The organism is Paraburkholderia bryophila (genome assembly GCF_013409255.1).
In the GTDB taxonomy this organism is placed as follows: domain Bacteria; phylum Pseudomonadota; class Gammaproteobacteria; order Burkholderiales; family Burkholderiaceae; genus Paraburkholderia.
In genome coordinates, this window is the sequence record NZ_JACCAS010000001.1 from 3222382 (window position 1) to 3453067 (window position 230686).

Annotated in this window: 211 protein-coding genes, 4 tRNA genes, 3 rRNA genes and 3 pseudogenes (2 of these 221 running past the window's edge); 128 read left to right on the forward strand and 93 right to left on the reverse strand. The window is 62.8% G+C overall.

The features are described 5' to 3' along the window. The 16 genes from mlaE to hisA all read left to right on the forward strand — a co-directional run. Positions 1–610 carry the 3' portion of a lipid asymmetry maintenance ABC transporter permease subunit MlaE gene (gene mlaE, locus GGD40_RS14380; RefSeq protein ID WP_179708053.1) on the forward strand. It extends 158 nt beyond the left edge of the window, so 610 of the gene's 768 nt are visible here — the last part of the coding sequence; its start codon lies beyond the left edge, outside the window; the stop codon is at positions 608–610. A gap of 92 nt (positions 611–702) precedes the next feature. Then, a complete protein-coding gene (gene mlaD / locus GGD40_RS14385; RefSeq protein WP_035562635.1) occupies positions 703–1254 on the forward strand; it encodes an outer membrane lipid asymmetry maintenance protein MlaD in 552 nt (183 codons plus the stop codon). 12 nt (positions 1255–1266) lie between these two features. After that, positions 1267–2298: an MlaA family lipoprotein gene (locus GGD40_RS14390; RefSeq protein WP_179744048.1), complete on the forward strand. Its 1032-nt coding sequence runs from the start codon at positions 1267–1269 to the stop codon at positions 2296–2298. 114 nt (positions 2299–2412) lie between these two features. Continuing rightward, the gene (locus GGD40_RS14395; protein ID WP_179744049.1) at positions 2413–3045 is read left to right on the forward strand and encodes an MlaC/ttg2D family ABC transporter substrate-binding protein; all 633 of its coding nucleotides are present in this window, start codon (positions 2413–2415) and stop codon (positions 3043–3045) included. Next, the gene (locus tag GGD40_RS14400; protein WP_035554852.1) at positions 3042–3335 is read left to right on the forward strand and encodes an STAS domain-containing protein; all 294 of its coding nucleotides are present in this window, start codon (positions 3042–3044) and stop codon (positions 3333–3335) included. The genes GGD40_RS14395 and GGD40_RS14400 overlap by 4 nt, the downstream gene beginning before the upstream one ends. Positions 3336–3504: 169 nt before the next feature. Beyond that, a complete protein-coding gene (locus tag GGD40_RS14405; protein ID WP_179744050.1) occupies positions 3505–4437 on the forward strand; it encodes an ABC transporter ATP-binding protein in 933 nt (310 codons plus the stop codon). Next, complete coding sequence (locus GGD40_RS14410; RefSeq protein WP_035554858.1) at positions 4434–5189, forward strand: ABC transporter permease; 756 nt, start codon at positions 4434–4436, stop codon at positions 5187–5189. The genes GGD40_RS14405 and GGD40_RS14410 overlap by 4 nt, the downstream gene beginning before the upstream one ends. 14 nt (positions 5190–5203) lie before the next feature. Then, on the forward strand, positions 5204–5443 hold the full coding sequence (locus tag GGD40_RS14415) for a BolA family protein (RefSeq protein WP_035554861.1): 240 nt from the start codon (positions 5204–5206) through the stop codon (positions 5441–5443). A gap of 111 nt (positions 5444–5554) precedes the next feature. Further along, positions 5555–6817 (forward strand): UDP-N-acetylglucosamine 1-carboxyvinyltransferase, encoded by a 1263-nt coding sequence (gene murA, locus GGD40_RS14420; protein ID WP_179744051.1) that lies wholly within the window; start codon positions 5555–5557, stop codon positions 6815–6817. Beyond that, positions 6814–7500 (forward strand): ATP phosphoribosyltransferase, encoded by a 687-nt coding sequence (gene hisG, locus GGD40_RS14425; protein WP_179708062.1) that lies wholly within the window; start codon positions 6814–6816, stop codon positions 7498–7500. The genes murA and hisG overlap by 4 nt, the downstream gene beginning before the upstream one ends. A gap of 73 nt (positions 7501–7573) precedes the next feature. Beyond that, positions 7574–8905 (forward strand): histidinol dehydrogenase, encoded by a 1332-nt coding sequence (gene hisD / locus GGD40_RS14430; RefSeq protein WP_179744052.1) that lies wholly within the window; start codon positions 7574–7576, stop codon positions 8903–8905. Between the two features lie 213 nt (positions 8906–9118). Continuing rightward, positions 9119–10189, forward strand: coding sequence for a histidinol-phosphate transaminase (gene hisC / locus GGD40_RS14435; protein ID WP_179744053.1), 1071 nt, complete (start codon positions 9119–9121; stop codon positions 10187–10189). 114 nt (positions 10190–10303) lie between these two features. Continuing rightward, positions 10304–10891, forward strand: coding sequence for an imidazoleglycerol-phosphate dehydratase HisB (hisB, locus tag GGD40_RS14440; RefSeq protein WP_035554877.1), 588 nt, complete (start codon positions 10304–10306; stop codon positions 10889–10891). Positions 10892–10978: 87 nt separating this feature from the next. Beyond that, positions 10979–11599 carry a MarC family protein gene (locus GGD40_RS14445; RefSeq protein ID WP_179708067.1) on the forward strand — a complete coding sequence of 207 codons (621 nt, stop codon included), beginning with the start codon at positions 10979–10981 and terminating at the stop codon, positions 11597–11599. Beyond that, positions 11596–12237 carry an imidazole glycerol phosphate synthase subunit HisH gene (gene hisH / locus GGD40_RS14450; RefSeq protein ID WP_179744054.1) on the forward strand — a complete coding sequence of 214 codons (642 nt, stop codon included), beginning with the start codon at positions 11596–11598 and terminating at the stop codon, positions 12235–12237. Before GGD40_RS14445 ends, hisH begins: the two co-directional genes overlap by 4 nt. 214 nt (positions 12238–12451) lie before the next feature. After that, a complete protein-coding gene (hisA, locus tag GGD40_RS14455) occupies positions 12452–13204 on the forward strand; it encodes a 1-(5-phosphoribosyl)-5-[(5-phosphoribosylamino)methylideneamino]imidazole-4-carboxamide isomerase (protein WP_035554885.1) in 753 nt (250 codons plus the stop codon). 34 nt (positions 13205–13238) lie between these two features. Here hisA and GGD40_RS14460 read toward each other — a convergent pair whose 3' ends face one another. Continuing rightward, positions 13239–13439, reverse strand: coding sequence for a hypothetical protein (locus GGD40_RS14460; RefSeq protein WP_179708070.1), 201 nt, complete (start codon positions 13437–13439; stop codon positions 13239–13241). A 27-nt stretch (positions 13440–13466) separates the two neighbouring features. Here GGD40_RS14460 and hisF point away from each other — a divergent pair, with 27 nt between their 5' ends. The 8 genes from hisF to tatC all read left to right on the forward strand — a co-directional run bounded on the left by hisF (position 13467) and on the right by tatC (position 17806). Beyond that, positions 13467–14240 carry an imidazole glycerol phosphate synthase subunit HisF gene (hisF, locus tag GGD40_RS14465; RefSeq protein WP_179708072.1) on the forward strand — a complete coding sequence of 258 codons (774 nt, stop codon included), beginning with the start codon at positions 13467–13469 and terminating at the stop codon, positions 14238–14240. A 1-nt stretch (position 14241) separates the two neighbouring features. Further along, the gene (gene hisI, locus GGD40_RS14470) at positions 14242–14652 is read left to right on the forward strand and encodes a phosphoribosyl-AMP cyclohydrolase (RefSeq protein ID WP_179708074.1); all 411 of its coding nucleotides are present in this window, start codon (positions 14242–14244) and stop codon (positions 14650–14652) included. Beyond that, complete coding sequence (locus GGD40_RS14475; protein ID WP_179744055.1) at positions 14649–15041, forward strand: phosphoribosyl-ATP diphosphatase; 393 nt, start codon at positions 14649–14651, stop codon at positions 15039–15041. Before hisI ends, GGD40_RS14475 begins: the two co-directional genes overlap by 4 nt. A gap of 91 nt (positions 15042–15132) precedes the next feature. Then, positions 15133–15528, forward strand: coding sequence for a DUF4870 family protein (locus GGD40_RS14480; RefSeq protein ID WP_179708078.1), 396 nt, complete (start codon positions 15133–15135; stop codon positions 15526–15528). 85 nt (positions 15529–15613) lie between these two features. Further along, positions 15614–15979 (forward strand): histidine triad nucleotide-binding protein, encoded by a 366-nt coding sequence (locus GGD40_RS14485; RefSeq protein WP_179744056.1) that lies wholly within the window; start codon positions 15614–15616, stop codon positions 15977–15979. 215 nt (positions 15980–16194) lie between these two features. Continuing rightward, positions 16195–16434 carry a Sec-independent protein translocase subunit TatA gene (gene tatA / locus GGD40_RS14490; RefSeq protein WP_179744057.1) on the forward strand — a complete coding sequence of 80 codons (240 nt, stop codon included), beginning with the start codon at positions 16195–16197 and terminating at the stop codon, positions 16432–16434. A gap of 39 nt (positions 16435–16473) precedes the next feature. Continuing rightward, positions 16474–16992: a Sec-independent protein translocase protein TatB gene (gene tatB / locus GGD40_RS14495; RefSeq protein WP_179744058.1), complete on the forward strand. Its 519-nt coding sequence runs from the start codon at positions 16474–16476 to the stop codon at positions 16990–16992. 34 nt (positions 16993–17026) lie between these two features. Continuing rightward, a complete protein-coding gene (tatC, locus tag GGD40_RS14500) occupies positions 17027–17806 on the forward strand; it encodes a twin-arginine translocase subunit TatC (RefSeq protein ID WP_179744059.1) in 780 nt (259 codons plus the stop codon). Positions 17807–17957: 151 nt separating this feature from the next. On the opposite strand, the gene GGD40_RS14505 is transcribed toward tatC, so the two are convergent. After that, positions 17958–19187 (reverse strand): Do family serine endopeptidase, encoded by a 1230-nt coding sequence (locus tag GGD40_RS14505; RefSeq protein ID WP_035554907.1) that lies wholly within the window; start codon positions 19185–19187, stop codon positions 17958–17960. 19 nt (positions 19188–19206) lie between these two features. Between GGD40_RS14505 and GGD40_RS14510 the strand changes: the two genes are divergently transcribed. The 9 genes from GGD40_RS14510 (at position 19207) to GGD40_RS14550 (ending at position 26732) form a co-directional block, all read left to right on the forward strand. After that, a complete protein-coding gene (locus GGD40_RS14510; RefSeq protein ID WP_105511148.1) occupies positions 19207–19953 on the forward strand; it encodes a Nif3-like dinuclear metal center hexameric protein in 747 nt (248 codons plus the stop codon). Between the two features lie 268 nt (positions 19954–20221). After that, positions 20222–20842, forward strand: a complete 621-nt coding sequence (gene petA / locus GGD40_RS14515; protein WP_179708968.1) for a ubiquinol-cytochrome c reductase iron-sulfur subunit — start codon at positions 20222–20224, stop codon at positions 20840–20842. Continuing rightward, positions 20842–22221 carry a cytochrome b gene (locus GGD40_RS14520; protein ID WP_179708089.1) on the forward strand — a complete coding sequence of 460 codons (1380 nt, stop codon included), beginning with the start codon at positions 20842–20844 and terminating at the stop codon, positions 22219–22221. Before petA ends, GGD40_RS14520 begins: the two co-directional genes overlap by 1 nt. A gap of 22 nt (positions 22222–22243) precedes the next feature. Continuing rightward, entirely contained in the window at positions 22244–22999 is a 756-nt protein-coding gene (locus tag GGD40_RS14525; protein ID WP_179708091.1) for a cytochrome c1, read from the forward strand. A gap of 95 nt (positions 23000–23094) precedes the next feature. Continuing rightward, the gene (locus GGD40_RS14530; RefSeq protein ID WP_111933005.1) at positions 23095–23706 is read left to right on the forward strand and encodes a glutathione S-transferase N-terminal domain-containing protein; all 612 of its coding nucleotides are present in this window, start codon (positions 23095–23097) and stop codon (positions 23704–23706) included. A 70-nt stretch (positions 23707–23776) separates the two neighbouring features. Next, entirely contained in the window at positions 23777–24283 is a 507-nt protein-coding gene (locus tag GGD40_RS14535; RefSeq protein WP_179708093.1) for a ClpXP protease specificity-enhancing factor, read from the forward strand. Positions 24284–24302: 19 nt separating this feature from the next. Beyond that, a tRNA-Thr gene (locus GGD40_RS14540) sits at positions 24303–24378 on the forward strand. 368 nt (positions 24379–24746) lie between these two features. Next, complete coding sequence (locus GGD40_RS14545; RefSeq protein ID WP_179744060.1) at positions 24747–25316, forward strand: TetR/AcrR family transcriptional regulator; 570 nt, start codon at positions 24747–24749, stop codon at positions 25314–25316. 294 nt (positions 25317–25610) lie between these two features. Next, positions 25611–26732, forward strand: a complete 1122-nt coding sequence (locus GGD40_RS14550; RefSeq protein ID WP_179744061.1) for a methyltransferase — start codon at positions 25611–25613, stop codon at positions 26730–26732. A gap of 35 nt (positions 26733–26767) precedes the next feature. Here GGD40_RS14550 and GGD40_RS14555 read toward each other — a convergent pair whose 3' ends face one another. Beyond that, positions 26768–28129 carry a TIGR03862 family flavoprotein gene (locus GGD40_RS14555; RefSeq protein ID WP_179744062.1) on the reverse strand — a complete coding sequence of 454 codons (1362 nt, stop codon included), beginning with the start codon at positions 28127–28129 and terminating at the stop codon, positions 26768–26770. 367 nt (positions 28130–28496) lie between these two features. Between GGD40_RS14555 and GGD40_RS14560 the strand changes: the two genes are divergently transcribed. Beyond that, entirely contained in the window at positions 28497–28706 is a 210-nt protein-coding gene (locus GGD40_RS14560) for a DUF1059 domain-containing protein (RefSeq protein ID WP_179708097.1), read from the forward strand. Positions 28707–28790: 84 nt separating this feature from the next. Here GGD40_RS14560 and GGD40_RS14565 read toward each other — a convergent pair whose 3' ends face one another. Then, positions 28791–29111 (reverse strand): DNA-binding protein, encoded by a 321-nt coding sequence (locus tag GGD40_RS14565; RefSeq protein ID WP_111933010.1) that lies wholly within the window; start codon positions 29109–29111, stop codon positions 28791–28793. Positions 29112–29511: 400 nt separating this feature from the next. Here GGD40_RS14565 and GGD40_RS14570 point away from each other — a divergent pair, with 400 nt between their 5' ends. Then, a complete protein-coding gene (locus GGD40_RS14570; protein ID WP_179744063.1) occupies positions 29512–30354 on the forward strand; it encodes a class I SAM-dependent methyltransferase in 843 nt (280 codons plus the stop codon). Between the two features lie 35 nt (positions 30355–30389). Here the strand turns inward: GGD40_RS14570 and GGD40_RS14575 are convergent, their stop codons facing one another. After that, positions 30390–30944, reverse strand: coding sequence for a DUF1415 domain-containing protein (locus GGD40_RS14575; RefSeq protein WP_179744064.1), 555 nt, complete (start codon positions 30942–30944; stop codon positions 30390–30392). Between the two features lie 75 nt (positions 30945–31019). Then, positions 31020–31661: a TetR/AcrR family transcriptional regulator gene (locus GGD40_RS14580; protein ID WP_179744065.1), complete on the reverse strand. Its 642-nt coding sequence runs from the start codon at positions 31659–31661 to the stop codon at positions 31020–31022. Positions 31662–31816: 155 nt separating this feature from the next. Between GGD40_RS14580 and GGD40_RS14585 the strand changes: the two genes are divergently transcribed. Further along, positions 31817–33100, forward strand: a complete 1284-nt coding sequence (locus GGD40_RS14585; RefSeq protein ID WP_179744066.1) for an MFS transporter — start codon at positions 31817–31819, stop codon at positions 33098–33100. Positions 33101–33310: 210 nt separating this feature from the next. Beyond that, the gene (locus GGD40_RS14590) at positions 33311–33904 is read left to right on the forward strand and encodes a nitroreductase family protein (protein ID WP_179708103.1); all 594 of its coding nucleotides are present in this window, start codon (positions 33311–33313) and stop codon (positions 33902–33904) included. Between the two features lie 79 nt (positions 33905–33983). Here GGD40_RS14590 and GGD40_RS14595 read toward each other — a convergent pair whose 3' ends face one another. After that, complete coding sequence (locus GGD40_RS14595) at positions 33984–35477, reverse strand: MFS transporter (RefSeq protein ID WP_179744067.1); 1494 nt, start codon at positions 35475–35477, stop codon at positions 33984–33986. A 189-nt stretch (positions 35478–35666) separates the two neighbouring features. Between GGD40_RS14595 and GGD40_RS14600 the strand changes: the two genes are divergently transcribed. Beyond that, the gene (locus GGD40_RS14600; protein ID WP_179708106.1) at positions 35667–36917 is read left to right on the forward strand and encodes an Hsp70 family protein; all 1251 of its coding nucleotides are present in this window, start codon (positions 35667–35669) and stop codon (positions 36915–36917) included. Positions 36918–37028: 111 nt separating this feature from the next. Here GGD40_RS14600 and GGD40_RS14605 read toward each other — a convergent pair whose 3' ends face one another. Beyond that, positions 37029–37232: a cold-shock protein gene (locus GGD40_RS14605; protein WP_035554962.1), complete on the reverse strand. Its 204-nt coding sequence runs from the start codon at positions 37230–37232 to the stop codon at positions 37029–37031. Positions 37233–37713: 481 nt separating this feature from the next. Between GGD40_RS14605 and GGD40_RS14610 the strand changes: the two genes are divergently transcribed. Next, on the forward strand, positions 37714–39309 hold the full coding sequence (locus tag GGD40_RS14610; RefSeq protein ID WP_179744068.1) for an APC family permease: 1596 nt from the start codon (positions 37714–37716) through the stop codon (positions 39307–39309). A 178-nt stretch (positions 39310–39487) separates the two neighbouring features. On the opposite strand, the gene GGD40_RS14615 is transcribed toward GGD40_RS14610, so the two are convergent. The 7 genes from GGD40_RS14615 to GGD40_RS14645 form a co-directional block, all read right to left on the reverse strand. Further along, positions 39488–40273: a DODA-type extradiol aromatic ring-opening family dioxygenase gene (locus GGD40_RS14615; protein WP_179744069.1), complete on the reverse strand. Its 786-nt coding sequence runs from the start codon at positions 40271–40273 to the stop codon at positions 39488–39490. Between the two features lie 132 nt (positions 40274–40405). Beyond that, a complete protein-coding gene (locus GGD40_RS14620; protein WP_134961676.1) occupies positions 40406–41005 on the reverse strand; it encodes a UbiX family flavin prenyltransferase in 600 nt (199 codons plus the stop codon). A gap of 61 nt (positions 41006–41066) precedes the next feature. Further along, entirely contained in the window at positions 41067–41378 is a 312-nt protein-coding gene (gene grxD, locus GGD40_RS14625) for a Grx4 family monothiol glutaredoxin (protein ID WP_035554969.1), read from the reverse strand. A gap of 138 nt (positions 41379–41516) precedes the next feature. Next, the gene (gene prmC, locus GGD40_RS14630) at positions 41517–42365 is read right to left on the reverse strand and encodes a peptide chain release factor N(5)-glutamine methyltransferase (protein ID WP_179744070.1); all 849 of its coding nucleotides are present in this window, start codon (positions 42363–42365) and stop codon (positions 41517–41519) included. Positions 42366–42375: 10 nt separating this feature from the next. Then, entirely contained in the window at positions 42376–43458 is a 1083-nt protein-coding gene (gene prfA, locus GGD40_RS14635; protein ID WP_134961679.1) for a peptide chain release factor 1, read from the reverse strand. A 122-nt stretch (positions 43459–43580) separates the two neighbouring features. Beyond that, entirely contained in the window at positions 43581–44867 is a 1287-nt protein-coding gene (gene hemA, locus GGD40_RS14640; protein ID WP_179744071.1) for a glutamyl-tRNA reductase, read from the reverse strand. 63 nt (positions 44868–44930) lie between these two features. Then, positions 44931–45653, reverse strand: coding sequence for a response regulator transcription factor (locus GGD40_RS14645; RefSeq protein WP_179744072.1), 723 nt, complete (start codon positions 45651–45653; stop codon positions 44931–44933). A gap of 204 nt (positions 45654–45857) precedes the next feature. Between GGD40_RS14645 and GGD40_RS14650 the strand changes: the two genes are divergently transcribed. From GGD40_RS14650 to GGD40_RS14660, 3 genes are read left to right on the forward strand one after another with little or no spacing between them, the layout of a single operon-like run. Further along, positions 45858–46112, forward strand: coding sequence for a hypothetical protein (locus GGD40_RS14650; protein WP_035554981.1), 255 nt, complete (start codon positions 45858–45860; stop codon positions 46110–46112). A gap of 19 nt (positions 46113–46131) precedes the next feature. Next, the gene (locus GGD40_RS14655) at positions 46132–47949 is read left to right on the forward strand and encodes an aminopeptidase P family protein (protein WP_179744073.1); all 1818 of its coding nucleotides are present in this window, start codon (positions 46132–46134) and stop codon (positions 47947–47949) included. Positions 47950–47988: 39 nt separating this feature from the next. Then, complete coding sequence (locus GGD40_RS14660) at positions 47989–48612, forward strand: HAD family hydrolase (protein WP_179744074.1); 624 nt, start codon at positions 47989–47991, stop codon at positions 48610–48612. 119 nt (positions 48613–48731) lie between these two features. Here the strand turns inward: GGD40_RS14660 and GGD40_RS14665 are convergent, their stop codons facing one another. The 7 genes and pseudogenes from GGD40_RS14665 to ugpB all read right to left on the reverse strand — a co-directional run bounded on the left by GGD40_RS14665 (position 48732) and on the right by ugpB (position 56388). Beyond that, a complete protein-coding gene (locus GGD40_RS14665) occupies positions 48732–49856 on the reverse strand; it encodes a DUF748 domain-containing protein (protein WP_179744075.1) in 1125 nt (374 codons plus the stop codon). 177 nt (positions 49857–50033) lie between these two features. Then, positions 50034–51698, reverse strand: coding sequence for an energy-dependent translational throttle protein EttA (gene ettA, locus GGD40_RS14670; protein ID WP_035554993.1), 1665 nt, complete (start codon positions 51696–51698; stop codon positions 50034–50036). A 232-nt stretch (positions 51699–51930) separates the two neighbouring features. Next, positions 51931–52038, reverse strand: a pseudogene (locus GGD40_RS14675) (DUF3761 domain-containing protein); the annotation flags it as partial. Between the two features lie 26 nt (positions 52039–52064). Beyond that, a complete protein-coding gene (locus GGD40_RS14680) occupies positions 52065–53153 on the reverse strand; it encodes a sn-glycerol-3-phosphate import ATP-binding protein UgpC (RefSeq protein ID WP_179708128.1) in 1089 nt (362 codons plus the stop codon). Between the two features lie 82 nt (positions 53154–53235). Then, positions 53236–54081 (reverse strand): sn-glycerol-3-phosphate ABC transporter permease UgpE, encoded by an 846-nt coding sequence (gene ugpE, locus GGD40_RS14685; RefSeq protein ID WP_179708130.1) that lies wholly within the window; start codon positions 54079–54081, stop codon positions 53236–53238. After that, the gene (gene ugpA / locus GGD40_RS14690; RefSeq protein WP_035555005.1) at positions 54078–54962 is read right to left on the reverse strand and encodes a sn-glycerol-3-phosphate ABC transporter permease UgpA; all 885 of its coding nucleotides are present in this window, start codon (positions 54960–54962) and stop codon (positions 54078–54080) included. Before ugpA ends, ugpE begins: the two co-directional genes overlap by 4 nt. Positions 54963–55062: 100 nt before the next feature. After that, positions 55063–56388, reverse strand: coding sequence for a sn-glycerol-3-phosphate ABC transporter substrate-binding protein UgpB (gene ugpB, locus GGD40_RS14695; RefSeq protein WP_179708132.1), 1326 nt, complete (start codon positions 56386–56388; stop codon positions 55063–55065). 363 nt (positions 56389–56751) lie between these two features. Between ugpB and GGD40_RS14700 the strand changes: the two genes are divergently transcribed. Continuing rightward, entirely contained in the window at positions 56752–57726 is a 975-nt protein-coding gene (locus tag GGD40_RS14700) for a glycerophosphodiester phosphodiesterase family protein (RefSeq protein WP_179744076.1), read from the forward strand. 17 nt (positions 57727–57743) lie between these two features. Here GGD40_RS14700 and GGD40_RS14705 read toward each other — a convergent pair whose 3' ends face one another. Continuing rightward, entirely contained in the window at positions 57744–58094 is a 351-nt protein-coding gene (locus GGD40_RS14705) for a nucleotide pyrophosphohydrolase (protein ID WP_179744077.1), read from the reverse strand. A gap of 117 nt (positions 58095–58211) precedes the next feature. Next, positions 58212–59306, reverse strand: coding sequence for a redox-regulated ATPase YchF (gene ychF, locus GGD40_RS14710; RefSeq protein ID WP_179708138.1), 1095 nt, complete (start codon positions 59304–59306; stop codon positions 58212–58214). A 341-nt stretch (positions 59307–59647) separates the two neighbouring features. Between ychF and GGD40_RS14715 the strand changes: the two genes are divergently transcribed. The 5 genes from GGD40_RS14715 (at position 59648) to GGD40_RS14735 (ending at position 64767) form a co-directional block, all read left to right on the forward strand. Further along, positions 59648–60010 carry a hypothetical protein gene (locus tag GGD40_RS14715; RefSeq protein ID WP_257030410.1) on the forward strand — a complete coding sequence of 121 codons (363 nt, stop codon included), beginning with the start codon at positions 59648–59650 and terminating at the stop codon, positions 60008–60010. An 87-nt stretch (positions 60011–60097) separates the two neighbouring features. Then, entirely contained in the window at positions 60098–61270 is a 1173-nt protein-coding gene (locus GGD40_RS14720) for a UbiH/UbiF family hydroxylase (RefSeq protein WP_179744078.1), read from the forward strand. 122 nt (positions 61271–61392) lie between these two features. After that, positions 61393–62118 carry a DsbC family protein gene (locus GGD40_RS14725; RefSeq protein WP_035562643.1) on the forward strand — a complete coding sequence of 242 codons (726 nt, stop codon included), beginning with the start codon at positions 61393–61395 and terminating at the stop codon, positions 62116–62118. Positions 62119–62223: 105 nt separating this feature from the next. Next, a complete protein-coding gene (locus GGD40_RS14730) occupies positions 62224–64014 on the forward strand; it encodes a M61 family metallopeptidase (protein ID WP_179744079.1) in 1791 nt (596 codons plus the stop codon). Between the two features lie 156 nt (positions 64015–64170). Then, complete coding sequence (locus GGD40_RS14735) at positions 64171–64767, forward strand: FMN-dependent NADH-azoreductase (RefSeq protein ID WP_179744080.1); 597 nt, start codon at positions 64171–64173, stop codon at positions 64765–64767. Positions 64768–64948: 181 nt separating this feature from the next. On the opposite strand, the gene GGD40_RS14740 is transcribed toward GGD40_RS14735, so the two are convergent. The 8 genes from GGD40_RS14740 to rpe all read right to left on the reverse strand — a co-directional run bounded on the left by GGD40_RS14740 (position 64949) and on the right by rpe (position 72362). Further along, positions 64949–65785 carry a uracil-DNA glycosylase gene (locus tag GGD40_RS14740; protein ID WP_179744081.1) on the reverse strand — a complete coding sequence of 279 codons (837 nt, stop codon included), beginning with the start codon at positions 65783–65785 and terminating at the stop codon, positions 64949–64951. Between the two features lie 149 nt (positions 65786–65934). Then, a complete protein-coding gene (locus tag GGD40_RS14745) occupies positions 65935–66561 on the reverse strand; it encodes a CYTH domain-containing protein (protein ID WP_179744082.1) in 627 nt (208 codons plus the stop codon). A gap of 48 nt (positions 66562–66609) precedes the next feature. Then, a complete protein-coding gene (gene trpC, locus GGD40_RS14750) occupies positions 66610–67395 on the reverse strand; it encodes an indole-3-glycerol phosphate synthase TrpC (protein ID WP_179744083.1) in 786 nt (261 codons plus the stop codon). Between the two features lie 18 nt (positions 67396–67413). After that, a complete protein-coding gene (gene trpD, locus GGD40_RS14755; protein WP_134961701.1) occupies positions 67414–68445 on the reverse strand; it encodes an anthranilate phosphoribosyltransferase in 1032 nt (343 codons plus the stop codon). A gap of 17 nt (positions 68446–68462) precedes the next feature. Continuing rightward, a complete protein-coding gene (locus GGD40_RS14760; protein ID WP_105511190.1) occupies positions 68463–69053 on the reverse strand; it encodes an aminodeoxychorismate/anthranilate synthase component II in 591 nt (196 codons plus the stop codon). A 13-nt stretch (positions 69054–69066) separates the two neighbouring features. Continuing rightward, entirely contained in the window at positions 69067–70560 is a 1494-nt protein-coding gene (gene trpE, locus GGD40_RS14765; RefSeq protein ID WP_179744084.1) for an anthranilate synthase component I, read from the reverse strand. 375 nt (positions 70561–70935) lie between these two features. After that, positions 70936–71664 (reverse strand): phosphoglycolate phosphatase, encoded by a 729-nt coding sequence (locus GGD40_RS14770; RefSeq protein WP_179708148.1) that lies wholly within the window; start codon positions 71662–71664, stop codon positions 70936–70938. Between the two features lie 14 nt (positions 71665–71678). Beyond that, entirely contained in the window at positions 71679–72362 is a 684-nt protein-coding gene (rpe, locus tag GGD40_RS14775; protein WP_179744085.1) for a ribulose-phosphate 3-epimerase, read from the reverse strand. 277 nt (positions 72363–72639) lie between these two features. On the opposite strand from rpe, the gene apaG reads away from it, so the two are divergent. Then, positions 72640–73014 (forward strand): Co2+/Mg2+ efflux protein ApaG, encoded by a 375-nt coding sequence (apaG, locus tag GGD40_RS14780; protein ID WP_035555052.1) that lies wholly within the window; start codon positions 72640–72642, stop codon positions 73012–73014. A 75-nt stretch (positions 73015–73089) separates the two neighbouring features. Here apaG and GGD40_RS14785 read toward each other — a convergent pair whose 3' ends face one another. Beyond that, positions 73090–73251 (reverse strand): hypothetical protein, encoded by a 162-nt coding sequence (locus GGD40_RS14785; protein WP_179744086.1) that lies wholly within the window; start codon positions 73249–73251, stop codon positions 73090–73092. A gap of 28 nt (positions 73252–73279) precedes the next feature. Between GGD40_RS14785 and mltA the strand changes: the two genes are divergently transcribed. Continuing rightward, complete coding sequence (gene mltA, locus GGD40_RS14790; RefSeq protein WP_218900899.1) at positions 73280–74404, forward strand: murein transglycosylase A; 1125 nt, start codon at positions 73280–73282, stop codon at positions 74402–74404. A gap of 165 nt (positions 74405–74569) precedes the next feature. Here the strand turns inward: mltA and paaK are convergent, their stop codons facing one another. The 5 genes from paaK to paaN form a co-directional block, all read right to left on the reverse strand. Next, positions 74570–75874: a phenylacetate--CoA ligase PaaK gene (gene paaK / locus GGD40_RS14795; RefSeq protein WP_179708152.1), complete on the reverse strand. Its 1305-nt coding sequence runs from the start codon at positions 75872–75874 to the stop codon at positions 74570–74572. Positions 75875–76088: 214 nt separating this feature from the next. Next, on the reverse strand, positions 76089–76550 hold the full coding sequence (paaI, locus tag GGD40_RS14800) for a hydroxyphenylacetyl-CoA thioesterase PaaI (protein ID WP_179744087.1): 462 nt from the start codon (positions 76548–76550) through the stop codon (positions 76089–76091). Between the two features lies 1 nt (position 76551). Continuing rightward, positions 76552–77343, reverse strand: a complete 792-nt coding sequence (gene paaG / locus GGD40_RS14805) for a 2-(1,2-epoxy-1,2-dihydrophenyl)acetyl-CoA isomerase PaaG (protein ID WP_179744088.1) — start codon at positions 77341–77343, stop codon at positions 76552–76554. Positions 77344–77393: 50 nt separating this feature from the next. Next, positions 77394–78596, reverse strand: a complete 1203-nt coding sequence (gene pcaF, locus GGD40_RS14810) for a 3-oxoadipyl-CoA thiolase (RefSeq protein WP_179708158.1) — start codon at positions 78594–78596, stop codon at positions 77394–77396. A 126-nt stretch (positions 78597–78722) separates the two neighbouring features. After that, the gene (gene paaN, locus GGD40_RS14815; RefSeq protein WP_179744089.1) at positions 78723–80423 is read right to left on the reverse strand and encodes a phenylacetic acid degradation protein PaaN; all 1701 of its coding nucleotides are present in this window, start codon (positions 80421–80423) and stop codon (positions 78723–78725) included. A gap of 133 nt (positions 80424–80556) precedes the next feature. On the opposite strand from paaN, the gene GGD40_RS14820 reads away from it, so the two are divergent. The 6 genes from GGD40_RS14820 to rrf all read left to right on the forward strand — a co-directional run bounded on the left by GGD40_RS14820 (position 80557) and on the right by rrf (position 87090). Continuing rightward, positions 80557–81333: an enoyl-CoA hydratase gene (locus tag GGD40_RS14820; RefSeq protein ID WP_179744090.1), complete on the forward strand. Its 777-nt coding sequence runs from the start codon at positions 80557–80559 to the stop codon at positions 81331–81333. 486 nt (positions 81334–81819) lie between these two features. Further along, positions 81820–83350: ribosomal RNA gene (locus GGD40_RS14825) — 16S ribosomal RNA — on the forward strand. A gap of 65 nt (positions 83351–83415) precedes the next feature. Continuing rightward, positions 83416–83492 (forward strand) — tRNA-Ile (locus GGD40_RS14830). A 59-nt stretch (positions 83493–83551) separates the two neighbouring features. Continuing rightward, positions 83552–83627: transfer RNA gene (locus tag GGD40_RS14835), tRNA-Ala, on the forward strand. Positions 83628–83949: 322 nt separating this feature from the next. Next, positions 83950–86830 (forward strand): 23S ribosomal RNA (locus tag GGD40_RS14840). Between the two features lie 146 nt (positions 86831–86976). Then, positions 86977–87090, forward strand: a 5S ribosomal RNA gene (rrf, locus tag GGD40_RS14845). Together the 16S, 23S and 5S rRNA genes with 2 tRNA genes alongside form the textbook arrangement of a ribosomal RNA operon. A 487-nt stretch (positions 87091–87577) precedes the next feature. Here rrf and GGD40_RS14850 read toward each other — a convergent pair. Continuing rightward, positions 87578–88774, reverse strand: coding sequence for a M20 aminoacylase family protein (locus GGD40_RS14850; RefSeq protein WP_179744091.1), 1197 nt, complete (start codon positions 88772–88774; stop codon positions 87578–87580). 179 nt (positions 88775–88953) lie between these two features. Here GGD40_RS14850 and GGD40_RS14855 point away from each other — a divergent pair, with 179 nt between their 5' ends. Both GGD40_RS14855 and GGD40_RS14860 read left to right on the forward strand, forming a co-directional pair. Next, the gene (locus tag GGD40_RS14855; protein WP_179744092.1) at positions 88954–91032 is read left to right on the forward strand and encodes a molybdopterin-containing oxidoreductase family protein; all 2079 of its coding nucleotides are present in this window, start codon (positions 88954–88956) and stop codon (positions 91030–91032) included. 146 nt (positions 91033–91178) lie between these two features. After that, positions 91179–92852 carry a long-chain fatty acid--CoA ligase gene (locus GGD40_RS14860; protein ID WP_179744093.1) on the forward strand — a complete coding sequence of 558 codons (1674 nt, stop codon included), beginning with the start codon at positions 91179–91181 and terminating at the stop codon, positions 92850–92852. 269 nt (positions 92853–93121) lie between these two features. Here the strand turns inward: GGD40_RS14860 and GGD40_RS14865 are convergent, their stop codons facing one another. Continuing rightward, positions 93122–94330, reverse strand: coding sequence for a porin (locus tag GGD40_RS14865; protein WP_179744094.1), 1209 nt, complete (start codon positions 94328–94330; stop codon positions 93122–93124). 302 nt (positions 94331–94632) lie between these two features. On the opposite strand from GGD40_RS14865, the gene coq7 reads away from it, so the two are divergent. From coq7 to lpxC, 18 genes are all read left to right on the forward strand, one after another. Beyond that, positions 94633–95271: a 2-polyprenyl-3-methyl-6-methoxy-1,4-benzoquinone monooxygenase gene (gene coq7 / locus GGD40_RS14870; protein ID WP_179708168.1), complete on the forward strand. Its 639-nt coding sequence runs from the start codon at positions 94633–94635 to the stop codon at positions 95269–95271. Positions 95272–95761: 490 nt separating this feature from the next. Then, positions 95762–96190 (forward strand): division/cell wall cluster transcriptional repressor MraZ, encoded by a 429-nt coding sequence (mraZ, locus tag GGD40_RS14875; RefSeq protein WP_035548869.1) that lies wholly within the window; start codon positions 95762–95764, stop codon positions 96188–96190. A gap of 15 nt (positions 96191–96205) precedes the next feature. Continuing rightward, entirely contained in the window at positions 96206–97159 is a 954-nt protein-coding gene (gene rsmH, locus GGD40_RS14880) for a 16S rRNA (cytosine(1402)-N(4))-methyltransferase RsmH (protein ID WP_035548866.1), read from the forward strand. Further along, the gene (gene ftsL / locus GGD40_RS14885) at positions 97156–97506 is read left to right on the forward strand and encodes a cell division protein FtsL (protein ID WP_179708172.1); all 351 of its coding nucleotides are present in this window, start codon (positions 97156–97158) and stop codon (positions 97504–97506) included. Before rsmH ends, ftsL begins: the two co-directional genes overlap by 4 nt. Further along, entirely contained in the window at positions 97503–99368 is a 1866-nt protein-coding gene (locus tag GGD40_RS14890; protein ID WP_179708174.1) for a peptidoglycan D,D-transpeptidase FtsI family protein, read from the forward strand. The genes ftsL and GGD40_RS14890 overlap by 4 nt, the downstream gene beginning before the upstream one ends. Next, positions 99365–100912: a UDP-N-acetylmuramoyl-L-alanyl-D-glutamate--2,6-diaminopimelate ligase gene (locus tag GGD40_RS14895; protein ID WP_179744095.1), complete on the forward strand. Its 1548-nt coding sequence runs from the start codon at positions 99365–99367 to the stop codon at positions 100910–100912. The genes GGD40_RS14890 and GGD40_RS14895 overlap by 4 nt, the downstream gene beginning before the upstream one ends. After that, the gene (locus GGD40_RS14900) at positions 100909–102339 is read left to right on the forward strand and encodes a UDP-N-acetylmuramoyl-tripeptide--D-alanyl-D-alanine ligase (RefSeq protein ID WP_179744096.1); all 1431 of its coding nucleotides are present in this window, start codon (positions 100909–100911) and stop codon (positions 102337–102339) included. Before GGD40_RS14895 ends, GGD40_RS14900 begins: the two co-directional genes overlap by 4 nt. Positions 102340–102356: 17 nt before the next feature. Next, positions 102357–103526 carry a phospho-N-acetylmuramoyl-pentapeptide-transferase gene (gene mraY, locus GGD40_RS14905; protein ID WP_035548854.1) on the forward strand — a complete coding sequence of 390 codons (1170 nt, stop codon included), beginning with the start codon at positions 102357–102359 and terminating at the stop codon, positions 103524–103526. A gap of 23 nt (positions 103527–103549) precedes the next feature. Further along, positions 103550–105064, forward strand: coding sequence for a UDP-N-acetylmuramoyl-L-alanine--D-glutamate ligase (gene murD, locus GGD40_RS14910; protein ID WP_179744097.1), 1515 nt, complete (start codon positions 103550–103552; stop codon positions 105062–105064). Beyond that, positions 105061–106335 carry a putative lipid II flippase FtsW gene (gene ftsW, locus GGD40_RS14915; protein ID WP_179708183.1) on the forward strand — a complete coding sequence of 425 codons (1275 nt, stop codon included), beginning with the start codon at positions 105061–105063 and terminating at the stop codon, positions 106333–106335. The genes murD and ftsW overlap by 4 nt, the downstream gene beginning before the upstream one ends. Further along, positions 106332–107462: an undecaprenyldiphospho-muramoylpentapeptide beta-N-acetylglucosaminyltransferase gene (murG, locus tag GGD40_RS14920; RefSeq protein ID WP_179708185.1), complete on the forward strand. Its 1131-nt coding sequence runs from the start codon at positions 106332–106334 to the stop codon at positions 107460–107462. The genes ftsW and murG overlap by 4 nt, the downstream gene beginning before the upstream one ends. Beyond that, positions 107459–108862: a UDP-N-acetylmuramate--L-alanine ligase gene (gene murC, locus GGD40_RS14925; protein WP_179744098.1), complete on the forward strand. Its 1404-nt coding sequence runs from the start codon at positions 107459–107461 to the stop codon at positions 108860–108862. The genes murG and murC overlap by 4 nt, the downstream gene beginning before the upstream one ends. 1 nt (position 108863) lies before the next feature. Continuing rightward, on the forward strand, positions 108864–109805 hold the full coding sequence (locus GGD40_RS14930; RefSeq protein ID WP_179708187.1) for a D-alanine--D-alanine ligase: 942 nt from the start codon (positions 108864–108866) through the stop codon (positions 109803–109805). A 24-nt stretch (positions 109806–109829) separates the two neighbouring features. After that, positions 109830–110582, forward strand: a complete 753-nt coding sequence (locus GGD40_RS14935; protein ID WP_179744099.1) for a cell division protein FtsQ/DivIB — start codon at positions 109830–109832, stop codon at positions 110580–110582. Between the two features lie 27 nt (positions 110583–110609). Beyond that, positions 110610–111842 (forward strand): cell division protein FtsA, encoded by a 1233-nt coding sequence (gene ftsA / locus GGD40_RS14940; RefSeq protein ID WP_007180311.1) that lies wholly within the window; start codon positions 110610–110612, stop codon positions 111840–111842. Positions 111843–111961: 119 nt separating this feature from the next. Beyond that, the gene (gene ftsZ / locus GGD40_RS14945; protein WP_035548835.1) at positions 111962–113164 is read left to right on the forward strand and encodes a cell division protein FtsZ; all 1203 of its coding nucleotides are present in this window, start codon (positions 111962–111964) and stop codon (positions 113162–113164) included. 253 nt (positions 113165–113417) lie between these two features. Then, entirely contained in the window at positions 113418–113921 is a 504-nt protein-coding gene (locus tag GGD40_RS14950) for a peroxiredoxin (RefSeq protein WP_035548832.1), read from the forward strand. A 277-nt stretch (positions 113922–114198) separates the two neighbouring features. Continuing rightward, positions 114199–115116 carry a UDP-3-O-acyl-N-acetylglucosamine deacetylase gene (lpxC, locus tag GGD40_RS14955; protein WP_179708191.1) on the forward strand — a complete coding sequence of 306 codons (918 nt, stop codon included), beginning with the start codon at positions 114199–114201 and terminating at the stop codon, positions 115114–115116. A gap of 74 nt (positions 115117–115190) precedes the next feature. Here lpxC and GGD40_RS14960 read toward each other — a convergent pair whose 3' ends face one another. Further along, on the reverse strand, positions 115191–115676 hold the full coding sequence (locus tag GGD40_RS14960) for a DciA family protein (RefSeq protein WP_179708193.1): 486 nt from the start codon (positions 115674–115676) through the stop codon (positions 115191–115193). Between the two features lie 292 nt (positions 115677–115968). On the opposite strand from GGD40_RS14960, the gene secA reads away from it, so the two are divergent. The 4 genes from secA (at position 115969) to mutT (ending at position 121590) form a co-directional block, all read left to right on the forward strand. Then, entirely contained in the window at positions 115969–118779 is a 2811-nt protein-coding gene (gene secA / locus GGD40_RS14965; protein ID WP_179744952.1) for a preprotein translocase subunit SecA, read from the forward strand. A gap of 228 nt (positions 118780–119007) precedes the next feature. Beyond that, positions 119008–120249: a bifunctional glutamate N-acetyltransferase/amino-acid acetyltransferase ArgJ gene (gene argJ / locus GGD40_RS14970; RefSeq protein WP_179744100.1), complete on the forward strand. Its 1242-nt coding sequence runs from the start codon at positions 119008–119010 to the stop codon at positions 120247–120249. Positions 120250–120301: 52 nt separating this feature from the next. Beyond that, a complete protein-coding gene (locus GGD40_RS14975) occupies positions 120302–121171 on the forward strand; it encodes an ATP-binding protein (RefSeq protein WP_179708196.1) in 870 nt (289 codons plus the stop codon). Further along, positions 121168–121590: an 8-oxo-dGTP diphosphatase MutT gene (mutT, locus tag GGD40_RS14980; protein ID WP_179744101.1), complete on the forward strand. Its 423-nt coding sequence runs from the start codon at positions 121168–121170 to the stop codon at positions 121588–121590. Before GGD40_RS14975 ends, mutT begins: the two co-directional genes overlap by 4 nt. 118 nt (positions 121591–121708) lie before the next feature. On the opposite strand, the gene GGD40_RS14985 is transcribed toward mutT, so the two are convergent. From GGD40_RS14985 to GGD40_RS15110, 26 genes are all read right to left on the reverse strand, one after another. Beyond that, positions 121709–121906, reverse strand: a complete 198-nt coding sequence (locus GGD40_RS14985; RefSeq protein WP_179744102.1) for a DNA gyrase inhibitor YacG — start codon at positions 121904–121906, stop codon at positions 121709–121711. Positions 121907–122019: 113 nt separating this feature from the next. Further along, positions 122020–122775: a cell division protein ZapD gene (gene zapD / locus GGD40_RS14990; protein WP_035548814.1), complete on the reverse strand. Its 756-nt coding sequence runs from the start codon at positions 122773–122775 to the stop codon at positions 122020–122022. Between the two features lie 182 nt (positions 122776–122957). Next, positions 122958–123569: a dephospho-CoA kinase gene (coaE, locus tag GGD40_RS14995; RefSeq protein ID WP_179708203.1), complete on the reverse strand. Its 612-nt coding sequence runs from the start codon at positions 123567–123569 to the stop codon at positions 122958–122960. Between the two features lie 3 nt (positions 123570–123572). Continuing rightward, a complete protein-coding gene (locus GGD40_RS15000) occupies positions 123573–124514 on the reverse strand; it encodes a prepilin peptidase (protein ID WP_179744103.1) in 942 nt (313 codons plus the stop codon). A gap of 27 nt (positions 124515–124541) precedes the next feature. After that, the gene (locus GGD40_RS15005; protein ID WP_373565289.1) at positions 124542–125774 is read right to left on the reverse strand and encodes a type II secretion system F family protein; all 1233 of its coding nucleotides are present in this window, start codon (positions 125772–125774) and stop codon (positions 124542–124544) included. Beyond that, on the reverse strand, positions 125771–127063 hold the full coding sequence (locus GGD40_RS15010) for a GspE/PulE family protein (RefSeq protein ID WP_179744104.1): 1293 nt from the start codon (positions 127061–127063) through the stop codon (positions 125771–125773). The genes GGD40_RS15005 and GGD40_RS15010 overlap by 4 nt, the downstream gene beginning before the upstream one ends. Positions 127064–127191: 128 nt before the next feature. After that, the gene (locus tag GGD40_RS15015; protein WP_179708209.1) at positions 127192–128496 is read right to left on the reverse strand and encodes an HlyC/CorC family transporter; all 1305 of its coding nucleotides are present in this window, start codon (positions 128494–128496) and stop codon (positions 127192–127194) included. Between the two features lie 162 nt (positions 128497–128658). Further along, positions 128659–129750 (reverse strand): FHA domain-containing protein, encoded by a 1092-nt coding sequence (locus GGD40_RS15020; RefSeq protein WP_179744105.1) that lies wholly within the window; start codon positions 129748–129750, stop codon positions 128659–128661. Between the two features lie 33 nt (positions 129751–129783). After that, a complete protein-coding gene (tssM, locus tag GGD40_RS15025) occupies positions 129784–133410 on the reverse strand; it encodes a type VI secretion system membrane subunit TssM (RefSeq protein WP_179744106.1) in 3627 nt (1208 codons plus the stop codon). Beyond that, positions 133407–134603 (reverse strand): type VI secretion system protein TssL, long form, encoded by a 1197-nt coding sequence (tssL, locus tag GGD40_RS15030; protein ID WP_179744107.1) that lies wholly within the window; start codon positions 134601–134603, stop codon positions 133407–133409. The genes tssM and tssL overlap by 4 nt, the downstream gene beginning before the upstream one ends. Beyond that, positions 134603–135982 (reverse strand): type VI secretion system baseplate subunit TssK, encoded by a 1380-nt coding sequence (tssK, locus tag GGD40_RS15035; protein WP_179744108.1) that lies wholly within the window; start codon positions 135980–135982, stop codon positions 134603–134605. The genes tssL and tssK overlap by 1 nt, the downstream gene beginning before the upstream one ends. Next, positions 135982–136509, reverse strand: coding sequence for a type VI secretion system lipoprotein TssJ (gene tssJ / locus GGD40_RS15040; protein ID WP_179744109.1), 528 nt, complete (start codon positions 136507–136509; stop codon positions 135982–135984). Before tssJ ends, tssK begins: the two co-directional genes overlap by 1 nt. Positions 136510–136576: 67 nt before the next feature. After that, positions 136577–136966 (reverse strand): DUF4150 domain-containing protein, encoded by a 390-nt coding sequence (locus GGD40_RS15045; protein WP_179744110.1) that lies wholly within the window; start codon positions 136964–136966, stop codon positions 136577–136579. Positions 136967–136974: 8 nt separating this feature from the next. Then, positions 136975–137634, reverse strand: a complete 660-nt coding sequence (locus GGD40_RS15050) for a DUF3540 domain-containing protein (protein ID WP_179744111.1) — start codon at positions 137632–137634, stop codon at positions 136975–136977. Then, on the reverse strand, positions 137631–138764 hold the full coding sequence (locus tag GGD40_RS15055) for a pentapeptide repeat-containing protein (RefSeq protein ID WP_179744112.1): 1134 nt from the start codon (positions 138762–138764) through the stop codon (positions 137631–137633). The genes GGD40_RS15050 and GGD40_RS15055 overlap by 4 nt, the downstream gene beginning before the upstream one ends. Next, positions 138761–141373, reverse strand: a complete 2613-nt coding sequence (locus GGD40_RS15060) for a DUF2169 family type VI secretion system accessory protein (RefSeq protein WP_179744113.1) — start codon at positions 141371–141373, stop codon at positions 138761–138763. The genes GGD40_RS15055 and GGD40_RS15060 overlap by 4 nt, the downstream gene beginning before the upstream one ends. Positions 141374–141398: 25 nt before the next feature. Next, positions 141399–143312 carry a type VI secretion system Vgr family protein gene (locus GGD40_RS15065; RefSeq protein ID WP_179744114.1) on the reverse strand — a complete coding sequence of 638 codons (1914 nt, stop codon included), beginning with the start codon at positions 143310–143312 and terminating at the stop codon, positions 141399–141401. A gap of 72 nt (positions 143313–143384) precedes the next feature. Further along, positions 143385–144458, reverse strand: coding sequence for a type VI secretion system baseplate subunit TssG (gene tssG, locus GGD40_RS15070; protein WP_179744115.1), 1074 nt, complete (start codon positions 144456–144458; stop codon positions 143385–143387). Beyond that, positions 144455–146335, reverse strand: a complete 1881-nt coding sequence (gene tssF / locus GGD40_RS15075; protein ID WP_179744116.1) for a type VI secretion system baseplate subunit TssF — start codon at positions 146333–146335, stop codon at positions 144455–144457. Before tssF ends, tssG begins: the two co-directional genes overlap by 4 nt. Next, positions 146335–146898: a type VI secretion system baseplate subunit TssE gene (gene tssE / locus GGD40_RS15080; protein ID WP_179744117.1), complete on the reverse strand. Its 564-nt coding sequence runs from the start codon at positions 146896–146898 to the stop codon at positions 146335–146337. The genes tssF and tssE overlap by 1 nt, the downstream gene beginning before the upstream one ends. 78 nt (positions 146899–146976) lie before the next feature. Next, the gene (locus tag GGD40_RS15085; protein WP_179744118.1) at positions 146977–147459 is read right to left on the reverse strand and encodes an Hcp family type VI secretion system effector; all 483 of its coding nucleotides are present in this window, start codon (positions 147457–147459) and stop codon (positions 146977–146979) included. Positions 147460–147503: 44 nt separating this feature from the next. After that, positions 147504–149000, reverse strand: a complete 1497-nt coding sequence (gene tssC, locus GGD40_RS15090; RefSeq protein WP_373565334.1) for a type VI secretion system contractile sheath large subunit — start codon at positions 148998–149000, stop codon at positions 147504–147506. 49 nt (positions 149001–149049) lie between these two features. After that, complete coding sequence (tssB, locus tag GGD40_RS15095; RefSeq protein WP_179708242.1) at positions 149050–149637, reverse strand: type VI secretion system contractile sheath small subunit; 588 nt, start codon at positions 149635–149637, stop codon at positions 149050–149052. Positions 149638–149688: 51 nt separating this feature from the next. Next, the gene (tssA, locus tag GGD40_RS15100) at positions 149689–150876 is read right to left on the reverse strand and encodes a type VI secretion system protein TssA (protein ID WP_179744119.1); all 1188 of its coding nucleotides are present in this window, start codon (positions 150874–150876) and stop codon (positions 149689–149691) included. A gap of 756 nt (positions 150877–151632) precedes the next feature. Beyond that, positions 151633–151709: transfer RNA gene (locus GGD40_RS15105), tRNA-Pro, on the reverse strand. A 39-nt stretch (positions 151710–151748) separates the two neighbouring features. After that, positions 151749–152741, reverse strand: a complete 993-nt coding sequence (locus GGD40_RS15110; RefSeq protein WP_105509497.1) for a polyprenyl synthetase family protein — start codon at positions 152739–152741, stop codon at positions 151749–151751. A gap of 237 nt (positions 152742–152978) precedes the next feature. Between GGD40_RS15110 and rplU the strand changes: the two genes are divergently transcribed. The 4 genes from rplU (at position 152979) to proB (ending at position 156134) form a co-directional block, all read left to right on the forward strand. After that, a complete protein-coding gene (rplU, locus tag GGD40_RS15115; RefSeq protein ID WP_007747161.1) occupies positions 152979–153290 on the forward strand; it encodes a 50S ribosomal protein L21 in 312 nt (103 codons plus the stop codon). A 25-nt stretch (positions 153291–153315) separates the two neighbouring features. Continuing rightward, complete coding sequence (gene rpmA / locus GGD40_RS15120; protein WP_134961752.1) at positions 153316–153579, forward strand: 50S ribosomal protein L27; 264 nt, start codon at positions 153316–153318, stop codon at positions 153577–153579. A gap of 242 nt (positions 153580–153821) precedes the next feature. Beyond that, entirely contained in the window at positions 153822–154943 is a 1122-nt protein-coding gene (gene cgtA / locus GGD40_RS15125) for an Obg family GTPase CgtA (RefSeq protein WP_179744120.1), read from the forward strand. A gap of 72 nt (positions 154944–155015) precedes the next feature. After that, positions 155016–156134 (forward strand): glutamate 5-kinase, encoded by a 1119-nt coding sequence (gene proB, locus GGD40_RS15130; protein WP_035548763.1) that lies wholly within the window; start codon positions 155016–155018, stop codon positions 156132–156134. 165 nt (positions 156135–156299) lie between these two features. Here proB and GGD40_RS15135 read toward each other — a convergent pair whose 3' ends face one another. Both GGD40_RS15135 and GGD40_RS15140 read right to left on the reverse strand, forming a co-directional pair. Continuing rightward, positions 156300–156857 carry a CNP1-like family protein gene (locus GGD40_RS15135; protein ID WP_035548761.1) on the reverse strand — a complete coding sequence of 186 codons (558 nt, stop codon included), beginning with the start codon at positions 156855–156857 and terminating at the stop codon, positions 156300–156302. Positions 156858–156933: 76 nt separating this feature from the next. Beyond that, the gene (locus GGD40_RS15140) at positions 156934–157689 is read right to left on the reverse strand and encodes an RNA pyrophosphohydrolase (protein ID WP_179708250.1); all 756 of its coding nucleotides are present in this window, start codon (positions 157687–157689) and stop codon (positions 156934–156936) included. A gap of 344 nt (positions 157690–158033) precedes the next feature. Between GGD40_RS15140 and GGD40_RS15145 the strand changes: the two genes are divergently transcribed. Together GGD40_RS15145 and GGD40_RS15150 are read left to right on the forward strand one after the other, a co-directional pair. Further along, positions 158034–159770, forward strand: coding sequence for a proline--tRNA ligase (locus tag GGD40_RS15145; protein ID WP_179744121.1), 1737 nt, complete (start codon positions 158034–158036; stop codon positions 159768–159770). A gap of 11 nt (positions 159771–159781) precedes the next feature. Continuing rightward, positions 159782–160381, forward strand: a complete 600-nt coding sequence (locus GGD40_RS15150; RefSeq protein WP_179744122.1) for a MarC family protein — start codon at positions 159782–159784, stop codon at positions 160379–160381. Positions 160382–160504: 123 nt separating this feature from the next. Here GGD40_RS15150 and GGD40_RS15155 read toward each other — a convergent pair whose 3' ends face one another. After that, positions 160505–161056 carry a hypoxanthine-guanine phosphoribosyltransferase gene (locus tag GGD40_RS15155; protein WP_179744123.1) on the reverse strand — a complete coding sequence of 184 codons (552 nt, stop codon included), beginning with the start codon at positions 161054–161056 and terminating at the stop codon, positions 160505–160507. Between the two features lie 140 nt (positions 161057–161196). Further along, positions 161197–162564, reverse strand: a complete 1368-nt coding sequence (gene ffh / locus GGD40_RS15160; protein WP_176061384.1) for a signal recognition particle protein — start codon at positions 162562–162564, stop codon at positions 161197–161199. A gap of 81 nt (positions 162565–162645) precedes the next feature. On the opposite strand from ffh, the gene GGD40_RS15165 reads away from it, so the two are divergent. From GGD40_RS15165 to GGD40_RS15195, 7 genes are all read left to right on the forward strand, one after another. Then, complete coding sequence (locus tag GGD40_RS15165; RefSeq protein WP_179744124.1) at positions 162646–163566, forward strand: cytochrome C assembly family protein; 921 nt, start codon at positions 162646–162648, stop codon at positions 163564–163566. Positions 163567–163575: 9 nt separating this feature from the next. Then, positions 163576–163911 carry a PP0621 family protein gene (locus GGD40_RS15170; protein ID WP_035548744.1) on the forward strand — a complete coding sequence of 112 codons (336 nt, stop codon included), beginning with the start codon at positions 163576–163578 and terminating at the stop codon, positions 163909–163911. Further along, entirely contained in the window at positions 163908–164504 is a 597-nt protein-coding gene (gene ampD / locus GGD40_RS15175; protein ID WP_179744125.1) for a 1,6-anhydro-N-acetylmuramyl-L-alanine amidase AmpD, read from the forward strand. Before GGD40_RS15170 ends, ampD begins: the two co-directional genes overlap by 4 nt. A 528-nt stretch (positions 164505–165032) precedes the next feature. Further along, a complete protein-coding gene (locus GGD40_RS15180) occupies positions 165033–168029 on the forward strand; it encodes a ribonucleoside-diphosphate reductase subunit alpha (protein ID WP_179744126.1) in 2997 nt (998 codons plus the stop codon). An 860-nt stretch (positions 168030–168889) separates the two neighbouring features. Then, positions 168890–170122: a ribonucleotide-diphosphate reductase subunit beta gene (locus GGD40_RS15185; protein WP_081935765.1), complete on the forward strand. Its 1233-nt coding sequence runs from the start codon at positions 168890–168892 to the stop codon at positions 170120–170122. 86 nt (positions 170123–170208) lie between these two features. After that, positions 170209–170535 (forward strand): hypothetical protein, encoded by a 327-nt coding sequence (locus GGD40_RS15190; protein WP_035548732.1) that lies wholly within the window; start codon positions 170209–170211, stop codon positions 170533–170535. Positions 170536–170565: 30 nt separating this feature from the next. Further along, positions 170566–171252 carry a histone H1-like DNA-binding protein gene (locus tag GGD40_RS15195; protein ID WP_035548731.1) on the forward strand — a complete coding sequence of 229 codons (687 nt, stop codon included), beginning with the start codon at positions 170566–170568 and terminating at the stop codon, positions 171250–171252. Positions 171253–171552: 300 nt separating this feature from the next. Here the strand turns inward: GGD40_RS15195 and GGD40_RS15200 are convergent, their stop codons facing one another. From GGD40_RS15200 to GGD40_RS15245, 10 genes are all read right to left on the reverse strand, one after another. Beyond that, positions 171553–172029: an outer membrane lipoprotein gene (locus GGD40_RS15200; RefSeq protein ID WP_035548728.1), complete on the reverse strand. Its 477-nt coding sequence runs from the start codon at positions 172027–172029 to the stop codon at positions 171553–171555. 25 nt (positions 172030–172054) lie between these two features. Then, complete coding sequence (locus tag GGD40_RS15205) at positions 172055–172993, reverse strand: carbohydrate kinase family protein (RefSeq protein WP_179744127.1); 939 nt, start codon at positions 172991–172993, stop codon at positions 172055–172057. A gap of 93 nt (positions 172994–173086) precedes the next feature. Then, positions 173087–173587 carry a thiol peroxidase gene (gene tpx / locus GGD40_RS15210; protein WP_179744128.1) on the reverse strand — a complete coding sequence of 167 codons (501 nt, stop codon included), beginning with the start codon at positions 173585–173587 and terminating at the stop codon, positions 173087–173089. Between the two features lie 85 nt (positions 173588–173672). Continuing rightward, entirely contained in the window at positions 173673–175025 is a 1353-nt protein-coding gene (locus tag GGD40_RS15215; protein ID WP_179744129.1) for a zinc-ribbon and DUF3426 domain-containing protein, read from the reverse strand. Positions 175026–175073: 48 nt separating this feature from the next. Beyond that, positions 175074–175976 carry a 50S ribosomal protein L11 methyltransferase gene (prmA, locus tag GGD40_RS15220; protein WP_179744130.1) on the reverse strand — a complete coding sequence of 301 codons (903 nt, stop codon included), beginning with the start codon at positions 175974–175976 and terminating at the stop codon, positions 175074–175076. Positions 175977–175979: 3 nt separating this feature from the next. Continuing rightward, entirely contained in the window at positions 175980–177347 is a 1368-nt protein-coding gene (gene accC, locus GGD40_RS15225) for an acetyl-CoA carboxylase biotin carboxylase subunit (protein WP_035548712.1), read from the reverse strand. 127 nt (positions 177348–177474) lie between these two features. Further along, entirely contained in the window at positions 177475–177948 is a 474-nt protein-coding gene (gene accB, locus GGD40_RS15230) for an acetyl-CoA carboxylase biotin carboxyl carrier protein (RefSeq protein WP_179744131.1), read from the reverse strand. 69 nt (positions 177949–178017) lie between these two features. Beyond that, positions 178018–178473, reverse strand: coding sequence for a type II 3-dehydroquinate dehydratase (gene aroQ, locus GGD40_RS15235; RefSeq protein ID WP_176058847.1), 456 nt, complete (start codon positions 178471–178473; stop codon positions 178018–178020). 194 nt (positions 178474–178667) lie between these two features. Continuing rightward, the gene (locus GGD40_RS15240) at positions 178668–179216 is read right to left on the reverse strand and encodes a TlpA family protein disulfide reductase (RefSeq protein ID WP_179744132.1); all 549 of its coding nucleotides are present in this window, start codon (positions 179214–179216) and stop codon (positions 178668–178670) included. Positions 179217–179226: 10 nt separating this feature from the next. Continuing rightward, positions 179227–179880 carry a UDP-N-acetylmuramate--alanine ligase gene (locus tag GGD40_RS15245; RefSeq protein ID WP_179744133.1) on the reverse strand — a complete coding sequence of 218 codons (654 nt, stop codon included), beginning with the start codon at positions 179878–179880 and terminating at the stop codon, positions 179227–179229. Between the two features lie 207 nt (positions 179881–180087). Between GGD40_RS15245 and mpl the strand changes: the two genes are divergently transcribed. The 5 genes from mpl (at position 180088) to mtgA (ending at position 186156) form a co-directional block, all read left to right on the forward strand. Next, complete coding sequence (mpl, locus tag GGD40_RS15250; RefSeq protein ID WP_179744134.1) at positions 180088–181482, forward strand: UDP-N-acetylmuramate:L-alanyl-gamma-D-glutamyl-meso-diaminopimelate ligase; 1395 nt, start codon at positions 180088–180090, stop codon at positions 181480–181482. Further along, positions 181479–182081 (forward strand): YqiA/YcfP family alpha/beta fold hydrolase, encoded by a 603-nt coding sequence (locus GGD40_RS15255; protein WP_179744135.1) that lies wholly within the window; start codon positions 181479–181481, stop codon positions 182079–182081. The genes mpl and GGD40_RS15255 overlap by 4 nt, the downstream gene beginning before the upstream one ends. Positions 182082–182369: 288 nt before the next feature. Next, positions 182370–184523, forward strand: coding sequence for a ribonuclease catalytic domain-containing protein (locus GGD40_RS15260; RefSeq protein WP_179744136.1), 2154 nt, complete (start codon positions 182370–182372; stop codon positions 184521–184523). Continuing rightward, positions 184520–185383, forward strand: a complete 864-nt coding sequence (gene aroE / locus GGD40_RS15265) for a shikimate dehydrogenase (RefSeq protein ID WP_179744137.1) — start codon at positions 184520–184522, stop codon at positions 185381–185383. The genes GGD40_RS15260 and aroE overlap by 4 nt, the downstream gene beginning before the upstream one ends. 50 nt (positions 185384–185433) lie before the next feature. Beyond that, on the forward strand, positions 185434–186156 hold the full coding sequence (mtgA, locus tag GGD40_RS15270; RefSeq protein WP_179744138.1) for a monofunctional biosynthetic peptidoglycan transglycosylase: 723 nt from the start codon (positions 185434–185436) through the stop codon (positions 186154–186156). 762 nt (positions 186157–186918) lie between these two features. Here the strand turns inward: mtgA and GGD40_RS15275 are convergent. Continuing rightward, complete coding sequence (locus GGD40_RS15275; RefSeq protein ID WP_179744139.1) at positions 186919–187371, reverse strand: hypothetical protein; 453 nt, start codon at positions 187369–187371, stop codon at positions 186919–186921. A gap of 1277 nt (positions 187372–188648) precedes the next feature. On the opposite strand from GGD40_RS15275, the gene GGD40_RS15280 reads away from it, so the two are divergent. The 11 genes from GGD40_RS15280 (at position 188649) to pyrF (ending at position 200133) form a co-directional block, all read left to right on the forward strand. Beyond that, positions 188649–189677, forward strand: coding sequence for an IclR family transcriptional regulator (locus GGD40_RS15280; protein ID WP_179744140.1), 1029 nt, complete (start codon positions 188649–188651; stop codon positions 189675–189677). Further along, positions 189674–190765, forward strand: a complete 1092-nt coding sequence (locus GGD40_RS15285) for a 2-dehydro-3-deoxygalactonokinase (RefSeq protein ID WP_179744141.1) — start codon at positions 189674–189676, stop codon at positions 190763–190765. The genes GGD40_RS15280 and GGD40_RS15285 overlap by 4 nt, the downstream gene beginning before the upstream one ends. Before the next feature lie 36 nt (positions 190766–190801). After that, the gene (locus tag GGD40_RS15290) at positions 190802–191482 is read left to right on the forward strand and encodes a 2-dehydro-3-deoxy-6-phosphogalactonate aldolase (protein WP_179744142.1); all 681 of its coding nucleotides are present in this window, start codon (positions 190802–190804) and stop codon (positions 191480–191482) included. Beyond that, positions 191479–192258, forward strand: a complete 780-nt coding sequence (locus GGD40_RS15295) for an SDR family oxidoreductase (RefSeq protein ID WP_179744143.1) — start codon at positions 191479–191481, stop codon at positions 192256–192258. Before GGD40_RS15290 ends, GGD40_RS15295 begins: the two co-directional genes overlap by 4 nt. 159 nt (positions 192259–192417) lie before the next feature. Further along, positions 192418–193416: an arabinose ABC transporter substrate-binding protein gene (locus GGD40_RS15300; protein ID WP_179744144.1), complete on the forward strand. Its 999-nt coding sequence runs from the start codon at positions 192418–192420 to the stop codon at positions 193414–193416. 137 nt (positions 193417–193553) lie between these two features. Beyond that, complete coding sequence (araG, locus tag GGD40_RS15305) at positions 193554–195092, forward strand: L-arabinose ABC transporter ATP-binding protein AraG (protein ID WP_179744145.1); 1539 nt, start codon at positions 193554–193556, stop codon at positions 195090–195092. A 54-nt stretch (positions 195093–195146) separates the two neighbouring features. After that, entirely contained in the window at positions 195147–196163 is a 1017-nt protein-coding gene (araH, locus tag GGD40_RS15310; protein WP_035548669.1) for an L-arabinose ABC transporter permease AraH, read from the forward strand. A gap of 28 nt (positions 196164–196191) precedes the next feature. After that, the gene (locus GGD40_RS15315) at positions 196192–196992 is read left to right on the forward strand and encodes an SDR family NAD(P)-dependent oxidoreductase (protein WP_179708296.1); all 801 of its coding nucleotides are present in this window, start codon (positions 196192–196194) and stop codon (positions 196990–196992) included. Next, positions 196989–197918: an SMP-30/gluconolactonase/LRE family protein gene (locus tag GGD40_RS15320; protein ID WP_179744146.1), complete on the forward strand. Its 930-nt coding sequence runs from the start codon at positions 196989–196991 to the stop codon at positions 197916–197918. The genes GGD40_RS15315 and GGD40_RS15320 overlap by 4 nt, the downstream gene beginning before the upstream one ends. A 262-nt stretch (positions 197919–198180) precedes the next feature. Next, entirely contained in the window at positions 198181–199242 is a 1062-nt protein-coding gene (locus tag GGD40_RS15325) for an aldose 1-epimerase (protein ID WP_179708300.1), read from the forward strand. A 75-nt stretch (positions 199243–199317) separates the two neighbouring features. Then, on the forward strand, positions 199318–200133 hold the full coding sequence (pyrF, locus tag GGD40_RS15330; RefSeq protein ID WP_035548658.1) for an orotidine-5'-phosphate decarboxylase: 816 nt from the start codon (positions 199318–199320) through the stop codon (positions 200131–200133). A 134-nt stretch (positions 200134–200267) separates the two neighbouring features. Here pyrF and GGD40_RS15335 read toward each other — a convergent pair whose 3' ends face one another. From GGD40_RS15335 to thiL, 4 genes are all read right to left on the reverse strand, one after another. Beyond that, positions 200268–200786, reverse strand: coding sequence for a cupin domain-containing protein (locus tag GGD40_RS15335; protein WP_179744147.1), 519 nt, complete (start codon positions 200784–200786; stop codon positions 200268–200270). 38 nt (positions 200787–200824) lie between these two features. Further along, positions 200825–201325 carry a CinA family protein gene (locus GGD40_RS15340; RefSeq protein ID WP_035548656.1) on the reverse strand — a complete coding sequence of 167 codons (501 nt, stop codon included), beginning with the start codon at positions 201323–201325 and terminating at the stop codon, positions 200825–200827. 68 nt (positions 201326–201393) lie between these two features. Further along, positions 201394–201966, reverse strand: a complete 573-nt coding sequence (locus GGD40_RS15345) for a phosphatidylglycerophosphatase A family protein (RefSeq protein ID WP_179744148.1) — start codon at positions 201964–201966, stop codon at positions 201394–201396. Continuing rightward, a complete protein-coding gene (gene thiL / locus GGD40_RS15350) occupies positions 201956–202954 on the reverse strand; it encodes a thiamine-phosphate kinase (protein ID WP_179744149.1) in 999 nt (332 codons plus the stop codon). Before thiL ends, GGD40_RS15345 begins: the two co-directional genes overlap by 11 nt. A gap of 294 nt (positions 202955–203248) precedes the next feature. On the opposite strand from thiL, the gene GGD40_RS15355 reads away from it, so the two are divergent. From GGD40_RS15355 to GGD40_RS15365, 3 genes are all read left to right on the forward strand, one after another. Then, a complete protein-coding gene (locus GGD40_RS15355; protein ID WP_179744150.1) occupies positions 203249–205588 on the forward strand; it encodes an NADP-dependent malic enzyme in 2340 nt (779 codons plus the stop codon). Positions 205589–206034: 446 nt separating this feature from the next. Next, on the forward strand, positions 206035–206451 hold the full coding sequence (locus GGD40_RS15360) for a ribonuclease (protein ID WP_035548646.1): 417 nt from the start codon (positions 206035–206037) through the stop codon (positions 206449–206451). 16 nt (positions 206452–206467) lie between these two features. Further along, positions 206468–207028, forward strand: a complete 561-nt coding sequence (locus GGD40_RS15365) for a barstar family protein (protein ID WP_035549518.1) — start codon at positions 206468–206470, stop codon at positions 207026–207028. A gap of 111 nt (positions 207029–207139) precedes the next feature. Here the strand turns inward: GGD40_RS15365 and GGD40_RS15370 are convergent, their stop codons facing one another. From GGD40_RS15370 to speE, 3 genes are all read right to left on the reverse strand, one after another. Then, a complete protein-coding gene (locus tag GGD40_RS15370) occupies positions 207140–207880 on the reverse strand; it encodes a 16S rRNA (uracil(1498)-N(3))-methyltransferase (RefSeq protein ID WP_179708313.1) in 741 nt (246 codons plus the stop codon). Positions 207881–207899: 19 nt separating this feature from the next. Continuing rightward, on the reverse strand, positions 207900–208313 hold the full coding sequence (locus tag GGD40_RS15375; protein ID WP_035548641.1) for a VOC family protein: 414 nt from the start codon (positions 208311–208313) through the stop codon (positions 207900–207902). Positions 208314–208429: 116 nt separating this feature from the next. Beyond that, complete coding sequence (speE, locus tag GGD40_RS15380) at positions 208430–209317, reverse strand: polyamine aminopropyltransferase (protein ID WP_179744151.1); 888 nt, start codon at positions 209315–209317, stop codon at positions 208430–208432. Between the two features lie 307 nt (positions 209318–209624). Here speE and tkt point away from each other — a divergent pair, with 307 nt between their 5' ends. Both tkt and gap read left to right on the forward strand, forming a co-directional pair. Next, entirely contained in the window at positions 209625–211646 is a 2022-nt protein-coding gene (gene tkt, locus GGD40_RS15385; RefSeq protein ID WP_179708316.1) for a transketolase, read from the forward strand. 91 nt (positions 211647–211737) lie between these two features. Further along, positions 211738–212748, forward strand: a complete 1011-nt coding sequence (gap, locus tag GGD40_RS15390) for a type I glyceraldehyde-3-phosphate dehydrogenase (RefSeq protein WP_035548635.1) — start codon at positions 211738–211740, stop codon at positions 212746–212748. 168 nt (positions 212749–212916) lie between these two features. Here gap and GGD40_RS15395 read toward each other — a convergent pair whose 3' ends face one another. Next, the gene (locus GGD40_RS15395; RefSeq protein WP_179744152.1) at positions 212917–213603 is read right to left on the reverse strand and encodes a FadR/GntR family transcriptional regulator; all 687 of its coding nucleotides are present in this window, start codon (positions 213601–213603) and stop codon (positions 212917–212919) included. A gap of 227 nt (positions 213604–213830) precedes the next feature. Between GGD40_RS15395 and GGD40_RS15400 the strand changes: the two genes are divergently transcribed. From GGD40_RS15400 to GGD40_RS15410, 3 genes are all read left to right on the forward strand, one after another. After that, complete coding sequence (locus GGD40_RS15400) at positions 213831–215159, forward strand: C4-dicarboxylate transporter DctA (RefSeq protein ID WP_179744153.1); 1329 nt, start codon at positions 213831–213833, stop codon at positions 215157–215159. A gap of 115 nt (positions 215160–215274) precedes the next feature. Further along, positions 215275–216285: an allantoicase gene (gene alc / locus GGD40_RS15405; protein WP_179744154.1), complete on the forward strand. Its 1011-nt coding sequence runs from the start codon at positions 215275–215277 to the stop codon at positions 216283–216285. A gap of 12 nt (positions 216286–216297) precedes the next feature. After that, on the forward strand, positions 216298–216810 hold the full coding sequence (locus GGD40_RS15410) for an ureidoglycolate lyase (RefSeq protein ID WP_179744155.1): 513 nt from the start codon (positions 216298–216300) through the stop codon (positions 216808–216810). A gap of 154 nt (positions 216811–216964) precedes the next feature. On the opposite strand, the gene fur is transcribed toward GGD40_RS15410, so the two are convergent. Continuing rightward, positions 216965–217393 (reverse strand): ferric iron uptake transcriptional regulator, encoded by a 429-nt coding sequence (gene fur / locus GGD40_RS15415; RefSeq protein ID WP_035548620.1) that lies wholly within the window; start codon positions 217391–217393, stop codon positions 216965–216967. 158 nt (positions 217394–217551) lie between these two features. Between fur and GGD40_RS15420 the strand changes: the two genes are divergently transcribed. From GGD40_RS15420 to GGD40_RS15460, 9 genes are all read left to right on the forward strand, one after another. After that, a complete protein-coding gene (locus GGD40_RS15420) occupies positions 217552–218370 on the forward strand; it encodes an outer membrane protein assembly factor BamE (protein ID WP_179744156.1) in 819 nt (272 codons plus the stop codon). 182 nt (positions 218371–218552) lie between these two features. Continuing rightward, positions 218553–219359: a 4-hydroxy-tetrahydrodipicolinate reductase gene (dapB, locus tag GGD40_RS15425; RefSeq protein WP_179744157.1), complete on the forward strand. Its 807-nt coding sequence runs from the start codon at positions 218553–218555 to the stop codon at positions 219357–219359. Between the two features lie 83 nt (positions 219360–219442). Then, complete coding sequence (locus GGD40_RS15430; RefSeq protein WP_179744158.1) at positions 219443–220153, forward strand: MotA/TolQ/ExbB proton channel family protein; 711 nt, start codon at positions 219443–219445, stop codon at positions 220151–220153. Positions 220154–220197: 44 nt separating this feature from the next. Next, complete coding sequence (locus tag GGD40_RS15435) at positions 220198–220644, forward strand: ExbD/TolR family protein (protein WP_179744159.1); 447 nt, start codon at positions 220198–220200, stop codon at positions 220642–220644. Positions 220645–220860: 216 nt separating this feature from the next. Beyond that, the gene (gene leuS / locus GGD40_RS15440) at positions 220861–223452 is read left to right on the forward strand and encodes a leucine--tRNA ligase (protein ID WP_179744160.1); all 2592 of its coding nucleotides are present in this window, start codon (positions 220861–220863) and stop codon (positions 223450–223452) included. A 91-nt stretch (positions 223453–223543) separates the two neighbouring features. Further along, complete coding sequence (locus GGD40_RS15445) at positions 223544–224095, forward strand: LPS-assembly lipoprotein LptE (RefSeq protein WP_179708336.1); 552 nt, start codon at positions 223544–223546, stop codon at positions 224093–224095. A 36-nt stretch (positions 224096–224131) separates the two neighbouring features. Then, positions 224132–225253, forward strand: a complete 1122-nt coding sequence (gene holA, locus GGD40_RS15450; RefSeq protein ID WP_179708338.1) for a DNA polymerase III subunit delta — start codon at positions 224132–224134, stop codon at positions 225251–225253. Positions 225254–225388: 135 nt separating this feature from the next. Then, the gene (locus tag GGD40_RS15455; RefSeq protein WP_179708340.1) at positions 225389–226660 is read left to right on the forward strand and encodes a glutamate-5-semialdehyde dehydrogenase; all 1272 of its coding nucleotides are present in this window, start codon (positions 225389–225391) and stop codon (positions 226658–226660) included. Positions 226661–226768: 108 nt separating this feature from the next. Further along, on the forward strand, positions 226769–227185 hold the full coding sequence (locus GGD40_RS15460) for a CopD family protein (RefSeq protein WP_179744161.1): 417 nt from the start codon (positions 226769–226771) through the stop codon (positions 227183–227185). Between the two features lie 31 nt (positions 227186–227216). Here GGD40_RS15460 and GGD40_RS15465 read toward each other — a convergent pair whose 3' ends face one another. After that, complete coding sequence (locus GGD40_RS15465; RefSeq protein WP_179744162.1) at positions 227217–227657, reverse strand: nuclear transport factor 2 family protein; 441 nt, start codon at positions 227655–227657, stop codon at positions 227217–227219. Between the two features lie 160 nt (positions 227658–227817). After that, positions 227818–228243, reverse strand: a complete 426-nt coding sequence (locus tag GGD40_RS15470) for a nuclear transport factor 2 family protein (RefSeq protein WP_179744163.1) — start codon at positions 228241–228243, stop codon at positions 227818–227820. Positions 228244–228843: 600 nt separating this feature from the next. On the opposite strand from GGD40_RS15470, the pseudogene GGD40_RS37340 reads away from it, so the two are divergent. Next, positions 228844–228972: pseudogene (locus GGD40_RS37340) on the forward strand (ESPR domain-containing protein); the annotation flags it as partial. 324 nt (positions 228973–229296) lie between these two features. Further along, positions 229297–230686 (forward strand): annotated as a pseudogene (locus tag GGD40_RS15475) (YadA-like family protein); its annotated part runs 4553 nt beyond the window's last position; the annotation flags it as partial.

Sequence of the window (230686 nt, forward strand, 5' to 3'; positions counted from 1 at the left end):
GATCATCGCGGTGTCGGGGTTGTTCGTCGGCTTCGTGCTTGGCTTGCAGGGTTATTACACGCTCAACCGCTACGGCTCCGAGCAGGCGCTTGGGCTGCTGGTCGCGCTGTCGCTGGTGCGCGAACTCGGGCCGGTGGTCACGGCGCTGCTGTTCGCAGGCCGCGCGGGGACGTCGCTGACGGCCGAAATCGGCCTGATGAAGGCGGGCGAGCAACTCACGGCCATGGAAATGATGGCCGTCGACCCGGTCAAGGTCGTGGTGGCGCCGCGCCTGTGGGCCGGCATCATCGCCATGCCGGTGCTCGCGGCAATCTTCAGCGCGGTCGGTATTCTGGGTGGTTATGTGGTGGGTGTGTTGCTGATCGGCGTCGATTCCGGCGCGTTCTGGTCGCAAATGCAAGGCGGCGTCGATGTCTGGCGCGACGTTGGCGCCGGAGTCATCAAGAGCGTGGTGTTCGGCCTCGCGGTGACCTTCGTCGCGCTGTATCAAGGCTACGAAGCCAAGGCGACGCCGGAAGGCGTATCGCGCGCCACGACCAAGACGGTCGTCTATGCGTCGCTGGCGGTGCTCGGCCTCGACTTTCTGCTGACCGCACTGATGTTCAGCTAAGACTGCGTTCGCGCGTTTCCGGCCTGCGTTGCGTCATGAGGCGCGCGCGGCGGGCAGCGTTGACGGCGTGGCGGATTCACTTTGGGATGACGATGAAAAAGACTGCTCTCGACTTCTGGGTCGGCCTGTTCGTGGTGTTGGGGTTCGTGGCGTTGCTGTTTCTCGCGCTGAAGGCCGGCAACATGAGCTCGTTGTCGTTTCAGGCAACGTACCCGGTCAAGCTCAAGTTCGACAATATCGGCGGACTGAAAGCGCGCGCGCCTGTGAAGAGCGCGGGCGTGACGGTCGGCCGGGTCGCGTCGATCGGCTTCGACAGCAATGCGTACCAGGCTGTCGTCACGATCGATATCGACAAGCAATACCCGTTTCCGAAAGATACGTCGGCGAAGATCCTGACCTCGGGCCTGCTCGGCGAGCAGTACATCGGCCTTGAGCCCGGCGGCGACAGCGAAATGCTTAAAGCGGGCGACACGATCTCGATGACGCAATCGGCCATCGTGCTCGAAAACCTCATCGGACAGTTTCTGTATAGCAAGGCCGCGGATTCGGGTGCGTCCAAGCCGGGCGCGTCGCCGGCCGCACCGGCGCCCGCGCCGGCGGCTCCGGCAGCGAGCTTGCCTGCGTCCGGCGCCGCCGGCCAATAAGGAGAATAAAAAATGCAGACCTCACATACCGAGGGCGCGCGCGCCTTCCAGATCGGCAAGCTGGCGGTCGCGGCCATGCTGCTGGCCGGCTGTACCACGGTGCAGACGCCGACCAAGGGCGATCCGCTCGAAGGCTTCAACCGCACCATCTTCACCGTCAACGACAAGCTCGACCAGTACGCGTTGAAGCCGGTCGCCAAGGGCTACGTGTTCATCACGCCGCAGCCGGTGCGCGACAGCGTGACGAACTTCTTCTCGAATATCGGCGACGTCTACATCGCGGCGAACAACCTGCTGCAGTTGAAGATCACCGACGGTGTCGAAGACATCATGCGGATCGTGATCAACACGGTGTTCGGCGTGGGCGGCCTGTTCGACGTGGCGACGCTCGCGAAGCTGCCCAAGCACGACAACGACCTCGGCCTGACGCTCGGTCACTACGGCGTGCCGGCGGGGCCGTACCTGGTGCTGCCGCTGTTCGGACCGAGCACGGTGCGCGACGCGGTCGGCTCGATCGGCAATTACTATGTGAACCCGCTTAGCTACATTCATCCGGATGGGTTGAGCTGGGCGCTGTACGGCATCAACGTGGTCAACACGCGCGCGAATCTGCTGAACGCGAGCGACGTGCTGGAAGGCGCCGCGCTCGACAAGTATTCGTTCGTGCGTAACGCGTACCTGCAACGCCGCCAGTACCTGCTGTCGGACGGCAAGCAGTCGTCGTCGCTGCCGAACTACGGCGACGAAGCCCCGCTGCCCAAGTACGACGACGTCGACGGCAGCGCGGCTGCAGCCCCGGCGGGCGCACCGGGCACACAGGGTGCTGCTGCGAAAGCGGCGACGCCGCAAGCGGCTTCGGCGGCAGGCGCGGCCACGAGCACGACTACGGGCACGGCGAACAACGCGGCTGCACCTGCAGCCGCCTCTGGCACGTCCGACACGCCGCCGCTGGACTTGAACGGCGGCCCGGAAACGACGCAGATTCCGGCCGGCCAACTGGTCCCGCCGTCGCGTTTCAACTTCCCGTCATTCAAATTGCGCTGATCGTGCGGCCGTAACAGTTCGACACGACTCTCGCAGTTTGCGCGTGGATTGCCGCTGAACTCGCGTGTTAATGTCGGCTCAAACGGTTGCACTATTTATAAGGCTAGGCTCGATATGAAAAAATTCTTCCTCATTCCGTTGTTCGCTGCGTTGTTCTCCTTCGCCAGCGCCGGTGCATCGGCACAAACGGTAGATAGCAGCTCGCCAGACGGCATGATCAAGACGATCACGCAGCAAGTGATCGACGCGGTGCGCTCCGACAAGTCGATCCAGCAAGGCGACATTTCGCACATCACCAGGCTGGTCAACGAAAAGATCCTGCCTTACACGGATTTCCATCGCACCACGCAACTGGCCATGGGCCGCAACTGGCGCACGGCTACGCCCGAGCAGCAGGCGCAGATCGTCGAGCAGTTCAAGATGCTGCTGATCCGCACGTACTCGGGTGCGCTCGCACAAGTGCGCGACCAGCAGATCCAGTACAAGCCGTTCCGCATGAGCCCGGACGACACCGACACGGTGGTGCGCTCGGTCGTGATGAACAACGGCTCGCCGATCGAACTCGACTACCGTCTGTACAAGACGCCGCAAGGCTGGCGCGTGTATGACATCAACGTGCTCGGCGCTTGGCTGATCCAGGCCTATCAGCAGCAGTTCAGCGAGCAGATCCAGCAGAAGGGCGTGGATGGGCTGATCCAGTTCCTCACGCAGCGCAACCAGCAACTCGCCGCGGGCAAGCAGTCGTGAGCGAAGTGCTGAGCCCTGTCGCCAACCGCTTCGACTGCGGCGCGACCCTGACCCACGCGAGCGCGAAAGCCGCGCTCGCGGCGGGTTTGCAGCGTATCGCCGCCGGCGCGACCGGCGTGGATTGCGCGCCGCTCGCGCAGTTCGACTCGTCCGCGCTGGCTGTTTTGCTCGCATGGGAACGTGCGGCGCAAGCGCGCGGCACGCCGTTCGAGATCGTCAATCTGCCGGCTGGCCTCGCCAGCCTTGCGCACGCCTACGGCGTCGATACCCTGATATCGTCGCGACATTGACGCTCTTATAGCGTCGCGGCCAATCCCCTTGGCCGTCATGGGGCTGCTAATTTTTGCCCTATAATCAACCGTTTTTTGGGGCAAATCCGGCGACTTTGCCGGCCCCAATTCCGTCCCCCCAGCACTTTGCGCCCCCATTCAGGCGCCGCGACGCACGCGGCCCACAGTCATGTCAGCCATAGAAATTCGTAACGTCAAGAAGCGCTACAAGGACTTGCAAGCGCTCAAGGGCGTCAGCCTCACGGTGGAAGAAGGCGAGTTCTTCGGACTGCTCGGTCCGAACGGCGCGGGCAAGACGACGCTGATCAGCATACTCGCCGGTCTCGCGCGTGCCGATGAAGGCAGCATCGCGGTGCGCGGCCATGACGTCGTCAGCGATTTCCGCGACGCGCGCCGTGCGCTCGGCGTGGTGCCGCAGGAACTCGTGTTCGATCCGTTCTTCACGGTCCGCGAAACGCTGCGCATTCAGTCCGGCTACTACGGGCTGCGCAACAACGACGCGTGGATTGACGAGATCATGGCCAATCTCGATCTCACCGAGAAAGCCGACGTCAACATGCGCGCGTTGTCGGGCGGCATGAAGCGCCGTGTGCTGGTCGCGCAGGCGCTGGTGCACCGGCCGCCGGTGATCGTGCTCGACGAGCCGACCGCGGGTGTCGACGTCGAATTACGTCAGACGCTGTGGAAATTCATCTCGCGCCTGAATCGCGAAGGCCACACTATCGTGCTGACCACGCACTATCTGGAAGAGGCCGAATCGCTGTGCGACCGCATCGCGATGCTGCGGCGCGGCGAGGTGGTCGCGCTCGAGCGCACCAGCGCGCTGCTGCAGCGCTTCGCCGGTATGCAACTGTTCCTGCGTTTCGCGCAAGGCGTGCTGCCGGCTGAACTGCGCCCGCTCGAGGTGGAAAGCGGCGCGGGCAACGGCAATGGCCGTCAGCATCTGCTGCGCCTCGCGAGCTATGACGACGTCGAGCGGATTCTCGCGCAGTGCCGCGCGGCCGGCTGCACGTTCGAAGAAATCGAGGTCCGCAAGGCCGACCTGGAAGATGTGTTCGTTCAGGTAATGAACGGTCCGGAAGTGATCGAGGGGCTGGCATGAGCGGTTTCCGCACGCTGTTTTACAAAGAGCTTCTGCGGTTCTGGAAGGTGTCGTTTCAGACCGTGCTCGCGCCGGTCATTACCGCGCTGCTGTATCTGACCATCTTCGGCCATGCGTTGCGCGGTCACGTCGAGGTCTATCCGGGCGTCGAATACACGAGTTTTCTGATTCCGGGTCTCGTGATGATGAGCGTGTTGCAAAATGCGTTCGCGAACAGTTCGTCGTCGCTGATCCAGTCGAAGATCACCGGCAACCTGGTGTTCGTGCTGCTGCCGCCGCTGTCGCACTACGAGATGTTCGGCGCCTATGTGCTGGCGGCCGTGGCGCGCGGGCTCGCGGTCGGCTTCGGCGTGTTCATCGTGACGATCTGGTTCGTGCCGGTCAGCTTCAGCGCACCGCTTTACATCATCGGCTTCGCGATTTTCGGCGCGGCGATTCTCGGCACGCTTGGTCTGATCGCCGGCATCTGGGCCGAGAAATTCGACCAGTTGGCGGCGTTCCAGAACTTCCTGATCATGCCGCTCACGTTCCTGTCGGGCGTGTTTTATTCGACGCATACGCTGCCGCCGCTGTGGCGCGAAGTGTCGCGGCTGAATCCCTTTTTCTACATGATCGACGGCTTTCGCTACGGTTTCTTCGGGATGTCGGATATCAATCCGCTCGAAAGCCTCGCGATCGTTGCCGGTTTCTTTGTGGTGCTGGCCGTGATTGCGATGCGCATGCTCGCTTCCGGCTACAAACTGCGCCACTGACAGGAGCTTCTCTCATGTTGCCGACTCCCGAACAGGTCAAGCAATACATCGCGGCTGGGCTCACTTGCCAGCATCTCGAAGTCGAAGGCGACGGCCAGCATTTCTTTGCGACCATCGTTTCGCCGAGCTTCGAAGGCAAGCGTCTGATCCAGCGCCATCAACTCGTGTATGCGGCGCTCGGCGACCGCATGCGCGAAGAAATCCACGCGCTCAGCATGAAGACGCTGACGCCCGCCGAATGGCAGACCGCGTAATCTGGAAATTTAGTGCGAATTACTCAAGAAGGGCGCGACGCCGGCAGCGGCGCGTCGAACACAGTCAAAGCAGCCCCGGCCAAAGTCCAGGGCAATCAGGAAGTGACAGGCATGGATAAACTCGTCATTGAAGGCGGCTACCCGCTGTCGGGTGAGGTCGTCGTCTCGGGTGCGAAGAATGCGGCGTTGCCGATTCTGTGCGCGGCGTTGCTGACCGCTGAGCCGGTGCATCTGGAGAACGTGCCCGACCTGCAGGACGTGAGCACCATGCTCAAGTTGCTCGGCCAGATGGGCGTGCGCATCGAGAGCAGTGAAGGGCGTGTGACGCTGGACGCGTCGCAGGTCGACAACCTCGTCGCGCCCTACGAAATGGTCAAGACCATGCGTGCATCGATTCTCGTGCTCGGTCCGCTGGTGGCGCGCTTCGGCCACGCCCGCGTGTCGTTGCCGGGCGGCTGCGCCATTGGCGCGCGTCCGGTGGATCAGCACATCAAGGGTCTGCAGGCCATGGGCGCCGAGATCGCGATCGAGCACGGCTTCATCGAAGCGCGCGCAACGCGCCTGAAGGGTGCGCGGATCGTCACCGACATGATCACCGTGACCGGTACCGAGAATCTGCTGATGGCAGCGGTGCTGGCCGACGGCGAAACGGTGATCGAGAACGCGGCGCGCGAGCCGGAAGTGGTCGACCTCACGAACCTGCTGGTCGCGATGGGCGCGAAGATCGACGGCGTCGGCACCGATCGCCTCGTGATTCAGGGCGTCGAGAAGCTGCACGGCGCGAATCACACGGTGATTCCGGACCGTATCGAAGCCGGCACGTTCCTGTGCGCGGTGGCGGCCGCCGGTGGCGACGTCACGTTGCGCAAGGTGCGTCCGCTGATTCTGGAAGCCGTGACCGAAAAGCTGCGCGAAGCGGGCGTCACGATCGACGAAGGCGACGACTGGATGCGCGTGCGTATGGACAAGCGTCCGAGCGCGGTCACGTTCCGCACCTCCGAATACCCGGCGTTCCCGACCGACATGCAAGCGCAGTTCATGGCGCTGAACACGATCGCGGACGGCACCTCGCAGGTCGTCGAAACGATCTTCGAGAACCGCTTCATGCACGTGCAGGAATTGAACCGCCTCGGCGCCAGCATCACGATCGACGGTAATACCGCGCTCGTGACCGGCGTCGACAAGCTGTCCGGCGCGAAGGTCATGGCCACCGACCTGCGCGCGTCCGCGAGTCTCGTGATCGCCGCGTTGCGCGCCGAGGGTGAGACGCTGATCGATCGCATCTATCACCTCGACCGCGGTTACGACCGGATGGAAACCAAACTCACCGCCATCGGCGCGAAGGTGCGCCGTATTTCCGGGAGCCAGGCATGAGCTCGATGCCGCAAACGTCGTCGTCGCCGGCGGTGAGCGTACCGCTCACGCTGGCCTTGTCGAAAGGGCGTATCTTCGAAGAGACGCTGCCGCTGCTCGCCGCAGCCGGCATTGAAGTGACCGAAGACCCGGAAACGTCGCGCAAGCTGATTCTGCCGACTACCGACGCGAACCTGCGCGTGATCGTCGTGCGCGCTACCGACGTGCCGACCTACGTCGAATACGGCGCAGCCGACTTCGGCGTCGCGGGCAAAGACGTGCTGCTCGAACACGGCGGCAGCGGCCTGTATCAGCCGATCGACCTGGATATTGCGCGCTGCCGCATGTCGGTCGCGGTCGCGGCGGGCTTCGATTATGCGAACGCGGTGCGTCAGGGCGCACGCTTGCGCGTGGCGACCAAGTACGTGGAAACCGCCCGTGAGCATTTTGCCGCCAAGGGTGTGCACGTCGATCTGATCAAGCTGTACGGTTCGATGGAGCTGGCGCCGCTGGTGGGTCTCGCCGATGCGATCGTCGACCTGGTGAGCTCGGGCAATACGTTGCGCGCCAACAATCTTGTCGAGGTGGAGGAAATCATGGAGATTTCGTCACGCCTCGTGGTGAACCAGGCCGCGCTGAAGTTGAAGCGCGCCGCGTTGCGGCCGATTCTCGACGCGTTCGAACGCGCGACGAAAGCCGGCTGAGCAGCGCTGATAGTGCCCGATAGTGCCAGTGTGACCACGCCCTAAAGCGCGCCTTACCGAAACGGATACCCGTATGTCTATCAAGATTCGCAAACTCGATTCCACCGCACCCGACTTCCAGAAGTCGTTGCACGCGGTGCTCGCGTTCGAGGCGAGCGAAGACGAAGCAATCGAGCGCTCGGTCGCGCAAATTCTGAACGACGTGAAGGCGCGCGGCGACGCGGCGGTGCTCGAGTACACGCAGCGCTTCGACCGACTCGAAGCGAAGAGCGTCGCCGCGCTCGAATTGCCGATGTCCGAACTCGAAGCTGCGCTCGAAAGTCTCGAGCCGAAGCGCCGCGCGGCGCTCGAAGCGGCGGCGGCGCGCGTGCGCGGCTACCACGAGAAGCAGAAGATCGAATGCGGCAGCCATAGCTGGCAGTACACGGAAGCCGACGGCACGGTGCTCGGCCAGAGGGTCACACCGCTCGATCGCGCGGGTATTTATGTGCCGGGCGGCAAGGCGGCGTATCCGTCATCGGTGTTGATGAACGCGATTCCGGCGCGGGTGGCCGGCGTGCGTGAAATCGTCATGGTCGTGCCCACGCCGGACGGCGTGAAGAATCCGCTGGTGCTGGCGGCCGCGTTGCTGGGCGGCGTGGACCGTGTGTTCACGATCGGCGGCGCGCAGGCCGTGGGCGCGTTGGCCTACGGCACGGAAACGGTGCCCGCGGTCGACAAGATCTGCGGTCCGGGCAATGCGTATGTCGCGTCGGCCAAGCGTCGCGTGTTCGGCACGGTCGGCATCGACATGATCGCCGGGCCGTCGGAAATTCTCGTGCTGTGCGACGGCACCACCGACCCGCGCTGGGTCGCCATGGACCTGTTCTCGCAAGCTGAGCACGACGAACTCGCGCAATCCATTTTGCTGTGTCCGGACGACGCGTTTATCAACCGCGTGCACGACGCGATCAACGAACTGCTGCCGACCATGCCGCGCCGCGACGTGATTCTCGCGTCGCTCGAAGGACGCGGCGCGCTGATCAAGGTGCGCGACATGGCCGAAGCCTGCGCGATCGCCAACGACATCGCGCCGGAGCACCTCGAAATTTCGGCGTTGGAGCCGCATCAGTGGGGCCAACTGATCCGCCATGCCGGCGCGATCTTCCTCGGCCGCTACACGAGCGAAAGTCTCGGCGACTACTGCGCGGGCCCGAATCACGTGCTGCCTACGTCGCGCACCGCACGGTTCTCGTCGCCGCTGGGCGTCTATGATTTCTTCAAGCGTTCGAGCGTGATCGAAGTCAGCGCGGAAGGTGCGCAGACGCTCGGTGAGATCGCCGCCGAACTCGCTTACGGCGAAGGCCTGCAGGCGCATGCCCGCAGCGCCGAATACCGGATGCGGCAAAACAACGACCGCGGCTGAGTCAGGCAGAGCAGGGCAGCACGCGGCGAATCGGCCGCGCACAGCAAGGAAGCGGGCATTGCATTGCATCGAGCGGATGCCCGCGAACTTCGGCGACAGATTTCACCTGTTTTCCCGTTCAATCAAGACAACCCAGACCGGCCTGAGGCAGCCCGCGTGCCGCCGACGCCAGGCCGGAGACCTTCCCGCGACCGGTCCACTGTCCACAGATCTATGACGACACCTCAAGACATCATCCGCCGCGACGTGCTCGCCATGACGAGCTATCCGGTTCCGGACGCCACGGGCTACATCAAGCTCGACGCGATGGAAAACCCGTTCCTGCTGCCGCCGGCGCTGGCTGCGAAGCTGGGCGAGCATCTGGCGGCGGTGGCGCTGAACCGTTATCCGGCGCCGCGTCCGGAAGCGTTGATCGACAAGATCAAGCGCGTGATGGGCGTGCCGGCCGGTTGCGACGTGTTGCTCGGCAATGGTTCGGACGAGATCATCGCGATGGTGTCGATCGCGTGCGCGCAGCCGGGCGCCAAGGTGCTCGCGCCGATGCCGGGTTTCGTGATGTATCAGATGTCGGCGAAGCTGGCGAATCTGGAGTTCGTCGGCGTGCCGTTGAACGCGGATTTCACGCTCGACACTGAAGCGATGCTCGCGGCGATCGCCGAGCATCAGCCGGCGATCGTCTATCTGGCGTACCCGAACAACCCGACCGGCACAATGTTCGACGATGCCGACATGGAGCGCATCATCGCCGCAGCGAATAAGAGCCTCGTGGTGATCGACGAGGCGTACCAGCCGTTCGCGCAGCAAAGCTGGCTGCCGCGCGCCGGTGCGTACGACAACGTCGTCGTGATGCGCACGGTGTCCAAGCTCGGTCTGGCCGGCATCCGCCTCGGCTATCTGGTCGGCAAGGCGGCATGGCTGACCGAATTCGACAAAGTGCGGCCGCCGTACAACACCAACGTGCTCACGCAGGCCGCCGCCGATTTCCTGCTCGACCATATCGAGGTACTCGACGCGCAAGCCGCGCTGCTGCGCGAAGAACGCACGAAACTCGCACAGGCCGTAGCGGCACTGCCGGGCGCCGAAGTGTTCCCGAGCGCCGGCAACTTCCTGCTGGTGCGCGTGCCCGACGCGTCGGTTCTGTTCGAAACGCTGCTGACAGCGCGGGTTTTGATCAAAAACGTGAGTAAAATGCATCCATTGCTGGCGAATTGCGTGCGTTTGACCGTCGGTTCCGCGGAAGAAAATGCGCAATTGATCGCCGCACTGAAACTCGTGCTGCACTGAACGGCGTGCTGAATGACCGCGCAAGCGCTTCCTCCGTGACGGAAAAGCGCGCGCGGCCGGCCGCTTCCCCCTCCCACCTACCCATCGCTTTCTAGCTCGATTCGAGGAATTACCATGCGCCTTGCGGAAGTCGTTCGCAACACTAGCGAAACGCAGATCCGTGTGAAGATCAATCTGGACGGCACCGGTCAGCAAAAGCTGGCCACCGGTGTGCCGTTTCTGGACCACATGCTCGACCAGATCGCACGGCATGGATTGTTCGACCTCGACATCGAAGCGCATGGCGACCTGCAGATCGACGACCACCACACGGTGGAAGACGTCGGCATCACGCTCGGCCAGGCCGTCGCCAAGGCGATCGGCGATCGCAAGGGCATCGTCCGCTACGGTCATTCTTACGTGCCGCTCGACGAAGCGTTGTCGCGCGTCGTGATCGATTTTTCCGGCCGTCCGGGCCTCGAATTCCACGTGCCGTTCACGCGCGCGCGGATCGGTACGTTCGACGTCGATCTGTCGATCGAGTTTTTCCGCGGCTTCGTGAATCATGCGGGTGTCACGCTGCATATCGACAATCTGCGCGGCTTGAACGCCCACCATCAGATGGAGACGGTGTTCAAGGCGTTTGGACGTGCATTGCGCATGGCCACCGAAATGGACGCACGTGCGGCGGGGCAGATTCCGTCGACCAAGGGCAGCCTTTAAGCCCTTTAAGCGCTTGCGAACCTCCGTTAGCCGGCTTTTTTACCAGGACCGGGAGCCGCGCCGCATGGCGCTTGCGCCCCGTGTGCAATGGACATTCTGAAGTCGTTTATCTCGCTGCTGGCGCTGATCAATCCGGTCGGCGCCATCCCGTTCTTTCTGAGCCTGACGGCGCATCAAGGCGACGTCGAGCGGCGTAGAACCATCCGCATTGCGTCGATTTCGGTGTTCTGCGTGATTGCGGTGACCACGCTGCTCGGGCAGCAGATCATCAGCTTCTTCGGTATTTCGGTCGGCTCGCTCGAAGTGGGCGGCGGGATCATCATGTTGCTGATGGCGATCAACATGCTGAACGCGCAGATCGGCAACAGCCGGTCGACGCCGGAAGAGCGACACGAAGCCGAGCAGAAGGACAACATCGCGGTCGTGCCGTTGGCGATTCCGCTGTTGACCGGGCCGGGCGCGATCAGCACCACGATCATTTACGCGGCCGGTTCGGCGCACTGGTACGACCGGCTCAGCCTCATCGCGATCGGCGCGGTATTGGCGACGATCTGCTTTTTTTCGCTGCGTTTGGCCGAACCGATTGCCCGCTGGGTCGGTCGCACGGGTATCAATATCGGCACGCGGCTTATGGGTTTGATGTTATCGGCGCTGGCGGTGGAATTCATCGTCGATGGATTGAAGGCATTGCTGCCTAACTTGAAATGAAAACTTCGATAGCGATTGTGGATTACGGCATGGGCAACCTGCGTTCGGTGGCTCAGGCATTGCGCAAAGCGGCGCCGGAAGCGGACGTGGCGATCGTCGACCAGCCGGACGCGATTCGTGCGGCTGACCGTGTCGTGCTGCCCGGGCAGGGCGCGATGCCTGACTGCATGCGCAGCCTCGGCGAGTCCGGGCTGCAGGAAGCGGTGCTTGAAGCCTCGCGCAGCAAGCCGCTGATGGGCGTGTGCATCGGCGAGCAGATGCTGTTCGACTGGAGCGCCGAGGGCGATACGCCCGGTCTCGGTCTGTTGCCGGGCAAGGTGCTGCGTTTCGACCTGGCCGGCCAGGTGCAGGACGACGGCTCGCGCTTCAAGGTCCCGCAAATGGGCTGGAACCGTGTGCGCCAGGCGCAGCCGCATCCGCTGTGGGACGGTGTGGCCGACAACGCCTTTTTCTATTTCGTGCATAGCTACTATGTTGTGCCCGACAATGCCGCCCATACAACCGGCGAAACGGTGTACGGTGTGCCCTTTACCTCGGCGGTGGCGCGGGATAACATCTTCGCGACCCAATTCCACCCGGAAAAGAGCGCCGAAGCGGGGCTGCGTGTGTATCGCAACTTCGTGCACTGGAACCCGTGAGCGCCTTTCTTCATCCTGTTGCCGTGTGCCGTTCCGCCACAAGCGGAGCGTGCGCCGCGCGCCACGACCGTAACACCCAGACCTTGCTGCCGGATGGCGCTCGGCTGGGGAGTCGAAAAAGTTGTACTAAACTAGCGAAACGGCGTTCCGGCGGGCTGGCTCACCAGCCGCTGCCGCCGACCATCAACCCCTTCCCAGACAACACCCGATTGCTATGCTGCTGATTCCCGCCATCGACCTGAAAGATGGTCACTGTGTACGCCTCAAGCAGGGCGATATGGACCAGGCGACAATTTTTTCCGAGGAACCGGCGGCAATGGCCCGACATTGGGTCGACCGCGGCGCCCGGCGTCTGCACCTCGTCGACCTGAACGGCGCGTTCGCCGGCAAGCCGAAGAATGAAGACGCGATCCGCGCGATCATCGAGGAAGTGGGCGGCGCGATTCCCGTGCAACTGGGCGGCGGCATCCGCGACCTGAACACGATCGAACGCTATCTCGACGACGGCTTGTCGTACGTGATCATCGGCACGGCGGCGGTGAAGAATCCGGGCTTTCTGCAGGACGCCTGCACGGCGTTCGGCGGTCATATCATCGTCGGCCTGGACGCGAAAGACGGCAAGGTCGCAACCGACGGCTGGAGCAAGCTGACCGGCCACGAAGTCGCCGATCTCGCGCGCAAGTTCGAGGATTACGGCTGCGAATCGATCATCTATACCGACATCGGCCGCGACGGCATGCTGCAAGGCATCAACATCGAAGCGACGGTGCGCCTCGCGCGCGCGGTGAAGATTCCGGTGATCGCGAGCGGCGGCTTGTCGAACCTCGCGGACATCGAGTCGCTGTGCGAAGTCGAGGACGAAGGCATTGAAGGCGTGATCTGCGGCCGGGCGATCTACTCGGGCGATCTCGACTTCACGGCCGCGCAGACGCTCGCGGACCGACTGCGCGAATCGGACGACGCTTAAGGCGGCTTTGGGACTTCGGGCACGCGCCCTTGGTTCACGCTTCTTCGGGCGCGAGTTTCGGATTGGCGCCTCGGTCAGGCATTGCCGGCAACGGATCGTCGGCGTCTGACGCTATCGCGGCGGCGCCGTCCACAGCAGGCGTGCTCATGCTGTCCGCGTACGACACACCGGCGGCGTAGCTCGCCGCTACCGGCCGCGCCGGCCCTGCGCCGCTCGCCCACGCGAGCGGCCTCATCAGCGGTATTGGCAGAATTGCACGATCATGGCTCTAGCTAAACGCATCATCCCCTGTCTCGACGTCACGGCTGGCCGCGTGGTCAAGGGCGTCAACTTCGTCGAACTGCGCGATGCCGGCGATCCCGTCGAAATCGCCCGCCGCTACGACGATCAGGGCGCCGACGAACTCACCTTCCTCGACATCACCGCGACCTCCGATCAGCGCGATCTGATCCTGCCGATCATCGAAGCGGTCGCTTCGCAAGTGTTCATTCCGCTGACGGTCGGCGGCGGCGTGCGCGCCGTCGAAGACGTGCGGCGCCTGCTGAACGCGGGCGCGGACAAGATCAGCATGAACTCGTCGGCGGTGGCGAATCCGCAGCTCGTTAAAGACGCTACGGATAAGTACGGCTCGCAATGCATCGTCGTCGCGATCGACGCGAAGCGCGTGTCCGCGGACGGCGAAACGCCGCGCTGGGAAGTCTTCACGCATGGCGGGCGCAAGGCCACCGGCCTCGAAGCGGTCGAATGGGCGCGCAAGATGGCCGAACTCGGCGCCGGCGAAATCCTGCTGACCAGCATGGACCGCGATGGCACCAAAAGCGGCTTCGATCTCGCGCTCACGCGCGCGGTGTCGGACGCGGTGTCGATTCCCGTGATCGCTTCGGGCGGCGTGGGCAACCTGCAGCATCTGGCCGACGGCATTAAAGACGGTCACGCGGATGCGGTGCTGGCCGCCAGCATCTTCCACTACGGCGAGCACACGGTCGGCGAGGCCAAGCGCTTCATGGCCGAGCAAGGCATTTCGGTGAGGTTGTAACGTGGTGAATCCAACGGCCGTGACCTGGCTCGACAAGGTCAAGTGGGACGCGAACGGCCTCGTGCCGGTGATCGCGCAGGAAGCGTCGACGAACGACGTGCTGATGTTCGCGTGGATGAACCGCGAAGCGCTGGCCAAAACCATCGAACTGAATCGCGCGGTGTATTTCTCGCGCTCGCGTCAGCGGCTGTGGTTCAAGGGCGAAGAGTCCGGCCACGTGCAGCACGTGCATGAAGTGCGGCTCGATTGCGACGAAGACGTCGTGCTGCTGAAGGTGGAGCAGGTGTCGGGCATTGCCTGCCACACCGGCCGTCACTCGTGCTTTTTCCAGAAATTCGAAGGCTCGGTGGACGATGGCGACTGGGTTGCCGTCGATCCCGTGCTGAAAGACCCCGAACACATCTACAAATGACGCAATCCACGCCCACCACGGAATCCGCTTCGTCCACCACCGACACGCTGATGCGCCTCGCGGCGATCATCGACAGCCGCAAGGGCGGCGATCCGGATGTCTCGTACGTGTCGCGCCTGTTCCACAAGGGCGACGACGCGATCCTCAAGAAGATCGGCGAAGAAGCTACTGAAGTGGTGCTGGCCGCCAAAGACACGCGCCACGGCGGCGCGCCGAAGGCGCTGGTCGGTGAAGTCGCGGATCTGTGGTTTCACTGTCTCGTGATGCTGTCGCACTTCGAGTTGAGCCCGGCGGACGTGCTCGCCGAACTTGAACGACGCGAAGGCCTGTCGGGCATCGAGGAAAAGGCGCTGCGCAAAAGCCGCGAGCGCGAGCAGAACGGCGACTGAATGCCGCGAGCGTTGCCTCGCCTTGAATTGGCGGGGGGCGGCGCTCATATAGCGGTGAGTACATCGATCGCATCCACGGGAGGACGCCAGCATGGAACAGTCGCACGAAAGCTACCCGCCGCCGGTCTATCGCAACGCCATCGAGCCGGAACGCGAACGCAGCCTGCGCACGCTCACGCACATTCTGTACGCGCTGTACGCGGTGCATTGGCTCACGGGCGGCGTGTCGATCCTGGTCGCGATCATCATCAATTACATCAAGCGGCCCGACGTGGCGGGCACGCCGTACGAAGCCCACTTCGAATGGCAGATCCGTTCGTTCTGGGTGGCGCTGGTGGGTTATGCGATCGGCGGCGTGCTGCTGTTCGTGCTGGTCGGCATACCGATCCTGTGGGCCGTCAGCATCTGGATGTTGTACCGTATTATCAAGGGCTGGCTGTATCTGTACGATAACAAGCCGTTCGCGAATCCGCGTAGCTGGGTTTGAGCGTCGTCCGATCATGGGTCGGACCTGAGTTCAGCATCCCGCCGCGTGGCACTTCGCGCTCCAGCCCTACTGCGTCAGGAATACGATGAGTCACGACCCGAACTGCCTTTTCTGCAAGATCGCCGCCGGCGAAATTCCGTCGACCAAAGTCCACGAAGACGAAGAGTTCCTGGCCTTCCGCGACATCCGTCCGGCGGCCGAAACGCATGTGCTGGTGATTCCGCGCAAGCACCTGCCGACCCTGTCGAATTGCACCGAAAACGATGCACCGCTGCTTGGTAGAATGCTTGTCTTGGTGGCGCGTCTAGCCGACCAGTTGGGCGTGGCGTACACCGGTGGCGAGACGGGTTTTCGCACGGTGATCAACACCGGGCCGGGCGGTGGGCAAGAGGTGTATCACCTGCACGCGCACATTCTTGCGGGGCCGCGTCCGTGGCAACGCATGGGCTGATAGCGCGGCCGCGGGTTTTTACGGCATTGTAATAACGCCGACGCGGTCGGCCGGACACAATGCCGTTCGCTGGTTGCGGCAGTGCTGTGGTGCCGTCGGTTGCATCGGAACAGCTCGCGGTAACGTATAGATGAAGCGGCAGCGCTTCGAGTCACGCCGCAAGGCGCAAGAGTTTTGCCGCTCACTGGGCGGCGTCGGGGTTAAGGAGAGTAGTCATGGGTTCGTTTAGCATTTGGCATTGGCTGATCGTGTTGCTGATCGTGGCGCTCGTGTTCGGCACGAAGAAGCTGCGCAATATCGGCGGCGATCTGGGCGGCGCGGTGAAGGGCTTCAAGGAAGGCATGAAAGAAGCCGAAACGCCCGCAGGCGAAGCGCAGCAGCGTGAACTGCCGCGCAACGGCGCCGTGGATGTGGAAGCGAAGGAAAAGACGCCGCGTTCCGGCGATTACCGCTAAGCCGCGGCTTACCCGCGTTACTGACGGACATTCCACTTCATGCTGGACCTCGGTCTAACCAAGATGGCGCTGATCGGCGTCGTCGCGCTGGTCGTACTCGGGCCTGAGCGCCTGCCACGCGTCGCCCGTACGGCCGGCGCGCTGTTCGGCCGCGCGCAGCGGTATATCAACGACGTCAAGGCCGAAGTTACTCGCGAAATCGAACTCGACGAACTACGTCGTATGAAAACCGAGTTCGAAGCGGCGGCGAGCAATGTCGAAACGTCCGTTCAGGACAATCTGCGCAAGCACGAAACCGAACTGAACGACGCGTGGAACAGCGGCACGTCGGTGTCGCCGAGCATTGCCGGCGGCTCGCTCGAAGACGTCGGCACGACGTCGTGGCCCAGCAGTACGCCGGCCGCCGGTCCGAAGCGCAAGAACTGGCGCGTCAAGCAGGGGGCCATGCCCACCTGGTACAAGCGCGCCACCGTGCGCCGCACGCGCGTGCAGTCGGGTGCGGCGCGCGTCGCGCGTCATACGCCGGTCACCATGCGTCGTCCGACGCGGTTCTTCTGATGATCAGAACGACAATCTCTAACCGAGGGCCGGCGTGAGCGACCCCCAGCAAACCCAGGACGAAGGCACTGAAGAGACCTTCATTTCCCACCTCGTTGAATTGCGCGATCGCATCATTCGCGCCGGCCTCGCCGTCATCGTGGTGTTCGTCGGGCTCGTGTATTGGGCGCCGGATATTTTCCGGCTGCTGGCGCGCCCGCTGATGCAGAACTTGCCGAAGGACGGCAAGATGATCGTCACGGATGTGACCGGCTCGTTCTTCGTGCCGATGAAGGTGACCATGCTGGTCGCTTTCGTGATCGCGCTGCCTATCGTGCTGTACCAGATCTGGGCATTCGTCGCGCCGGGTCTTTACCAGCACGAGAAGAAGCTGGTCGGGCCGCTGGTAGGCAGCAGCTACACGCTGTTCCTGTGCGGCATGGCGTTCGCGTACTTCGTGGTGTTCCCGACCATCTTTCGCGTGATGGCGCACTACAACGCGCCGCTCGGCGCGGAGATGACGACCGACATCGACAATTACCTGAGCTTCGTGCTGACCATGTTCCTCGCGTTCGGCGTGACGTTCGAAGTGCCGATCATCGTGGTGCTGCTGGTCCGCATGAATGTGCTGACCATCAAGAAGCTCAGGGAGATTCGCCCGTACGTGATCGTCGGCGCGTTCATCATTTCCGCCGTGGTGACGCCGCCGGACGTGTTCTCGCAACTGATTCTGGCGATTCCGCTGATCGTGCTGTACGAGGCTGGGATCATCGCGGCGCGGCTGATTGTCGGCAAACAGACGGCTGTGACCGACGAGGCAAGTGCGTCGGATTGATGTTGATATCGTTTCGCTGGCGAGAGGTGCTAGTTAAAGCGAGGCGGTGAGTCAAAAAGGTCAAGGGCCAAGGTCAAGGCAAACAAAAAGGGCAGTCCATTGCGGACTGCCCTTTTTGCTTTTACTGCGGTGTTCGTCCAGCCGCCGTCGTTCAACCGCCGTCGTCGTCCTGCTGATCGCCGCCGCCGTTGTCGTTATCTTCAGCCGGCTGCTTGGGCGGCGCGGGGCGCTTGCCGATCGTCACATCCAGATCCATTTCGCGGCTCTTACGCACGAGGTGCACCTTCGCGGCTGTGCCCGGCTTGATCTGCGCAATCACGTTCAACAGCCGCGTGGTGTCGGTAATCTCCTGACCGTTCACGCTGACCAGGATGTCGCCCGGCTTGATGCCCGCGCGGTCGGCAGGACCATTTTTCAACACCCCGGCGACGATCGCCCCCGACTTCTGCTCGAGCCCGAACGACTCGGCGATCTCCGGCGTCACGTCCTGCGGCTCGACGCCGATCCAGCCGCGCGTGACCGATCCGGTCGTGATGATGCTCTCCAGTACGCTACGCGCCGTCGACACCGGGATCGCGAAGCCGATGCCCAACGACCCGCCCGAACGCGAATAAATCGCCGTGTTGATACCGAGAAGATTGCCGTTCACGTCGACCAGTGCGCCGCCCGAGTTACCCGGATTGATTGCCGCGTCGGTCTGAATGAAGTTCTCGAACGTGTTAATGCCGAGGTGGCTGCGCCCGAGCGCGCTGACAATGCCCATGGTCACCGTCTGGCCGACGCCGAACGGATTGCCGATCGCCAGCACGACATCGCCCACGCGCGTCTGGTCCATACGGCCGAGCGTGATGGTGGGCAGGTTGGTCATGTTGACCTTCAGCACGGCCAGGTCCGTTTCCGGATCGACGCCGATCACCTTCGCGGTCGTGGTGCGACCATCGGCCAGCGCGATTTCGATCTGATCGGCGCCGTCCACGACGTGCTGGTTCGTTAGAATGTAACCTTCCGAACTCACTATCACACCCGAGCCCAGGTTGGATGCGGGCTCCTGCTGCTGCTTACGGTTGTTCTTGTCACCGAAGAAGTAGCGGAACAGCGGATCTTTCGCGCGCGGGTCGGGTGGCAGTGAGCCATCCTTGCTGGAGAACACGTTGACGACCGCGGGCATCGCCTTCTGGGCGGCGTCTGCATAAGACGCCTGAGCGGGGCCGCCGCCGATGCCAGGCGCTACTTCCCGGAGGGCGACGATCGGTTCGGCGAGTTGCTTGCCGAATTGCCCTTGACGCTGGAGCCACTGCGGTTTGAGCGTCGCAATGATGAACATCAGCGCCAACAGCACAGTCACCGCTTGGGCAAAGAACAGCCAAAAGCGTCTAAGCATCTGAAGACTAGAGGTTTATATGGATCGGATCGAACTTGAATTGTACTTGAACAATCTCCTTGAAACCGCGCGCTTCAAGGACTATTGCCCCAATGGATTGCAGGTCGAAGGGCGACGTCGGATAAATAAGCTCGCGACCGGCGTGACCGCGTCGGTGGCCTTTCTGGAGGCCGCGCTCGATTGGGGCGCGGACGCCGTGCTGGTCCATCACGGCTACTTCTGGCGCAACGAAGCGCCGCAGATCACGGGTCGCAAACACGCGCGCCTGAAGCTGCTGATCGCCAACGACCTGAACCTGTTCGCCTACCACCTGCCGCTCGACGACCATCCGCTGTTCGGCAACAACGCGCAGATCGGCGAGAAGATGGGTTGGATCAGCGACGCGCGTTTCGGCGACAACGACCTCGGCTGGCTTGCCACGTTTCCGATGCCGATCACGCTCTCGCACCTCACCGCCGAAATCGAGCAGACGCTCGGCCGCACGCCGCTCGTGTTCGGCGACCCGGATCGCGAGCTGCGTCGCGTGGGCTGGTGCACGGGCGCCGCGCAAGGCATGTTCGAGGCCGCCATCAACGCGGGCGCCGACGTCTATCTGACCGGCGAAGTCTCGGAGTCGGTCATGCACACGTCGGCGGAAAGCGGCGTGGCGTTTCTCGCGGCCGGCCATCACGCCACTGAGCGCTTCGGCGTGCAGGCCGTGGGCAAGCATCTGTCCGAGCAATTCGATATCGAGCACGTGTTTATCGATATCCCTAATCCGGTTTGAATTGCCCGATAGGTCAACGAGGCAAAAGCGAGGCAAAAGCGGCGAAATGCCGCACCACGCGTATTAGCGAAGAAAAAGGTACGAATAACGCATAAGACGCTTAAAAGAAGACGCAAAAAAGTTTGCGATTTGTACGGAGAAACCCTGAGTTATCAAGGGCTTCGCACGGTTTTTGGCAATCGGCCCTTGTAAATGGCGACTCCATTCGCGCAAACTAGCGGCGGTAGAAGACGTGAAGGAAAAATCCAACTCAGAAGTGGGGCGTGTGATGCGAGACAAGGAAGATGAACGCGTCGACGGCGGCCGCCGTACCTGGCTGATTGCGACGACCGTAGCAGGTGGCATAGGAGGCGTTGCCACTGTCGTACCCTTTGTTAGTTCGTTTGCACCATCTGAAAAGGCCAAGGCAGCAGGTGCCCCGGTCGAAGTCGATATCAGTAATCTCAAGCCCGGCGACATGATGACCGTTGCCTGGCGCGGTAAGCCGGTGTGGATCATCAACCGCACCGACAGAATGCTCGCCGATGTCCAGAAAGCCGATAACGAAGTAGCGGATCCCCATACCAAGAATCCCTTTTCGATGCCGTTGCCGGAATACTGCAACAACGAATTCCGTTCACGCACCGATCACAAGAACCTTTTTGTCGCCGTCGCCGTGTGCACCCATCTGGGCTGCACGCCGACACCGCGCTTCCAGGAGGGCGCGCAGCCCAATCTGCCGGACGACTGGCCAGGCGGCTTTCTGTGCCCTTGCCATGGCTCGACCTATGACATGGCCGGCCGCGTCTTCAAGAACAAACCTGCGCCACAGAACCTCGATATCCCGCCCTACGTGTTCACAACGGCCACCAGCCTCGTGATCGGCAAGGACGAGAAAGGAGAAGCGTAATGGCGATCGAACACGAAGTAGAGACGACCGGGCTGGTCGGCTGGATCGACCGGCGCTTTCCGCTGACCTCCACCTGGAAAAAGCACGTTTCCGAGTACTACGCGCCGAAGAACTTCAATTTCTGGTACTTCTTCGGTTCGCTCGCGTTGTTGGTGCTGGTCAATCAGATCGTCACCGGCATCTTCCTCACCATGAACTACAAGCCCGACGCGACGCTCGCGTTCTCGTCGGTCGAGTACATCATGCGCGAGGTGCCGTGGGGCTGGCTGATTCGCTATATGCACTCGACGGGCGCGTCGATGTTCTTCGTCGTCGTGTATCTGCATATGTTCCGCGGGCTGATGTACGGCTCGTACCGCAAGCCACGCGAACTGGTGTGGGTGTTCGGCTGCGCGATCTTTCTGTGCCTGATGGCCGAGGCGTTCTTCGGCTACCTGCTGCCGTGGGGGCAAATGTCGTTCTGGGGCGCGCAGGTGATCGTGAACCTGTTCTCGGCGATTCCGTTCATCGGGCCGGATCTGTCGCTGTGGATCCGCGGCGACTATGTGGTTTCGGACGTCACGCTGAACCGCTTCTTCGCGTTTCACGTGATCGCGATTCCGCTGGTGCTGATCGGGCTGGTGGTCGCGCATCTGGTGGCGCTGCACGAAGTGGGGTCGAACAACCCGGACGGTATCGAGATCAAGGCGAAGAAGGATCCGGACGGCATTCCGCTCGACGGTATTCCGTTCCACCCGTACTACTCGGTGCACGATTTCATGGGCGTGTCGGTGTTCCTGTTTATTTTCGCCGCGATCATTTTCTTCGCGCCGGAAATGGGCGGGTACTTCCTGGAAGCGAATAACTTCATTCCGGCTAATCCGCTGCAAACGCCACAGGAAATTGCGCCAGTGTGGTACTTCACCGCGTTCTATGCGATGTTGCGCGCCACGACCGACCCGTTCAAGATCGTGCTGATGATCGTGATCGCGTTGCTCGGCCTGCTCGCGCTGGTGCGTGCGCGCGGCAAGTGGAAGCTCGGCTTGCCGGCGCTCGCGGTGCTGGTGATTCTGGCCATGGCTTTCACCGAATCGAAGTTCTGGGGCGTGGTGGTGATGGGCGGCGCGGTGATTTCGCTGTTCTTCCTGCCGTGGCTCGACCGTTCGCCGGTGAAGTCGATCCGCTACCGGCCGTTCTTTCACAAGGTGTTCTACGGGATCTTCGTGGTCGCTTTCCTGACGCTCGGTTTCCTCGGTACGAAGCCGCCGTCGCCGGTTTCCACGCTGATCGCGCAGATCTGCGCACTGATCTATTTCGCGTTTTTCCTCGGTATGCCCTTCTGGACGCGGCTTGGCACGTTCAAGCAGCCACCCGAACGGGTGCGGTTCAAGCCTCACTAATCGCAAGCCAGGAGAACACGAAATGAAAAAACTGCTGACGAAGTGCGCGCTGATCGGCGCGACACTGCTTGCGGTGCTGGGTACACCGGCGCACGCGGACGAGAATTTCCCTCTCGACCGCGCGCCCGATAACGCGGAGAATTTCGCTTCTTTGCAGCACGGCGCGCAATTGTTTGTAAACTACTGCCTGAATTGTCACAGCGCGAACCTGATGCGCTACAACCGGCTGACCGACCTCGGCATCACGCCGGCGGAAATTCAGTCGAACCTGCTGTTCAGTACCGACAAGGTCGGCAACACCATGACCGTGGCGATGCGCCCGGACGACGCGAAAGCGTGGTTCGGCGCGGCTCCGCCGGATTTGTCGGTGGAAGCGCGGGCGCGCGGCAAAGACTGGCTGTACACGTATCTGCGCAGTTTTTATCGCGACGATACGCGGCCGACCGGCTGGAACAATCTGGTGTATGAAAACGTGAGCATGCCGCATGTGCTGTGGCAGCTTCAGGGGCAACGTACCGCGAAGTTCGGTGACGAAACCGACGAAAAAACGGGCGAGACGGTACACAAATTTGTCGGCTACCAGCAGGTCACTCCGGGGACGATGTCGCCGGTAGATTATGATTCTGCTGTGGCCGACCTCGTGTCGTACCTGTCATGGATGTCCGAACCGACGCAGAAAACCCGCAAACAGCTTGGCGTGTGGGTACTGATGTTCCTCGGCGTCCTGAGCTTTTTCGCCTGGCGACTGAACGCCGCGTACTGGAAACATATCAAATAAACACGCCGTCACGCGGCGTGGGGCCGGCGCCAGGAAAAACCTGCTGAACGGTTTTTCCGTGCGCTGGCCTTTCAGCTTTTTGAGGAAACGTAAACATGATGGTTCTGTATTCCGGCACAACTAGCCCGTTCTGCCAGCGCTGCCGGCTGGTGTTGTTCGAAAAGGGCATGGACTTCGAAATCCGCGACGTCGACCTGTTTAACAAGCCGGAAGACATCGCCGTGATGAATCCGTATGGTCAAGTGCCGATTCTCGTCGAACGGGACCTGATTCTGTACGAATCGAACATCATCAACGAGTACATCGACGAGCGCTTCCCGCACCCGCAACTGATGCCGGCCGATCCGGTTCAGCGCGCGCGCGCCCGTCTGTTCCTGCTGAACTTCGAAAAGGAACTGTTCGTTCACGTCGGCACGCTCGAAAACGAAAAGGGCAAGGCCGCCGAAAAGAATCACGAGAAGGCCCGTCTCGCGATCCGCGATCGCCTGACGCAGCTCGCGCCGATCTTCCTGAAGAACAAGTACATGCTCGGCGAAGATTTCTCGATGCTCGACGTCGCGATCGCGCCGTTGCTGTGGCGTCTGGATCACTACGGCATCGAACTGTCGAAGAACGCAGCACCGCTGATGAAGTACGCCGAGCGCATTTTCAGCCGCCCGGCTTATATCGAAGCGCTGACGCCGTCGGAAAAGGTGATGCGTCGTTGAGTTTGGCTTTAGGGTGAGGGCGTCGCGCGGCTGTCGTAGCGCGGCCCCGCATCCGGTAAGAGGACTGTTGATGCAAGAGATTTCCACCAAGCCCTATCTGCTGCGCGCGTTGTACGAGTGGTGCACGGATAACGGCTATACGCCGCACATCGCGGTCCGGGTCGACAATCAGACGCGCGTGCCGCGTCAGTTCGTGCGTGACAACGAAATCGTGTTGAACATCAGCTTCGAGGCGACCAGCCAGCTGCAGATGGGCAACGAGTGGATCGAGTTCAGCGCGCGCTTTTCCGGCAAGTCGCACAAGATCGAGGTGCCGATCGCCAATATTCTCGCGATCTACGCGCGCGAAAACGGCCAAGGCATGGCGTTTCCGGTCGAGTCGGCGGGCGGTGAAGCACAGGATTCGGGTGCGGACGCGGAACTGGCGGACGAAACCGAAGCGCCGGCCGCACCGCGCGCGGTCGAGACTTCGGCCGCCGACGTGGCCGCCAAAGCTGAGGCCGCGACGGACGGCCCGCAGCCGGACGACGATGGTTCAAAAGGTGGCGGAAGGGCTCGCCTCAAGATCGTAAAATGAAGTAGAATCACGCCCTCATGCCGGCTTAGCTCATCAGGTAGAGCGCTTGACTTGTAATCATGAGGTGGCGGGTTCGAGTCCTGCAGCCGGCACCAGAAGTACAAAACGGGGTTTCTGTTCATTCAGAAACCCCGTTTTTTTATTGGCGTTTTCGTAAACAGCGTCTGGCGCGGACGCGTAAACGAAACGAGTGGCGGGCACGCAATGCATGTCCGCCACTCGAGGGCAATTCAAAAGCTTTATTTTTAATTGGCGCTTTGGAGGCGGTGGTGCGGCGCCTCAGTGCACGATCTCTCAGGTCCTAGTGGGTACGGCCTTTCCCACAGGTTGAGAACGACTATAGCTGGGCGATACGGATCTGTCTATTGTTTGGCGGGAAAGCCCTGGTTACCCCCAAACGACGGAGATAGACAAGTTACTGCACTTGTATAATCAATACGCATAATTTATTACCAAGGTCGCCGTGTCAGATAAGCGTCAACAGATTCTCGATACCGCAACGCTGCTGTTCAGCAAGCATGGTTACCACGCCGTGGGGGTGGACTGGATCATCGCCGAATCCGGGGTGGCGAAAATGACCATGTACCGGCATTTCCCGTCCAAGACCGACCTGGTGATCGCCGTATTGCGGCAGCGTCAGGAGCAATGCGCGGTGTCGCTCAAAGCTTTTGTCGAGGAGGCCGATGCACCGCTCGTTCGTCTCGAACGGGTGTTCGACTGGCATCAGGACTGGTTTAGCAGCGAGACCTTCACGGGCTGCATGTTCACGCACGCTGCAGCCGAGTTTGCCGACAAAGGCAGCAGCATCCACGAAATTAGCGTCGAACAGAAAGCAGATCTCACGCAATTCATCGAGCAACTGCTGGGGGATCTTGTGTCGTCCGCAAAGGCCAAAATCCTCGCGCCCGTCATGGTGATGCTGCTCGACGGCGCCACGTTGGCGGTGCAGATCTCCAGTCGAAAAGGCGCGGCCGGCGAGGCCTGGAATGCCGCGCGCGCCTTGCTGGCTGTGCATTCTGAGGTAATGGCCTGACTCCACGACAGGTGAAAGAGACGGGCCTGCCAAGCGTAGCGGTGAGGCGCCGAGCGGTCGAAAATCCCCCTGTCTCCTTCACCTTGTCGATTGTGGACTATTTTGTCTATTTTCCGTTCGCCGGTAATGGCGACAAGCCTGTTCACCAACGAATAGCGCACCGCTTACCCGGATGACAGAGGTACTATTCGGGCGTCAGTCAGTCGGCATCACTATCCAGTACTCCGGCGGGCAACGCCCCCGACGACGCGAGTTTTCACCGCGTCCCTCCCGCAACACCGATCTCACCTCACCATGACCAGCCCCGCACTCATTACCTGGCCCGAAGCCGAAGGCCCTCGCACTGCGCGTTGGCGCTCCGAAGCGGCCGTGCCGCCGCCCAAACGCGTTGTCGTCGCCGACGACCGCACGACCGCCGACTCGGCTTACCGCCTTGCATGCGAAGGCACGGCGCTGCTATGGAACGGCGACTTCCAGAACGCCCGCCAATTGCTGCAGGCCGTCACGCGACGGCTCGAGCGCAAACCGCGCAAACAAGGCGAAACGCCGGTCGACGCATTCAACCTGCATCGGCAGGCGCAGTCGCAACGCGCGCGCACGCTCGGCATGATCCTGATTCCGCTCGACGCCGCGTACGCCATTCCGCTGCGTCGCGCGCCCGAAGTGCAGCAGGCCTGCGTCGAAACCTACGGGCCGACCGATGAGGCATCGGTCGTCTCGTTGCGCGAATTGCTCGGTCTGATCGGCGCGCACGAGTGGCGCAAGAAGGGTGTCGAGATTCCCGCGCTCAGCGAGCGCATTCATCCGCATTACGGTGTGTTCTCGCCGGTGCGTGGCGAATATGTGGATCTCGTCGCACGCACGCCGCTGCCGTCGTTGAACAAGGCGTTCGATATCGGCACCGGCACCGGCGTGTTGGCCGCGTTGCTCGCCAAGCGCGGTGTGAAGAAAATCGTCGCGACCGATCAGGATCCGCGCGCGCTCGACTGCGCGCGCGAGAACCTCACGCGCCTCGGTTATGACCAGCAGGTCGACGTGGTGAAGGCCGATCTGTTTCCGGAGGGGCGCGCTCCGCTGGTGGTCTGCAATCCGCCGTGGGTGCCGGCGCGGCCCGCGTCGCCGCTCGAACATGCCGTCTACGATGCGGACAGCCGTATGCTGCTCGGTTTCCTGAATGGGCTGGCCGGGCATCTGTCGCCGGGCGGCGAAGGCTGGCTGATCCTGTCGGATTTTGCCGAGCATCTCGGGCTGCGTTCGCGCGAATGGTTGCTCGAAGCAATCGACAAGGCGGGGCTGACGGTGGTGGGACGTGAGGATATTCGTCCGCGGCATCCGAAATCGACCGATGAGACCGACGCGCTTCATGCGGCGCGTGTGGCTGAGTTGACGTCGTTGTGGCGGTTGAAGGCGCGCTAAGCGCTGTGTGATGGGTTGGAGCGCCGCGTGTTGGTTTAGTCTGACGCGCGGCGTTTTCGTTTGAGCGTTACGCAGTTGGCGTTTGCGGTGCGTTCGATGCATCCGTCGCGCGACCCAGCGAGCCCCGCAAGGTAAGCGAGCGCGCCGCGCCCCGCCACCCGTCCGCTGGCAAAGCACGCCGTCAAAAGATAACCACCGGTCGGCGCTTCCCAGTCAAGCATCTCGCCCGCGCAAAACGCGCCGGGCAACTGCTCGACCATCAGATGCGCGTCGAGCGTTTCGAAGGGAATCCCCCCCGCTGTACTGATCGCTTCAGCGATCGGCCGAGCGCGCGTGAGCCGCACGGGCAGCGCCTTGATTGCGTGCGCCAACCGGTTCGAATCCGCGAATGTCTCCTTCGACAGAACTTCGTGCAACAGCGCGAGTTTGACCCCGCTAATCCCGATTCGCCCTTGCAGATGGCTCGACATCGAACGCGAGCCGCGCGGCCGTGTGACTTCGGCGATCACCCGCTCCAAAGTCAAGCCCGGCGCCAGATCCAGCGCGATCGTCACGTCGCCGTCAGCGAGAATTCGCTCGCGAATCGCCGACGACAACGCGTAAATCAGGCTCCCTTCAAGGCCCGTTTCGGTCAGAAGTATTTCACCTTGTCGATAGTGGACAATTTTGTCTACGTCGGTGAGCGAAATGGCGACTGACTTGATCGGTTGTCCCGCGAAACGCTCGCGCAGATAGGGGCTCCAGTCGGCGTCGAAGCCGCAGTTCGCGGCGCGCAGCGGCGCCACCGGCACGTTGCGGGCGCTCATCAGCGGCACCCAGGCGGCGTCGGACCCGAGGCGCGGCCAGCTTGCGCCGCCGAGCGCGAAGACGACCGCATTGCAGGTTACGAGTTGCTCGCCGTTGGGCGTCGTGAACCGTAGCGTGTGTGCGGCGGGGCGGCCGGAAGCGTCATTTAAAGCGCCGTTTTCGGTATCCCAACCCACCCACTTATGGCGCATGTGAAAACGCACCCCCGTCTCTCTCAGCCGATGCAGCCAGGCGCGCAGCATTGGCGCGGCTTTCATGTCGGTGGGAAAAACGCGTCCAGAACTGCCGACAAACGTCTCGACGCCCAGCGCCTTCAGCCAGGCCCGCAGCGCGTCGGGACCGAACGCATCCAGCAGCGGCGCGATCTCCTGACGGCGCGCGCCATAGCGGCCGAGAAACGGCTCGAGCGCCTCGGAATGCGTGATGTTCATGCCGCCTTTGCCCGCCATCAGGAATTTGCGGCCGACTGACGGCATCGCGTCGTAGACGTCGACTTGCACGCCATGGCTGACGAGCGCCTCGGCGGCCATCAAGCCGGCGGGGCCGCCGCCGATCACGGCGACGCGGGCGGAATCAAGGGAAAAGGGCATGCAGTCCTGCGGATGAGCGGAAAGGCGGCGCGTGGCCCGGCAGTGAAAAGCGGGTGGCGCGGAGGGCGCTATTTTCACACCACGGGCAGCGTTGGGCAAACACGCGGGCAAGCGGGCGGGCCGAAAAAGCTGGGTTCAGGCGTGCCCGGATCGGCTCGATTGGTACCCGTCGCTTTGCTATTCGACCGCACGACCTATACTTTTCAAACACCTTCCATTGGGCGCCGTTCGCGCCTTTCCCGCGTCAAACAAGGCCCTTCCCACTTGCCGCCCAACGCCGCGCTTGCCGCCGCGTAGCGGCGAGAGACATGGTTCGCGCGGGCGCCGCGCAGGCGGATAGGTGAACGTCTGGATCAAGGAGACTGCCATGACCCGCAAATACATCGACTGCCGGGAGTTCCCGAGTGAAATGAATTGCACCGTTGCCCTGTCCGCCGACTCCGAGAGCGAATTGCTCGACGCCGCCGTGCAGCACGCGGTCACTGTCCATCAACACACGGATTCGCCGGAGTTGCGTACGCAACTGAAGACGCTGTTTCATGAAGGCACGCCACCGGTCGAAGCGCCGCGCGCTTGAATTGCCGGCGTCCGGACCGACCCGCACGAGCGAGCGGCGCATTCCTGCCCACTCGCTCGCGCGGGTCGCTGCATTTTTATTCTCTTAGCCGGGATACGCCTCGTCCACCTTCAACCCCGCCAGCTTGAAAATGACCCGCAGCGTCTGCGGTTTGATATCGCGGCGCGACGCGAGCGTCGTCATCACGAAGTCGAGCACTTTTGCGTACTTGAGCATGATCAGGCAGGTTTCCATGTCGACGCTGCCGTCGCGCATGACTTCGGCCAGGCGCAGCATTTCCGTGGAGATGTCGCGGGCCATCTCCAGTTCGAGCTGCTGTTTTTCGGACCAGGCCGGGGTGGCGATCAGCTTCGCCAGCATTTCCTGAAACTTCTGTTCGACGTTTCCGTTGGGTACCGTATCCATTGCTGCCTCTTCTATTATCCGAGCGCGCATCCAGTCGAGATCCCGGCGCGCTGCTGGTTACGTAACGTTCGGCCCGTGTTCCGGGACCGTCCTCCCCACATGCATTCGGTTCGCGTGATCGAAGCCACGTCCGGCAGCTTGTTGTTATCGGCGATACGGCCTTGCCTGCTTGGTCGAGACGCCATGACAGCCGGCTTTTGCGTCACGCTGGAAACGTCCTGCGCGGTGTAAATCGAGCAGGAAACGTTCCAGCTTTTTGCCTTTTCTTGCATGATTTGCGCCACCCTTCGGTGAGTAAGCGGCACTTTGGGTAAACTGGCAGCAACTTTTCCCTTTTTCCGTCATCTGTCGCACGTTCGCCGTGCAATCGATGGCGGTTCCCCGTAAGCGGTCCCCCAAGATGTCCAGCAAAACCCACGAAATCCGTCCCAATCAGTCCGTCGAGCTGCTGAAGGAGCTCCACATCCTCACGCGCGACGGCAAGATGAATCAGGACAGCCGCCGCAAGCTCAAGCAGGTCTACCACCTGTTCCAGTTCATCGAGCCGTTGCTCAAGGAACGCAAGGACGATCAGGGGGCGGTGACGCTGGTCGACCACGGCGCCGGCAAGTCATACCTAGGTTTTATTCTGTACGACCTTTTCTTCAAGGAGTTTCAGGATGCCGCGGGTGGGGCTTCGCACATATACGGCATTGAAACGCGCGAGGATCTGGTCACCAAGTCCGAGGAGCTGGCCACCCGGCTGGGCTTCACGGGCATGTCGTTCCTGAACCTGTCGGTGGCGGAGTCGATCACGTCCGATCGCTTGCCTGAGCGGATCGACATCGTGACGGCGCTGCACGCCTGCAACACCGCCACCGACGACGCGATCCGCTTCGCGCTGCAGAAACAGGCGAAGAACATCGTGGTGGTGCCGTGCTGTCAGGCCGAAGTGGCCGGGGTGTTGAAGCAGAACAAGGGTAAGTCGCTGGGGAACGCGCTGACGGAAATCTGGCGGCATCCGCTGCATACGCGAGAGTTCGGCAGTCAGATCACGAATGTGCTGCGCTGTTTGCAGCTCGAAGCGCACGGGTATCAGGTCAGCGTGACCGAACTGGTCGGCTGGGAGCATTCGATGAAAAACGAACTCATCGTCGCCCAATACAAGGATCTGCCGAGACGGCGTCCGGCCGAGCGGCTCAACGAGGTGATGGAAACGCTGGGGATCGAGGAACTGAAAGAGCGGTTTTTTGTTTCCGGCTGATTTCGCAGCGGTTTGCGAGTGAACCGCTGCATCGATTAACGCTTCAGAAGGGCGTTCCAGCCGGCCAGGCCGATTCGCCGGAGCGTTTCCTGATTGCGTTCGTAGATGGCTTCCGCGTCGGGAAAAGCCTGAACCGCCCGCTCGATGCTGTCTTCACGTAGCAGGTGAAAGATCGGATACGGCGCCCGGTTCGTATAGTTCTCGATCTCGTCCGGCTCGCTGCCTTCGAACTGATAAAACGGATGGAAGCTGGCGATCTGAATCACGCCTTCCAGACGAAGCTGCTTGATCATCCGTTCGGCGAAGAACAGGCAGTCGTTGTAGTCGAGAAAATCGCCGAGCGCGTTGGGAACGATCAGCAGCGTGGTATCCACGGCGTTCGGATCGGCGGCGATCAGGGTTTGAAGCTCGGTTTCCAGATCGGCCAAAACCGCTTCCATGTCCGTAGCGTCGCTAACGGCGTAGCGAATCTGGCCTTTCACATGCACCGCCTTCGCAAACGGACAGAGATTCAGTCCGATCACCGCCTCGGTCAACCAATGGCGAGTAGCGGCGATGATGGCGTCGTGGGATTCGGCGGGCAACGGCATGGCAAATAAGAGCGGGAGAGCGTGAGAAGAAAGCGCCATTCTAACGGCACCGATCGGCACGGATGCCGATCCACCTCAACCCGCGGACGCCGCGCCGCAAGCCGCCGCAATCAACTGCGCCGCCGCCTTCGGGGCGGCCAGAATCGGCCCGCACCCCGGCCCATAAGTCTGGCTGGCTGCGTACACGCCTTCGATCATCAACCCGAGCGCGTTGGCCAGCGCCACCGGATCATCGGCGCCGGCGTCGGTCGCGAGGCCGGTGAGCCGCGCCATCAGCCGGGCCTTGTTGTCATACACGAACTGCCGCGCCGGATGCGCGACGTCCGGAAACTCCACCGACACGTTGACGAACGGACAGCCGCGATAGTCGTCGACTGATGCACGCACCGCGAGGTCGTCGAAATACTGCTGCAATTGTCTGGCCGGCTCGCCGGGATGTTTGGCGAAACTCTTCTCCACATAGCCGAAGAACTGCTCGTCCTTGCGCTCCAGATAAGCCATCACCAGATCGTCCTTCGACGAAAACTGGCGATATAAGCTCATCTTGTTGACGCCCGCCCGCTCGACCACCGCGTCCACGCCGACCGTGCGCACGCCTTCGCGATAGAACAGTTCGTCCGCGGCGCGCAGCAGATGCTGCTGCGCTTGCGGTCCGGCCGTCTGCGCACTGCGCGCGCGTCGTGTGCCGGCCGCTTTGGGCGTTTCGCTATCGGACATGAATGATCACCTCGATGTATTTGACGCCTTGACATGTTACCGGTCAGTAACTAATATCGCAACACTCATTGTGACAGATCTGTCACAAGTCCTTTACCGAAGTCGTAACAATGCGAGCGGTGCGGCCTGCGGTGCCGGCATCGACTGGAGAACCGATGAACTGGGCAGCGAGACTGATTGGCGGGCGTTTCCACTACGGCTGGTTGACGGTCGCAGTGGTGTTTCTGGTACTGCTGGCGGCGGCCGGCACGCGCGCCACGCCGAGCGTGATGATGTTGCCGCTCGAGCATCAGTTCGGCTGGAGCCGCGCGACGATCTCGCTCGCGATCTCGGTGAATATCGCGCTGTACGGGCTGATGGGCCCGTTCGCGGCGGCCGCGATGCAGCGTTTCGGCGTGCGTCCCACGCTGCTGGCCGCGCTCGGCACGATGGCGGCGGGCGTGGCGCTGTCGTCGCTGATGACGCATCCGTGGCAGATGGTGCTGATCTGGGGCGTGATGGTCGGCGGCTCGACGGGCGTCGCGGCGTTGTCGCTGTCGGCGACGGTGGTGACGCGCTGGTTCACCACGCGCCGCGGCCTGGTGATGGGCATTCTCACGGCCAGTTCGGCGACCGGCCAACTGGTGTTTCTGCCGATGCTCGCGGCCATTGCCGAGCATCACGGCTGGCGTAACGTCGTGTGGGTCGTGGCGATCGCGGCGGCGATCGTGATTCCGCTGGTCGCGTTTCTGCTGCCGGAACGTCCGGCCGACATGAAGCTGCGCCCGTACGGCGAAGCGCACGACGCGCCGATCGCCGCCGTCGGCAGCAAACAGAATCCGCTCGCCATCGCGTTCGGCACGCTCGCCATGGCGAGCAAGCGGCGCGACTTCTGGCTGCTGTTCTTCAGTTTTTTCATCTGCGGCGCGAGCACCAACGGCTATGTCGGCACACACCTGATCGCCATGTGCGGCGACTACGGCATGACGGAAGTGCAGGGCGCGTCGCTGCTCGCCGCGATGGGCATCTTCGATCTGTTCGGCACGACGTTGTCGGGCTGGCTGTCGGACCGCTTCAATAGCCGGGTGCTGCTGTTCTGGTATTACGGTCTACGCGGTTTGTCGCTGATCTATCTGCCGCACGCGTTTGGTATCGACTTCTTCGGCCTGCCGCTGTTCGCCGTGTTCTACGGGCTCGACTGGATCGCGACCGTGCCGCCGACCGTGCGTCTCGCCACGGACATTTTCGGCAAGGAGTCGGCGCCGGTGGTGTTCGGCTGGGTCGTGGCCGGCCATCAGCTCGGCGCGGCCTTCGCGGCGCTCGGCGCGGGCATGCTGCGCGCGAGCCTCGGGACTTACACGGTGGCGTCGATGATTTCGGGCGGGCTGTGTCTCGTGGCCGCGCTGATCGTGCTGCGTATCAACCGGCCGGCCAAGGTGCCGGAACCGCAGGTGGCGTGAGGCTGGGCAGTGCGGCAAGCCGGCAGCGAACCGCGCTTGGCAATGCTTGTCGGCACAGCTCACCGCAACGGCCCCACGGGGCCGTTTTTGCATTGCAGCCAGCGTGAAAACTAACTGCGTACAGGTTGGAGCACGCGCGTCGAAGCCCGGTTATGCTATGTGGCCCCGGGCAGTTGCCCGTCGATCATGAATTTCGACCGAGAGAAGCGCATGGCCAACAAACCCGCCCCTACCGAAGTTGCCATCCACGAGCTGATTGCAGGCCGCTGGAGCCCGCGCGCGTATTCGAGCGAGCCGGTGAGCCGCGAGCATCTGCACGCCGTGCTGGAGGCGGCTCGCTGGGCCCCTTCGTCGTATAACGCACAACCGTGGCGTTTTCTCGTCTTCGATCGCAGCGTCGACGAAGTCTCGTTCAAGAAGGCTTTCGCCACGCTGGTGCCGTTCAACCAGGGCTGGAATGCGCCGGCGCCGGTGCTGATCGCGGTGACCACGCACACGCTGACCAACAAGGGCGAAGTGAATCGCTGCGCGCCGTACGACGCGGGCGCGGCCGCCATGGCGCTGGTGTTGCAGGCGCATGCGCTCGGCCTCGCCGCGCATCAGATGAGCGGTTTCGATCCGAGCGCGTTCCGTACGGCATTCGAATTGCCGAACGACGTCGACGTGATCGCGATCATTTCGCTCGGCCATTACGGTGAAGTCGACAAGCTCGACCCGGTGCTGCGCGAACGCGAAAAGTCGGTGCGTCAGCGCTTGCCGTTGGCGGATATCGCCTATGGCGGCGCGTGGAAGAAGGCGTTCTGAGCGGCGGCACGATTTGGGATCACGTCTTTCGTAGAAGATAGAAGGCAGTTAGGAACGCGCGGCGCTGACCGCGCGTTTTTCATTCCGCGTTGTTCCAATCGTCCTGCTCGTCAACCACGCTCGATAGCGGCGCGGCAATGCTCTCGAGCGACTTGCGCTCGGCGTCCACGCCCCAGATCGCAGCAATCACCGCGGCCGCAAGCATCAGCGCCGAGCCCACCAGATAGCCCGAGAACACTTCGCTACGCTGATGCGTATCGATCAGGCGGCCGAAGAACGCCGGCCCCGCGATACCGCCCAGCGCCGTGCCGCAGGCGTAAAACACGGCGATGGCCAGCGCCCGGATTTCAAGCGGAAACGATTCGCTGACCGTTAGATAAGCCGAACTCGCCGCCGCCGACGCGAAGAAGAAAATCACCATCCACGCGATCGTCTGCGTGACGACGGTTAGCAGATGCTGCTCGAACAGATAGCCGCTGATCGTCAGCAGGATCGCGGACAGGCCGTAAGTCGCGGCGATCATCTTGCGTCGTCCGATCACGTCGAACAGGCGGCCGAGGAGCAGCGGCCCGAGGAAGTTGCCGAGTGCGAAGGGCAGCAGATACCAGCCGATGTGGTCGCCCGGCACCTGATAGAAATCGGTGAGCACCAGCGCGTAGGTGAAGAAGATCGCGTTGTAGAAGAACGCCTGCGCGGTCATCAAGGAGAGGCCGACCAGCGCCCGCCGTCGGTGGACGTTGAAGAGGGTATGGAATACCTCGCGCAGTGGCGTGTGGTCCCGCGCTCGCAGCTTCAGGCGCGTCAGATCGTGGTCGGCGAGCTCATGCCCCTCGTGGCGAAAGCGCGCTTCGATGCCTTCGACGATCGAGCGTGCGTCGGGCTCGTCGCCGTGCGTCAGCAGCCAGCGCGGACTTTCGGGCACCCAGATGCGCATCGGCAAAATGGCCAGCGCCAACACCGCGCCGATAAAGAAGCACGCGCGCCAACCCCAGTCCGCCGGCAGCAGATGCGGATCGAGCAGCACCAGCGAGCCGGCCGCGCCGAGCCCCGCGCCCACCCAGAACGTGCCGTTGATGCCGAGATCGGTCCAGCCGCGCACGCGGGCCGGCGTGAATTCCTGGATCGTCGAATTGATCGCCGTATATTCGCCGCCAATCCCGGCGCCGGTGAGAAAACGAAACAGCAGAAAACTGGCCAGATTCCACGACAGCGCGGTCGCGGCCGTGGCCGCCAGATACAGCGCCAACGTGATGAAAAACAACTTGCGACGGCCGAGCCGGTCGGTCAGCCAGCCGAAGCCAAGCGCGCCGAGCACCGCGCCGGCGATATAGGCGCTGCCGGCCAGCCCCACGTCAGCGTTGGAAAAGTGCAACGACGGACTCGACTTCAACGCACTCGCCACCGCGCCTGCCAGCGTTACCTCCAATCCGTCGAGCAGCCACGTCACGCCTAGCGCGACGACGATCAGCGAATGAAAACGTCCCCACGGCAAGCGGTCGAGCCGCGACGGCAAATCCGTCTCGACGACGGCGGCGGGTTTTTCGTGGACAGCAGCGGTAGGCGGCGCGCTCATTGCTCGAAGTCTCCTCAAGTCCGAAAATTGGCGGCGTATCCTGTCGAATTCAGCAATATTCGTTCCGTCGGGCGGCCCTTACGCGTGAATGCGAGCGGTCCTCAAGCGTCAGTTGATGCTGGTTGGGCTTTCGTGTTACAAAGCCGCTCCCCTTTCTGTCCGCGCCAGCCGTGAGCGGCGATTCCTGCCATGAACTATTGCGCGATTGACTTCGGTACTTCCAACTCGGCCGTTGCCGTTCCTGACGGCGGCGCGCTCAGGCTTGCGCCGGTCGAGGGCGCCTATACGACGCTGCCCACTTCGGTGTTTTTCAACACCGATGAAAACACCCGCGAGTTCGGGCGGGCGGCGCTGGCCGCCTACATCGACGGTTTCGACGGCCGGTTGATGCGTTCCATGAAAAGCATTCTCGGCTCGCCGCTCGCCGAGAATTCGACCGATCTCGGCGATGGCTCCGCGATCAAGTACACGGATGTGATCGCGATTTTCGTCGACCATCTGAAGCGCTCGGCCGAAAAGACCACCGGCGCTCCGATCAGCCGCGCCGTGCTGGGCCGCCCGGTATTTTTCGTCGACGACGATCCGCGCGCCGACCAGATGGCGCAGCAGCAGCTCGAAGCGGCCGCGCGTTCGGTCGGTTTGCGCGAGATCCACTTCCAGTATGAGCCGATCGCGGCCGCGTTCGACTACGAGTCGCATCTGACGGAAGAGGGGCTCGTGCTGGTGGCCGACATTGGCGGCGGTACGTCGGACTTCTCGCTGGTACGCGTCGGTCCGCAGCGCATGACCCGCGTGGAGCGCAAAGACGACGTGCTCGCGCACCACGGCGTGCACGTCGCGGGGACGGACTTCGACCGCCGCGTCGAACTGGTGACGATTCTGCGCGAGCTCGGTTATCAGGCGCTCGATCCGGAAGGCCGCGAGATCCCGAACCGGGTCTATTTCGACCTGGCGACCTGGCACCTGATCAACACCGTCTACGCACCGAAGCGCGTCAGCGAACTCTCGCTGATGCGGCACCTTTTCACCGAGGTCAAGCATCACGACCGTTTGATGCGCGTGGTGGAACAACGCTTCGGCCACGCGCTGGCGGCGCACGCGGAAGAAGCCAAGATCGGCGTGGCGGCGGGCGGCGAGACCGTAATCGATCTGGACGAAGTGGAAGACGATCTGCGCCTCGCGTTCGACGAAGCACAACTGATCAAAGCCGGCCAGGACGAAACGCAGCGCATCGTGCAGGCGGCGCGCGACACGGTGCAGGCCGCCGGCATTGCGACGCGCGACGTCGACGCGATTTACTTCACCGGCGGTTCGACGGGCTTGGCGTTTCTATCGGGCGCATTGGCGGCGGCATTTCCCGACGCTAAGCCGGTATTCGGCGATCGTCTCGCCAGTGTCGCGACAGGTCTCGGTATTCACGCGCGACGTCTCTTCGGATAAACCGACTAATCAATCGCATACCGCGAAGATAATCACCGCGAGTAGTTGGGATAGATATAAAAAAACCCCGCCGAGGCGGGGTTTTTTTGCGTCCAGAAGGAAGCGTGAAGCTTACGCCGGCTTGATGTCGGCAGCTTGCTTGCCCTTCGGGCCCGTCTTCACTTCAAACGTAACCTTTTGGTTTTCTTGCAGCGTCTTGAAGCCTTCCGTGCGGATTTCCGAGAAATGCGCGAACAGATCTTCGCCACCGCCGTCCGGCGTGATGAAGCCAAAGCCCTTTGCGTCATTGAACCACTTGACGGTACCGGTTTCCATATTACTTGTTCCTAAAGATGGTAAATAAGGCCGAAGCCCAGAAAGTGCATGAAAATCAAGGAAGGGGTAATAGGACCAACCGGAGTACCGTTGATGGGCGAACTACGAAAGACCAATTCACTCGCCGCTTGAATTCCTGCCCCGACTTTATACGGCCATTTTGAGAGAAGGTCAACACTCTCCTGGCAACTTTCCACACATTCGGGCAACGGGCGTAAAAGTTGCTTACAAAGCTTGCTGTACGTCTGATTTTTTTGCCAGGGAGAACCCTTAGTTGGGCTGCAGCGCGAGGGTGCAACCGTTAAACTACGCGCCGCGCGTCGGTTGCACCTGACTAGAATGGACCGTCGCCGCATCGACATGCGTATCACCCCGTCCCGCTGCAAGCGACGTCACGTGGTGCCGGTATGGTTCGGATGCAAATTTGCATAGGTCCGAAGTCAGTGCTCAAGCACTCACTCCGGCCGACACAGGAGAAGACGTGAAAAGTTCTATACAACGGAACATCGGCCCTGTCGCGCTGCTGCTGACCGGCTTGGGTTCGATCATCGGATCGGGCTGGCTGTTCGGCGCGTGGAAGGCTGCAAAAATTGCCGGCCCGGCTGCCATTTGTGCATGGGTGATCGGTGCGGTCGTGATTCTCGCGATTGCGTTGACTTACGCCGAACTCGGCGCAATGTTCCCGGAGTCCGGCGGCATGGTGCGTTACGCGCGCTACTCGCATGGCGCGCTGGTCGGTTTCATCAGCGCGTGGGCCAACTGGATCGCCATTGTCTCGGTGATTCCAATCGAGGCGGAAGCCTCCATTCAATATATGAGTACCTGGCCGTATCCATGGGCGCATGCGCTATTCGTGGACGGGTCATTAACTCACAACGGGTTATTCCTGTCCGCGGCGCTCGTGATCATTTACTTCATGCTGAACTACTGGGGCGTGAAACTCTTCGCGCGCGCCAATTCGGCGATCACGGTCTTCAAGTTCCTGATTCCCGGTGCGACGATTCTCGGTTTGATGTTCACGGGCTTCCATCGTGAAAACTTCGGTGAAGCGAGCAGCTTTGCGCCGTACGGCTGGTCGGCGGTGCTGACCGCGGTGTCGACGAGCGGTATCGTGTTTGCGTTCAACGGTTTCCAGAGCCCGATCAACCTCGCGGGTGAAGCGCGCAATCCTGCCAAGAGCGTGCCGTTCGCGGTGATCGGTTCGATCCTGCTGGCGCTGGTGATCTACGTGCTGCTGCAGATCGCTTACATCGGCGCGGTGAACCCGGCCGACGTGATGAAGGGCTGGAGCCACTTCAACTTCGCTTCGCCGTTCGCGGAACTGGCGATCGCGCTGAACCTGAACTGGCTGGCAATCCTGCTGTACGTCGACGCGTTCGTCAGCCCGAGCGGCACCGGCACGACCTACATGGCGACCACCAGCCGCATGATCTACGCAATGGAACGCAATAACACGATGCCGAAGATGTTCGGCAACGTGCATCCGTTCTACGGCGTGCCGCGTCAGGCAATGTGGTTCAACCTGCTGGTCTCGTTCATCTTCATGTTCTTCTTCCGCGGCTGGAGCTCGCTCGCGGCGGTGATTTCGGTCGCGACCGTGATCTCGTACCTGACCGGCCCGATCAGCCTGATGGCGCTGCGCCGGGCGGCGACGGATCTGGAGCGTCCGCTGCATATCCCGGGCATGAAGGTGATCGCGCCGTTCGCGTTCGTTTGCGCGTCGCTGATCCTCTACTGGGCCAAGTGGCCGCTGACCGGCGAAATCATTCTGCTGATGGTCGTGGCGCTGCCGGTGTACTTCTACTTCCAGGCGAAGTCGGGCTTCGGCGGCTGGGGCCGTGACCTGAAGGCGGCCTGGTGGCTGGTGGCCTACCTGCCGGTGATGGCGATCCTGTCGCTGATCGGCAGCAAGGAGTTCGGCGGTCGCGGCGTCTTGCCGTACGGCTGGGACATGCTGGTCGTCATCGCGTTCTCGCTGGTGTTCTACTACTGGGGCGTGAACAGCGGCTACCGTTCGGAATATCTGGACGAGCGCGACGAGCATGACGAAGTGCTCGAAGGCATGGGCGCGCATTAAGTTGCGGCGGCTGGCCTGAAGGATGTTTGCCGGACGGTGGTTGGTTAGGTTTGGTTAGGTCCGGTACGAAACAAAGCCCGCCTGAGGTGACTCAGGCGGGCTTTTCATTTGGCGTAATGATTTGGCGCGACGGTTGGGCGTTTGGCTACGTTGCGCCGCTGTCGCGCCCGTTGCCCGATCAGGCGTTGCCGAACACGTAATTCGTCATTGCAAGCGAACGCTGGTAGGTCCCGAGCGATTGAATCGCCAGCGAATAGTCGTCGTCGGCCGCGCCCAGCGCCGCGAACACGGGCAGCAGATGCTCGTCGGTCGGATGCATCAGCACCGCGTGCGGCGCCTGGCGGCGATAGTCGAGCAGCGCGTCGATGTCGTGCGCGGCCAGTCTGTCTTCGAACCAGTCGGTGAATTCGGCGACGCGCGGATCGGCATCTTCCGGACGCGCGGAGAAATCCGCCGCACGCAGGTTGTGCGTGATCTGGCCGGAGCCGATCACCATCACGCCATCGTCCTTCAGCGAGCGCAGCGCGCGGCCGACGCGGAAATGGTGCGCAGCGTCCTGATGCGGCTGGATCGACAACTGTGCGACGGGCACGTCGGCGTCGGGGAACATCAGCAGCATCGGCACCCAGGCGCCGTGATCGAGCCCGTGCGGCTGGGTGTCGGCAAGCACGCCATGTTCGCCGAGCAGCACAGCCGCGCGCCGCGCCACCTCGGGCGCGCCCGGCGCCGGGTACTGGATTTCGTACAACTGACGCGGAAAGCCGTAGAAATCGTGGATGGTTTCCGGCGCGGCAGACGTGCTCGCCACCGGCTGTGCCGTGCCCCAGTGAGCCGACAGCATCAGCACGGCTTGCGGACGCGGCAACTGCGCGCTCAGCACACCGAATTCGGCGGACGGTAGGGAAGGGTCGATCGGAAGCGTAGGCGCGCCGTGGGAAAGGAAAAGCGAAGGCAAGCGGTTCATGTCAGCAACGCAGCCGGGAGGGCGGGCGAAAAGGTTGGGTTGCTATCAATATAGGTCCGCACCGCGGTTTGATAAACGGGTGAAAACGGAATTGATTGTGTCGCTGGTGTTGTTAATGAGGGGCGCTTGACGTCAGTCCTGCGCGTCCCGCAAACCCTGCCACACGGGCGACATAGCCGGCCCCAGCGCGAACAGATCCAGCACGCGCGCTACCGTGTGATCGACCATTTCGTCGATCGACGCAGGCTGGTTGTAGAACGCCGGCAGCGGCGGGAAGATCACCCCGCCCATCTCCGTGACCGCGGTCATGTTGCGCAGGTGCGCGAGATTGAACGGCGTTTCGCGCACCAGCAGCACGAGCCGGCGGCGTTCCTTCAGGGTGACGTCGGCGGCGCGGGTGATCAGGTTGTCGGAGAAACCGTGCGCGACGCTCGCGAGCGTCTTCATCGAACAAGGCGCGACGACCATGCCGTCGGTCGCGAACGAGCCGGACGCGATACTTGCGCCGACGTCGCGCACCGAATGGACGACATCCGCGAGCGGATGCACGTCTTCTTTGCTCAACTGGAGTTCGTGCTGGATGTTGAGCCAGCCCGCGCTCGAAATCAGCAGATGGCTCTCGACGCCGCCCAGCCGGCGCAACGTCTCGAGCAACCGGATACCGTAGATGGCGCCGGTTGCGCCGGTGATCGCAACGATCAGCCGGCGGGGCGCCGCAGCGCGTGTTTCCATGGCTCGCGGCGCCTTAGATGAACTCGTGAAGTTCGTGAACGAACAGTCGAACCGGGGCCGTTCAGGCCGCGGCGAACAGTTGCTGCAGTTCGCCCGATTCGTACATTTCCATCATGATGTCCGAGCCGCCGACGAATTCGCCCTTCACGTAGAGCTGCGGAATGGTCGGCCAGTTCGAGAACTGCTTGATGCCCTGGCGGACTTCGTCGTCTTCGAGCACGTTGACGGTTTTGATTTCCGCGACGCCGCACGCCTTCAGAATCTGGATGGCGCGGCCGGAAAAACCGCACATCGGGAACTGGGCGGTGCCCTTCATGAAGAGGACGACGCCGTTTTCGTCGACGATTTGCTTGATGCGTTGTTGCGTATCCATGACTGACCTTGCGGTTCCGTGATGTGTAGGGAATAGGCTGAAATGATAGCGGATTTCGGTATAGCCGGCCGAGCACCGCTTCGACCTTGGGATGACTTCTGTGTGAATCGTGGTCCGAGGGCGGGTTTGACGTCTGATTCAGCCGGGCAACCGCCCGCCGCTGATTCGTTCGATGCCCGCCAGATCGCGCTCCGAGCGCACTTGTGCGAACCCTTGCGCCGTCAGCAGCGCGCGGACGGCGTCGGCCTGATCGTAGCCGTGTTCGATCCACAAGACGCCGTGGGCGGCGAGGCGCGCGGGCGCGCCGGCGACGATCGCGCGGATCGCGCTGAGGCCGTCGGCTTCGTCGGTGAGTGCGCCGCGCGGTTCGAAGCGCAGATCGCCTTCCGCCAGATGCGGATCGCCGCTCGCGATATACGGCGGGTTGCTGACGATCACGTCAAAACGCAGCGCGGCGTCGAGCGCCGCGTACCAGTCGCTTTGGCTTAAAACCGTGGCGCCGCCGGGGCGTTTTGCGTCCAGGAGACGCGCGGCGTTGCGCGTTGCCACCGCCAGCGCTTCGGCGGAGCGATCCAGCGCGTGGACTTGCGCGTCCGGCCGCGTCGACGCGATCGCGACCGCAATTGCGCCGGTGCCGGTGCCGAGATCGAGCACGCGCGGCCGCGACAGGCCTTCCATTGCCGCCAGGGCGGTTTCGACCAGCAATTCGGTTTCAGGCCGCGGAATCAGCACGTCCGGCGTGACTTCGAAATCGAGGCCGAAAAATTCCCGCGCGCCGACCAGTTGCGCGATCGGCTCACCGGCCACCCGCCGCGCTTCCAATGCGCGATAACGCTCGACTGCAGCGCTCTCGAGCGTTTCATCGCTCCGCGTGATCAACTGCGTATGACGCCAGCCGAGCACGTGCGTGAGCAGAATCCGCGCTTCGAGCGGCGGCAGCGGCGACGCGCGCAACAACGCGGTGGGCGTGACGGGCGTGGCATTCATCGTCGGCGCTTTAGTCCGAATCGCCTAGCGACGCCAGCAACTCGGCCTGATGTTCGCTGACGAGCGCTGCGATCAACTCGTCGAGATCGCCGTCCATCAGCGCGTCAAGGCGATACAGCGTCAGGTTGATCCGGTGATCGGTCATGCGCCCTTGCGGGAAGTTATACGTGCGAATCCGCTCCGAGCGGTCGCCCGAGCCGATCAGGCTCTTGCGCGTGGCGGCTTCCTTCGCGTGCTGTTCTTGCGACTGCTTGTCCTTGATGCGCGCGGCCAGCACCTTCAGCGCGCGATCCTTGTTCTTGTGCTGCGAACGGTCGTCCTGACATTCGACGACGATGCCGGTCGGCAAGTGCGTGACACGCACGGCCGAATCGGTCTTGTTGATGTGCTGCCCGCCCGCGCCCGACGCCCGGAACGTGTCGATCCGCAGATCGGCCGGGTTGATTTCGACTTCGCCGATTTCATCCGCTTCCGGCATGACCGCGACCGTGCACGCCGACGTGTGGATGCGCCCTTGCGTTTCGGTGGCCGGCACGCGCTGCACGCGGTGACCGCCCGACTCGAACTTGAGCTTTGAATACGCGGCTTCGCCGGCGATCCGCACGATCACTTCCTTATAGCCGCCCAGATCCGATTCGCTGGCCGACATCATCTCGACCTGCCAGCGGTTGCGCTCGGCATAGCGCAGGTACATACGCAGCAGATCGCCCGCGAACAACGCGGATTCGTCGCCGCCGGTGCCCGCACGGATTTCGACGTAGATATTGCGGTCGTCGTTCGGATCCTTCGGCAGCAGCATTTTTTGCAGCTCCGCGCCGAGCTTCTCCATCCGCTCGCGCGCCGCGCGGATTTCTTCTTCGGCGAAGTCGCGCATCGACGCGTCCGTCAGCAGTTCCTGCGCGGTCTCCGCGTCGTTCATGGCCTGCCGCCACAGCGCGTAATGCTCGACCAAGGGGCCCAGCTCCGCGTGCTCGCGTGTGAGCTTGCGGTATTGATCGAGATTCGAGGTGATGTCCTCGCGGCTCAACAGGTCGTTCAGTTCGGCCAGTCGGGTAGTGAGCTGGTCGAGCTTGCGTTGCATGCTCGTTTTCATCGGACGGGGTTCGGAGCGGGCTCCGGAAAAGACGGCGACTAGGGAAATGGGCTGATGCCCTGGTCAGAAGCACGTCGCGGGCCACCGTGGGTGGCGCGGACCGCGCGGCGGAGGCTGCGCCGCTAACGCTCCGTGGAACCGGAGTGTTTGTAGAAACCGCTCATCAATTCGATGAGCGTGTCACGGTTTTCGCTGCTCGCGCGATTGAGCGCGTGCGTGGGCCCGTGGATCAGCTTGTTGGTGAGCGCCTGCGACAGCGCTTCGAGCACCGCAGCCGGATCGTCGCCGCGCGCGAGCATTTTCTGCGCACGTTCGACTTCGGCACGGCGCAGCACGTCGGCCTGCGTGTGCATATGGCGGATCACCGGCACGATGCTGCGCGCGTCGAGCCACTGCATGAAGTTCTGCACGCGCGTTTCGATGATGGCTTCGGCTTGCGCGACCGCGGCCTGACGCGAGGCATTGCCTTCGCGGACGATCGCGCCGAGGTCGTCGACGGTGTACAGAAACACGTCTTCGAGCTTGCCGACTTCGGGTTCGATGTCGCGCGGAACCGCCAGATCGACCATGAAAATCGGCCGGTGACGACGCGCTTTCACCGCCCGCTCAACCGCGCCCAGACCGATGATCGGCAAGGTGGACGCCGTGCACGACACGATGATGTCGAATTCGTGCATGCGAGTGGGCAGTTCCGACAGCGGAATAGCGCGGCCGTTAAAGCGCTCGGCGAGCCGCGTACCGCGTTCGGCCGTACGGTTCGCGACCACCAGTTCACGCGGCTGCTGCGCGGCGAAGTGCGTGGCGCACAGCTCGATCATTTCGCCCGCGCCGATGAACAGCACGCGCTGGTTCGAAACCTTGTCGAAAATGCGTTGCGCGAGCCGCACGGCGGCCGCGGCCATCGAAACCGACTGCGCGCCGATTTCGGTGGTGCTGCGCACTTCTTTCGCGACGGCGAAGGTGCGCTGGAACAACTGGTTCAGATACGTGCCGAGTGCGCCGGCTTCGGAGGCGGTGCGCACCGCGTCCTTCATTTGTCCGACGATTTGCGTTTCGCCCAACACCATCGAATCGAGACCCGACGCGACGCGGAACGCGTGGCGCACGGCCTCCGACTGCGGCAACGCGTAGACGTGCGGCGCGAGTTCGTCGATGGGCAGGTTATGGTATTTCGACAGCCATTGGATCGCGGCTTCGCGCGCGGCCTGGTCGTCGGTGACGCAATAAAGCTCGGTGCGATTACAGGTGGACAGAATCGCCGCTTCCGGCGCTGTACGGGCCGTACGGCCGAGCCAGGCGCTCTTGAAGGTGTCCAGTGCGGGCTTGATCTGTTCGAGCGGAAACGCCACGCGTTCGCGCAAGGCGACAGGCGCAGTGTGGTGATTGATTCCGATCGCTAGAAGCTGCATTTGGGGGAGCTAAGGTTTAGCCCAATATTATAGCGTTTCCAAGATTCTTACATTGGACGCGTGTCAACCCACTTTTACGGCGGCCTCTACGGCAGTCTCCAGCGGGATCGCGTCGAGTTGGTAGCCGTATCCGTAAAGCGGCGTCAGACAATAGCCGAGCTCCGGGCGCAACTGCAATTTACTGCGTACGCGCGACGCATGTGTGTCGACCGTCCGCGACTTCAGGTCGCGGCGGCGCGACCAGACGGTTTCGAGAATATGCGCCCGCGACACCGGGCGAGACAGATTGTTGAACAGCAGCAGCGCAAAGCGGAATTCTTTCGGCGTCAGCGTGACTGTTAGATTACGAAATGTGACGGCTAGCGCGGCGGTGTCGAACGCATAACCGCCGATTACGTCGCGCCGCCGGTTGAGCGGCCGCCGCAGTCCGGCGCGACGCAGTACGGCGTCGACCCGCGCAAGCATTTCGGGGCCGCGAACCGGTTTGCTGAGGCAGTCGTCGGCGCCGGCGTGCAGCGCCGCGACGATCTGGCTTTCGCGCGGCGCAGACATCAGCACGATCACCGGCAGGCCCGGCAGGACAGTGCGGGCGCGCGGAATCACGTCTTCGGCGGAGTGGTCGCCGGCCCAGCTTTCGGTGATAAGTAGATCGAAAAAGTCGTCCGCGGCGCGCTGCAGGAACGCGGCGCTCGCGGTGAAGTGATAGCAGACGTGGCCGCCGGCGAAAATTAGCCGGCCAACCAGTTTGGCGTGCGGTAGATCCGGCTCAATCAGGGCGATTCGCATAGCGCGCTTTCAGCGTGGCAATGACCGAGAACCAGGCATATCCGTAAGGCTTACAGCTTGCCTAACATCACACCGACCCCTAAACTCAACCGCTATGCGGAAAGCGCCGTGCTGAACTTCTATAGTTAATGAGACAAAAATGTTAGCTGTCCTGGCCCCTTGCGCCCATGAGACAAATCTGAAATCGCGCGGGGTCGGCTGCTAATGGGGTGGCCCGGTGTCGTCGTCCTGGGATTGGCGATCGGCCTGGCGGGCTGGTGGCTGCATCCGTTGCGCCGCTCGAGCCGCGCTCGTTGGTGGATGGCACTACTGGCTGGGGTGGTAGGCGCCGCAGTCGCGCTCATGGCCGGCAATGTGACCGGTCTCTTTCATGATGGCGACACGCTCGAATGGCCGGTTTGCACCGCCGTTGCGTTGATCGCCGTTGCCGTGACGGTCGGCTCGCTTTCCCGTCGATGAATATTTGCAGGTGACTCTGATGAACGCCCGACTTCCCGAAACATCCTCTATTCCCGAACGGCTCGCCACTTTGCGTGACGCAATGGCGCGCGAAGGCGTTGCTGCTTATCTCGTGCCGTCCGCGGATCCGCATCTTTCCGAATATCTACCGGGGCGCTGGCAAGGCCGGCAATGGCTATCGGGTTTCACCGGCTCGGCGGGCACGCTGATCGTCACGGCGGATTTTGCCGGTGTCTGGACCGATAGCCGCTATTGGGAACAGGCCAATGCGCAACTAGCCGGCACGACCGTTCAGTTGATGAAGATGACCGGCGGCCAGCAGACCGCGCCGCATTTCGAATGGCTCGCGCAGAACGTTGCGAGCGGCGGTACGGTCGGCGTGGACGGCGCGGTGCTCGGCGTGGCGGCCGCGCGCTCGCTGACGCTCGCGCTCGGCGCGCGTGGCGTGAAGCTGCGCACCGACGTCGATCTGTTCGACACGATCTGGCCGCAGCGTCCGTCGCTGCCGGCCGCCGCCGTGTTTGAACATGCCGCGCCGCATGCCGGCGTCGCGCGTGCTGACAAGCTTGCGCAGATTCGTCGTGCGATGGCGGAGAAGGGCGCGCAGTGGCACTTCATTTCCACGCTCGACGACCTCGCATGGCTGCTGAATCTGCGTGGCGCCGACGTCAGCTACAACCCGGTGTTCGTCGCGCATGCGCTGATCGGTGTGGACCGCGCGTCGCTGTTCGTGTCGGACGGCAAGGTGCCGCAAGCGCTGGCCGACGCGTTGGCGCGCGACGGCATCAGCGTCGAGCCCTATGCGAAGGCGGCCGAGGCGCTGGCAGCGCTGCCAGCCGCCAGCGCGCTGCTGATCGACCCGCGCCGGATTACCTACGGTTCGCTGCAATCGGTGCCGTCCTCGGTCAAGGTGGTCGAGGCGGTCAATCCGTCCACGTTCTTCAAGTCACGCAAGACGGAAGCTGAAGCCGAGCATGTGCGCGAGACCATGGAGCAGGACGGCGCGGCGCTCGCCGAATTTTTCGCGTGGCTGGAAAGCGCGCTGGACAGCGGCGAATCCCTCACCGAAATGACCATCGACGAACGTCTGACGGCGGCGCGTGAGCGTCGTCCGGGGTTCGTGTCGCTGAGCTTTGCGACGATCGCGGGCTTCAACGGGAACGGCGCGATGCCGCACTATCGCGCGACCGAGTCTTCGCATGCGGTGATCGAAGGCAACGGTTTGCTGCTGATCGATTCGGGCGCGCAGTATCTGAGCGGCACGACAGACATCACCCGCGTCGTGCCGATCGGCACGCTCAGCGAGGCGCAACGGCGCGATTTCACGATCGTGCTGAAAGGCACGATGGCGTTGTCGCGCGCGCAATTTCCGCGCGGCATCCGTTCGCCGATGCTCGACGCGATCGCCCGTGCGCCGATCTGGGAAGCCGGCGCCGATTACGGTCACGGCACCGGCCACGGCGTGGGCTACTTCCTGAATGTGCACGAAGGCCCGCAAGTGATTTCGCACTACGCGCCGGCCGAACCGTGGACCGCCATGGAAGAGGGCATGATCACCTCGGTCGAGCCGGGCATTTACCGGCCGGGCAAGTGGGGTGTGCGGATCGAAAACCTCGTGCTGAACGTGCCGGCGGAAAAAACCGAGTTCGGCGATTTCCTCAAGTTCGAGACCTTGACGCTGTGCCCGATCGACACGCGCTGCCTCGACCTGTCGCTGCTGCGCGACGACGAACGCGCGTGGCTCAACGCGTATCACGAGACGGTGCGCACGCGCCTGTCGCCGCATGTTTCCGGCGACGCCCTGGCGTGGCTCGATCTGCGCACGCAACCCATCTAAGCGCCGCAGCAGATCGGCGTTCGTACGGAGAAAGAGTGCATGGCGATCAAGGCGGTGGTGTTCGATTTCGGCGGCGTGTTGATCGACTGGAGCCCCGAGTATCTGTATCGCAAGCTGATTCCTGACGAAACCGAGCGCCGCTGGTTTCTGACGCATGTCTGTTCGATGGAATGGGTGATCCGGCAGGACGGCGGCCAGCCGATCGCCGAGGCCACGGACGAACTGATCGCGAAGTTTCCCGACCACGAAGCGCTGATCCGCGCGTTCTACGAGCGCTGGCATGAGATGGTGGCCGGCGTGCTGGAACAGGGCGTGGCGCTAATGGAAAAGCTCGAAGCCGCCGAGGTGCCGCTGTTCGGGCTGACCAACTGGTCGGCTGAGACGTTTCCGTATGCGTGGGAGCATTACCCGGTGCTGCGGCGGTTTCGCGACGTCGTCGTGTCGGGGCGGGTGGGGCTGGCGAAGCCGGATCCGGCGATCTTTGCGGCCATGCTCGAGCGGATTCATGTGCAGATGCCGGGCATCGAGCCCGGTGAGCTGGTTTTCATCGACGACAATCAGAAGAACGCCGACGCCGCGACGGCGCTCGGCTGGCATGGTGTGCATCACACCAGCGCCGAGCAGACGGAAGCGAAATTGCGCGAACTGGGTTTGCCGGTTTAAGCGTGGTTTCTTTTAGAGCGGAGCAGGCGTGCCGGTTTCCAGATGAGGCCAGATAGGCCCAAGCAAAGCTCGGGCAAGTCCAGGCAAGCCGTCTCGCCTCCGCTCTACATCGCTAGCTGCTACTGCCCCAGCAGACTCTTCAGCGCATTCCCCAAACCTTTCACGGTTTCCCCGGCACCTTTCGCCACGCCCTCGACGCTCACCCCCAGCGTCTTCGCAAAGTCCGCGCCGATCCGCTTGACGATGCCTTCCCGCACCGAGAACTTCGGATCGCGCAAATTTCCGTCCAATACGAAATGCAGCGTGATGTCGCCGTTGTGCGCTTTGAGCGCGGCAATGGCGACCTTGGTTGGAATCGACATGAAGGTGTCGAGCGGGTCGCCGTTGTCGGCGAGTTGCAGGTTGTGGACCGTCACCGTGCCGGGCGCATGCAACTGATAGTTGCGCACCGTCGACTCCACCGTCAGATCGACCGTACCGCCCGTGACTTGTGCTTTAGCACCTGCTTTTTTCAGCAGATAGGGATCGAGCATCGTGACATCGACACCGCGTAGCGCGCTGGTGGTCTGCGAATCCTTGCTGGCGATCTTGATCCAGCCGTTAAACGACACGGTGCCGGTATGCGCCGGCCCTTTGATCGAGCCGGTGAGGTTCACGTTGGTCGGCTCGCTGAGCGCGGGCAGATGCAAATGGTCGACGGTTGCGTTGGCGTTGCTGACCGTCACTTTGAAGGCCGGCGGCCCGACCGTCATGTCGTAGAAGTGGAAGTTGCCCTGTTCGAAGCTGATGTGATCGATCAGCTTTTCGCGCGGTGTCGCGGGCGCGGCCGCACCGCTGGCCTGATCGTCCGCCTGGTTTATCGATTGCCGCAGATTCGGCAGCAGACCGATCGTGCCGTCTTTCGCGCGCAGCACGGCTATGTCGAAACCGCGCACCACCACGCTGCGCAAATGCATGCGCCGCGCGATCAGATCGCGAATGTCCGGTGTGAGCGTGATTTCGTCCGCTCGGAGCGGGTCGCCGGCGGGCCAGCCGGGCGGTGCCTTGAGGACGACGTTGGTCAGATGAACCGAGGTGAGGCCGACGTCGATACTGTCGGCGCTACCTAAAGGGCCAAGCGCCGCGACCACTCGCGCCTTCACTTCGCGCTGCGCGAATTGCAACGCGCCGATCGCGACGACGATCAGCACCAGCAGCACGCCGCCCACGGCAACGATCCAGCGCTTGCCCTTCGACATTGCCATGCTAATTGCCTCCTCGTCACCGCGCTGCGCGGTGTGGCTATGGCCGGCTTTTGAACGCGTTGGCCTCGCGCTGCTGGTGGCACGCAATGCGTGTGCCTTGCGGCCCCGTGCTCGACAAAACAAGAGGATCAACCAGGCGGACCGTCTGCTCAACGAACCGCCCGCCAACCCAACGCCTTATCGTGCGATCGGCTTGTAACGCAGACGCCTCGGTCGAGCGGCTTCTTCGCCGAGACGCGCGCGCTTGTCCGCTTCGTATTCCTGGTAGTTACCGTCGAAGAACGTGATTTGCGAATCGCCTTCGAACGCGAGAATGTGCGTCGCGATCCGGTCGAGGAACCAGCGATCGTGCGAGATCACCATTACCGAGCCCGCGAACTCGAGCAACGCGTCTTCCAGCGCGCGCAGCGTTTCGACGTCCAGGTCGTTCGACGGCTCGTCCAGCAGCAGCACGTTGCCGCCCGCGATCAGCGTCTTGGCCAGATGCAGACGACCGCGCTCACCGCCCGACAGGTTGCCGACCAGCTTCTGCTGGTCGCCGCCCTTAAAGTTGAAGCGGCCGATATAAGCACGCGACGGCGTTTCGTACTTGCCCACCGTCAGCACGTCCGCACCGCCGGCGATTTCGTCGAACACGGTCTTCGAGCCGTCCAGCGCGTCGCGGCTCTGGTCCACGTACGCCAGCTTGACGGTCGGGCCTTGCACGATCTCGCCCGAATCCGGCTGTTCGCGGCCGGTCAGCATGCGGAACAACGTCGACTTGCCGGCGCCGTTCGGGCCGATGATGCCGACAATCGCGCCCGCCGGAATCTTGAAGCTGACGTTATCGAGCAGCAGACGGTCGCCGTACGACTTGCTGACGCCCTTGAACTCGATCACTTCATTGCCGAGGCGATCGCCGACCGGGATGAAGATTTCCGAGGTTTCATTGCGCTTCTGGTAGTCCTGGCTGTTCAGTTCCTCGAAGCGGGCGATACGCGCCTTCGACTTGGCCTGACGGCCCTTCGGGTTCTGACGGACCCACTCCAGTTCCTTCTTGATCGCCTTCTGGCGCGCCGATTCCGACGACTCTTCCTGCTTCAGGCGTTCTTCCTTCTGGTCGAGCCAACTGCTGTAGTTGCCCTTCCACGGAATGCCGTGACCGCGGTCGAGTTCGAGAATCCACTCGGCGGCGTTATCCAGGAAGTAGCGGTCGTGGGTAACGGCGACCACGGTGCCCGGGAAGCGCGTCAGGAACTGTTCGAGCCAGTCGACCGATTCCGCGTCCAGGTGGTTGGTCGGCTCATCGAGCAGCAGCATGTCCGGCTTTTCGAGCAGCAGCTTGCACAGTGCGACGCGGCGCTTTTCACCGCCCGACAGATGCTCGATTTTGGCGTCCCACGCCGGCAGCCGCAGTGCGTCGGCGGCGATTTCGATCTGCTGTTCCGCGTTGCCGTCTGACGTGGCGAGGATCGCTTCGTACTTGGCCTGTTCGGCGGCGAGCGCGTCGAAGTCGGCGTCTTCTTCCGCGTAGGCCGCGTAGATTTCGTCGAGCTTCTTCTGCGCGTTGAACACGTCGCCGAGGCCTTCCTCGACGGCTTCACGCACCGTCTTGTTCGGGTCCAGTTGCGGTTCCTGCGGCAGATAGCCGATGTTCAGGTTCGGCATGGGCGTGGCTTCGCCCTCGATGTCCTTATCCACACCGGCCATGATGCGGATCAGCGTCGACTTGCCCGAGCCGTTCAGGCCGAGCAGGCCGATCTTCGCGCCGGGGAAAAACGACAGCGAGATGTCCTTCAGGATTTGACGCTTGGGCGGCACGATCTTGCCGACCCGGTTCATGGTGAAGACGTATTGGGCCATTTGTTCGCAATTGACGTTGACGACGCCGGCCGCAGAGGGGCGGGCGGTCGTGGGGTGGATGGGTAATCGGTGTTGTGGCCGGGCAGAGCGCCCGGCGCCGGCCGGCGCGGCATCGAACGCGATGTCAACGCGCGACGCCCCGTGCACGGGCGGGTTCTTCAGGTGGCATTGTACTTCGGCGGATGGGCGGGACGGCAGGGGCTGTCCGTTCGGCCAGGGTCGCTTCGGACGCTTAGAGCCAGTCGGCCACGCCGCCGTGCCGCGAACAGGTGCCGCTGCGATGCCGGCTGAAACTGTAGGTGCCGTCGCGGCAACGTACGCTCGCGCCTTCGGGCACGACCGTGCTTGCAGCAAACCGAGGTTTGCTCAGTTCGCGCGCCGTCCCGTCGCCGGATCGAAGAAATGCAGATGCTGCGCGGGCAGCGCCACTTGCAGCGCTTCGCCCGCCCCGGGCCGATGCGCATGCGGCAAGCGCACCGTGACATCGTGCTTGCCCCAGCGGCCGTGCGCGAGATTGTCCGCGCCGAGCAGTTCGCAGGAATCGACCGTGAGCGTGGCGTGCGCGGCATTCGCGGCGCCCGGCGTCATGTGCTCCGGCCGGATGCCCAGCGTCCATTCGCGTCCCGCCGCGACTTCGCGGCCGATCGACGGCACGTCCGTCAGCGGCAGCGTCGAGCCATTGCCGGCCACTTCGAAACTTGAGCCGTCGTCCGACACCCGGCCGTCGAGCAGATTCATCCCCGGCGAACCGATAAAGCTCGCGACGAACACCGTGGCCGGCCGCTCGTAGACTTCGGTCGGCGCGCCGATCTGTTCGGCGTGGCCCTTGTTCATCACGATCACGCGTTGCGCCAGCGTCATCGCTTCGATCTGATCGTGCGTCACGTACAGGCTTGTCGTGGCGAGGCGCGCATGCAGCCGCTGGATTTCGAGCCGCATCTGCACGCGCAAACGCGCGTCGAGGTTCGACAGCGGTTCGTCGAACAGAAACACCGCGGGTTCGCGCACGATCGCGCGGCCCATCGCCACCCGTTGACGCTGGCCGCCCGACAGTTCGCGCGGCTTGCGTTGCAGCAAGGGTTCGAGTTCGAGAATCTGCGCGGCGGCCTGCACGCGCTTCGCGATCTGCGCCCGCTCGACACCCGCGATCTTCAGCGCGTAGCCCATGTTTTCGGCCACGCTCATATGCGGGTACAGCGCGTAGTTCTGGAACACCATCGCGATGTTGCGGTCTTTCGGCTCCAGTTTGTTGACCACCTTGCCGGCGATCGAAATGCTGCCGTCGGAGATGCCTTCCAGTCCCGCGACCATCCGCAGCAAGGTGGATTTGCCGCAGCCGGACGGGCCGACCATCACGACGAATTCGCCGTCGGCGACGTCCACGTCGATGCCGTGCAGCACGAACTGTTTGCCGTCGTAGGTTTTTTTAACGCCTTGCAGAGTCAGTGCAGCCATGCCGTTTTAACCTTTCGTTGCTTGCCGCGTCGCGCGCGGCGTTGTTCGGTGTTGTCAGTTTCGATGCTCGGAGCAGCGCGAATTACTTCTCCGTATCCACGAGCCCGCGCACGAACCAGCGTTGCATCGTCAGCACGACCGCGAGCGGCGGCAGGATCGCGAGCAGCGTCGCGGTCATCACGAGATGCCATTCGGTCGCGGTGTCGCCGGACGCGATCATGCTCTTGATGCCGACCACCGCCGTCGTCAGCGATTGCTGGCTGGAGATCAGGATCGGCCACAGATACTGATTCCAGCCGTAAATGAAGGTGATCACGAAGAGCGCCGCCATGTTCGTCTTCGACAGCGGCAGGACCACGTCCCAGAAGAAGCGCATGGCGCCCGCGCCGTCGATGCGCGCCGCTTCCATCAACTCGTCCGGCAGCGTCATGAAAAACTGGCGGAACAGGAACGTCGCGGTGGCCGACGCGATCAGCGGCAGCGTCAAGCCGCTATACGTGTTGCCCAGATGCATCGACGTGACGACCTGCACGGTCGGGAAGATCCGCACCTCGACCGGCAGCATCAGCGTGATGAAGATCAGCCAGAACGCGAGATTGCGAAACGGAAAGCGGAAGAACACGATCGCGTACGCGGAGATCATCGACACGGAAATCTTGCCGATCGCAATCACCAGCGCCATGACGAGGCTGTTCAGCAGCATGCGGCCGAACGGTGCGGCCGCATTGCCGCTGCCGTGCGACCAGACGGTCGCGATGTTCTCGAACAGATGCGTGCTCGGGATCAGCGAGAGCGGCACGCTGAACACTTCGTGTTCGCTCATGGTCGCCGCGCAGAACGCGATGTACACGGGAAACACCACCAGCACGACGCCCACGAGCAGCACCGCATGGCAGAAGAGGTCGAAACCGCGGCGGTTCTCGATCATGAGTATTGAACCTTGCGTTCGATAAAGCGGAATTGCACGACCGTCAGCGCGACGACGATCACCATCAGAATCACTGATTGCGCGCCGGAACTGCCGATGTCGAGTCCCTGGAAGCCTTCGGCGAAGATCTTGTAGATCAGCGTGCGGGTAGCTTGCGCGGGGCCGCCGCCGGTGGCCGCATCGATCACCGGGAAGGTGTCGAAGAACGCGTAGGTGATGTTGATCACCAGCAGGAAGAAGCTGGTCGGCGACAGCAGCGGCAGCGCAATGCCGAAGAAGCGCCGCACCGGACCGGCGCCGTCGATCGCCGCCGCTTCGATCAGCGAACGCGGAATCGCCTGCAGGCCGGCGTAGAAGAACAGGAAGTTATAACTGACCTGCTGCCAGACGGAAGCCAGCACGACCAGAAACATGGCCTGGCCTGCGTTCAACGCGTGATTCCAGACAATGCCGTATTTAGCGAGCGCGTAAGTGACGAGGCCGATGCTCGGATTGAACAGGAACGACCACAGCACGGCGGCGATCGCGGGCGCGACCGCATACGGCCAGATCAGCAGCGTTCGATAGACTTTCGCGCCACGCACCACGCGATCCGCGCAGACCGCCAGCAGCAGCGAGATCACGAGCCCCGACACGGTGACGAGCGCGCAAAAAATCAGCGTCGTATAGAACGACGACAGGTAAAGCGGATCGGCGAACAGTTGCTTGAAGTTCGCGAGCCCGACGAATTCGCTCGAGGTGCCGAACGCGTCCTGACTCTGCGTGGACTGCCACAGCGCCTCGCCGGCCGGCCACAAAAAGAACAGCAGCGTGATCGCGAGTTGCGGCGCGACGAGCAGATAGGGCAGCAGGCTGGTGCCGAAGCTGGAGCGCTTTTCCATCGAATCTTCCCAAGGTTCCGCGGTGACTGCGGGTTCCGGTGCGGTCGCACCGGAACCCGACTCGCGCGTGCTATGTGGCGAGCGCGAGCCCGTTGCTCACTTAGTTGCCGGCTTTCTCGAAGCGGCGCAGCAGGTCATCGCCACGCGACACGGACGAATCGAGCGCCTGTTGCGGCGTCTTCTTGTCAGCCCAGACCTGTTCGAGTTCTTCGTCGATCACGGTGCGGATCTGCGGCATGTTGCCCAGACGCAGGCCCTTCGTGTACGGCAGCGGCGGCTTGTTGAGCATCTGCTTGATCGCGGTGTCGCTGCCCGGGTTCTTCTCGTAGAAGCCTTGCTTCTGCGTCAACTGATACGCGGCGGTGGTCACCGGCAGGTAGCCGGTATCCTGGTGCCACTTCGCGGCAACCGGCGCCGACGACAGATACGCGAGGAACTTCGCCACGCCCTTGTAGGTTGCCGGATCCTTGCCCGACAACACCCACAGGCTCGCTCCGCCGATGATCGCATTCTGCGGCGCGCCCTTCACGCTCGCGTCGTACGGCATCATGCCGGTGCCGAAATTGAACTTCGCGTACTTCTTGATGGTGGCGAGCGACCCCGACGAATTCGTGATGATCCCGCAGTCGCCGCTATAGAACTTCGACACCGGTTCGTCCTTGCGGCCGACATAGGTGAAGGTGCCTTCCTTCTGCATGTTCTGCAGGAACTGGATGTGCGCGACCTGCAGCGGCTTGTTGAATTCGAGCTGCGCATCCGCGCCGTCGAAGCCGTTGTTCTTCGTCGCGAACGGCGCGCCATGCCACGCGCTGTAGTTTTCGAGTTGAATCCAGCTCTGCCAGCCCGACGAGTAACCGCACGCCATGCCCGACGCTTTCAGCTTCTGCGCGTCGGTTTGCAGTTCGGCCCAGGTTTTCGGCGGCTGGTTCGGATCGAGGCCCGCTTTCTTGAAGGCGTCTTTGTTGTAGTACAACACTGGCGTCGAGCTGTTGAACGGCATCGAGATCAGCTCGCCGGTCTTCGCGTCGCTGTAATAGCTGGCGATGGTCGGCACGAAGGCCTTCACGTCGAGCGGCACGCCGGCCTGCTTGAACACGTCCGAGACCGGGATCACGGCCTTCTTGGCCTGCATCATCGTGGCGGTACCGACTTCGTAGACCTGCAGGATCGCGGGCGCACTGCCGGCGCGATACGCGGCGATGCCGGCGGCGAGCGTCTGGTCGTAGGAGCCCTTGTACACCGGCACGATCTTGTAGTCGCTTTGCGACGCGTTGAATGCGTTGGCGATATCGTTCAGACGTTCGCCCAATGCGGCTTCCATGCCGTGCCAGAACTGGATTTCAGTCGCGGCCTGGGCCGCCTGGCTGACGCCGACGCTCAACACGGCGGCTACGGAAAGCGTACGGAACAGCGGCTTGAAACTCATCGATGTGTCTCCTGTCGACCAGCGTTGGCGCTTTAGCGCTGACTCTGGTCCCATGCAAGATCCTTGCGGATCGGATAGGGCGCGATTGCGAATCGCGCGATTCTAGTTGTGTTCGATGACAGTCCGGCGTCGGTGGCCGGCAGCGTGGCGCGCTTTTGGCGGGCGCCGACTGCGGCAATTTAACATCGGCTGTCACGAAACGGAAACATGAGCGTCTGAATGCCGCTTTGCGTGAAGTCAACGCGGAGTCACGGTCGCTGGACCTGGCCGCCGATGCGTTGGCATGATGGATGGCGAAATGGGAGCGTGCGTTGCGCGATGGGCGGCACGCATGCGTCATGTGACTTTTAATCAGGATTCCAGATGCTTGATTGGGTGCGGCGGGTGGTGGGTGGTTCGATCCTGGGTCTCATGTTGGCGGGATGTGCGTTTGCGCCGGGTACTGCTGGGAGCAGCGCGAAGCCCTTTACGACTTTGCCAAAAATCATCGCGCATCGCGGCGGCACCGGCGACGCGCCGGAAAATACGCTGGAGGCGATCCGGCTGTCGGTCGAGCATCGCGCCGACGTGATGTGGCTGTCGGTGCAGTTGAGCAAAGACGGCGTGCCGGTTCTGTATCGGCCGGCGGATCTGTCGGCGCTGACGGACGCGAAGGGGCCGGTGTCGGCTTACACCGCGGCTGAACTTGCGCGTGTGAACGCCGCTTGGAGCTTCCGTCAGGGCGACGCGTATCCGTATCGCGCTCGTCCTGTCGGCGTGCCGACGCTGCGTGACGCATTGCACGCCGTGCCGCGAACCATGCCGGTGATCCTCGATATGAAGGCATTGCCTGCCGGCACGCAGACGCAAGCGGTGGCACGCGTGCTCGATGAGGAGCAGGCGTGGTCGCGGGTGTCGATCTATTCGACCGAAGCGGATTATCAACAGACTTTCGCGGCGTATCCGCAGGCAAAACTATTCGAATCGCGCGATGCAACGCGTGGGCGCCTGGTGCGCGTGCTGTTGAATGAAGGCTGCGTGGACGCGCCGGCCGACCATGCCATGAGCGCGTTCGAACTGCATCGCGCGTTGACCGTGGTGGAGAAGTTTACGTTGGGAGAGGGGCGGTCGGACGTGCAGGCTACCTTGTGGACGCCGGCCACCGTCGCGTGTTTCCGGCAGAAGGCCGATGGTCGAATCGTCGCGATCGCGGTGAACGACGCGGATGATTATCGGACGGCCGCATGTCTCGGGATCGATGCGGTGTTGGCGGATTCGCCTTTGAAAATGGTGGGAGTGCGTGATGGCATGACGTTGCCGCTGCGCTGTGAGCAGGCTGGGGCGGCGGGCGGCCGTTAAGGCTTTGGGGCTCGTAGTCAGAGATCCGAATACTTCGTCGCCGTCCCCTTGGACTTCTCCACCGGATAACGTTCTTCATTCAGCGCCACTTTCTCCATGGCGGCTTCGACCAGATCGAAGCCCGCCGTGTGAGCGACCAGCATCAGGTAAATGAACACGTCCGCGCATTCATGCTCCAGATGCTTTTTGCGCTTCGGATCGAGCAACAACGCGTCCACTTCGGAATCGGTCTTCCATTGGATCGTCTCCAGCAACTCGCCGGCTTCGATGCTGGTCGACACGATCAGGTTGCGTAGCGTGTGAAACTGCTTCCAGTCGCGGGCCTCGCGGAACGCAAGCACCCGTTCGAGCAGATCGCTGGTGGTCATGGTTGGACTCTCCGTTGCTGAAAAAGAAAAAAGCCCGCTATTAACGGGCTTTGACGAACTTGCGCGGGCTTTAGCGAGGCGGTGAGATCGCGGTGGATCTGCCAGGCGTGCCGAACCTTAAACGTTGAACAGGAAGTTCATCACGTCGCCGTCGTGCACCACGTATTCCTTGCCTTCAGCGCGCATCTTGCCGGCTTCTTTCGCACCTTGCTCGCCCTTGAAGGCGATGAAGTCATTGAACGCGATGGTCTGCGCGCGAATGAAGCCGCGCTCGAAGTCCGTGTGGATCGCGCCCGCTGCCTGCGGCGCGGTGTCGCCGATATGAATCGTCCATGCGCGCACTTCCTTCACGCCGGCCGTGAAGTACGTCTGCAGACCTAGCAGCTTGAACGCCGCGCGGGCCACGCGGTTCAGGCCCGGCTCTTCCATGCCCATGTCGGCGAGGAACACGGTCATGTCGGCTTCGTCGAGGTCGGCGATTTCCGCTTCGATCGCGGCGCACACCGCCACGACCGGCGCGTTTTCCGCTGCCGCGAACTTCGTGACCGCGTCCAGATGCGGGTTGTTCTCGAAACCGTCGTCCTTCACGTTCGCCACGTACATGGTCGGCTTCGCGGTGATCAGGCAGAACGGCTTGATGGTGGCTTTTTCTTCGTCCGACAGATCGAGCGCGCGGACCGGCTTGGCCTGGTCGAGCTGCGCGCGGACTTTTTCGAGCACCGCGGCGTTCTTGATCGCTTCCTTGTCATTCCCCGACTTGGCGGCCTTCGAATAGCGCGACAGCGCTTTTTCGACGGTGGCGAGGTCGGCCAGCGCCAGTTCGGTGTTGATCACTTCGATGTCCGACAGCGGGTCGACCTTGTTCGCGACGTGAATCACGTTGTCGTCTTCGAAGCAGCGCACCACGTGCGTGATCGCGTCGGTTTCGCGGATGTTCGCGAGAAACTGGTTGCCGAGGCCCTCGCCCTTGCTCGCACCGGCCACCAGACCGGCGATGTCGACGAACTCCACCACCGCCGGCAGGATGCGCTCCGGCTTGACGATTTCAGCCAGCGCCTTCAGACGCGCATCCGGCACTTCGACAATGCCGACGTTCGGCTCGATCGTGCAGAACGGATAGTTTTCGGCGGCGATGCCCGCCTTGGTCAGCGCGTTGAACAGGGTGGACTTGCCAACGTTAGGCAGGCCGACGATGCCGCATTTGAGGCTCATGGAAATCCTTCAGTGATTCAGTAAGTTGCGTGATGCGCTCGACGCTGGGTGCGGGATTCGACAAGCCTTCGCGATGAGCGTGGCGGCGGAGCACTGCGGAGCGGGACAAGACACCGGATCGGGGCAGGGCCTCGACGATCCCGGGCGAGTCTCGTCACGGAAAGCGCAATTGTAACCCGTTCGGATCGGCTTCCTAAGACGGGCGCGGCAAACCTGGGCCGCCAGGAAACGTCAGGAAGTGCACGGAAACAGCCGCCAACCCATGGAAACCCCGCGAAGTCCATTCGTCGGAACATTGTAAGATGACCGTCCGGGGCCGCTAGAGCCCTTTCCGAGAGAGCATGATGAAAATAACAACAGGGCTGAGATGGGGCGCGGGCATTGCACTGGCGGCTGGCGTCGTCGTTTGGATGCTGCCTAATTATGATGAGGCGCAGGCCGCAACCGACCGTCAAACGGTCAACTGTATGACGAGCGCACTCACCCTCGACGATAAGCGCCGTATTGCCGGCTTTGCCGATACCAACGACTTCGATTCGCTGTGGCGTGTCTATGACCGGGTGTTCCCAGACTGCATGGTGCGGGGCGACCAGCGTGACCATAAGCGCGAGTTGGTGTCGAACGCATGGCGGGTGCTGTCGTCCGACCGCGACTTCGTGCTGTTGCGCGAATCCCATGCGGCACACGCCGCGCAAGGGCACTAGCGCACTAATCGGCAGGGACCTTGTTCCGCGCCAACATGCCGCGCGCCTCGATCCGTCCCCCGCAACCCCCGCGGCTATAATGCGCGCATGAACGCACACCACCAGACCTTTGATGTCGCCGTGATCGGCGGCGGGCTCGTCGGCAAGACCGCGGCGTTGGCGCTGACGCAAGGCGGACTGCGCGTGGCGCTGCTCGCGCAGCCCTGCGCGGCGCTGCCGGCCGGCGCCGTATTCGACTCGCGGGTCTACGCGTTGTCGTCGAGTTCGCAGGCGCTGCTGGAGCGTTTGCGAGTCTGGCAGGCGCTCGATCTGGCCCGCCTCGGGCCGGTCTACGACATGCGCGTTTATGGCGACGCGCACGCCGAACTGCATTTCTCCGCATTCCAGGCGTCGGTGCCGCAACTGGCGTGGATCGTCGAGTCGTCGGTGATCGAACGCGCGTTGGATGCGGCGCTGCGCTTCCAGCCGAATCTCACCTGGATCGACACGCGCGCGCAGGCGTTGGACTTTACCGTCGACGGCGCCAGCGTCGGTCTCGCCAACGGCAATGTGCTCGAAGCCGATCTGGTGGTGGGCGCGGACGGTGCGCATTCGTGGGTGCGCGCGCAGATCAACTCGAAGATGGACCGCCGCGACTACAAACAGACCGGCGTCGTCGCGAACTTCAAGGCCGAAAAGCCGCACGGCGAAACGGCCTACCAATGGTTCAAGGACGGCGAGATCGTCGCGCTGCTGCCCATGCCGGACGGCCATGTGTCGCTGGTCTGGTCGGCGCGCACCGAACACGCTGAAAAGCTGGTCGGGCTCGATCCGGCGCAACTCGCCGCCGAAGTGGAACGCGTAACAGGCGGCCAGTTCGGCGCGCTCGAATGCGTGACGCCCGCGCAAGGCTTCCCGCTCGCGCTGCAAACGGTCGACCGGCTGGTTGCGCCGCGCGTCGCGCTGGTTGGCGACGCCGCGCATCTGATTCATCCGCTGGCGGGCCAGGGCATGAACCTCGGCTTGCGCGACGTCGCGGCGCTCGCCGATACCGTCGCCGGCAAGGAATCGTTCCGCGATCTCGGCGACATGGTGCTGTTGCGCCGCTACGAACGCGCTCGCCGCGAAGACATTCGCGCACTGATGATCGCCACCGACGGCCTGCAAAAACTCTTCTCCGCGCCCGGCCCGTTCGCCAAGGTGCTGCGTAATACCGGCATGGCGTTCGTCGGCGCGCAACCGTTTATCAAGCGCTGGCTGGTGTCGGCCGCGCTGGGTTGAAGCATCCCGCCCGGCGCGCCGCGGCTGGCGAGACGGGTATCATGAACGGATGGGCGCCGTTCCGGTCAGACCCGAACCGTCGCAAAACGCGCACTAAGCGCGAATGAAACCAGGAATTCAGCATGAAAAAGACCTTCCGCGTGGCGGCCGCTGCGCTTGCCATCGCCGCGATCACGCTGGGCTGCTCCGCGCAGGCTGACCAGACCACCGACAAACTCAAAGCCACGCTGCAAACGCGCCTGGCCGACGTGACGATCAAGAGCGTGACGAAGTCGCCGATCGCCGGCATCTACGAAATCAACCTCGGCACGCAGATCGTCTATAGCGACGCGAACGGCGACTACCTGCTGCTCGGCGATATGGTCGACGCGAAGACCCGCAAGAATCTGACCGAAGCGCGTCTGTCGGAAACCAACCGGATCGATTTCGCGAGCCTGCCGTTCGCGAACGCGGTGAAGGTCGTGAAGGGCAACGGCTCGCGTAAGATCGCCGTGTTCTCCGATCCGAACTGCCCGTACTGCAAGCAGCTCGAAACCACGCTCAAATCGATCGATAACGTGACCGTGTACACGTTCCTGTACCCGGTGCTGTCGCCGGATTCGACCGCCAAGTCGAAGTCGATCTGGTGCTCGACGGATCGCGCCAAGGCGTGGGAATCGTGGATGCAGGATCATCAGGCGCCCACCGCCGCCGGCACCTGCGACACCGCCGCGATCGACAAGAACCTCGCGCTCGGCCACGCCATGAACGTGGACGGCACGCCGACCGTGTTCCTCGCCGACGGCCGCCGTCTGCCCGGCGCCGTGCCGGCCGACCGGCTCGACAAGGAAATGTCCGCGGTGCACTGAGCCGTACGCAGTTCGGAACATATAGAGAAGCAAGGAGGCGCGTAGTGCGCCTCCTTTCACATTCAGCCCCAACATCTCCGCCTCACACTCTCCTAATCGCCGCCGATGAAGCCGATCCGCTACACCATCGTTCCCAAGCAACCCGCCGCCCACCTGTTCGAAGTCACCGTGACCGTCGCCGATCCCGATCCGGCCGGCCAGCGTTTCATGCTGCCGGTGTGGATTCCGGGCAGCTACATGGTGCGCGAGTTCGCGCGCAACATCGTCACGCTGCGCGCCGTCAACGACGCCGGCCGCAAGGTGCGCGTCGAGAAGACCGACAAGCACACGTGGCAGGCCGCGCCGGTCAAAGGCGCGCTGACGCTGCGCTACGAGGTGTATGCATGGGATCTGTCGGTGCGCGCCGCGCATCTGGACGACACGACGGGTTTCTTCAACGGCACCAGCGTGTTTTTGTCGCCGCTCGGTCATGAAGAAGCGCAATGCGTGGTCGACATCCAGAAGCCGGACGGCGCCGCGTATCGCAACTGGCGCGTCGCGACCGCGTTGCCGGAGGCGCGCGGCACGAAGCGCTACGGCTTCGGCGAGTATCGCGCGCAAAACTACGACGAGCTGATCGATCATCCGGTGACGCTGGGTCAATTCGAGTTGGCGACCTTCGACGCGCATGGCGTGCCGCACGACATCGTGATCGCCGGCCGCGTGATCGGGCTGGACATGGCGCGACTGTCCGCCGACCTGAAGCGCATCTGCGAAGCGCAGATCGCGTTGTTTGAGCCGAAGTCGAAGAAAGCGCCGATGGACCGCTACGTGTTCATGACCCAGGCCGTCACCGATGGTTATGGTGGGCTGGAGCATCGCGCTTCGACCGCGCTGATCTGCAATCGTGGCGATCTGCCGGTGCAAGGACGCGACGCGCTCAGCGAAGGCTACCGAACCTACCTCGGCCTGTGCAGCCACGAGTATTTCCACACCTGGAACGTGAAGCGCATCAAGCCGGCGGTGTTCGCACCGTACGACCTGAACGAGGAGAACACCACGTCGTTGCTGTGGCTGTTCGAGGGCTTCACGTCTTACTACGACGATCTGATCCTCGTGCGCAGCGGGCTGATTTCGCCGGACGACTATTTCGGCCTGCTCGGCAAGGTGGTTGGCGGTGTGCTGCGCGGCAGCGGCCGCCTGAAGCAGACCGTCGCTGAGAGCTCGTTCGACGCGTGGGTCAAGTACTACCGTCAGGACGAGAATGCGCCGAACGCGATCGTCAGCTATTACACCAAGGGCTCGCTGGTCGCGCTCGCGTTCGATCTGACGATCCGCGCGCAGACCAACAACCGCAAATCGCTCGACGACGTGATGCGTCTGCTGTGGCAACGTTTCGGCCGCGATTTTTATCGCGGCAAGCCTGTCGGCGTGGAAGAAAGCGAGGTCGAAGCGCTGTTCGCGGAAGCAACCGGCGCGCAACTCGGCGAGCTGTTCGCCGAGGCCGTGCATGGCACGCGCGATTTGCCGCTCGAAACGCTGCTCGCGCCGTTCGGCGTCACGCTTGCGCCTGAATTCGACAAGAGCTCCCGGCCGTCGCTCGGCGCGCGTTTGCGCGGCGGCGCGGATTGCACGCTGGCGGCCGTGCATGAAGGCAGCGCCGCGCAGAAAGCAGGGCTCTCGGCCGGCGACGTGCTGATCGCGCTCGACGGCCTGCGCGTGACCGGCTCGAATCTTGACGGCCTGCTGGCACGCTATCAGTCGGGCGCGAAAGTCGAGATCCATGCGTTCCGCCGCGACGAACTGCGCACCACGCAAGTCAAGCTGGACGGGCCTGAGCCGGCACGCTACAAGCTCGCGGTCAGCGACAAGGGGACCGCCGCGCGCAAGGCCCGCGAGCGCTGGCTTGCAAGCTGATCGTAATCGTCGGCGCTATTAATCGACGGTCGAGAGCGGCGGATTGTTCTACCAATGCAACAATCCGTCGCTGCTGGATGGCTTTTTCTCGGGACGGTAAAAAAACACAATGACTCCACTCGCGCAAAACTGCGCGCCCCTACTGGAGTCACCCACATGACCACGATCCTGCAAATCAACTCGGCAGCCCGTTCGCAAGGCGCGAACTCGACGCTTCTCGTCAACGAACTGACCGCCAAGCTGCAACAATCGAATCCGGGCGCGCAAGTCGTCGTCCGCAATCTGCAAGCTGAGCCGCTGCCGCACCTGGACGACGCCGTCCTCGGCGCGTTCTTCACGCCGGCTGACCAACGCAACGCCGAGCAGGCCGAAATCGCCGCACGCAGCGAAGCGCTGATCGCCGAACTGCAAGCCGCCGACATCGTCGTGATCGGCGCACCGATGTACAACTTCGGTATCTCGTCGCAGCTCAAGACGTACTTCGACTTCATCGCACGCGCCGGCATCACGTTCCAGTACACGGCGAACGGTCCGGAAGGTCTCGTGAAGGGCAAGAAGGTCCACGTCGTGTCGGCCCGCGGCGGCAAGTATCTGGGCACGCCGAACGACAGCCAGACGCCGTATCTGAAGGCTTTCCTGGGTTTCCTCGGCATGACCGACGTGAACTTCATCTACGCCGAAGGCCTGAACATGGGCCCGGACGCAGCGACCGCCGCGCTGGTTTCGGCGCGCGAAGCGATTGCCGCTGCGTAAGAAGGTCGATGGAAGGATTGACGCGCCGGTTTGAACATGCGCGCATCGCGGTGCAGTGCGCGATGTAACGATGCAACGAGAAACGCCACGGGTTTGAAACCCGTGGCGTTTTTGCTTTTCTGGTTCGTGCGCCGATGCGCCGATGCACTGACTCGCCGATGCGCGCCTGGACGTATTGCGCTTACGCCAGCATCTGCGCTTCGTCCGGCAAGCGCCAGTCGATCGTTGCGCGGCCGTGTTGCGCGAGATACTCATTCGCCTTCGCAAAATGCCCGCAGCCGAGAAAGCCGCGATGCGCCGATAGCGGCGACGGATGCGGCGCTTCCAGCACATAGTGCGACTTGCCGCCAAGCAGCGCGCGCTTCGCTTGCGCGTGCGCGCCCCACAGCATGAACACCAGGCCGTCATGACGCATGGCGAGTTCGTGGATCAGCGTGTCCGTACACTTTTCCCAGCCGCGTTTCGCGTGGCTCGCCGCGGCGTCGCGCTCGACCGTCAGCACCGTGTTCAGCAGCAGCACGCCCTGTTTGGCCCACGTGTCGAGACAGCCGTGGCGCGGCGTGTCGTGGCCAAGGCTCGCGGCAATTTCCTTGAAGATGTTGCGCAGCGACGGCGGCGTACGCACGTTCGGCGCTACCGAAAACGCCAGCCCATGCGCTTGCGGCGTGCCGCGGTCTTCGCCGTGATACGGGTCCTGGCCGAGGATCACGACTTTCACTTCGTCGGGGCTCGTCAGGCGCAACGCGCGGAATACGTCGGCGGGATACACGGTCTTGCCGGCCGCGCGTTCACCGTCGACGAAACGGCACAGCGGTGCGTAAGCGTCGCTTTCGACGAACGGCTTGAGATGTGTGCGCCATGCCGGGGGCAGCGCGGCGAATTGGGCTTCAAGGGCCGGCGGTGCGCTAGCCGTTGAAGGCGAAACCGGGTTGGTCAGTGCGTCGGCGGGAGAGGGCGCGGCGTCGCCGAAAAGCGAAGCCTGCGACGAATCGGAGCGGGTACGGGAAGCGGAGGTCATGGCGGGGAAGTGTCGCAGCAAACGCGGTGTTGCTCAAGGTGCGGCGGTGAAGCGCGGACGGCGCGTGCCAGGCGCTGAGGTGTGCGCGACGTCGCGCGTTCATCAATCCGTATGGTTAGTGCGTGCCGCGTTGCTGCGCTTGCCGCCATTCAACCCGCTCGCAGTTGATACCCGCGCTGCGCTTTGCTGACGTTATCCGGCGCCAGCCCCGCGACGGCTGTCCCAAGTTCCGCCGCTAGCGCATGCAAAGCGGCTTCGTCGCCGGACTTCAGTTCGAGTTCGACCTCGGAAATCGGCGCGCGACGTGCTTCACCGTTCACTTCGGCGATCACGTCGCCTTGATCGATCGCGGCTTCGACCGTCGCATCGTTCAGCTCGATATTCCACAGCGTGCGCGTGAAGTCCGTGCGGAACAGTTCGACCAGCTCCGGCGCGGCCTGACGCAAAGCTTCAGCCGCGCTCGGCTCATCGCACTCGCGCAGTAACGTGTCGATCTCGAGCTTTTCGCCCGCCACCGGCATTTCCCACTCGTGCCGGCTATGCAAACCGTCCTTCGCTTCGCCCACTGTCTTGAAGGTTTGCAGCCAGCCGTCCGGCGTGTGACGCAAACGCAGCGCGCTTTTCGACTTCGCCAACGTCAGCGCCGGCGTATCGAAGTAAATATTCGCCAGCCTGACATCGCGCCCTTCCGCACCTGTACGTGCGACAAACCACTGCGTCGCCGCCCGCACCTGGTCAGCCGGCAGCGCCAGCTTGATTTCGCGTTCCATGCCCATGATCTGCTTTGCTCCGTGTACCGCCTTGCCGCGTGTCGACGTTGGCGCTCAGAAAAACATCCGCGCCAGTTCGACGCCCGGCTCTTCCGCGCGCATGAACGCCTCGCCGACGAGGAACGTGTGCACGTCCATCGCGCGCAGCCGTTCGACGTCGACGCGCGACAGAATGCCCGACTCGGTGACGACGATCCGGTCGTCCGGAATCGCTTCGAGCATGCCGATGGTCGTCTCGATCGACGTTTCGAACGTGCGCAGATTGCGGTTGTTGATACCGATCAGCGGCGTTTTCAGCGTGAGTGCTTCCATCAGTTCACGGCTGTCGTGCACTTCGACCAGCACGGCCAGATTCAGCGAATGCGCGAGCGCTTCGAGGTCTTGCATCTGCGACGTTTCGAGCGCGGCGGCGATCAGCAGGATCGCGTCGGCACCCATCGCGCGGGCCTCGACGATCTGATACGGATCGACGATGAAGTCTTTGCGCAACACCGGGAGTTTGCAGGCCGCGCGCGCTTCTTCCAGATACGCGACGCTGCCCTTGAAGAACTGCACGTCGGTCAGCACCGACAGACACGCCGCGCCGTGCTGTTCGTAAGAACGCGCGATCTCGGCGGGCACGAAGTGTTCGCGCAGCACGCCTTTCGACGGGCTCGCCTTCTTCACTTCGGCGATCACTGCGGCGAGGCCCGCCGTGTGTTTCGCGCGCAATGCGCCGACGAAATCGCGAATATCGCGCGACGCCGCTTCGAGGCGCAGTTCTTCGAGCGACGCGCTTTGCTGCGCCGCGCGGACTTCTTCGCGTTTGATCGCGATGATCTGGTCGAGAATGTCGCTCATCTGTGTCTCGCTACGTGATTAGTGCTTGAATTGCTGGGTAAAGCGGATCAGATCGTCGACCTTCGCACGAGCCTTGCCGCTCGCGATCGCTTCGCGTGCCAACTGAATGCCGTCTGCGATCGACGCCGCCACGTTCGCCGCATACAGCGCCGTGCCCGCGTTCAGCGTGACGATTTCGCGCGCGACGCCCGGCGTGTTGTCGAGCGCTTCGAGCAGCATCGCTTTCGATTCGGTCGCGTCCGCCACTTTCAGCGTGCGGTTCGACACCATCTGCAGGCCGAAGTCTTCCGGATGAATCTCGTACTCGTGGATCTGGCCGTCGCGCAACTCGCCGACCTGCGTCGCCGCGCCGAGCGAGACCTCGTCCATGCCGTCCATGCCGTACACCACCAGCACGTGCTTCGCGCCGAGGCGCTGCATCACTCGCACCTGAATCCCGACCAGGTCGCCGTGGAACACGCCCATCAACTGATTCGGCGCGCCGGCCGGATTGGTCAGCGGGCCGAGAATGTTGAACAGCGTGCGCACGCCGAGTTCACGGCGCACCGGCGCGATGTTCTTCATGGCCGGATGATGGTTCGGCGCGAACATGAAGCCCATGCCGGTTTCCGCGATCGACGCCGCCACCTGTTCCGGCTGCAGATCGATATTCACGCCGAGCGCTTCGAGCACGTCTGCGCTGCCCGACTTGCTCGACACGCCGCGTCCGCCGTGCTTCGCGACCTTCGCACCGGCCGCGGCCGTCACGAACATGGTCGCCGTGGAAATATTGAAGGTTTGCGAGCCGTCGCCGCCGGTCCCGACGATATCGACGAAGTTCGAGTTGTCCGGCACGTCGACGTGCCGGGCAAATTCACGCATCACCGTAGCGGCCGCGGTGATTTCGCCGATGGTCTCTTTTTTGACGCGCAAGCCGGTAATGATTGCCGCCGACATCACTGGCGACAGCTCGCCGCGCATGATGAGGCGCATCAGGTGCAGCATTTCGTCGTGGAAAATCTCGCGGTGCTCGATGGTTCGTTGCAGCGCTTCCTGGGGCGTAATCGACATGATTTCGTCTCTCTTCATCAGGCGCGTTGAGCGGACGCGAGTTTCGACTGCTTCACGAAGTTCTCGAGCAGTGCGTGGCCGTGTTCGGACAGGATCGATTCCGGATGGAATTGCACGCCTTCCACCGCCAGTTCCTTGTGACGCACGCCCATGATCTCGCCGTCTTCGGTCCATGCCGACACTTCGAGGCAGTCGGGCAGCGATTCGCGTTCGATCGCGAGCGAGTGGTAGCGGGTCACCACGAAGTGCTTCGGCAGGTCGGCGAACACGCCTTTGCAATCGGTTTCGATCGTGCTGACCTTGCCGTGCATGATGGTCTGCGCGCGCACCACGCGACCGCCGAACGCTTCGCCGATCGCCTGGTGGCCGAGGCACACACCGAGAATCGGCGTCTTGCCGGCGAATTCGCGCAGCACGTCGAGCGTAATGCCGGCGTGTTGCGGATTGCTCGGGCCGGGCGACAGGCAGATGCGCTCAGGGTTGAGCTTCGCGATTTCGTCCAGCGTGATTTCGTCGTTGCGGTAGGTGCGCACGTCTTCGCCGAGTTCGCCGAAGTACTGCACCAGGTTGTAGGTGAACGAGTCGTAGTTGTCGATCATTAGCAGCATGGTGTGTCTCCGGTCAGAAGTCGCTATCGAGGCCGTCTTGAACCTGCTCGGCGGCGCGCAACACGGCGCGTGCCTTGTTCTCGGTCTCTTGCCATTCGGATTCGGGCACCGAATCCGCGACGACACCCGCTGCCGCCTGCACATACAGATTGCCGTTCGCGATCACGCCGGTGCGGATCGTGATGGCGAGATCCATTTCGCCGGTGAACGACAGGTAGCCGACCGCTCCGCCGTACAGGCCGCGTTTGACGGGCTCCAGCTCGTCGATCAGTTCCATCGCGCGCACCTTCGGCGCGCCCGACAACGTGCCGGCCGGGAAGGTGGCGCGCAACACGTCGAAATTGGTGATGCCGGGCTTCAGCTTGCCTTCGACCGAACTCACGATGTGCTGCACGTGCGAGTATTTCTCGATCGCCATCTTGTCGGTCACGACCACCGAGCCGATCTGCGCGATGCGGCCCACGTCGTTACGCGCGAGGTCGATCAACATGACGTGCTCGGCGACTTCCTTCGGGTCGTTCAGCAGTTCGGTGGCGAGTTCCGCGTCGCGTTCAGGCGTGTTGCCGCGCGGACGCGTGCCGGCGAGCGGCCGGATCGTGACGATACGGTCCTCGCCGCGCTTTTCCTGGCGCACCAGAATTTCCGGCGATGCCCCCACGACATGGAAGTCGCCGAAGTTGTAGTAATACATATACGGCGACGGATTCAGCGAACGTAGCGCGCGGTACAGCGAGAGCGGGTTGTCGCGGAACGGCTTGGTCAGACGTTGGCCGACCTGCACTTGCATCAATTCACCGGCCGCGATGTATTCCTTCGCCTTGCGCACGGCGGCGAGGTAATCGTCTTTGGCGAATTCGCGGTAAGTCTCGGTGCGCACGCTGGCCGAGGTGACCGGCGGCTGCACGGTCGTGCGCAAACGCTGACGCAGTTCACGCAGACGCTGTTTGGCCTTCGTGTAAGCCTCGGGCTGCGTCGGGTCGGCGTAGACCACCAGATAGAGCTTGCCCGCGAGGTTGTCGATCACCGCGACTTCTTCGGTCAGCAGCAACTGGATATCGGGCAGATTCAGATCGTCTGGCGGCACGGTGTGCGCTAGCTTTTTCTCGATGTAACGCACCGCGTCATAGCCGAAATAACCGGCCAGACCGCCCGCGAAACGCGGCAGCCCAGGGCGTTGCGCCACTTTGAAACGGCCCTGGAATTGCTGGATGAATTCGAGCGGATCGCCTTCGTGCGTTTCGACGACCTTGCCGTCGCGCACCACTTCGGAGACGCCGTTCCGGGTACGCAGCAGCGTACGCGCCGGCAAGCCGATGAACGAATAGCGGCCGAAGCGTTCGCCACCCACCACCGATTCCAGCAGGAACGAGTTGGCGCCGTTACGCTCGCTCTGCGCGAGCTTCAGGTACAGCGATAGCGGCGTTTCGAGGTCGGCGAGCGCTTCGGCGATCAGCGGAATGCGATTGAAACCCTCGTTGGCGAGGGACTGGAATTCGAGTTCGGTCATGTTCCGATCCTGTACGGTGATCCGGCGGCAGCATGCGTCGGACAAAGCGGGGCGTTGCGCGGCCGGTCAGGGCGTTCGTTCGACAGTTTCGACACGATGATGATACCGACCGGCGCGAGTTTCCCATCGACGCGTGCAAGCAGTGTCAGCGCAGGACGGTACCTTGTGGGTACACGCAGGCCGATTCAACCGATGCAGCGAAACAAGACGATGGAAAAAACGCGTGAGCGCAGCGAAGCAAAAAACGGTTGCCGAAGACGAACTTCAGCGTACCTCAGGCGAGGTTAGCGCGACCAGCGACGCCAGGGCCAGGCTCCCCGGTCGATGCTAATCAGACTCCGTTTTTTGTTCAGAAACATGAGAATGGTGGACTTTTCAAGTCGTTGAATGGTGCGCTGCGATCGCCTTGGCGGCGTCGAGCAGCGAGGCAACTATACCATCGGATTTTATTTCTTGTATAGCGCGACCATGGTTGTAGCCATAGGGCACGGTCAGCGTCGCCATGCCCGCCGCACGGCCGGCCAGCGCGTCGTTTTCCGAATCGCCGATCGCCACCGTGGCTTGCGGCTCGACGCCTAACTGCGCCGCGGCGGTCAGCATGGGCAGCGGGTCCGGCTTCTTTTTCGCGAGGCTGTCGCCGCCGAGCACGACGCTGAAATATTGGGCAAGCCCGTATTGCTGCAACAGCTCGACCGCGAACCGGTGCGGCTTGTTGGTCACGCAGGCGAGCTTGATGCCGGCCTCGCGCATGGCGCTCAGACCGGCTTCCACGTCGGGATAGAGCCGCGTGTGCATGCCGTTGATCTTGGCGTACTCTTCCTGATAGATCGCGAGCGCTTCGTCGAAACGGTCTTGCGCATGCTCCGCTTCGAAACGCGGCGCCAGCACGCTGCGGATCAGATGCTCCGAACCTTTGCCGACATAGCCGACCACTTCTTCACGCGAGGTTTCGATCGCGTCGAGTTGCGCGAGCATGCCGTTCAGGCCGGCGGTGAAATCGTCGGCGGTATCGATCATCGTGCCGTCGAGGTCGATGATCGCGGCTTGCAGGCGCGGACCAGTGAATGCCGGCGAGGGAAGCAGGGCGTGAAGCGGGGCAGTCATAGGGTGTGCAGTTTTTAGTGCTGGATGTTGGCGAGCGCCGCGCGCATCTTGTCGATCACGACCTTGTGATCGGGCTGGCCGAAGATCGCCGAGCCGGCCACGAAAGTGTCCGCGCCGGCCGCCGCGATTTCGGCGATGTTGTCGACCTTCACGCCGCCGTCCACTTCCAGATGAATCTCGCGGCCGGTGCGCTCCTTGTACGCGTTGATACGCGCGCGCGCTTCGCGCAGCTTGTTGAGCGCTTCAGGAATAAACGACTGACCGCCGAACCCCGGATTCACCGACATGATCAACACGAGGTCGACTTTGTCCATCACGTGATCGAGGTAGTTCAGCGACGTGGCCGGGTTGAACACCAGACCAGCCTTGCAGCCGTGGTCGTGAATCAGCGACAGCGTGCGGTCGATATGGTCCGAGCCTTCAGGATGAAAGCTGATCAGATTCGCGCCGGCCTTGGCGAAATCCGGCACGATCCGGTCGACCGGGCGCACCATCAGATGCACGTCGATCGGCACGTTCACGTGCGGGCGGATCGCCTCGCACACGAGTGGCCCGATGGTCAGGTTCGGCACGTAATGGTTGTCCATCACGTCGAAGTGAATCCAGTCGGCGCCGGCGGCGACGACGTTGCGCACTTCCTCACCCAGACGGGCGAAGTCGGCGGACAGAATGCTGGGGGCAATGCGGAATTGCGTCATGGCGGGGAAGGATGCAAGCGGGAAAGCGTCATTTTACCGTTTTGTGCGCTCGGAAACCGGCTCGCGGACGGCGCGCGTCACTTTCGCGATGCGCGCCGTGAAGATGACAAAACGTCTGAATGGCCCTTGGCCAGAGGGATTTGTCCGGTTGCGGCCCTGCCGCGCATCAAGCAGAATGCCAATCCATAAGCACCGCGTCGCCAGTGTGCCCGCAAACCATTGGCATACGGGCTTTCCCGCGATTTTTCACAGCCCGTTTCACCAGATCGGAATCAGGATGAGCCAGTACGAATTCAGCGTCTCGGCGCAGGTGCAGTTTCTGCCCGAAGAGTCGGACCCGGAGCGCCGCCAGTATGCGTTCGCATACACGCTGACCATCCGCAACACGGGCCAGGTGCCGGCTCAATTGATTGCTCGGCATTGGGTGATTACCGACAGCGACAATAACGAGCAGGAAGTGAAGGGGCTGGGCGTGGTCGGCCACCAGCCGCTGCTCAAACCGGGCGAGCACTTCGAATATACGAGTTGGGCCGTGATCGGCACGCCGGTCGGCACAATGCGTGGCGAATATTTTTGTGTGGCGGAAGACGGCGAGCGCTTCGAAGCGCCGGTGCCGGAATTCATCCTGCGGATGCCGCGTACTTTGCATTGAACCGAGGCCGCTGACGGCGGTCTCTTAAACACTCCAACGCGCTTGGGCTTTTGCTCCGGGTGTTACGCAGAAGGCCTACTGCGGTTTCTGTTTTTTATGCTGTTCGGTCGAGTGGGCGCGCGTTATTTTCTTCTTGCCGGACGACGTCCACACCACGATAAAAACCAGCAGGAAAAGCGCGAGGAGCGACTCCAGCGCGAAGATGAGCATTGGGTATTCGTCGAACAGATCAGACATGGCGGTTTCCATCAAGAACGAACATTGTATGCGGTTTGTCCGCACGGCCGGAGCATGGCTCGGCGCGCTTTCGGTTGCGGTGATGCTGGCGTCCTGCGGAGGTGGCGGCGCGGTCCGGCCTTCGTTGTCGCCACCCACGGGCGCTGCGATCATACCCGGACAGATTGCCTCGACGCGGCTCACGGCGGTTGCGTGGCAACAGGTGCCGGGTTGGCAGGACGATTCGCTGATCGGCGCGACCGCCGCGCTGCGGCAAAACTGCGTGAGACTCGCGCGTCAGCCGAACTGGGCGCGCGCATGTGCCGCGGCCTCACAAATCGACGATCTCGACGTCACCAGCGCACGGGCTTTTTTCGAGGCCTATTTCACGCCGTTCCAGCTAGCGAATAACGACGGCACGCTCGACGGTCTCGTCACCGGTTACTACGAGCCTTTGCTGCGCGGTTCGCGCACGCGTCACGGCGTGTATCAGACCGCGCTGTATCGCTGGCCGTCCGGCTATCGCGCGGGCGCACCGCTGCCGGTGCGTGCGCAGCTCGAGCGCGCGGGCGTGCTTAACGGCAATGAACTGGTTTGGGTCGACGATCCGATCGAAGCGTTCTTCCTGCAGGTTCAAGGCTCCGGGCGAATCGTGATGGAAGACGGCAGCGTGATGAGACTTGGTTTTGGCGGGACGAATAATCAGCCGTACAAGTCGATTGGGCGCTGGCTGCTGGATCGTGGTGAGCTCACGCCGTCGCAGGCGACCATGCAAGGTATCAAGGCGTGGGCGCGCGCGAATCCGAATCGGGTCGATGCGCTGCTGGATACAAACCCGCGTTTCGTGTTCTTCCGCGAAATGCCTTCCGGCGAAAGCGTGCCGGGCGGCGGGGCGGATGGTCCGATTGGCGCGCTTGGCGTGCCGCTCACGCCGGAGCGTTCGATCGCGGTCGACCCGTCCTCGATTCCGCTGGGCACGCCGGTGTTTTTGCAGACCACGCGGCCATTGACTAACTCGCCGATGAATCGCCTCGTCTTCGCGCAGGACACCGGTTCCGCGATCAAGGGCGGGGTACGCGCGGATTACTTCTGGGGGCTCGGCGATGACGCCGGCGACCTGGCCGGGAAGATGAAGCAGGGTGGCCGGATGTGGTTGTTGTTGCCGAATTCGTGAGGTTGGGGCTGAGGTTGGGCTTGAGCTTGAGCTTGAGGGCTTAGGCTGTCGCAGGGCCTCGGCTGTCGGCAAGCTTCGGCTGCCGGTGAAGCGGCGGATTTCGTTTTGAAAACCGCCGCCTTCAACAGCCGCCTTTGGCCGACTTTCGTCAGAGGGAGCCCTTCCTCAAAGCCCCGACTTGCGTTTGTCCACCACGCGCCGTGCTTTACCCACCGAACGTTCAATCCCGTTCACCGCCAGCACATTCACCACGGCACTAACGCCGATCAATGCCTTGATGTCGTAAGTCAACGCCTGCTTTGCCGTAGACAGCGCAGCGGTGTCCGGCGCCGTCTCCGGACACGGTTCGACATTCAGCGTCAATACGTCGAGCGGCCCTTCCTTGGTCAGTACGATCTGATAATGCGGCGCGAGGGCATGCTGCTTGAGCAGCAGTTCTTCGATCTGCGTCGGGAAAACGTTTACGCCGCGCACGATCATCATGTCGTCCGAACGCCCCGTTATTTTCTCCATGCGACGCATGGTGCGAGCCGTGCCCGGCAGAAGTCGCGTCAGATCGCGTGTCCGATAGCGGACGATCGGCAGCGCTTCCTTGGTCAGCGACGTGAACACCAGTTCGCCGAGTTCGCCGTCCGGCAGCACTTCGCCGGTTTCGGGATCGATGATCTCGGGGTAGAAATAATCTTCCCAGATGGTCGGGCCGTCTTTCGTTTCCACGCATTCCGATGCCACGCCCGGCCCCATCACTTCGGACAGCCCGTAAATGTCGACCGCGTCGATGCCCATGCGTTTTTCAATGGCCTGACGCATGTCATTGGTCCACGGCTCCGCGCCGAAGATGCCGAGGCGCAGGGAGCAGGTGACCGGGTCAATGCCCTGACGCTCCAGTTCGTCCGCGATCGAGAGCATGTAGCTCGGCGTCACCATGATGATGTCCGGCCGGAAATCCTGAATCAGTTGCACCTGTTTTTCGGTCTGGCCGCCGCCGAACGGGATCACGGTAAGCCCCGCGCGTTCCGCGCCGTAATGAGCGCCGAGGCCGCCGGTAAAGAGACCGTAGCCGTAGCTCACATGAACCTTGTCGCCGCGCCGCGCGCCGGCCGCACGAATGGAACGTGCGACGAGATTCGCCCACGTGTCGATGTCGCGTGCGGTATAGCCCACCACGGTCGGCTTGCCGGTCGTACCGGACGACGCGTGAATCCGCGAAATCTGTTCCTGCGGCACGGCGAACATGCCGAAGGGGTAGCTATCGCGCAGATCCTTCTTGGTGGTGAAGGGAAAGCGCGCCAGATCTGCGAGGCTTTTCACTTCGCTCGGATGCACGCCGGCTTCGTCGAACTTGCGCCGATAGACCGGTGAATTTTCATAGGCGTGGTTCAACGACCATTTGAGCCGTTCAAGTTGAAGCGCGGCGAGTTCGTCGCGGCTGGCGGTCTCGATGGGATCGAGCGGAAGGGCGGTGGTCATCGAATGTCTCCTTGCTGCCTCAATGCTTGGGTCTGATGTTCGGTGCGCTTGCGCACAAAAACTGGGGCGGCCTGCTGTTGATGAATGTCGTGTTCGCTAGTTCTAGTTCGTCGACTAGTCGCCACGCTGTGCTTCGGAACTTGCCGCCGGATTGCTGCGGTTACCACCGCGATCTCGCGAGTGGTGTGTCGCGACGTCTCCGTGCGTCCTTCTTTCAATCGCCCACGGGAATCAGGTTGCCTTTAATCTGCGCCGATTTACCGCGAAACATCGCGACGGTTTCCTCAGCGCGATTCGTGACACGAATGTCGTAGATGCCAGTGCGTCCGCTCAACGTCTGTTCGACGGCTTCCGCCGTCAGTACGTCGCCGCCATGCACCGGACGCAGGAACTCGATCGAGCAACCGGCTGCGACCGTATTGATGTTGTACGTATTGCAGGCGAACGCGAACGTGGAATCGGCCAGCGTGAAAATCAGGCCACCGTGACAAATCTGATGACCGTTCAGAAAGTCTTCGCGCACAGCCATACGCAGGCGCGCGTAGCCGGGGCGGACTTCCAGGATTTCGAGGCCGAGCGCCTTGCTGCAGGCGTCGTTTTCGTACATCGCGGCGGCGGTTGCGCGGGCGAGTTCGTCTGGCGTCATCTGGCTGGTTTGACTGGGTTGTGCGGACATCTCAGCGGCCCTCAAAAAGTGGTGCACGCTTTTCTACGAAAGCCTGAACGCCTTCCGCGTAATCGTGGGAAGCGCCGAGCTCACGCTGCAGATCGCGTTCGAGGTCGAGTTGCTGATCCAGGGTTTGCGTCGCGCCTGCCCGCATGGCCTGTTTGATCGCGGCGATCGCGCGCGTGGGTTGCTGCGCGAGCTGGCTCGCGAGTTTGGCGGCGGCGCCGGCGAGTTCTGCGTCGTCGACCGCTTGCCAGATCAAGCCCCAGCTCTCGGCTTTTTCCGCGCCGAGTTTGTCGCCGGTCATGGCAAGCCCGATGGCGCGCGCCATGCCGATGCGTTGCGGCAGGAACCACGTGCCGCCGGAATCAGGCACGAGACCGATCTTCACGAACGCCTGGATGAAGCTCGCGGAACGGGCTGCGAGTACGAGGTCGCAGGCCAGCGCGAGGTTCGCGCCGGCGCCGGCGGCCGTACCGTTAACTGCGGCGATCACCGGCATTGGCAGCGCTTGCAGGCGGCGAATCAGCGGATTGAAATACGTGTCGATCAACTCGCCTAGATCGGTCATGGCGCCTGGCGTGAAGTCGAGATCGGCGAGATCCTGGCCGGCGCAGAAGCCACGCCCCGCACCAGTGAGCACGAGGGCGCGGGCCGTTGACGCTTCGACCTGGTCGAGCGCGGCGCTCAATTCCTGATGCATTGCGCGCGTGAAGCTGTTCAGCTTGTCCGGGCGGTTCAGCGTAATGGTCGCTACACGGCTCGATGCATCTATATCCAGGCGAATCGCTTCATACGACATTGGGTGTCTCCTCAAAGTCTCTTTGACCGATGGATGCTCCGGCGTTTGTGTCAGAGCCGCTCGATGACCAACGCGATGCCTTGGCCCACACCGATACACATCGTGCAAAGCGCAAAGCGGCCGTTGATCCGTTCCAACTGGTACAGGGCCGTTGTGATCAGACGCGCGCCCGATGCGCCGAGCGGATGGCCGAGCGCAATGGCGCCGCCGTTCGGATTGACACGTGGGTCGTCGTCGCGCAAACCGAGCGTGCGCAGCACGGCCAGGCCTTGCGATGCGAAAGCTTCGTTCAACTCGATCACGTCGAATTGCTCGAGCGTCATGCCGAGTTGCTTCAACAGTTTCTGGGTGGCCGGCGCGGGGCCGATGCCCATGATGCGCGGTTCGACGCCCGCCGTTGCCATACCTACCACGCGAGCGCGGCGACGCAGGCCGTACTGATCGGCGGCCTCTTGATTCGCGAGCAGCAGCGCACAGGCGCCGTCGTTCACCCCGGACGCATTGCCGGCTGTCACGCTGCCGTCAGGACGAACCACGCCTTTGAGCTTGCCCAGACTTTCGAGCGAGGTTGCCCGCGGATGCTCGTCGAGCATGACGCGCACCGGGTCGCCTTTCTTCAGCGGGATGTCGACGCCAACGATTTCCTGGGCCAACGTGCCGTCTTCTTGCGCGCGAGCCGCCTTCTGCTGGCTCGCTAGCGCAAACATGTCCTGATCCGCGCGGCTGATACTGAATTCGACCGCGACGTTTTCCGCCGTTTCCGGCATCGAATCGACGCCGTATTGACGTTTCATCAGCGGGTTGATGAAGCGCCAGCCAATGGTGGTGTCGTAAATGTCGGCTTGCCGTGCGAAGGCGCTAGCGGCCTTGCCCATGACGAACGGCGCTCGCGTCATGCTTTCTACGCCGCCCGCGATCATCAAACGCGCTTCGCCCGCCTTGATGGCGCGTGCGGCTGTGCCGACTGCGTCCATGCCCGAGCCGCACAAGCGGTTGATGGTGGCGCCGGGAGCATCCGTCGGCAAACCTGCCAGCAGCGCAGACATGCGCGCGACGTTGCGGTTGTCTTCGCCGGCCTGGTTGGCACAGCCATAGATCACGTCGTCGAGCGCGCGCCAGTCGACGCCCGGATTGCGCTCGATCAGCGCCTTGATCGGCACCGCGCCGAGGTCGTCGGCGCGAACGTCCTTGAGGGCGCCGCCGTAGCGGCCGATCGGGGTGCGAATCGCGTCGCAAATGAAGGCGTCGTTCATATGAGCTCCTGCAGGGGCGGACCGGCGCGAAATGCCGATCCGATGTCTCATGTTAGTTGGGGGGCACGGCTCGGTCCATTCGGCCAAAAGGCATAGGACGAAAGCCGTGCTTTTGTCTTATGACGTTCAGCCAGCTACCGCCGGTGCCGCTTTCGGTTCAACATGAACGCGGCTTTGAATGACGCGGAAGCGGTTCGCCACGAAAGCTGCATCGGCCAGCGCTGCGTTGGCCGCCGGGTTGGCGCCTGTGCCATGGAAGTCGGAAAACGCCGCCGACTGATTGACGAATACGCCGCCGGTCAGATTGATCGACAGCGCCACGCCGCCGCGGACAGATGCCTCGTGCGCTGCGTCGAGCACAGCTTCGTCGGTGCTGTAGACCGACAGCGTCAGTGCGCCGTGCTCCGCGGCGATCGAGCCGGCGAGATCGAGCGATTGGGCAGTCGAGTCCGTCGCGATCACGAACGAGATCGGGCCGAACCATTCCTTGGTGAATTGAGCGCAGTCGGTTGCGGCGTCCAGTTGCAGCACGAGCGGCGTGCGCACGCGGGCGCCGGCAAAGGCCGGGTGTTCGAGCGACTGGCTCTCGACCAATACGCGGCCGAGCTTGGCGGCTTCGCCAATACGCTGGATCACGCCGTCGTTCTGGATTGCGCCGAGCAGTTCGACGGCGCGGGCCGGATCGGCAACCAGTTTTTGGACCGCGCCGGCAATGGCTTGCGCGACTTCGTCGAAACCGAGCGTGCCGTCGGCGGTGCGAATGCCACCGCGCGGCACATAGATGTTTTGCGGCGCCGTGCACATCTGGCCCGAGTAGAGCGCGAGCGAGAAGGCGATGTTGCGGGCAACGGCTTTGATGTCGTCCACCGAGTCGATCACGATCTGGTTGACGCCGGCCTTCTCGGTGTAGACCTGTGCCTGATGCGCATTGCGTTCGAGCCACGTGCCGTTTTGCGTGCTACCCGTGAAGTCGATCAGCTTGATCTCCGGGCGCAGTGCGAGGTCTTGCACGAGTGCGCCGTCGTTCGGCTCGGTTGCGAGCAGCGTGACGACGTTCGGGTCGAAGCCGGCTTCACGCAAAACGTCGCGGGCAATTCGTACGGTCACTGCCAGCGGCAGAATTGCACCCGGATGCGGTTTGACGATGACTGTATTGCCGGTGGCCAGATCGGCGAAGAGGCCCGGGTAGCCGTTCCACGTTGGGAAAGTGCAGCAGCCCAGCACCAGGCCGGTGCCGCGCGGCGCGACGGTATAGCGCTTGTGCATGGCGAGCGGCGGGTTCTTGCCTTGCGGCTTTTCCCAGTGGGCGTCGGCCGGAATGCGGCGCAACTGGTCCCACGCGTACACCACCGCTTCGAGCGCGCGGTCTTGTGCGTGGGGGCCGCCCGCCTGGAAGGCCATCATGAACGCCTGACCGGTCGTGTGCATCACGCTATAGCCGATTTCGAAGCTGGCGCGATTCACTCGTGCAAGGATTTCGAGGCACACGCCGATCCACGCTTGCGGGCCCGCTGCGCGCCAGGCACGTTGCGCGACTGCCGCCGCTGCGATCAGTGCTTCAGGATCAGCCTTCGGGTAGCGCACGCCGAGCGGAAAACCGAACGGCGAGACTTCGGCTCCGACCGTGTCTCCGGTCGACGGTTGGTCGAGTTCGAAGGTCGCGTCGAGGTGTGCTTTGAATGCGGCTTCACCGTCTGCGTTCGCTGTTTCCCCGTACACTTTCGGACTGGGCATCTCGACGAACGGACTCCAGTAGCCGCGCGTTTCGATCGCGGTGAGTGCCTTTTGCAGCGTGTCTTCGTGCTTGGTGAATAGCGGATGTGTCATGGCAGAGGGGCGTGACTGTACGTTGGGGAAAAGCCTGTCGAATAATTGACCGACCGGTTGGTTGGTCAATGTTAGCATTATTAGGATGGCTGCGCGAAGCGTTTTCGCGTGTGATTAATCATTGGGAGGCGACATGGCTTACGAGAACATTCTGGTTGAGACACGAGGGCGAGTCGGTTTGGTCACGTTGAATCGCCCGAGGGCGTTGAACGCCTTGAACGACGCGTTGATGGACGAACTGGGCGCTGCGCTGCGCGAGTTCGATGCCGACGAAGCGATCGGCGCGATCGTGATCACAGGCAGCGAAAAGGCGTTCGCGGCAGGTGCGGACATCGGCATGATGGCCACCTATTCCTATATGGATGTCTACAAAGGCGACTACATCACCCGCAATTGGGAGACGGTTCGCTCGATCCGTAAGCCGATCATCGCTGCAGTGGCGGGCTTTGCGCTCGGCGGCGGCTGCGAATTGGCGATGATGTGCGACATCATCTTTGCTGCAGATACGGCGAAGTTCGGCCAACCGGAAATCAAACTCGGCGTCATGCCGGGCGCCGGTGGTACGCAGCGATTGCCTCGCGCTGTCTCCAAAGCGAAAGCAATGGACTTGTGTTTGACCGCGCGTTTCATGGATGCTGCCGAAGCCGAGCGTGCCGGACTGGTTTCGCGTGTGATTCCTGCAGCCTCGCTGATCGACGAGGCGATCGCGGCTGCTGCCACCATTTCTGAATTCCCGCTCCCGGCAGTGATGATGGTGAAGGAGTCCGTCAACCGTGCGTACGAAACGACGCTTGCTGAGGGGGTTCATTTCGAGCGCCGTCTGTTCCACTCGCTGTTCGCCACGGAAGATCAGAAAGAGGGGATGGCCGCGTTCGTTGAGAAGCGCAAGCCGGTTTTCAAGCATCGTTAATACTGTTGTCAAAATAACGCTTGCAAGGCCCTGCGCGGGTCGCTAGAATCTCGCTCTTTCGTGCTTCGGACAACGAGGCACGGGAGGCGGGAGAGCCAGCAATGGCAAGGGTTTCAGCGAGGTGAACGGGTTAAGAAAGTTAGAAAAACCTGTTGACGACGCAGCGAAAGTTCTTCATAATCTCGTTTCTCTGCTGCAGATGCAGCGACGCAGAACGAAGCGGTGCCGGGTAGTTGTGAGGTTGACGACAGCGGTGCGGGTTCGGTGGTGAATGCGTAATCGATCTTTAAAAATTAACAGCCGATAAGTGTGGGCGCTTGATGCGAGACGCGAGGTGGATCTTTCGGGATCTTCCGCAAAGCGAAAGTATCAAGTCTCACACAGTAATGAAAGGAAGGTTTGAGCATCGCAAGATGGTCGAACAATTCGTCAGTACGTTGAGTGAGCGACCGGTTCTTAACGGAACCGAAAAACAGTAACAGGTTTGAACTGAAGAGTTTGATCCTGGCTCAGATTGAACGCTGGCGGCATGCCTTACACATGCAAGTCGAACGGCAGCACGGGGGTAACCCTGGTGGCGAGTGGCGAACGGGTGAGTAATACATCGGAACGTGTCCTGTAGTGGGGGATAGCCCGGCGAAAGCCGGATTAATACCGCATACGCTCTACGGAGGAAAGGGGGGGATCTTAGGACCTCTCGCTACAGGGGCGGCCGATGGCAGATTAGCTAGTTGGTGGGGTAAAGGCCTACCAAGGCGACGATCTGTAGCTGGTCTGAGAGGACGACCAGCCACACTGGGACTGAGACACGGCCCAGACTCCTACGGGAGGCAGCAGTGGGGAATTTTGGACAATGGGGGAAACCCTGATCCAGCAATGCCGCGTGTGTGAAGAAGGCCTTCGGGTTGTAAAGCACTTTTGTCCGGAAAGAAAACTTCTGCCCTAATACGGCGGGAGGATGACGGTACCGGAAGAATAAGCACCGGCTAACTACGTGCCAGCAGCCGCGGTAATACGTAGGGTGCAAGCGTTAATCGGAATTACTGGGCGTAAAGCGTGCGCAGGCGGTCCGCTAAGACAGATGTGAAATCCCCGGGCTTAACCTGGGAACTGCATTTGTGACTGGCGGGCTAGAGTATGGCAGAGGGGGGTAGAATTCCACGTGTAGCAGTGAAATGCGTAGAGATGTGGAGGAATACCGATGGCGAAGGCAGCCCCCTGGGCCAATACTGACGCTCATGCACGAAAGCGTGGGGAGCAAACAGGATTAGATACCCTGGTAGTCCACGCCCTAAACGATGTCAACTAGTTGTTGGGTCTTCATTGACTTAGTAACGTAGCTAACGCGTGAAGTTGACCGCCTGGGGAGTACGGTCGCAAGATTAAAACTCAAAGGAATTGACGGGGACCCGCACAAGCGGTGGATGATGTGGATTAATTCGATGCAACGCGAAAAACCTTACCTACCCTTGACATGTATGGAAGTCTGCCGAGAGGTGGATGTGCCCGAAAGGGAGCCATAACACAGGTGCTGCATGGCTGTCGTCAGCTCGTGTCGTGAGATGTTGGGTTAAGTCCCGCAACGAGCGCAACCCTTGTCCCTAGTTGCTACGCAAGAGCACTCCAGGGAGACTGCCGGTGACAAACCGGAGGAAGGTGGGGATGACGTCAAGTCCTCATGGCCCTTATGGGTAGGGCTTCACACGTCATACAATGGTCGGAACAGAGGGTTGCCAAGCCGCGAGGTGGAGCCAATCCCAGAAAACCGATCGTAGTCCGGATCGCACTCTGCAACTCGAGTGCGTGAAGCTGGAATCGCTAGTAATCGCGGATCAGCATGCCGCGGTGAATACGTTCCCGGGTCTTGTACACACCGCCCGTCACACCATGGGAGTGGGTTTCACCAGAAGTAGGTAGCCTAACCGCAAGGAGGGCGCTTACCACGGTGGGATTCATGACTGGGGTGAAGTCGTAACAAGGTAGCCGTATCGGAAGGTGCGGCTGGATCACCTCCTTTCTAGAGCTGAACGTGTCGAACGTTGAGCGCTCACGCTTATCGGCTGTAAATTCAGACAGACTCAGGGGTCTGTAGCTCAGTCGGTTAGAGCACCGTCTTGATAAGGCGGGGGTCGATGGTTCGAATCCATCCAGACCCACCACTGTTTCTGCGGTGGCTGTGCTAACCGGTTGAAGGCACCCTTGAAGTTCATGTGTGACTGGGGGATTAGCTCAGCTGGGAGAGCACCTGCTTTGCAAGCAGGGGGTCGTCGGTTCGATCCCGTCATCCTCCACCAATCATCAATGCATAGCGTTCTGCGGAAGTACTGCAGAGGGTTGTGCATTGGCGATTGAGCCAGTCAGAGTGATACGTGGTTATAGCAATCATGATATCGGCTGTCGTTCTTTAACAATCAGGAAGAAGTAGTAAAGAGATTCACGAAAGGCTATCTAGAGATGGGTAGGCGAGTAGGTGAATCAGGGTTGTGATTGTATCAATGTATGAAAAGGTAATCGAAAGATTGCCTTGGAATACGGCGCAACACGAATACTCAACCTGTAACGATGTGGCCCGCGCTGCGTTCCGAGTGAACGCGGTGTGAGACACACCCGTTATAGGGTCAAGCGAACAAGTGCATGTGGTGGATGCCTTGGCGATCACAGGCGATGAAGGACGCGGTAGCCTGCGAAAAGCTACGGGGAGCTGGCAAACGAGCTTTGATCCGTAGATGTCCGAATGGGGAAACCCACTCCGAATGGAGTATCCATGACTGAATACATAGGTCATGCGAAGCGAACGCGGTGAACTGAAACATCTAAGTAACCGCAGGAAAAGAAATCAACCGAGATTCCCAGAGTAGTGGCGAGCGAAATGGGACCAGCCTGTACTCTTTATCTTCATTGTTAGTCGAAGGCTCTGGAAAGTGCCGCCATAGCAGGTGATAGCCCTGTAGACGAAAACAGCGAGGAAGAACTAGGTGTACGACAAGTAGGGCGGGACACGTGAAATCCTGTCTGAAGATGGGGGGACCATCCTCCAAGGCTAAATACTCGTGATCGACCGATAGTGAACCAGTACCGTGAGGGAAAGGCGAAAAGAACCCCGGGAGGGGAGTGAAATAGATCCTGAAACCGCATGCATACAAACAGTAGGAGCCTCCTTGAGGGGTGACTGCGTACCTTTTGTATAATGGGTCAGCGACTTACATTCAGTGGCAAGCTTAACCGATTAGGGCAGGCGTAGCGAAAGCGAGTCCGAACAGGGCGATTCAGTCGCTGGGTGTAGACCCGAAACCAGGTGATCTATCCATGGCCAGGATGAAGGTGCGGTAACACGTACTGGAGGTCCGAACCCACTAACGTTGAAAAGTTAGGGGATGAGCTGTGGATAGGGGTGAAAGGCTAAACAAACCTGGAAATAGCTGGTTCTCTCCGAAAACTATTTAGGTAGTGCCTCGTGTATCACCTTCGGGGGTAGAGCACTGTCATGGTTGTGGGGTCCATTGCGGATTACTACGCCATAGCAAACTCCGAATACCGAAGAGTGCAATCACGGGAGACAGACATCGGGTGCTAACGTCCGGTGTCAAGAGGGAAACAACCCAGACCGCCAGCTAAGGTCCCCAAATATTGCTAAGTGGGAAACGAAGTGGGAAGGCTAAAACAGTCAGGAGGTTGGCTTAGAAGCAGCCATCCTTTAAAGAAAGCGTAATAGCTCACTGATCGAGTCGTCCTGCGCGGAAGATGTAACGGGGCTAAGCAATATACCGAAGCTGCGGATGCACATTTATGTGCATGGTAGGAGAGCGTTCCGTAAGCCTGCGAAGGTGCATTGAAAAGTGCGCTGGAGGTATCGGAAGTGCGAATGCTGACATGAGTAGCGATAAAGGGGGTGAAAAGCCCCCTCGCCGTAAGCCCAAGGTTTCCTACGCAACGTTCATCGGCGTAGGGTGAGTCGGCCCCTAAGGCGAGGCAGAAATGCGTAGCTGATGGGAAGCAGGTTAATATTCCTGCACCATTGTTAAATGCGATGGGGGGACGGATCGCGGAAGGTTGTCCGGGTGTTGGAAGTCCCGGTCCTTGCATTGGAGAAGGCGCTTAGGCAAATCCGGGCGCGGAATTCAAGGGTGCGAGGCCATTCACCTAGGTGAAGAAGCAATCGGAAGTGGTTCCAAGAAAAGCCTCTAAGCTTCAGTTTAACAAGACCGTACCGCAAACCGACACAGGTGGGCGAGATGAGTATTCTAAGGCGCTTGAGAGAACTCGGGAGAAGGAACTCGGCAAATTGGTACCGTAACTTCGGGATAAGGTACGCCCCTGTAGCTTGACTGGCTCGCGCCAGAAGGGTGAAGGGGTTGCAATAAACTGGTGGCTGCGACTGTTTAATAAAAACACAGCACTCTGCAAACACGAAAGTGGACGTATAGGGTGTGACGCCTGCCCGGTGCCGGAAGATTAAATGATGGGGTGCAAGCTCTTGATTGAAGTCCCGGTAAACGGCGGCCGTAACTATAACGGTCCTAAGGTAGCGAAATTCCTTGTCGGGTAAGTTCCGACCTGCACGAATGGCGTAACGATGGCCACACTGTCTCCTCCCGAGACTCAGCGAAGTTGAAGTGTTTGTGATGATGCAATCTCCCCGCGGCTAGACGGAAAGACCCCATGAACCTTTACTGTAGCTTTGCATTGGACTTTGAACCGGTCTGTGTAGGATAGGTGGGAGGCTATGAAGCGTGGACGCCAGTCTGCGTGGAGCCATCCTTGAAATACCACCCTGGTTTGTTTGAGGTTCTAACCTTGGTCCGTAATCCGGATCGGGGACAGTGCATGGTAGGCAGTTTGACTGGGGCGGTCTCCTCCCAAAGTGTAACGGAGGAGTACGAAGGTACGCTAGGTACGGTCGGAAATCGTGCTGATAGTGCAATGGCATAAGCGTGCTTAACTGCGAGACCGACAAGTCGAGCAGGTGCGAAAGCAGGTCATAGTGATCCGGTGGTTCTGTATGGAAGGGCCATCGCTCAACGGATAAAAGGTACTCTGGGGATAACAGGCTGATACCGCCCAAGAGTTCATATCGACGGCGGTGTTTGGCACCTCGATGTCGGCTCATCTCATCCTGGGGCTGTAGCCGGTCCCAAGGGTATGGCTGTTCGCCATTTAAAGAGGTACGTGAGCTGGGTTTAAAACGTCGTGAGACAGTTTGGTCCCTATCTGCCGTGGGCGCTGGATATTTGAAGGGGGCTGCTCCTAGTACGAGAGGACCGGAGTGGACGAACCTCTGGTGTACCGGTTGTCACGCCAGTGGCATCGCCGGGTAGCTATGTTCGGAAGAGATAACCGCTGAAAGCATCTAAGCGGGAAACTCGCCTTAAGATGAGATATCCCCGGGGCTTCGAGCCCCTTGAAGGGTCGTTCAAGACCAGGACGTTGATAGGTCAGGTGTGGAAGCGCAGTAATGCGTTAAGCTAACTGATACTAATTGCCCGTAAGGCTTGATCCTATAACAGGTGTGTCTCTCTCGACACACGGTTGAGATCAGTGTTGTGCGATACAGGCACAACCCAAAGTAATACCGAGAGGCATCCTCTCAACTACTTCTTCCAGATTGGCTGTAGTGCCCAAAGGGCACGACAGCAACAAGTTATGCCTGATGACCATAGCGAGTCGGTACCACCCCTTCCCATCCCGAACAGGACCGTGAAACGACTCCACGCCGATGATAGTGCGGATTGCCCGTGTGAAAGTAGGTAATCGTCAGGCTCCCAAGCAGCAACGCAGAAACCCCACCCAATCAGGTGGGGTTTCTGCGTTTACGGCGACGGAAAATCACAACAAGGTACCCAACGTCCACCGCCGTCATCGCCCAACTATTCTTGCGCGTTGCGCAACACCGCTCTTACTCGGCTCGGCAACCCGTCACGTTGCCGCTCTTCGCGGATCTACCTTCCACGCTGACCAACGATGCCCACCGTTCCCTGGCAGCGGATAACTGCAACCGCTACTCGCCATGAAGAGCCATAGCCAGTTCCCCGCTCTGTCGCGTCAACGCCGTCCCGAGGTCATGCCACGGTCTGTTTCACCCAGGTACGTCTAACGTCCACTCGATTCTGATCAGCGCGCCGCACCTTTCTGCCTGCCTTTTCCGATATGCAAGCGACAGCCAAACCAGCGACCATGAAGCCCATAAAAGTCGAAACTAGAGGCGGCAACTCATAACTCGCCACCTCGAGCACCGCTAACACACGCCCTATCGCCGCTCAGCCAAAAATCGCTGCGCCAATCGCACCCAATAAGTCGAGCCGATCGGCAGCAACTCATCATTAAAGTCATAGCTCGCGTTATGCAGCATGCAAGGACCTGCACCGTGGCCCGAATCTCGGTGGCCGCCATCACCGTTGCCTAAAAAGGCGTAGCACCCCGGCTTCGCCAGCAACATGAAGGAAAAGTCCTCGGCGCCCATCGTCGGTTCGACCGAGTCATCGACATTTTCCGCGCCCACAATTTCCTTCATGACCGTCGCGGCAAAGCGAGCCTCTTCGCTGCTGTTGATAGTCGGCGGGTAGTTTCGGTGGAAATGCACATTCACGGAGCAATCGTAAGCATCAGCGGTGCTCGCTGCGATCTTGCGCATGCGTGCTTCGATCAGATCGAGCGTTTCGGTGGCAAAAGTACGCACGGTACCCGCAAGCCACGCATCATTCGGGACGACATTCAATGCGTCGCCAGCGTGAATCTGCGTGATCGACAGTACGGCGGTATCGAGCGGTTTCTTATTACGCGTGATGATGCCCTGCAGTCCATTCGCAATCTGCACGGCGGTAAAGACCGGATCGCGCCCGTTATGCGGCAACGCAGCGTGCGAGCCGATACCTTTGATCTCAATGCGAAATTCGTTGCTCGACGCCATGATCGGACCTTCGGTCACGCCGAAATGGCCCGCCGGCATACCCGGCCAGTTGTGGATGCCGAACACCGCATCGACTGGAAACTTCACGAACAAACCGTCGTCGATCATGGCCTGCGCGCCGGCGCCGCCTTCCTCCGCCGGCTGGAAAATGAAGACGATCGTGCCGTCAAATTCGCCATGCTTTACCAGATGCCGCGCCGCGCCGAGAAGCATCGCGGTATGTCCATCGTGGCCACATGCGTGCATCTTTCCATCGTTTTTTGACCGATGTTCGAAGCTGTTCAGCTCCTGAATCGGCAGCGCGTCCATATCGGCCCGAAGTCCGATACAGCGCGAACTCGTGCCGCGTTTAAGTACGCCGACCACACCGGTCTTGCCCAGCCCGCGGTGCGTTTCGATGCCCCAGGATTCAAGGGTTTTGGCGACCAGATCTGCGGTCGCCGTCTCCTCATAACGCAATTCCGGGTGAGCGTGGATGGTTCGTCGAAGAGTCTGGATTTCGCCGTGGGCGGCCTGGATTTCGGGGATCAGTTTCATGATGGAGTGATGTTGCGCTTGTGCTTTGACTTGCGTGGGATCGCTCGGGGTCACGTGACCCGGGCACGGTGATAAACGATTCTACGCCGAAGGCATTTTTGGCGGGACCATACAGGTTAACCGCCAATGGACGTAATAAAATCCGGCATCGCCTCAGCGCTCTCCTCGACGGACCGACCATGAATGCTCCGACTGAATTCGCCCGCGCCGTGTGTCCCCACGATTGCCCGGACACCTGCGCGATGCGCGTCACCGTGGAAGATGGCAGGGCGATCAAGGTGGTCGGCGATCCCGATCATCCGCCGACGCAAGGCGCGTTGTGTACCAAAGTCAGCCGCTATGCGGAGCGGGTGCATCATCCGCGTCGTCTGACTACGCCAATGAAGCGCGTCGGCCGTAAAGGCGAGGGCCGTTTTGAACCGATCAGTTGGGATGAGGCGCTCGAACTCGCCGCAACCCGCTTGTCCGAGATTGCCAGCCGCGCCCCGGAAGCGATCCTGCCGTACAGCTACGCCGGCACGATGGGTCTGATTCAGGGCGACAGCATCGCCCAACGGTTCTTCCACAAACTCGGCGCGTCGCAACTGGACCGTACTATCTGCGCCGCGGCCGGCGCAGCCGGGCTGAAATACACCTACGGCGCGAGCGTCGGCATGCTGACCGAGTTCTTCGCCGAGAGCGAGATCATCCTGATCTGGGGCTCGAATCCGATCGCGTCGAACCTGCATTTCTGGACGCGCGCCCAGGAGGCCAAGCGGCGGGGCGCACGGCTGATCGCGATCGATCCGTATCGTTCGTTGACCGCGGAAAAATGCCATCAGCACATTGCGCTGAAACCCGGCACGGACGGCGCGTTGGCGCTCGGCATGATGAACGTGCTGATCACGGACAACCTGCTCGATCATGCGTACATCGCCGAACATACCGTGGGTTTCGCTGAGCTGAAGGCCCGTGTGCTGAGCTATCCGCCATCGCGCGTCGCCGAGATTTGTGGCATCGCCGAGCACGTGGTCGGCGATCTTGCGCGACTCTACGGCAGCACGAAGAAGGCCGCGATCCGGATGAACTACGGCCTGCAGCGAGTGCGCGGCGGCGGCAATGCCGTGCGCGCCATTGCCAGTCTGCCTTCGCTTACGGGTGCATGGCGGGAGCGGGCCGGCGGTGCGCTGCTGTCTTCGGGCGGCTGGGCGCCGGTCGACTCGCATGCGTTGCAACGTCCGGATCTGATGCCGGGCTGGCCGGCCAAACCGAGCCGCGTCATCAACATGAACGCGATCGGCGACGCATTGCTGCATCCCGGCGGCGCCTCTTTCGGTCCGAAGGTCGAAGCCATCGTCGTCTACAACTCGAATCCGGTGGCCGTTGCGCCGGATTCCGAGCGGGTCGCGGCAGGCTTTGCACGCGACGATCTGTTCACGATCGTGCTGGAGCATTTCCAGACCGACACCGCGGACTATGCCGATCTTCTGTTGCCGGCCACGACGCAACTCGAGCATCTCGACGTGCACAAGTCATACGGCCACACGCATGTGATGGTCAACTTGCCGGCGATCGCTCCGGTCGGCGAGGCGCGGCCGAACACGGAGATCTTCCGTGGTTTCGCGCGGCACATGGGTCTCGACGAGCCGGCGCTGTTCGATAGCGATGAAACCGTCGCGCGAGCCGCGTTCCGCTGGCAAGACAAAACGCTCAAAGGCGTGAGCTGGGAGACGCTGAAGCAGACCGGCTGGGCGAGGCTGAACCTGCCCGACGCGCCTTTTGCCGAGGGCGGTTTCCGCACGCCGTCCGGCAAGTGCGAGTTTTACAGCGAGCGCCTCGCGCAGCAGGGGCTCGACCCGCTGCCGGACTATTTGCCGCCCTACGAATCCGCCGACGGCGCGCCCGAGCTTGCCGCCCGCTACCCACTGGCGATGATTTCTCCGCCCGCGCGCAATTTCCTGAATAGCACCTTCGTCAACATTGAGAGTCTGCGGTCGACCGAAGGCGAACCGCATCTGGACATGCATCCTGCCGACGCGCAGTTGCGCGACATCGTGGACGGTGCACAGGTACGCATCTTCAACGATCGCGGCTCGATGCAGGCGCGCGCCCGCGTCACGGACAAAGCGCGCGCGGGGCTTGTGGTCGGCCTGTCGATCTGGTGGAAAAAGCTCGCACCGGACGGCCGCAATGCGAACCAGGTCACCAGTCAGGCGCTCACCGATCTAGGCGGATCGGCCACGTTCTACGACTGCCTTGTCGAAGTCGAGTGCGTCTGACACGCACTCAAACATCCCGTGGCTGCTGGCCAGAACAGGTTCGAGGCCGCAGTCTAACCCCAGCGCTTTTCGCGAATAGCACAGAGGTGCCCATGCTACGATGCGTTTTTAGCACGACCATTCGAAAATAAAGGAGGAGACGCTGCATGGACAAAATCTGGCTGAAATCTTATCCGCCCGGCGTTCCCGCAGAGATCGACCCGACCCGCTATTCGTCGGTCGCCGAACTGCTCGAAGAAGCCTTCCGCGACCATCGCGCCAAACCGGCGTTCGTCTGCATGGGCAAGCAGATCAGTTACGGCGAGCTCGACACGCTCTCGCGCAAACTGGCTGCGTGGTTTCAGTCGAAGGGTCTCGCGCGCGGCTCGCGCATCGCGATCATGATGCCGAACGTGCTGCAATATCCGGTGGCGATTGCCGCCATCTTGCGCGCCGGTTACGTGGTCGTGAACGTGAACCCGCTTTACACGCCGCGCGAGCTCGAGCATCAGCTCAAGGACAGCGGCGCTGAAGCGATCATTCTGCTCGAGAATTTCGCGGTGACGCTGCAGGCGATCGTGCGCAATACCGCAGTCAAGCACATCGTCGTCGCGGCCATGGGCGATTTGATGGGCATCAAGGGCACGTTGGTTAACTTCGTCGTGCGCCGGGTCAAAAAGATGGTGCCGGCGTGGAGCCTGCCGGGCCACATCAAATTCAACACGGCGATCTCCGAGGGTGGCCGGCAAAGCTTCAAGCCGGTTCAGCAAGGGCCGGACGACGTCGCCTTTCTCCAGTACACCGGCGGCACGACAGGCGTGGCCAAGGGCGCGACGCTGTTGCACCGGAATCTGATCGCCAACGTGCTGCAGTCGGAGATCTGGCTCGAGCCGGTTCGCGCCGGCCGCACGGATATCGATCAGTTCATCACGGTCGTCGCGCTTCCGCTGTATCACGTGTTCGCGCTGACCGTTTGCGGGCTGCTGACGATCCGTACCGGCGGCCTTGGCGTGCTGATTCCGAATCCGCGCGATATCCCGGGCATGATCAAGGCGCTGCAGGGTTACCAGATCAATACGATCCCGGCGGTCAACACGCTCTATAACGCGATGCTGAACAGCCCGGATTTCCATAAGCTCGATTTCTCGAAACTGCTCGCGGCGAACGGCGGTGGCATGGCGGTGCAGGAAGCGGTGGCCAAGCGCTGGTACGAGCACACGCATACGCCGATTATCGAAGGCTATGGGTTGTCGGAAACATCGCCGTGTGTGACCTGCAATCCGGTGAGCGTTACGGAATACAGTGGGACGATTGGCTTGCCGCTGCCGTCGACGGAAATTTCGATCCGCGACGACGACAACAACGAAGTCCCGCTCGGTCAGCCGGGTGAAATCTGCATCCGCGGTCCGCAGGTGATGGCGGGCTACTGGAATCGTCCGGATGAAACGGCGAAGGTGATGACGCCGGACGGCTTCTTCAAATCCGGCGACGTGGGCTTCATGAACGAAGGCGGCTTCGTCAAGATCGTGGACCGCAAGAAGGACATGATTCTGGTGTCCGGCTTCAACGTCTATCCGAACGAGATCGAAGATGTGGTCGCGAAGCTGCCGGGCGTGTTCGAAGTCGCGGCGGTCGGCATCCCCGATCAGCATTCAGGGGAAGCGGTGAAGTTGTTCGTTGTGAAGAAAGATCCGGCTCTCACCGACGCGGACATTCTCGCGTACTGTAAAACACAGTTGACCGGCTATAAGCGGCCGAAGATTATCGAGTTCCGCACCGAACTGCCGAAGAGCAACGTCGGCAAGATTCTGCGCCGTGAGTTGCGCGACGGCCGGGCATAAGCGGCGAGCAACAAACGAACGACAGGCAATAAGCGCGAACGGGCGCGCAACGCGAATCAAAGCGAGGCCCGGCCGCCCAATACCAGGTACCAAAGTAAGAGACAGAAAGGCCCGGCAGACGAAAGTCTGCCGGGCCTTTTTTCGTCAAGCCGGCACCTCAGAAGCATGCGGGGCAAAACGCTACCTGTTCAGGACAGCCGGACAGGCCACTGCCCATAAAAAAAGGCGCCCGAAGGCGCCTTTGAGGCAGACTGCTTTATTACGACTTATTAGAACTTGTGACGGATACCGATGCGAGCCGTGAACTGGTTCTGGCTCGACGAACCCGTCAGGCCGTTGATGCCAGCCGTAGCCGCGACCGTTGCGCCCGTTGCGCTCAGCGTTTCGCCCAGAGCGTGTTGGTACACACCCGTCACGTACACGTCGGTACGCTTCGACAGGAAGTAGTCCACGCCAACTGCGCCTTGGTGGTACTGAGCGCGCGTTGCGCCAGCGATTTCCACGCCGCGCGTGTAGTCATATGCAGCGCCGATCAGCAATGCCGGGGTCAACTGATACTTGAAGTTGAGTTCCGCGTTGTTGAACGTAGCCGATTGGCCCTTGTACTGATTCAGACCAGGCGTCGAGTAAGCTGCGCCGAGGTTGCCGAAACGGATGTTCGAGTACGTAGCACCGATCGTTGCCGCGCCGAACGTGTACGCGCCGCCTGCACCGATGACCTGGTACGTGTTTGCCGAAGCGAAACCAGCGTACGACGGCGTCGTCACTGCGAAGTTAGCAGCGGCGGTAGCCGTAGCCGGCGTGTTCGGCGAGATCGTGCCGCCGTTGTTGAACAGGCCACCCGAAGCTGCCGGGGTGCGTGCGTTCAAGTAACCAACGCCCAAAACGAGGGGACCGTTGTTGTAGCCAGCGCCCAACGACCAGATCTGGTTCGACGTGACGTTGCCTGCAACACCGCCGAAGCTGTACGTGCCGCCGAACGTCAGGCCGCCGTAGTTTGCGCTCGTGTACTTGACCGTGTTGTTGGTTCGGTACGCGTTGTTGAAGTTGTCGATGTCGCCCGGGTGAGCAGCGATGTAGCCGCCCCACTGGTCGCCCGCTTCCAGCGGACCGACGTAGTCGACCACGGAGTCGTACTGACGACCCAGCGTGACCGTGCCGAAGTGGCTCGACAGGCCGACGTAAGCTTGACGACCGAACATCAGGCCGCCTTGACCCAGTTTGCCGCTGTTCACGTCAAAGCCGTTTTCCAACACGAAGATGGCCTTCAGACCGCCGCCCAGATCTTCCGTGCCGCGCAGGCCGAAACGCGAACCTTGCAGAACGCCGCTGGACAGGTTGTACAGGTGCTTGCCACCCGAGTTGGTGTTGACGTTGAAGCCTTCGTCAATGATGCCGTACAGGGTCACGCTGCTCTGCGCATGTGCGACGCCTGCGAATGCGCCCAGTGCTGCGAGAGCGAGAAGCGACTTTTTCATCGAATGATCTCCAAGGATTACGAATCTTTTGTACAAGGCGAATATTTGTCTAGCGTTGAGGCCTTGCTTGTCCAACTTCGCGAGAAGTTGCACGTAATGTAACAAAAGGCATACATGGCACAAAGAAAAAGGAGACGGCCGGGAACGCTCCTGTTTCGTTTACGCAACATGGTCTAGAATCAGGAATTGGCCGTCGAAGTCATGCGGATTAAAGGTTTTCGTGGCACCGTTTTCCGCCCGAAAAGCCTTGTCGCACGGGCCTTCGGGTTCGTCGGAGCGGCTGTCGAATGAGGGAGTGCTGAATGTTTCTGGACGAGTTGATTAGCGAGTTTGATCGGGGTTTACGCTCAATGACCGGCGTGTCGCGGATGAGTCGTCCGTTACCGGTTCCGCAAGAATCATCGGTGAGTGGCGAGGTGCCCGAACTCTCACCCGCGGAGCGCGCGCATGCCGCCGGACTGATGCGCGTGAACCATGTCGGCGAGGTGTGCGCCCAGGCGCTTTACCAGGCGCAGAAACTTGCCACGAAGTCGCCTTCGTTGCGAGCCGTGTTCACGCACGCCGCGATCGAGGAAGAAGATCACCTCGCGTGGACCGCGAAGCGCCTCGAAGCGCTCGATTCGCGCCCGAGTCTGTTGAACCCGGTCTGGTACACCGGCGCGCTGGCTATCGGTCTCGCGGCGGGGCGCCTGGGGGACCGCGTGAGCCTCGGCTTCATGGCGGAAACCGAGCGTCAGGTGGAGCAGCATCTGGATAGCCATCTGGATCAGTTGCCGGCGGCCGACCACGAGTCGCGCGCAATCGTCGAGCAGATGCGCGTGGATGAAGCCGAGCACGGCAAGGCCGCGATGGACGCCGGCGGCATCGAGTTGCCGTTGCCCGTGCGTGCGCTGATGCGCGCGGTGTCGAAAGTCATGACGCGCACCGCCTATTACATATAAGGCATATATATGCGAAACCGGGGTTGAACGCAGAAAATGCACCCCCGGCAGAACGCAAGACCGGAAGTGGGACGGCGCCTCGCGCGTCGTCCGCCAGAAGTCGCTGAAAACCCCGCTGCCATCATCCCATCCCGCTTGACGATCTCTTACATTCCGCGCTGTTCCCCCATACTTTTCACGTATCACCTTCACAAGTTGCACTAGCTCATTCATTTATAACGGTTTTCCGTTTTATGTCTGACGTGAAGGTCTCGCGCTAAGTCCTTGTTCTAACAAACAAAATTCGTTCAAAAAGCAGTTATCTCCCTTGACCCCTCTTTAGCGTTACTCTAAAGTGGGAGACAGTGTGAGAAAGTGTATTTTTGTGTGATCTCACGGGTGGTTTGGGGTAGATTTTCACGAATCGGGTAGCGGGCGCAAAAAAGCGCCGCGACAGCAATCAGTGGCATGAGGCCGGAGTGAGTGACTCGGGTCGACAGGGGAGAGCGAAGTGTTCCAAGGGGCGTCGGCGCTGACGCTCGATGCGAAAGGGCGGATGTCGATTCCCTCTCGCTATCGGGATGCGCTGCAAACACAGGCAGAGGGCCGGGTGACGATCACCAAGCACCCGGACGGCTGCCTGTTGCTCTTTCCGCGCCCGGAATGGGAGATCTTCCGCGACAAGGTCGACAAGCTGCCCATGAACGCGGCCTGGTGGAAGCGCATTTTTCTCGGTAATGCAATGGATGTGGATATGGACGGTGCAGGGCGCGTGCTCGTGTCGCCGGAATTGCGCGCGGCTGGCGCATTGGAAAAAGAAGTGAACCTGCTCGGTATGGGTCGTCATTTCGAGCTGTGGGACGCACAGATTTACGCCGCGAAGGAACAGGCGGCCATCGCCGAGGGCATGCCCGAAGCGTTAAAGAATTTCACGTTCTGATCGCGGCTTACATATATGGCACCTGCGATGGGAAACGAATTGCAGCATCGCACGGTGCTGCTGGACGAAGCGGTCAACGCGCTGGTTAATCGCGCGGATGGCGTTTATGTGGACGGCACGTTCGGGCGCGGTGGTCACAGCCGCCTGGTGTTGGAGAAGCTGGCCGAGTCGGGGCGTCTGATCGCGTTCGACAAAGACCCGCTCGCCATCGCCACGGCGCAGCAGATCGCGGATCCGCGCTTCAGCATCGTGCACGAGAGTTTTGCTTCACTGCGCGCCGCGGTTGCGGAGCGTGGCGTAGGGCGCGTGTCGGGCATCTTGCTGGATCTGGGCATATCGTCGCCGCAAATCGACGATCCGGAGCGGGGCTTCAGCTTCCGCGCCGACGGCCCGCTCGATATGCGCATGGACCCGACGCGCGGCGAGTCCGCGGCTGACTGGCTGGCGCGGGCCACGGTGCAGGAATTGACGGAGGTGATACGAAATTATGGGGAAGAACGGTTTGCTTTTCAGATTGCAAAGGCGCTTGTTGCTCGCCGGGCAGAGTCCGACCGTCTTGGGCCTCTCGTCAGCACGGGCGAGCTTGCCCAAATCGTGGCTAACGTCGTCAAGACCCGTGAGAAGGGCAAGGATCCGGCAACCCGCACCTTTCAAGCTATACGGATTCACATCAATCAAGAGCTTGCGGAGCTGCAAGTCGTTTTAGAAGCAGCGTTGTCGCTGTTGGAGCAAGGGGGGCGGCTGGTGGTCATCAGCTTTCATTCGCTCGAGGACCGGATCGTCAAGCGATTCCTGCAGGCGCACGCCAGTACGCCTCAGGTGGATCGTCGCCTGCCGATTCGCGCCGTCGATCTGCCGAGCCCCCCGCTCAAAATCATCGGCCGTGTGTTCGCGAGCGACGCTGAAGTCGCCGCCAACCCGCGCGCCCGTTCTGCCGTGATGCGTGTGGCGGAGCGGATCGCGCCATGAACCGCCTCAATATCTTCCTGCTGATCATCGTGATGGGATGCGCGTTGTCGGTTGTCAACGCGACCAATCAGCAGCGGCAGATTTTTATCCAGTTGCAGCGTGCCCAATCGCAGGAGCATCAGCTGCAGCAGGACTATTCACAGCTTCAATATCAGCAGAGCGCGTTGTCGAAAACCTCGCGCATCGAGCAGCTCGCGACCGACTCGCTGAAAATGCAATCGGTCACGACCGGCCGCACCCAGTACCTGACGCTCGACCCGGGCGCCGTCAAGGCTGAGGACGCGCCGATTCCGACTTCCGGCCCGGCCTCGGCGCCGGTGGCGACCCGTCGCGGAGGCGTGCGATGAAAAAATCGTCGACTCGCAAGAGCGTGGCCTTCTCGGCCAATCCGATCCTGTCGGTGCGCCTGCCGATGTGGCGCTCGAAACTCGTCGTGTTCATGCTGTTCATGGCGTTCGTCGCGCTGGCCGGGCGCGCGTTCTGGATTCAGGGTCCGGGCAACGCGTTCTATCAGAAGCAGGGCGAAATCCGCTATCAGCGCCGCCTCGAATTGCCGGCCACGCGCGGCAAGATTCTCGACCGCAACGGCCTGGTGCTCGCCACGAGCCTGCCGGTGCGCGCGATCTGGGCCATTCCCGAATCGGTGCCGGACGACCTCGGCGCGGACAAGCTGACCTCGCTCGGCAAACTGCTCGGCATGACGAACAAGGAACTGCGCGCCAAGCTGTCGGAAGACAAGAACTTCGTCTACGTGAAGCGCCAGGTGCCGGTGGACGTGGCCGACAAGGTGACCGCGCTGGACATCCCGGGTATTTACTCGCGCGACGAGTACAAACGCTTCTATCCGGAAGGCGAGATCACGGCTCACCTGATCGGCTTCACCAATGTGGAAGACGAAGGCCAGGAAGGCGTTGAGCTCGGCGACCAGAAACTGCTCGCCGGTGTGTCGGGCAGCCGTCGCGTGATCAAGGACCGCATGGGCCACATCATCGAAGATGTGGACGAGCAGGTCGTGCCGCACAACGGCGACGACGTGGACCTGTCGATCGACAGCAAGATCCAGTACATCGCCTATACGAACCTGAAGGCGGCCGTCGAGAAATTCAAGGCGAAGGCCGGCGCGGCGATGGTGATCGACGTGCGGACCGGCGAAGTGCTGGCGCTCGTCAATTACCCGACGTACAACCCGAACGACCGTTCGCACCTGACCGGCGATCAACTGCGCAACCGGATCCTGACCGATACGTTCGAGCCGGGCTCGATCATGAAGCCGTTCACGGTGTCGCTGGCGCTCGATCTGCACCGCGTCACGCCGACTACACTGGTAGATACCGGCGGCGGCCGCTTTGTGCTGGACGGTGCGCCGATTACCGACGACAGCGCGTTCGGCGTGCTGACCGTGGGCGGCGTGATCCAGAAGTCGAGCAACATCGGCGCGACGAAGATCGCCATGCAGCTCAAGCCCGAAGAGATGTGGAATATGTACACCAGCATCGGTCTCGGTCAGGCGCCGAAGGTCGGCTTCCCAGGCGCGGCGGCGGGCCGTCTGCGGCCGTGGAAGAGCTGGCGCCGGATCGAGCAGGCGACCATGTCGTACGGCTACGGTCTGTCGGTGTCGCTGTTCCAGTTGGGCCGCGCGTACACCGCGATCGCCCACGACGGCGAGATCATGCCGGTGTCGATCTTCCGTACGCCGACCGATCAACCGGCGACCGGTCCGCAGATCTTCGCGCCGACCACCGCTCGCGAAGTGCGCGCCATGCTCGAAACCGTCACCGCGCCGGGCGGCACGTCGCCGGATGCGGCTGTGCCGGGTTATCGCGTCGGCGGCAAGAGCGGTACCGCGTACAAGCACGGCGCGCATGGTTACGACCACTCCAAATACCGCGCGTCGTTTGTCGGTATGGCGCCGATGCCGAATCCGCGCATCGTCGTCGCCGTGTCGGTCGACGAACCGACGGCCGGCAGTCACTTTGGCGGTCAGGTGTCGGGTCCGGTGTTCTCGGCGATCGTCGGCGATACGCTGCGCTCGCTGAATGTGCCGCCGGACATGCCGGTCAAGCAGATGGTGGTGTCGGACGATTCGGCGCCGCCTGCGCCGGGCGCACCGGCCACGCCTGCCGTCGCCAAGAAACTTTCAACTAGCGCCGGCGCTAAAAAGATGACGATTTCCGCCTCCGCGAAAAGCCATCCGGGAGTGGTGCGATGAGCGCGTTGCGCAAGCACCATCCCGCCCACCGGCAGATCGCCGACGCGCTCACCTGGCTGCACGCACGCGTGCAGCCAGGCGCGCATCTGCACGCCGACACGCGTTCGCTCGCAGCGGGTGACGCATTTTTCGCCTACGCGGTAGATGGCGCGGACAACCGCCCGTTTATCGACGGCGCGCTCGAACGTGGCGCCGCCGCGGTGCTGGTGCAGCCCGAGGGTTTTGCCGAGCCGATCGATCAGGACACCACGCTGGCTGTGCCGGCGTTGAACGAACTCGCCGGTTCGATTGCAAGCGGCTGGTACGGCGACCCGAGCGACGCGATGCTGGCGGTCGGCATTACCGGCACGAACGGCAAGACGTCGTGCAGCCAGTGGGTATCGGCGGCGCTGACCGCGCTCGGCAAGCGCTGCGCGATTATCGGCACGCTCGGCACGGGCTTGCCGGGCCAACTCGTGCACACCGGTTTCACGACACCCGACGCGCCGCAATTGCAACGCAGCCTCGCGCAGTTGCGCGACGCCGGCGCGCAGGCGGTGGCGATGGAAGTGTCGTCGCACGCGCTGCATCAGGGGCGCGTGAACGGCACGGCGTTTGACATCGCCGTGTTCACGAATCTCACCCAGGACCATCTCGACTATCACGGCACCTTCGCGGCGTATGAAGCGGCGAAGGCGCGTCTGTTCGCGTGGCCGGAACTGCGCGCGGCCGTGATCAATCGCGACGATGCCGCCGGCCGTCGTCTGCTCGCCAGCACGCAAGGTCACGCCCGCACGATCGCCTACGGTCTCGACGGCGCGCTGCAAGACGCGCCGCAAGCCGATGCGTTGCTGCTCGCGTCGAACGTGCGCGCCACGGCCACCGGCACCGCATTTCATCTGAGCACGTCCGATTGGGGCCATGCCGACGTCGAAGTGCAAACGCTCGGCGCGTTCAACGTGAGCAATCTGCTCGGCGTGCTCGGCGCGCTGCTCGCCGCCGACGTGCCGTTCAATGCCGCACTCGCCGAACTGTCGAAGCTCGAACCGGTGAACGGCCGCATGCAGCGCCTGGGCGGCCGGTTGCAGAACGATGAGCCGCTGGTCGTGATCGATTACGCGCACACGCCGGACGCGCTGGAAAAAACCCTCGAAGCGTTGCGCCCCATGGCGGCCGCGCGCGGCGGCGAACTGATCTGCATGTTCGGCTGCGGCGGCGACCGCGACGCGACCAAGCGTCCGCTGATGGGCGCGATCGCCGAAAGGCTTGCCGATGGCGTGGTCGTAACCAGCGACAACCCGCGCAGCGAAGATCCGCAAGCAATCCTCGAACAGATCGCGGCCGGCATGCAGGACGCGTCGAAGGCGCGCCGTATCGAAGACCGCGCGAGCGCGATCCTGCAAGCGATCCGCACTGCCGCGCGCGAAGACGTCATCGTGCTGGCCGGCAAGGGGCACGAAGCCACCCAGGAAATCATGGGTAAGAAACGCGCTTTCTCCGATCAGGACCACGCTCGCCTCGCGCTTGCCGCGCGCGCGACGCATGCACGCGGAGGTGGCGAATGAGCCAGTCCGGAAAAGCCATGTTTTCGCTGCGTGAAGCCGCCGCGCTGATTCCGGGCGCCACCGTACTCGGCGACGACAGCGTGACGATCGAGCGCATTTCGACCGACAGCCGCAGCGCCGGCCCGGGCGATCTGTTCATCGCGATCAAGGGCGAGCGCTTCGACGCGCACGACTTCCTGCCGCAAGTCGCGGCGCGCAACGTGACGGCAGCGCTGATTACGCGCGCGCCGGCCGACTGGAGCGTGCCGTCGCTGCTCGTGACGACCGATACGCGCGTCGCGCTCGGCGCACTCGCGCGCGGCTGGCGTCGCCAGCTCAGCCTGCCGCTCGTCGCGGTAACGGGCAGCAACGGCAAGACCACGGTCAAGGAAATGATCGCGTCGATCTTTGCCGCCGCCGTGGGTGAACCCAACCGTCTCGCCACGGCCGGCAACTTCAACAACGACATCGGCTTGCCGCTCACGCTGTTCCGTCTGCACGCCGCGCATCAACTCGCGGTGGTCGAACTCGGCATGAACCATCCGGGCGAAACGTCGTTGCTGGCGAAGATCGCCGAGCCGACCGTCGCGGTGGTGAACAACGCGCAGCGCGAGCATCAGGAATTCATGGCGACCGTCGAAGCGGTCGCGCTCGAACACGCCAGCGTGATTCACACGCTGTCGCCGGAAGGCGTGGCCGTGTTCCCGGCCGACGACGCCTACGCGAGCATCTGGCGCGTGGCCGCCACCGGCAGCCGCATCATGGACTTCGCGCTGAACTCCGCTGAGCGCGTGACCGAAGCCGCCGTCAAAGGTACGTTCGACGGCAACGTGTTGCGCATCGACACGCCGGCAGGTCACGTTGAAGTCACGCTGCAAGTGCTCGGCAATCACAACGCGCACAACGCGTTGGCCGCGACATCGGCGGCACTCGCCTCGGGCGTCTCGCTCGATGCGATCAAGCGCGGTCTCGAATCGTTCGGCGCCGTGAAGGGCCGCTTGCAGGTCAAGCAGGCGGCGGTCGGTGCGCTGACCGGCGCCACCGTGATCGACGACACGTACAACGCCAATCCCGACTCGATGCGCGCCGCGATCGACGTGCTCGCGTCGTGCGCCTCGCCGCGCGTGCTGGTGATGGGCGACATGGGCGAAGTCGGCGACAACGGCCCGGCGTTCCATCGCGAGATCGGTGCCTACGCGAAGGAACGCGGTATCGACGCGCTGTACGCCATGGGCGACGCCTCGCGCGACGCCTGCACCGCGTATGGCGCGGACGCGCACCATGTGGCCGACGTCGGCACGCTGGTCGCGCAATTGCAGCAGGCCGGTTTCGGTTCTGCGGCAACGCTTCTCGTGAAAGGCTCGCGCTTCATGCAAATGGAACGCGTGGTGGACGCCGTGACGAGTCCACAACCCAACGCAGCGGGCACGACGCCCGCCGCACATTGAACTAGAAGGACCGAAGCATGCTACTGGCGCTGGCGCAATGGCTGCAGAATGACGCAAGCTTCTTGCGCGTGTTCAGTTATCTGACATTCCGTGCGGTGATGGCCACCATCACCGCGCTGCTGATCGGGCTCGTCTGCGGCCCGGCGGTGATCCGCAAACTGACCGCGATGAAGGTCGGTCAGGCCGTTCGTAAAGACGGTCCGCAATCGCACCTCATCAAATCGGGCACCCCGACCATGGGCGGCGTGCTGATTCTGCTCGGCATCGCGGTGGCTACGCTGCTGTGGGCCGATCTGACCAACCGCTTCATCTGGATCGTGATGCTGGTTACGTTCGGCTTCGGCGTGATCGGCTGGGTCGACGATTACCGCAAGGTGGTCTACAAAGACCCGCGCGGCATGTCGTCGCGCGAGAAGTATTTCTGGCAGTCGGTGATCGGCCTGTTCGCGGCGGTCTATCTGGCGTTCAGCGTGTCCGAAGCGAACAACGTGCGCGTCTATGACCTGTTCATGGCGTGGGTGCGCAGTGGTTTGTCGATGGGCTTGCCGGCGCGCGCCGATCTGATGCTGCCGTTCGTCAAGTCGATCAGCTATCCGCTCGGCGTGTGGGGCTTCATCGTGCTGACGTATCTGGTGATTGTCGGTTCGAGCAATGCGGTCAATCTCACCGACGGCCTCGACGGTCTCGTGATCATGCCGGTCGTGCTGGTGGGTGCGTCGCTCGGCGTGTTCGCCTATGTGATGGGCAGCTCGGTCTACTCGAAGTATTTGCTGTTCCCACATATCGCGGGCGCGGGTGAATTGCTGATCTTCTGTTCGGCGATGGGCGGAGCCGGGCTCGCGTTTCTCTGGTTCAACACGCACCCCGCGCAGATGTTCATGGGCGACGTCGGCGCGCTTGCGCTTGGCGGCGCGCTTGGCACGGTCGCGGTGATCGTGCGTCAGGAAATCGTGCTGTTCATCATGGGCGGCATTTTCGTCGCCGAGACGCTGTCCGTGATGTTGCAGGTCACGTGGTTCAAATTCACCAAGCGCCGTTTCGGCGAAGGGCGGCGTCTCTTCAAGATGGCGCCGCTGCATCACCATTTCGAACTGTCGGGCTGGAAGGAAACGCAAGTCGTTGTGCGCTTCTGGATCATCACGCTCATGTTGTGTCTGTTCGGTTTGTCCACGCTCAAGTTGCGTTAAGCAGGTTCTAAGGGAAGCAGGCGATGTTCGGCGAGAAGTTTCGGGATCGGCAAAAGCCGATGGTGCTCGTGCTGGGACTGGGTGAATCCGGTCTCGCGATGGCGCGCTGGTGCGCGCGGCACGGCTGTCGGCTGCGTGTGGCCGATACGCGCGAGGTGCCGCCGAACCTGTCCGCGCTGGAAGCGCACCGCGTCGATGCCGAATTCGTCGGCGGCGCGTTTTCGCCAGCGTTGCTCGACGGCATCGAACTCGTGGCGATCAGCCCGGGTCTGTCGCCGCTCGCCGCCGATCTGCTGCCGCTGATCAGCGCCGCGCGCGAGCAAGGCATTCCCGTGTGGGGCGAACTCGAACTGTTCTCGCTGGCGTTGCAGACGCTCGGCGAAAGCGGCTACGCGCCGAAGGTGATTGCGATCACCGGCACTAACGGCAAGACCACCACCACGAGCCTGACCGGCCTGCTGTGCGAACGCGCCGGCAAGAAGGTCGCGGTGGCGGGCAACATCAGCCCGTCGCTGCTCGACAAGCTCAGTGAAGCGATCGACAACACCGCGCTGCCCGACGTGTGGGTGCTGGAACTGTCGAGCTTCCAGCTCGAAACCGCGCACACGTTCGCACCGGACGCGGCCGCCGTACTGAACATCACGCAAGACCACCTGGACTGGCACGGCGGGCTCGATGCATACGCCGCCGCGAAGGGCCGCATCTTCGGACCGCAGACCGTGCGCGTACTGAATCGCGACGACGCGCGGGTGATGTCCCTCGCGCCTTCGGGAGAGAGCGAAGCCGACGTCGTGACGTTCGGCGTCACCGAGCCGAAGAACGACGGCGACTACGGTTTGCTGCGCGAGAACGGCATTGTCTGGCTGGTCGAAGCGCATGACCGCGACGCGAGCGATGAGCCGGTGCCCAAGCGCCGTCGCAAGAACGAAGTCGTGGCGCTGCCGAACATCGCGCTGAAGCGCTTGATGCCGGCGGACGCCTTGCGCATTCGCGGTTTGCACAATGCCGCGAACGCGCTGGCCGCATACGCGCTTGCGCGCGCTGTCGGTTTGCCGGGGGCGCCGCTGCTGCACGGCTTGCGCGAATACCGTGGCGAGCCGCATCGGGTGGAATTGATCGCGTCGATCGAAGGCATCGATTACGTGGACGACAGCAAGGGCACCAACGTCGGCGCGACGGTCGCAGCACTCGACGGCCTCGCCCAACGCGTGGTGCTGATCGCCGGCGGCGACGGCAAGGGTCAGGAGTTCGATCCGCTCGCCGCGCCGGTCATGCGCTGGTGCCGTGCCGTGATGCTGATCGGCCGCGACGCGCCGCAGATTCGCGCCGCGCTGGAACACACCGGCATCGCGTTGACGGACCACGCCACGCTCGAAGACGCGACGCGCGCCGCCACCGCGTTGGCGCAACCGGGCGACGCCGTGCTGCTGTCGCCGGCCTGCGCGAGCTTCGACATGTTCAAGGGTTACGCGCACCGCGCCGAAGTATTTCGCGGCACGGTGGAAGACATCGCGGCCGAACGGGGGACGATGATATGAGCTGGTCGGAACGCTTCGGTTCACGCACCGCGGGCGCCGGCGAAGGCGCCTCGGGCGGCGGCGCGGCGCGCGTCGGCGGTCGCACGGGCAGCGGGCTGGCGAGCGCCGTCAACGGCGTGCGTCCGCTGCGCTCGCGGATGCTCGACTACGATCACTCGCTGCTGTGGGTGGTCGTCGCGCTGCTCGGGCTCGGCGTCGTGATGGTGTATTCGGCGTCGATCGCGATGCCGGACTCGCCGAAGTATTCGTCGTACCGCGACTGGGCGTTTCTCGCCCGGCAGATTCTATTCGTGGTGCTGGGCTCGGTGATCGGCATCGTCGCGTTTCGCGTTCCGATCTCGACGTGGGACAAGTACGCGCCGAAGCTCTTCCTGATCTCGCTGTTCGCGCTGGTGATCGTGCTGATTCCGCACATCGGCAAGGGCGTGAACGGTGCGCGCCGCTGGATTCCGCTCGGCATTACGAACATGCAGCCGTCGGAAATCATGAAGCTCGCGGTGACGATCTACGCCGCGAACTACACGGTGCGCAAGCAGGAATACATGCACAGCTTCGCCAAAGGCTTTCTGCCCATGGCGGTCGCGGTTGGCCTCGTCGGCGCGTTGCTGCTGCTCGAGCCGGACATGGGCGCGTTCATGGTGATCGCGGCGATCGCGATGGGCGTGCTGTTCCTCGGCGGCGTGAACGGCAAGCTGTTCGGCGGGCTGGTGGCCACGGCGGTGGGCACGTTCAGCTTGCTGGTGTGGGCGTCGCCCTGGCGCCGCGAGCGGATTTTCGCGTACCTCGATCCGTGGGACGACCGTTACGCGCAGGGCAAGGCGTATCAATTGACGCACTCGCTGATCGCCTTCGGGCGCGGCGAGTGGTTCGGCGTGGGTCTCGGCGGCAGCGTCGAGAAGCTCAACTATCTGCCGGAAGCGCATACGGACTTCATCCTCGCGGTGATCGGCGAGGAACTCGGTTTTGTCGGCGTGCTGGTGGTGATCCTGATGTTCTACTGGATCGTGCGCCGGTCGTTCGAGATCGGCCGTCAGGCGCTCGCGCTCGACCGCACGTTCGCGGGCCTGGTCGCGAAGGGCCTCGGCATCTGGTTCGGCGCGCAGACCTTCATCAACATGGGCGTGAACCTCGGGCTGCTGCCGACCAAAGGGCTTACGTTGCCGCTCGTCAGTTATGGCGGCTCGGGCATTTTGCTGAACTGCGTCGCGGTGGCGGTGTTGATGCGCGTGGATTACGAGAACCGGGTGCTGATGCGCGGAGGGAAGGTATGACCGCAGCGCCGCAACGCACGCTGATGGTGATGGCCGGTGGCACCGGGGGACACGTGTTCCCGGGCCTCGCGGTCGCGCACCTGATGCAGGCGTGGGGCTGGAAGGTCGTATGGCTCGGCAACCCGGCGGGCATGGAAGCGACGCTGGTGCCGAAGCACGGCATCCCGATGGAATACGTGCGCTTCGGCGGACTGCGCGGTAAAGGGTTGAAGACCAAGCTGATGCTGCCGCTGAATCTGCTGCGCGCCTGCTCGCAAAGTCTTTCCGTGCTGCGTCGCGTGAAGCCGGACGTCGTGCTCGGCATGGGCGGCTACATCACGTTTCCGGCGGGTTTGATGACCGCATTGAGCGGTCGTCCGCTGGTGCTGCATGAACAGAATTCGATCGCGGGCCTCGCCAACAAGGTGCTCGCGAAAGTTGCCAAACGCGTGCTGGTTGCGTTCCCGAACGCATTGCCGCACGGCGAATGGACAGGAAACCCGATTCGTGAGGAACTTGCGCGCGCAATTGCACCCAAAGCACGCTACGCGCAACGCAGTGGTCCGCTGAATGTGCTGGTGGTGGGCGGCAGTTTGGGCGCGGCGGCGTTGAACGAAGTAGTGCCGCGTGCGGTCGCGTTGCTCGCGCCGAACGAACGGCCGCGCATCGTGCATCAGGCCGGCGCGAAGCATATCGACGCGCTACGCGAGAACTACGCGGCAGCGGGATTGCCGGCCGGCGACGGTGAGCAGAACAGCGTCGAACTCGTGCCGTTCATCGACGACATGACCAGTGCGTATGCGAACGCCGATCTGGTGATCTGCCGTTCGGGCGCAATGACGGTGTCGGAGATTTCAGCGGTTGGGGTGGCGGCGTTCTTCGTGCCGTTCCCGTTTGCCGTAGACGATCATCAAACAACCAATGCAGCGTTCCTCGCCGGCAACGGCGCGGCGCTGGTCGTGCAGCAACGCGATCTGTCGGCGGAAATGCTCGCCGACTGGTTGCGCAGCCAGACGCGGGCAAGTCTCGCGGAGATGGCGGAGCGTTCGCGCTCGCTCGCGAAACCCGACGCCACGGAACAGGTCGCGCAGATTTGCGCGACCGTGGCGGGTTCGATTTCGGGCGCGAGCCCAGAAGGAAAGCAATGAAACACATCGTCAAACATATTCACTTTGTCGGCATTGGCGGTGTCGGCATGAGCGGCATCGCGGAGGTGTTGGTCAACCTCGGCTACCAGGTGAGCGGCTCGGATCTGACGAGCAACGCGATCACCGATCGTCTGGCGAACCTCGGCGCGCGGATCGCGATCGGTCACGCGGCGGAGAACATTGAAGGCGCGAACGCGGTGGTCGTCTCGACCGCGGTGCGTAGCGACAACCCGGAAGTGCTGGCCGCGCGTCATCGCCGCATTCCGATCGTGCCGCGCGCGGTGATGCTCGCGGAATTGATGCGTCTGAAGCAGGGCATTGCGATTGCCGGTACGCACGGCAAGACCACGACCACCTCGCTGGTGGCGAGCGTGCTGGCGGCGGGCGGGCTCGATCCGACCTTCGTGATCGGCGGCCGGCTGATCAGCGCGGGTGCGAATGCGCGGCTGGGTACGGGCGACTTTATCGTCGCCGAGGCGGACGAGTCCGACGCGTCGTTCCTGAATCTGTTCCCGGTGATCGAAGTTATTACTAACATCGACGCCGATCACATGGACACCTACGGCCACGATTTCGCGCGGCTCAAGCAGGCGTTCATCGAGTTCACGCACCGTCTGCCGTTTTACGGTATCGCGGTGCTGTGCGTCGACGATCCGAACGTGAAGGAAATCCTGCCGTTCGTGTCGAAGCCGATCATTCGCTACGGTCTGGCGCCCGATGCGCAGGTGCGCGCGGTCAACGTCACGGCGCACGACGGCAAGATGCATTTCACCGCCATGCGTGAAGACGCGGCGCCGCTCGACATCGTGCTGAACCTGCCGGGTGAGCACAATGTGCAGAACGCGTTGGCCGCGATTGCGATTGCGACTGAACTTGAAGTGAAAGATGCCGATATCCAGCGAGCGCTGGCGGATTTCAACGGCGTGGGCCGACGCTTCCAGCGTTACGGCGAAGTGCCGGTCGTGAGCGAAGGTAACGGTAGCGGCACGTACACGCTGGTCGACGACTACGGTCACCACCCGGTCGAAATGGCCGCGACGGTGGCGGCGGCGCGCGGCGCGTTTCCGGGCCGGCGTCTGGTGCTGGCGTTCCAGCCGCACCGCTTCACGCGCACGCGTGACTGCTTCGAAGATTTTGTGAAGGTGCTGTCGACCGTCGACGCGCTCGTGCTGACCGAAGTCTATTCGGCCGGCGAAGCGCCGATCGTCGCCGCGGATGGCCGCGCGTTGGCGCGCGCGCTGCGCGTGACGGGCAAGGTCGAACCGGTGTTTGTCGATTCGGTGGACGAAGTGCCGGACGCGCTCGCAGCAGTAGTGCGCGCCGGCGATGTGGTGATCACGATGGGCGCGGGTTCGATCGGCGGTGTGCCGGGTCGCCTCGCTCAGGAAACGAAGGTGTGAGATGAGCGGTATCGATCCGAAAAAATTCGGCAAGGTGGCAGTACTTCTCGGCGGTGAATCCGCCGAGCGCGAAGTGTCGCTCACGTCCGGCCGCCTGGTGCTGCAAGGACTGCGCGACGCCGGTATCGACGCGCATCCGTTCGACCCGTCCGAGCGTCCGCTCGGCGCGTTGAAGGCGGAAGGCTTCGACCGCGCGTTCATTGCGTTGCATGGCGGTTACGGCGAGAACGGCCAGATTCAGGGCGCGCTCGACTTCTACGGCATCAAGTACAACGGCAGCGGCGTGCTCGGCTCGGCGCTCGGTCTGGACAAGTTCCGCACCAAGCTCGTGTGGCAGCAACTCGGCATTCCGACGCCGCCGTTCGAAACCGTGCTGCGCGGCGACGATTACGCGGCGCGCGCGCAGGACATCGTCGCGAAGCTCGGCTTGCCGCTGTTCGTGAAGCCGGCGAGCGAAGGGTCGAGCGTCGCGGTGATCAAGGTGAAGAGCGCGGACGCGTTGCCGGCCGCGTTACTCGAAGCGATCAAGTACGACAAGATCGTCGTGGTCGAGAAGAGCATTGAAGGCGGCGGCGAGTACACCGCGTGCATTGCCGGCGATCTCGATCTGCCGCTGATCCGCATCGTGCCGGCCGGCGAGTTTTACGACTATCACGCGAAGTACATCGCGAACGACACGCAGTATCTGATTCCGTGCGGACTCGCGCCCGAAGAAGAAGCGCGTCTGAAAGTGCTGGCGCGCCGCGCGTTCGACGTGCTCGGCTGCACCGATTGGGGCCGCGCCGATTTCATGATGGACGCCGACGGCAATGCGTATTTTCTGGAAGTGAACACGGCGCCTGGCATGACCGATCACTCGCTGCCGCCGAAAGCGGCGCGCGCGGTGGGCATCAGCTATCAGGATCTGGTTGTCGGCGTGTTGGCGCTGACGCTGCAGGACTAACCGGGGCGACCCGAAAGCAACACCATGTGGAACAACGTTCGCCAGCTCAATTTCGCCGCCAACGCGCTGAACGCGTTGCTGGTGCTCGTGCTGCTGGCGGCGGGCGGTTACTGGCTGATCCAGCGCCCGAATTTCGCGCTGCGCGAAATCCAGATCGACGGCGACACCGAGCACATCAATTCACCGACGGTGCGCGCCGGGGTAGTAGGGCGGTTGAAGGGCAATTTTTTCACGGTCGATCTCGACGTCGCGCGGCAAGCGTTCGAGCAGATGCCGTGGGTGCGTCACGCGAGCGTGCGGCGCGTCTGGCCGAATGCGCTGGCTGTCACGCTGGAGGAGTACAAACCGCTGGGAACGTGGGGCAGCGATCAGTTGGTGAGCGTCGACGGCGATCTGTTCACGGCGAACCAGGGCGAGCTCGAAGAAGATCTGCCCGCGTTCGACGGCCCGGACGGCACGGCCAAAGAAGTTGTCGCGCGCTATCACGATTTTCAGAAGTGGTTCGCGCCGCTGGGCGCGACGCCGGATGAAGTGACGCTGTCGCCGCGTTATGCGTGGACGGTGAAGTTGTCGAACGGAACGCAGGTGGAACTCGGGCGCGAACGCAATCAGGACACGCTGCTCGATCGCAGCAAGCGCCTGACCGCGGCGTGGAATGCGGTGACGCAACGTTGGGGAAAGGATATCGAGTATGCGGACTTGCGCTATCCGAACGGTTTCGCGATTCGTGCCGCTGGCATGCGCTTTATCAGCGAACCCGACAAGGGCAAGAAGTAAACGGACATCACACGCAATGAGCACGCTATGAGTAAAGACTATAAAGATCTGCTGGTCGCCCTCGACATTGGGACGTCGAAGGTCGTGGCCATCGTCGCCGAGTTAAAGGGCGAAGGTCACTACGAGGTGATCGGCCTCGGCCAGAGCGAATCGAAGGGGCTCAAGAAAGGCGTGGTGGTGAATATCGAAGCCACCGTGCAATCGATTCAGCGCGCGCTCGAAGAAGCCGAACTGATGGCCGACTGCAAGATCACCAACGTCTTCACCGGGATCGCCGGCAGCCATATCCGCAGCTTCAATTCGAGCGGCATGGTGGCGATCAAGGAAAAGGAAGTCACGCAGACCGACGTGGCGCGCGTGATCGAAACGGCCAAGGCGATCAACATTCCGACCGATCAGCAGGTGCTGCATATCCTGACCCAGGAATTCATCATCGACGGTCAGGAAGATGTGCGCGAGCCGATCGGCATGAGCGGCATTCGCCTCGAAGTGAAGGTGCATATCGTTACCGGCGCGGTCAGCGCGGCGCAGAACATCGTCAAGTGCGTGCGCCGCTGCGGCCTCGAAGTGAACGATCTGATCTTGCAGCCGCTGGCGTCGTCGCTGGCGGTGCTGACCGAAGACGAGAAGGAACTCGGTGTGGTGCTGGTCGATATCGGCGGCGGCACGACGGACATCGCGATCTTCAGCGAAGGCGCGATCCGTCATACCGCGGTGATTCCGATCGCCGGCGACCAGATCACCAGCGACATCGCGATGGCGCTGCGCACGCCGACGCCGGACGCGGAAGACATCAAGGTCGATTACGGCATCGCCAAACAAGCGTTGGCCGATCCGGACGAAATGATCGAAGTGCCGGGTCTCGGCGAGCGCGGTCCGCGCACGCTGTCGCGCCAGGCGCTGGCGGCGGTGGTCGAGCCGCGTGTCGAAGAACTGTTTTCGCTCGTGCAGCAGGTGGTGCGCGAGTCGGGTTACGAGGAACTGCTGAGCTCCGGCGTGGTGCTGACCGGCGGCGCGTCGATGATGCTCGGCATGGTCGAACTGGGTGAAGACATTTTCCTGAAGCCGGTGCGCATCGGCGTGCCGGAATACGCGGGCGGTCTGGCCGACGTGGTGCGCAATCCGCGCTACTCGACGGCGATGGGCCTGCTCGTCGAAGGACGCTCGCAACGCATGCGCGGCCGCAAGGTCGCGGTGCAGTCGGGGTCGATGGGCCAGGTCTTCACGCGGATGAAGGACTGGTTCCTCGGCAACTTCTAACGATTTCGCTTTAAAAAACTCGCGCTGGTGCCGGCGGCCGGCGCGCGACAGGGGGTTGCCCGATCTCCTGCCGAATAACGGCCGAGTGGCTGTAAATTTTTTATCTTGACGGAGGCAACATGGAATTCCAGATGCTGGAAACCGAAACGAACGGCACCATCATCAAGGTGGTCGGAGTAGGTGGCGCTGGCGGCAATGCCGTTCAGCACATGATCAACAAAGGCGTGCAAGGCGTCGACTTCATCGTGATGAACACGGACGCGCAGGCTCTGTCGCGTTCGCGTGCCACCGCGGTGATCCAGCTCGGCAACACGGGTCTGGGCGCTGGCGCCAAGCCGGAAATGGGCCGCGCGGCAGCGGAAGAAGCTCGTGAACGCATCGCCGACGCACTGCGCGGCGCCCACATGGTCTTCATCACGGCCGGCATGGGCGGCGGCACGGGTACGGGCGCAGCTCCCGTGGTCGCGCAGATCGCCAAGGAAATGGGTATCTTGACCGTGGGCGTGGTCAGCAAGCCGTTCGAGTTCGAAGGCGGCAAGCGCATGCGTGTGGCAGAAGCCGGTTCGCAGCAACTGGAGGATCACGTCGACTCGCTGATCGTCGTTCTGAACGACAAGCTGTTCGAGGTGATGGGCGATGACGCCGAGATGGACAAGTGCTTCCAGTGCGCAGACGACGTTCTGAACAACGCAGTTGCCGGCATCGCGGAAATCATCAACGTCGACGGTCTGGTGAACGTCGACTTCGAAGACGTGAAGACGGTGATGGGCGAGCAGGGCAAGGCGATGATGGGCACGGCGACGGTTGCCGGCGTCGATCGCGCGCGTCTGGCCGCCGAGCAGGCTGTCGCCAGCCCGCTGCTGGAAGGTGTCGATCTGTCGGGTGCACGCGGCGTGCTGGTCAACATCACGTCGAGCCGTTCGCTGCGTCTGTCGGAAACGCGTGAAGTGATGAACACGATCAAGAGCTACGCGGCGGAAGACGCCACGGTGATCTTCGGCGCTGTTTATGACGACGCGATGGGCGACGCGCTGCGCGTGACGGTCGTGGCAACGGGTCTGGGCCGTGCGGCGAAGAAGCAGCAATCGGCACCGATGACGCTGCTGCGCACCGGCACCGACAACCAGCCGATCAGCACGATGCAGCACGCTGCGTACGCGCCGTCGACGTCGCACGCGAGCACCGCCGACTACGGCGCACTGGATACGCCGGCCGTATGGCGCACCTCGCGCGACACGGCGGCTTCGCATGTGCAGGCGCTGCAGGAAAAGGGCGTCGACACGTACGACATTCCGGCGTTCCTGCGCAAGCAGGCGGACTGAGCGCGCGAGCAGGCTTTCGTTGCCGCGCTTCTTCTGGAAGCGCTGGCCGGCGAATGCATGAGCGTGGCGGGTGAACGGCGAACAGGTCGCGTATCGTTAGATTCGCGGCGAGGACAACTGCCCTCTTCAGATTCGCGAAGCGGAGTGGGCGACTGTCGCCGGGGCGCGCAGCCGGTTTCAGGGCTGGCGCGATTGACTTCACTGCGACACGACAGCGTGCGAGCGTGCTTCGCATCGATGCAAAGGACTGAGCATGATTCAGACAGGTGACAAGCTGCCCGACGCGACGCTCTTCGAGTTGATCGAAGACGAGCGGGCGGGCTGCACGATCGGGCCTAACAGCTTCGACGTGCGCGAGCAGACGGCGGGTAAGCGCGTGGTGATCTTCGGGTTACCAGGTGCGTTCACGCCGACCTGTTCGGCCAAACACGTACCGGGCTATGTCGGGCACGCCGAGCAGTTGCGCGCGGCGGGCATCGACGAAATCTGGTGCGTGTCCGTCAACGACGCGTTCGTAATGGGCGCGTGGGGACGCGATCAGCACGCCTCGGGCAAGGTGCGCATGATGGCGGACGGCAGTGCGGCTTTCACTCGGGCGCTTGGTCTCGAGCAGGATTTGTCGGCGCGCGGCATGGGAATCCGTTCCCAGCGCTACGCGATGGTGGTCGACGACGGCGTGGTCAAGACGTTGAACGTCGAGGCTGCCGGCAAATTCGAGGTTAGCGATGCAGGGAGTATCCTCGCAACGTTGAGCTAGTTACGCGGCGTCCAGACCGTCGCCCCGAGCGCATGTTGTGGCCGGGCAACGGTCGATAAGACGCTTTTGTGACAGGCCGTTACGCGGGCCGATGACCGGAAACGCCTCCGTTCCGGATATCGGCCCGTCACGCTTTCCCTGATTGGCGCACCCGGGGTAATGCAGCGAAACAGATTGATACGTTCCGCGCAAAGACGCTCCTTAGGGTATTGGAGTATAATTCGTGCTATGGAACAAAAAGTCCCGATTGGGATTTTCAATCGAATAGAAGATCACCATGTTGAAGCAGCGCACTATTAAACAGATCGTTAAGACCGTCGGCATCGGCGTGCATTCCGGCCGTAAGGTCGAATTGACGCTTCGCCCGGCGGCGGCAGACACCGGCATTGTGTTTTCACGCGTGGATTTGCCCACGCCGGTGGACATTCCCGCGTCGGCTCTGTCGATCGGCGATACGCGTCTGGCTTCGGTGTTGCAGAAAGACGGCGCGCGCGTTTCGACGATCGAACATTTGATGTCCGCTTGCGCCGGTCTTGGCATCGACAATCTTTACGTCGACGTCACCGCTGAAGAAATCCCGATCATGGACGGCAGCGCCGGTTCATTCGTGTTTCTGATTCAGTCGGCGGGGATTGAAGAGCAGAACGCGGCGAAGAAATTCATCAAGGTCACCAAGCCGGTCGAAATTCGTGACGGCGACAAATTCGCGCGTCTCGATCCGTACTTTGGTTTCAAGCTCAAATTCACGATCGACTTCCGTCATCCCGCCGTGGATAAAACCGGGCAGTCGCTGGAAGTGGATTTCGCCAATACGTCGTATGTGCGTGACATCGCGCGTGCGCGTACGTTCGGCTTCGCGCATGAAGTGGAAATGATGCGTGAACTCGGTCTGGCGCGCGGCGGCAGCATGGACAACGCGATCGTGCTCGACGAATACCGCATTCTGAACAACGACGGCCTGCGTTACGACGACGAGTTCGTGAAGCACAAGATGCTCGACGCGATCGGCGATCTGTATGTGATCGGCCATCCGTTGCTGGCTTCGTACGACGCGTACAAGTCGGGTCACGGCCTGAACAACGCGCTGCTGCGCGAGTTGCTGGCGCATGAAGACGCGTACGAAATCGTCACTTTCGACGACACGCAGAAGGCGCCGCGCGGCTTCGCGTATGAAACGCAGACGGCGTTTGCGTAACGCATTCCTTCGGGCCTTCGAGCCCGTGGTAGCAACGAAAAAGCGGCCCACTGGGCCGCTTTTTTCGTTTCGTTTCAGCGATTTCTCCGATGCCGCGCCGCCATTTTCGCCAGCGCTTCCTGCAACGGCGACGGCGCCAGCGATTCGCTCAACGCGTGCAACGCGTCCGCGCCGACCGGCGTCATACGCGCCTGCTTGACCGGCGGCGGCTCCTTGGCCGGCTGCGGCCGCACGCGAATCCTCAACGCATTGACGTGCCAGCCGCGCTGCTGCAAATCCGACAACAGCCGCGGCTCGAGATGCCGCAACCGCGCCGCGAGCGCGTTGTGCCCGGCAAACAGCGCCAGCACGCCGTCTTTGATAAAGCCCGGTTCCACGCTGGTGGCCAGATAGTCCGGCAGCAACGCGCGCAAATCCTTCTCCAGCGCCGCGATCTGCTCGACGCCTGCGCGCAGGGCCGCGAACGCATCGGTGCGATTCAGCACCTCGGCGACGGGCTGCGGACGGCGCGCCTTGAACTGCTGCGGCGGCGGTCTTGAAAAGGACGGAAAACGGCTCATGTTCGACAGTAACGGTGTGTTCGCGCCCCATGCGCGTTCACGCCGCGATTGTACCGCGCGGGATGCACGCGAGCCCGCGTCAGTGCGTACGGTCGGAGGTCGGCGCGGCGGGGCTGGAATGCCATGCCGCCGTCTCACCGCTGACACAGGCGCGGCCGGGGGCGCGTGCTAAAATGCCCGATTCGAATTCACTCTTGGACTAAGCCGCCGAGGCCCCTCCGACCCCGGAGCGCACGTGCACGAATCATGCACGCCGCGAACCAGCCGAAGCCGCGACGCAGACACCGATCCGATGACCACCGGTTTTCTACAGAAGATTTTTGGCAGCCGCAACCAGCGTCTAGTCAAGCAATATCAAAAGACCGTCACGGCGATCAATGCGCTCGAACCGCAGATCGAGCAATTGACGGACGATCAACTGCGCGCCAAAACGGGTGAATTCCGCCAGCGCGTCGCGAGCGGCGAGTCGCTCGACAAGCTCCTGCCGGAGGCGTTCGCGGTCTGCCGCGAGGCCAGCAAGCGGGTGCTGAAAATGCGCCACTTCGACGTGCAGCTGATCGGCGGCATGGTCCTGCACTACGGCAAGATCGGCGAAATGCGCACCGGTGAGGGCAAGACTCTCGTCGCGACGCTGCCGGTTTACCTGAATGCGTTGTCGGGCCGCGGCGTCCACGTTGTCACGGTGAACGACTACCTGGCCCAGCGCGACGCCGAATGGATGGCGCGCCTGTACAACTTCCTCGGTCTGTCGGTCGGCATCAACCTGTCGCAGATGGATCACGACGCGAAGCAGGAAGCCTACGCCGCGGACATCACGTACGGCACGAACAACGAATTCGGTTTCGACTACCTGCGCGACAACATGGTCTACGAGACCGACGCGCGCGTGCAGCGAGCCCTGAATTTCGCGGTGGTCGACGAGGTCGACTCGATCCTGATCGACGAAGCCCGCACCCCGCTGATCATCTCTGGCCAGGCCGAAGATCACACCGAACTCTACGTGCGCATGAACGCGCTGCCGCCGCTGCTCGAACGCCAGATCGGCGAAGAGAAAGCCGACGGCACCGGCGTCGAAAAGCCGGGTGACTACACGCTGGACGAGAAAGGCCGTCAGGTGTTCCTGACGGAATCGGGCCACGAAAAGGCCGAGCGTCTGCTCGCCGAGTGGGGCCTGATCGGCGAGGGCGAAAGCCTGTACGCGCCGCAAAACATCACGCTGATGCACCACGTGTACGCCGCGCTGCGCGCGCACACGCTGTTCTTCAAAGATCAGCACTACGTGGTGCAGAACAACGAAGTGGTGATCGTCGACGAATTCACCGGCCGTCTGATGTCGGGCCGCCGCTGGTCCGACGGTCTGCATCAGGCTGTCGAGGCGAAGGAACACGTCAAGATCCAGAGCGAGAACCAGACGCTCGCGTCGATCACGTTCCAGAACTACTTCCGTATGTACGCGAAGCTGTCCGGCATGACCGGTACGGCGGACACGGAAGCGTACGAATTTAACGAGATCTACGGTCTCGAAACGGTCGTGATCCCGACCAATCGTCCGCCCAAGCGGATCGACAAGCAGGATCAGATCTACAAGACCGCGAAGGAACGCTATGACGCGGTGATCCGCGACATCCGCGATTGCTATGAGCGCGGTCAGCCGGTGCTGGTCGGCACCACGTCGATCGAAAACTCCGAGTTGCTGTCACATCTGCTGAAGCAGGCCGGCTTGCCGCACGAAGTGCTGAACGCCAAGCAGCACGCACGCGAAGCCGAGATCGTCGCCGAAGCGGGCCGTCCGAAGCGCGTCACGATCGCCACCAACATGGCGGGTCGCGGTACCGACATCGTGCTCGGCGGCAATGCCGAGAAGCAGGCGTCGTTCCTCGAACTGGACGAAACGCTTGCCGACGCGGAGAAGCAAAGCCGTATCCAGAAGCTGCACGACGAATGGCAAGCGTTGCACGATCAGGTGAAGGCCGCGGGCGGTCTGCACATCATCGGCACCGAGCGTCACGAATCGCGCCGGATCGACAATCAGCTGCGCGGCCGTGCCGGCCGTCAGGGCGACCCGGGTTCGTCGCGCTTCTATCTGTCGCTGGAAGATCCGCTGCTGCGCATTTTCGCCGGCGATCGCGTGCGCGCGATCATGGACCGTCTGAAGATGCCGGAAGGCGAAGCGATCGAAGCAGGCATCGTGTCGCGTTCGATCGAATCGGCGCAGCGCAAAGTGGAAGCGCGCAACTTCGACGTTCGCAAGCAATTGCTCGAATACGACGATGTGTCGAACGATCAGCGCAAGGTGATCTATCAGCAGCGCAATGAATTGCTCGAAGCGAACGACATCACCGAAACCATCGGCGCGATGCGTCAGGGCGTGATCGGCGATATCGTCCATCAGTTCGTGCCGGCCGGCAGCATCGAAGAGCAGTGGGACGTGCCTGAGCTGGAGGAAGTGCTGCGCAACGAATGGCAGCTCGACCTCGCGATCCAGGAAATGATCAACGAGTCGAACACGATCAGCGCGGACGAAATCCTCGAAGCGGTCGAAGCCGCCGGCGACGAAGCGTACGAATCGAAGGTCGCACTGGTCGGCCGCGAGTCGTTCAGCGCGTTCGAGCGTTCGATCATGCTGCAAACGCTGGACCGTAGCTGGCGCGAACATCTGGCCGCGCTCGACCACCTGCGTCAGGGCATCCATTTGCGCGGCTATGCGCAGAAGAACCCGAAGCAGGAATACAAGCGCGAAGCGTTCGAACTGTTCGCCGCCATGCTCGACGCCGTGAAGCTCGAAGTCACCCGCGTGGTGATGAACGTGCAGATCCAGTCGCCGGAACAGTTGGAACAGGCCGCCGAGCAGATGGAAGAGCAGGGCGGCCATCTGGAGAACGTCGAGTTCCGCCACGCCGAATTTGCCGAAGCGGCGTCGGCCGCACCGGTTGCCGCAGAAGCCGCGACCGCCGCGATGATCGGCGACGCGATGAGCCACGGCTCGTCGTCGACAGCAGCGCCGAACGTGAACGCGGACGACGTGCCGAAGGTCGGACGCAACGATCCGTGCCCGTGCGGTAGCGGCAAGAAGTACAAGCAGTGCCACGGCAAGATTGCCTGATGCCGAAAGCGGCGCGCTTCTAAGCGCGCCGCGTCGTTTTATGCGGGCGCTTTGTCGCTCCGTTTGGTTGTTGCGCTTCTTTTAGCGCATTGCTGTAGCGAGTTTCAGACGCGCTTTTCAGCAGCGCGTTTCAGTCGATTCCGCGGTGGTTCGGCCCTCTGCCCGAACCATCAGTTTGCTATCCCCGATGCCGGCGCCTGCCGGCATTTTCTTCGACAGGTCGCGACCATGGCTGTCAATTTCCCCTCGATCGATCCCGCTCAACTCCATCCCATCGCCGGCGTCACGCTGGGCTGGGCGGAGGCGAATATCCGCAAGCCGAACCGCAAGGACGTGCTCGTCATTTCCGTGGGCGAAGGCGCCACGGTCGGCGGCGTGTTCACGCAGAACCGCTTTTGCGCGGCCCCTGTCACGGTGTGCCGTGAGAATCTGGAGCGCGTGCGCGCTGGCGGCAAGCCGATCCGCGCGCTGGTGATCAACACCGGCAACGCCAACGCGGGCACCGGCGAGCCGGGTATGGTGGCGGCGCGCGAAACCTGCGCGGAACTCGCACGCCTGGCGGACATCTCGCCGGAACAGGTGCTGCCGTTTTCGACGGGCGTGATTCTGGAACCGCTGCCGGTCGATCGTCTGAAAGCCGGCTTGCCGGCGGCGCTCGCGAACCGCAAGGAAGCGCACTGGTACGACGCCGCGCAGGCGATCATGACCACGGACACGCTGCCCAAGGCCACCTCGCGCCAGGTCACGATCGACGGCCACACGGTCACGCTGACCGGCATCAGCAAGGGCGCCGGCATGATCAAGCCGAACATGGCGACCATGCTCGGCTTCCTCGCGTTCGACGCCGCCGTCGCCCAACCGGTGCTCGACGCGCTGGTCAGGCACGTGGCGGACCGTTCGTTCAACTGCATCACGATCGATGGCGATACATCGACCAACGATTCGTTCATCCTGATCGCGTCGGGCCAATCGAGCCTGCCGGCAATCACCTCCACCGATTCGCCCGCTTACGCAGCGCTGCGCGACGCGGTGACTGAGGTCGCCCAGACCCTCGCGCAACTGATCGTGCGCGACGGCGAAGGCGCGACCAAATTCATGACCGTGCAGGTTGAAGGCGGCTCGAGCGTCGGCGAATGCCGTCAGATCGCGTATGCGATCGGCCACTCGCCGCTCGTGAAGACGGCCTTCTATGCATCGGACCCGAACCTCGGCCGCATTCTGGCCGCAATCGGTTATGCCGGCGTGGACGATCTCGACGTCGGCAAGATCGATCTGTATCTGGACGACGTGCTGGTCGCGACTGCCGGCGGCCGCAATCCGGCCTACCGTGAAGAAGACGGCCAGCGCGTCATGAAAAAGAGCGAGATCGGCATTCGTGTCGTACTCGGCCGCGGCGATGCGCAAGCCACGATCTGGACTTGCGATCTGTCGCACGACTACGTGAGCATCAACGCCGACTATCGTTCGTAACCAGGTTCAATCAAGCTAATGATGCGGCCTCGCGGCCGCTAACTTCACAGCCATGGACAAACTCGAACAGTTTCTGACCCGCGCCGAAGCCGTACTCGGCCGCCTGGAAGCGATGCTTCCGCCCGCTGCACCGAACATCGACTGGTCGGCCGCGGTGGCGTTCCGCTGGCGCAAGCGCCAGGGGCGCGGTTACCTGCAGCCTGTGCCGGCCATTTCGGCGATCACGCTCGACGACCTGCAAAACATCGAGCGCCAGAAAGGCTTGATCGAGCAGAACACGCGTCAGTTCGTGCATAAGCAACCGGCCAACAACGTGCTGCTGACCGGCGCGCGCGGCACCGGCAAGTCGTCGTTGATCAAGGCCTGCCTGAACGCGTATGCGAAAGACGGCCTGCGTCTGATCGAAGTGGACAAGGACGATCTGCACGATCTCGGCGATATCGTCGACTTGATCGCGCAGCGGCCGGAGCGCTTCGTGGTGTTTTGCGACGACCTGTCGTTCGAAGACGGCGAGTCGGGCTACAAGGCGCTGAAGGTCGCGCTCGACGGCTCGATCGCCGCGCAGTCGGACAACGTGCTGATTTACGCGACGTCGAACCGCCGCCATTTGTTGCCTGAATACATGAGCGACAACGAGACGTACAAGCACACGTCCGACGGCGAGATTCATCCCGGCGAGCTGGTCGAAGAAAAGATTTCGCTGTCCGAGCGCTTCGGACTGTGGGTCAGCTTCTATCCGTTCAAACAGGACGACTACCTGTCGATCATCGGCCACTGGCTGCGGCACTTCGGCTGCGACGACGCCGAAGTCGAAGCGGCGCGCGGCGATGCGCTGGTGTGGGCGCTCGAACGCGGCTCGCGCTCGGGGCGCGTGGCGTGGCAGTTCGCGCGCGACTGGTCTGGCCGGAAGGACCCGGCATGAGCGACGCTGGCACGAACGCCGCCGGCCGCAAGGTGACGGAAGTCGCCGTCGGCGTGCTGGTTCAGCCGGATGGACGCTATTTGTTGGCACAGCGTCCGGCCGGCAAACCGTACGGAGGCTACTGGGAGTTTCCGGGCGGCAAGCTGGAAGCGGGCGAGTCGGTCGAGGCCGCGCTCGCGCGCGAGTTGCACGAGGAGTTGGGGATCGACGTGAAGGCGTGCCACCTGTGGCATACGCTGGAACACGACTACCCGCATGCTTACGTGCGGCTGTTTTTCTGCAAGGTGACACAGTGGGCCGGCGAGCCGCACGGCCGCGAAGGTCAGGCTTTTGTCTGGCAAACGCTGCCGGCGGATGTCGCGCCGCTATTGCCTGCGACCATTCCCGTGCTGGAATGGCTTGCGGCGGAGAAGAGCTAGCTGGTCAGTCAGGAGAGAAAACGCTCGCGAAAGCAGGCGCTCGTAAAAAAAAACGCCACGACCTAAAGTCGTGGCGTTTTTTTGTGCGCTGGAGGTGGCCGGCTCTTGCCGGCCTCGCTCAATGCGAGCTGGCGTCCCCGCCGGGGGTTTCATCTGATACAGCGTCCTGGTCGGTGCCGCCGATCTTGTACTTCTCAGTGGCCCAGGCGCCGAGATCGACCTGCTTGCAACGTTCCGAACAGAACGGGCGGAAGCGGTTTTCAGGGGCCCAGAGGACGTCCTTTCCGCAAGTGGGGCATTTGACGAAGGTTGGCATACGGTCAGGCGGTCAATCGGAAACGGAACAAGTAACGAATATAGGGGCATTTTTCGCCACTTCAAAGGCGTGCCCCCGCGAGTCGGACTAAAGGCCGACTTACCCGGCGAACGTTACAGGCTGCAGAGCGTGAGCTGGAACGGCACGTCGATATCGACCGCGCGCGGACGCAGATCGCCGTCCTGCACAGTGAAACGCACCCAGAGCATGTACTTGTTCGCACTGGCTTCCGGGATCACGCGCAATTCGGGTACCACGCGCACCTGCATCAATTGATACGAACGGCCCGACAGCATCTGCTGATAGCTGCCTTGCATGGCCATGACCTTCGACGCCTGACCGGATTCCCGCGCGAGCCGCAGCACGATGGTGGCCGCGTCACGCAGCGGCAGCAGCGGCGTGACCCATTTGGCGATGTCCTGGCGACGCTGATCCGGATGAATTTGTTGCCACGCGTAGTAAGACGGCAGGTCGAATTTGCAGGTGCCGCCCGGAATGATCGCGCGACTTCGGATGCTGGCAAGCCACTCGTTGTCGGCCAGATGCTGGCCGGTTTTGCCCTGCATCTGCGAAAGGCCCGAGAGGGTCTGTTCGATTTCCCCGAGTACCGCTTCCAGCGCGTTCTGCTCGATGCCAGGATTGCCGCGGAACGGCGCGAGCGTTTGACGCTGGCGTTCGAGTTCCTTCATCAGATCGGACTTCAGATCCGCGCGACCGGCGACCTCGGAGATTTCGAACAACGTTGTCAACGCGACGTGATGTTCCCTGGCGTCTTCCTGAGTCAGAAAGAACGTGAAGCGCTCGAACAGATCTTCGAGGCGCAATAGCGTCCGGATTCGCTCGTTGAAGGGATACTCGTAAAGGATCAAGCGGGCTCGCCTCGGGCGTGGTCGGTGACGGGAATGCAGAACATTCTAATGCCGTGAGACTACCCTAGCAATCTCGCACTTTTCCTGACAGCTTGCGCAATTTTTTTGGCGTGTTTGGGGCAGTTTTCTGCGTCATTCGGCTCGCGCGATGCCGCAAAGTTCAATGAGCTTTGCGGCGGGCGTCATGCCGACGCCCCAGCGGCGAGCGACAGATACACGCGATGCTGCGCGTCGACCTGCGCTCGCAGGCTGTCGAGCGATGCGCCGTCGTTGCCGATCACGTCGTCGGCTGCGGCGAGGCGTGCTTCGCGCGTGGCCTGGCGGGCGATGATCGCCAGCACCTGATCGCGGCCGAAGCCGTTGCGGGTCATGACGCGCGAGATTTGCGTCTCGACGCTGCAATCGACGGTCAGCACGCGGTTTACGCGGGTCTTCCAGCTACCCGATTCGACCAGCAGCGGCACGACGACGATCACATAAGGCCCGCGCGCCTCGCGCTGCCCGCGTTCGGTCTCCGCACGAATCAACGGATGGGTGATGCCTTCGAGCCGCTTGCGCGCGCCGTCGTCGCTGAATACCAGTGTGCGCATGCGGGCGCGGTCGAGCGAGCCGTCCGCCGCGACGAACTCCGTGCCGAACTCAGCCGCGATTTGCGGCATCGCGATGCCGTGCGGCGCGGTGATGCGATGCGCGATCAGATCGGTATCGACGAGCGGCACGCCGTGCGCGGCGAACAGGTCGGCCACGGTCGATTTGCCACTGCCGATACCGCCAGTCAGTCCCACGACGAACATGCTTCAGCCCCCCAGCGCGAGATAAAGCGGCGTGCCGACGAACAGCGTAACAGCGCCGCCCGCCGCGAGAAACGGTCCGAACGGCAACGGTTCCTGGAAGCGCATGCGGCCGAGCCATGTGGCGGCGAGGCCGACCACCGCGCCGCTGACCGCGGCGATCAGCACGATCTGCGGGAGAGCGGCCCAGCCGAACCAGGCGCCGAGCGCGGCCAGCAGTTTGAAATCGCCATAGCCCATGCCTTCGACACCGCGCACCAGCTTGAACAACCAGTGCACGACCCACAGCGTCAGATAACCGAAGATCGCGCCCAGCACCGCATCTTGAAGATTGGCGAACATGCCGTTGAAATTGACGATCAGGCCTGCCCACAAAAGCGGCAGCGTCATCGAATCCGGCAGCAGGTGCGTGTCAATGTCGATCGCGCTCATGGCCAGCAACGCCGCGCACAGGCCGAACGCCGCGAGCGTCGTGGCGGTCGGGCCATACAGCGCGAGTGTGCCGGCCGCGCAGGCGGCGCTGGCGATTTCGAGCAACGGGTAGCGCGGGCTGACGCGCGCTTTGCATGCCGAGCAACGTCCGCGCAACAGCAGGTAACTCAGCACCGGCAGGTTCTCCCACGCGCTGAGCACATGGCCGCAGTGCGGGCACGCGCTGCGTGGCACCCACAGGTTGTAGCGGGCGGGCAGCGTGTCGTCTTCGAGCGGCGCGCCCGTGGCTTCATGCACTTCCTCTTGCCATGCACGCTCCAGCATGATCGGCACACGATGCACGACCACGTTGAGGAAGCTGCCTATCACGAGGCCGAACACGACCGCGAAAACGAACTGCAAGCCGGTCGGCAGGCTGCCGAACGCAAAGCCCAGATCGGCGGCAAAGTGCCCGGGCAGCAAGCCCGCAAGCAAGCTGGAAGAGGTGTCTGACACGAGTGGAGAAATAGCCTGCATGGCGAAAGAGTGGATTCGGCTGCGATGCTACACCACGTTGCCGAGTTGAATAATGGGAAGATACATGGCGATGACGAGGCCGCCGACCAGTGCACCCAGTACGACGATGACAAGCGGCTCGCACAGGCTCGCCAGCGTGGCGATCTTTTCGTCTACCTGACGATCGCTGAGCGATGCCACGTCGATCAGCATGGTGTCGAGCGTGCCCGATTCCTCGGCGACCGCGACCGGCTGCACGATCTCCGGCGCAAAACAGTGTGCCGAACGCATGGCCGCCGCGAGCCGTTCACCGCGCCGCAACCGTGCCGCGATATCGACGGTGGCGCGGTCGAAGAATGCGTTGCCGGTGGCGTGCGTCAAGGAGTCGAAAGCGTCGGCGAGCGGCGTGCCGGCCGTTAGCAGCGTGCCGAGCGCACGACTCCAGCGGGCTGCGCACAGACTGCTCAACAGCGGACCGGCGACCGGTATTCTCAGCGCCACGCGTGCGAAGCGTATGCGTGCCGCTTCGGAACGTCGCAGCAGAAACGTCACAGTCCAAGCCATGGCGAACAACATGACGACGGCCGGCACGCTCCAGCGCGCGGCACCCGCCGAGAGCGCCAATACGAACTGGGTCGGCGCGGGCAGCTTCGCGCCGAAGCCGTCGAAGATCTGTTTGAACGTCGGCACGACCCACACCAGCAGCGCGGTGGTGATCGCCATGGCCAGCAGCAGGATCGCCCCCGGATAGGTCAACGCGGCACGCACCTTGGCGCGCTGCGCGGCGGCGCGCTCGCGGTCGTCGGCGAGGCGGGCCAGGACCGTGGCTAACGCGCCGGCTGCTTCGCCCACCTCGACGAGCTGGCAATAGAACGCGCTGAATTGGGCCGGGTGCCGTTGCAGCGCCGCGGAAAACCGCAGGCCGCTCGTAATGTCGCGTGCCAGCGCGCCGACGATACGCGGCATGCCTTGCTGGCGCACGTTGCCGGTTTGCGCTAGCAGATCGAGCGCGGGCGCGAGCGGCAAGCCGGCGCGCAGCAGACTGGCGAGCTGGCGTGTGAACAGCGTGACGTCGGCGGCGCGGGTCTTGGGGCAGGGCGCCGCTCCGTGCGCTTTGAGTTCGATGATGAACAGGTTGTCGCGCTTGTTGAGCAGCGCGCGCGCGGCGCTGGCGTCCGGTGCGATCAGCGCGCCGCGCTTGTGCGTGCCCTGCGCGTTGACGCCGTGCCATTTGAAGCGCAGTTCCGTTGCCGCTGGCCGAACCAGCACGCCGGTATTCACGCGACCTCCGTGGCGGCCAGCGCTTCCGCGAGACTCGTCGTGCCGTCGCGCACACGCGCCAATGCGGCGTCACGCAACGTGGCCACCTGTTCCGCCCGAGCGAGCCGCGCGAGTTCATGCGTGCCCGCGTTCACCACGATCAGTTCACGCATCGGCTCGGACACCGGCATCACCTGATGCACGCCGATCCGGCCACGGTAGCCGATACCGTGGCACTTCGCGCAACCGGCGGCGGCGTAGGGCTGCCAGCCGTCGAGCTGAGCGTCGGCGAAACCGGCGGCTCGTAGCGCTGCGGCCGAGTGTGGCGCGGGCGTTCGACATGTCACGCACAGTCGGCGCACCAGTCGTTGCGCCGTCACCATGCGCAGCGCGGCTGCCAGGTTGTACGGCTCGACGCCAATGTCGATCAGACGTGCGATCGCCGCGGGCGCGTCGTTCGTATGCAGCGTTGACAGCACGAGGTGGCCGGTTTGCGCGGCCTTCACGGCGACGTCGGCAGTTTCGTCGTCGCGGATTTCACCGACCATGATCACGTCCGGGTCCTGACGCAAAAACGCCCGCAGCGCCACGGCGAAGGTAAGGCCCGCTTTCTCCCGCACGCTGACCTGGTTGATGCCGGCTAGTTGGATTTCGGCCGGATCTTCAACCGAGCACAGATTGCGCGACGTGTCGTTGAGCAATTGCAGGAAGCAATACAGCGACAGCGTTTTGCCGCTGCCGGTCGGACCGGTGACCAGCATGAGGCCGTGCGGCGCACGGATCGCGGCGTCGACGGTGGCGTGCTGTTGTGGATCGAGGCCGAGCGAGTCGAGCGACAGATCCGCGGGCAATGCGTCGAGCCGGCGCAGCACCAGCTTTTCGCCGAACAGCGTAGGCAGCGAATTGACGCGATAGTCTTCGGTGCGTCCGGGCGACGTGGCGATCCGCAGCCGGCCGTCTTGCGGCACGCGCCGCTCGGCGATGTCCATGCGCGCCAGCACCTTCACGCGGGTGATGAACGCGTCGCGCAGATGCGCGGGCGGCTGCGGCGTCTCATGCAGCACGCCGTCGATGCGCAAGCGTACGCGCCACCCATGCTCCGACGGTTCGATATGCAGATCCGACGCATTGCGGCGCGTGGCTTCCTGCAGCGTTTCGGTGAGAAGGCGAACGGCCGGCGCGGTGTCGATGTCGCCGAGGTTAGCGGCGGGATCGACCGCGAAGTTTGCGGGCCTGGTTTTGACTGCAGTTTCGCTACTGAACGTTGATTGCCCTGAAGCGGGCGCAGCGGGATGACTGGATGCTTGCATGAGAGACCGGTGACGAGCCGCCTGTAGAACGTGACGGCTGCATCATCGGTCATGGCATCGCCCTAATGCCACTCGGCCATTCGGCTAATGGCGCGCGCGGCGACGCTGTGCGAAGCTCTGTTTCGGCTTCAGATGCGCGTGGCTTTGGCTGCCTTGGCCGCACCGCGCACCGGTGGCTTGAACAGCTTGACGGTGCGGATCGCCTGATCGTCGCTGCGCATTACTTCGAGCTTGGTGTCGCCGATCTGCACGCAGACGTCGCCGTCCGGAATGTCTTCGAGAATTTCGAGGATCAGGCCGTTGAGCGTTTTGGGGCCGTCGGTGGGCAGCGTCAGTTGCAGCCAGCGGTTCAGTTCACGCAGCGGCATGCTGCCCGCCACGATGCATTCGCCGCTCTCGTTCCAGCCGCCGCGCGTGTTGGCGCTACGCGGAATCGACGTGGTGAATTCGCCGATCAGTTCTTCGATGATGTCTTCCGGCGTGACGAGGCCTTGCAACTCGCCATACTCGTTGACGACCAGCGCGGTGCGGTGGCGGCTTTCCTGGAAGAACTGCAGTTGCTGGAACACGGGCGTACCGCTCGGCACGAAGTACGGCTCGGCGAGCAGTTCGCGCAGCGTCTCGCGCTCGAGTTCCTGGTTGTGCAGCGCGGCCAGGGTCTTGCGCACGTGCAGCACACCGAGCACGCGGTCAATGTCGCCTTGATAGACGATCAGCTTGTTGTGATAACAGGTCTCGAGCTGATGCAGGATCTGTTCGAACGGCGCGTCGAAATCCAGCGCTTCGATGCGGCGGCGCGGGATCATCACGTCGTCGACGGAGATGTTTTCGAGGTCGAACAGGTTCAGCAGAATGCTGCGGTGTTTGGTGGGCATGAAGCTGCCCGATTCGAGCACGATGGTGCGCAGTTCTTCGGTGGTCAGGCGTTGATCCCGCCCGCCCTTGGTGTTGATGTGCAGCACCCGCAGGATCGCGTTGGCGAACAGATTGACGAACCAGACGAGCGGCTTCGCGACGCGCATCATCGGCGCGATCAGCAGGCTGGCGGGCAGCGCGATTTTTTCCGGAAAGGTCGCGCCGACGATCTTCGGCGTGATCTCCGCGAACACGATGATCAGGAACGCGACAATGCCGGTCGCGATCGAGAGCACGAGGTTGTTGCGGCCGAACGTGTGCAGCGCGATCGAGGTGGTCAGCACCGGAATGATCGTATTGAACAGATTGTTGCCGATCAGCACCACGCTCAACAACTGGTCGGTCCGCGCGAGCAGGCCTTGCGTGGTCTTTGCACCAAGCACGTTCTGATTGGCCAGGTGCTTCAGGCGATGACGGTTGAGCGCCATCATCGCCGTTTCAGAAATGGAAAAGAAACTGGAGCAGACGAGCAGCAGACAAACTGCGCCGATCTGCGCCCATAGGGGAAGTTGTTCCACGCGTCGTGAAGGAGAGGGACAGGATGGACAGAATATAGCAGAGGGGGCCGCTGCGGCCCTCTGCGGAATGGCCGGGCGGATACCGAGGGGACGGGCGCCCGGCGCTTGGGAAGCGATGGTTATGGCCAGGCGGCGCGCCGACCCTGACCGAGTGGGTCATGGCTAGTTTTGGCCGGTATGTTGTTTGAGCGTGCGGACCAGTGTTCCTAGTGTGTGCATGAATTCCGGGGTGAGGCCGGCCTCGGCGGCTGCGTCGCAGGGCACGCCGGCGCCGTCGAGAAAGGCGTGGGCGAGCACGGCGGCGGATTCGATGGCTTCGCCTCCGTCGATCGTTGCCTTGTGCGACGGTTCGCTCCGCCCGTGAGTTTCACCGCCGTAATTCGGCACGGCAACACGCACGACGCAGGCCGACGCGTCGTATAACCGGCCGAACGCGTCGGCGTAGTCGGTTCGCTGAGCGACAGCGCTATGCCGCTGGGTCTCCTCCATCGGCGTGGCGATCTTTACCCGCAGATGGCCGTCGAATTCCGCCACGTGGTCGCGGAGCGCATGACCGGGCGCGTTGTCGGTACGCGATGCGTCGAACGCGCCGGGTGGCGCGGCAGTGAGGTCGGCGAACAGGTCGTGAACGTTCGCGTCGTTCCATCGGGTGTTCGACCACGTCGTAGCCGGTGGTTCGAATAGCGCAAGCGGATCCAGCGGCGTATCGAGCAGATCGTGTAACGAGGTCGATGTTCCGGGACCGAACGGCCGGTCATCGGAAAGGTCACGCGGTCGCGCTGTTACGTAGAGCGGATTCGGTGCAGCGTGTTCGGCAGAGTCAGCGGTAGCGCCAGAGCGAGAGCCAGCGCCAGACTCAGCGGCGGAACGCGCGTCGGTCAGCGAGGACCCGCCCGGCAGATTCCAGACCGGCAACGCCGAGCACGCCGCCGCCCGCAGCACATAGGCGCCGATATTGACGATGTCGCCCGCGTGCAGTTCGATCTGTCCGCGCGGTTCGACCAGCTTGCCATTGACGGCGATCGCCGCATGCTCGCTGGTATTGAGCAACTGCCACCCGTCGCCGTGCGCGCCGATCAACGCATGGCGACGCGCCACTGCGCTGCCGCCGTCATCGTCGTCGGGTAGCACCAGCGTGTTGTCCGGCGCGCGGCCGATCGAGCCGCCCGCGGCGTCGAAGACCGCGCCCGGTTCGTTCGATAGCGCCTTGCCGTGGCAGGCGACGATCATCAATTGAAGGCTGAAAGAGGGCATGGAACAAACGTCCTGATCTGATAGCGAGCGGCTTTAGGACGGACACGAGAACGCGTCCATTTGCGGCAACCTGAACGGGTTGTAGCTGCTGTTGGCGATGACCCGCAAAGACAGCTTGCGGCCGTTGAAGTCGAAGGTGGCGACAAAGTGCTCGGGCGTCGCGCCCGGTGTAATGCTGGCCTTGTCGAGCAGACGTTGCAGCGCCCACGGTCCCTGCGTTTGCAGGCCGTCGGCGCCGCCCGGCGTGCTGATCTGCAGGCTGACCTGACCGGCGCCGCCGACGGGGCCCGGCCATTTCACCGTGGTGGGCAGTTGCGGGCCATGCGCGTAGCGGATCGTTTGGCCGTCGACATCCAGCGTGTACTGCGCGATCCCCGGATCCAGCTCGAGCGGCGTCAGCTCGACTTGCAGCGCCGGCGCCGTGGCATTGCCGGAAAAAAACGCCGTGCGGATGATGTCGGCATTCTGGAACGAGCCGACCAGACGGGCATCTCCCGAAGCGGCGCCGGTTGCGTCGCGCCTGAAGCGCCAGCGGCTGCCACTAACGTCGATTTGCGACGCCAGATTTTTTTGAAAGAAGCTGTCCATCAAGCCGCCCGGGGCGAACAGTTTCGAGAAATCGTCGAGCGCGACATCGCGACTGGCGTTGCGCACGAACGGGTAGCGCCCCGCGATCATGTGCCGGCACAGTCGGCCTATGCCGCCTTGCGCGTCCTGCGCGAGATTGGCGCGCAGCGCGCCGCCGATCTGCGCCGAACCGTTTTGCGACAGGTCGCCGAACATCTTGCGCAACGGCATCGGCATCCGTCCGGCATCGGCCTGCAGTTTGTCGAACACGTCGGTTGGTGGCGGCGAATTGCCGCTGTTGAGCGCCGCGCTCGCCGACGTCAGATAGCCGTACAACTCGTCGACCACGTGCAGGTTGCCGTCGAACGGTGCCGTGCCGGCGGCGCCTCCGTCGGACGAGGTGACGAGGCGGCGCAGTGGTTCGAAATGGGCGTCGACTACGGCCTCGGGTCGCTCTTCGTTGGCCGTTTGCGGCACCGCGGGCGCAGCGTTGCCGAACATCGCCGCGAGCGATTGCCGCGCTTTGCCGAGGCGTTGCTGCATGCGACCCGCCGCGGGGCGTTGCTCGGACGCGGATGTTCGCGACAGATTCGTCTCACGGGCGGCGGCTTGCAGGAATTGTCTGAGCGGCGAATCCGGCGCCGACAGCGTGCGCGCAATTCGCGTGCTTTGCGCAATCGACTTGCTATCCATCAGCGTCAAGTCGTTGAGATAGGCATCCCAGACTTCGATGTAGTCGTTGAAGTACGCGCGTCGGACTTCAAGCACGAGACGCGCGGTGTCGACGGCGGGCGCGGCGTCGATGCCCAGCACCCATGGTTCTTCGCTGCGCAGTTGCGCGGCGGCGCCGGCTACGCGTTTGTCGAAGACGTCCCAATAGCCTCGATAGGTATACAGGCTGTCGATGCCGTCGCTGAGCGGTTTGCCGCTGAGGCGCCGGAACACGAGCGCGGCTTGCGGGCCCCCCGCGCTGACGACGGTGAGCGGCGCGGCGCGCGGTATGCGCAGCAGTTCGCGGCGCAACTGATGGTAAGCACGCTGAGCAAACGAATCGCGTGCGAGCCGCTCACGCACGCGGCTCACCAGGGCTGCGTTGAGTGCAAACGGCGACGCGACCGCGCGCGCTTCGAAGAGTCGCGTGAGGTGCGCTTCCAGGCGTGCGCGTTGATCGAGCGTGGTGTTCGACGGCAAAGACGTCTGCGTGTCGAGGATCAGCCATGCGGCGACAAAACCGCCGTCGTAGTGAGCAGCGTCGTGAAGCATCAGATAGGCCTTGAGCGCGTCGTACGTATATTCCGGATCGTCGAGCGGGGCGTTGGACAGCAGCGCTTCGAGACGCGCTGCCGCCTGCGGCAGCAGTTTGTCGTCGAGCGCGCGGCGATAAATGGTCTCGCTGGCTTCGCTGATTTTTGCACCGGGGTAAAGACCGAGTCCGTAGCGCAAGGGCGGCGGTGCATCGATCTCGAAGCGTTCGCTGCGAGGCAGGCTTCGCACGTCGTTGAGCATCGGAGCGAGCGGCGCCAACGCACCGGCGGCCAACGTGATCGGCTGGCGCGCGTGCTGATTGAACGCGGCGACGTGCGTGCCGACTTCGTCGAGATAGGCACGGATGTTCGAATAGCTGATCGTCCAGCCGGCTAGCAGTGTTAGCAGCAGGGCGCCGCTCGTCACCGCGAGCGCCGTGTGCGCGATCAGACGTCGCCGCAGCGACGCGCGACTCGTGCCGGCGAGGCCGGCATCGGCAAAGACGGCCTCGTGCAGCAGTTGCTTGAGGAAATAGCTTTGGCGGACGCGACTTATTGCGGGTGCCGGTGACGGCATTGCGCTGTGCAAGTGTTGTCTGACCGGCGTCAGTATCCGGTCAACCGTCTGCCCGCTCTGCAAGGCGCTAGTGAAGTAGATGCCGCGCGCGACCAGTTTGGCTTCCAGATGCGAGGTCTGAAACAGCGTCGAGCAGAAGCCGTCGAGCACATCGCGCAGACTCGCGAACTGCTGCGGGAATAGATAGGCGAGCGCCCGGCTATCGAGATCGGGGTCGGCGCTCACGACGTCGCGCAGGCCGTCGGTCAGGCGCTGTACGAGTTTGTCGAATGCGTCCGTGAATGCGGTGGTGGCGCTGTTGGACGCTGCGGCGGCTTCATCGAGTGGGAATGTCGCGCCCCAAACCTGCTCGCGGCCCTCGCGGTTCAGCGCCGAAAAATACTCGACGAAGCCGCTGAGGCGATCCATCCGGGTCAAACATAAGTAGATCGGGACCTGTATGTCGAGCGCTGCCCGCATCGTTTGGAGCGGCTTGCGCAGACGCGTCGCGTAGGCTGTGCGTTCGGCTTCGTTCAGTGCGAGCAGCGAGTCGACGGCGACCGTCAGTAGGACGCCGTTGAGCGGCTGGCGCGGCCGACGTTTGCGAAGCAGCGCGAGCAGGGCGCGCCACTCGGTGCCACGCCGCTCGGTGTCGTCGGCGGCTTCCAGATAGTGGCCGGGCGTATCGACGAGCACTGCGTGGTTGCTGAACCACCAGTCGCATTGCTGGGTCGCTTCGACGCGGCCGGCGGCGGCGCGCGCCGCTTGCTCGGCGGTCGATAGTTCGAGTCCGCCGTGGACGAGTACAGCGGTCTTGCCCGAGCCGCTGCTGCCGACCACGAGATACCACGGCAATCGATACGCGTACTGACCGGTGGCGGCATCGAGCCATGCCGCGAGTTTGCCTTTGGCCGGGTTGGCGTGGCGCAGCAGGTACAGCGCGTCGCGAAAACGGGCGCGTAGTTCGGCAACCGGAGCAGTGTCTTTTATGCCGGCAGCCGTAGCCGCACCCGCACCCGCACCCGCACCCGCACCGGCACCCGCACCGGCACCCGCTTCGCTCGCACTTCCCCGCATCCGCCAAACCAGCCGCATGCACCCGGCCAGCAGCACGAGCGCAATCAACCACCCTCGCACCGTCGCACTTTCCAACGGACGCATCGTGCCGATCGCCAGCAGTGGCCCCACGCTCCAGATCAACGCGACGACCAGTGCGATTTCGACGCATAGCCACACACACAGCCACCACTCCCGGGACAACATCAGCTTCACCACCCGTGTTACGAACTTCATTGATCGGTCGCCTGCGAAATGCCTTGTCTGTCTGTGGGAAGCGGGAACAGCACGATTTCCACGCGGCGGTTTTGCGCGCGACCCTCGGCTGTCTGGTTGGTGGCGACCGGCTGTTCGTCGCCGCGCCCCATCACGGCGATGTTCCGGTTCGCTTCGAGGCCGGCCGCCAGCAGCCATTGCCTGACGGCGCCGGCACGGGCTTGCGACAGCGCGAGGTTCGACTCGAAGCGGTGATCGCGGATCGGCTGATTGTCCGTATGACCGGTAATCGCGATGTCGCCGCCGACCCGGTTCAGCACGCCAACCAGATGTGCGAGCACCGGCAGATACGCCGGATTCGCGGCGGCCGAACCGGAGTTGAACAGGCCGTCGCCGCGCATCGCGATCACGCTGCGGTCCGCCTCTTCGCGCAGCGCGAGCAGGCCGCTTTGCAGATCCGCGTCGAGCGCTTGTCGCAGCCTGTTCGACGTTGGCACGTCGCTCGCGTGGGTGTTCAGCTCGGGCAGACGAAGCGTGCCGATCGCCGCATAGACTCGATCGGTATGCGCGGTGGTGGCCAGCAGAAAAGCGGCGAAACTCGCGCTACCGCTCACGCCGACGAACAGCAACCACGCCCACAACGGCAGCCCGCGGCGCATCCGCCGCACCGGCGTGCGGTCCGCGGCGCGCCATTCGGGCGACAACGGCAATGCGTATCCGCCGCCCGTTTCATGCAGCAATTTGTGCAGCCGACGCATCAGCGTTTCGCGTTGCGCGGCGCCGTTGTCGATCACGCGGTAGCGTCCCTGGAAACCGAGCATCAGACAGAAATACTGCAGCTCGATCATGTCGCGATGCTCGTGCACGCTCACCGACAGGCGCGCCAGCAACTGGAAGAACTTTTCGCCGCCCCATGTCTCGTTGTGAAGGGCCACCAGCAGACTGTGCGTCGACCATGTGCCACCGCCGCCCCACGGCGCGAGCGCGGCCGCTTCGTCGAGCGCGGTGCACAGGCAATAGCGCGCCGCGACGATCGTCTCGACGGGAATGGCCGCACGTTGCGCGCGCGCCTGAAATTGCCGGATCTGATCGAGCAGATATTCGCGCAGCCGCTGCGGCGCGAGGTCCGTGCTGGTGCGGATCGGCGCGAGCAGGTCGAGCAGCGGGTCGGCGGCAACGACAAGCGCGTTGCGGGCGTTTGGTCGATGCTGCATCACCCGCGAATCGCCCAGCATTCCATCGTCAGACCCGGCAGATCGCCCGCGACGTGCAGCGCGAGTCCGCTGGATTTTTCCAGTTGCTTCCAAAGCTCGGCGCCCGTATCCAGTTCGAAGTAGTGATAGCTCGCGTGATACGGAATCTGTCGAGGCGCGACCGGCAGCGTGCGCAACGCGATGCCGGGCAGATGCAGATTCACCAGATCGGCGAGCCGCTCGGCCGGCCCGATCTTGATCTGTGCGGGAAAGCGCGCACGCACGGTCTCGGCGGGCAGATCGGCGTGCACGGCGAGCACGAAGCCGGCGCTATGCAGCAACTCGGGGCTCGGAATCCGCGCTACCCACACGCGGTGCGCGCGTTCCTGCAACTCGATCGCGACCGCGTTCTGTTCGAGCGCCGTCGACAACGCGCGCCGCAACTCGGCCATCAACGGCGAGAAGCTGCCTTGCAGATCGTCGTGCCGGTACGCTGGACGAACCGTCGGCCGGCGCTCGTGGCTCGTGTAAGTGGCGAGGTCGAACGCGAGCCGCAACCACTGCTGAAACAGCGATTCGGGATGCACCTCGCCGAGTTCGTGTTCGTGCGAAGTGTCGGCCTGCGCGCGATTGATCAGCGCGAGCAGCAGGAAGTCCGCGACTTCCGCGACGCCGCCGCGTCCCGGCCGCGACAGCCGGTTCGCCAACGCATCGCCGCGTTGCTCGAGCAGACCGTGCAACTCGCGGATGTAGCCGGCGAGCAGCGGATGCTGGCCGGCAATCAGCATCGGCGGAATGTAGTGTTTGTCGAGCACCAGATGGTTGTCACTACGCCGCTCGACCACGCGTAGCAGGCCGATGGCCTGCCATTCGCTACCTAGCTCAGACGCCGGTACCAGACGCAGTCGCGCGCGGGCGATCTGCACGCTGGCCGGTCCCAAGGCGACCGCGTTGCCGTCCACGATTTCGCGGACGTAGGCGCTATAGCGCGCGAGCGAATCGGCGCGTTCCTCGAAGATCGTGTCTTCGCCGCCCGGCCGCCTGAGCGGCAACGCGAGCAGCACGAGCTGATCTTTTGCGTCGACGGGAATGTCGAGCGGGGCGGGTAGTTCGTCGGGACCGGTCAGCAGAAAGGGGGTGCCGTCCGGAAACACGCCTTGCGCCATGGTTAGCGACACTTTCCCCAAGGCTAACGCGTCGTGATCGATCTCGACACTCGTGAAGCCCCAGAACGCGCGCTGCAAGCCGCGACAACGCAATTGCACGTAGCTTTCGACATAACGCTCAAACTGCTGGAAATGCTGCGGCCGTAGATACATGCCTTCGGACCAGACGACCTTGCTGCGGGACGCGCCCGAGTCTTTCGACGGTAAATTCAACGGCGCGGTGGAATGCTTCATCAAGGGTTCCGATTCAGGGTTCGGACGACGATGCCGCTGTCATCCAGTTTCACTTGCACTTGCACGACGAGTCGCTGCGGTTCGAATGGCCAGAAAGAGGGGCGGCTGGACTCGTCGGCGACGGGCAACGCGATTGCGACGCGCCAGACGTGCCGGTTCAATTCGCGGTAACCGGCGACGATGCCCAGCGAGCGCGTCCGTGCGTCGCCTGTCCGTTCGATCGACCGTTCGAGCGTCCGTTGTTCGCCAGGTCGCAGGATGAGCTGGTCGAACCCGACGAGGTCGTCACCGAGGCTTGCCTTTGCGTGGTCCTGCAACGGCGCGAAGCCGCTCGCGGTGAAGGCCGCGGTCGATTTCAGGTCGTAGATGCCGACGAGAATCGGTGCGGGTCGTCCGAGGCTGTCTGGATTGACGGTTGGGCTGGCGTCGAGAGACAGCGTGAAGGCGGTGTCTGCGGGTGGGCTTGTTGTTGCACAGCCCGTTAGCAGGATGAGCAGGGTCAACTGGGTCAGCAGAGCCAGTGGCATTAGCCGCGTTAGAGGAGACGCCGTCGCTGGAAACCGCGCGCGCCATTGCATCGGGATCATGCGCGGATCAACCTGCCAGATTAAGAATGTGCGTCTGACTGGGCGAGGTGCCCGTGCCTATCGCGTTGGTCGCATTCTGTTGCGTGGGGTCGGTCATCCGGGTAGTCGGCATGCCGTGCAGCAGTACCGTGTTGGCGCCGCTGATATGGCGCGAACTCGCGCAGACGGTGCTGGAACTGACGCCGCCCATCGAGCCAGGCGCGTCCCCGGTGGTGACCGGAATGAGGGTCGCGAGGTTGTGGGCGGGCGCGCAGGCGACCAGGATGTTGCTGACGTTCGGAATCGCCTGCACGCGTTGGGCGTTGTTGTCGTAAGCGACCGGCACGCCCAGCGGCGGGGTCTTGTTGACGCTGATGGCGTCGTTGGCGCCGGCCGCGCTTGAATTGACCATGACCATGGATACTCCTAGCCGAGGTGGATTTGTTGGGCGTCGAGCTTCGCCAGACGCTCGGCGGTCAGCAACGTGTGCTTGCCATGCAGACGCACGGCCTCCGATGCGGCGTAGTCGAGATGGGCGCAACGCAGGTGATCGACCGTCTCGACCGTGCGAAAACTTGTCTTCGCGATGTGCACGACACGCTCGAAGACGCTCTCCAGGCTTTTACCGATCAACCGCAATGCACCGGCGCGGCCTTCGAACTCGGCGCAGTTGATCGATGCTTTACGCGCGACGAGCGTCGCTTCGTCCGCGTCGAGTGCGAGGCGCTTGCCGTGCAACGCCAGGTCGTTGTCCGCGTGCAGTTGAAGGCCCTGTTCGGCGCGAATATGGATATGGCTCGACGATTCGAGCAGTAGATCGCCGCCGACGCGAATGCATGCGCCGCGCCCGTGAGGCCGGTCAAGGATCGCCAGCACGTGGGGGCGTTGCGGCTCGACGTGGCTCACGATGACGCGGTCGCCGATCTCAGGCGCGATCAGGCAACTGAACGCGCGTCGGCAAGTTAGTCGGGTACCCGCGCAGGCCACCAGCAGCATGTCGTCGTGAAGTAACGCGAGCACGGTGCCGGTGGTTTCGCTGGTTTCGGCCGGTGGCGGCGTTCTTAATTCGGCTACGGTTGATGTCATAGAGATTCTGAGGTGGAGAGCAGTGCTGCGCGATCGTTCCGACGTGACGACCAGGCGCGCGCGGCTTCCAGTGCGATGTCGCTGGCGGCTACGCCGGGTTGGTCTTGCCAGGGGGCGGGTGGGGGCTTGCGGTCGGGGTGGACGCGCGCGCCGCTGGCATCGGCGCGCGCCCCATCAAAGCGCGTTCGCGCAAACAACGCCTCGTGAAAATCCGCGCCGTGCAGCAACGCCGACGAGAAATCCGCACTGTCGAGTCGCGTCTGCACGAAGCGCGCGCCACTCGCATCGGCGCGATGCAACACCGCGCCGGACAAATCCGCACGGCTGAAATCGGCGCTTGCCGCGCGAGCATCGACCCAGATGCTGTTCGGCAGGCGCGCACCACGGCACTGCGCGTGGTTCACGCGCGCCTCGAAGAAGTTAGCGAAGGGAGCGTCCACGTCGTCCAGCACCGCGTGGTCGAGTTCAGCGCCTTGAAAATTGCAGCGCGACAGCCGCGCCGATGTGAAGTCCACACCACGGAGTTCGGCGCGAATGAACTGGCATTGATCGAATACCTGTCCGCGAAACGTTTGTCCCGTCAGATTCGATTCGCTAAAAATAACGCGGTCGAAGCCGCTCTGCGCGAAACGCACATCGCGCAAATCCAGTCGATAGAAAAGGCTCTGGCGAACCGCGGCGGCCGACCAGTCCGCGCCATCCATGGGCGTTTCGTCGAAACAGGCGAAGTCGAGTTGCACCGAGTCGAACTGGCAGCCGCTCAGCTCGCACTTAAGAAAGGCGAGGCGAACTGCGCGCGCTCGCGTGAAGCGTGTGCCGCTTGCGTGCGTGTCGGTGAAACGGCAATCGTCGAGCGTGCCGTCGGTGAGGTTCGTGCGCACCAACTCGCCTTTCAGGAAGACGCTCCTCGACAGGTCGGCACAAGTCAGATCGACGTCCGTGAAGCGGCACTCGTTGAACACGCATTCGCCGAGCCGCGCGTGAGCGAGTTGCGTGCCGCTGAACGTAACGTTCGCGAAGATGCCACCCGACAGATCGCATTGCGTCAAGTCGAGCGGTCCCACTGACTGCCGCTCGATGATTTCACCTCGATGGACCATCTGTTGGAGTTGTTCGCGCGTGAGACTCATGCCGGACTCGCCAACGGGTGGAGCACGACCTGCTCCAGGTAAGCGCCGTCGAATTGCGAGCCGTCGCCGCTCCGTGAAACGTCATCCAGCAAAACTTCGGCGAGATTGGCGCGAAACAGATTCGCTTCGTGCAGGTTTGCGCCGCGCAGATCGGCACCCCGCAGATAGCCGCCGATCAAGTCCGCGCCTGCCAGCCTCGCGCCGCGCAGATCGGTGCGCACCAGGTAGCCGTTCTCGATCCGCACGCCTTGCAGATTGGCGCTGTGCAGGCAAGCATCGGAGAAGTCGCATTGGTCGATCCTCGCATGGCTGAAATTGGCGCCCTTCGCGCTGGCTTGACGGAAGTTCACCTCGCTGAGCGTGGCGTGCGAGAAGTCGGCGCGATCCAGCACGCTGTCTTTCAGGAAGCCGGCCTGGCGCAACGTGGCGCGATCGAAACGGATACCGGCCGCCGAGGTGTCGATGCAGGCAAAGCCGTGAATGTCGGCCTCGGAAAAACTGACGTGCTCGGCCGTGCACTGGATCAACGCCAGCTTGCGGATTTGCGCGCGGCTGAAGTCGACGTGCTGAAAAGCCTGCTCGATGAACGCCAGATCGCTCAGCCTGGCCTCGCGGAAATCGACGGAATCGAAACGACACTGACTGAAGCGGGCTCGTTCGACCGATGCGCGGCGCAGCTTGCATCGGTGAAATTGAGTGCGGTCGAACAGAGCGCCGTCGAGCGTTGCTTCGTCGAAATCGGTGCCGTCGCAGTGCGCCAGCGAGAGGTTGGCGCGGCTTAGATTCGCACCGCGTAAGGTGGCGCGGCTGAGCGTGGCGCGGACAAGCACCGCGTCGCTCAACGTGGCGCCGGTGAGATCGGCGCCGGTGAGGTCGGCGTTTTCGAGCATTGCGTCCGACAGCAGCGCGCCGCGCAAACTCAGGCCGCTTAGATCGGCGCCGGTCAGGTCGAGACCGGCGAGCGATTCGCCGTTGGCATGCAGGGTTATGACGCGGTTACGTATCGTACGAGCCGCAGCCGTATTCGCGTCGAGGCGGGGGGCGGCCTCCTGATAGTGCGCGGCATGGCGGTAGGCTTGGCGTAGTTTGAGGGTCGCCTCGCGTGCCATGTCGGCCATTCCGGCTTGCACGGAATAAACGGGATCAATTGGATCGACGGGCGGCGTGTTGTCGTGAGGCAGCGTCGGCGGCCCGCGTCTTGGCGCCGTGGGCGGACAGCGGGCGGCGTGTTCGTTCTCGATACGCTGCCGCGTCTGGTCGAGCGCGGCGCGCTGTTCGCTCGCCAGTTGTTCCTGACGCTGCACGAACTCGGCCAGATCGTCGAGCCGCGGTGCATGCGTCGGGCCAGGCGATGTTGCGAACGCATCGGCGGGGAACGGGATGCCTGCGTGCTGCGCGGATAAGGCGGCTTCGTCGGCGAGCGATCGCGCGCGGTTTAACAGGTTGCGCTGCCATGCGCCTTGCGATGGATCGCCAGGCGTGCCGGCGTTGTCGCGCGTCGAGTCGGCGGGTGTCGACGCGGCTGTCGACGCGGGCATCAGGTCGCTATCGCGCAATGCATGCAGCGCGCCATGCTGACGGTCCATACGCAATTCGAAAACACGCTGATAGTGCTCCGCTGATCGAGCTTGGCTGCTTGCCTCGGCGGCGATCAGCAAACAGGCGATGTCATGAGCATCGAACGCTTCGATTTCCGCGACGCCGTGAAAAATCATCACCACCCGCTCGCGATGGGGAATGAACCAGGCGGTCGTCAGACGCATCGCGATCTCAGTCAGCAACTTGGACTGACGACGCTGGATAAAGCTGCGAGCACGCAACGCGGGCAAGACGCCCGCGATCACTTCGCGCTCGGGATGCAGGCGCGTGATCGCATAGGCCGCGCCGTCCGGCAGCGCCGTGTGTGCCGGCAATTGCTGATCCAGCGGTGCGACGTTGAAATAGCGACGGTCCATCGTGCGAGGAAAGCCGGGGCGATCCTGCTCATGCCACACCTCGTCTAACTGACCGAAGAGCGCGCTGCGTTGCGGCCAACTCGGCGCGATCGGCGTCAAGGCGGCGGGGGCGGCGTGTTGCCCACGCTGCGTGAGCGCGTTCGCCGCGTATTCGATATTGGGCAGTAGAGACGGCGTGTTGCGGTCGTCGCCGATTGCGCTGCTGAATCCCCGGCCGACGGGATTGTCCGCATAACCGGCACCGCCGTAGGCATGCGGCCAGTCGATTCGTAGCGATTCGAACGGTTTGGCCGCCGTGGCTGTATTGCCGTTCCAGTTGCGCTCGCCTGATACGTGCAATTGCTTTTCCACGCCCGCGAAGCGGATGCCGACGTGGCAAGTATTCGCGCGGTCGCCGCGGTGGCCGCGTTCACAATACTTGCCGTAGGCATTCGCGGACACCAGAAACTCGGCGTGCGACTTGGGCATTGCCGCGTCGAGCGTATAGCCCGCCAGTTCATCACCAACCGTATTCCACAATTCGGATTCGCTCACGATTTGCGGTGTCGCGCCGAGCGTCGCCATGACCGGAATCGCGATGCCGAGGTGTTCGCGACCGTGCGCGCGGTAGGGGCGCGTCAGGATGCCGAGCGGCGTGGGTTTGATGATTTTCATGGCTGCCAGGTTCGGATGGCCGACGTCAGAACGTGACCGACAGGCCGACGGTGCTGTACGACACGCCGGTCGCACTGACGCTCGAACCGGTGCTACTGACCGAAGAGCCGGTAGAGGAAACCGATGAACCGGTGGAGGAAACCGACGTCCCCGTCGTGGTGACGCTCGAGCCATTCGCGCCGACCCACGAACCGTTTGCGGCCATGGCCGAACCGGTCACGCCCGCGCTCGCTCCGGTCATGCTGAGTCCAGTGCCGAGCACGCTGATCTGGTGCGCCGTAAACGAGCGGGACGTGCCGAGCGTGATCGAGGTCGAATCGCCCTTGACCGAGATGGATGAACTGCCGCCGACGGAGGTCGACGTGTTGTTCGCGACCGATTCGGTTTTGTCGCCGCCGACGTCGTGCATCGCGTCGTTTTCCACCGACAGCGCGTAGTCGCGCTCCGCATGCAAGCTGATCTTTTCCACCCCGCGCTTGTCTTCGAAACTCAGCATGTTGGCGTTCGCGCGGGTGCCGCCGGGTGTGCGCGTGACGAAGCCGCTTTGCGTCGCGGCTTCCGGCAGGCTGAAAGGCGGCATCTGATCGGCGTTGTAGACGCGGCCGGTGACGAGCGGCCGGTCGAGTTCGCCGTTCAGAAAATCGACCACGACCTCCTGACCGATTCGCGGCACGTGAATGCCGCCGAATTGTGCGCCGGCCCATGCGCTGGACACGCGCACCCAGCACGAACTGTTTTCGTCGTGCGCGCCGTAACGGTCCCAGCGAAACTGCAATTTCACGCGGCCGTATTGATCGGTCCACAGTTCGTGGCCGGCTGGTCCGACCACCACGGCGGTTTGCGGACCGGTCGCCCTTGGCACAGCCGTCACGCTCGGCGCGCGATACGGCAGCGACGCGGGTTGTGCGATGAAATCGAATTCGTAGCGGGCTGTGCCGCTGCCGGTTGCGTAGCCGCTTTCCTGCAGTCGATAGCTCACGCCGACTATCAGGCAGGCGCGGTTTTCCACCTGCCGCGGACAGCCTTGCAACGTGAACAGGTAGCCCGGCGCGATCGCACGCAAACGCGTATGCGCCTGAATGCGCGCGTGCGCAGCCTGTTCCGCTTCAAGGCGTACACGTGCGTAGTGTTCGCCCTGATCGGTTTCGATATAGCCGCCGCGCCATTGGTATTTCGCGTATCCGCCGTGCTCGGCGCTCAACGGCCTGGCGCGCATCTGCGACAGATCGGCTTGCGGTTTGCGGAAGTCGTAGTCGTCGACGGTATAGGCGCCGGGGCTCAGTTCGACCGCTGGATGCCACGTGTGGACGCCTTCTTCGGTGGGCAGCGCGAGGCGGTCTGCGGCGAGCCAGGGCAGCGTCGCATGGCCTGGCAGCGGATCGTGCGCGCTGAGGTCGTCGGCCAGCACCAGCACCTGCTGGTCCGCTTCATGACGGAAAAAGTAGTAGATGCCTTCCTGCTCCATCAATCGGCTGACGAACGCAAAATCGCTCTCCTCGTACTGCACGCAGTAGTCCCATCTGCGATACGCGGTCAGCAGACGTTCGTCGACCTGGAAACGGTATTTGCCGAATACCTGCCGCAGAATCTCCACGACCGACAGGTTCTGGAAGATCCGGCAATCCGTGCTCTGCGTGAGATACCAGAGCCACGGACGTAGCGTGGCCGTATAGACATAGCTGCGCACCGTGCCGGTTTCGCGGCCGCTGAATGCGCAGCGCGCGATCTGTCCGCCGAGATGGCGCAGCGCACCGGCGCTCGTGACGATATCCAGCGAGAGCGGCTTGCCGAGCAGCGCATTCATATCGAGCGACGCGGAAGGGCTCACCAGTTCCACCTGAAACTCATACAGCGACGACAGCCTTTCCGCGCCGGTCAGCGAACGGAACGCGAGCATGGCCGGATCGAGCGGCGTGTGTGCGGTGACGATGTGGTTCATGACAAGTTTCCTGCTTGATGGGCGCGACGGGCGTGCGGGGCAGTGAATGCGGCTTCGGGGTTCGGGGGCTGCTCAGTAGGTGGCGGTTTCCTGTTCGTATCGTTCGGGTTGGTAGACGAAATCGTCGGCGTCGGTGTTGGTGTTGGCGTTGGAGGCAGCGCCCGCGCGGGTGCCGAGCCAACTGCCCCAGCCCAATGGCGGGCTGTGCGGGCTATCGCCGCCCAACGTGGCACCGCTCACCTGGTCAGCGGCCAGAACCAGCCGCAGGTCCCACGCCCATTCGACGCCGCCGTACAGACGCACCCACTGCGCCACCTGGCGCGCGCGCGGCGTGCGCGGCAAGAGCGCTGAAAACTGCGCGCGCGATAACGGGCCCAGCCTGAGCTCGAATTTCGATTGCACGCCGCGCACCGCGATGCCGAGCAACGCACCGCCGCCCAGCTTGCGGGTCGGTGCGCTGCCGCGCAGCCGGGTGCGTTGCGATGCTTCGACCGGTATCCAGCTCGGTACAAACTCGACGATCGTCACCGGCACGCCAAGATACACTTGCAGGATCTGCTGAAGTCCCGCCGGATTGCGGGTTTGCCGCACCAGATGGCCGGCCATGAAATGGCCGGCGTGAGCGGGCAGGCCGCCACGCGGAGTCTGCGAGGGCAACCCCAGATGAATCAGGCTCGCGACATAAGCGTCGAAGCGCGCGCCCGCGCCGCGGTCGAGGCTCACGGTAGCTTGTGCGTCGGCCCATGCGCGGTAGAACAGCAGCGTCAACCGGTGATGAAACAGATCCGCGAACGCCGTCAGCGCAGGGTCGTCGTGATTGCGCGCCCGGTCGCGCGCGTATTCGGTCAAATGAAGCGGCAGCGGACCGTTGGGGCCGAACAGGCCGAAGCCATAGATCGACACGCGCGGCGGCGCGCCTTCATTTGCCAGCGTCGCGCTCGCAAGCGCGGCGGGCGCGAACACGAGTGACGGCTGCTGGCCGATGCGCAGCGGCTCGTCGTCCGGATGAGCCGCGTATCCGAGCCGCGCCGGCATGCCGGCTCGGGCGTCGAGCCAGCGCAACAGCGCGTAGAGGTCGTACGCGTGCGGCGTGTTGGCGACTTGCTGCCAGAAGCGCTGCAGCGACGGATGAGCTGCGCCGTTCATGCGATCGGGCGGCAGCCGACACGCGGCGCCCACCGGTTGATTTCACCGCGCTGCAGCGTTGCCACGGCGAGTTCGCTGAAGCTGTTCAGCGACACATGGCGGGCGAAGAACTGCTCCAGCACCGCGCCGAACAGATAGGGACTGGCGCCGGCAAACGTCAGTTCGTCGAGCATTAACGAAACGGCTACGCCGCGGCCGAACATCAGCGGACCCGGCTGCGGCAACTGACGGTACACGGGTTGGACCTGAACGCTGCGCAGCCCCTGGATCTGCGGCATCACATCGGCTTGCGCGGCGCCCGCATAAAGTTCGAGCAACTCGCGCAGCACTTGTGCGCCTTCGCCGCCGTCGAGATCGGTCAGCGTCAGATAGTTGAGACCGAGGTGACTGATCAGGCGCCAGGTGATGTCGCTATCGGCAAGCGCCGGACGCGGCGGCGTGGGTCCGCGCAGCACCTTGATAGCGCTGACGGGTGCGGAAATACGCAAGCTGAAATCGCTGTTGCCGGTGAGCGGAATCAGCGGCGCGAGGTCGCGATTGGTGCAGAGCGCTTCCACCGACAACTGGCGCAGATCGTCGGAAAACGGCGCATCGTTCTGGTCGACCAACGACAGGAACACTTCGCTGCCGCTATAGGCAGTCGACGCGTTGCCGTGTGCCAGTCCGCGCGCGGCTTTGCCGAGGCGAGGTTCGCGACGGACCGAGAAATAGCGGCCATGGCCGGTGGGCGCGTCGCCGGAAAACGTGCCGTAGAACGGCCGGAACTCGCAGTGACTGCCGGCGGACTGCAGGTGCCCGGTCACTTTCTCGACGGTATGGATCTCGTGGTCGAGCGGCCTCGTACGGTCCACCACCAGATGATGTTCGTGGCGTTGCAGCGTGACCGCGATGCGGTCCGTGCGTTTCGGAAACAGATTGATGACCGGCGTGCAGAACAGCGCAAGACTGCGGGTGTCGACCGAGCGCTCGAGTTCGGGCGCCGTCTTGTCGAGCAGGATGGTCAGCGAAAACGTCGTGCCTTCGATCTTGCGCAACGCGGGGCGCAGATGCCTGATGCTAAAAAACAGGAAGCGTGCCGGGAACGCGAAGTACTCATGTAGCAGCCGATAGCCCTGGAACGAGCGTGCTCCGTAGGGCAAGAGCGCCTGGGTCGCGTCGAATCCTTCGTGATGGAGGGCTTCGCTGTCGAGCAGCGAGCAACGGTTTGCGGTCTGCGTGCCGTCACTGCAGACCACGCCGACGCAGTGTGCGAGCATTAGTTCCAGCAAGGGCAACGCCTGGTTTTCCGCGCCGCTAAGAAAAAACGTCAAGGCGTCGAGCGGCAATTGGCTCACACTGTCGGCGCCGCAGACTTCAAACCGTACGTGCAACGCGGCGCGTACTTCGCCTTGAACGTTGAGTCGTGACAGCGGTAACTCGGTAGGCGCGCCGCGCAGCCTGACCTCCGTCACGCGTAGCGGCCAAAGCGTCAGCGCGTGAGCCGTGCGAAAGTCGCAGGCGGTCTGTTCCCCTTGGCTGAGATGAGCACGCAGCGGTGTACCGGCCGGCAACGTGTAGCCGTCATGCAGGCTGCCTTCACGCAGATTGGGCTGCACGGCGACGATCGCCATCGACGGCAACGGCGCCAGGTAGTTCGGGTAGACGACGTCCAGCAGCCGCTGCGAAAAGCGCGGAAATTCAGCATCCATCTTCAACTGGATGCGTGCGGTCAGAAAGCTGAAACCTTCCAGTAGCCGCTCGACATACGGGTCCCGCACGGACGTGCTGTGCATGCCGAGATGGCCGGCTGTGTTCGGAAACGCTTCGGCGAACTCGGCGCCGAGTTCGCGCAGGTAGGCGAGTTCGCGGTTGTAGTAGTCGAGCAGGCGTGCGTCCATTACACGATACCTGGCGAGTGCAAGGTGACGCGGCCGTTCTCGAGGTCGATTTGCGAACGCAGTACAAACGCTTGCGGCGCGTCGCCCGCCCACAACTGTCCGCTGATCTCCAGCAGCAGCATGTGGCCCGGCCGAACCGCGTTCGATCCGCCGACGCATCGCACTTCGATGCTGTCGGCCAGAATGCGCGGCTCGAACTGCGTGATCGCTTCGCGAATCGCGCCTTCGATGTGAGTCCAACCGCTGACCGGTGAGCACGAGCCGGCCAATGCGTTCATGCCGAAATTGATCGCCGAGCTGCGTACGTGCGGATAGGCGTCGAGGTTGTCCATCACGTCAGGCGGGACACTGTTCAGGAGCCAGCCAAGATCGCGCAGAATCGATTCGCGCAATGCCGTGCGCAACGCCGTATGCGACGGCGCGTGGCGTCCGCCCGGCTCGTTCGATGCGGGCGAACGGTGGACCGTCAGACGATCCAGCAGCATGGGCTGAACGTCGAAGCGCGGCCCACGGCGCGGCGCCGCGGAATCCCGCGGCTCGCGCAAGAAAGAAGGCTCGTTCACAGATGGTCTCGCTGGCAGGTGAGCCATGCGGGCAAGCGCGTTTGTTTGCCCGTACAACTCGCTGAAGAAGGGGAAGGCTTAAACCTCGCGGTTCTGCTTGACGTCCCAGGCGAGCACGCTTTCGCCGCCGCGATTGCCCTGGTCGGTCTGCTCCCAATACTGTTTCTTCACCTTGGCTGCCTGGAATGCGTAAGTCACCAGCACCGCCTCGGACGTTTTCGCGGCGCCCTGCAGGACGGACGTGACCAGCACCTCGGAGAGTGTGATTCGCAGATACTCGATCTGCGAACCGCCTGCTTTGCACACCGAGACTTCGACCTGCGGCAAGTGCCTGCCGTTGGCGCAGTACTTGAGGATCGCCGGCGCGGCTTTGTCCATGAAGGTTTCGACCTCCAGATCCTGGAAACTGGCTTTGCCGATACCGCCGCCACTTCCCGTCGCCATATTGCCGGGCTGCGCCGCGCCCCACGAATAGGACTGGATGTCGATCCACCCTTTATGGTTGGCGTCTTTCGATTCGCCGGTGACGCCGTCTACCCGCATGTACATATCCACTGACATTTTTCCGTTCCCTATTCGATGAAGCGAAACTGATGACTTGATGTTTAGAACCGTTGCGCTGATGTCGCGCTATCTTTCAGCGCCGGCAACTTCGACACCAGCCGCAATGACACGGTGAGGCCTTCGAGTTGATAGTGCGGACGCAAGAAAAATTTGGCGCTGTAGTAGCCGGGGTTGTCGTCCAGGTCCTCAACCACGATTTGGGCCGCCGCCAGCGGTTTTCTTGCCTTGGTGTCCTGCGACGAGTTGACCGGGTCGCCGTCGACGTAATTCATGATCCAGTTGTTCAACCACGCCTCCATATCGCCGCGTTCCCTGAACGAACCGATCTTGTCGCGCACGATGCACTTCAGGTAATGCGCAAAGCGGCAGCACGCGAACAGATAGGGCAGGCGCGCGGCCAGTTGCGCGTTGTCGGTAGCGGTGGCGTCGTGGTATTCGGCTGGCCGTTGCAGCGATTGGGCACCGATGAACGTTGCGCAATTGGAGTTCTTGCGATGCACGAACGGCATGAAGCCGTTTTTGGCGAGTTCCGCCTCGCGCCGGTCGCTGATGGCGATTTCAGTCGGACACTTGATGTCGACGCCGCCGTCGTCGGTGGGAAACGTGTGGGTGGGCAGATCCTGCACCGTGCCGCCCGATTCGACGCCGCGAATCGACGTGCACCAGCCGTAATACTTGAACGAGCGATTGATGTTGGCCGCCATCGCGTACGCGGAGTTGATCCACGTGTAGCGCTCGTGATTGGCACCTTCCGTGTCTTCCTCGAAGTCGAAGGCGTCGACCGGATTCTCGCGTGCACCATATGGCAGGCGCGCGAGAAAACGCGGCATGGTCAGGCCGAGATAACGCGAATCGTCCGACTCACGCAAATGGCGCCACGCGGCGTATTCGCTATTCTGAAAAATCTTGCTGAGGTCGCGCGGATTCGACAGCTCTTGCCACGACGCCATTTGCATGACCGCGGGCGAGGCGCCGGTAATGAACGGGCAGTGCGCGGCGGCGGCGATCCTGGCAATTTCGCCGAGCGTTTCGACGTCCGGCGGGCTGTGATCGAAGTAGTAGTCACCGACCAGGCAGCCGAGCGGTTCGCCGCCGAACTGGCCGTATTCTTCCTCGTAGACCTTCTTGAACAGTGGGCTTTGATCCCACGCGACGCCCTTGTGCCGTTTCAGCATACGGCTCAGTTCCGTCTTGCTGATCGGCATGCAGCGGATCTTCAGCAATTCGTCCGTTTCGCTGTGGTTGACCAGATAGTGCAGTCCGCGCCACGCTGATTCGAGCTGCTGGAAATCGGGGTGATGAATGATCGTGTTGATCTGCTGTGACAGCTTGCGATCGATTTCGGCTATCACCGTCTGGATCGTCTGATACGCGTCATCCGACATGACGACTGCGTTTTCCAGCGCCTGCAGCGCGAGCGTTCTGACCGCGCTGTCAATGGCCTGCTGCGTTTGCTCGGTGCGCGGATTGAATTCCCTCATCAGTACGGCTGAAAAATGTTCGGCCGTGAACGCCGGGTTGGCCGATTGCTGGGTGATGGACTGTGCGAGGGTCACGGTGATCTCCGAAAGCGATTCTGAGTCGATGTCATGCACGGTGGCCGTGCGTTTCCCTGTCCGCCGTCTCGACGGCGGTGTCCAGGTCGCTTATTTTTGTTTCGGCGGGGGCCGATGGACCGGCAAGCGCTTTCAGCAACGCGGGGTTCTTCAACGCCTCGGTGAGCAACGCTTCCGCACCGCTTTTGCCGTCCATATAGGACAGCAGGTTCGACAATTGCGAGCGCGCCTGCAGCAACTGGTCGAGTGCGGGCACCTGGCGCGCGATCCTGGCCGGCGAGAAATCCGCCATGCATTCGAAGGTGAGTTCGGCGGCGAGCATGCCCTGGCCGGCAATGTCGTTCGACACTTGAAGTGCCACGCGAGGCTGGACCGACTTCAGCCGTTCGTCGAAGTTGTCGACGTCGATTTCCATGAATTTACGTTCTTCGAAACCGGGCAGAGGGCGGGCAGATTTGCCGGCAAGATCGGCGATGACACCCATCACGAATGGAATTTCCACTTTGCGCTCGCTGCCATACACCTCGACGTCGTATTCGATCTGCACGCGCGGCGCCCGATTTCGCGCGATGAATTTCTGCCCGGTCGCTTTTGCTTTCAATGCGTTCGAATGGATCATGTTGATTTGCGCTCCCTATGGGTTTCGGCTGGTCGCAGTTCGTGGGTTGGATCAGTTGCCTGAATTGGCCGCTGGTTGCTGGGGGTCGCCCGCGAGGGCGTCGAGTTGCGGCAATGCGGCAGGCACCATGTCGCGCACGATTTCGCGGAAGTTCATGTGCATCAGACGCTGTGCGCGGCGTATCAGCAGAGGCGCGGGATGGCCTGGCTCCGTGTGCTCCAGATAACGGCACACGCTTTCGAGCGCGAGCAGGGCGTCCTGGCGTGAACCGAGCGCGATGGGGCAACTGCACGGTTCGGGGGCGCCGGCAACGTGCCGCGCTGATAGCGATGCCGACGCCGGATCGAGCTGCTGAACCTGCCCGGCTTTAACGGATTGCTGAGTGGACCGGTCTGCCTGGATGGGCTCACGGCGCAAGTGCGTCTCTTCACCGTGTTCGGATCGGGTATTCGGCGCGTGCTGGAACTCAGGATGGTCGGTGATCGACGACAGGTTCGAGCCGCCGGGTCTCTGCGCCGCCTGCAAGATCACGGTCAGTGGGTGTTCAACAGCGCTCGAATCCGGCACCCACGCGTAGTCCAGATTCAGCGAGATGTGCCCTGAGATGCGTTCGATGGCGTCGAGCACTTGCCGCGCAACGGTGAGTTCTCCGGGCTCGCCGTGCAGCACCGAGCGCAACTCCGCTCGCAGGTCGGCGTTTGACGATGAACCTGTGTTCGCGGCTGAAGCCGGTTTTCCTTCGAGAATCGCCGCCCCGTCCCGCAGGGACAGCGGGCCCAGCCGCCAGTGCAGCAACGTGGCGCCGCGGGCCGCGTGTCCGAGCGCCTCGCGATCCGTGAATGCGGCCAATGCATTGAGCCGCGGAAGCGGATCGAATTCGCCGGCCACCTGAAGCTGAGGATGAATGGGCTCCCAAAACTGATCGAGCGCGTCTGCGGTGAGCGAGATGCCCTTCGCGTAGCCTTCAAGACCGTCAGTGACGGTCCAGGCCAACGTCAACAGCGCGAAGAGGCGCAGGTCGATCGATCTTTCGAGCAACGCGATCGCCAACGCCGCCACCTGACGCCAGTCCGGCGCGACGGCTGGAATCAGTGTGTCGCCAAATTGTTGTTCGCGACTGCCGGTTGCGATCTGCTGCAACGCGATGAATTCAGCGTCGTATTCCAGATCGGCGCCACAGGGGTGCTCGAAACTGATCGGGCTAATCGGATAGATGCGGGCGAAGTTGATGGAATGCATTGGCCGAATAAAACGCAGATTTTGTTCCAGTGAAGCGAATTGAGCGCGAGTCTTAATTCGCGCGGCTGTTAATAAGAATTTCTCGGATAATCAGGTGATTTTTTCGGATGGTCTTGAATCTCGTGGTATTGAAGTGGATTGGCCCGACCAACCTCCGCTCACGGATTGTCACAGGCCGCGGTGTGGTACAGGCGTGCCGCACCAACAATGGCTCGGGCCCTTGGTGATTGGACTATTCGTTTGGTTTGATTGGCATGCCGAAATATATCGGGCAAGCGTTTGGTTCGAGTCAATATTATTCCGGGTTTATTCATAGCGCAAGCTTGTTCGCTTATCTTTTAATGGCTTGGATTTATTCCTATTATTAAGATAAGGTGGGAGGGCGGTGCCGGGATTAATAATCGTGCGGCACCGATATTGATCGGATTGCGTTTGCTTATTACAGAGACGAGTGCCGTCATTTCGTGCGCGGCACAGCACGGAAGTCGGCTGCCAGGATTGATTCTGGTGGACGTTGTGAGTTACCCGGCGGCGGAGTGCGCGGCGCATCGTCGCGTGCGGGATTGTGAGATTCGCCGGTATCTGGCGGGCGCCGATCAGTGCGGCGCGCCGACATGGCAGTGAGGTCGGTGCCGGTGATGTTGGTGGGGCGGTTCAAGCCGCGTCCGCCGGACGATCCGACAAACCGCCGACCCAAAACAAAAAACCGCCGAGCAAGCTGGGCGGTTTTTCGAGCCTTCAACATCAAGGCAAATCTGGTCGGGGTGAGAGGATTCGAACCTCCGGCCTCTACGTCCCGAACGTAGCGCTCTACCAGGCTAAGCTACACCCCGATTTGATACTGCTGGACTCTTACGGTGTTTCAGTCTCGTTCAAGACTGTCTTGCCGTCGAGTAAGAACATAATTCTAGCAGGCTATCTTTGAAAATGGAATCGGGAAATGAAGAAATTGCCGCTGCGGCCGCCTGAGCTTCCTGCTTCGCACATTCCAGCGTGTGGTCCAGCGCGCCGGAGCGTGTGATGGCTTCGAAAATCGTGTCGAACCGGGCGGTGCCGCCTTGCTCGATCGCTTCCCGGGCGAGCGCCGATTGTTCTGGCGTGCCGCGTTCGATCAGATAGATCAGCGGGAGTGTCGGTTTGCCCTCGCGAAGATCGTCGCCGGCATTCTTGCCCATCGATTCGGCCGTGCCCGTGTAGTCGAGCCAGTCGTCCATGATCTGGAACGCGGTGCCGATGCGCCGGCCGAACTCAGCCGCGGCGGCTTCAGTCTTCGCGTCCGAGCCGGCGAGCACGGCGCCGAGCTGGGCCGCTGCCTCGAACAGTTTGGCCGTCTTGTAGCGGATCACTTGCATATAGCGGGCTTCGTCCACGTCCGCATCATGCATGTTCAGCAACTGCAGCACTTCGCCTTCGGAGATGATGTTGGTCGCCTCCGACAGAATCTCCATGACCCGCATCTTGCCGACGCCGACCATCATCTGGAACGAGCGCGAGTAGAGGAAATCGCCGACCAGCACGCTCGCGGCGTTGCCGAACAGCGCGTTGGCAGTCTGGCGGCCGCGCCGCAGATCGGATTCGTCCACGACGTCATCGTGCAGCAGCGTGGCGGTGTGGATGAACTCGACGACCGCCGCCAGTTCGTGCCGGTGCCCGGTGGTTTCACCCAGTGCGCCGGCCACCAGCAACAGCAGCGCGGGCCGCAGCCGCTTACCGCCGGCACTGATGATGTACTCGGAGATCTGGTTGATCAGCATCACGTCCGACGCTAGACGGTGCCTGATGACGCGATTGACCTGCTGCATGTCTTCGGCGATCGGAGCGAGCAGGCTGGCGGCGTTGGAGGAGGGAGTGGCAGTCGACGACATGGTGGCTGAATTGGGTAGTGCCGCGAATTATAAGGCGAATCGCGGCAGTTCCGTGTCGCGGGCTGCCGTGCGGCGCGTTCGGCGGCTGCGGGGTCGTGCATTAGGGCGCGGCCGCGAGGCGCCGGGCACCTCGCACGGTATCTCTCAATGAGTTTTGACCGCGTAGCTAACTCTATGTATAATCACGGGTTTCCGCGCGCGGTGCGTGGGAAAAATGAACACAGAGTGAGGTTCTCAATGTACGCGGTCATAAAAACCGGTGGCAAGCAGTATAAAGTTGCCGTCGGCGAAAAACTTAAAGTAGAACAGATACCGGCAGACATTGACGCTGAAATCACGCTCGACCAGGTTCTCGCAGTGGGCGAAGGCGAATCGATTAAGTTCGGTACGCCGCTGGTCAGTGGGGCTTCCGTCAAGGCTACCGTCGTGTCGCAGGGTCGTCACAAAAAAGTGACCATCTTCAAGATGCGTCGCCGGAAGCACTACCAGAAGCATGGCGGCCACCGCCAGAACTATACCGAACTGCGCATCGACGCGATCAACGCGTAAGCGCAACGGTTAAGGAGCAAATCAAATGGCACACAAAAAGGCAGGCGGATCATCCCGCAACGGCCGCGACTCCGAATCGAAGCGCCTCGGCGTGAAGGTTTACGGCGGTCAGGCTATCAACGCTGGCGGCATCATCGTTCGTCAACGTGGCACGCGTATGCACCCGGGCGATAACGTCGGTATCGGCAAGGATCACACCTTGTTCGCGCTGACGGACGGCCACGTCAATTTTTCGACGAAAGGCGCAGCGAAGAAGCACATGGTCAACGTCGTCCCGGCAGCAGTCTGAGCTTACTCAGGCACGGGCTTCAGGACCGGTAAAAGGCCCCGCGAAGTTAGCGGGGCTTTTTTTATTTCGGCGGTTTTCGCCGGACGAATGGGCGTGAACGCGCCGCTCATGCCGGCAGTCCTATGCCGTTCTGCCGATTGTTTGGCGCACGGTTGGCACGGCAAAATAGCAGCGTAGAGTACACCCAGTCGCATCAAATCTAGCAACACCATCAGGCAGCACACCACGGGACGGAGTTACGCATGAAGTTCATTGACGAAGCGAGGATTGAAGTCATCGCCGGCGACGGAGGGGATGGCAGCGCGTCGATGCGCCGCGAGAAATTCGTTCCGTTCGGCGGCCCGGATGGCGGCGACGGCGGTCGGGGCGGCAGTGTGGTCGCGGTTGCGGACCGCAATATCAACACGCTGATCGACTACCGCTACGCGAAAAAACACTTGGCGCGCAACGGCGAAAACGGCCGTGGCGCCGACTGCTACGGCAAGGGCGGCGACGACGTCACGCTGCGCATGCCGGTTGGCACCACTATTTCCGACATGGAAACCGGCGAGTTGATCGCCGATCTGACCGAACACAACCAGAGCGTGCAAATCGCCCAAGGCGGTGCGGGCGGTCTCGGTAACCTGCATTTCAAATCCAGTACGAACCGCGCGCCGCGTCAAAAGACCGACGGCAAGCCGGGCGAGCGCCGCATGGTGCGCCTCGAACTGAAGGTGCTGGCCGACGTCGGCCTGCTGGGCATGCCGAACGCCGGCAAGTCGACCTTTATTTCGTCGGTGTCGAACGCGCGGCCGAAGATCGCCGACTACCCGTTCACCACGCTCGCGCCGAACCTCGGCGTGGTGCGCGTTGGGCCGAGTCGCAGCTTCGTGATCGCGGACATTCCCGGTCTGATCGAAGGCGCGGCGGAAGGCGCCGGCCTTGGTCACCAATTCCTGCGTCACTTGCAGCGCACCGGCTTGTTGCTGCATATCGTCGACCTCGCACCGTTCGACGAAGCGGTCGACCCGGTCGCGGAAGCCAAGGCGATCGTCAACGAACTGCGCAAGTACGACGAGCTGCTGTATGAGAAGAAGCGCTGGCTGGTCCTCAACAAGCTCGACATGGTGCCCGAAGACGAACGCGAAGCGCGCGTTTCGGCGTTCCTCGAAGGCTTCGGTTGGGACGGCCCGGTGTTCGAAATCTCGGCGCTGACCGGTCAGGGTTGCGAGAACCTTTGCTATGCGGTGTTCGACCACATCGCCTCGCACTCGGACGCGCAGCGTGCGGCCGAAGCCGAAGATCTCGCCGCCGACGTGCGTTTCCGCGAAAAGCCGGCAGCGCCGCCCGTCGCGGACGAATCCAGCGTCGACCCGCAAGAATAAGAAAGCACGAGCGCCGGCGCGCCTGGGCGGGCTGCCGGTTTGCATCACGCGTCAACTTGGAGACTGCGCACAATGCGTTCAGTCATCGCAGATTCACGGCGATTGGTAGTGAAAGTCGGTTCGAGCCTCGTCACGAATGACGGGCGCGGCCTCGACCATGCGGCGATCGGCCGCTGGGCGGCGCAAATCGCGGCTCTGCGCGCGCAAGGCAAAGAGGTCGTGCTGGTCAGTTCCGGCGCGATTGCCGAAGGCATGCAGCGGCTCGGCTGGACCAAACGTCCGCGCGAGATCGACGAATTGCAGGCGGCTGCGGCCGTCGGTCAGATGGGTCTTGCGCAGGTCTACGAAAGCCGCTTTGCCGAGCATTCAATCCAAACCGCGCAGATTCTGCTGACACACGCCGACCTGGCCGATCGCGAGCGCTATCTGAACGCGCGTTCCACGCTGCTGACGCTGTTGCGCCTTGGCGTGGTGCCGATCATCAACGAGAACGACACGGTCGTCACCGACGAAATCAAGTTCGGCGACAACGATACGCTCGGCGCGCTGGTCGCGAATCTGATCGAGGGCGACGCGCTCATCATTCTCACCGATCAGCAAGGGCTCTTCACCGCTGACCCGCGCAAGGACCCGAACGCCACGCTTGTTCAGCAGGCCGATGCCGGCGCGCTGGAACTCGAGGCAATGGCCGGCGGCGCCGGCTCCAGTCTGGGTCGCGGCGGCATGCTGACCAAGATTCTCGCTGCCAAGCGTGCGGCTCACAGTGGCGCCAATACGGTGATCGCGAGCGGGCGCGAGGCGGACGTGCTGTCGCGGCTGGCGTCGGGCGAAGCGATCGGCACGCAGTTGATCGCACGCACCGCGCGCATGGCGGCCCGCAAGCAATGGATGGCGGACCATCTGCAAGTGCGCGGCCACGTCGTGATCGACGACGGCGCGGTCGAAAAACTGACCGAAGGCGGCAAGAGCTTGCTGCCGATAGGCATCGTCGGTGTGCAGGGCGCGTTCGCGCGCGGCGAGGTGATTGCTTGCCTGAGCGCCGCGGGGCGGGAAGTGGCGCGCGGTTTGACGAACTACAGCAGCGCGGAAACCAAGCTGATTCAGCGTCGCCCGAGTGGCGAGATCGAGTCCGTGCTCGGCTACATGCTCGAGCCCGAGTTGATTCATCGCGACAATCTGGTCCTGGTCTGAACCCAACGCATAACGTCGGCTCGCAGCAGATTCGGCGCGGGCGCGCAGTACAGACCAAATAGCAGCGCAGACAAAAAAGCCATTTCAGCACAAGCTGAAACGGCTTTTTTCACATCCACGACGCGCTGAGACTTCAACCAGCGCGCTCAGGAACCACGACCCCTCTCAGCGAATCAACGAGGCCGCAGTGCGCTTGTAGCGGATATTTTCAAGAATCCGCTGAGCGTTGCCCGTAGGCATCTTGCTCGCGCACAGATAATCTTGGTACAGCGCCGACTGATACGCGTTCAGCGCACCGTCCTCGATACGCGTGAAATTGTTCGCGACCGTGGTGTCCCAACCGTCGTGATCCGCGTTCAGGCCCGCGTACTGGCGCCATTCGTACGTGTCGCAGCGAATCCCTTCATAGATCACATTACGTGCGCCGCTCGGGCTCGTCACGACGACGGTAAGGCGAACCACGCCGTCGGTACCTACAGTGAGCGAATTCTTGTCGACCGCAAACTGCAGCGGGGTATTACCGGAAACAGCGAACGGCAGCAGATTCGCGTCTTGCGGCAGCGGCGGCAACGTGTCCACCTTGTTTTCAACCCAGCTACCCTGGCGGTCCAGCAGGTAGACGAACGCGCTGTCGTCTTTATTGGTGGGTTTGCCGGCGCTCGAGCAACCAGCCAGCAGGGCGCCGGTGGCGACGCACGCCACGACGAGAGCAAGTGCTTTCAATATGATTTCCTCGAAACACCGGCGCGGCTCAGTGAGCCGCGCCGGTTGAGGCGGCCAGGACAGCCGCACAGCGTTGTTAATTGCGCGCGCCCGGGCGGAATAGCGAGCCGGCGGTTTCGCGAGCAGATTCGCCCTCGTCCTCATGCTCCGGCGCGGCGCCCAACTCGGGCTCCGATCCGGAACCCGAATCGCAATCGGACGCGATCGTGGTGTGAACCGATGTTTCGATGCTGACAGATGTCACCGTGGTCACGGAGGTCACCGTCATTATCGTGGAATCCGGCGGACTCTCCATTGACGACGCTATCCGGGGATAACGCGGCACGTGGTGCCCGACAGGTTTTTCCGCACGCGGCACAGCCCGGCGCATGAAGCGGGATAGCTCCGTCAGCGCCAACTGATACACATCCCGCTTGAACTCGATCACACAGTCGAGGGGCACCCAGTACTCGTTCCAGCGCCACGCATCGAACTCAGGGTGGTCGGTGGCGCGCAAGCAGATGTCGCAATCGCGTCCAACCATCCGGAGCAAAAACCAGATTTGTTTCTGGCCGCGGTAATGACCGCGTACTTCGCGCTTGATGAACTTGTCAGGCACCTCGTAACGCAACCAGTCGCGCGTGCGACCGATCACCTTGACGTGCTCAGGAAGCAGCCCGGTTTCTTCGTGTAACTCCCGATACATCGCTTGCACGGGGGTCTCTCCGTACTTGATGCCCCCTTGCGGAAACTGCCAGGAATGTTCACGGAGCCGTTTGCCCCAAAACACCTCGTTGTGCGCGTTCAAGAGGATGATGCCGACGTTCGGGCGAAAGCCTTCACGATCCAGCATACAACCACCTTCGAATCCTTTAAAATTGCTTTGATTATAAACAGATAACGGACCCGACGCACCGATTCGCACCAGATTGGAACGATTCGCCGCAAAAGGCCCCGCGTTTGCGGTAGCCTGTCAGTCTTTCCGTGCCTTATCCCGTGTGTGAAGGCTTTGCGCGGCAGCTTCGGCGGCGCGCAAAAGCGTGCCGAGGCGCACAACAGCGCGCTAAGGCGTGAGCACGCGGCGCTGTGCCAGGCGTCGGGCGAACCGGGCTGACAGAGCGCCGGGTCTGTGTCGATTCCCCACCGTTTTCACCTTTCGGGCGGTCCTTCCGGAGCCGCCGCTTTTGGAAAATCTGAATGAAAGCTTCCCGTTTCTTTATCGGCACGCTGAAAGAAGCGCCCGCCGACGCCGAGATCGTCAGCCACAAGCTCATGGTGCGCGCCGGCATGATCCGTCGCGTGGCCGGCGGTATTTACAACTACCTGCCGGTCGGCCTGCGTTCGATCCGCAAGGTGGAAGCCATCGTGCGTGAAGAAATGAACCGGGCCGGCGGGATCGAACTGCTGATGCCGGCCGTGCAACCGGCCGAGTTGTGGCAGGAGTCGGGCCGCTGGGAAAAGTACGGCCCCGAGCTGCTCCGTTTCAAAGACCGCAAGCAAACCGATTTCGTGATCGGACCGACCCACGAAGAAGTGGTCACGGACATCGCGCGTAATCAGATCAAGAGCTACCGCCAGCTGCCGGTGAATTTCTACCAGATCCAGACGAAGTTCCGCGACGAGATCCGTCCGCGTTTCGGCGTGATGCGCGGTCGCGAATTCATCATGAAAGACGCGTACTCGTTCGACAAAGACGCGGAAGGTCTGCGCGAGTCGTATCGCAAGATGTACGACGCGTACGTGCGCATCTTCACGCGCCTCGGTCTGGACTTCCGCGCGGTGGCGGCGGACAACGGTTCGATCGGCGGCAGCGGTTCGCACGAATTCCACGTGATCGCCGACACCGGTGAAGACGCGATCGCTTACTGCCCGACCTCTGAGTTCGCGGCGAACGTCGAAGCGGCCGAAGCGTTGCCGCTGTACGCGCAACGCGCGGCGCCTGCCGAAGCGCTGACGAAAACCGCCACGCCGGGCAAGGCGAAGTGCGAGGCCGTCGCCGAACTGTTGAACATTCCGCTCGAGCGCACCATCAAGTCGATCATTCTCGCGACCGAAAACGAAGGCGCCGAGCCGACCATCTGGTTGCTGATGCTGCGCGGCGATCACGACCTGAACGAAATCAAGGCGAGCAAGCTGCCGGGTCTGGCCGAATTCCGCATGGCAACCGAGGCTGAAATCGTCGAGACCTTCGGCACGCCGCCGGGCTACCTCGGTCCGATCAATACGAAGAAGCCGGTCAAGGTCGTCGCGGATCGCACGGTCGCGAACATGAGCGACTTCGTGGTCGGCGCGAACGAGGTGGATTACCACATCGCCGGTGTGAACTGGGGCCGCGATCTGCCGGAGCCGGTCGTCGCCGATATTCGCAACGTGAAGAAGGGCGATCCGTCGCCGGACGGCAAGGGCGTGATCGACATCTGCCGCGGGATCGAAGTGGGCCACGTGTTCCAGCTCGGCAAGAAGTATTCGGAAGCCATGAACGCGACCTGCCTCGACGAAAACGGCAAACCGCAGCCGATGGAAATGGGCTGCTACGGCATCGGCGTGACGCGTATCCTGGGTGCCGCGATCGAACAGAATTTCGACGACAAGGGCATCATCTGGCCGGAATCGATCGCGCCGTTCGAAGTCGTGCTGTGCCCGATGGGCTATGACCGCAGCGATGCCGTGCGCGAACAGGCCGACAAGCTGTACGCGGCACTGGTCGAAGCGGGCATCGACGTGATTCTCGACGACCGAGGCGAGCGCCCGGGCGTGATGTTCGCCGACTGGGAACTGATCGGCGTGCCGCATCGCCTGGTGATCGGCGACCGTGGCCTGAAAGAAGGCAAGCTCGAATACCAGGGCCGCCGCGACGCCGAAGCGACGCTGCTGCCGGTCGAAGACGCCGCGCAAACGGTGATCGGGAAGATTCGCGCCGCGTTGGCGAGCTAAGCGGAGCGGGCGTGGAGTACACCTTCCTGTCCGCGACCATCCTGCTGATTCTGATCACCGATCCGCTCGGCAACATTCCGCTCTTTATTAGTTGTCTACGCGGAGTGTCGCCGCAGCGGCGCACGGTCGTGATTCTCCGTGAAGTGGCGATCGCGTTTGCGATCCTGCTGGTCTTCATGGTGGTCGGGCAGGGTTTTCTGCGCATGATGAGCCTGACCGATCAGTCGTTGCGGATCGGCGGCGGCATCGTGTTGTTCCTGATCGCGCTCAGAATGGTGTTTCCGCATCCGGATGGACCATTCGGCGGCGATACCCGCGGCGGCGAACCGCTGATCGTGCCGCTCGCGATTCCGGCGTTGGCGGGGCCGTCGGCGTTGGCCACGGTGATGCTGCTGACGTCGCAGGCGCCGGGCAAGATGTTCGAGTGGATCGGCGCGCTGACGGTTACGATGATCGTCTGCGCGATCGTGCTGATGCTGGCTGAGCGCATTCAGGCCTGGCTCGGCGAGCGCACGATGATGGCGTTCGAACGCTTGATGGGTTTAGTGCTGGTGGCGATTTCGGTCGAGATGATGTTGGGCGGCATCCGGTCGTTCGTGCATCAGCTTTGAAGCCCGGTTCCACTCAAGTCCACTCGACTCGACAAGCAGCGACCAACAAAAAAGCGACCCGCGGGTCGCTTTTTTTTCGCCGGTACGCCGCGTGATCACGGCGTAGTTGGAGGAACTGGAGCCTCAAGCCCCTTCGGTCAACGCACGAATGGTCGGCAGGTTGCGCCAGTAACCCTTCGCGTCCATCCCGCAGCCGAACACATAGCGGTCTGGCACTTCGAACCCGCAGTAATCCGGGCGCAGCGGCTTAGCCTTCGGAATGATCTTCTCGCACAGCACCGCGCTCAGGAAACGCTTCGCGCCCATCGCGAGAATGCGGTCGCGGATCGCGGCCATCGTCTCGCCTTCGTCGAGAATGTCGTCGAGCACCAGCACCACGCGATCCTTCACCGACTCGGCCGGCGCCACGCGCCACTGCATTTCGTTGCCGCCCTTGGTGGTGTTGCGGTAACGCGTCAAGTGGATGTAGTCGAACTCGAGCGGGAAATCGAGGTGCGGCAGCAGCATGCCGGTGAATACCGCTGCGCCACCCATGACCGACAGCACGAGCGGGAAGTCCTCGCTCACCTCGCTGCGGATGGCGGCCGCCATGCCGCTGATCGACGCGTTGACGTCGTTGGCCGAAACGATTTCTTCGGAGTGGCTAAAAATGTGCAGGGCTTCTTCGCGGTTCATGACGTCTGACGGACAATAACTGTATACATAGTGTGGGTGAGATCGGCGGCGCGCGGTACAGAATAAACCCGCACAAATCGGAAGTCAGCGCTTTCCGGAGTTCGCGCGCGAAAAGCACGCGCCCGCCATCTTGAACAAGCTTAGCGCATGCCGGGCAACATGCCCTTCATACCGCGCATCATCTTCTGCAGATTGCCGCCCTTGAGTTTCTTCATCATGGTGCGCATCTGGTCGTACTGATTCAGCATGCGATTGACTTCCTGCACCTGCACGCCCGCGCCCGCGGCAATGCGCCGCTTGCGGGTGGCCTTGATGAGATCCGGCTTGGCGCGCTCGAGCGGCGTCATCGAATTGATGATGCCTTCCATGCGGCGCATCTGCGATTCGGCCATGCCCATGTTGGCGCCGGCCGCGGCTTGCTGGAATTGCGCGGGCAGCTTGTCCATCAGCGACGACAGACCGCCCATGCTCTTCATTTGCGTGAGCTGCGCGCGGAAATCGTTGAGGTCGAAGTCGCCGCCTTTCTTGACCTTGTCGGCGAGCTTCTGTGCGGCTTGTACGTCGACGCCTTTCTGCGCTTCTTCGACGAGGGCGAGAATGTCGCCCATGCCGAGAATCCGGTTCGCCATGCGGTCCGGGTAGAACACTTCGAGGCCGTCGAGCTTTTCGGCGACGCCGACGAACTTGATCGGCTTGCCGGTCACATGACGCACGGACAGCGCCGCGCCACCGCGCGAGTCGCCGTCGAGCTTGGTGAGCACCACGCCGGTGAGCGGCAATGCGTCGCTAAAGGCTTTGGCGGTGTTGACCGCGTCCTGGCCCAGCATCGCGTCGACCACGAACAGCGTTTCCGCCGGTTTCAGTTCGGTGTGCAGCGCGGTGATTTCCGCCATCATCACTTCGTCGATACCGAGACGGCCGGCCGTGTCGACGAGCAGCACGTCATGGTAGTGACGCTTGGCCCAATCCACCGCGGCGCGCGCGATGTCGACCGGCTTCTGATCGGGTTCCGACGGGAAGAAGTCCGCGCCGACCTGCTCGGTCACCATCTTCAACTGCGCGATAGCAGCGGGACGGTAGACGTCGCACGAAACGGTGAGGACCTTCTTCTTGTACTTTTCGCGCAGCAGCTTGGCGAGCTTGCCGACCGTGGTGGTCTTACCCGCGCCCTGCAGACCCGCCATCAGGATGATGGCCGGCGGCGTGACGGCGAGGTTGAGTTCGACAGCCTTGCCTTCGTAGTCGCCGCCGATGATCGCGGTCAGCTCGCGCTGCACCACGCCCACCAGCGCCTGACCCGGCGACAGGCTGCTGATGACTTCTTCGCCGAGCGCCTTCTCCTTCACCTTGGCGATGAACTCGCGCACGACGGGCAGCGCCACGTCGGCCTCGAGCAGCGCCAGGCGAACCTCGCGCAGCATTTCCTGGGTGTTCGCCTCGGTGAGCCGGGCTTCGCCGCGCAGCGTCTTGACGACGCGCGCCATCCGTTGAGTCAGATTGTCGAGCATGGGGAGCGATGAACAGTGCGGCCCGGGCAGCGCGCGAAGTGGAAGACGTCGCGGAGTAGGGGCCTAGTGTAAACTTCGAATATGGATATTGTACTGTATGCCCTCACTGCGCTCCTCTACGGCGGTTTAGCCGTGGCCGGCTGGCGCTCGCACCGGCACGCCGCCGTGCGCCCCATGCTCGAGAGCGTGCCGCCGGTGCCCGCCGCGGTCAGCGCGCCGGCCGCCTCGGGCATGAGCTCGGCCGGCCGCGCACTACTAGGCGTGGCGCTGGCCGCGCACGGCGTGCTGCTGCACACCACCATCTTCCCGCAGAACGCGATGGTGTTCGGCTTCGCGTTCGCGCTGTCGGCCATGTTCTGGCTCGGCGCCGGCATCTACTGGATAGAGAGCTTTTTCTTTCCGCTCGACGGGCTGCGTCTGCTGGTGTTACCGCTCGCCTGCGTCGCTTCGCTGATGCCGTTGGCGTTCGGTGGCGTGCGCGTGCTGCCGTATTCGGCCGCGCCGTTGTTCAAGCTGCACTTCCTGATCGCCAACATCGCGTATGGTCTGTTTGCGATCGCGGCGCTGCACGCCATTCTGATGCTGCTGGTCGAGCGGCGTTTGCACGCCATGCGCGGCGGCGGTATGGCGCAGCGGCATGCGGCCGCGGCCGGCAACGGCTGGCTGTCGAGCTGGCTCGACACGCTGCCGCCGCTTTTGACATTGGAAAAGCTGCTGTTCCGCCTGATCGGCGCGGGCTTCGTGCTGCTCACGCTGACCTTGCTGTCGGGCATTCTGTTTAGCGAGCAACTGGTCGACCGTGCATTGCGGCTCGATCACAAGACCGTGTTCGCGATTCTTTCGTGGGTGATGTTCGGCGCGCTGCTGACCGCGCGCAAGGTGTCGGGTTGGCGCGGTCGCGCGGCCCTGCGCTGGGTGCTGGCGTCGTTCGTCGCGCTGTTGCTGGCGTACGTCGGCAGCCGTTTCGTCTTCGAGGTGCTGTTGCACCGTGCTGTAGTGTGAGCGTATTCCATGCGACAAATATTTCTGCTGATCCTGTTGTTCGTCGTCGGCCAATGGCTGGTCAAGGCGCTGCGTCGTCATGACGCGCAAACCACGCAGCGCACCGGCGGCGCCGGCGCGGGAGCGAACGGTGCGCCAGGCCAGCAAGCCGGTGCCAATGGCGCCGCTCGTCCGGCGGGTCAAGCTCAAGCGCGGCCGCAACTCGCCGAGCCGATGATCCGCTGCGTCGAGTGCGGCGTGCATGCGCCGAAGAGCGATTCCGTGGTGGTGGCGGGGCAGCCGTTCTGCAGCGCCGCGCACGCGCAGCGGCACAGCGCGCGTCCGTCGGGCCGCGACGCTCGATGAGCGGCGCGTTCACCGTCGATGCCGACGGTTGGGTCGCCGCCGCCAGTCAACTCCGTTCGCCGAATTTCGAAGCGCGGCCCGACGGCGCCGTGCCGACGCTGATCGTCGTTCACAACATCAGCCTGCCGCCGAACGAGTTCGGCGGCACGGCAATCGCGGAGCTGTTCCTCAACACGCTCGACTGCGACGCTCACCCGTACTACGACACTCACCTGCGCGGCGTGCGGGTCTCGGCACATTTCGTGATCCATCGCGACGGCGCGCTCGAGCAATTCGTGTCGTGCAACGAGCGCGCGTGGCACGCGGGGCCGTCGAATTTTTTCGGCCGTGAGCGCTGCAATGATTTCTCGATCGGTATCGAGCTGGAGGGCAGTGACACCGCTGCTTTCGAAGCGGCGCAATACCGCACGCTCGGCGCCCTCGTGAACGCGCTGAAGGCCCGCTATCCGGTCGAGGCGCTCGCCGGTCACTCGGACATTGCCCCGGGTCGCAAGACCGATCCGGGTCCGCATTTCGAGTGGCAACGTCTGCAGCGTGACACCGCGCTCGACGCTCAGTATTTCCCCTATCTCAAGTTTTCCGCGAACTCGTAACGCCCCTTTGCGCGACCTTGCGTGATGCGAGGAGAGCAAGGCACAGCCTTGTTCTCCGGGGAGGTACGCCGCGCCGCGCTATCCAAAAGTCAACCCATTCAAAGCAAATAAAACGATTTGACCTGTCTCGAATCTCCACTATACTTGGTGCCAGAAATTCGGTTTCACACCATATCTTGTGTTGGCTGTGTATAACTGTGTGGATAACCGAGTGCATAAATCAGCGGCGCCCCGCTCTCCGAGCACGGCGCCGCAAGCATTCCAGGCAGTGAAAAAATTCCTGCGGCGCGGCCGGTCAAGACCAACCGGCGGCATCCAGAAGCATTCAGGGAAGGGGCATAGCCAGTGATCGCGACGCATACGACGAAGACCGTTTTCAATTCGAATCAGGCTTCGTCGCCGTCGCATCCCGCCAACCGGCTCAGCCAGCCTCTTTCCTGCACCCTATCGCTTGCGCACGCGGCGGCGCAGCGTTCGTTTTAATCCGCGGCAATCACCGCACCATTTCCAGGACCAGGAGCTTTGCACATGCAAACCACCGACAACGCGACGACCCGCTATGAGGGTTCACCGACCGGCCAGGCCTTCGGCCAGGCACAAGGCGCACAGGCGCTCGCGCCGCAAGCGACGCTCGCCGACTACAAGGTGATCCGCCGCAACGGCGGCGTCGTGTCGTTCGAGCCGTCGAAAATCGCCATCGCCGTGACGAAGGCATTCCTGGCCGTCAACGGTGGTCAAGGCGCGGCTTCGGCGCGCGTGCGCGAACTGGTCGAGCAACTCACGCAGAGCGTGGTGCGTGCGTTGGTGCGCAGCCGCCCGAACGGCGGCACGTTCCATATTGAAGACATTCAGGATCAGGTCGAACTCGCGCTGATGCGCGGCGGCGAGCACAACGTCGCGCGCGCCTACGTGCTGTATCGCGAGAAGCGCACCCAGGCGCGCGGTCATGACGAGCAGATCGTCGCCAACACGCCGGGTCTGAACGTGACCGACAACGGCGTCACGCGTCCGCTCGACATGGCTGCGCTGCGCGGCGTCATCGAATCCGCTTGCGCGAATCTGGGCGACGCCGTGAGCGCCGACCCGATCATCGCGGAAACGGTCAAGAATCTGTACGACGGCGTGCCGATGACCCAGGTCTACGACTCGGCGATTCTGGCTGCCCGCACGATGATCGAAAAAGACCCGGCCTACAGCCAGGTCACCGCGCGCATCCTGCTGCACACGATCCGCCGCGAAATCCTCGAAGACGAAGTCACGCAAGGCGAAATGGCAGAGCGTTACGCCGAGTACTTCCCGCAGTTCATCAAGCGCGGCATCGGCGCCGGCCTGCTCGACGACAAGCTCCAGCAGTTCGACCTGAAGCGCCTGGGCGCCGCGCTCGACAACAGCCGCGACCTGCAATTCGGTTACCTCGGTCTGCAAACGCTGTACGACCGCTACTTCCTGCATCACGACGGCGTGCGGATCGAAATGCCGCAGGCATTCTTTATGCGTGTCGCGATGGGCCTGTCGCTGAACGAGATCGACCGCGAAGCGCGCGCCATCGAGTTCTACAACATTCTGTCGAGCTTCGACTTCATGTCGTCCACGCCGACGCTGTTCAACTCGGGCACGCATCGCTCGCAACTGTCGTCGTGCTACCTGACCACGGTCGACGACGACCTCGACGGTATCTACGAAGCGCTGAAGGAGAACGCGCTGCTGTCGAAGTTCGCCGGCGGTCTGGGCAACGACTGGACGCGCGTGCGTGCGCTCGGCTCGCACATCAAGGGCACCAACGGCAAATCGCAAGGTGTCGTGCCGTTCCTGAAGGTTGTCAACGACACGGCCGTCGCCGTGAACCAGGGCGGCAAGCGCAAGGGCGCGGTGTGCGCGTACCTGGAAACGTGGCACCTGGACATCGAGGAATTCCTTGAGCTGCGTAAGAACACCGGCGACGACCGTCGTCGCACGCACGACATGAACACGGCGAACTGGATTCCCGACCTGTTCATGAAGCGCGTGATGGAAGGCGGCGACTGGACGCTGTTCTCGCCGTCCACCTGCCCGGACCTGCACGACCTGTTCGGCGCGGAATTCGAAACGGCTTACACGGCTTACGAAGCGAAGGTCGCGCGCGGCGAGATCAAGCTGTTCAAGACGCTGCCGGCGGCGCAACTGTGGCGCAAGATGCTGGGCATGCTGTTCGAAACCGGCCACCCGTGGATCACGTTCAAGGATCCGTGCAATGTGCGCTCGCCGCAACAGCACGTCGGTGTCGTCCACTCGTCGAACCTGTGCACGGAAATCACGCTGAACACCAGCGACGCCGAAATCGCCGTCTGCAACCTGGGCTCGGTGAACCTCGTCGCCCACCTGAAGGAACAGGCCGACGGCACGCTCGTGCTCGACCACGACAAGCTCAAGCGCACCATCAGCGTCGCGATGCGCATGCTCGACAACGTGATCGACATCAACTACTACGCGGTCGCCAAGGCGCGTAACTCGAACCTGAAGCACCGTCCGGTCGGCCTCGGCATCATGGGCTTCCAGGACTGCCTGCATCTGCTGCGCACGCCGTACGCGTCGCAAGAGGCGGTGGCGTTCGCCGATACGTCGATGGAAGCGGTCTGCTACTACGCTTACTACGCGTCGACGGAACTGGCGCAAGAGCGCGGCCGTTACTCGAGCTACCGCGGCTCGCTGTGGGATCGCGGCATCCTGCCGCAAGACTCGGTGAAGCTGCTGGCCGACGCGCGTGGCGGTTACGTGGAAGTCGACTCGAGCGAGTCGATGGACTGGACCGAACTGCGTTCGCGGGTCGCCCAGTACGGCATGCGCAACTCGAACTGCGTCGCGATCGCGCCGACGGCGACGATCTCGAACATCATCGGCGTGTCGGCTTGCATCGAACCGACGTTCCAGAACCTGTATGTGAAGTCGAATCTGTCGGGCGAATTCACGGTGGTCAACGACTACCTGGTGCGCGACCTGAAGGCGCGCGGTCTGTGGGACGAAGTGATGGTCGCCGACCTGAAGTACTTCGACGGCACGTTGTCGCGCATCGACCGGATTCCGGCGGACCTGCGCGCGATCTACGCGACCGCGTTCGAACTCGATCCGGTGTGGCTGGTTGAAGCGGCTTCGCGTCGTCAGAAGTGGATCGACCAGGCGCAATCGCTGAACATTTACATGGGCGGCGCGTCGGGTAAGAAGCTCGACGAGGTCTACAAGCTCGCCTGGGTGCGTGGTCTGAAGACGACCTACTACCTCCGCACGATGGCGGCGACGCACGTCGAGAAGTCGACGGTGGCGCACGGTCAACTGAACGCGGTGAGTTCGGGCGGCGGCGAAGGTTCGGGTGGCGCGGCTGGCGGCGCAGCGGGTGGCTTCGGCGCGAACGGAGGCGGCGCAACGCCGGGCGGCTTTCAGGCTGCAGCGGCCACGTCAGCAGTCGTCGAAGCAGCGCCGGAAGCGGATGGTCCGGTCTGCATGATGCGTCCGGGCGACGCAGGTTTCGACGAGTGCGAAGCTTGCCAGTAAGCGTTGCCAACAAGCGCTGCGGGTGAGCGCGAAGCAGATAGCGGGAGCGTTGCTTGCTGACGGGTTGTAGGTAGTCACCCGAATGCGGCGAGCAACGCAGCTCGATGCGATGAAGCCGTGGTGACGCAGACGAGTGAAGTCGACGAGCGGTGCGGTGAAAGAAGTCGAAGTCGCGCCGCTCGTCGACGGGCAGTGAAGCAGGGCAGGCGACTGAAGTCGCGAGGCGCCGGGTCGGTGGAAACTCGGAGAGGCCTCAGTGGTAGATCAGCAGCCAGTAGTCAGCAGTCGGCAACACCCGACGAAGCGCGCGGCACAGCGCGCTTGAGCAAACGCTTCGATCGATGGGCCGATCAACGCAGCCGGCCCGATGCATCGCTCGACACGACATTGAACTTCACTTCGCTTGCGCTGACGAACAGACAGACGCGGGCGCGGACGCAAGCAGAGATAGACGAACGCAAGCGAAACGCAGACGCGTAGCAGACACGCCGAGCAGAGCGTCGCAGTAGTAACGCGGAGCACCGCGAGACCTCTGCGGAGCGAGGCGAAAAGCAACGCAACGAGCAACGCAGAGAGCAACGCGACACAGCAAAACGCAACCGCAAGATGCTGCAAACGCACTCCGCAATACAGATAGATAGAGCAGCGAAACGTCGCATCGACACGTTGCTCTTCGAGCTCGCGAAGCATCTCGACGACACACGTTCAACACGCTTCACGCGAGGCGACTCACACAGTCTGTTGAACAAAGTGTTGTATGAACGTAGCAACGCGAATCGAAAACAGGATTTTTCATCAGCGAACTCTTTTATCGCTCGTGAAAAGATGGTACAAACCGTTCTAAATTGATGGTGACATTTATGCTTAACTGGGATGACGAGATCACTGCCGTACCTCCCTCGAGCGGCGCGCAACAAGATGTGTTGCGCAGCGCTGCGGGATCGGCTGTCGGTTCGCAAGTCGGAATGCGTTCCGCTCCTCATGCTCCCTCGGATCGAAACGTCTTCGCTCCTCAAGATGTTTTCGAAAGCGGTATCGCCGCGGCTCATGCTGCTGGAACGGCTGCCGTTTCCGAAGCGCGGGTCAACGTCGCCGACAAGCGCATCATCAACGGCCAGACCGACGTCAATCAGTTGGTGCCGTTCAAATACAAGTGGGCGTGGGAAAAATACCTGGCGGGTTGCGCCAACCACTGGATGCCGCAAGAAGTGAACATGTCGCGCGACATCGCCTTGTGGAAAGACCCGAACGGTCTGACCGAAGACGAGCGCCGCATCGTCAAGCGCAACCTGGGCTTCTTCGTGACAGCGGATTCGCTGGCCGCCAATAACATCGTGCTGGGCACCTACCGCCACATCACGGCGCCCGAATGCCGCCAGTTCCTGCTGCGCCAGGCGTTCGAAGAGGCGATCCACACGCACGCTTATCAGTACATCGTCGAATCGCTGGGCCTCGACGAAGGCGAAATCTTCAACGCGTATCACGAAGTTGCCTCGATCCGCGCGAAAGACGAATTCCTGATTCCGTACATCAATGTGCTGACCGATCCGGGCTTCAAGACCGGTACGCTCGAGACAGACCAGACGCTGCTGCGCTCGCTGATCGTGTTCGCCTGTGTGATGGAAGGCCTGTTCTTCTACGTCGGCTTTACGCAAATCCTGGCGCTCGGCCGTCAGAACAAGATGACCGGCGCGGCGGAACAGTACCAATACATCCTGCGCGACGAGTCGATGCACTGCAATTTCGGCATCGACCTGATCAACCAGATCAAACTCGAAAACCCGCAACTCTGGACGGCTGAGTTCCGCGCGGACATCCGCGAGATCTTCAAGCAGGCGGTCGAACTCGAATATCGTTACGCGGAAGACACGATGCCGCGCGGGGTGCTCGGCCTCAACGCGTCGATGTTCAAGAGCTATCTGCGCTTCATCTGCAACCGCCGTTGCCAGCAGATCGGTCTCGATCCGCTGTACCCGAACGAGGAAAACCCGTTCCCGTGGATGAGCGAAATGATCGACCTGAAGAAGGAACGCAACTTCTTCGAGACGCGAGTGATCGAATATCAGACTGGCGGCGCGCTGACCTGGGAGTGATCCGGGTTCGTGCTGCAGATGCATTCATTGATGGGGATGCCGCAGGCCTTCGCCGCGGCAATTTTGGTTAGGAGCAGAACCGCCTGATGCAAAGCTTGCCCGGTGCGCCGCGTGCCTTCGCGGCCCACAAACATGACTGGCACTTTGCGAACCCTTCAGTGGGATGGGCAAACTTCCCCCCGGAAAAAGCCGTCGGCGTGATCGCCGGCGGCCCGATCAAGCAATTGCCGGCGTTGAGTTTCAACGCCGAACAGATCTGGCGCGCGGTGCCTTTCGGCACGGCGCGCCTTACCGCATTCATTAGCGTAAGCGCGCAGCACCTGCGTACGCCGATGAATAGCTCGCTTCGTAGCGCGCGCCCTGAGAAGCGTCCGCGGGAAGCGGGTTTTGACGAAGGGTGGTGTTTGAACTGACTCTCATCTGAAAACCTGAAGGAGAAAATGATGGCAACTATCAAGAAAGCAGTCGCTAAGAAACCCGCAGCCAAGAAGGTTGTAGCAAAGAAGGCTGCGCCGGCTAAGAAGGCTGCTCCGGCGAAGAAAGTCGCTGTTAAGAAAGTCGCAGTGAAGAAGGTTGCAGCGAAGAAGGCAGCACCGGCGAAGAAGGTTGCAGCGAAGAAAGCTGCTCCTGCCAAGAAGGTTGCTGCAAAGAAAGTCGCAGTGAAGAAGGTTGCAGCAAAGAAGGCAGCGCCGGCGAAGAAAGCAGCACCGGCAAAGAAAGTCGCAGTGAAGAAGGTTGCAGCGAAGAAGGCAGCGCCGGCCAAGAAGGCCGCAGCGAAGAAGGCTGCACCGGCTAAGAAGGCTGCTGCGAAGAAGGCTGCGCCTGCCAAGAAGGCTGCCGCGAAGAAGGCTGCGCCTGCTGCGAAGAAGGCTGTTGCCAAGAAGGCTGCGCCTGCTGCGAAGAAGGCTGCTCCCGCTGCCAAGAAGGCCGCTCCCGCGAAGAAGGCTGCACCGGCGAAGAAGGCTGCCGCTCCTGCGAAGAAGGCTGCTCCTGCGAAGAAGGCTGTCGCCAAGAAGGCTGCACCTGCACCCGCAGCGACGTCCGTCACGAGCGCAGCACCGGCAGCGACGGTGAAGACCGCGCTGAACCCGGCAGCAGCATGGCCGTTCCCGACGGGCAGCCGTCCGTAAGCGGTAGCTTGAGCTTGAGAAGTACTTCGACACATCGCGCGATGTGTCCGATGATCGAGTAGCGCTTAAGGTAGGTTGAGAGCGCTACTCGGTCAGGGTCCCGTTGCCGGTTTCCGGCGACGGGACTTTTTTTTGCCTGGCGTCTGGACTTGAAGCCTGCTGCCCGGCGCGCTGCGTTTGCCTGGCGTCGCTGGTCGAAGCTGAAACCTGCGGGCGAAAAAAAACGCATGCACAGGGGAGGGCATGCGTGTGAGGTCGCCGCGGCGGCGGCCTGAGCCTTGCCGCGCGAGAGGGGAAACTTTAGTGTGTGACGCGCGTCACGCCGCCGCTCGACAGGAGTCGCACGCGGTCGCCGGCACGGAAGATCTCGCCGGTGGCGCTCTGCGTGATGGCGCGCATGTCGCCGTTATCGAGTCGCACGGTGATCTCGAGGCCGTCATGCACCGCGACGCCGTTCTCGACCGCATTGCCGGCGACGGCACCCGCGAGGCCGCCGATGATGCCCGTGACGATCGAACCGCGGCCGCCGCCGAGCGCACTGCCGGCCACCGCACCCAACGCGCCGCCGCCGATTGCGCCAAGGCCGCTCGGCTGACCGTTGTTCGAACTGATCTTGACGGCGCGCACGCTGTCGACCGTGCCCATGCGGACCGTTTCTTCGCGCTGCGCTTGCGACGCCGTATAGACGTCGGCGGAACTGCTGTTATACGCACACCCCGACATGGCCAGTGAACCGGCGATCAAGGCGGCCACGACCAGGCGACTCGTTGTTCTCATTCCCTAACTCCAATAGCTTTCGGTATTACGGCAGGTCGTATCCGAACGCCTGCTTGAACCGTTCGTTGATCTCCGCCCGCGTGGGCGCGTAGTTTTGCGGGCCTTGGCATTCGATCTTCAGCGCGCCCATCAGGCTTGCCAGACGGCCGGTGGTTGCCCACCCGAGCTTGTTCTCGATGCCGTACAGCAAGCCGCCGCGAAACGCGTCGCCGCAACCGGTCGGATCGAGCACTTGCTGTGCCTTGACCGGCGGAATGTCTTCGACGCCGCCGGTATGATGGATCTGCGAACCCTGCTCACCGAGCGTGACGATCAGCGCTTCGACCTTGCCGGCGATCTCTTCGATCGACCAACCCGTTTTGTTGCTCACCAGTTTGGCTTCGTAATCGTTGACAGCTACATAAGTAGCAAGTTCAATCATGCGCCGCAGTGTCGCGCCGTCGAACAGCGGCAAACCTTGACCCGGATCGAAGACAAACGGCACGCCCGCCGCGGCCAGGTGCTCCGAATGCTGGACCATGCCGTCGAAGCCGTCGGGCCCGACGATCGCGAGCGTGATGCCTTTTGCTTCATCGGCGCGATTCAGATGCGACTGCATCATCGCGCCCGGATGGAACGCGGCGATCTGGTTGTTCTCGAGGTCCGTGGTGATCATCGCCTGGGCCGAGTGCGTGTCCGGCACCACCAGCACGTTTTCAGTCGACAGGCCGAGCGCCTTGAAGCGGTCCATGTACAACTGCGCGTCGACCGCGCCGAGCGTGCCCATGATGCGCGCGTCGCCGCCCAGCAGATGCAGCGCGTAAGCCATGTTGCCCGCGCAGCCGCCGAACTCGCGGCGCATGGTCGGCACCAGGAAACTCACGTTCAGGATATGGACCTGCTCCGGCAGGATGTGCTCCCGGAAGCGGCCTTCGAAAGTCATGATGTTGTCGTAGGCGAGCGAGCCGCAAATCAGCGTAGCCAAGGCGAGGGTTCCTGTGAAAACAATAAAGAAAGCGCGCGACGATACGACAGCGCCGCGCATGAAGCGCGGCGCCGGGGTTCGTGCGCGAAGGTTTTACTTCAGCGCGGCGAGGGCTGCGTCGTAGTTCGGCTCGTCTTTGATTTCACCGACCAGTTCAGCGTGCACGACCTTGTCGTTCTCGTCGACCACCACCACGGCGCGCGCCGTCAGGCCGGTCAGCGGGCCGCTCGTCACGTCGACACCGTACGCTTGCGCGAACTCGTGACCGCGGAACGTGGACGCCGTGACGACGTTCTCGATGCCTTCGGTCGTGCAGAAGCGCGACGCGGCGAACGGCAGGTCGCCCGACACGACGATCACGGCCGTGTTGGTCAGCTTCGCGGCGGCTTCGTTGAACTTGCGGGTCGACGTTGCGCAGGTCGGCGTGTCGAGGCTCGGGACGATGTTCAGCACCTTGCGCTTGCCGGCGAAATCGGCGAGCGACAGCGACTTCAGATCCTTGCCGACCAGCGAGAAAGCGGGGGCGTTCTGGCCCACCGACGGGAACGTGCCGGCTACGTCGATCGGGTTGCCACCCAGCGTGACTTGACTCATGTTCTTGTGCTCCGGAAATTCGTCAGTGTTGACGATAGATGCGACGGTGAATGCGCCCGATCATGGCCGGGCGCGCGAGGATGCGTTACGGATAAAAAATCTGTACGCGGAAATTGGAGGCGACCGCGTTGCCGGTGTCGAGATGCACGATCATCGTCTGCGTGCTGCGGGCCGGCAGGCCGGCCGCGATCGGAGTGCCGGGCGGGACGTAGTCTTGCGGCCACAGCACGCGGCGCACGGCGACGTTGTTCTGATCGTCGAGCAGCGTGAGTTCGATAGCGGGGTAGGCCAGCGCCACGTTGAAGCGGTTGCGCAGCGGCATCTTCAGTTCGAGCTTGTGCGGGCCGTCGATCTGCCGGAGATCGGACGGTTCGACCTGCAAGCCGTCGATGTCGTGCGGCGGCGTGACGAGGCAGCCGAGTTGCGCGCAAGCTTTTGCATAGAGCGTCTGCGTGCTCGGGAAGTAGACCAGCACGGTTTCGCGCTGCCACCAGGCGAGCTGCGCAAGCAGCGCCAGCACCAGCAGCACGGCCACCACCGAACCGGCGATGATCCAGCCCAGGCGCCGCGGCTCGGCCGGGCGGGTTTCGCGCACGACCGGGAACGGATCGACGCCGTCGTTCACCGGGTGAACGGAGAACGGCTCGCCACTGGATGCGGCCGCCGCGCCGGAGAAGGCAGTCGGGTCGTCGGTCGCGGAGGCGGAGGTGTTGGCGGTCGATGCGCCGAAGCGCGCCGTCGTGCCGCCGTCGGCATCGGCATCGGCGTCGGTTTCGGCTTCGGCGATAGCGGCGCCGGCCGCCACGCCTGCACCAGCTCCCGCAGCAAAACTGGCTGCGTTAAAACGCGGTTCATTATCCGGGATGCCATGCAGACTGGCCGACTCGGGCAGAACGGGTTCGTCCAACGAAGGTTCGGAAGACCGATCGGTCTTGTGCCAAACCCGCGGCGCGTCTTCAGCCGGCGGCTCGGTCCGGTAGGCGAACGGTTCGAGCGGTGCGTCGGCCAGCACCGGTTCGCCGTCTGGTGGAACCGGCGTGCTGAATGCGCTGGCAGGCAGATCGGGTTCGTGAGCGTGATGCGGCGTGACCGCTATGCCCGCGCTAGTGGAAACCGGCGAGAGCGGCACATTGTGGGTGTCGTGCAGCAGGCGATTGTCGACCGCGGCGTCGGGCGTTGGCGCCCACGGATCCCACGCTTCAGCGCTGAAATCGGGGCTCCTGGCGCGAACGCCGGATAACGCTTCGATCGCAGCAGCGGCTTCGACGGGTTTGGCGGTGGAGAAGTCGCCGCCTTCGGTGACGTCGAACAGACTGCTCGAGGCGTCGAATACTTCATGGCAATGCCCGCAGCGCACGAGGCCGCGGCGCAGCGCGAGCTGCGCCGGTTGCAGGCGGAAGACGGTTTCGCAGAAGGGGCAACGCGTTGCCAGGAGCATATTGAGCCGATAAGCCGAAAGGCCGTTGGTTGGACAATACGCCTTATTCTAATGGCTTTCGCGGCGCGTTCCCGACAGACATACCCAACCTTCGTGTTCGCGCCATACGCCGATATCGATCCACTGCGCGTAGACCTGCGCGACTTCGTCCGCCTGGCGCGCCAGAATGCCGGACAACGCGATCTTGCCGCCCGGCTTGACCTTCGACGCCAGCATCGACGCCATCAGCTTGAGCGGGTTGGACAGAATGTTGGCGACCACGATGTCGAATTCGCCGCTCGGGCAGGCGTCCGGCAAACCGTACGTGACGTCCGCGCGGTTGCGTTCGCTGTTCTGACGCGCCGACTCGACCGCTTGCGGATCGATGTCGATGCCGAACACCGGACTCGCGCCGCACTTCTGCGCGAGGATCGCGAGAATGCCGGAGCCGCAACCGTAGTCGAGCACCGACTGGCCGGCCTGCACCGATTGCTCGAGCCATTCCATGCACAGACGCGTGGTGGGATGGCTGCCGGTGCCGAACGCGAGGCCCGGATCCAGTTCGAGCACGAGCGCTTCGGGATCCGGCGCGTCATGCCACGACGGCACGACCCAGATGCGCTCGCCGATCTTGATCGGATCGAACTGCGACTGTGTGAGCCGCACCCAATCCTGGTCTTCGACTTCCCGCACCTTGAACGACGGCGCGTTCGCGAGGCCAATTTCGTTGGCTGCGGCGGTCAGCAGCAGCGCCGGTTCGTGTTCCGGCGCGAGCAGCGCGATCACGCGCGAACGTTGCCACGCGCTGCGATCCGGCGTGAGACCGGGCTCGCCGAACAGCGGCTGCTCGTCGGGCGTATCGGCGTCCGCATCTTCCACCGACACGGACAACGCGCCCAACTCGAGCAGCGCGTCGGAAAATTCTTCCGCGTGCTCGCGCGCCAACTCGACGATCAATTCCCGGTAGCTCATGACTTACGCTTCTTCCGGTGCGGCCTGCTGCTTCGCGGCCAACCGGTTTTCGAGGTAGTGAATGCTGGTGCCGCCTTCGACGAACTTCGCGTCCAGCATCAGTTCGCGATGCAGCGGGATGTTGGTCAGAATGCCTTCCACCACCATTTCCGACAGCGCGATACGCATCCGGTTGATTGCCTGTTCGCGCGTCGCACCGTAAGCGATCAGCTTGCCGATCATCGAATCGTAGTTCGGCGGGACGAAATAGCCGTTGTAGGCGTGCGAATCGACGCGAATGCCGGGACCGCCCGGCATATGCCACGAGGTCAACCGACCCGGCGACGGCGTGAACTTGAACGGATCTTCCGCGTTGATCCGGCATTCGATCGCATGACCCTTGAACACGATGTCGCGCTGACGGAAGGCGAGCTTCTCGCCGGCCGCGATGCGGATCTGTTCCTGCACGATGTCGACGCCCGTGATCAGCTCGGTCACCGGATGTTCGACCTGCACGCGCGTATTCATTTCAATGAAGTAGAACTCGCCGTTTTCGTACAGGAACTCGAACGTACCCGCGCCCAGATAGCCCATCTTCTTGCAGGCGTCGGCGCAACGATCGCCGATCCGTTCGATCAGGCGGCGCGCGATACCCGGCGCCGGCGCTTCTTCGATCACTTTCTGGTGACGACGCTGCATCGAGCAGTCACGCTCGCCGAGCCACACCGCGTTCTTGAACGAATCCGCGAGGATCTGAATTTCGATGTGCCGCGGGTTCTCCAGGAATTTCTCCATGTAGACCTGCGGATTGCCGAATGCGCGGCCGGCTTCTTCACGCGTCATGTTGACCGCGTTGACCAGCGCCGCTTCCGTGTGGACCACGCGCATGCCGCGGCCACCGCCGCCGCCGGCGGCCTTGATGATGACCGGATAGCCGACTTGGCGGGCAATCTTGACGATCTCTTTCGGATCGTCCGGCAACGCGCCTTCCGAACCCGGCACACACGGCACGCCGGTCTTGATCATGGTCTGCTTGGCCGTGACCTTGTCGCCCATCATCCGGATCGTTTCCGGGCGCGGGCCGATGAAGGTGAAGCCGGACTGTTCGACGCGCTCGGCGAAGTCGGCGTTTTCCGACAGGAAGCCGTAGCCCGGGTGGATCGCTTCGGCGTCCGTCACTTCAGCCGCGCTGATTAGCGCCGGCATGTTCAGGTAGCTCAGATTCGAAGGCGCCGGGCCGATACAGACCGCCTCGTCGGCGAGCTTCACGTACTTGGCTTCCTTGTCGGCTTCCGAATAGACGACGACGGTCTTGACGCCGAGCTCGCGGCACGCGCGCTGGATGCGGAGCGCGATCTCGCCACGATTGGCAATGAGGATTTTTTCAAACATAGCGGTTTTTCGACTCATCAATAGGCGCCCGGCCGGTCACGGTGCAGGCTGCCTCAGAGGATCGGTCGCGCGCCCCGGGAGGGCGGACGCGCGGGCGGCAGGCGCAAAAAGCGCAAAGCGTGCCGCGTTAGCCGACCACGAACAGCGGTTGGCCATACTCGACCGCCTGGCCGTTATCGACGAGGATTTCCTTCACCACGCCGGCCTTGTCCGACTCGATCTCGTTGAGCAGCTTCATCGCTTCGATGATGCAGATCGTCTGGCCTTCCTTGACCGTGTCACCCACCTGAACGAACGGCTCGGCGCCCGGCGACGGCGCGAGGTAGAACGTGCCGACCATCGGCGACGTCACCACGTGACCTTGCGGGACGACCGGCGCCGGCGTAGCCGGAACGCCTGCTGCGGCAGCGGCCGGCGCTTCGCCGCCCGGGAACGGAGCCGGCTGCGCGTATTGCGGCGCGTACGAGGCGGACGGTTGCACGTAAACCGGCGGCGCATTCTTGACGATGCGCACCTTGCCTTCGCCCTCGGTCACTTCGAGTTCGGAGATACCAGACTCCGAGACGAGGTCGATCAGAGTTTTCAGTTTACGTAGATCCATCAGGAAGCCCCTTTCAATGCGTAAAGTGCCGGCGCATACGCAGCCGGCGCAAATTAGACGTGTTTGGAATCAGCCGCGCGACGAACCGGCGGCGAGCCGGTCGAGCGCGAATTCGAGCGCGTACATATATCCCTTCCAGCCGAGGCCGCAAATCACGCCCTCAGCCTGGTCGGAGAAATACGAGTGATGCCGGAACGGTTCGCGACGATGCACGTTCGACAGATGAATCTCGACGAACGGGATGCCGACCCCCGCCAGTGCGTCCCGAATGGCCACGCTGGTGTGCGTGTACGCGGCGGGATTGATCAGTATGAAATCGGTTTTTTCAGTCCGGGCGGATTGGATGCGATCCACCAGAGCGCCTTCGTGATTGCTCTGGAACGACGCCAGTTCGACGCCTGCGTCCGCTGCGCGGTCCGCCAGCGCCTGATCGATCTGCGGCAAGGTCACGCGACCGTAGACCTCGGGTTCCCGGGTGCCGAGAAGGTTGAGGTTGGGTCCGTGCAGTACCAGCAGTCGCGTCATGGTCGCTTCTTTTTCCGTGGAATTGGGCGCACTTTAGCGCTGATTAGAGAAACTTGTCTAGGTTCCCGCACGTAACGAGCGACGCGGGCGGCAATTTGCCGTCGCGCCGGGCGCCCATCTTCTCTCAAATTCATGCGATTTGCGCGTATTTTTCCGCGTACCAGCAGGAATCGAGCGTCAAAAGAATGTGAGATTTAAAGCGCGTCGAGGGTCTGCCGGAGCGCTTCCGGGTTGATTTGGCCTAATTTTGTCGAGCGGACATTGCCTTTGGCGTCGATCACCACGGTGAACGGCAGGCCGCCCGCGTTGTTGCCGAAGGCCCGCGCCAGGTCGGCGCCGCCGAAGCCGGTAATGTAGACCGGGTACGCCACCTTCACCTTTTGCAGGAACGCCTGGACGTTTTTCTCCGAATCGACGCCAAGTCCGACGAACTGGATGCCTTTCTTCGCGTAATCGCGCTGAAGTTGCGACAGCGCCGGCATTTCCTCGACGCAAGGGCCGCACCACGACGCCCAGAAGTTGACGACGATTGGGTGCCCTTTCAGCAAACTTAGCGACTGCGGCTTGCCGTCGACGGTGGTGACCGGCGCGGCCCACAGTTGTTCGACCGCGCTCGGCGCGGCCGCGGTCTGCGCCGCGTGGGCGACTTCGCTGTCGCCGCTGAACCAGTGATTGGCCAGCACGCCGCCGCAGGCGGCAACGATCGCGACGAGCGCGCCTGTCAGAATCCGTCTCGTATTCATGGTTATCAGTCTAATTAGTAGAAGGGGTGGCTTCGCTGCTGGCGAGCAGCGTTTGAACCGCTTGCAGATTGGCCCGGGCCGTGCGGCCGCGCGCGTCGGCGCGCACCGCGCCGCGCAGGTCGTCGGTTTCGTAGAGTGCGACGTGAATGCCGACCGGCTCCGCCTTGCGCCCTTCGTTTGCCGGGCGCCACAGGAAGCTCAGCGTCTCGACGTAGCCGCGTCCAGCGAAATGCCGCGTTTCGGAGACGTCGTACTGGATGTTGGCGTTCAGGAAGTAGATCGCGACTTCTTTCGGGTTGTCGCAGAACACCTGCAGGTGAACGTCCGAGTGCTCACCGGCCGTGCCGCCGAGCACCGCGCCGGTCAGATACGGATTGAACGGCGCGAGCCGCTCCATCCAGTCGACCGCGACACGGCGGAAGCGCCGCAACAGCAGCGGCTGACTGTCGCCCTGAAAGAGCGACTGGTATTCACGGATTTCTTCTTCGATCTGGTCGTTATCGGGCAGCCATTCGCCGGCAACACGGCTCTCGCCGACTACCTGCCGGGCCGCTTTGCGCTTGGCCGTGGCGTAGTCGAGACCGTCTTCGGCGATCATCCTGGCAGCCGCGATAGCGATTTCTTCACGCACGCGCAGGGGATCGAAATGTGATTTGCGGACCATCCGGCAATCATACTAGAGATTGATGGCGCGACTTTCCGCCACCGGGCGCTACGCCCCGATGCTGGCCGAACGGCCGGCCCCGCATAGGGCGATCGGGAGCCGTCGGTTACAATAGCGTCCTTCGCAGACGGTCGCTTCGGCATCGTTCCGGCCGTTCTTCTGCACTCCCATCCCACGCAAAAAACGCCCGCGCGGCACGACAGGCTTATGCACATCCACATCCTCGGTATCTGCGGCACGTTCATGGGCGGTCTCGCGGTTCTCGCGCGCGGAGCGGGTCATACCGTGACGGGCTGCGACGCCGGCGTCTATCCGCCCATGAGCACGCAGCTCGAGGCGCAGGGCATCGGCCTGATCGAGGGTTACGACGCCGACCAGTTGAACGGCCTGAACGCGGATCTGTTCGTGATCGGCAACGTGGTCTCGCGTGGCAACCCACTCATGGAAGCGATTCTCGACCGCGGCCTGCCGTATGTGTCCGGCCCGCAGTGGCTCGGCGAACATGTGCTGAACGGCAAATGGGTGCTGGCGGTGGCCGGCACGCACGGCAAGACCACCACCAGTTCCATGCTGACCTGGCTGCTCGAAGACGCGGGGCTCAATCCGGGCTTCCTGATCGGCGGCGTGCCGTTGAATTTCGGCGTGTCGGCGCGGCTGACGGATTCGAGTTTCTTCGTGATCGAGGCCGACGAGTACGACACGGCCTTCTTCGACAAACGCTCAAAGTTCGTCCATTACCGCCCCAAGACTGCGGTGCTGAACAATCTGGAGTTCGATCACGCCGACATCTTCCCGGATCTCGCCGCGATCGAAACGCAGTTCCATCACCTGATCCGCACGGTGCCGGGCATCGGCCGGGTTGTGACGAACGGCCGTGAAGACGCGTTGGAGCGTGTGCTCACGCGTGGCTGCTGGAGCGAAGTAGAGCGTTTCGGCGTGCAGGGCGGCTGGGAAACCCTGCCGGCGGAAGACGGCGTGCCGGTCGACGAGCGTTTCGCCGTGTATCACAACGGCGCGCGCGTTGGCGTGGTCGAGTGGCAGGTGCAGGGCGAACATAACCGCATGAATGCGCTGGCCGCGATCGCCGCCGCGCGCCATGTCGGCGTGCCGCCGGCGCAGGCCGCGCAGTCGCTGGCGAGCTTTCGCAACGTGAAGCGCCGCATGGAAGTGCGCGGCAGCGTCGACGGCGTGACCGTCTACGACGACTTCGCGCATCATCCCACCGCGATCGATACGACCGTGGCCGGGTTGCGCGCGCGCGTCGGCCGCGACAATACGCGGATTCTGGCCGTGCTGGAGCCGCGCTCGAACACCATGAAGCTGGGCGTGATGAAAGCGCAATTGCCGGCCAGCCTTGCCGACGCCGACCTCGTATTCGGCTACGGCGCGGCCGCCGGTCGCGACGCGCTCGGCTGGAACCTCGGCGAAGCGCTCGCGCCGCTCGGCGGCAAGGCGCAGGCTTTCGACAATCTGGATGCACTCGTCAAAGCCGTGGTTCAAGCCGCGCGCCCCGGTGACCAGATTCTGGTGATGAGCAACGGCGGCTTCGGCGGCGTGCATCAGAAGCTGCTCGACGCCCTTTCCGCGCGAGGCGCTTCGTGATTCTTTATCTGCACGGTTTCCGTTCTTCGCCCAATTCGTTCAAGGCGCGCGTGCTGGCGGCACGTCTGGTCGAACTGGGCCGCAGCGACGAATGGTGCTGCCCGATGTTGCCGGTGTCGCCGTTCGAGACGGTGGCGCTGGTCGAATCGCTGGTGGCCGCGGCCGGCACGACGCGCGTGACGGTGATCGGCAGTTCGCTCGGCGGCTATTTCGCCACGTATCTGGCGGAAAAACACGGCTGGCCGGCGGTATTGTTGAACCCGGCGGTGGTGCCGCAGCGCGACCTGAGCGCCTATCTCGGCGAGCAGCCGTTGTGGCATGGCGGCGGCAGTATCGTCGTCGAGCCGCATCATCTGGACGAGCTGCGCGCGCTCGGTGTTGCGTCGATCACGCAGCCCGAACGCTATTATTTGATGGCGGCCACCGGCGACGAAGTGCTCGACTACCGCGAAATGCTCGCGCACTATCCGGGCGCACGCACTACGCTGATCGAAGGGAGCGACCACGCGATCAGCGAGTTCGCGCAATACGTCGATGAGGTGCTGGCCTTTTGCGGCGCGGAAGACGTCGAACCGCCGGCGCCGCGCGAGGCCGCCTGAGTCCGGACGGTCCGGCGAACCGGCGAACCGGCGAACCGGCGAACCGGCGAACCGGCGAACCGGCGAACCGGCGAACCGGCGAACCGGCGAACCGGCGTGCGACAGTAAGCCGCCTGCCGCGTTGCACAAACAGTTTCAACAGGATTCAACCCAGCTTCAACCCGCCGGCGCGCGCATCGCGCCGCGGATCCACTACCACGAACACGTTGCCGTGCCGCGCACGCAAGTCACCGATCGCCGAACCGGGTCGGAAGCGCCGGCAGATGCAAGTCAGAACGAGAGTATTGAGTGAACGTTTTCTTCGAGGAATCGGGCAGTTTCAAGGCGGGCAGCGTGCTGTCGCGCCAGGGCGATGCTTTTCAGGTCGAGTTGCCGGGCGGCCGGCGGGCCAAGGTGCGCGCCAAAGACGTGTTGATCGAATTCGAAAAACCGAGCGCGGCCGAGCTGATGCAACAAGCCGACACCGCCGCGCAGGAGATCGATCTGGACTTCCTGTGGGAGTGCGCGCCGGAAGACGAATTTCCGTTCGCCGCATTGGGCGCCGAGTATTTCGGCGGAGGCTTTGGTGCGATCGAGCGTGCCGCACTGGTGCTGCGCCTGCATGGTTCGCCGGTGTACTTCCGCCGCAAGGGCCGCGGCATGTATCAGCGCGCGCCGCAGGAACAACTGAAGATGGCGCTGGCCGGCCTCGAGCGCAAGCGTCAGCAGGCGCTGGTGCAAGCGGGCTACGAAGACGAGCTGAAGGCCGGCCGTCTGCCGGAAGGTTTCACCGGCAGCAAGGCGCTGGGGCTGCTCACCAAGCCTGACAAGAACACGATCGAATACAAGGCGCTCGAAGCCGCCGCTGCCGCGCGCGGCATTTCGCAGGCGCGTCTGATGCTCGACAACGGCGCGATTCCGTCGGCGCGCGCCTTGCACGAGGCGAAATTCCTGTCGGAATTTTTCCCGCACGGCACGGGTTTTCCGCCGGTCACGGTCGGCAGCTTGCCGGAAGATTTGCCGGAAGCCGACGTGCAAGCCTTCTCGATCGACGACATCACCACCACTGAAATCGACGATGCGTTCTCCGTCCAGCATCTCGCCGACGGCCGTTTGCGGATCGGCGTGCACATCGCCGCGCCGGCGCTCGGCATTCAGCGTGGCGACGAGGTCGACGAGATCGCGCGCACGCGCCTGTCCACCGTCTATATGCCGGGCGACAAGATCACCATGCTGCCCGACAGCGTCGTCGAAGCATTCACGCTGGCCGAGGGCGGCTTGCGTCCGGCGTTGTCGCTGTATGTGATCGTCAACCGTGAGACCCAGGAGATCGTCACGAGCGAAACGCGCGCCGAGCGCGTGTTCGTGAAGAACAACCTGCGTCACAACACGCTCGACGAACTCGTCACCGAAGAGGCGCTGGCCGCCGGCACCGGCGAGTATCCGCACAAGGACGACATCGCCGTGCTGTGGCCGTTCGCGCAGGCGCTGTTCGAAAAGCGCCAGGCCGCGCGCGCCGGTTACGGTCTGCGCCGCGAGGTGCAGCGCAATACCGACTTCAATTTTTACGTGGAAGGCGAGCACATCACGATCACGCCGCGTCGGCGCGGTTCGCCGCTCGACACGATCGTCGCCGAGCTGGCGATTCTCGCTAACTCGTCGTGGGGCGCGTACCTGCACGATCACGGCGTGCCCGGCATCTATCGCACGCAGCGCGCGTTCGGCGCGCCGACCGGCCCGAAGCGCACGCGCATGCAGACCAACGCCGCGCCGCACGAAGGCCTCGGCGTTACGCAATACGCGTGGAGCACGTCGCCGCTGCGCCGTTACGTCGACCTGGTGAATCAGTGGCAATTGATCGCCTGCGTGCAGCATGGCGTGACCGCCAAGCTGGCCGCGCCGTTCAAGCCGAAGGACGCCGACCTGTTCGCCGTCGTGCAAGGTTTCGACGACACCTACAGCGCGTATGCCGATCACCAGCGTCGCATGGAGTACTTCTGGTGCCTGCGTTGGTTGAAGCAGGAGAACCGCAAGCAGGTGGTGGCGTCGGTGGTGAAGGGCGATCTGGTGCGCCTCGAAGAGATTCCGTTGCTGCTGCATGTGCCGGGTCTTGGCGTGCATGCACGCGGTACGCGTCTGCAGATGGAAGTCATGTCGCTCGACGAATTGACCGTCGAAGCGTCCGTGCGTCTGCTGCACGTGCTCGATGCGCCGGCCGTGACGAGCGGCAGCGAGGCTGAAGAAGCCGAGGAAGCCGACGAGAGCGAAGAAGAGATCAACGAGGCGCCGGACGACAGCGCCGAAGGCGAAGCCGAGGCTCAGGCCGAAGCGGACCTCGACGGCACGGAGGCGAGCGCCGAGGGCGACAGCGACGCGCAAAGCGCGGATGGCGCCGGCACGACCGACGCAACCGATGCCGCCAATGCCGCTGCGGATCAGCACATCGCGGAGCCGGGACGATGAGCGCGACCGATTCGCTCGATCGTTACGCGGTGATCGGCAATCCGGTCGGCCACAGCAAATCGCCGTTCATCCACGGGCGCTTTGCCGCGCAGACCGGCGAGCCGGTCGAGTACGGCCACCTGCTCGCGCCGGTGGACGCGTTCGTGCCGCATGTGCGCGCGTTTGTCGAAGCGGGCGGACGCGGTCTGAACGTGACCGTGCCGTTCAAGCTCGACGCGCACGCATTCGCCGACACGCTGTCGCCGCGCGCGGCCGCAGCGGGCGCGGTGAACACCTTGCGTTTCGACGCAAACGGCGTTTATGGCGACAACACGGACGGCTTCGGCCTCGTGCGTGACATCGAAGTGAATCTTGGCGTGTCGCTGAAGGGCGCGCGCATTCTGTTGCTGGGCGCGGGCGGCGCCGCGCGCGGCGTGGTGCTGCCGATGCTGGACCGCGCGCCGCATACGCTGACCATCGTCAACCGCACGGCGGCCAAGGCTGAGGCGCTGGTCGACCAGTTCGGGCAGGCCGCGCGCGACGCCGCGTGCCGTCTGAGCGGCGGCAGCGCGCGAGCGATCGAGGCGGGCGCTTACGACGTGATCGTCAACGCGACGGCGGGCAGCCTGGACGCGTCGTTGCCCGAGTGCGACGACCGCGCGTTTGGCGGCGGCACGCTGGCTTACGACATGATGTACGGCGCGCAGCCGACGGTGTTCATGGAGCACGCGCGCAAGCTGGGTGCGCGCGGTGCGGACGGGCTGGGCATGCTGGTCGAGCAGGCGGCCGAATCGTTTTACGTGTGGCGCGGCGTGCGGCCTGACGGCGCGCCGGTGCTGGCCGAGTTGCGTGCGTTGTTGGGTGCGCCGTCGCACGCGTAGGGCGGGCGGATCACTTTGCCGAATTCACCGATTCGAGGACGGGAAGCACGATGACAGCGACGCGGCGCGTGAGCCGGCCAGGTCCGGTGCGATGGATGTTTTATCTGGGCATGGTGGTGGCGATTGCGTGGCTGGCGACGCAGGCGTTTTATTTCGCGCAGATCGCGGTGTGGAATTCCGTTAATCCTTCTTCGACGGCTTTTATGCGGTCGGATGCGTGGCGGTTGTCGCAGGATCGGCCGGATCTGGCCTTGCAGCATACGTGGGTGCCGTATGAACAGATTTCGCACAATCTGAAGCGGGCGATTATTGCTTCTGAAGATGCGAATTTTGTTAATAATAATGGTTACGAAACCGATGCTATTTTGCAGGCTTGGGAGCGGAATAAGGCTAAGGGTAAGATTGTTCGTGGTGGTTCTACCATTACTCAGCAATTGGCGCGGAATCTGTTTTTGTCTCGGGAGAAGAGTTATATCCGGAAAGGGCAGGAGCTTATCATTACCTGGATGCTCGAGACCTTGATGGATAAGCAGCGGATATTTGAGATTTATCTCAACTCCGTTGAGTGGGGGAATGGGGTTTATGGGGCTGAGGCCGCTGCTCATTATTATTATAAAACTTCGGCCAGTAAGCTGACCGCTGGGCAGTCGGCCAGGTTGGCGGTTATGCTGCCGCAGCCTAAGTATTTTGATGAGCATCGAGGGTCAGGGTATTTGGCGCAGCGGTCCAGGGTTATTGCTCGGCGTATGGGGGCTGCTGAATTGCCCGATTAATCGGGCTTTTTGCCTGCGCGGCGCTTTGGTGGTTTTTTTATGGTGTTGGCCTTTCCTTGGTTTGCTTCTGGTCTATTAGCGTTTGCCCTGTGCAGGCGGCACTCACTTTCTTTGCCGCCGCAAAGAAAGTAAGCAAAGAAAGCGGGCTCACACCGCTAATTCTTAAGCGGGTCTCCCGCACAGCCACGGTAGTGGTGCATCTGGAATCTGAATCCTCGCGCACTCCGCGTTCGTGACAAGGCCGTCATTCTTCCGGCGGCGCTTCGCGCGCCGTCGCGGTTGTTCACGCACAGCCCCTGCTAAGAGGGGCTCTCGCGCAGCGGCGGTAGTGGTGCATCTGGAATCTGGGTTTTCGCGCATTCCACGCTCGTGACACAGCAGTCATTCATCCCGCCTCGCGCTGCGCGCTCGCCGGAACGGTCCGCTGGAATAGTGGCCACGCTTGCATAGCGAGCGCTCTCGACTTCGACTCGACGAAGCGCCGTGAATGTACTTGGCGTCTTATATTCGGCGCGCACGCACGCACGTGCTTTGCGTGCAGAAGTCCGGGCGCACCTCACGCGCCGGAAATGCCGGTGTCGGAGTGGCGTAGCTTCATCAACACGACAAATAATCTGCGCTTGAAATTGTGCTGCGTTAATACCGAAAGCGACAATGCACATTCAGCAAATCGGGCACCCAAAAAGGCGTGCCCGTCTGTGTTTTCGAGTGCGGTTCATGATCGCGTCTTTTCCGTCGCGACAAAGGTGCCGCGAGTCACTGTCAGTGCGTAACTACCGGACGCCGCGATGATGTTTTCGAGCGAACTCGTTTAGTCGGCATCGACCCGGTTGCAGAATTACTCCTGCTAGCTTCCGATGCCTCTTGCGCGGTTTTTGTCAGGAGATCCGTTGCGTGGCGCGCCGTAAGTTGCATTTGAGGAACACCCTTCGAATCAAGCGCGATGATCCCGTACAACTCACGATCCACCTCGACCTCTTGACGGTATTCCTCGGCGGTTTCGACCCAAAGTCCGAGTAGCGTTCGCTGGCGTGTTCTCTCGTCGAGCGTGATGGCTGGGTTCTGGTAAATCGAGGTCGCCAAAGTCGACAGTGTGTTCAGTTGCGCTATTTGCCGTTCAATAAGCCGGAAAGCAGATAACGCCAGTTTCTCGTACTGAATCGCGTCAATACACGGCCGTGATGCGGTTCGAGAACTCTTGGGGGATTTACTCATGTGCGATCTCCAATGCTGACATGGATCGCCCGACACTAACTTGCAAAGAGGGTGAGCGGGCACATTGACGGGATTCGCAGACCGGTACGTAAAACCAAAAACCGGCGAGCCGTGAGGCTCCCCCACCAAGGCCCGCCCATTTTAGATAGACGCTCAAAGGCAGCCACGCACCTGCTGAAGCAAGCGTGTGGAGTTTTACGTAAGACAGGCCGCGAAACCTGTTTGTCGTGGCATGCACGACAAAACGAGTCTAAAACCTACTGCCCGGCGAGTGATCACCCGCGCAGGCTAAATAGAGCGCAGTGGCCTCATTTCCGAAATTTCCCAACAGCCTTGTCAGAGTTAAAAGTAATCAGCGATGCCGATTGAATCTGCGCTACTTGTGCGCGATGGCGATTGCTTGAGAGTTTGCGACAGCGTGCCTGCCACTGTCTGAAAACTGACGTCGTTTCGACGTCGGCCGTTCCGGCGAGCGCGCAGCGCGAGTCGGGAGGAATGACTGCTGTGTCACGAGCGCGGAATGTGCGAGAACCCAGATTCCAGATGAGCCACTACCGTGGCTGCGCGAGGAACCCGCTTAGCAGAGGCAGTGCGTGAACAACCGCGACGGCGCGCGCAGCGCCGCCGGAAGAATGACTGCCTTGTCACGAGAGCGGAATGCGCGAGAGCCCAGATTCCAGATGAGCCACTACCGTCGCTGCGCGAGGAGCCCGCTTAGCAGGGGTCGTGCGAGAACGACCGCGACGGCGCGCGGAGCGCCGCCGGAAGAATGACTGCCTTGTCACGAGCGGGGAATGCGCGAGAGCCCAGATTCCAGATGAGCCACTACCGTGGGCTGTGCGGGGGATCCGCTTATGAGCTGGCGGTGTGAGCCCGCTTTCTTTGCTTACTTTCTTTGCGGCGGCAAAGAAAGTGAGTGCCGCCTGCACAGGGCAAACGCTAATAGACCAGAAGCAAAGCAAGGAAAGGCCAACACCGCGAGAACCCAGCCCAAACCGAGCCCACGGCACCAAAAAATCCCATTATATGAATCCAACACTCACATATTGGAGCTTTCCAAAAACCGCCCTAGAATCCACCCCAACACGCACAGCGGCGACAAAAAAAAAGTCCCGCCCAAGCGACAGCAACAAAAAAAACCGGAGACAAACCAAACCATGCCAACCAATCGAAGGCAGCCCCACCACGCCAGTGGCAAAGCGTGCAAAGCGGGCAAATCAGGCCACCTCTCCGGCCCCGCGCTGTAAGCGCAAAAAACCATCGAAAAGCGAATCGCCATGAACAAAGCGATGCCAACCCACGACGCGAGCGCGTCCGAAGCCGACCTGGCGTTGCCAGCCGACCATGGAACGCATGCTGCCGAGCGTGAGCCGATCACGGCCAAACCGCCGCACGCAGCCAGTAATGCAAACGCAAAAGCGAGCGCAAACGCCAGCCCAAAAGCGACCGCGCCCACCCAGCGCCCAGGCGCCGACGAAATCGCCCTCCCCAGCACGCTGCTAGACATCACCCCACAACAAGCCGGCACGCAAACACTGCTCCGCGGTCTCGCGATTCTAGAAGCCGCCGCCGCCGGCGTACGCGATCTGCGCACCTTCGGCGCCGCGCTCGGCACGACCCGCAGCACCACGCATCGGCTGGTCAGCAGCCTCGTCCAGGCGCGCTACCTGCGTCAGGTGCAAGGCGGCTATCTGCTCGGCCCGAAGCTGATCGAACTCGGCACCATCGCGCTTGAACAGATGCCGCTCACGGCGGTCGCGCGTCAGCATCTCGAATCGCTCGCGGAACAAACGCTCGACACGATCCACCTCGGCGTACGCGACGGCGACGACGTCCTCTACATCGACAAAATCCCCGGCACCCGTGGCCTCGAAATGCGCTCGCGCGTCGGTCACCGTATGCCGCTGGCGTCGACGGGAATCGGCAAGGCGATGATGCTCGACCTCACGCCGGACGTGTGGCAGTCGCTGTTCGACGCGTCGCGTCGCGCGCTCGCCGGCGTCAGCTTCAAACCGGATAACCGTCCCGACGCGCAGACCTTCATGCAACGCATGACCAACTACGCAGCCGGCGGCTATACCTTCGACCTCGAGGAAAACGAGGCATCGATCCGCTGCGTCGCGGCGCCCGTGCGCGATGCGTCGGGCGCTGTCGTGGCGGCGCTTTCCGTGGCGAGCACGATTCCGTATATGTCGCTGGAACGCATGGATGAACTGATCCCGGTCGTGCAGCGCGAAGCGCGCGCAATCTCGGAAGAACTCGGCTGGCGTGCCCCGCAACCCGCAACTCGCAGGATCAAACGATGAAGTCAGCGGGTTCCTCCACACCGGCTAACCCTCCCGTCGCCGCACAAGCGGTAGAGGTGGCGGATGTCGTCGCGGCCAATTTCAGCCAGGCCGCGCTGATCGCGCTCGACTGGGGCACGACCTCGCTGCGCGCGTATCTCTTCGATGCCAGCGGTCACGTGCTGGCCACGCACGCATCGACGGCCGGCATCATGAATCTGCCGCGCCCCGCCGAACAGGGCGGTTTCGACGCAGCTTTCGAAGATGCCTGCGGCGCGTGGCTCAAGCAGGCGCCCGGCGTGCCGGTGATCGCAGCCGGCATGGTCGGCAGCGCGCAGGGCTGGGTCGAAGCGCCGTACGTCGAGGCGCCGGCGAGCGCCGAAGCGCTGGTGGCCGGCATCGTCCGAGTGAAAGCGGCATGCGGCGCGACGCTGCATATCGTGCCGGGCGTGCTGCAACGCGGCGAGTTGCCCAACGTGATGCGCGGCGAAGAGACGCAGATTTTCGGCGCGCTCGGCCAGGAAGCGAACGCGGAGAACGCCGCGAACACGGACACCGCCGCCAAACGCGCGCTGATCGGCCTCCCCGGCACGCACGCCAAATGGGCGATCGTGCAAGCCAACCGCATCGAACGTTTTCACACCTTCATGACCGGCGAAGTATTCGCGGCGCTGCGCGATCACACGATCCTCGGCCGCACGATGCTGACGCCGGACCATGCGGACACCGCCGCCTTCCTGCATGGCGTGAAAATCGCCCGCGACCGGGGTCAGGCTGGTGTGCTCGCCACGATCTTCAGCACCCGCACGCTCGGTCTCACCGGACAACTGTCGCGCGAACAGCAACCCGACTATCTGTCGGGCCTGCTGATCGGACACGAACTGGCCGGCCTCGAAGCCGTGCTGATGCAGCAACAGAATTCGGTCGCGGGACAAAGCCTGCGTCTGATCGGCAATGAAGCGCTGTGCGAACGCTATCGCCTCGCACTGGCGCAATTCGGCTGCACCCAGGCGGAACTGGTCAAGCACGCCACCGAGCGCGGCCTGTGGCGCGTCGCCTCGCAGGCGGGACTGGTCAATCCGGCCGCCCACGCGGCGCGCGCCGGCTAAACGGCCACGCCGCCGCTCACGAAACAAGGAATCGACATGCAACCTCATATCAAGCTGCCCGCACCGTACATGCCGCACGCGGGTCTGATCGCGGCCTTCGAGGCATGTCCGCTGATCGCGATCATGCGCGGCGTGACGCCCGCCGACGCGGCCGACCACGCTCAGGCGCTCTATGAAGCGGGCTTTCGCATCGTCGAAGTGCCGTTGAATTCGCCGCAGCCGTTCGACAGCATCGCCGCGATCCGCAAGGCGTTGCCGGCCGACGCGATCGTCGGCGCGGGCACCGTGCTGCATCCGAGCTTCGTCAACGAAGTGAAGTCGGCGGGCGGCGATCTGATCGTCATGCCGCACAGCGACCCGGAAGTCGTGATCGCCGCGAAAGCGCAAGGCATGGCCTGCGCGCCGGGCGTCGCGACGCCGAACGAAGCCTTCATCGCGCTGAAGAACGGCGCGGACGTGCTCAAGATGTTCCCCGCCGAACAGCTCGGCTGCCAGGTCGTGAAAGCCTGGCGCGCGGTGATTGCGGCGCAGGTGCCGCTGGTGCCCGTCGGCGGCATCACGCCGGACAACATGGGGCCGTTTCTCAGCGCCGGCGCGAACGGTTTCGGCCTCGGCTCCGCGCTGTACAAGCCGGGCCAGAGCGCGGCCGTGACGAGCTCGCACGCGAAGGCGTTCATCAACGGTCTGCGGATTGCCCGCGCCGGGGCGAAGAAATGACACGGCTCGCCGGCAAAGCCGCGTTGATCACCGGCGCTGGGCGCGGCATCGGCGCGGCGATCGCGCTCGCCTTCGCCCGCGAGGGCGCGGCGGTCGTGCTGGCGGAGCTGGATCTGGGCAGCGCGCAGCAGACGGCGGAACGCATCCGCTCGCAAACTGGCGCGCGCGTGCTCGCGGTGCGCACCGACGTGACCCAGTCCGCCTCGGTTCAGCACGCGGTGAGCGAGGGCGAACAGGCCTTCGGCCAACAACTGGACGTGCTGGTGAACAACGCCGGCATCAACGTGTTCTGCGACCCGCTGACCATGACCGACGACGACTGGCGCCGCTGCTTCGCGGTCGACCTCGACGGCGTGTGGAACGGTTGCCGCGCGGTGCTGCCGGGCATGGTCGAACGGGGCGCGGGCAGCATCATCAATATCGCGTCGACGCATTCGTTCAAGATCATTCCGGGCTGCTTTCCGTACCCGGTCGCGAAGCACGGCGTGATTGGCCTGACGCGCGCGCTCGGTATCGAATACGCGCCGCGCAACGTCCGGGTCAACGCGATCGCGCCGGGTTACATCGAAACGCAATTGACGCATGACTGGTGGAACGAACAAGCCGATCCGGCGGCGGCGCAACAGGCCACGCTCGATCTGCAGCCGATGAAACGCATCGGCCGCCCGGAAGAAGTGGCGATGACGGCGGTGTTTCTCGCGTCGGACGAAGCGCCGTTCATCAACGCCAGTTGCATCACCGTGGATGGCGGTCGCTCGGCGCTGTATCACGACTGATTTTTGCAGCACTGTTGCATCGGTTTCGTAGTACCCAAATTGCGCTGGGGCGCAATGAGTTCACCGGACGACGCGCTGGCCGCGTGTGTCATACCCGGTACAAGAAGACGCGGCCAATAACCTTCTCGTTATCAATTAATTAGTCAGGAGACACGCATCATGAAACGTAGAATTTTCCTCACGCTGGCAGCAGCGGCGACGGGTGTGCTCTTCAACGCACCGGTGGCGCAGGCGGCGGACCCGGTCAAGATCGGCTTCCTCGTGAAGCAGCCGGAAGAACCGTGGTTCCAGGATGAATGGAAGTTCGCCGAAATGGCCGCCAAGGAGAAGGGCTTCACGCTGGTGAAGATCGGCGCGCCGTCGGGCGAGAAGGTGATGAGCGCAATCGACAACCTGGCCGCCCAGAAGGCGCAAGGCTTCGTGATCTGCACGCCCGACGTCAAGCTCGGACCGGGCATCGTCGCGAAGGCGAAGGCCGACGGCCTGAAGATGATGACGGTGGACGATCGTCTGGTCGACGGTGCGGGCAAGCCGATCGCGTCGGTGCCGCATATGGGCATCTCGGCGTACAACATCGGCAAGCAGGTCGGCGACGGCCTGGCCGCGGAAATCAAGAAGCGCGGCTGGGACATGAAGGACGTCGGCGCGATCGACGTGACCTACGAACAACTGCCGACCGCGCATGACCGCACCAGCGGCGCGACCGACGCACTGGTCGCCGCTGGCTTCCCGAAGGCGAACATCGTGATGGCGCCGCAAGCGAAGACCGACACGGAAAACGCCTTCAACGCCGCCAACATCGCGCTGACCAAGAACCCGCAATACAAGCACTGGGTGGCCTACGCGCTGAACGACGAAGGCGTGCTCGGCGCGGTGCGCGCAGCGGAAAGCCGCGGCTTCAAGGCGGACAACATGATCGGTATCGGTATCGGCGGCTCGGACTCGGCATTGAACGAGTTCAAGAAGTCCACGCCGACCGGCTTCTACGGCACGGTCATCATCAGCCCGAAGCGTCATGGCGAAGAAACCTCGACGCTGATGTACGACTGGATCACGCAAGGCAAGGAACCGCCGGCGCTCACGCTGACCACCGGCATGCTGGCCACGCGTGACAACGTCGCCGACGTGCGCGAGAAGATGGGCCTCGCGTCGAAGTAAGGCGTCAGCAAAATCGCAGCAAACGCAGTGCGATGAAGTGAACTGCCGGTGCGTCGTTTCTCCAAGGATTGGGCGTACCGGCAGCAGCAATACAAGATAAGCAGGATGAGTAGTTGAGACAAACAGAGGAGGCGGAAGTGTCAGCGACGCTACGTTTTGACAATATCGGCAAAGTCTTTCCAGGCGTGCGTGCGCTCGACGGTGTGTCCTTCGACGTCAACGTCGGCCAGGTGCACGGCCTGATGGGCGAAAACGGCGCAGGGAAATCGACCCTGCTGAAGATACTCGGCGGTGAATATCAGCCCGACTCGGGCCGCGTCATGATCGACGGCAACGAGGTGCGCTTCACCAGCGCGGCTTCGTCGATCGCGGCGGGGATCGCGGTGATTCACCAGGAACTGCAATACGTGCCCGATCTGACGGTCGCGGAAAACCTGCTGCTCGGCCAACTGCCGAACTCGCTCGGTTGGGTCAACAAGCGCGAAGCCAAACGCTTCGTGCGCGAACGGCTCGAAGCGATGGGCGTGGCGCTCGATCCGAACGCAAAGCTGCGCAAACTCTCGATCGCGCAACGGCAGATGGTCGAAATCTGCAAGGCGCTGCTGCGCAACGCGCGTGTGATCGCGCTGGACGAGCCGACCAGTTCGCTGTCCCATCGCGAGACCGAAGTGCTGTTCAAGCTGGTGCGAGATCTGCGCGCCGACAACCGCGCGATGATCTACATCTCGCACCGCATGGACGAGATCTACGAGCTGTGCGACGCCTGCACGATTTTCCGTGACGGCCGCAAGATCGCGTCGCATCCCACGCTTGAGGGCGTGACGCGCGACACCATCGTCAGCGAGATGGTGGGGCGTGAGATCAGCGACATCTATAACTACTCGGCGCGGCCGCTCGGCGAAGTGCGCTTCGCGGCGAAAGCGATTGAAGGCCATGCGCTCGCGCAGCCGGCCAGCTTCGAGGTGCGGCGCGGCGAGATCGTCGGCTTCTTCGGTCTGGTGGGCGCGGGCCGCAGCGAACTGATGCACCTGGTGTACGGCGCGGACCACCGCAAGGCCGGCGAAATCGTGCTCGACGGCAAGCCGATCAAGGTGCGCAGCGCGGGCGAGGCGATTCGCCACGGCATCGTGCTGTGCCCGGAAGACCGCAAGGAAGAAGGCATTGTCGCGATGGCGACGGTGTCGGAGAACATCAACATCAGTTGCCGCCGTCACTATCTGCGCGCGGGCATGTTCCTCGACCGCAAGAAAGAAGCGGAAACCGCCGACCGTTTCATCAAGCTGCTGAAGATCAAGACGCCGAGCCGTCGCCAGAAAATCCGTTTTCTGTCGGGCGGCAACCAGCAGAAGGCGATTCTGTCGCGCTGGCTCGCCGAGCCGGATCTGAAGGTGGTGATTCTCGACGAACCGACGCGCGGCATCGACGTCGGCGCGAAGCACGAAATCTATAACGTGATTTACCAGTTGGCCGAACGCGGCTGCGCGATCGTGATGATTTCGTCGGAGTTGCCGGAAGTGCTCGGCGTGTCCGACCGGATCGTCGTGATGCGCCAGGGTCGGATTTCCGGCGAACTGTCGCGCAAGGATGCATCGGAACAAACTGTGTTGAGCCTCGCGTTGCCGCAAAGCTCGACCGCACTACCCGGAACCCAGACCGCCGCTCAGCAGGCAGCCTGACCATCATTTGGACGAAAGTCCGGCAACCCGTGGGGAACGGGAGGAGTCTTCAACATGCAAGCTAGAGAAAACCTTGCGCAACAAGCCGTCAAAGGCGCGGCCGATGCGCTGATTCCGCAGACCACCGACAAAACGAAATGGTGGCAACACGTCACCGAATACAGCCTGATCGTGATCTTCGTGGTGATGTTCGTCACGATGTCGCTGACGGTGGATCATTTCTTCTCGATCGAGAACATGCTCGGTCTCGCGCTGTCGATCTCGCAGATCGGCATGGTCGCCTGCACGATGATGTTCTGTCTCGCGTCGCGCGATTTCGATCTGTCGGTGGGATCGACGGTCGCGTTCGCCGGCGTGCTGTGCGCGATGGTGCTCAACGCGACCGGCAACACCTTCATCGCGATTATCGCGGCGGTGGCGGCGGGCGCGGTGATCGGTTTCGTCAACGGCGCGGTGATCGCGTATCTGCGCATCAACGCGCTGATCACCACGCTCGCGACGATGGAAATCGTTCGCGGTTTCGGTTTCATCGTGTCGCACGGTCAGGCGGTCGGCGTGTCGTCGGAGACCTTCATCGCGCTGGGTGGGCTGAGCTTTTTCGGCGTGTCGCTGCCGATCTGGGTCACGCTGCTGTGCTTCATCGTGTTCGGCGTGATGCTCAACCAGACCGTGTACGGCCGTAATACGCTGGCAATCGGCGGCAATCCGGAAGCGTCGCGTCTGGCTGGTATCAATGTGGAACGCACGCGCGTCTACATCTTCCTGATCCAGGGCGCGGTGACGGCGCTGGCGGGTGTGATTCTGGCGTCGCGTATTACGTCGGGTCAGCCGAATGCCGCGGAAGGTTTCGAGCTGAACGTGATTTCGGCGTGCGTGCTGGGCGGCGTGTCGCTGCTCGGCGGACGCGCGACGATTTCCGGCGTGGTGATCGGCGTGCTGATCATGGGCACGGTCGAGAACGTGATGAACCTGATGAACATCGACGCGTTCTATCAGTACCTCGTGCGTGGCGCGATCCTGCTGGCCGCAGTGCTGCTCGACCAGTTGAAGAACCGCGGCTCGCGGGATTAACTTACCTAGCTCTGAAAGGAATCGAACGATGTCGTCTCCGGCCAATGCAAACGCCCGTCTCGCGGACACCGCGTTCGCGCGCTATCCGAGTCTCGTCGACCGTACGGTGTTGATCACGGGCGGCGCGACCGGCATCGGCGCATCGTTCGTCGAGCATTTCGCGGCGCAGGGCGCCCGTGTCGCGTTTTTCGATATCGACGCGAGCGCCGGCGAGGCGCTCGCCGATGAACTCGGCGATTCGAAACACAAGCCGCTGTTCCTGCCCTGCGATCTGACCGACGTCGACGCGCTGCAAAAAGCGATCGCCGACGTCAAAGGCGCGCTCGGCCCGATCCAGGTGCTGGTGAACAACGCGGCGAACGACAAACGCCACCAGATCGGCGAGGTCACGCGCGAGTTTTTCGACGCGGGTATCGCGGTGAATATCCGTCACCAGTTCTTCGCGGCGCAGGCTGTGATGGACGACATGAAGGCCGCCAACAGCGGCTCGATCATCAATCTCGGCTCGATTAGCTGGATGCTGAAGAACGGCGGCTATCCGGTCTACGTGATGTCGAAATCGGCGGTGCAGGGTTTGACACGTGGTCTCGCGCGCGACCTTGGGCACTTCAATATCCGCGTGAATACGCTGGTGCCGGGCTGGGTCATGACGGAAAAGCAGAAGCGCCTGTGGCTCGACGACGCGGGCCGTCGTTCGATCAAGGAAGGCCAGTGCATTGACGCGGAACTGGAGCCGGCCGATCTCGCGCGCATGGCGCTTTTCCTCGCCGCCGACGACAGCAAAATGATCACCGCTCAAGATCTGATCGTGGACGGAGGCTGGGCGTGACGGCGAGTCCGCGCACGCAGCCGGCCGCGCTGCTGCTCGATACGCAATGCGCGCTCGGCGAAGGCGCGACGTGGTGCGCGAGCACCGGCCGCTTTTACTGGACGGATATCGAAGGCGCCTGTTTGTGGCGCTACGACCCGAGCGACGGCGACACGACGCAATGGCGCATGCCGGAGCGGCTCGCCACGTTCGCGCTGTGCGCGGATCCGCGCTATCTGCTGCTGGGTCTGGCCACGCATCTGGCGTTTTTCGATCTGACGACGGGCAAGACGCGTCCTATCGTCGACGTCGAACCCGGCATGAACACGCGCGTGAACGACGGTCGCTGCGACCGTCAGGGGCGCTTCGTGTTCGGCACGAAAGACGAAGGCTCGCCGTTGCAGGCGGTGGGCGGGTTTTATCGGCTGAATCACGATCTGTCGCTGGAGCGTTTGCCGTTGCCAGCGCCGGCGATCTCGAACAGCATTGCGTTCAGTCCCGACGGCGCGACGATGTACTACTGCGATTCGCCGACGCGTGAAATTCGTGCCTGCGACTATCGCGCCGACGGCAGCGTCGCGAACGACCGCCTGTTCACCACGCTGACCGACGCTACCGGCGAACCCGACGGCTCGACCGTCGACCGTGACGGCGGATTGTGGAACGCGCAGTGGGGCGGCCGGCGCGTGGTGCGTTACGGCCCCGACGGCGTGGAAACGGAGCGCGTCGACGTGCCGACCGCGCAGCCCAGTTGCGTCGCGTTGGGCGGCGCGTCACAGGGACCGACCGACGGGCGCGCGCAGCTCGATACGCTTTACGTCACCAGCGCGCGCATCGGTCTCGACGCTGCGGCGCTCGCGAACGACGCAGGCGCGGGCGGCGTGTTCGTCGCGCGTGTCGAAAGGGCGGGTTTGCCGGAAGCGGTGTTCCAAGGCGCGCCCGCATAGCGCAGAATGACGCAGCCGCTTTTTCATGGCGGCGGCTTGGGGCGGTAGCGTCGATTGCCGCTCAGGTATCTCGTCGCACGTACCAGGCATCACGCATCACGCAGTGACCTTGAAATCGATTCAGCAGTGAATGCCGCGATCCCAGTGCCCGCAAATTATTAGCCTGCATTGCAGGACCCAGAGGCGACCGGTTCAAGAAAATCGCCCAACAGCATCCGTCAGCGATGACGGCCATGTCCAACGCCTCTCGATGGAGTCAGCTATGACTGTTGCGAATCTTGTTTCCGCCGCCCCGCCGACCTCCCAGAGCCGGCGCTCGCGACTTGCCGCGGCGGCCAATCCGGTGCTGCCGGGGCCGAGCACGTCGGCGGTGGCAGTCGGCGAAAGCAGCGGCGGTGAACTCGCGTGCATCACGCTCGCCAATGCCCATTTGCGCCTCGACGTCGCGCCGACGCTCGGCGGCGGCATCACCCGTTTCGACTGGCGCAACGACGGCGCGCTGACGCCGATTTTCCGGCGCTGCCGCCATGTCGCGGCCGATACGCAACCGAACCAGTTGGCCTGTTATCCGCTGCTGCCGTATTCGAACCGCATCGGCGGTGGTCGTTTCGATGTGGCGGGACGGCGCGTGGACGTGCCGCGCAATCGCGCCGACGAACCGTTGCCGATTCACGGCGACGGCTGGCTGTCGGCGTGGCAGGTGGCCGAGTCGGCGCGCGAAAGCGTGCGCCTGACGCTCGATCGTCACGACGGCAAACCGTACGCGTTCCGCGCGGCGCAAACCTACACGCTGGACGGCCCGACACTCGCCGTCACGCTCGAAATCGAAAACACGGGCCGCGAGGCGCTGCCGTTCGGGCTCGGCGTGCATCCGTTCTTTGTACGCGACGCGGATACCGAGTTGTCGGCGGCGGCCGGCGGCTTGTGGTTGTCCGGCGACGACTGGCTGCCGGTGCGTCATGTGCCGGCGCCGCCCGCGTGGCAATTTGGGGTGGCGTATCCGTTGCCGGATACCGTCGTCAATCATGCCTTTACGGGTTGGAGCGGGCAGGCGGCCGTGGTGTGGCCGAAGCGCCGACTGTCGCTGAATATCTCCGCAGACACCGACTACTACGTGCTGTACACGCCGACGGGCGAAGACTTCTTCTGCTTCGAGCCGGTGGATCATCCGATCAACGCGATGAACCTGGCCGGCGGCGCGTGCGAAAACGGCATGACCTTGCTGAAGCGCGGCGAGCGGCTGACGCGGACGTTCCGGTTTACTGTCGAGCGGACGGGTTTGCGTTCGATGCCGGGCGCACGTGGGACGAAGCGGCGGCAATAACGAACGGGGCGGCCCCTCGCGCAGGACGGGTAAAATACGCGCCACTTCCGTTCATCTGCTCGCCGCGAGACCTCCATGTCCCATTTCATCCCGACACTCAACGACGCCTGGCAGCGCACCAACTCGCTGCTGTGCGTCGGCCTCGATCCCGAGCCCAGCAAATTCCCGGGTGCGCTCGCGGGCCGTCCCGAAGCGATTTTCGAATTCTGCCGCACGATCGTCGACGCCACCGCGCCGTACGCGTCGTCGTTCAAGCCGCAGATCGCCTACTTCGCCGCGCATCGCGCCGAAGACCAGCTCGAGCAACTGATCGCGCACATTCACGCAAATCATCCGGGCCTGCCGGTGATTCTGGACGCGAAGCGCGGCGACATCGGCAGCACCGCCGAACAATACGCGCGCGAAGCCTTCGAGCGTTATCAAGCCGACGCGGTGACGGTCAATCCGTACATGGGGTTCGATTCGATCCAGCCGTATCTGGAGCATGAAGGCAAGGGCGTGATCGTGCTGTGCCGCACGTCGAACCCGGGTGGCTCCGATCTGCAATTTCTGGAAACCGGCGGCCGTCCGCTGTATCAGGTCGTCGCGCAACTGGCGGCCGACAAGTGGAATGCGAGCGGCCAACTCGCGCTGGTGGTCGGCGCGACGTTCCCGAAGGAAATCGAAGTGGTGCGTGGGATTGTCGGCGATATGCCGCTGCTGATTCCGGGCATCGGCGCGCAAGGCGGCGACGTGCAGGCGACCGTCAACGCCGGCCGCACCGCGAATGGCACGGGCATGCTGATCAACTCGTCGCGTGCGATTATCTACGCGAGTAAGGGCGACGATTTCGCTGACGCCGCCGCGAAAGCCGCGATGGAAACGCGGGATCGGATCAACGCGTTCCGGTGAGATTGGCGGTGAGGTTTTCGGCGAGGAACGTGCTGCGGTTTCTGACGGCGGCGCGTTTCTGCTGAGACTGTTCCACCGCGTTCCACCGCATTTCGCCGGAGCGCTGTCTACGCGCTCCGCTCAAGCAAGGCCGGCTAAACCGCCGGCCTTGGCTTTTCAATGAAGCCCGCATGCTGAGGATGCCGCGCCTTCAACGCGTCGACATCCGCCAGTTCGAACTCGCTGAATTCGAATCCCGGCGCGACGGTGCAGCCCACCAGCGCGAACGTCGACGGATCGGCGCACTCCGCGGAGAACCACAAGCCCGCCGGCACCACGGCCTGAAACACGGCATCCGGATGCGTCAACGCATTGCCCAGCTTATGGGTGATCAGCGCGCCGTTTTCATCGAGCACGTGAACGTTCAGCGGCTCGCCGGCATAGAAATGCCAGACTTCGTCGGACTTGATCCGATGCCACGCCGAATGCGCGCCGTCGCATAACAGGTAATAGATCGCGGTCGACGCCGAGCGCGTCTCCGCCGGCTCACCATCGCGCGTTACGCGCCCGGCCGAGCGGTACGTCTCGCTGAAAAATCCGCCTTCGGGATGCGGCTTCAGATCGAAGCGGCGGATCAGTTCGTCTTTGGCCATGGCGGCGTGTGATTCGGACATGGTTTCGCGGCTCCCCAACGTTTCGCTTTGACGAACCATCAATGCTCGCGCTCATCGAGCAACGCCAGCACGCCGCGCAGCGCATGTGTGGCGGCCTGCACGCGAATCTGTTCACGATCGCCCTTGAAAACCTTCGTTTCCACCGACGTATGCAGCCGGTTGCTCCAGCCGAACGAAACCATGCCGACCGGCTTGGTCTCGGTGCCGCCGCCCGGACCGGCGACGCCGGTGATCGACACCGACACCTGCGCGCGACTATTGCGCAGCGCGCCCTCGGCCATGGCGCGCGCGACCTGCTCGCTGACCGCGCCGTGCTTCTCGATCATGTCGGCCGGCACGCCGATCATCTCGCTCTTCGCCTGATTCGAATACGTGACGAAGCCGCGTTCGAACCAGCCGCTGCTGCCGGAAATGTCGGTGATCGCGGTCGCCACCATGCCGCCCGTACAGGATTCGGCGGTGACGAGCATCAGGCGTTCGTCGCGCAGGCGGTTGCTCACGCGAATCGCGAGCTGGTGAACCACGGAATCGGTAGGCATGGCGTCAATCCGGAAAACGGGGGCCCGCGGGCGAGGTCCGGCGGCACAGGGCCGGCCGCCGGCGAGGATTAAACCGACATGCGCCAGAGCGCAATGACGAGCAGCGTGAAAAATGCGGCAACCAGGTCATCGAACATGATGCCAAAGCCACCTTTCAGACGGCGATCGAAATAACCGATGGGCGGCGGTTTCACCATATCGAAGAAGCGGAACACGATGAACGCCCACAACTGCTCGGTCAGCGTGGCGGGCGTGACCATCAGCAGCACCAGCCAGAACGCGACGATCTCGTCCCACACGACCGGCGACGGGTCGTCGATGCCCAGCCTCTTCGCGGTAAAGCCGCACAGCGCGATGCCGCCGACAAAACCGAACGCGATCAGCAGACCCCATTCGGTCACGGTCAGATAGCGACTCAGAACGATGAACGACGCCCACGCGAACAGCGTGCCGAAGGTGCCTGGCGCGATGGGCGACAAGCCGCTGCCGAACCCCAGCGACAGCATGTGCAGCGGATGCGACAGCATGAACCGCGCGCTCGCGCGGCGCGGCCGTGGGCGCGGATTGGGCGCGTTGGGCTCTTTCGGCGGCTGGCCGTCGATGAGTTCGTCGGCGGGGCCGAGCGGGGGATCAGTCTGCATGAAAGTGGTCGAAGCCTTGCAACGTCAGAGTGAGCGGCGCGCCGGCGGCGTCGCGCCAGCCGATCGCCGGGCGGTCGGCCGCCGTTTGGAGAGCGCTTATTGTACCGACGCGGGTGACCGGCACGGCCGCCTCGCGACCGGCGTTTTGCACTGCGGCGCGCGCGGAAGCCGGCGCGGTGAAGCACAGTTCGTAATCGTCGCCGCCGGCCAGCGTGCAGCGCTGCTGGATGGCCGGCGACAAACGCCGCAGCGCGGCCGAGCGCGGCACCGCGTCGACGTCGACGGTGGCCTGCAAGTTGGAGCGTTCGAGAATGTGCAGCAGATCGCCGGCGAGGCCATCCGACAGATCGAGCGCCGCGTGCGCGATGCCGCGCAGCGCCAGCCCGAGCGCGACGCGCGGCTCCGGGCGCTCGAGGGCGCGACGAAACGTCGCAGCGTCGTCGGCATCGGCCTGCCACTCGCCGCGCTGTACGCCGAGCCCGGCGCGTGCGTTGCCGAGGGCGCCGGAAATCCAGATGTCGTCGCCGGCTTGCGCGGCGTCGCGGCGCAGCGCTACTTGCGGCGGCACACTGCCGAACACGGTGATGCACAGATTCAACGGGCCGCCGGTCGTATCGCCGCCGATCAGCGCGCACTCGTAGCGCTCGGCCAGCGCGAAGAGTCCTGCGCTGAAGGCGGCCAGCCAGGTTTCGTCGGCTTTCGGCAACGAGAACGCCAGCGTGAACGCCTGCGGCCGCGCGCCCATTGCCGCGAGATCCGACAGATTCACCGCGAGCGCTTTGTGACCGAGCGCTTGCGGATCGACGTCGGCGAAGAAGTGGCGGCCTTCCACCAGCATGTCGGTCGATATCGCCAGCATTTCGCCGGGGCGTGGCGCGAGCAGCGCGCAGTCGTCGCCGATGCCGAGCGCGCCGCTCTCCGTGTCGGACGGTTGAGCGGCGGCGCGGCGCGCGAAGAAACGATCGATCAGCGAAAACTCGGAGAGCATGGCGGCGGTGCGTGAACAGTAAGTGAGCGGTGGATGAGCGGTAGGTGACCGAAAGCGAGCGATAGTTGAGCCAATAAGCGCCGCGAACGTCGGCTAACGGCGCGCATTGTACGAAGCGACCGCCGGTTCAATCCGGGTTCAATCCCTAATGCGCCGGCAACGCCCAAGCGAGTAGGCTGTACGGCACGTCAACGCTGCATTTCGACCGATGCACATTGCATCGACCTTTCGCACTGTTTCGGTCGCGGCAGTTGTACCCGTTTTGAAGGAATTGAGCCGGCAATTGGGGCTACAATGCCGTCGAACATCTATTCTAATCCGCACTTCGAAGCCCGCCTTATGTCGACTCCCGTCAATAGCAAACTCCGCGAAGCCGCCCTCGATTACCACGAGTTTCCCACTCCGGGGAAGATCGCGATCGCCCCGACCAAGCAGATGATCAACCAGCGCGATCTCGCGCTGGCGTATTCGCCGGGTGTCGCGTTCGCGTGCGAGGAAATCGTCGAGAATCCGCTGAACGCCGCGCGTTTCACCGCGCGCAGCAACCTGGTCGGCGTCGTCACGAACGGCACCGCGGTGCTGGGTCTGGGCAACATCGGGCCGCTCGCGTCGAAGCCGGTCATGGAAGGCAAGGCGGTGCTGTTCAAGAAGTTTGCCGGCATCGACGTGTTCGATATCGAGCTGAACGAGTCCGATCCGCACAAGCTGGTCGAGGTGATCTGCGCGCTCGAGCCGACCTTCGGCGGGATCAACCTGGAAGACATCAAGGCGCCGGATTGCTTCATCGTCGAACGCGAATGCCGCAAGCGCATGAAGATTCCGGTGTTCCACGACGACCAGCACGGCACGGCGATCGTCGTGGCGGCAGCCATCACCAACGGTTTGAAGGTGGTCGGCAAAGACATCAAGTCGGTCAAGCTGGTGTCGTCGGGCGCGGGCGCCGCGGCGCTGGCCTGTCTGGATCTTCTGGTCGATATCGGCCTGCCGCTCGAAAATATCACCGTCACCGATCTGGCCGGCGTGGTCTACAAGGGCCGCGTCGAACTGATGGACCCGGACAAGGAACGCTTCGCGCGTGAAACCGACGCCCGCACGCTCGCCGAAGCAATCGGCGGCGCGGACATTTTCCTGGGTCTGTCGGCCGGCGGCGTGCTGAAGCAGGACATGGTCAAGCAGATGGCGGACAGGCCGCTGATTCTGGCGCTCGCCAATCCGACGCCGGAAATCCTGCCGGAACTCGCACTCGAAGTGCGTCCGGACGCGGTGCTGTGCACGGGCCGCACCGACTATCCGAACCAGGTGAACAACGTGCTGGTGTTCCCGTTCCTGTTCCGCGGCGCGTTGGACGCGGGCGCGACGACGGTGACGCGGGAAATGGAAATCGCGGCGGTCAACGCGATCGCCGAACTGGCGCGCCAGGAGCAGAGCGATATCGTCGCGACGGCTTACGGCATTCAGGATCTATCGTTCGGGCCGGCCTATCTGATTCCGAAGCCGTTCGATCCGCGCCTGATCGTCAAGGTCGCGCCGGCCGTGGCGAAGGCCGCGATGGATTCGGGCGTCGCCGAGCGTCCGATCGAAGATATGGACGCGTACGAACAGCATCTGCAGCAGTTCGTGTATCACAGCGGCACGACCATGAAGCCGATCTTCCAGGTGGCGCGTGGCGTCGAACCGGAGAAGAAGCGCATTGTGTTCGCGGAAGGCGAAGAAGAGCGCGTGCTGCGCGCCATGCAGATCATCGTCGACGAAAAGCTCGCCAAGCCGATTCTGATCGGTCGTCCGGCGGTGATCGAGCAGCGGATCGCGCGCTACGGTCTGCGTCTGATCGCGGGTCAGGACTACACGGTCGTGAACACCGACCATGACGAGCGTTATCGCGACTTCTGGCAGGAATACTTCAAGATGATGTCCCGTAAGGGCATCACCGAGCAGATGGCCAAGCTCGAAATGCGCCGCCGCACCACGCTGATCGGCGCGATGCTGGTGAAGAAGGGCGAAGCGGACGGCATGATCTGCGGCACGGTCAGCACGACGCACCGTCACCTGCACTTCATCGATCAGGTGATCGGCAAGAAGGAAGGCCGCAAGGTCTACGCGGCGATGAATGGTCTGGTGCTGCCGAATCGGCAGATTTTCATTGTCGATACGCACGTGAACGTGGACCCGACGCCGGAGCAACTGGCCGAGATCACGATCATGGCTGCGGAAGAAGTGCGCCGTTTCGGTATCGAGCCGAAGGTCGCGCTGCTGTCGCATTCGAACTTCGGTTCGAGCAATGCGCCGACCGCGCAGAAGATGCGCGACACGCTGGCGATCCTGCGCGAGCGCGCGCCGGAACTGCAAGTGGACGGCGAAATGCACGGCGACGTGGCGCTCGACGCGAATCTGCGCCGCGAAGTGCTGCCCGATTCGACGCTCGAAGGCGACGCGAATCTGCTGGTGCTGCCGAACATCGACGCGGCCAACATCTCGTACAACCTGCTGAAGACTGCCGCGGGCAACAACATCGCGATTGGTCCGATGCTGCTGGGCGCGGCTCAGCCGGTTCACGTGCTGACGGCGTCGGCAACGGTGCGCCGGATCGTCAACATGACGGCGCTGCTGGTCGCGGACGTGATCGCGGCGCGCTGATCGGGCCTGCATCGAGTCTGTTGATCGAACCTCGTGTGGCGCAGGGGATCCTCGCCACACGAAAAACACGAAAAAGCGGAAAAAAAAGCGTGCCCGCAATGGGCACGCCTCGGGTGAACTGGGGAATAGTCACCCTGAAATGGCAAACCGCACGATCCAGCTTCCAACGAATTTAGCCCTCCGGGCGCGCGCCAGAAGGCGACGCACCCAAGCTGGCCGCATGCTGAATCTCACGCAACCAGCGTGCGATTGCTAAATCGAGCTAAAGTTTAGCTTGACTAAGCTAACAATTCTGTCAAAAGTCGTCAAAGCCACTCTGGTGGGCGTTTTCGCTTGACTGATAGCGAACGCCAGCCTGGCGAACGTTGATTCCAAAGGCTATTAGCGATACCCTTACGACTTTCATGGTCGTCAAACTCGTGATTTAACAGCGGGAACCCTGGTACATGGCACGCAAGTGGCTGCGCATGAAAGGCGTGCTGATCGGTGCTTTAACGCTGTGCGTGTTATCCGGTTCCGTGCCTGGCGCGTTGGCGCGCGACTATACGGCGCCCGCCGATGCAAACGCACAGGTGCAGGGCGTCGTCGCGCTGGCGCAGTTGCCGCGCGAAGCGGTCAATACATTGAACTTGATTGCCGCCGGCGGGCCTTACCCGTATGAGAAGGACGGCATCGTATTCGGCAATCGCGAACGGTTGCTGCCGGCCCATCGGCGCGGCTATTACCACGAATACACCGTTCCCACGCCTCGCGCGCGTAATCGCGGGGCGCGTCGCATCGTCTGCGGTGGTCCGCTACAGCGAACCGACAATTGTTACTACTCGGACGACCACTACACCAGTTTTAATCGTATTGTTGAATGACATCGGGATGAACGGCATGAGCGACAACGTCTACGCGCACGACTCCGGAGTCGCGACGGATCTTTTCGCGGCCGGCGACGGCAATTTGTTCCAACGCGTCATGCAGATGCGCGCCGGCGATCAGGGCCGCGAGAACCAGAGCGAAACAGGCACTGTGGTTTCATCGAACGAGGAGCCCATGAGTCTTTTCAAGACCGTACGACCGAACATCGTACAGTCGATCCGCGCGTTTCGCGTGCAGGATCTAGCTGACGAGGCCGAGCAACTCGGCCAGCATTTCCTCTATGCATATTGCGCGAACGCGCAGTCCAAGCAGGAAGTGCTCGAGACTATCGCGACATCGTTCCTGTTTCCGAAGCACTTCGGCAAAAATTACGACGCGCTCTACGATTGCCTGACCGACCTGGTTCATAAGGCCGGTACGCAACCCGGCTTCGTGATCGTGCTCGAACAATTGCCGGTCGCTCAGAAGTTCGACAAGGAAGGTCGTGAAACGCTGCTGGACGTGTTCCGCGAAGCGGCCGAGTTCTGGGCCGAGCGCAAGGTGGCGTTCCGGGTGTTCTACTCGTTTGCGTAAGGTTTGGCCGCGCAGCGCAGTCGCTGCCTGAGGCTGAGAAAAAAAAGGGCCCGCCGATTGGCGGGCCTTTTGCTTTTGGTGCGCGGCGTTGAGTGGGCCGCCGATGTCGACTTACCACCCACCCCAGCGCGCGGCCAGCGCGGAAAGCACGGCGATTCCGGCCGTTTCGGTGCGCAACACGCGTGGGCCGAGCCCAACCGCGGTAAAGCCGTGATCGGTCGCGGCGGCTTCTTCGGCGGCGGAAAAACCGCCTTCCGGGCCGACCAGCACGGTCACGCGTCCGAGCGGCGGCGTGGCGGGCAACGCCGTAAAGCTGATGCTCGCGCGCGGCGACAGCAGAATCCGCAGTTCGCTGTCTTCCGGCGTGCGCGGCAGCGCGCCGAGCCAGGTCGCGATCTCGCGCACCGGCATGACTTCCGGCAGACGATTGCGGCCGCACTGTTCGCACGACGCGCGTACGATCCCTTGCCAATGCGCATGCCGCCGCTGCGCGCGCTCGCCGGACAGGCGCACGACGCTACGCGTGGTGGTCAACGGCATGAAGCACGACGCGCCGAGTTCGACCGCTTTTTCGATCAGCCAGTCCATCTTGTCGCCGCCGGCGATGCCCTGCGCGAGCGTGAGGTGATACGGCGCTTCGATTTCGATGGCGCGGAATTCGCGCACCACGACCTTCGCCGAGCGGCGTTCGACCTCGACGAGTTCAGCGCTGTACTCGCCGCCTTCGCCGTTGAACAGCACGATCGAGTCGCCGGGCTGCAGGCGCAGAACGAGGATGTGACGTACGACGTCGTCCGGAAGCGGCAGGATGTCGTCGGAGTTGAGCGCCGTATCGACGAAGAAGCGAGGCATCAGAGAAATACTCATTGGTTCAGGAAAGGTGGCGAGCGAGCGCCCAACGGTAGCCGTCTAGGTCTTCGACCTGGGCGAAGCGGTCGCCCCAGAACTGATCCTGTGGCTCGCTCAACGATTTGGCGCCGGCGGCCAGCGCCCGCGTGTAAACCGCGTCGACGTCGTCGACATAGACATAGAACGATTGCGGCGCGATCGCGCCCGCGCTTTTGGGGGTTTTCGCCGCGGACCCGAACGCGCCTTCGGGCGCGAACATCACGATCAACTGGCCTTGATAGGTCATCTCGACATGCATGACGACGCCGTCGTCCTGCACGCTGTCGCGTACTTCGAAGCCGAACGCCGCCGAGAAGAATGCGCTCGTGGCGCCTGCGTCGCGTACTGTCAGATAGGGGGTCAACCAGGGCACACCGGCTGGGCGGGAGGCGGTCATGGGATTCTCCGGATCGAGAGGGGTTGGCGGGACGCAGGCTGTGCGATCAGCGGGACGACTGCGCAATCGGTGTGTCGATCGTGCGGCCCGGGCGAACCGTACATTGTGCCCACGCTTCAGTGTGTTGACGTTAAGAATTGACTTAGTTTATCGCGCACGGAGCGCGATGCCGAGAACAGTCCCGCGTGCAGGGCCGGGTCGTAATGCCTCAGCGAGGCGAGTTCGAGTCGGCGCGCGGCGAAACGTGCGGCGAGCGCGTCGGCGTCGAGGGCCGTGGGGTCGAGCGTGTCGCTGGCGGTGGCCATCATCCAGAGCGAGCCGTACAGCGGGATGAAGGCGCTCATCGTGCGGACAATCGCGAATGCCGTGCGCAAGCCGTCGAGCAGGCCGGCTACGCGCTGCGCATGAAAGTAGGGCGAGCCGAGATGCACGGAGAGCGCGGCGGTTGGGGTCATCGTCCGTTTGAGCTGCGTGTAGAAGGCCTGTGTGTACAAGCCCGCTGCGGGCGAGTCCGGCGGCGTCAGGTCGAATATCACCAGATCGAACCGTGTCTCCGCCGATGTTGCCGTCGCCGCAACGTAACCGGCGGCGTCGCCGATTACCAGTTCGACGCGCGGGTCGTCGAAAGCGCCGCCGTGTACGTCGGGCAAATGCTCGCGCGTCAGGCGCACCACTTCGGCATCCAACTCCGCCACCACGATGCGTTCGATGCCGGGATGCTTCAGCAGTTGCCGCGCGGCCCCGCCGTCGCCGCCGCCCAGCACCAGCGCGGACTTCGGCGCCGGATGCGTGAGCGCGGCTGGATGCACCATGCATTCGTGATAGATGAACTCGTCGCCGACGGAGGTCATCGGACGGCTGTCGAGCGTGAAGAGCCGGCCGAGCTGAGGCGTGTCCCACACCTCGATACGCTGATACGGCGAGTCGACACAGGCGATCCGTCGTGCGTGCGGAAATCCGTAGACGGCGTCGGGACTTGGGTGAAACAGCAGCGGAGCGCTCACGGCGGACGGGCTCCGTCGGGAGCGCGGTGGGTTCAGGTTGTCCAATTGTAAACCGCGAACCGAGGCGAACCGGGCCGAACCGGGCCGAACCGCAGCACACCCCAGCGCTCACGCGCGGCCTCGGGCCATGCGGGTTTCCGCTCGGGAGCCGCGCAACGTTCTGCTAGAATGTCACGCTTTCAGCCTTGTCCGTTTGCTCTGCCCGTTTCGCGTCTCCTGGCGCCGCACCGTGCGCCGAAGCGAACTGGCCGCCGAGCATCCGGGACTCAAGCGCACACCGCTTTCTGACTCTGTCTCCGGACTCGACATGACGACCCCGTCTCCCGCACCCACTTCCCTGATGGCCAACGCAATCCGCGCGTTGTCCATGGACGCCGTTCAAAAAGCGAATTCCGGTCACCCCGGCATGCCGATGGGCATGGCCGAAATCGGCGTGGCCTTGTGGTCGCGTCATCTGCGTCACAACCCGACGAACCCGCAGTGGTCGGACCGCGACCGCTTCGTGCTGTCGAACGGCCACGGCTCGATGCTGCTGTACTCGCTGCTGCATCTGACCGGCTACGATCTGCCGATCGAAGAACTGAAGAACTTCCGCCAGATGCATTCGAAGACGCCGGGTCACCCGGAATACGGCATCACGCCGGGCGTCGAAACGACCACTGGCCCGCTCGGCCAGGGTCTGGCGAATGCGGTCGGCATGGCGCTCGCCGAGTCGCTGCTGGCCACCGAATTCAACAAGCCCGACGCGAAGATCGTCGACCACCACACCTACGTGTTCGTCGGCGACGGCTGTCTGATGGAAGGCATCTCGCACGAAGCCTGCTCGCTCGCGGGCGTGCTGAAGCTGAACAAGCTGATCGCGTTCTACGACGACAACGGCATCTCGATCGACGGCGAAGTGGTGCACTGGTTCCACGACGACACGCCGAAGCGCTTCGAAGCGTACGGCTGGAACGTGGTCCCGAACGTGGTCGGCCACGACGTCGACGCGGTGGACGCGGCGATCAAACAAGCCAAGCAATCCGACAAGCCGACGCTGATCTGCTGCAAGACCGTGATCGGAGAAGGCGCGCCGACCAAGGCCGGCAGCCACGATTCGCACGGCTCGCCGCTCGGCGACAAGGAAATCGCGGCCACGCGTGAAAAGATCGGCTGGAAGTGGGAGCCGTTCGTGATTCCGCAGGAAGTCTATGCAGCGTGGGACGCGAAGGAAGCGGGCGCGCGCATCGAATCCGAGTGGGACAAGGCGTTCGCGGCCTATCAGGCCAAGTATCCGCAGGAAGCCGCCGAATTCACGCGCCGTATGGCCAAGCAGTTGCCGGCCGATTGGGCGGAACAGGCGAAGGCGATCGTCGCCGGCGCGAACGAACGCAAGGAAACCATTGCTACGCGTAAAGCGTCGCAACAGGCTATCGAAGGTCTGTCGGCCGTGCTGCCGGAACTGCTTGGCGGCTCCGCCGATCTGACAGGTTCGAACCTGACCAACTGGAAGGCCGCCAAGCCGGTGCGCGTGAACGCGGAAGGCCGCGCTGCCGGCAACTACGTGAACTACGGCGTGCGCGAATTCGGCATGAGCGCGGCGATCAACGGCATCGCGGTGCACGGCGGCTTCAAGGCCTTCGGCGGCACGTTCCTGACGTTCTCCGACTACAGCCGCAACGCGTTGCGCGTCGCCGCGCTGATGAAAGCGCCGTCGATCTTCGTGTTCACGCACGACTCGATCGGTCTCGGCGAAGACGGCCCGACCCACCAGTCGATCGAACACGTCGCGAGCCTGCGTCTGATTCCGCATCTGCAAGTGTGGCGCCCGGCCGATACGGTCGAAACGGCGGTGGCCTGGACCCACGCGGTCGAACATCACGGCCCGTCGGTCCTGATCTTCAGCCGTCAGAACCTGCTGTTCTCGGAACGCACGGACGCGCAGATCGCCAACATCGAGAAGGGCGGCTACGTGCTGCGCGACTGGAACGACGAAATCCCCGCGCGCAAGATCATCCTGATCGCCACCGGTTCGGAAGTCGAACTGGCGCTGAACGCGGTCGAGTCGCTGGCGCGCGAAGGCATCGGCGCCCGCGTCGTGTCCATGCCGTCGACCACCGTGTTCGACAAGCAGGACGCCGAGTACCGCGAACGCGTGTTGCCGCAAGGCGTGCGCCGCGTCGCGATCGAAGCAGGTGTCACGGATTTCTGGCGCAAGTACGTGGGTCTGGAAGGCGGCGTGGTCGGCATCGACACGTTCGGCGAATCGGCCCCGGCTGGCGTGCTGTTCAAGCATTTCGGCTTCACCGTCGAGAACGTGGTAGCGACGGCCAAAGCGGCACTCGGCTGATCTTCGGCAAGTCTGGCCGCATGCGTTGCGGTCAGACTGGGAAGCGCAGACGAATAGAGACGAATTTTTTTCAGCCATCAGGAGATAGACCATGACGATTCGCGTCGCAATCAACGGCTACGGCCGGATCGGCCGCAACACGCTGCGCGCCTTCTATGAAAACGGCAAGAAGCACGATATCGAAATCGTCGCCATCAACGATCTCGGCGATGCCAAGACCAACGCACACCTGACGCAATACGACACCGCGCACGGCAAGTTCCCGGGCGAAGTGTCGGTGGACGGCGACTACCTGGTTGTGAACGGCGACAAGATCCGCGTGCTGGCGAACCGCAACCCGGCCGAACTGCCGTGGGGCGAGCTGAACGTTGACGTCGTGTTGGAATGCACGGGCTTTTTCACGACCAAGGAAAAGGCGAGCGCGCACATCAAGGGTGGCGCGAAGAAGGTGATCATCTCGGCGCCGGGCGGTAAAGACGTCGACGCAACGATCGTCTACGGCGTGAACCACCATGTGCTGAAGGCATCGGACACGGTGATCTCGAACGCATCGTGCACGACGAACTGCCTCGCACCGCTCGTCAAGCCGCTGAACGACAAGATCGGCCTCGTGAACGGTCTGATGACCACGATTCACGCTTACACGAACGACCAGGTTCTGACGGACGTGTACCACGAAGACCTGCGCCGCGCGCGTTCGGCCACGCATAGCCAGATCCCGACCAAGACCGGCGCTGCGTCGGCGGTTGGCCTGGTGCTGCCGGAACTGAACGGCAAGCTCGACGGCTACGCGATTCGCGTGCCGACGATCAACGTGTCGGTGGTCGACCTGTCGTTCATCGCCGCGCGCGACACGACGGTCGAAGAAGTCAATGCGATCATGAAGGAAGCGTCGGAAGGCTCGCTGAAGGGCATCCTCGGTTACAACGAGGCGCCGCTGGTGTCGATCGACTTCAACCACAACCCGGCTTCGTCGACGTTCGACGCGACGCTGACCAAGGTGTCGGGCCGTCTGGTGAAGGTGTCGAGCTGGTACGACAACGAGTGGGGCTTCTCGAACCGCATGCTGGATACGGCTGTGGCGCTGGCCAACGCGAAGTAAGGTCGACAACGCATTGCGCTGCCGGCTCTGAGTCGGCGGGGCTGAAGCGTCAGAGGCAAAGAAAAGCCGCTCTTCGGAGCGGCTTTTTTACGCCTGCGTTCTGCGCCGGCGCGTTTGGCATGGCTGAGGCATCTGCCGCGTCTAACGCGTTTGCCTCTACGTTCGCGTCTACGGCGTCGGGAAGTACACGCCGGCGCGCTGCGCCGCGTTCGAGATATGCGTCTCGATCGCCTGGCCCGCCGCGATGGAATCGCGCGCCTTCAGCGCATCCAGAATCACACGATGTTCGATGTACGTGGACAGCACCAGCTCGCGTCGGTAGAACGGCATGCGCTGGCTTTCCTTCATGATGTCCGCGCTGCTGCTCAGGATCGATTCGATCGCCGCGTTGCCGGCAATATTCACGATCCGCATATGGAAGTCGTAGTCGAGGCGCGCGGCCTCGTCGAGTTCGTCGCACGCGAGCGCCGTTTGCATGGCCGTGATGTTGTGCTCGAACCAGGCGAGGTCGGCCTCGCTGACGGCAAGCGCCGCCATGCGCGCGATAAAGCCTTCCAGCGCATAGCGCATCTGGTACGTATCCGGCAGCGACGATTGCTCCGCGAAGCGCCACGATTGCGCGGCCACCGCCTGCGCGCTTTCCACGTAGACGCCCTTGCCGGGCCGGATCATCAGCAGACCGAGCGCTTCAAGTGTGGACAACGCCTCGCGCAACGAAGCGCGGCTGATCTCCAGTTCCTCGGAAAGCTGACGCTGCGCCGGCAGCAAACTGCCCACCGGATAGACGCCCGCTTCGATGCGTTCGCGAATGGTCGCGATGGCGGCGTCGGTGACGGTGTGCGGGGCGTTTTTCATCGTAACTCACTTGAAAGCGTGGTCAGACCAGCATTGTATTACGCGTGCCGAACGCTCATGCGGCACATCGTTGCGCATTCGCGATACGACCCGAAATGGCTGCAAAAACAACGGGTAAACACTGTTCCTTGAAACCTTGACGTCAGTATATCGGCTTCCTACTATCTGCCATAACAGTACTGGTCGGACCAGTCTGAACAGATCAGCATCTCAACCAGGAGAAAGCCGTGTTGAAGTTTTTCAATTCGCTGTTTGGCCGGGTCGTCATAGCGCTGGTGGCCGGCATTGTGATCGGCGCCGTGTATCCGCATTTCGCCCAATCGCTGCGTCCGCTCGGCGACGGCTTTCTCAAGCTGATCAAGATGGTGATCGGCCCGATCGTGTTCTGCGTCGTGGTGAGCGGCATGGCGCATGCCGGCGATCTGCGCAAAGTCGGCCGCGTTGGTTTGAAGGCGGTGGTCTACTTCGAGGTCATGACGACGATCGCGCTCGTGATCGGCGCGGTGCTCGCGTATGCCACACGTCCCGGCGTCGGCATGAACATCAATCTGCATTCGCTCGATCCTGCCTCGCTGGCCACGTACACCGAGAACGCCAAGAGCCTCAAGGACACCGCGGGCTTTCTGCTGAAGATCATCCCCGACACGGCGATCAACGCGTTCGCCACCGGCGACATCCTGCAAATTCTGGTGTTTTCGGTGCTGTTCGGCTCGGCGCTGTCGCTGCTCGGCAATAAGGCGCAGCGCGTCAGCAGCCTGATCGACGAACTGTCGCAAGTGTTTTTCCGCGTGATGGGTTTCATCATCAAGCTCGCGCCGCTCGGCGTGCTCGGCGCGATCGCTTTTACGACGGGCACCTACGGCGTCGAATCGCTCAAGCAACTCGGCTTGCTGGTGCTGGTGTTCTACGCGAGCTGCTTCGTGTTCGTGGTGGTCGTGCTGGGTGTAGTGATGCGGCTCGCCGGCTTCAGCATCTTCAAGCTGATCCGCTATCTGCGCGAAGAACTGTCGATCGTGCTCGGCACCGCTTCGTCCGACGCCGTGCTGCCGCAGATCATGCGCAAGCTCGAATGGATGGGCGTGAAGGATTCGACCGTCGGCCTGGTGATTCCGACCGGCTACTCGTTCAATCTCGACGGCTTCTCGATCTATCTCACGCTCGCGGTGATCTTCATCGCGCAGGCCACCAACACGCCGCTGTCCTTGCATGACCTGATCGTCGTGGTGCTGGTGTCGCTGGTGACGTCGAAGGGCGCGCACGGCATTCCCGGCTCGGCGATCGTGATTCTGGCCGCGACGCTGTCCGCGATTCCGGCGATCCCCGTGCTCGGCCTCGTGCTGATCCTGCCGGTCGACTGGTTCGTCGGCATTGCCCGCGCGCTGACCAACCTGATCGGCAATTGCGTGGCGACGGTGGTGGTCGCCGTGTGGGAAAACGATATCGACCGGGTGCGCGCGCATCGCGTGTTGAACCGCGATGCCGCGTTGCGCTACGTGCCGGCCGGTGAAGATTCGAGCGACGAATCGGCCGCGGGCGAACACGCGCCGGCCGTCTGATTTCCCGATTCCCCGATTCCCCGAATTCCGCGCGCCGACGCAGCGCGCTTCCAGCCTCGGCGGATGACGACAATCCGCCGACACTCCTTCACTTTTTCGTTGCCTGACCGAGACTATGGCCAATCCGATCCTCGACCCCAACGCACCCGCTTTCACCCGTCGCTACATGAATCTCGCCGACCCGCGACTGGGCGCGAAAGCGCTCCACGCCAGCGACGAATTCTTCGCGCCCAAGGAACGCATGCTGGAGCCGCAACCCGCGGTGTTCATCCCCGGCAAATACGACGACCACGGCAAGTGGATGGACGGCTGGGAAACTCGCCGCAAGCGCACCACCGGCCACGACTACTGCGTGATCCGCCTCGCGCGTCCGGGCGTCGTGCATGGCGTCGATCTGGACACGAGCCACTTCACCGGCAACTTCCCGCCGGCCGCATCGATTGAAGCCTGCTACGCGGACGGCGACGTGCCGTCCGATAACGCCGACTGGCAACCGCTTGTGCCGGCCACTACGCTGCAAGGCAACCAGCACCATTACGTCGAAGTGGGCGACGCGCGCGCGTTCACGCATCTTCGAGTGAATCTGTATCCGGACGGCGGCCTCGCCCGTTTGCGCGTGTATGGCCAGCCGAAGCGCGACTGGGAGCGCGTCGACAGCGGCACGCTGCTGGACCTCGCCGCCGTCGAGAACGGCGCGTATCTGGTCGCGGCCAACAATCAGCACTTCGGTCCCGCCTCGCAAATGCTGATGCCGGGTCGCGGCGTGAACATGGGCGACGGCTGGGAAACCCGCCGCCGCCGCGAGCCGGGCAACGACTGGGCGATCGTCGCGCTGGCGCGGCCGGGCGTGATCCGCAAAATCGAAGTCGACACCGCGCACTTCAAGGGCAACTACCCGGACCGCTGCTCGCTGCAAGCGGCCACGGTGACGGGCGGCACCGACGATTCGCTCATCACGCAGGCCATGTTCTGGCCGGTGCTGCTCGGTGAACAGAAGCTGCAGATGGATCACGTCCACACCTTCGCGGACGGCATCGCGTCGCTGGGTCCGGTCACGCATGTGCGTTTCAATATCTTTCCGGACGGCGGCGTGTCGCGCCTGCGCTTGTGGGGCGAAATCGCGTAACGGAGCTCGTCGATGAAAACATTGCAGATGGAGCGCCTGACGCGGACGGCCTTCGCGCCGTTCGGCGACGTGATCGAACTGGACGGCGCGCGCCACTTCGCGATCAACGGCGGTACGACCGAGCGCTTTCACGACCTCGCCAGCGTCGATGTGACGGAGCAGGGCGGCCGGCCGCTGATCAACCTGTTTCGCGCGCAACCGCGCGCGCTACCGGTGGAGATCACGATGATGGAGCGGCATCCGCTCGGCAGTCAGGCTTTCATTCCGTTGACGGCGGGCCGCTATCTGGTGGTGGTCGCGCCGGCGGGTGAATTCGAGCCGTCGCGGATGCGCGCATTCTGGACCGACGCCTGGCAGGGCGTGAACTACGCGAAGGGCGTCTGGCATCACCCGTTGCTGGCGCTCGATCGGGTGAGCGATTTCGTGGTGGTCGATCGCGGCGGTGAGCAGCCCAATTGCGATGAATTGTCATTGGCTGAGCCGTGGCGGCTGGTGTTCGAAGCGAGCGCGGAGTTGGTCGAATAAGGCCATACGCGCGCGTCGCGGATAGACCGCATCCCACCGCGCCGCAGAAGCAAAAAGACCCGGCCGATTCGCATCGGCCGGGTCTTTTTTTGCCTACCTGCCGGACCGCGCACCCCGCCGCGGCCGACTCTCGCTCACTACACCCGAAGGCGCGTCAATGCTTGCGATGCGGGCAATTTTCCTTGGTGCACGCACCGTACAGCGCCAGCGCGTGTTCCTGCAGTTTGAAGCCGCGTTCCTTCGCAATGGATTGCTGACGGCTTTCGATCTCGGCATCGAAAAATTCTTCGACGAGCCCGCAATCGAGGCAAACGAGGTGGTCGTGGTGCGACCCTTCGTTCAGTTCGAACACCGCTTTACCCGATTCGAAGTTGCTGCGCGACAGCAGGCCAGCCTGCTCGAACTGCGTCAGCACGCGATACACGGTTGCCAGGCCGATATCGAGTTCTTCGTGCAACAGGTTGCGGTACACATCTTCGGCGGTCAGATGACGCACCGGGCTGTGCTGGAATATCTCAAGGATTTTGAGGCGCGGAAGGGTCGCCTTGAGCCCGATATTCTTGAGATCGGTTGGATTGGTCATGACAAGGGATCCCTAGAGTACAATGCTGGGCTCTCATAGTAATGTGTTTTTGCCGTTCTGGTCATCTTCGATGGAATGAAACTCGCGCGGCTCGTCCACGGGCCCGCACGGTGAGTGAAATGATTTCAAAATCTCAATTGATCTACCGGGGGAGCCGCATGCGGGGTACCTTGATCGCTGTTGCGACTGTCGCGGTTCTTGCCGGATGTTCCACTTACGACAGCCTGACACAGCGCGTTGCCCAAAGCATCACGCCGTACCGCATCACGGTCGTGCAGGGCAACTTTGTTTCGAAAGAAGCGGCTGCGCAAATGCAGGCCGGCATGTCGCGCGCACAGGTGAAGCAACTGCTCGGCACGCCGCTGTTGACCGACATGTTCCACGCGGACCGCTGGGACTACGTGTTCTATTTCAAGCGCGGCTCGACCAACGTCGTGCAGCAGCGCGATTTCGTGGTGATGTTCTCGGGTGACCGGGTCGCAAGCTGGAGCGGCGGCGAAGATCTGCCGTCCAACCTCGAGTTGCTGGCTGAAATCGACGGCGACAAGCTCGGCAAGAAGAAGGCTGCGGCGTTGCTCAGCCCGGCCAGCGGCGCGAGCGCGCCGGCTGCTGCCGCTGCTGCACCGGCCTCGTCGACGGCTGTCGTCGGCGCTACAGCAGCAGCCGTGCCGTCCACGGACGCCAACGCGGAAGCGGCGCAAGCCGCCAATCGCGCGACTAACGCTGTGTCGTCGGGCAGTGGCTTGCGGCCGTCCGTGCCGAGCGCGCCGACCGCCAGCGGTGGTGGCATCCCGTCAACAGGGCCGACGGCCGCGGGTCAGCCGCAGTTCCAGTTCCACCGTCCGCCGCCGCCGCAAAATCCGAATACGGACAACAGCAATCCGGTCGGCCCGACGGGTCCGCAAAGCAGCAACGGCGGCCCGACGTACAACGCACCGCTGACCTCTTCTCCGTCGACTTCGGGAACGGGCGGCTAATCCCGCTGTCCGTGTCTTAAGACGGGCACAGGATCGGGCACCGCGCACGCGCCATCGCGTGGTGCGCGGCGCCGGTCCGGTTCTCTGCATTTTTCAGTGATGCGCGGCGCCCGGGCGTGCTGCTCGCCGCCGCTTCCCCCCGCATTTGCCGGGGTTTTTGCTTTTTCCGAACCCTCGAAGCCATGAAAATTGCCATTGCTGGCGCATCGGGCCGTATGGGCCGCATGCTCATCGAAACCGTCCTCAACGATGCCGGCGTCACGCTGTCCGGCGCGCTCGACCGGGCGGGCTCCCCGCAACTCGGCCAGGACGCCGGCGCGTTTCTCGGCAAACAGACGGGCGTGCTGCTCACCGACGACATCGAGCGCGTGTTCGCCGAGTCCGACTACCTGATCGACTTCACGCGCCCCGAAGGCACGCTGATGCATCTCGAAGCGGCGCGGCGCCACAACGTGAAAATGGTGATCGGTACAACCGGCTTCGACAACGAGCAGAAGGCGCAACTGCGCGCCGGCGCGGAGAAGGTCGCCATCATGTTCGCGTCGAACATGAGCGTCGGCGTGAACGTCACGCTGAAGCTGCTGGAGTTCGCGGCGAAGCATTTCGCGACCGGCTACGACATCGAGATCATCGAGGCGCATCATCGTCACAAGGTCGACGCGCCGTCCGGCACGGCGTTGACCATGGGCGAAACGATCGCCCATGCGCTCGGCCGCAATCTCGACGACTGCGCGGTCTACAGCCGCGAAGGCGTGACCGGCGAGCGCGATCCGTCCACCATCGGTTTTTCGGCGATTCGTGGTGGCGATATCGTCGGCGATCATACGGTGCTGTTCGCGGGCATTGGCGAGCGGATCGAAATCACGCACAAATCGGCGAGCCGTTTGTCGTATGCGCAAGGCGCGCTTCGTGCTGTGCGTTTCCTCGAAAGCCACGCAACCGGCTTTTTCGACATGCAAGACGTGCTCGGCCTGCGCGACGCGGGTTAAGCGCATTCGCAAGCCAGGCAGGCCGCAGGGGCAACGCTGCCCCTGTTCGCGGCCCTGAAATCACTTTCCCCCGGCGAGGTCAGATGGCAGGCAGCAGCGGCATCATCCATTACCTGCAAAGCAGCGACGCGATCACGCATGGCGTCGCGTATGTGCTGCTGGCTATGTCGATTGCGAGCTGGTGCTTTCTGATCGTCAAGAGCTGGATTCTCACGCGCGCCAAGCGCCAGGCGAACCGCGCGATCGCGCAGTTCTGGCAGGCGTCCACGTTGTCCGACGGCGTCGCCGCGTTAAAGCGCGTGGACCGCGAGCGCGTCTTCACGCCGCTCGCCGAGGCAGCGCTGCATGCGGCCGAGGTGGATATTCCGGGTGCGTTGCTGGCGCGCGTCGAACGTGGCGAGCGGGTGCTGCGGGCGTTGCGGCAGGCACTCAATGCGTCGCAGCGGCGGCTCGAATTCGGTCAGGTGCTGTTGGCCTCGGTTGGTAGCACGGCGCCGTTCGTCGGGCTGCTTGGCACCGTGTGGGGCATTTATCACGCGCTCGGCAGCATTGCCGCGAGCGGCCAGGCGCAGATCGAGAATGTCGCCGGTCCGGTCGGCGAGGCGCTGATCATGACCGCGTTCGGCCTCGTGGTCGCGATTCCGGCTGTGCTCGCGTACAACGTGCTGGGACGGATGGTGCGGCAATTGTCCGAGGAACTCGACGGCTTCGCGCACGACCTGCATGCGTACGTGTGTGCGCCGGCCGAGCAGCGCGAAGCGCCGTCGCGCGTCCAGCAGACCTCGACTCACTGATCCACCGGCGCGCGTCACGCGGCACTCAGGCAGAAGGAGGCGACATGGCATTCGGCGGACTCGAGAAAAAGCAGACGGCCGCGCCGATGGCCGAGATCAACATGACGCCGCTGATTGACGTGATGCTGGTGCTGCTGGTGATTTTCATCATCACCGCGCCTTTGTTCACGCACGCGATCCGGCTGGATCTGCCGAAAGTCGCGTCGGCGCCCGCGCGCCAGACGCCGCAGACCATTTCCCTTTCCATCGACGCCACCGGCAAGCTCTACTGGAACGCGAAGCCCATCACGCTGGAGCAGATGCGCGCGCAGTTCACGCAGGCGGGCAAGCAGGCGGATCAGCCGGAAATCCAGCTACGCGCGGAGCGCTCCACGCGTTACGAAGTGATCGCGCAGGTCATGGGCGCGGCGCAGCAGGCCGGGCTCGAGCGGATCGGCTTCGTGACGGACCCGCCGCCGCCGGGCGGATTGCCGCAGGGCGCCGCGCACTAGTCGCGCACTAGTCGCGACTCGGCCCGCACCAAGCGCGCACTCAGCGCCCACCAGGCGCGCGGGAACGCATCACCGCGCCTGACGCTGCGCGGCGTAGCCGCCCGCGAACGGTATAATCAGCCCTTTCCCCCGCAGAAGGGGAACGACGCCATTTCATCCAGCAGAGCACCAAAGCGGCCGGTGCGAAAGCACCGAACCCAGCGATCCCATCACACCATGCACGAAAAATACGTTCCCTCCGACGTCGAATCTGCCGCGCAAGGGCAATGGCGCGCCATCGACGCGTACAAGACATCGGAAATCACCGAGAAACCCAAGTTCTACTGCGTCTCGATGCTGCCGTACCCGTCGGGCAAGCTGCACATGGGTCACGTCCGGAACTACACGATCAACGACGTGATGTACCGCTATCTGCGGATGAACGGCTACAACGTGTTGATGCCGATGGGTTGGGACGCGTTCGGCATGCCGGCGGAAAACGCGGCAATGGCCAACAACGTGCCGCCCGCGAAATGGACCTACGACAACATCGCTTACATGAAGAAGCAGATGCAGTCCATGGGCCTCGCGATCGACTGGTCGCGTGAAGTCGCGACCTGCAGCCCCGATTACTACAAATGGAACCAGTGGCTGTTCCTGAAGATGCTCGAGAAGGGCATCGCGTACAAGAAGACCGGCACGGTGAACTGGGACCCGATCGACCAGACCGTGCTCGCGAACGAGCAGGTGATCGACGGCCGCGGCTGGCGTTCGGGCGCGCTGGTCGAAAAGCGCGAAATCCCGATGTACTACATGCGCATCACGCAGTACGCGGACGAACTGCTTAACGACCTCGAAGGCCTCGGCTGGCCCGAGCGCGTCAAGGTCATGCAGCAGAACTGGATCGGCAAGAGCTTCGGCGTGAACTTCGGGTTTCCGTACGAGATCGACGGTGAACAGAAGCTGCTGCGCGTGTTCACCACGCGCGCCGACACGGTCATGGGCGTGACTTTCTGCGCGATTGCCGCCGAGCATCCGCTCGCCACGCGTCTCGCGAAAGACAAGCCGGAACTGCTGCCCTTCATCGAAGAATGCAAGCGCGGCGGGGTGGCTGAAGCCGACGTCGCGACCATGGAAAAGAAGGGCATGGGCACCGGCTTCACCGTCACGCATCCGCTGACGCAGGAACAGGTCGAAGTGTGGATCGGTAATTACGTGCTGATGAGCTACGGCGAAGGCGCGGTAATGGGCGTGCCGGCGCACGACGAACGCGACTTCGCATTCGTGAAGAAATACGACCTGCCGATCAAGCAGGTGGTGGCCGTCGAAGGTAAGGAATTCTCGACGGAAGCCTGGCAGGATTGGTACGGCGAGAAGACCGGCACGCTGATCAACAGCGGCAAGTACGACGGCCTCGCCTACGAGCCGGCGGTCGACCAGATCGCCGCCGACCTGAAGGAACTCGGCCTCGGCGACAAGCAGATCACGTGGCGTCTGCGTGACTGGGGCGTGTCGCGCCAGCGTTACTGGGGCACGCCGATCCCGATCATTCACTGCCCGAAGTGCGGCGACGTGCCGGTGCCGGAAAAAGATCTGCCGGTGGTGCTGCCGGAAGACCTCGTGCCGGACGGCACGGGCAATCCGCTCGCTAAATCCGAAGCGTTCGTGAACTGCACCTGCCCGACGTGCGGCAGCGCGGCCAAACGCGAAACCGACACGATGGACACCTTCGTCGATTCGTCGTGGTACTTCTACCGCTACGCGTCGCCGAATGCGAAGACCATGGTCGACGAGCGCACCGATTACTGGGCGCCGATGGATCAGTACATCGGCGGTATCGAGCACGCGATTCTGCACCTGTTGTACTCGCGTTTCTGGGCGAAGGTGATGCGCGACCTGGGCCTCGTCAAGTTCGGCGAGCCGGCGAAGAACCTGCTCACGCAGGGCATGGTGCTCAACGAAACGTACTACCGCGAAAGCGATGCCGGCAAGAAGACCTGGTACAACCCGGCCGACGTCACGGTCTCGTTCGACGACAAGGGCCGCCCGGTCGGCGCGATCCTGAACGCGGATGGCCAGCCGGTCGTGCTCGGCGGCATCGAGAAGATGTCGAAGTCGAAGAACAACGGCGTCGATCCGCAATTGCTGATCGACCAGCACGGTGCGGACACCGCGCGTCTGTTCGTGATGTTCGCCGCTCACCCCGAGCAGTCGCTTGAATGGTCCGGTTCGGGCGTGGAAGGCGCGAGCCGTTTCCTGCGCCGCGTGTGGAGCTTCAGTCAGGCGAACGAAGCCGCGTTGCGCTCGGGCGGTACGTTCGACGCTGCAAAACTCGGCGACGTCGACAAGACGCTGCGCCGCGAGATCTACAGCGTGCTGAAGCAGGCTGACTTCGACTATCAGCGTTTGCAGTACAACACGGTGGTGTCGGCCGCGATGAAGATGCTCAACGCGCTCGACAGCGCGAAGGGTGCCCAGCCGGCCGTACTGCGCGAAACGTACAGCGTGATGCTGCGCGTGCTGTACCCAGTGGTGCCGCACCTCGCGTTCCAGTTGTGGCAGGAACTCGGTTTCGCCGACGTCCACGGTTCGCTGCTCGACGCGGCATGGCCGAAGGTCGACGAGCAGGCGCTGGAACAGTCGGAGATCGAACTCGTGCTGCAGGTGAACGGCAAGGTGCGCGGCGCGATCACCGTGGCGAAAGACGCCACGCGTGAAGCAATCGAACAGCTCGCGGCCGCTCACGAAATGGTCGCGAAGTTCAGCGAAGGCAAGGCCCCGAAGAAGATCGTCGTGGTGCCGGGCCGACTCGTGAACGTGGTCGTTTGACTCGAGACGAGAACATGACAGCGGACAGGGTCGGTCGCGCACGGCGGCGCCTGTTTCTCGCTGCGGAATCTACTGCGAACCAGGAGCCAATGTGACTCGCAGAATGGTATTGACGCTGGCTTGCAGCGTGCTGATGTTGTCCGCTTGCGGCTTCCAGTTGCGTGGCCAGCAGGACTACGCGTTTAAACGCCTCTATGTCGCCGGCGGTTCGCCGGCGGCCAGCGCGCGCCTCACGCGCATGGTGCAAGGCGGCAGCGATACGGTGGTGGTCACCTCGCTCGCCAATTCCGACGCGACGCTGACGATCGGCGAAGGCCGTGGCGTCAGCACGCTGACGCTGAATTCGCTGGGCGTGGTCGAGGAGTATCAAATGAACCTCTCGATGACTTACTCGCTGGTCGGAAAAGACGGCACGGTGCTGATTCCGCCGAGCGTGATTTCGTTGAATCGCGCGATGACCTATAGCGACCAGTATTCGCAAGCCAAGGCGGCGGAAGCGGACATCCTGTACGCCGACATGGAAAACGACGCGATCGACCAGCTCACGCGCCGTCTGTCGATCGTGCGCTCGCTGCATCCGGCGCCGGGTCAGGAAGTGCCGGCGGTGGCGCCGCGTGCGCCGTTGCCGCCGCCGCCGCTGTGACCGTGGTGCTTCGTTCAACTTTGCCGGACGGTCCGCATGCAACTGCGACTTGACGCGCTCGAAGCGCATCTCGCCAAGGGACTCGCCGGCCTCTACGTCGTGTTCGGCGACGAGCATCTGCTCGCGCAAGAAGCGTGCGACCGCATTCGTGCGACGGCGCGCGCGGCCGGCTTCACCGATCGCTCGGTGTTCACTGTCGAGCGCGGTTTCGACTGGAGTTCGCTGCTGGGCGCGAGCCAGTCGATGTCGCTGTTCGGTGACCGTCAACTGGTCGAATTGCGGATTCCATCGGGCAAGCCCGGTAAGGAAGGTGCGGATGCGTTGAAGGCGCTTGCTGCTGCCGTCAACGACGACGTGCTGACCATGGTCACGCTGCCGCGGCTCGACGCGGCCACGCAGAAATCGGCGTGGTTCATGGCGCTGGCCGATGCGGGCGTCGCGTTGAAGATCGATCCGGTGGAGCGCGCGCAGTTGCCGAACTGGGTGGGCCAGCGGCTCGCGGCGCAGGGCCAGCGGGTAGCGGCCGGTGAAGAAGGGCGGCGCGCGCTGGCCTTTATCGCCGAACGGGTGGAAGGCAATCTGCTGGCGGCGCATCAGGAAATTCAGAAGCTCGGGCTGCTGTATCCGGCGGGCTCGTTGAGTTTCGACCAGGTTCAGGACGCGGTGCTGAACGTCGCGCGTTACGACGTTTTCAAGCTGAACGAGGCGATGCTCGCGGGCGATGTCGGCCGTTTGTCGCGCATGCTCGACGGGCTGCGTGGCGAAGGCGAGGCAGCGGTGCTGGTGCTGTGGGCAGTCGTCGAAGAAGTGCGCACGCTGCTGCGGATCAAGCGCGGCGTCGAGGCGGGCAAACCGCTCGCGATGCTGGTGCGTGAGAACCGTGTGTGGGGGCCGCGCGAGCGGTTGATCGGGCCGGCATTGTCGCGCGTCACCGAAGGCGCGCTGGAGAAGGCGCTTGCTTTGGCGGCCAAGCTGGATCGGCAGGTGAAGGGTTTGTCTGGCGGTACGCGGGGGAATCATCGCAACGATCCGCCGCCTGATCCGTGGGACGGTCTGTTCGAGCTGGCGATGACCGTGGCGTCGCCGAAGACGGCGGCCGTGCCGCCGTCGCGGCCTCGGACCGGAGCCGCTGCTGTGCCCGCGCGCCGACCGGTTTGAGCGGCCTGAGCGCCTCTGATTCGCTCAAACCACCGCCTCAAGCAGATCACCTCCACCCGTCTTACAATCTTTCGATGTTTCGCTAATTCTGTCCGTCCGCTGCGCCTAAGCGTGCGCTGCACCAAGAGAATCTCCATGGATATCGACCAGTACATGACCGACCTCGGCCGCCGCGCCCGTCACGCATCGCGTGCGATGGCGCGGGCGTCGACGGCGGCGAAGAACGCCGCGCTCGCGGCTGTCGCTCACGCGATCGAACGCGATGCCGCGCTGCTGAAGGAAGCCAATGCGCGCGATCTGGCCAAGGCGCGCGAGAAGGGGCATGACGCGGCGTTCATCGATCGTCTTACGCTGTCGGACAAAGCGCTGAAGACGATGGTCGAAGGCCTGCGGCAAGTCGCCGGGCTGGCCGATCCGATCGGTGAGATCAGCAACATGAAGTATCGGCCGAGCGGGATTCAGGTCGGCCAGATGCGCGTGCCGCTGGGCGTGATCGGCATCATCTACGAATCGCGGCCGAACGTGACGATCGACGCCGCCGCGCTTTGCCTGAAATCGGGCAACGCGACGATTCTGCGTGGCGGTTCGGAAGCGCTCGAATGCAATACGGCGCTGGCTAAGCTGATCGGCGAAGGGCTGGAAGCGGCCGGGTTGCCGCAAGACGCGGTGCAAGTGGTGGCCACGGCGGACCGCGCGGCGGTCGGCAAGCTGATCACGATGACCGAATACGTCGACGTGATCGTGCCGCGTGGTGGCAAGAGTCTGATCGCGCGTTTGATCGAAGAAGGCCGCGTGCCGATGATCAAGCACCTCGACGGCATCTGCCACGTGTACGTGGACGATCGCGCGGATCTGACGAAAGCGCTGACCGTCTGCGATAACGCGAAGACGCACCGCTACGGCACCTGCAACACGATGGAAACGCTGCTGGTCGCGCGTGATATCGCGGCTGAGGTGCTGCCGGCGCTGGGCAAGCTGTATCGCGCGAAGGACGTCGAATTGCGCGTGGATGCGGCGGCGCGAGCTGTATTGTCCGACGCGGGCGTCGCGCCGCTCGTCGACGCCACCGAAGAAGACTGGCGCACCGAGTATCTCGCGCCGGTGCTGGCGATCAAGGTGGTCGACGGTCTGGATGCGGCGATCGAGCACATCAACGAATACGGCTCGCATCACACCGACGCGATTGTCACGGAAGACCACGACCGCGCGATGCGCTTCCTGCGCGAAGTGGATTCGGCGAGCGTGATGGTGAATGCGTCGACCCGTTTCGCCGATGGTTTCGAATTCGGCCTGGGCGCGGAAATCGGCATCTCGAACGACAAGCTGCATGCGCGCGGGCCGGTGGGTCTGGATGGGCTGACGTCGCTGAAGTACGTTGTGCTCGGGCACGGCGAAGGCCGTCAATAAGCGCTGCGCCGCCTCGGCGGGCGCATGACACAAGTGCGGCTGTGCAACGCGGTCGCGCTTGTTCCCCAATCAACGTAGTCAACAATCGCACAGCTACAGGTACCGCCGATGCTCTGGGTCAAAACGTTTCACATCGTCCTGATTGCTTCCTGGTTTGCCGGCCTGTTCTATTTGCCGCGCATCTTCGTCAATCTGGCGATGGAAACGGAGCCCGCCGCGACGGCGCGTCTGCTGACGATGGCGCGCAAGCTGTTCCGCTTCATGACGTTTATCGCGGTGCCGGCGCTGGCTTGCGGTATCTGGCTGTGGCTGGTGATCGGCATCGGCCGCGGCCAAGGCTGGATTCACGCGAAGGTCGGCGTGGTGGTGCTGTTGATCATCTATCACGCTTACTGCGGTGTGCTGTTGCGCACTTTTGAGCGTGGCGAGAATAAGCGCTCGGATAAGTGGTATCGGATGTTCAATGAATTGCCCGTTCTGGGCATGCTGGCAGCGGTGGCGCTGGTGGTGATCAAGCCGTTTTAAGCTTTTGATAGGAGCGCAACGCTCCACACTGTTAGACGTTATGCACCGACCCGAGAGTCGTATGTGACGACGCGACACGCCAGGTGTCGCCACGTCGCACATACAGGTCGGTGAACGCGTAATCGATCGTTTTCAAACCCGATGCCGGCGTGTAGTGATTGACGCCGGACACCATCGCGACATTTCCCAAAACACGTACTTTCAGATCGCCGAGCGACTGCGCGGCGCCGGGTGGCAGCGCGGGGGCGAACAGCAGGTCGGCTTTGCTGCGGCGCGCGCCGTTGGGCATGGTTTCGATGAACGAGTTGTCGAGGAGTTGGTCGAGTGTGGCGCGGTCGCCGCGAGCGGCGGCGTCGACCCACATCTGTTCGATTGAAACCAAGGTGGCTTCGGCTTGGACCTCGGTGTGAAGGCCGACGGCCAGCACGCAGGTGGATAGGCCAATGGTGGCCAGGAAGGATAGGCGTTTCATGTTCAGTTCCTGATTGAATGGATAACTTGGGCGGTCGCGCTAGCAAGAACCCTGTCAATACGAGGTCGTGATATTTCTTGCGCGCGGCTGGGGTTTGCCGCGCGTTTGAGATTGCTGCCGGGGTTGCTTTCTTGTTCTCGGCCTGGTTCTGCTGACACGACTACTTGCGCGTTATTTGCGCTGAAACTGCGCGCCAGTCGCGTTCTTTGCGGACGAAGACATCGGTGAACGAGTAGTCGCTTGGCTGGGCGTTCGGGCCAAGGGTGAAGTGGTTCGTGCCGGTGACTATGGCTGTGTCGCCGTTTACGCGGACCTCGAGGTTCGTCAGGGTCTGCGTCGAACCCGGCGGTGGAGGCGGCGCGAGAAGCACGTCGCTTTTACTACGGCGTGTGCCGCTCGGCGTGGTGTCGATGAAGGAGTCGTCGAGCAGGCTGTCCAGGGTGACGCGGTCCGTGTTCGAGGAGGCTGTGATCCACGTTTGTTCGATGGTCTTAAGGGCGTCTTCGTCACGGTCGGCTGCGTATGCGGGGATTATTGCTGCGAGTGCTAGTGAAACGACGGCGGCTAGTCGGAGAATGTGTTTCATTGCGATTCCTTTGAAATTGATTGAAGACGTGCTTATGCGGAGTTGCTTAATTGAATCCGGATCAGTCGGTGTAATTATTTAATTTGCTAAAAATATATAAATGTGTTTCCCAATAGTGTTGGGATGATATTTATTCGTAAGGCGGATGAGAATAATTTTAAAATCAATGATCTGATTTTGATCTGGGAAAATTCTTAATTATGAGGATTGAAATTAGGGGTTGTTCTGAAGCCTTGATATTGCGACGACTGCATATAAAATATTTTGTTCGGATAATTCATAAAGTGCTTGCCTCATGCCTGTTTTTGATAGTGAAATTTCTGCGCTTACAAGAAGCGTTTTCCCCATTTTTAAGGGAAAACGGTTATGAGTTGGATAAATTAAGGTCAATCTGATCTATTTTAAGAGTTCTCCTATTAAACCCTGATGCTCCTAAATCTATATTCGGACGGTCAGCCGAAGGGTTAGTGAGATAGTTCGGAAGTTCTCATTTTGTACGACCACTTTTTTCATTCCTTCGGTAACCACTGATATGCGTGCTGTGCCCATCTGGCCCTCGCAGAGCAGAAGCAGTTATCACACATTCAACAGGATGAAATCGTGAACAAGTCGTATAAAACCATTTGGAATGAAACTACAGCGACGTATGTGGCTGCGCCGGAAGTAGCGAAGGGGCGGGGGAAGAAGAGTAAAAACAAAAAAATGTTGATGATTGCGATGCTCGCTGCGAGCGCCGGGGCATCGCTTGACGCCAGCGCTAGCGGTTTAGACGGTGGGACCGTGGCAGTGTCGACTCAAGTCGCCATTGGAAGTGGTGCGCAGGTTACACCAGCATCTGGTGATGGCGGCAGAGGGGTTGCCATTGGCTCCAACGCAAAAAGCACCGACGTGTTCGCCGTTGCCGTGGGCGGAGACTCCAGTGCGGCGGGACTGCAGTCCACTGCGTTAGGCGTCTATGCGAACGTAGCCTCCGGCACAGTTAACGCTACGGCGGTCGGATTTAACGCATCTGCGAGCGGCTCGAGTGGCACCGCCCTGGGCGCCCAGTCGGTCGCGTCGGCGAACCTGAGCATGGCGTTGGGCGTGTTCAGCCAAGCGACTGCCTATAACGCCGCCGCGATTGGCTTTGGGTCCATCGCAGATCGCACCAGCACGGTTTCGGTCGGTGCGGTCGGCTCAGAGCGTCAGGTTGTAAACGTGGCCGCGGGTACGCAGGACACGGACGCAGTGAACGTCAAGCAGCTGAAGAACGCTGGCCTGAGCACGGACACGTCAGGCAACGTGACGAACGCATTCGTGGCGTATGACAGCACGACGAAGGACAAGGTGACGCTGGGCGGCGGCGCTACTGGCACGACCGTCACAAATGTGAAGGCAGGCACGCTGTCGGCATCGAGCACGGATGCGGTCAACGGTTCGCAGCTGTACGCGACGAACAGCAACGTGACGACCGCACAGGGCACGGCAGACGCGGCGAAGACGGCAGCAGCGAATGCGGTGCAGTTCAGCGCAACGGGCGGCAATGCGGATGTGAAGAACAAAAAGCTGGTGAACGTGGCAGCAGGCACGGCCGACACGGATGCGGTGAACGTGAAACAGCTGAAGGCAGCAGGTCTGTCGACGGACACGTCAGGCAACGTGACAAACGCGTTCGTGGCGTATGACAGCACGACGAAGGACAAGGTGACGCTGGGCGGCGGCGCTACTGGCACGACCGTCACAAATGTGAAGGCAGGCACGCTGTCGGCATCGAGCACGGATGCGGTGAACGGTTCGCAGCTGTACGCGACGAACAGCAACGTGACGACCGCACAGGGTACGGCAGACGCGGCGAAGACGGCAGCAGCGAATGCGGTGCAGTTCAGCGCAACGGGCGGCAATGCGGATGTGAAGAACAAAAAGCTGGTGAACGTGGCAGCAGGCACAGCCGACACGGATGCGGTGAACGTGAAACAGCTGAAGGCAGCAGGTCTGTCGACGGACACGTCGGGCAACGTGACAAACGCGTTCGTGGTGTATGACAGCACGACGAAGGACAAGGTGACGCTGGGCGGCGGCGCTACTGGCACGACCGTCACAAATGTGAAGGCAGGCACGCTGTCGGCATCGAGCACGGATGCGGTGAACGGTTCGCAGCTGTTCGCGACGAACAGCAACGTGACGAACCTGAGCACGACTGTCAGCAACATTACCAACGGGAATGCCGGCATCAAGTACTTCCACGTCAATTCTTCTGGCGCTGATTCGTCAGCTACAGGTAGCGATGGGATCGCAATTGGTTCCAAGGCCACGGCCAAAAGTACCAATGGCGTAGCGATCGGCAACACGGCAAATGCGCAGGACGGATCGACCGTTGCAGTGGGTGCCAACAGCAATGCGACGGGTTCGTGGTCGGTTGCGCTCGGTGCCAATGCCATGACCAGCCTGGCCAATTCGGTGGCGC

Coding starts and splice junctions, on each gene's coding strand:
- mlaD (WP_035562635.1), top strand. CDS start 703: ATGAAAAAGACTGCTCTCGACTTCTGGGTCGGCCTGTTCGTGGTGTTG.
- GGD40_RS14390 (WP_179744048.1), top strand. CDS start 1,267: ATGCAGACCTCACATACCGAGGGCGCGCGCGCCTTCCAGATCGGCAAG.
- GGD40_RS14395 (WP_179744049.1), top strand. CDS start 2,413: ATGAAAAAATTCTTCCTCATTCCGTTGTTCGCTGCGTTGTTCTCCTTC.
- GGD40_RS14405 (WP_179744050.1), top strand. CDS start 3,505: ATGTCAGCCATAGAAATTCGTAACGTCAAGAAGCGCTACAAGGACTTG.
- GGD40_RS14410 (WP_035554858.1), top strand. CDS start 4,434: ATGAGCGGTTTCCGCACGCTGTTTTACAAAGAGCTTCTGCGGTTCTGG.
- GGD40_RS14415 (WP_035554861.1), top strand. CDS start 5,204: ATGTTGCCGACTCCCGAACAGGTCAAGCAATACATCGCGGCTGGGCTC.
- murA (WP_179744051.1), top strand. CDS start 5,555: ATGGATAAACTCGTCATTGAAGGCGGCTACCCGCTGTCGGGTGAGGTC.
- hisG (WP_179708062.1), top strand. CDS start 6,814: ATGAGCTCGATGCCGCAAACGTCGTCGTCGCCGGCGGTGAGCGTACCG.
- hisD (WP_179744052.1), top strand. CDS start 7,574: ATGTCTATCAAGATTCGCAAACTCGATTCCACCGCACCCGACTTCCAG.
- hisC (WP_179744053.1), top strand. CDS start 9,119: ATGACGACACCTCAAGACATCATCCGCCGCGACGTGCTCGCCATGACG.
- hisB (WP_035554877.1), top strand. CDS start 10,304: ATGCGCCTTGCGGAAGTCGTTCGCAACACTAGCGAAACGCAGATCCGT.
- GGD40_RS14445 (WP_179708067.1), top strand. CDS start 10,979: ATGGACATTCTGAAGTCGTTTATCTCGCTGCTGGCGCTGATCAATCCG.
- hisH (WP_179744054.1), top strand. CDS start 11,596: ATGAAAACTTCGATAGCGATTGTGGATTACGGCATGGGCAACCTGCGT.
- hisA (WP_035554885.1), top strand. CDS start 12,452: ATGCTGCTGATTCCCGCCATCGACCTGAAAGATGGTCACTGTGTACGC.
- GGD40_RS14460 (WP_179708070.1), bottom strand. CDS start 13,439: ATGAGGCCGCTCGCGTGGGCGAGCGGCGCAGGGCCGGCGCGGCCGGTA.
- hisF (WP_179708072.1), top strand. CDS start 13,467: ATGGCTCTAGCTAAACGCATCATCCCCTGTCTCGACGTCACGGCTGGC.
- GGD40_RS14475 (WP_179744055.1), top strand. CDS start 14,649: ATGACGCAATCCACGCCCACCACGGAATCCGCTTCGTCCACCACCGAC.
- GGD40_RS14480 (WP_179708078.1), top strand. CDS start 15,133: ATGGAACAGTCGCACGAAAGCTACCCGCCGCCGGTCTATCGCAACGCC.
- GGD40_RS14485 (WP_179744056.1), top strand. CDS start 15,614: ATGAGTCACGACCCGAACTGCCTTTTCTGCAAGATCGCCGCCGGCGAA.
- tatA (WP_179744057.1), top strand. CDS start 16,195: ATGGGTTCGTTTAGCATTTGGCATTGGCTGATCGTGTTGCTGATCGTG.
- tatB (WP_179744058.1), top strand. CDS start 16,474: ATGCTGGACCTCGGTCTAACCAAGATGGCGCTGATCGGCGTCGTCGCG.
- GGD40_RS14505 (WP_035554907.1), bottom strand. CDS start 19,187: ATGCTTAGACGCTTTTGGCTGTTCTTTGCCCAAGCGGTGACTGTGCTG.
- GGD40_RS14510 (WP_105511148.1), top strand. CDS start 19,207: ATGGATCGGATCGAACTTGAATTGTACTTGAACAATCTCCTTGAAACC.
- petA (WP_179708968.1), top strand. CDS start 20,222: ATGCGAGACAAGGAAGATGAACGCGTCGACGGCGGCCGCCGTACCTGG.
- GGD40_RS14520 (WP_179708089.1), top strand. CDS start 20,842: ATGGCGATCGAACACGAAGTAGAGACGACCGGGCTGGTCGGCTGGATC.
- GGD40_RS14525 (WP_179708091.1), top strand. CDS start 22,244: ATGAAAAAACTGCTGACGAAGTGCGCGCTGATCGGCGCGACACTGCTT.
- GGD40_RS14530 (WP_111933005.1), top strand. CDS start 23,095: ATGATGGTTCTGTATTCCGGCACAACTAGCCCGTTCTGCCAGCGCTGC.
- GGD40_RS14535 (WP_179708093.1), top strand. CDS start 23,777: ATGCAAGAGATTTCCACCAAGCCCTATCTGCTGCGCGCGTTGTACGAG.
- GGD40_RS14550 (WP_179744061.1), top strand. CDS start 25,611: ATGACCAGCCCCGCACTCATTACCTGGCCCGAAGCCGAAGGCCCTCGC.
- GGD40_RS14555 (WP_179744062.1), bottom strand. CDS start 28,129: ATGCCCTTTTCCCTTGATTCCGCCCGCGTCGCCGTGATCGGCGGCGGC.
- GGD40_RS14560 (WP_179708097.1), top strand. CDS start 28,497: ATGACCCGCAAATACATCGACTGCCGGGAGTTCCCGAGTGAAATGAAT.
- GGD40_RS14565 (WP_111933010.1), bottom strand. CDS start 29,111: ATGGATACGGTACCCAACGGAAACGTCGAACAGAAGTTTCAGGAAATG.
- GGD40_RS14570 (WP_179744063.1), top strand. CDS start 29,512: ATGTCCAGCAAAACCCACGAAATCCGTCCCAATCAGTCCGTCGAGCTG.
- GGD40_RS14575 (WP_179744064.1), bottom strand. CDS start 30,944: ATGCCGTTGCCCGCCGAATCCCACGACGCCATCATCGCCGCTACTCGC.
- GGD40_RS14580 (WP_179744065.1), bottom strand. CDS start 31,661: ATGTCCGATAGCGAAACGCCCAAAGCGGCCGGCACACGACGCGCGCGC.
- GGD40_RS14585 (WP_179744066.1), top strand. CDS start 31,817: ATGAACTGGGCAGCGAGACTGATTGGCGGGCGTTTCCACTACGGCTGG.
- GGD40_RS14590 (WP_179708103.1), top strand. CDS start 33,311: ATGGCCAACAAACCCGCCCCTACCGAAGTTGCCATCCACGAGCTGATT.
- GGD40_RS14595 (WP_179744067.1), bottom strand. CDS start 35,477: ATGAGCGCGCCGCCTACCGCTGCTGTCCACGAAAAACCCGCCGCCGTC.
- GGD40_RS14600 (WP_179708106.1), top strand. CDS start 35,667: ATGAACTATTGCGCGATTGACTTCGGTACTTCCAACTCGGCCGTTGCC.
- GGD40_RS14605 (WP_035554962.1), bottom strand. CDS start 37,232: ATGGAAACCGGTACCGTCAAGTGGTTCAATGACGCAAAGGGCTTTGGC.
- GGD40_RS14615 (WP_179744069.1), bottom strand. CDS start 40,273: ATGAACCGCTTGCCTTCGCTTTTCCTTTCCCACGGCGCGCCTACGCTT.
- GGD40_RS14620 (WP_134961676.1), bottom strand. CDS start 41,005: ATGGAAACACGCGCTGCGGCGCCCCGCCGGCTGATCGTTGCGATCACC.
- grxD (WP_035554969.1), bottom strand. CDS start 41,378: ATGGATACGCAACAACGCATCAAGCAAATCGTCGACGAAAACGGCGTC.
- prmC (WP_179744070.1), bottom strand. CDS start 42,365: ATGAATGCCACGCCCGTCACGCCCACCGCGTTGTTGCGCGCGTCGCCG.
- prfA (WP_134961679.1), bottom strand. CDS start 43,458: ATGAAAACGAGCATGCAACGCAAGCTCGACCAGCTCACTACCCGACTG.
- hemA (WP_179744071.1), bottom strand. CDS start 44,867: ATGCAGCTTCTAGCGATCGGAATCAATCACCACACTGCGCCTGTCGCC.
- GGD40_RS14645 (WP_179744072.1), bottom strand. CDS start 45,653: ATGCGAATCGCCCTGATTGAGCCGGATCTACCGCACGCCAAACTGGTT.
- GGD40_RS14650 (WP_035554981.1), top strand. CDS start 45,858: ATGGGGTGGCCCGGTGTCGTCGTCCTGGGATTGGCGATCGGCCTGGCG.
- GGD40_RS14655 (WP_179744073.1), top strand. CDS start 46,132: ATGAACGCCCGACTTCCCGAAACATCCTCTATTCCCGAACGGCTCGCC.
- GGD40_RS14660 (WP_179744074.1), top strand. CDS start 47,989: ATGGCGATCAAGGCGGTGGTGTTCGATTTCGGCGGCGTGTTGATCGAC.
- GGD40_RS14665 (WP_179744075.1), bottom strand. CDS start 49,856: ATGGCAATGTCGAAGGGCAAGCGCTGGATCGTTGCCGTGGGCGGCGTG.
- ettA (WP_035554993.1), bottom strand. CDS start 51,698: ATGGCCCAATACGTCTTCACCATGAACCGGGTCGGCAAGATCGTGCCG.
- GGD40_RS14680 (WP_179708128.1), bottom strand. CDS start 53,153: ATGGCTGCACTGACTCTGCAAGGCGTTAAAAAAACCTACGACGGCAAA.
- ugpE (WP_179708130.1), bottom strand. CDS start 54,081: ATGATCGAGAACCGCCGCGGTTTCGACCTCTTCTGCCATGCGGTGCTG.
- ugpA (WP_035555005.1), bottom strand. CDS start 54,962: ATGGAAAAGCGCTCCAGCTTCGGCACCAGCCTGCTGCCCTATCTGCTC.
- ugpB (WP_179708132.1), bottom strand. CDS start 56,388: ATGAGTTTCAAGCCGCTGTTCCGTACGCTTTCCGTAGCCGCCGTGTTG.
- GGD40_RS14700 (WP_179744076.1), top strand. CDS start 56,752: ATGCTTGATTGGGTGCGGCGGGTGGTGGGTGGTTCGATCCTGGGTCTC.
- GGD40_RS14705 (WP_179744077.1), bottom strand. CDS start 58,094: ATGACCACCAGCGATCTGCTCGAACGGGTGCTTGCGTTCCGCGAGGCC.
- ychF (WP_179708138.1), bottom strand. CDS start 59,306: ATGAGCCTCAAATGCGGCATCGTCGGCCTGCCTAACGTTGGCAAGTCC.
- GGD40_RS14715 (WP_257030410.1), top strand. CDS start 59,648: ATGATGAAAATAACAACAGGGCTGAGATGGGGCGCGGGCATTGCACTG.
- GGD40_RS14720 (WP_179744078.1), top strand. CDS start 60,098: ATGAACGCACACCACCAGACCTTTGATGTCGCCGTGATCGGCGGCGGG.
- GGD40_RS14725 (WP_035562643.1), top strand. CDS start 61,393: ATGAAAAAGACCTTCCGCGTGGCGGCCGCTGCGCTTGCCATCGCCGCG.
- GGD40_RS14730 (WP_179744079.1), top strand. CDS start 62,224: ATGAAGCCGATCCGCTACACCATCGTTCCCAAGCAACCCGCCGCCCAC.
- GGD40_RS14735 (WP_179744080.1), top strand. CDS start 64,171: ATGACCACGATCCTGCAAATCAACTCGGCAGCCCGTTCGCAAGGCGCG.
- GGD40_RS14740 (WP_179744081.1), bottom strand. CDS start 65,785: ATGACCTCCGCTTCCCGTACCCGCTCCGATTCGTCGCAGGCTTCGCTT.
- GGD40_RS14745 (WP_179744082.1), bottom strand. CDS start 66,561: ATGGGCATGGAACGCGAAATCAAGCTGGCGCTGCCGGCTGACCAGGTG.
- trpC (WP_179744083.1), bottom strand. CDS start 67,395: ATGAGCGACATTCTCGACCAGATCATCGCGATCAAACGCGAAGAAGTC.
- trpD (WP_134961701.1), bottom strand. CDS start 68,445: ATGTCGATTACGCCCCAGGAAGCGCTGCAACGAACCATCGAGCACCGC.
- GGD40_RS14760 (WP_105511190.1), bottom strand. CDS start 69,053: ATGCTGCTAATGATCGACAACTACGACTCGTTCACCTACAACCTGGTG.
- trpE (WP_179744084.1), bottom strand. CDS start 70,560: ATGACCGAACTCGAATTCCAGTCCCTCGCCAACGAGGGTTTCAATCGC.
- GGD40_RS14770 (WP_179708148.1), bottom strand. CDS start 71,664: ATGACTGCCCCGCTTCACGCCCTGCTTCCCTCGCCGGCATTCACTGGT.
- rpe (WP_179744085.1), bottom strand. CDS start 72,362: ATGACGCAATTCCGCATTGCCCCCAGCATTCTGTCCGCCGACTTCGCC.
- apaG (WP_035555052.1), top strand. CDS start 72,640: ATGAGCCAGTACGAATTCAGCGTCTCGGCGCAGGTGCAGTTTCTGCCC.
- GGD40_RS14785 (WP_179744086.1), bottom strand. CDS start 73,251: ATGTCTGATCTGTTCGACGAATACCCAATGCTCATCTTCGCGCTGGAG.
- mltA (WP_218900899.1), top strand. CDS start 73,280: ATGCGGTTTGTCCGCACGGCCGGAGCATGGCTCGGCGCGCTTTCGGTT.
- paaK (WP_179708152.1), bottom strand. CDS start 75,874: ATGACCACCGCCCTTCCGCTCGATCCCATCGAGACCGCCAGCCGCGAC.
- paaI (WP_179744087.1), bottom strand. CDS start 76,550: ATGTCCGCACAACCCAGTCAAACCAGCCAGATGACGCCAGACGAACTC.
- paaG (WP_179744088.1), bottom strand. CDS start 77,343: ATGTCGTATGAAGCGATTCGCCTGGATATAGATGCATCGAGCCGTGTA.
- pcaF (WP_179708158.1), bottom strand. CDS start 78,596: ATGAACGACGCCTTCATTTGCGACGCGATTCGCACCCCGATCGGCCGC.
- paaN (WP_179744089.1), bottom strand. CDS start 80,423: ATGACACATCCGCTATTCACCAAGCACGAAGACACGCTGCAAAAGGCA.
- GGD40_RS14820 (WP_179744090.1), top strand. CDS start 80,557: ATGGCTTACGAGAACATTCTGGTTGAGACACGAGGGCGAGTCGGTTTG.
- GGD40_RS14850 (WP_179744091.1), bottom strand. CDS start 88,774: ATGAAACTGATCCCCGAAATCCAGGCCGCCCACGGCGAAATCCAGACT.
- GGD40_RS14855 (WP_179744092.1), top strand. CDS start 88,954: ATGAATGCTCCGACTGAATTCGCCCGCGCCGTGTGTCCCCACGATTGC.
- GGD40_RS14860 (WP_179744093.1), top strand. CDS start 91,179: ATGGACAAAATCTGGCTGAAATCTTATCCGCCCGGCGTTCCCGCAGAG.
- GGD40_RS14865 (WP_179744094.1), bottom strand. CDS start 94,330: ATGAAAAAGTCGCTTCTCGCTCTCGCAGCACTGGGCGCATTCGCAGGC.
- coq7 (WP_179708168.1), top strand. CDS start 94,633: ATGTTTCTGGACGAGTTGATTAGCGAGTTTGATCGGGGTTTACGCTCA.
- rsmH (WP_035548866.1), top strand. CDS start 96,206: ATGGCACCTGCGATGGGAAACGAATTGCAGCATCGCACGGTGCTGCTG.
- ftsL (WP_179708172.1), top strand. CDS start 97,156: ATGAACCGCCTCAATATCTTCCTGCTGATCATCGTGATGGGATGCGCG.
- GGD40_RS14890 (WP_179708174.1), top strand. CDS start 97,503: ATGAAAAAATCGTCGACTCGCAAGAGCGTGGCCTTCTCGGCCAATCCG.
- GGD40_RS14895 (WP_179744095.1), top strand. CDS start 99,365: ATGAGCGCGTTGCGCAAGCACCATCCCGCCCACCGGCAGATCGCCGAC.
- GGD40_RS14900 (WP_179744096.1), top strand. CDS start 100,909: ATGAGCCAGTCCGGAAAAGCCATGTTTTCGCTGCGTGAAGCCGCCGCG.
- mraY (WP_035548854.1), top strand. CDS start 102,357: ATGCTACTGGCGCTGGCGCAATGGCTGCAGAATGACGCAAGCTTCTTG.
- murD (WP_179744097.1), top strand. CDS start 103,550: ATGTTCGGCGAGAAGTTTCGGGATCGGCAAAAGCCGATGGTGCTCGTG.
- ftsW (WP_179708183.1), top strand. CDS start 105,061: ATGAGCTGGTCGGAACGCTTCGGTTCACGCACCGCGGGCGCCGGCGAA.
- murG (WP_179708185.1), top strand. CDS start 106,332: ATGACCGCAGCGCCGCAACGCACGCTGATGGTGATGGCCGGTGGCACC.
- murC (WP_179744098.1), top strand. CDS start 107,459: ATGAAACACATCGTCAAACATATTCACTTTGTCGGCATTGGCGGTGTC.
- GGD40_RS14930 (WP_179708187.1), top strand. CDS start 108,864: ATGAGCGGTATCGATCCGAAAAAATTCGGCAAGGTGGCAGTACTTCTC.
- GGD40_RS14935 (WP_179744099.1), top strand. CDS start 109,830: ATGTGGAACAACGTTCGCCAGCTCAATTTCGCCGCCAACGCGCTGAAC.
- ftsA (WP_007180311.1), top strand. CDS start 110,610: ATGAGTAAAGACTATAAAGATCTGCTGGTCGCCCTCGACATTGGGACG.
- ftsZ (WP_035548835.1), top strand. CDS start 111,962: ATGGAATTCCAGATGCTGGAAACCGAAACGAACGGCACCATCATCAAG.
- GGD40_RS14950 (WP_035548832.1), top strand. CDS start 113,418: ATGATTCAGACAGGTGACAAGCTGCCCGACGCGACGCTCTTCGAGTTG.
- lpxC (WP_179708191.1), top strand. CDS start 114,199: ATGTTGAAGCAGCGCACTATTAAACAGATCGTTAAGACCGTCGGCATC.
- GGD40_RS14960 (WP_179708193.1), bottom strand. CDS start 115,676: ATGAGCCGTTTTCCGTCCTTTTCAAGACCGCCGCCGCAGCAGTTCAAG.
- secA (WP_179744952.1), top strand. CDS start 115,969: ATGACCACCGGTTTTCTACAGAAGATTTTTGGCAGCCGCAACCAGCGT.
- argJ (WP_179744100.1), top strand. CDS start 119,008: ATGGCTGTCAATTTCCCCTCGATCGATCCCGCTCAACTCCATCCCATC.
- GGD40_RS14975 (WP_179708196.1), top strand. CDS start 120,302: ATGGACAAACTCGAACAGTTTCTGACCCGCGCCGAAGCCGTACTCGGC.
- mutT (WP_179744101.1), top strand. CDS start 121,168: ATGAGCGACGCTGGCACGAACGCCGCCGGCCGCAAGGTGACGGAAGTC.
- GGD40_RS14985 (WP_179744102.1), bottom strand. CDS start 121,906: ATGCCAACCTTCGTCAAATGCCCCACTTGCGGAAAGGACGTCCTCTGG.
- coaE (WP_179708203.1), bottom strand. CDS start 123,569: ATGTTCGTCGTGGGACTGACTGGCGGTATCGGCAGTGGCAAATCGACC.
- GGD40_RS15000 (WP_179744103.1), bottom strand. CDS start 124,514: ATGCAGGCTATTTCTCCACTCGTGTCAGACACCTCTTCCAGCTTGCTT.
- GGD40_RS15010 (WP_179744104.1), bottom strand. CDS start 127,063: ATGCAAGCATCCAGTCATCCCGCTGCGCCCGCTTCAGGGCAATCAACG.
- GGD40_RS15020 (WP_179744105.1), bottom strand. CDS start 129,750: ATGCCCTCTTTCAGCCTTCAATTGATGATCGTCGCCTGCCACGGCAAG.
- tssM (WP_179744106.1), bottom strand. CDS start 133,410: ATGAAGTTCGTAACACGGGTGGTGAAGCTGATGTTGTCCCGGGAGTGG.
- tssL (WP_179744107.1), bottom strand. CDS start 134,603: ATGCAGCATCGACCAAACGCCCGCAACGCGCTTGTCGTTGCCGCCGAC.
- tssK (WP_179744108.1), bottom strand. CDS start 135,982: ATGAAGCATTCCACCGCGCCGTTGAATTTACCGTCGAAAGACTCGGGC.
- tssJ (WP_179744109.1), bottom strand. CDS start 136,509: ATGCCACTGGCTCTGCTGACCCAGTTGACCCTGCTCATCCTGCTAACG.
- GGD40_RS15045 (WP_179744110.1), bottom strand. CDS start 136,966: ATGGTCATGGTCAATTCAAGCGCGGCCGGCGCCAACGACGCCATCAGC.
- GGD40_RS15050 (WP_179744111.1), bottom strand. CDS start 137,634: ATGACATCAACCGTAGCCGAATTAAGAACGCCGCCACCGGCCGAAACC.
- GGD40_RS15055 (WP_179744112.1), bottom strand. CDS start 138,764: ATGAGTCTCACGCGCGAACAACTCCAACAGATGGTCCATCGAGGTGAA.
- GGD40_RS15060 (WP_179744113.1), bottom strand. CDS start 141,373: ATGAAAATCATCAAACCCACGCCGCTCGGCATCCTGACGCGCCCCTAC.
- GGD40_RS15065 (WP_179744114.1), bottom strand. CDS start 143,312: ATGAACCACATCGTCACCGCACACACGCCGCTCGATCCGGCCATGCTC.
- tssG (WP_179744115.1), bottom strand. CDS start 144,458: ATGAACGGCGCAGCTCATCCGTCGCTGCAGCGCTTCTGGCAGCAAGTC.
- tssF (WP_179744116.1), bottom strand. CDS start 146,335: ATGGACGCACGCCTGCTCGACTACTACAACCGCGAACTCGCCTACCTG.
- GGD40_RS15085 (WP_179744118.1), bottom strand. CDS start 147,459: ATGTCAGTGGATATGTACATGCGGGTAGACGGCGTCACCGGCGAATCG.
- tssB (WP_179708242.1), bottom strand. CDS start 149,637: ATGATCCATTCGAACGCATTGAAAGCAAAAGCGACCGGGCAGAAATTC.
- tssA (WP_179744119.1), bottom strand. CDS start 150,876: ATGCATTCCATCAACTTCGCCCGCATCTATCCGATTAGCCCGATCAGT.
- GGD40_RS15110 (WP_105509497.1), bottom strand. CDS start 152,741: ATGTCGTCGACTGCCACTCCCTCCTCCAACGCCGCCAGCCTGCTCGCT.
- rplU (WP_007747161.1), top strand. CDS start 152,979: ATGTACGCGGTCATAAAAACCGGTGGCAAGCAGTATAAAGTTGCCGTC.
- rpmA (WP_134961752.1), top strand. CDS start 153,316: ATGGCACACAAAAAGGCAGGCGGATCATCCCGCAACGGCCGCGACTCC.
- cgtA (WP_179744120.1), top strand. CDS start 153,822: ATGAAGTTCATTGACGAAGCGAGGATTGAAGTCATCGCCGGCGACGGA.
- proB (WP_035548763.1), top strand. CDS start 155,016: ATGCGTTCAGTCATCGCAGATTCACGGCGATTGGTAGTGAAAGTCGGT.
- GGD40_RS15140 (WP_179708250.1), bottom strand. CDS start 157,689: ATGCTGGATCGTGAAGGCTTTCGCCCGAACGTCGGCATCATCCTCTTG.
- GGD40_RS15145 (WP_179744121.1), top strand. CDS start 158,034: ATGAAAGCTTCCCGTTTCTTTATCGGCACGCTGAAAGAAGCGCCCGCC.
- GGD40_RS15155 (WP_179744123.1), bottom strand. CDS start 161,056: ATGAACCGCGAAGAAGCCCTGCACATTTTTAGCCACTCCGAAGAAATC.
- ffh (WP_176061384.1), bottom strand. CDS start 162,564: ATGCTCGACAATCTGACTCAACGGATGGCGCGCGTCGTCAAGACGCTG.
- GGD40_RS15165 (WP_179744124.1), top strand. CDS start 162,646: ATGGATATTGTACTGTATGCCCTCACTGCGCTCCTCTACGGCGGTTTA.
- GGD40_RS15170 (WP_035548744.1), top strand. CDS start 163,576: ATGCGACAAATATTTCTGCTGATCCTGTTGTTCGTCGTCGGCCAATGG.
- ampD (WP_179744125.1), top strand. CDS start 163,908: ATGAGCGGCGCGTTCACCGTCGATGCCGACGGTTGGGTCGCCGCCGCC.
- GGD40_RS15180 (WP_179744126.1), top strand. CDS start 165,033: ATGCAAACCACCGACAACGCGACGACCCGCTATGAGGGTTCACCGACC.
- GGD40_RS15185 (WP_081935765.1), top strand. CDS start 168,890: ATGCTTAACTGGGATGACGAGATCACTGCCGTACCTCCCTCGAGCGGC.
- GGD40_RS15190 (WP_035548732.1), top strand. CDS start 170,209: ATGCAAAGCTTGCCCGGTGCGCCGCGTGCCTTCGCGGCCCACAAACAT.
- GGD40_RS15195 (WP_035548731.1), top strand. CDS start 170,566: ATGGCAACTATCAAGAAAGCAGTCGCTAAGAAACCCGCAGCCAAGAAG.
- GGD40_RS15200 (WP_035548728.1), bottom strand. CDS start 172,029: ATGAGAACAACGAGTCGCCTGGTCGTGGCCGCCTTGATCGCCGGTTCA.
- tpx (WP_179744128.1), bottom strand. CDS start 173,587: ATGAGTCAAGTCACGCTGGGTGGCAACCCGATCGACGTAGCCGGCACG.
- GGD40_RS15215 (WP_179744129.1), bottom strand. CDS start 175,025: ATGCTCCTGGCAACGCGTTGCCCCTTCTGCGAAACCGTCTTCCGCCTG.
- prmA (WP_179744130.1), bottom strand. CDS start 175,976: ATGAGCTACCGGGAATTGATCGTCGAGTTGGCGCGCGAGCACGCGGAA.
- accC (WP_035548712.1), bottom strand. CDS start 177,347: ATGTTTGAAAAAATCCTCATTGCCAATCGTGGCGAGATCGCGCTCCGC.
- accB (WP_179744131.1), bottom strand. CDS start 177,948: ATGGATCTACGTAAACTGAAAACTCTGATCGACCTCGTCTCGGAGTCT.
- aroQ (WP_176058847.1), bottom strand. CDS start 178,473: ATGACGCGACTGCTGGTACTGCACGGACCCAACCTCAACCTTCTCGGC.
- GGD40_RS15240 (WP_179744132.1), bottom strand. CDS start 179,216: ATGAATACGAGACGGATTCTGACAGGCGCGCTCGTCGCGATCGTTGCC.
- GGD40_RS15245 (WP_179744133.1), bottom strand. CDS start 179,880: ATGGTCCGCAAATCACATTTCGATCCCCTGCGCGTGCGTGAAGAAATC.
- mpl (WP_179744134.1), top strand. CDS start 180,088: ATGCACATCCACATCCTCGGTATCTGCGGCACGTTCATGGGCGGTCTC.
- aroE (WP_179744137.1), top strand. CDS start 184,520: ATGAGCGCGACCGATTCGCTCGATCGTTACGCGGTGATCGGCAATCCG.
- mtgA (WP_179744138.1), top strand. CDS start 185,434: ATGACAGCGACGCGGCGCGTGAGCCGGCCAGGTCCGGTGCGATGGATG.
- GGD40_RS15275 (WP_179744139.1), bottom strand. CDS start 187,371: ATGAGTAAATCCCCCAAGAGTTCTCGAACCGCATCACGGCCGTGTATT.
- GGD40_RS15280 (WP_179744140.1), top strand. CDS start 188,649: ATGAACAAAGCGATGCCAACCCACGACGCGAGCGCGTCCGAAGCCGAC.
- GGD40_RS15285 (WP_179744141.1), top strand. CDS start 189,674: ATGAAGTCAGCGGGTTCCTCCACACCGGCTAACCCTCCCGTCGCCGCA.
- GGD40_RS15290 (WP_179744142.1), top strand. CDS start 190,802: ATGCAACCTCATATCAAGCTGCCCGCACCGTACATGCCGCACGCGGGT.
- GGD40_RS15295 (WP_179744143.1), top strand. CDS start 191,479: ATGACACGGCTCGCCGGCAAAGCCGCGTTGATCACCGGCGCTGGGCGC.
- GGD40_RS15300 (WP_179744144.1), top strand. CDS start 192,418: ATGAAACGTAGAATTTTCCTCACGCTGGCAGCAGCGGCGACGGGTGTG.
- araH (WP_035548669.1), top strand. CDS start 195,147: ATGCAAGCTAGAGAAAACCTTGCGCAACAAGCCGTCAAAGGCGCGGCC.
- GGD40_RS15315 (WP_179708296.1), top strand. CDS start 196,192: ATGTCGTCTCCGGCCAATGCAAACGCCCGTCTCGCGGACACCGCGTTC.
- GGD40_RS15325 (WP_179708300.1), top strand. CDS start 198,181: ATGACTGTTGCGAATCTTGTTTCCGCCGCCCCGCCGACCTCCCAGAGC.
- pyrF (WP_035548658.1), top strand. CDS start 199,318: ATGTCCCATTTCATCCCGACACTCAACGACGCCTGGCAGCGCACCAAC.
- GGD40_RS15335 (WP_179744147.1), bottom strand. CDS start 200,786: ATGTCCGAATCACACGCCGCCATGGCCAAAGACGAACTGATCCGCCGC.
- GGD40_RS15340 (WP_035548656.1), bottom strand. CDS start 201,325: ATGCCTACCGATTCCGTGGTTCACCAGCTCGCGATTCGCGTGAGCAAC.
- GGD40_RS15345 (WP_179744148.1), bottom strand. CDS start 201,966: ATGCAGACTGATCCCCCGCTCGGCCCCGCCGACGAACTCATCGACGGC.
- thiL (WP_179744149.1), bottom strand. CDS start 202,954: ATGCTCTCCGAGTTTTCGCTGATCGATCGTTTCTTCGCGCGCCGCGCC.
- GGD40_RS15355 (WP_179744150.1), top strand. CDS start 203,249: ATGCCGTCGAACATCTATTCTAATCCGCACTTCGAAGCCCGCCTTATG.
- GGD40_RS15360 (WP_035548646.1), top strand. CDS start 206,035: ATGGCACGCAAGTGGCTGCGCATGAAAGGCGTGCTGATCGGTGCTTTA.
- GGD40_RS15365 (WP_035549518.1), top strand. CDS start 206,468: ATGAGCGACAACGTCTACGCGCACGACTCCGGAGTCGCGACGGATCTT.
- GGD40_RS15370 (WP_179708313.1), bottom strand. CDS start 207,880: ATGCCTCGCTTCTTCGTCGATACGGCGCTCAACTCCGACGACATCCTG.
- GGD40_RS15375 (WP_035548641.1), bottom strand. CDS start 208,313: ATGACCGCCTCCCGCCCAGCCGGTGTGCCCTGGTTGACCCCCTATCTG.
- tkt (WP_179708316.1), top strand. CDS start 209,625: ATGACGACCCCGTCTCCCGCACCCACTTCCCTGATGGCCAACGCAATC.
- gap (WP_035548635.1), top strand. CDS start 211,738: ATGACGATTCGCGTCGCAATCAACGGCTACGGCCGGATCGGCCGCAAC.
- GGD40_RS15395 (WP_179744152.1), bottom strand. CDS start 213,603: ATGAAAAACGCCCCGCACACCGTCACCGACGCCGCCATCGCGACCATT.
- alc (WP_179744154.1), top strand. CDS start 215,275: ATGGCCAATCCGATCCTCGACCCCAACGCACCCGCTTTCACCCGTCGC.
- GGD40_RS15410 (WP_179744155.1), top strand. CDS start 216,298: ATGAAAACATTGCAGATGGAGCGCCTGACGCGGACGGCCTTCGCGCCG.
- fur (WP_035548620.1), bottom strand. CDS start 217,393: ATGACCAATCCAACCGATCTCAAGAATATCGGGCTCAAGGCGACCCTT.
- GGD40_RS15420 (WP_179744156.1), top strand. CDS start 217,552: ATGCGGGGTACCTTGATCGCTGTTGCGACTGTCGCGGTTCTTGCCGGA.
- dapB (WP_179744157.1), top strand. CDS start 218,553: ATGAAAATTGCCATTGCTGGCGCATCGGGCCGTATGGGCCGCATGCTC.
- GGD40_RS15430 (WP_179744158.1), top strand. CDS start 219,443: ATGGCAGGCAGCAGCGGCATCATCCATTACCTGCAAAGCAGCGACGCG.
- GGD40_RS15435 (WP_179744159.1), top strand. CDS start 220,198: ATGGCATTCGGCGGACTCGAGAAAAAGCAGACGGCCGCGCCGATGGCC.
- leuS (WP_179744160.1), top strand. CDS start 220,861: ATGCACGAAAAATACGTTCCCTCCGACGTCGAATCTGCCGCGCAAGGG.
- holA (WP_179708338.1), top strand. CDS start 224,132: ATGCAACTGCGACTTGACGCGCTCGAAGCGCATCTCGCCAAGGGACTC.
- GGD40_RS15455 (WP_179708340.1), top strand. CDS start 225,389: ATGGATATCGACCAGTACATGACCGACCTCGGCCGCCGCGCCCGTCAC.
- GGD40_RS15460 (WP_179744161.1), top strand. CDS start 226,769: ATGCTCTGGGTCAAAACGTTTCACATCGTCCTGATTGCTTCCTGGTTT.
- GGD40_RS15465 (WP_179744162.1), bottom strand. CDS start 227,657: ATGAAACGCCTATCCTTCCTGGCCACCATTGGCCTATCCACCTGCGTG.
- GGD40_RS15470 (WP_179744163.1), bottom strand. CDS start 228,243: ATGAAACACATTCTCCGACTAGCCGCCGTCGTTTCACTAGCACTCGCA.